The organism is Sinanaerobacter sp. ZZT-01, from assembly GCF_035621135.1.
Lineage (GTDB): Bacteria > Bacillota > Clostridia > Peptostreptococcales > Anaerovoracaceae > IOR16.
The window spans coordinates 1,844,163-2,074,848 of the sequence record NZ_CP141728.1 but is presented as its reverse complement, the minus strand read 5'-3'; the positions used below and the strand labels follow the sequence as shown (position 1 = coordinate 2,074,848).

General features: G+C 38.5%; 222 protein-coding genes, 3 tRNA genes, 3 rRNA genes, 2 pseudogenes, 4 riboswitches and 1 other annotated feature (2 of these 235 only partly in view). Of the genes and pseudogenes, 44 read left to right on the top strand and 186 right to left on the bottom strand.

What is annotated here, in order from left to right:
* The 4 genes in view from U5921_RS09980 to U5921_RS09965 are tightly spaced (at most 21 nt apart) and all read right to left on the bottom strand, a layout consistent with a single transcriptional unit that may run on beyond the window.
* Positions 1–1,268, bottom strand: the beginning of a protein-coding gene (locus U5921_RS09980; protein WP_324822938.1) for a cobaltochelatase subunit CobN. The gene continues 3,274 nt to the left of window position 1, outside the view; the window shows 1,268 of its 4,542 coding nt (coding positions 1–1,268); the start codon lies at positions 1,266–1,268; its stop codon lies beyond the left edge, outside the window.
* Between the two features lie 21 nt (positions 1,269–1,289).
* A complete protein-coding gene (locus U5921_RS09975; RefSeq protein ID WP_324822936.1) occupies positions 1,290–1,601 on the bottom strand; it encodes a DUF2149 domain-containing protein in 312 nt (103 codons plus the stop codon).
* Complete coding sequence (locus U5921_RS09970; protein WP_324822934.1) at positions 1,594–2,241, bottom strand: MotA/TolQ/ExbB proton channel family protein; 648 nt, start codon at positions 2,239–2,241, stop codon at positions 1,594–1,596. The genes U5921_RS09975 and U5921_RS09970 overlap by 8 nt, the downstream gene beginning before the upstream one ends.
* A complete protein-coding gene (locus U5921_RS09965) occupies positions 2,238–2,936 on the bottom strand; it encodes a DUF2162 domain-containing protein (protein WP_324825982.1) in 699 nt (232 codons plus the stop codon). The genes U5921_RS09970 and U5921_RS09965 overlap by 4 nt, the downstream gene beginning before the upstream one ends.
* Positions 2,937–3,098: 162 nt before the next feature.
* Positions 3,099–3,278, bottom strand: a riboswitch (cobalamin riboswitch).
* A gap of 193 nt (positions 3,279–3,471) precedes the next feature.
* Here U5921_RS09965 and U5921_RS09960 point away from each other — a divergent pair.
* On the top strand, positions 3,472–5,247 hold the full coding sequence (locus U5921_RS09960) for an oleate hydratase (protein WP_324822932.1): 1,776 nt from the start codon (positions 3,472–3,474) through the stop codon (positions 5,245–5,247).
* Between the two features lie 86 nt (positions 5,248–5,333).
* On the opposite strand, the gene U5921_RS09955 is transcribed toward U5921_RS09960, so the two are convergent.
* The 5 genes from U5921_RS09955 to U5921_RS09935 all read right to left on the bottom strand — a co-directional run bounded on the left by U5921_RS09955 (position 5,334) and on the right by U5921_RS09935 (position 9,523).
* Complete coding sequence (locus U5921_RS09955; protein WP_324822930.1) at positions 5,334–5,516, bottom strand: ferredoxin; 183 nt, start codon at positions 5,514–5,516, stop codon at positions 5,334–5,336.
* A complete protein-coding gene (locus tag U5921_RS09950; RefSeq protein ID WP_324822928.1) occupies positions 5,513–5,869 on the bottom strand; it encodes a cupin domain-containing protein in 357 nt (118 codons plus the stop codon). Before U5921_RS09950 ends, U5921_RS09955 begins: the two co-directional genes overlap by 4 nt.
* Positions 5,870–5,960: 91 nt before the next feature.
* Positions 5,961–6,653, bottom strand: coding sequence for a Crp/Fnr family transcriptional regulator (locus U5921_RS09945; RefSeq protein ID WP_324822926.1), 693 nt, complete (start codon positions 6,651–6,653; stop codon positions 5,961–5,963).
* Positions 6,654–7,118: 465 nt separating this feature from the next.
* Positions 7,119–9,266 (bottom strand): ferrous iron transport protein B, encoded by a 2,148-nt coding sequence (gene feoB, locus U5921_RS09940; RefSeq protein ID WP_324822925.1) that lies wholly within the window; start codon positions 9,264–9,266, stop codon positions 7,119–7,121.
* Between the two features lie 17 nt (positions 9,267–9,283).
* On the bottom strand, positions 9,284–9,523 hold the full coding sequence (locus tag U5921_RS09935; protein WP_324822924.1) for a FeoA family protein: 240 nt from the start codon (positions 9,521–9,523) through the stop codon (positions 9,284–9,286).
* A 132-nt stretch (positions 9,524–9,655) separates the two neighbouring features.
* Between U5921_RS09935 and U5921_RS09930 the strand changes: the two genes are divergently transcribed.
* Positions 9,656–10,147 carry a metal-dependent transcriptional regulator gene (locus U5921_RS09930; protein WP_324822922.1) on the top strand — a complete coding sequence of 164 codons (492 nt, stop codon included), beginning with the start codon at positions 9,656–9,658 and terminating at the stop codon, positions 10,145–10,147.
* A gap of 84 nt (positions 10,148–10,231) precedes the next feature.
* On the opposite strand, the gene U5921_RS09925 is transcribed toward U5921_RS09930, so the two are convergent.
* Entirely contained in the window at positions 10,232–10,798 is a 567-nt protein-coding gene (locus tag U5921_RS09925) for an N-acetylmuramoyl-L-alanine amidase (protein ID WP_324822920.1), read from the bottom strand.
* A gap of 1,057 nt (positions 10,799–11,855) precedes the next feature.
* Here U5921_RS09925 and U5921_RS09920 point away from each other — a divergent pair.
* Positions 11,856–12,422, top strand: a complete 567-nt coding sequence (locus tag U5921_RS09920) for a M15 family metallopeptidase (protein WP_324822918.1) — start codon at positions 11,856–11,858, stop codon at positions 12,420–12,422.
* A 65-nt stretch (positions 12,423–12,487) separates the two neighbouring features.
* On the opposite strand, the gene U5921_RS09915 is transcribed toward U5921_RS09920, so the two are convergent.
* The 3 genes from U5921_RS09915 to U5921_RS09905 form a co-directional block, all read right to left on the bottom strand.
* Complete coding sequence (locus tag U5921_RS09915) at positions 12,488–12,913, bottom strand: flavodoxin (RefSeq protein WP_324822916.1); 426 nt, start codon at positions 12,911–12,913, stop codon at positions 12,488–12,490.
* A 238-nt stretch (positions 12,914–13,151) separates the two neighbouring features.
* On the bottom strand, positions 13,152–13,952 hold the full coding sequence (gene zupT, locus U5921_RS09910) for a zinc transporter ZupT (protein ID WP_324822914.1): 801 nt from the start codon (positions 13,950–13,952) through the stop codon (positions 13,152–13,154).
* Positions 13,953–14,172: 220 nt separating this feature from the next.
* Positions 14,173–15,999, bottom strand: a complete 1,827-nt coding sequence (locus tag U5921_RS09905; RefSeq protein ID WP_324822912.1) for an HD domain-containing phosphohydrolase — start codon at positions 15,997–15,999, stop codon at positions 14,173–14,175.
* Positions 16,000–16,074: 75 nt separating this feature from the next.
* A riboswitch (cyclic di-GMP riboswitch) is annotated at positions 16,075–16,158 on the bottom strand.
* A 254-nt stretch (positions 16,159–16,412) separates the two neighbouring features.
* Between U5921_RS09905 and U5921_RS09900 the strand changes: the two genes are divergently transcribed.
* The 3 genes and pseudogenes from U5921_RS09900 (at position 16,413) to U5921_RS16220 (ending at position 17,536) form a co-directional block, all read left to right on the top strand.
* A complete protein-coding gene (locus tag U5921_RS09900) occupies positions 16,413–16,865 on the top strand; it encodes a hypothetical protein (protein WP_324822910.1) in 453 nt (150 codons plus the stop codon).
* Positions 16,858–17,253 (top strand): annotated as a pseudogene (locus tag U5921_RS09895) (MATE family efflux transporter); the annotation flags it as partial. The gene U5921_RS09900 and the pseudogene U5921_RS09895, both read left to right, overlap by 8 nt.
* Before the next feature lie 34 nt (positions 17,254–17,287).
* The gene (locus U5921_RS16220) at positions 17,288–17,536 is read left to right on the top strand and encodes a hypothetical protein (protein ID WP_417765003.1); all 249 of its coding nucleotides are present in this window, start codon (positions 17,288–17,290) and stop codon (positions 17,534–17,536) included.
* Here U5921_RS16220 and U5921_RS09890 read toward each other — a convergent pair.
* The 27 genes from U5921_RS09890 to U5921_RS09760 form a co-directional block, all read right to left on the bottom strand.
* Positions 17,528–18,175, bottom strand: a complete 648-nt coding sequence (locus U5921_RS09890) for a hypothetical protein (RefSeq protein ID WP_324822906.1) — start codon at positions 18,173–18,175, stop codon at positions 17,528–17,530. The two genes, U5921_RS16220 and U5921_RS09890, sit on opposite strands and share 9 nt — an antisense overlap.
* 123 nt (positions 18,176–18,298) lie before the next feature.
* Complete coding sequence (locus tag U5921_RS09885; protein ID WP_324822904.1) at positions 18,299–19,516, bottom strand: ABC transporter permease; 1,218 nt, start codon at positions 19,514–19,516, stop codon at positions 18,299–18,301.
* Positions 19,513–20,382, bottom strand: coding sequence for an ABC transporter ATP-binding protein (locus tag U5921_RS09880; protein WP_324822903.1), 870 nt, complete (start codon positions 20,380–20,382; stop codon positions 19,513–19,515). Before U5921_RS09880 ends, U5921_RS09885 begins: the two co-directional genes overlap by 4 nt.
* The gene (locus tag U5921_RS09875) at positions 20,358–21,107 is read right to left on the bottom strand and encodes a hypothetical protein (protein ID WP_324822901.1); all 750 of its coding nucleotides are present in this window, start codon (positions 21,105–21,107) and stop codon (positions 20,358–20,360) included. The genes U5921_RS09880 and U5921_RS09875 overlap by 25 nt, the downstream gene beginning before the upstream one ends.
* Before the next feature lie 37 nt (positions 21,108–21,144).
* Complete coding sequence (locus U5921_RS09870; protein ID WP_324822899.1) at positions 21,145–21,561, bottom strand: RNA polymerase sigma factor; 417 nt, start codon at positions 21,559–21,561, stop codon at positions 21,145–21,147.
* A 165-nt stretch (positions 21,562–21,726) separates the two neighbouring features.
* Positions 21,727–21,978, bottom strand: coding sequence for a hypothetical protein (locus U5921_RS09865; RefSeq protein ID WP_324822897.1), 252 nt, complete (start codon positions 21,976–21,978; stop codon positions 21,727–21,729).
* Between the two features lie 104 nt (positions 21,979–22,082).
* On the bottom strand, positions 22,083–22,499 hold the full coding sequence (locus U5921_RS09860; protein WP_324822895.1) for a hypothetical protein: 417 nt from the start codon (positions 22,497–22,499) through the stop codon (positions 22,083–22,085).
* 60 nt (positions 22,500–22,559) lie between these two features.
* Complete coding sequence (locus U5921_RS09855) at positions 22,560–23,009, bottom strand: hypothetical protein (protein ID WP_324822893.1); 450 nt, start codon at positions 23,007–23,009, stop codon at positions 22,560–22,562.
* A gap of 26 nt (positions 23,010–23,035) precedes the next feature.
* Positions 23,036–23,503: a hypothetical protein gene (locus tag U5921_RS09850; protein ID WP_324822891.1), complete on the bottom strand. Its 468-nt coding sequence runs from the start codon at positions 23,501–23,503 to the stop codon at positions 23,036–23,038.
* Positions 23,504–23,617: 114 nt separating this feature from the next.
* A complete protein-coding gene (locus tag U5921_RS09845) occupies positions 23,618–24,091 on the bottom strand; it encodes a hypothetical protein (RefSeq protein ID WP_324822889.1) in 474 nt (157 codons plus the stop codon).
* A 94-nt stretch (positions 24,092–24,185) separates the two neighbouring features.
* Positions 24,186–24,782: an SMI1/KNR4 family protein gene (locus U5921_RS09840; RefSeq protein WP_324822887.1), complete on the bottom strand. Its 597-nt coding sequence runs from the start codon at positions 24,780–24,782 to the stop codon at positions 24,186–24,188.
* An 82-nt stretch (positions 24,783–24,864) separates the two neighbouring features.
* Positions 24,865–25,260: an SMI1/KNR4 family protein gene (locus tag U5921_RS09835; protein WP_324822885.1), complete on the bottom strand. Its 396-nt coding sequence runs from the start codon at positions 25,258–25,260 to the stop codon at positions 24,865–24,867.
* A 77-nt stretch (positions 25,261–25,337) separates the two neighbouring features.
* A complete protein-coding gene (locus U5921_RS09830; protein WP_324822883.1) occupies positions 25,338–25,838 on the bottom strand; it encodes a hypothetical protein in 501 nt (166 codons plus the stop codon).
* 61 nt (positions 25,839–25,899) lie between these two features.
* Positions 25,900–26,199: a hypothetical protein gene (locus U5921_RS09825; RefSeq protein ID WP_324822881.1), complete on the bottom strand. Its 300-nt coding sequence runs from the start codon at positions 26,197–26,199 to the stop codon at positions 25,900–25,902.
* Between the two features lie 12 nt (positions 26,200–26,211).
* The gene (locus U5921_RS09820; RefSeq protein ID WP_324822879.1) at positions 26,212–26,616 is read right to left on the bottom strand and encodes a hypothetical protein; all 405 of its coding nucleotides are present in this window, start codon (positions 26,614–26,616) and stop codon (positions 26,212–26,214) included.
* Positions 26,617–26,658: 42 nt separating this feature from the next.
* On the bottom strand, positions 26,659–27,042 hold the full coding sequence (locus U5921_RS09815; protein WP_324822877.1) for an Imm1 family immunity protein: 384 nt from the start codon (positions 27,040–27,042) through the stop codon (positions 26,659–26,661).
* Between the two features lie 75 nt (positions 27,043–27,117).
* A complete protein-coding gene (locus tag U5921_RS09810) occupies positions 27,118–27,468 on the bottom strand; it encodes a hypothetical protein (RefSeq protein WP_324822874.1) in 351 nt (116 codons plus the stop codon).
* Between the two features lie 528 nt (positions 27,469–27,996).
* Entirely contained in the window at positions 27,997–30,804 is a 2,808-nt protein-coding gene (locus tag U5921_RS09805) for a sel1 repeat family protein (protein ID WP_324822872.1), read from the bottom strand.
* Positions 30,805–30,906: 102 nt separating this feature from the next.
* A complete protein-coding gene (locus U5921_RS09800) occupies positions 30,907–31,485 on the bottom strand; it encodes a hypothetical protein (RefSeq protein WP_324822870.1) in 579 nt (192 codons plus the stop codon).
* 408 nt (positions 31,486–31,893) lie between these two features.
* Complete coding sequence (locus U5921_RS09795; RefSeq protein ID WP_324822868.1) at positions 31,894–32,655, bottom strand: ABC transporter permease; 762 nt, start codon at positions 32,653–32,655, stop codon at positions 31,894–31,896.
* Positions 32,652–33,572 (bottom strand): ABC transporter ATP-binding protein, encoded by a 921-nt coding sequence (locus U5921_RS09790; RefSeq protein ID WP_324822866.1) that lies wholly within the window; start codon positions 33,570–33,572, stop codon positions 32,652–32,654. Before U5921_RS09790 ends, U5921_RS09795 begins: the two co-directional genes overlap by 4 nt.
* Complete coding sequence (locus tag U5921_RS09785; protein WP_324822864.1) at positions 33,569–33,772, bottom strand: PLD nuclease N-terminal domain-containing protein; 204 nt, start codon at positions 33,770–33,772, stop codon at positions 33,569–33,571. Before U5921_RS09785 ends, U5921_RS09790 begins: the two co-directional genes overlap by 4 nt.
* Positions 33,773–33,965: 193 nt before the next feature.
* Positions 33,966–34,508 carry a hypothetical protein gene (locus tag U5921_RS09780; protein WP_324822862.1) on the bottom strand — a complete coding sequence of 181 codons (543 nt, stop codon included), beginning with the start codon at positions 34,506–34,508 and terminating at the stop codon, positions 33,966–33,968.
* Between the two features lie 261 nt (positions 34,509–34,769).
* Entirely contained in the window at positions 34,770–35,396 is a 627-nt protein-coding gene (locus U5921_RS09775; protein WP_324822860.1) for an ABC transporter ATP-binding protein, read from the bottom strand.
* 10 nt (positions 35,397–35,406) lie between these two features.
* A complete protein-coding gene (locus U5921_RS09770) occupies positions 35,407–36,855 on the bottom strand; it encodes an ABC transporter permease (protein WP_324822858.1) in 1,449 nt (482 codons plus the stop codon).
* A gap of 3 nt (positions 36,856–36,858) precedes the next feature.
* Positions 36,859–38,076 (bottom strand): ABC transporter permease, encoded by a 1,218-nt coding sequence (locus tag U5921_RS09765; protein WP_324822856.1) that lies wholly within the window; start codon positions 38,074–38,076, stop codon positions 36,859–36,861.
* Between the two features lie 4 nt (positions 38,077–38,080).
* On the bottom strand, positions 38,081–38,590 hold the full coding sequence (locus U5921_RS09760) for a hypothetical protein (RefSeq protein ID WP_324822854.1): 510 nt from the start codon (positions 38,588–38,590) through the stop codon (positions 38,081–38,083).
* Positions 38,591–38,747: 157 nt separating this feature from the next.
* On the opposite strand from U5921_RS09760, the gene U5921_RS09755 reads away from it, so the two are divergent.
* Positions 38,748–39,431 carry a response regulator transcription factor gene (locus tag U5921_RS09755; protein ID WP_324822852.1) on the top strand — a complete coding sequence of 228 codons (684 nt, stop codon included), beginning with the start codon at positions 38,748–38,750 and terminating at the stop codon, positions 39,429–39,431.
* Entirely contained in the window at positions 39,428–40,723 is a 1,296-nt protein-coding gene (locus tag U5921_RS09750; RefSeq protein ID WP_324822849.1) for a HAMP domain-containing sensor histidine kinase, read from the top strand. The genes U5921_RS09755 and U5921_RS09750 overlap by 4 nt, the downstream gene beginning before the upstream one ends.
* A 156-nt stretch (positions 40,724–40,879) precedes the next feature.
* Here the strand turns inward: U5921_RS09750 and U5921_RS09745 are convergent, their stop codons facing one another.
* On the bottom strand, positions 40,880–41,932 hold the full coding sequence (locus U5921_RS09745) for a helix-turn-helix domain-containing protein (protein ID WP_324822847.1): 1,053 nt from the start codon (positions 41,930–41,932) through the stop codon (positions 40,880–40,882).
* A gap of 357 nt (positions 41,933–42,289) precedes the next feature.
* On the bottom strand, positions 42,290–42,790 hold the full coding sequence (locus U5921_RS09740; protein WP_324822846.1) for an effector binding domain-containing protein: 501 nt from the start codon (positions 42,788–42,790) through the stop codon (positions 42,290–42,292).
* 68 nt (positions 42,791–42,858) lie between these two features.
* On the opposite strand from U5921_RS09740, the gene U5921_RS09735 reads away from it, so the two are divergent.
* Positions 42,859–43,683 (top strand): MerR family transcriptional regulator, encoded by an 825-nt coding sequence (locus U5921_RS09735; protein WP_324822844.1) that lies wholly within the window; start codon positions 42,859–42,861, stop codon positions 43,681–43,683.
* A gap of 39 nt (positions 43,684–43,722) precedes the next feature.
* Here the strand turns inward: U5921_RS09735 and U5921_RS09730 are convergent, their stop codons facing one another.
* The 11 genes and pseudogenes from U5921_RS09730 to U5921_RS09680 all read right to left on the bottom strand — a co-directional run bounded on the left by U5921_RS09730 (position 43,723) and on the right by U5921_RS09680 (position 56,889).
* Positions 43,723–44,910, bottom strand: coding sequence for an MFS transporter (locus U5921_RS09730; RefSeq protein WP_324822842.1), 1,188 nt, complete (start codon positions 44,908–44,910; stop codon positions 43,723–43,725).
* A gap of 11 nt (positions 44,911–44,921) precedes the next feature.
* Positions 44,922–48,296: an excinuclease ABC subunit UvrA gene (gene uvrA, locus U5921_RS09725; protein ID WP_324822840.1), complete on the bottom strand. Its 3,375-nt coding sequence runs from the start codon at positions 48,294–48,296 to the stop codon at positions 44,922–44,924.
* Positions 48,297–48,467: 171 nt separating this feature from the next.
* Positions 48,468–48,698: pseudogene (locus U5921_RS09720) on the bottom strand (DNA adenine methylase); the annotation flags it as partial.
* A gap of 383 nt (positions 48,699–49,081) precedes the next feature.
* A complete protein-coding gene (locus U5921_RS16215) occupies positions 49,082–49,849 on the bottom strand; it encodes a GNAT family N-acetyltransferase (RefSeq protein ID WP_417765002.1) in 768 nt (255 codons plus the stop codon).
* A gap of 99 nt (positions 49,850–49,948) precedes the next feature.
* Positions 49,949–50,749, bottom strand: a complete 801-nt coding sequence (locus U5921_RS09710) for an NAD(P)H-dependent oxidoreductase (protein WP_324822838.1) — start codon at positions 50,747–50,749, stop codon at positions 49,949–49,951.
* An 88-nt stretch (positions 50,750–50,837) separates the two neighbouring features.
* Positions 50,838–51,446, bottom strand: a complete 609-nt coding sequence (locus U5921_RS09705) for a PadR family transcriptional regulator (protein ID WP_324822836.1) — start codon at positions 51,444–51,446, stop codon at positions 50,838–50,840.
* A gap of 164 nt (positions 51,447–51,610) precedes the next feature.
* Positions 51,611–51,697: transfer RNA gene (locus U5921_RS09700), tRNA-Leu, on the bottom strand.
* Between the two features lie 53 nt (positions 51,698–51,750).
* Complete coding sequence (locus U5921_RS09695; RefSeq protein WP_324822834.1) at positions 51,751–52,851, bottom strand: SLC13 family permease; 1,101 nt, start codon at positions 52,849–52,851, stop codon at positions 51,751–51,753.
* Positions 52,852–52,929: 78 nt separating this feature from the next.
* Positions 52,930–54,309 carry an NAD(P)/FAD-dependent oxidoreductase gene (locus U5921_RS09690; RefSeq protein ID WP_324822832.1) on the bottom strand — a complete coding sequence of 460 codons (1,380 nt, stop codon included), beginning with the start codon at positions 54,307–54,309 and terminating at the stop codon, positions 52,930–52,932.
* 18 nt (positions 54,310–54,327) lie between these two features.
* Positions 54,328–55,263, bottom strand: a complete 936-nt coding sequence (trxB, locus tag U5921_RS09685) for a thioredoxin-disulfide reductase (protein ID WP_417765001.1) — start codon at positions 55,261–55,263, stop codon at positions 54,328–54,330.
* A gap of 228 nt (positions 55,264–55,491) precedes the next feature.
* Positions 55,492–56,889, bottom strand: coding sequence for an alanine/glycine:cation symporter family protein (locus U5921_RS09680; RefSeq protein WP_324822829.1), 1,398 nt, complete (start codon positions 56,887–56,889; stop codon positions 55,492–55,494).
* 227 nt (positions 56,890–57,116) lie between these two features.
* Here U5921_RS09680 and U5921_RS09675 point away from each other — a divergent pair, with 227 nt between their 5' ends.
* Positions 57,117–57,287: a hypothetical protein gene (locus U5921_RS09675; RefSeq protein ID WP_324822827.1), complete on the top strand. Its 171-nt coding sequence runs from the start codon at positions 57,117–57,119 to the stop codon at positions 57,285–57,287.
* Between the two features lie 112 nt (positions 57,288–57,399).
* Here the strand turns inward: U5921_RS09675 and U5921_RS09670 are convergent, their stop codons facing one another.
* On the bottom strand, positions 57,400–57,711 hold the full coding sequence (locus U5921_RS09670; RefSeq protein ID WP_324822825.1) for a DUF1292 domain-containing protein: 312 nt from the start codon (positions 57,709–57,711) through the stop codon (positions 57,400–57,402).
* A gap of 69 nt (positions 57,712–57,780) precedes the next feature.
* On the bottom strand, positions 57,781–59,616 hold the full coding sequence (uvrC, locus tag U5921_RS09665) for an excinuclease ABC subunit UvrC (RefSeq protein ID WP_324822823.1): 1,836 nt from the start codon (positions 59,614–59,616) through the stop codon (positions 57,781–57,783).
* 135 nt (positions 59,617–59,751) lie between these two features.
* On the opposite strand from uvrC, the gene U5921_RS09660 reads away from it, so the two are divergent.
* A complete protein-coding gene (locus U5921_RS09660) occupies positions 59,752–60,648 on the top strand; it encodes a carbohydrate kinase (RefSeq protein ID WP_324822821.1) in 897 nt (298 codons plus the stop codon).
* 64 nt (positions 60,649–60,712) lie between these two features.
* Here U5921_RS09660 and U5921_RS09655 read toward each other — a convergent pair whose 3' ends face one another.
* Positions 60,713–62,083, bottom strand: coding sequence for a D-alanyl-D-alanine carboxypeptidase (locus U5921_RS09655; protein ID WP_324822819.1), 1,371 nt, complete (start codon positions 62,081–62,083; stop codon positions 60,713–60,715).
* A 26-nt stretch (positions 62,084–62,109) separates the two neighbouring features.
* Complete coding sequence (locus U5921_RS09650; protein ID WP_324822817.1) at positions 62,110–63,324, bottom strand: cofactor-independent phosphoglycerate mutase; 1,215 nt, start codon at positions 63,322–63,324, stop codon at positions 62,110–62,112.
* Between the two features lie 480 nt (positions 63,325–63,804).
* On the opposite strand from U5921_RS09650, the gene serC reads away from it, so the two are divergent.
* Positions 63,805–64,896 (top strand): 3-phosphoserine/phosphohydroxythreonine transaminase, encoded by a 1,092-nt coding sequence (gene serC / locus U5921_RS09645; protein WP_324822815.1) that lies wholly within the window; start codon positions 63,805–63,807, stop codon positions 64,894–64,896.
* Positions 64,897–64,911: 15 nt separating this feature from the next.
* Positions 64,912–66,075 (top strand): phosphoglycerate dehydrogenase, encoded by a 1,164-nt coding sequence (locus tag U5921_RS09640; RefSeq protein WP_324822813.1) that lies wholly within the window; start codon positions 64,912–64,914, stop codon positions 66,073–66,075.
* 145 nt (positions 66,076–66,220) lie between these two features.
* On the opposite strand, the gene U5921_RS09635 is transcribed toward U5921_RS09640, so the two are convergent.
* From U5921_RS09635 to U5921_RS09580, 12 genes are all read right to left on the bottom strand, one after another.
* Positions 66,221–68,038 (bottom strand): family 10 glycosylhydrolase, encoded by a 1,818-nt coding sequence (locus tag U5921_RS09635; protein ID WP_324822811.1) that lies wholly within the window; start codon positions 68,036–68,038, stop codon positions 66,221–66,223.
* A gap of 112 nt (positions 68,039–68,150) precedes the next feature.
* Positions 68,151–68,975, bottom strand: a complete 825-nt coding sequence (locus tag U5921_RS09630; protein WP_324822809.1) for a YihY/virulence factor BrkB family protein — start codon at positions 68,973–68,975, stop codon at positions 68,151–68,153.
* A 12-nt stretch (positions 68,976–68,987) separates the two neighbouring features.
* The gene (locus U5921_RS09625) at positions 68,988–69,584 is read right to left on the bottom strand and encodes an XTP/dITP diphosphatase (protein ID WP_324822807.1); all 597 of its coding nucleotides are present in this window, start codon (positions 69,582–69,584) and stop codon (positions 68,988–68,990) included.
* 22 nt (positions 69,585–69,606) lie between these two features.
* Positions 69,607–70,341 (bottom strand): ribonuclease PH, encoded by a 735-nt coding sequence (gene rph, locus U5921_RS09620; RefSeq protein ID WP_324822805.1) that lies wholly within the window; start codon positions 70,339–70,341, stop codon positions 69,607–69,609.
* 20 nt (positions 70,342–70,361) lie between these two features.
* Positions 70,362–70,985 (bottom strand): DUF47 domain-containing protein, encoded by a 624-nt coding sequence (locus U5921_RS09615; RefSeq protein WP_324822803.1) that lies wholly within the window; start codon positions 70,983–70,985, stop codon positions 70,362–70,364.
* Positions 70,986–71,006: 21 nt separating this feature from the next.
* The gene (locus U5921_RS09610) at positions 71,007–72,059 is read right to left on the bottom strand and encodes an inorganic phosphate transporter (RefSeq protein ID WP_324822801.1); all 1,053 of its coding nucleotides are present in this window, start codon (positions 72,057–72,059) and stop codon (positions 71,007–71,009) included.
* A gap of 13 nt (positions 72,060–72,072) precedes the next feature.
* On the bottom strand, positions 72,073–73,119 hold the full coding sequence (locus tag U5921_RS09605; RefSeq protein ID WP_324822799.1) for an acyltransferase family protein: 1,047 nt from the start codon (positions 73,117–73,119) through the stop codon (positions 72,073–72,075).
* A gap of 159 nt (positions 73,120–73,278) precedes the next feature.
* Complete coding sequence (locus U5921_RS09600) at positions 73,279–73,539, bottom strand: TIGR03905 family TSCPD domain-containing protein (RefSeq protein ID WP_324822797.1); 261 nt, start codon at positions 73,537–73,539, stop codon at positions 73,279–73,281.
* Between the two features lie 4 nt (positions 73,540–73,543).
* A complete protein-coding gene (locus tag U5921_RS09595) occupies positions 73,544–75,235 on the bottom strand; it encodes a glycerophosphodiester phosphodiesterase family protein (RefSeq protein WP_324822795.1) in 1,692 nt (563 codons plus the stop codon).
* Positions 75,232–75,759, bottom strand: a complete 528-nt coding sequence (idi, locus tag U5921_RS09590) for an isopentenyl-diphosphate Delta-isomerase (protein ID WP_324822793.1) — start codon at positions 75,757–75,759, stop codon at positions 75,232–75,234. The genes U5921_RS09595 and idi overlap by 4 nt, the downstream gene beginning before the upstream one ends.
* 66 nt (positions 75,760–75,825) lie before the next feature.
* Complete coding sequence (locus U5921_RS09585; RefSeq protein WP_324822791.1) at positions 75,826–76,320, bottom strand: DNA-deoxyinosine glycosylase; 495 nt, start codon at positions 76,318–76,320, stop codon at positions 75,826–75,828.
* Positions 76,321–76,401: 81 nt separating this feature from the next.
* Entirely contained in the window at positions 76,402–76,977 is a 576-nt protein-coding gene (locus U5921_RS09580; protein WP_324822790.1) for a hypothetical protein, read from the bottom strand.
* 349 nt (positions 76,978–77,326) lie between these two features.
* Between U5921_RS09580 and U5921_RS09575 the strand changes: the two genes are divergently transcribed.
* Both U5921_RS09575 and U5921_RS09570 read left to right on the top strand, forming a co-directional pair.
* A tRNA-Arg gene (locus U5921_RS09575) sits at positions 77,327–77,403 on the top strand.
* Between the two features lie 121 nt (positions 77,404–77,524).
* Positions 77,525–78,178, top strand: coding sequence for an ankyrin repeat domain-containing protein (locus U5921_RS09570; RefSeq protein ID WP_324822788.1), 654 nt, complete (start codon positions 77,525–77,527; stop codon positions 78,176–78,178).
* A 160-nt stretch (positions 78,179–78,338) separates the two neighbouring features.
* On the opposite strand, the gene U5921_RS09565 is transcribed toward U5921_RS09570, so the two are convergent.
* The 6 genes from U5921_RS09565 to U5921_RS09540 form a co-directional block, all read right to left on the bottom strand.
* The gene (locus U5921_RS09565; RefSeq protein ID WP_324822786.1) at positions 78,339–79,160 is read right to left on the bottom strand and encodes a methyl-accepting chemotaxis protein; all 822 of its coding nucleotides are present in this window, start codon (positions 79,158–79,160) and stop codon (positions 78,339–78,341) included.
* A gap of 97 nt (positions 79,161–79,257) precedes the next feature.
* On the bottom strand, positions 79,258–79,716 hold the full coding sequence (locus U5921_RS09560) for a GyrI-like domain-containing protein (RefSeq protein ID WP_324822783.1): 459 nt from the start codon (positions 79,714–79,716) through the stop codon (positions 79,258–79,260).
* Between the two features lie 66 nt (positions 79,717–79,782).
* Positions 79,783–80,688 carry a YafY family protein gene (locus U5921_RS09555; RefSeq protein WP_324822782.1) on the bottom strand — a complete coding sequence of 302 codons (906 nt, stop codon included), beginning with the start codon at positions 80,686–80,688 and terminating at the stop codon, positions 79,783–79,785.
* Positions 80,689–80,724: 36 nt separating this feature from the next.
* Positions 80,725–81,363, bottom strand: a complete 639-nt coding sequence (locus U5921_RS09550) for an SdpI family protein (RefSeq protein ID WP_324822780.1) — start codon at positions 81,361–81,363, stop codon at positions 80,725–80,727.
* Complete coding sequence (locus tag U5921_RS09545) at positions 81,347–81,628, bottom strand: autorepressor SdpR family transcription factor (RefSeq protein WP_324822778.1); 282 nt, start codon at positions 81,626–81,628, stop codon at positions 81,347–81,349. Before U5921_RS09545 ends, U5921_RS09550 begins: the two co-directional genes overlap by 17 nt.
* A 144-nt stretch (positions 81,629–81,772) precedes the next feature.
* Positions 81,773–82,405, bottom strand: coding sequence for a flavodoxin family protein (locus tag U5921_RS09540; RefSeq protein WP_324822775.1), 633 nt, complete (start codon positions 82,403–82,405; stop codon positions 81,773–81,775).
* Between the two features lie 244 nt (positions 82,406–82,649).
* Here U5921_RS09540 and U5921_RS09535 point away from each other — a divergent pair, with 244 nt between their 5' ends.
* Positions 82,650–82,805 carry a hypothetical protein gene (locus tag U5921_RS09535; protein WP_324822773.1) on the top strand — a complete coding sequence of 52 codons (156 nt, stop codon included), beginning with the start codon at positions 82,650–82,652 and terminating at the stop codon, positions 82,803–82,805.
* Between the two features lie 617 nt (positions 82,806–83,422).
* Positions 83,423–84,913, top strand: coding sequence for an Lsa family ABC-F type ribosomal protection protein (locus U5921_RS09530; RefSeq protein ID WP_324822771.1), 1,491 nt, complete (start codon positions 83,423–83,425; stop codon positions 84,911–84,913).
* A 136-nt stretch (positions 84,914–85,049) separates the two neighbouring features.
* Here the strand turns inward: U5921_RS09530 and U5921_RS09525 are convergent, their stop codons facing one another.
* Complete coding sequence (locus tag U5921_RS09525) at positions 85,050–85,523, bottom strand: (deoxy)nucleoside triphosphate pyrophosphohydrolase (protein WP_324822769.1); 474 nt, start codon at positions 85,521–85,523, stop codon at positions 85,050–85,052.
* A gap of 422 nt (positions 85,524–85,945) precedes the next feature.
* Positions 85,946–86,803 carry a GGDEF domain-containing protein gene (locus tag U5921_RS09520; protein WP_324822766.1) on the bottom strand — a complete coding sequence of 286 codons (858 nt, stop codon included), beginning with the start codon at positions 86,801–86,803 and terminating at the stop codon, positions 85,946–85,948.
* A gap of 247 nt (positions 86,804–87,050) precedes the next feature.
* Between U5921_RS09520 and U5921_RS09515 the strand changes: the two genes are divergently transcribed.
* Complete coding sequence (locus U5921_RS09515; protein ID WP_324822764.1) at positions 87,051–87,377, top strand: helix-turn-helix transcriptional regulator; 327 nt, start codon at positions 87,051–87,053, stop codon at positions 87,375–87,377.
* A gap of 114 nt (positions 87,378–87,491) precedes the next feature.
* Here the strand turns inward: U5921_RS09515 and U5921_RS09510 are convergent, their stop codons facing one another.
* The 7 genes from U5921_RS09510 to U5921_RS09480 all read right to left on the bottom strand — a co-directional run bounded on the left by U5921_RS09510 (position 87,492) and on the right by U5921_RS09480 (position 93,139).
* Positions 87,492–88,379 carry a glycine betaine ABC transporter substrate-binding protein gene (locus U5921_RS09510; protein WP_324822762.1) on the bottom strand — a complete coding sequence of 296 codons (888 nt, stop codon included), beginning with the start codon at positions 88,377–88,379 and terminating at the stop codon, positions 87,492–87,494.
* 88 nt (positions 88,380–88,467) lie between these two features.
* Complete coding sequence (locus U5921_RS09505) at positions 88,468–89,316, bottom strand: proline/glycine betaine ABC transporter permease (protein WP_324822760.1); 849 nt, start codon at positions 89,314–89,316, stop codon at positions 88,468–88,470.
* Positions 89,309–90,502 (bottom strand): glycine betaine/L-proline ABC transporter ATP-binding protein, encoded by a 1,194-nt coding sequence (locus U5921_RS09500; RefSeq protein ID WP_324822758.1) that lies wholly within the window; start codon positions 90,500–90,502, stop codon positions 89,309–89,311. Before U5921_RS09500 ends, U5921_RS09505 begins: the two co-directional genes overlap by 8 nt.
* Positions 90,503–90,882: 380 nt before the next feature.
* Positions 90,883–91,113 (bottom strand): hypothetical protein, encoded by a 231-nt coding sequence (locus tag U5921_RS09495; RefSeq protein ID WP_324822757.1) that lies wholly within the window; start codon positions 91,111–91,113, stop codon positions 90,883–90,885.
* A gap of 211 nt (positions 91,114–91,324) precedes the next feature.
* On the bottom strand, positions 91,325–91,744 hold the full coding sequence (locus tag U5921_RS09490; RefSeq protein ID WP_324822755.1) for a YjdF family protein: 420 nt from the start codon (positions 91,742–91,744) through the stop codon (positions 91,325–91,327).
* A gap of 169 nt (positions 91,745–91,913) precedes the next feature.
* The gene (locus U5921_RS09485; protein ID WP_324822753.1) at positions 91,914–92,516 is read right to left on the bottom strand and encodes an HD-GYP domain-containing protein; all 603 of its coding nucleotides are present in this window, start codon (positions 92,514–92,516) and stop codon (positions 91,914–91,916) included.
* Between the two features lie 191 nt (positions 92,517–92,707).
* Positions 92,708–92,962 (top strand) — a binding site (T-box leader).
* A 36-nt stretch (positions 92,963–92,998) separates the two neighbouring features.
* A complete protein-coding gene (locus U5921_RS09480) occupies positions 92,999–93,139 on the bottom strand; it encodes a hypothetical protein (RefSeq protein WP_324822751.1) in 141 nt (46 codons plus the stop codon).
* Positions 93,140–93,230: 91 nt separating this feature from the next.
* Between U5921_RS09480 and U5921_RS09475 the strand changes: the two genes are divergently transcribed.
* Together U5921_RS09475 and U5921_RS09470 are read left to right on the top strand one after the other, a co-directional pair.
* Positions 93,231–94,532 (top strand): phenylacetate--CoA ligase, encoded by a 1,302-nt coding sequence (locus tag U5921_RS09475; RefSeq protein WP_324825980.1) that lies wholly within the window; start codon positions 93,231–93,233, stop codon positions 94,530–94,532.
* A gap of 23 nt (positions 94,533–94,555) precedes the next feature.
* Positions 94,556–94,951: a hypothetical protein gene (locus tag U5921_RS09470; RefSeq protein WP_324822749.1), complete on the top strand. Its 396-nt coding sequence runs from the start codon at positions 94,556–94,558 to the stop codon at positions 94,949–94,951.
* A 174-nt stretch (positions 94,952–95,125) separates the two neighbouring features.
* On the opposite strand, the gene U5921_RS09465 is transcribed toward U5921_RS09470, so the two are convergent.
* Positions 95,126–95,365 (bottom strand): YdbC family protein, encoded by a 240-nt coding sequence (locus U5921_RS09465; RefSeq protein ID WP_324822748.1) that lies wholly within the window; start codon positions 95,363–95,365, stop codon positions 95,126–95,128.
* Positions 95,366–95,794: 429 nt separating this feature from the next.
* Here U5921_RS09465 and U5921_RS09460 point away from each other — a divergent pair, with 429 nt between their 5' ends.
* Complete coding sequence (locus U5921_RS09460) at positions 95,795–97,351, top strand: ABC-F family ATP-binding cassette domain-containing protein (protein WP_324822746.1); 1,557 nt, start codon at positions 95,795–95,797, stop codon at positions 97,349–97,351.
* Positions 97,352–97,417: 66 nt separating this feature from the next.
* Here the strand turns inward: U5921_RS09460 and U5921_RS09455 are convergent, their stop codons facing one another.
* Positions 97,418–97,936, bottom strand: coding sequence for a hypothetical protein (locus U5921_RS09455; protein ID WP_324822744.1), 519 nt, complete (start codon positions 97,934–97,936; stop codon positions 97,418–97,420).
* Positions 97,937–98,011: 75 nt separating this feature from the next.
* Positions 98,012–98,893, bottom strand: a complete 882-nt coding sequence (locus tag U5921_RS09450) for a PHP domain-containing protein (protein WP_324822742.1) — start codon at positions 98,891–98,893, stop codon at positions 98,012–98,014.
* Positions 98,894–99,162: 269 nt separating this feature from the next.
* Between U5921_RS09450 and U5921_RS09445 the strand changes: the two genes are divergently transcribed.
* Complete coding sequence (locus tag U5921_RS09445; protein ID WP_324822740.1) at positions 99,163–99,924, top strand: hypothetical protein; 762 nt, start codon at positions 99,163–99,165, stop codon at positions 99,922–99,924.
* 226 nt (positions 99,925–100,150) lie between these two features.
* Here the strand turns inward: U5921_RS09445 and U5921_RS09440 are convergent, their stop codons facing one another.
* The 4 genes from U5921_RS09440 to U5921_RS09425 are packed head-to-tail and all read right to left on the bottom strand — an operon-like array spanning position 100,151 to position 103,946.
* Entirely contained in the window at positions 100,151–101,212 is a 1,062-nt protein-coding gene (locus U5921_RS09440) for a DctP family TRAP transporter solute-binding subunit (RefSeq protein WP_324822738.1), read from the bottom strand.
* A gap of 23 nt (positions 101,213–101,235) precedes the next feature.
* A complete protein-coding gene (locus tag U5921_RS09435) occupies positions 101,236–102,510 on the bottom strand; it encodes a TRAP transporter large permease (RefSeq protein WP_324822735.1) in 1,275 nt (424 codons plus the stop codon).
* Positions 102,511–103,044 carry a TRAP transporter small permease gene (locus U5921_RS09430; RefSeq protein WP_324822734.1) on the bottom strand — a complete coding sequence of 178 codons (534 nt, stop codon included), beginning with the start codon at positions 103,042–103,044 and terminating at the stop codon, positions 102,511–102,513.
* Positions 103,041–103,946: an agmatinase family protein gene (locus U5921_RS09425; protein ID WP_324822731.1), complete on the bottom strand. Its 906-nt coding sequence runs from the start codon at positions 103,944–103,946 to the stop codon at positions 103,041–103,043. The genes U5921_RS09430 and U5921_RS09425 overlap by 4 nt, the downstream gene beginning before the upstream one ends.
* A gap of 298 nt (positions 103,947–104,244) precedes the next feature.
* Here U5921_RS09425 and U5921_RS09420 point away from each other — a divergent pair, with 298 nt between their 5' ends.
* Positions 104,245–105,615: a sigma-54 interaction domain-containing protein gene (locus U5921_RS09420; protein WP_324822729.1), complete on the top strand. Its 1,371-nt coding sequence runs from the start codon at positions 104,245–104,247 to the stop codon at positions 105,613–105,615.
* A 155-nt stretch (positions 105,616–105,770) separates the two neighbouring features.
* On the opposite strand, the gene atpC is transcribed toward U5921_RS09420, so the two are convergent.
* The 19 genes from atpC to U5921_RS09325 form a co-directional block, all read right to left on the bottom strand.
* The gene (gene atpC, locus U5921_RS09415; RefSeq protein WP_324822727.1) at positions 105,771–106,178 is read right to left on the bottom strand and encodes an ATP synthase F1 subunit epsilon; all 408 of its coding nucleotides are present in this window, start codon (positions 106,176–106,178) and stop codon (positions 105,771–105,773) included.
* Positions 106,179–106,181: 3 nt separating this feature from the next.
* A complete protein-coding gene (gene atpD, locus U5921_RS09410) occupies positions 106,182–107,603 on the bottom strand; it encodes a F0F1 ATP synthase subunit beta (protein WP_324822725.1) in 1,422 nt (473 codons plus the stop codon).
* A gap of 2 nt (positions 107,604–107,605) precedes the next feature.
* The gene (gene atpG / locus U5921_RS09405) at positions 107,606–108,484 is read right to left on the bottom strand and encodes an ATP synthase F1 subunit gamma (RefSeq protein WP_324822723.1); all 879 of its coding nucleotides are present in this window, start codon (positions 108,482–108,484) and stop codon (positions 107,606–107,608) included.
* 4 nt (positions 108,485–108,488) lie between these two features.
* Positions 108,489–110,006 (bottom strand): F0F1 ATP synthase subunit alpha, encoded by a 1,518-nt coding sequence (gene atpA / locus U5921_RS09400; RefSeq protein WP_324822721.1) that lies wholly within the window; start codon positions 110,004–110,006, stop codon positions 108,489–108,491.
* A complete protein-coding gene (gene atpH / locus U5921_RS09395) occupies positions 109,997–110,500 on the bottom strand; it encodes an ATP synthase F1 subunit delta (RefSeq protein WP_324822720.1) in 504 nt (167 codons plus the stop codon). The genes atpA and atpH overlap by 10 nt, the downstream gene beginning before the upstream one ends.
* On the bottom strand, positions 110,484–110,981 hold the full coding sequence (atpF, locus tag U5921_RS09390) for a F0F1 ATP synthase subunit B (RefSeq protein ID WP_324822718.1): 498 nt from the start codon (positions 110,979–110,981) through the stop codon (positions 110,484–110,486). The genes atpH and atpF overlap by 17 nt, the downstream gene beginning before the upstream one ends.
* A gap of 17 nt (positions 110,982–110,998) precedes the next feature.
* Complete coding sequence (atpE, locus tag U5921_RS09385; protein WP_324822716.1) at positions 110,999–111,223, bottom strand: ATP synthase F0 subunit C; 225 nt, start codon at positions 111,221–111,223, stop codon at positions 110,999–111,001.
* Positions 111,224–111,263: 40 nt separating this feature from the next.
* Positions 111,264–111,956, bottom strand: a complete 693-nt coding sequence (locus U5921_RS09380; RefSeq protein WP_324822715.1) for a F0F1 ATP synthase subunit A — start codon at positions 111,954–111,956, stop codon at positions 111,264–111,266.
* 211 nt (positions 111,957–112,167) lie between these two features.
* Positions 112,168–113,088: a LysR family transcriptional regulator gene (locus U5921_RS09375; protein ID WP_324822713.1), complete on the bottom strand. Its 921-nt coding sequence runs from the start codon at positions 113,086–113,088 to the stop codon at positions 112,168–112,170.
* 134 nt (positions 113,089–113,222) lie between these two features.
* On the bottom strand, positions 113,223–113,765 hold the full coding sequence (locus tag U5921_RS09370; protein ID WP_324822712.1) for a DJ-1 family glyoxalase III: 543 nt from the start codon (positions 113,763–113,765) through the stop codon (positions 113,223–113,225).
* Between the two features lie 103 nt (positions 113,766–113,868).
* Positions 113,869–114,399 carry a translation initiation factor IF-3 gene (gene infC, locus U5921_RS09365; RefSeq protein WP_324822711.1) on the bottom strand — a complete coding sequence of 177 codons (531 nt, stop codon included), beginning with the start codon at positions 114,397–114,399 and terminating at the stop codon, positions 113,869–113,871.
* Between the two features lie 69 nt (positions 114,400–114,468).
* Entirely contained in the window at positions 114,469–114,642 is a 174-nt protein-coding gene (locus tag U5921_RS09360; RefSeq protein WP_324822709.1) for a zinc-ribbon domain-containing protein, read from the bottom strand.
* A gap of 345 nt (positions 114,643–114,987) precedes the next feature.
* Positions 114,988–115,914 (bottom strand): ABC transporter permease, encoded by a 927-nt coding sequence (locus tag U5921_RS09355; RefSeq protein WP_324822707.1) that lies wholly within the window; start codon positions 115,912–115,914, stop codon positions 114,988–114,990.
* Positions 115,915–116,994 (bottom strand): ABC transporter permease, encoded by a 1,080-nt coding sequence (locus U5921_RS09350; protein ID WP_324822705.1) that lies wholly within the window; start codon positions 116,992–116,994, stop codon positions 115,915–115,917.
* Between the two features lie 4 nt (positions 116,995–116,998).
* On the bottom strand, positions 116,999–118,516 hold the full coding sequence (locus U5921_RS09345; protein ID WP_324822703.1) for an ABC transporter ATP-binding protein: 1,518 nt from the start codon (positions 118,514–118,516) through the stop codon (positions 116,999–117,001).
* A 45-nt stretch (positions 118,517–118,561) separates the two neighbouring features.
* The gene (locus U5921_RS09340) at positions 118,562–119,686 is read right to left on the bottom strand and encodes a BMP family ABC transporter substrate-binding protein (protein WP_324822701.1); all 1,125 of its coding nucleotides are present in this window, start codon (positions 119,684–119,686) and stop codon (positions 118,562–118,564) included.
* Between the two features lie 49 nt (positions 119,687–119,735).
* Positions 119,736–120,308, bottom strand: a complete 573-nt coding sequence (locus U5921_RS09335) for a xanthine phosphoribosyltransferase (protein WP_324822700.1) — start codon at positions 120,306–120,308, stop codon at positions 119,736–119,738.
* A 163-nt stretch (positions 120,309–120,471) separates the two neighbouring features.
* On the bottom strand, positions 120,472–120,960 hold the full coding sequence (locus tag U5921_RS09330) for an HD domain-containing protein (protein ID WP_324822698.1): 489 nt from the start codon (positions 120,958–120,960) through the stop codon (positions 120,472–120,474).
* On the bottom strand, positions 120,961–121,620 hold the full coding sequence (locus U5921_RS09325; RefSeq protein ID WP_324822696.1) for a chloramphenicol acetyltransferase: 660 nt from the start codon (positions 121,618–121,620) through the stop codon (positions 120,961–120,963). It abuts the gene before it with no gap.
* Positions 121,621–121,785: 165 nt separating this feature from the next.
* A riboswitch (TPP riboswitch) is annotated at positions 121,786–121,895 on the top strand.
* A 79-nt stretch (positions 121,896–121,974) separates the two neighbouring features.
* Between U5921_RS09325 and U5921_RS09320 the strand changes: the two genes are divergently transcribed.
* The 4 genes from U5921_RS09320 to U5921_RS09305 are packed head-to-tail and all read left to right on the top strand — an operon-like array spanning position 121,975 to position 124,812.
* Positions 121,975–122,280, top strand: a complete 306-nt coding sequence (locus tag U5921_RS09320) for a thiamine-binding protein (protein ID WP_417765000.1) — start codon at positions 121,975–121,977, stop codon at positions 122,278–122,280.
* Positions 122,249–123,025 carry an ABC transporter permease gene (locus U5921_RS09315; RefSeq protein ID WP_324822694.1) on the top strand — a complete coding sequence of 259 codons (777 nt, stop codon included), beginning with the start codon at positions 122,249–122,251 and terminating at the stop codon, positions 123,023–123,025. Before U5921_RS09320 ends, U5921_RS09315 begins: the two co-directional genes overlap by 32 nt.
* The gene (locus U5921_RS09310) at positions 123,025–124,038 is read left to right on the top strand and encodes an ABC transporter substrate-binding protein (RefSeq protein WP_324822692.1); all 1,014 of its coding nucleotides are present in this window, start codon (positions 123,025–123,027) and stop codon (positions 124,036–124,038) included. The genes U5921_RS09315 and U5921_RS09310 overlap by 1 nt, the downstream gene beginning before the upstream one ends.
* Before the next feature lie 12 nt (positions 124,039–124,050).
* Positions 124,051–124,812, top strand: a complete 762-nt coding sequence (locus U5921_RS09305) for an ABC transporter ATP-binding protein (RefSeq protein WP_324822690.1) — start codon at positions 124,051–124,053, stop codon at positions 124,810–124,812.
* 115 nt (positions 124,813–124,927) lie between these two features.
* Here the strand turns inward: U5921_RS09305 and typA are convergent, their stop codons facing one another.
* Positions 124,928–126,739 (bottom strand): translational GTPase TypA, encoded by a 1,812-nt coding sequence (gene typA / locus U5921_RS09300; RefSeq protein ID WP_324822688.1) that lies wholly within the window; start codon positions 126,737–126,739, stop codon positions 124,928–124,930.
* 210 nt (positions 126,740–126,949) lie between these two features.
* Here typA and U5921_RS09295 point away from each other — a divergent pair, with 210 nt between their 5' ends.
* The 3 genes from U5921_RS09295 to U5921_RS09285 all read left to right on the top strand — a co-directional run bounded on the left by U5921_RS09295 (position 126,950) and on the right by U5921_RS09285 (position 129,509).
* Complete coding sequence (locus tag U5921_RS09295) at positions 126,950–127,501, top strand: N-acetylmuramoyl-L-alanine amidase (protein ID WP_324822686.1); 552 nt, start codon at positions 126,950–126,952, stop codon at positions 127,499–127,501.
* A 116-nt stretch (positions 127,502–127,617) separates the two neighbouring features.
* The gene (locus U5921_RS09290) at positions 127,618–128,334 is read left to right on the top strand and encodes a lysophospholipid acyltransferase family protein (RefSeq protein WP_324822684.1); all 717 of its coding nucleotides are present in this window, start codon (positions 127,618–127,620) and stop codon (positions 128,332–128,334) included.
* 14 nt (positions 128,335–128,348) lie between these two features.
* Positions 128,349–129,509 carry an SAM-dependent methyltransferase gene (locus tag U5921_RS09285; RefSeq protein ID WP_324822682.1) on the top strand — a complete coding sequence of 387 codons (1,161 nt, stop codon included), beginning with the start codon at positions 128,349–128,351 and terminating at the stop codon, positions 129,507–129,509.
* On the opposite strand, the gene U5921_RS09280 is transcribed toward U5921_RS09285, so the two are convergent.
* The 10 genes from U5921_RS09280 to U5921_RS09235 all read right to left on the bottom strand — a co-directional run bounded on the left by U5921_RS09280 (position 129,506) and on the right by U5921_RS09235 (position 138,667).
* Positions 129,506–130,180, bottom strand: a complete 675-nt coding sequence (locus tag U5921_RS09280) for a DUF3298 and DUF4163 domain-containing protein (protein ID WP_324822680.1) — start codon at positions 130,178–130,180, stop codon at positions 129,506–129,508. The two genes, U5921_RS09285 and U5921_RS09280, sit on opposite strands and share 4 nt — an antisense overlap.
* Positions 130,181–130,196: 16 nt before the next feature.
* Positions 130,197–130,766, bottom strand: a complete 570-nt coding sequence (locus U5921_RS09275; protein WP_324822678.1) for a hypothetical protein — start codon at positions 130,764–130,766, stop codon at positions 130,197–130,199.
* Positions 130,767–131,002: 236 nt separating this feature from the next.
* Positions 131,003–131,731, bottom strand: coding sequence for an amino acid ABC transporter ATP-binding protein (locus tag U5921_RS09270; RefSeq protein WP_324822676.1), 729 nt, complete (start codon positions 131,729–131,731; stop codon positions 131,003–131,005).
* Entirely contained in the window at positions 131,700–132,377 is a 678-nt protein-coding gene (locus U5921_RS09265; protein WP_324822674.1) for an amino acid ABC transporter permease, read from the bottom strand. The genes U5921_RS09270 and U5921_RS09265 overlap by 32 nt, the downstream gene beginning before the upstream one ends.
* 19 nt (positions 132,378–132,396) lie before the next feature.
* Entirely contained in the window at positions 132,397–133,173 is a 777-nt protein-coding gene (locus tag U5921_RS09260; RefSeq protein ID WP_417764999.1) for a transporter substrate-binding domain-containing protein, read from the bottom strand.
* A gap of 225 nt (positions 133,174–133,398) precedes the next feature.
* Positions 133,399–135,297: a DUF2207 domain-containing protein gene (locus U5921_RS09255; RefSeq protein WP_324822672.1), complete on the bottom strand. Its 1,899-nt coding sequence runs from the start codon at positions 135,295–135,297 to the stop codon at positions 133,399–133,401.
* A 36-nt stretch (positions 135,298–135,333) separates the two neighbouring features.
* Positions 135,334–135,888 (bottom strand): LemA family protein, encoded by a 555-nt coding sequence (locus U5921_RS09250; protein ID WP_324822670.1) that lies wholly within the window; start codon positions 135,886–135,888, stop codon positions 135,334–135,336.
* A gap of 39 nt (positions 135,889–135,927) precedes the next feature.
* A complete protein-coding gene (locus U5921_RS09245; protein WP_324822668.1) occupies positions 135,928–136,599 on the bottom strand; it encodes a uracil-DNA glycosylase in 672 nt (223 codons plus the stop codon).
* Between the two features lie 101 nt (positions 136,600–136,700).
* Positions 136,701–137,771, bottom strand: coding sequence for an elongator complex protein 3 (locus U5921_RS09240; RefSeq protein ID WP_324822667.1), 1,071 nt, complete (start codon positions 137,769–137,771; stop codon positions 136,701–136,703).
* On the bottom strand, positions 137,768–138,667 hold the full coding sequence (locus U5921_RS09235; protein WP_324822664.1) for a LysR family transcriptional regulator: 900 nt from the start codon (positions 138,665–138,667) through the stop codon (positions 137,768–137,770). Before U5921_RS09235 ends, U5921_RS09240 begins: the two co-directional genes overlap by 4 nt.
* A 144-nt stretch (positions 138,668–138,811) precedes the next feature.
* Here U5921_RS09235 and U5921_RS09230 point away from each other — a divergent pair, with 144 nt between their 5' ends.
* On the top strand, positions 138,812–139,804 hold the full coding sequence (locus U5921_RS09230) for a YeiH family protein (protein WP_324822662.1): 993 nt from the start codon (positions 138,812–138,814) through the stop codon (positions 139,802–139,804).
* A gap of 224 nt (positions 139,805–140,028) precedes the next feature.
* On the opposite strand, the gene U5921_RS09225 is transcribed toward U5921_RS09230, so the two are convergent.
* From U5921_RS09225 to U5921_RS09205, 5 genes are read right to left on the bottom strand one after another with little or no spacing between them, the layout of a single operon-like run.
* The gene (locus U5921_RS09225) at positions 140,029–141,405 is read right to left on the bottom strand and encodes an aldehyde dehydrogenase (protein WP_417765057.1); all 1,377 of its coding nucleotides are present in this window, start codon (positions 141,403–141,405) and stop codon (positions 140,029–140,031) included.
* A gap of 38 nt (positions 141,406–141,443) precedes the next feature.
* The gene (mutY, locus tag U5921_RS09220; protein ID WP_324822660.1) at positions 141,444–142,628 is read right to left on the bottom strand and encodes an A/G-specific adenine glycosylase; all 1,185 of its coding nucleotides are present in this window, start codon (positions 142,626–142,628) and stop codon (positions 141,444–141,446) included.
* An 8-nt stretch (positions 142,629–142,636) separates the two neighbouring features.
* Complete coding sequence (locus U5921_RS09215; protein WP_324822658.1) at positions 142,637–143,740, bottom strand: NAD(P)H-dependent oxidoreductase; 1,104 nt, start codon at positions 143,738–143,740, stop codon at positions 142,637–142,639.
* Positions 143,737–144,981: a lactate dehydrogenase gene (locus U5921_RS09210; RefSeq protein WP_324822656.1), complete on the bottom strand. Its 1,245-nt coding sequence runs from the start codon at positions 144,979–144,981 to the stop codon at positions 143,737–143,739. Before U5921_RS09210 ends, U5921_RS09215 begins: the two co-directional genes overlap by 4 nt.
* Before the next feature lie 24 nt (positions 144,982–145,005).
* Positions 145,006–149,868 (bottom strand): hypothetical protein, encoded by a 4,863-nt coding sequence (locus U5921_RS09205; RefSeq protein ID WP_324822655.1) that lies wholly within the window; start codon positions 149,866–149,868, stop codon positions 145,006–145,008.
* Positions 149,869–150,008: 140 nt separating this feature from the next.
* Here U5921_RS09205 and U5921_RS09200 point away from each other — a divergent pair, with 140 nt between their 5' ends.
* On the top strand, positions 150,009–152,732 hold the full coding sequence (locus U5921_RS09200) for a calcium-translocating P-type ATPase, PMCA-type (protein WP_324822652.1): 2,724 nt from the start codon (positions 150,009–150,011) through the stop codon (positions 152,730–152,732).
* Between the two features lie 129 nt (positions 152,733–152,861).
* A complete protein-coding gene (locus U5921_RS09195; protein WP_324822650.1) occupies positions 152,862–153,413 on the top strand; it encodes an XRE family transcriptional regulator in 552 nt (183 codons plus the stop codon).
* Positions 153,414–153,549: 136 nt separating this feature from the next.
* Here the strand turns inward: U5921_RS09195 and U5921_RS09190 are convergent, their stop codons facing one another.
* The 5 genes from U5921_RS09190 to U5921_RS09170 all read right to left on the bottom strand — a co-directional run bounded on the left by U5921_RS09190 (position 153,550) and on the right by U5921_RS09170 (position 160,258).
* Positions 153,550–154,521: a dipeptidase gene (locus U5921_RS09190; RefSeq protein ID WP_324822648.1), complete on the bottom strand. Its 972-nt coding sequence runs from the start codon at positions 154,519–154,521 to the stop codon at positions 153,550–153,552.
* A gap of 32 nt (positions 154,522–154,553) precedes the next feature.
* Positions 154,554–155,762: a DUF819 domain-containing protein gene (locus U5921_RS09185; RefSeq protein ID WP_324822646.1), complete on the bottom strand. Its 1,209-nt coding sequence runs from the start codon at positions 155,760–155,762 to the stop codon at positions 154,554–154,556.
* 428 nt (positions 155,763–156,190) lie between these two features.
* The gene (locus U5921_RS09180) at positions 156,191–157,669 is read right to left on the bottom strand and encodes a sodium:alanine symporter family protein (protein ID WP_324822644.1); all 1,479 of its coding nucleotides are present in this window, start codon (positions 157,667–157,669) and stop codon (positions 156,191–156,193) included.
* A 25-nt stretch (positions 157,670–157,694) separates the two neighbouring features.
* Complete coding sequence (locus U5921_RS09175) at positions 157,695–159,368, bottom strand: M20/M25/M40 family metallo-hydrolase (RefSeq protein ID WP_324822642.1); 1,674 nt, start codon at positions 159,366–159,368, stop codon at positions 157,695–157,697.
* A 14-nt stretch (positions 159,369–159,382) separates the two neighbouring features.
* Positions 159,383–160,258, bottom strand: a complete 876-nt coding sequence (locus tag U5921_RS09170; RefSeq protein ID WP_324822640.1) for a dimethylarginine dimethylaminohydrolase family protein — start codon at positions 160,256–160,258, stop codon at positions 159,383–159,385.
* A 255-nt stretch (positions 160,259–160,513) separates the two neighbouring features.
* On the opposite strand from U5921_RS09170, the gene U5921_RS09165 reads away from it, so the two are divergent.
* Positions 160,514–161,167 carry a GntR family transcriptional regulator gene (locus U5921_RS09165; RefSeq protein ID WP_324822638.1) on the top strand — a complete coding sequence of 218 codons (654 nt, stop codon included), beginning with the start codon at positions 160,514–160,516 and terminating at the stop codon, positions 161,165–161,167.
* Positions 161,168–161,241: 74 nt separating this feature from the next.
* On the opposite strand, the gene U5921_RS09160 is transcribed toward U5921_RS09165, so the two are convergent.
* The 9 genes from U5921_RS09160 to nhaC form a co-directional block, all read right to left on the bottom strand.
* Positions 161,242–162,669, bottom strand: coding sequence for a nicotinate phosphoribosyltransferase (locus tag U5921_RS09160; protein WP_324822636.1), 1,428 nt, complete (start codon positions 162,667–162,669; stop codon positions 161,242–161,244).
* Between the two features lie 256 nt (positions 162,670–162,925).
* Complete coding sequence (uvrA, locus tag U5921_RS09155) at positions 162,926–165,781, bottom strand: excinuclease ABC subunit UvrA (protein ID WP_324822634.1); 2,856 nt, start codon at positions 165,779–165,781, stop codon at positions 162,926–162,928.
* Positions 165,782–165,796: 15 nt separating this feature from the next.
* Positions 165,797–167,773 (bottom strand): excinuclease ABC subunit UvrB, encoded by a 1,977-nt coding sequence (gene uvrB, locus U5921_RS09150; RefSeq protein ID WP_324822632.1) that lies wholly within the window; start codon positions 167,771–167,773, stop codon positions 165,797–165,799.
* A 156-nt stretch (positions 167,774–167,929) separates the two neighbouring features.
* Positions 167,930–168,976, bottom strand: coding sequence for an acyltransferase (locus U5921_RS09145; RefSeq protein ID WP_324822630.1), 1,047 nt, complete (start codon positions 168,974–168,976; stop codon positions 167,930–167,932).
* A 139-nt stretch (positions 168,977–169,115) separates the two neighbouring features.
* Entirely contained in the window at positions 169,116–170,324 is a 1,209-nt protein-coding gene (locus U5921_RS09140) for an AfsR/SARP family transcriptional regulator (protein ID WP_324822628.1), read from the bottom strand.
* A gap of 16 nt (positions 170,325–170,340) precedes the next feature.
* Positions 170,341–171,876, bottom strand: coding sequence for an amidohydrolase (locus U5921_RS09135; protein ID WP_324822626.1), 1,536 nt, complete (start codon positions 171,874–171,876; stop codon positions 170,341–170,343).
* 83 nt (positions 171,877–171,959) lie between these two features.
* Complete coding sequence (locus tag U5921_RS09130; protein ID WP_324822624.1) at positions 171,960–173,588, bottom strand: amidohydrolase; 1,629 nt, start codon at positions 173,586–173,588, stop codon at positions 171,960–171,962.
* A 92-nt stretch (positions 173,589–173,680) separates the two neighbouring features.
* Positions 173,681–174,871 carry a M20 family metallopeptidase gene (locus U5921_RS09125; protein WP_324822622.1) on the bottom strand — a complete coding sequence of 397 codons (1,191 nt, stop codon included), beginning with the start codon at positions 174,869–174,871 and terminating at the stop codon, positions 173,681–173,683.
* A 35-nt stretch (positions 174,872–174,906) separates the two neighbouring features.
* Entirely contained in the window at positions 174,907–176,310 is a 1,404-nt protein-coding gene (nhaC, locus tag U5921_RS09120; protein ID WP_324822620.1) for a Na+/H+ antiporter NhaC, read from the bottom strand.
* Positions 176,311–176,568: 258 nt separating this feature from the next.
* On the opposite strand from nhaC, the gene U5921_RS09115 reads away from it, so the two are divergent.
* Positions 176,569–177,960: a citrate/2-methylcitrate synthase gene (locus U5921_RS09115; RefSeq protein ID WP_324822618.1), complete on the top strand. Its 1,392-nt coding sequence runs from the start codon at positions 176,569–176,571 to the stop codon at positions 177,958–177,960.
* A gap of 62 nt (positions 177,961–178,022) precedes the next feature.
* Here U5921_RS09115 and U5921_RS09110 read toward each other — a convergent pair whose 3' ends face one another.
* The 15 genes from U5921_RS09110 to purR form a co-directional block, all read right to left on the bottom strand.
* A complete protein-coding gene (locus tag U5921_RS09110; protein WP_324822616.1) occupies positions 178,023–178,262 on the bottom strand; it encodes an RNA-binding S4 domain-containing protein in 240 nt (79 codons plus the stop codon).
* 152 nt (positions 178,263–178,414) lie between these two features.
* Positions 178,415–178,693 carry an HU family DNA-binding protein gene (locus tag U5921_RS09105; RefSeq protein ID WP_324822614.1) on the bottom strand — a complete coding sequence of 93 codons (279 nt, stop codon included), beginning with the start codon at positions 178,691–178,693 and terminating at the stop codon, positions 178,415–178,417.
* 45 nt (positions 178,694–178,738) lie between these two features.
* Complete coding sequence (gene mazG, locus U5921_RS09100; RefSeq protein WP_324822612.1) at positions 178,739–179,566, bottom strand: nucleoside triphosphate pyrophosphohydrolase; 828 nt, start codon at positions 179,564–179,566, stop codon at positions 178,739–178,741.
* Positions 179,567–179,628: 62 nt separating this feature from the next.
* On the bottom strand, positions 179,629–181,233 hold the full coding sequence (locus tag U5921_RS09095; protein WP_324822610.1) for a polysaccharide biosynthesis protein: 1,605 nt from the start codon (positions 181,231–181,233) through the stop codon (positions 179,629–179,631).
* Between the two features lie 3 nt (positions 181,234–181,236).
* Positions 181,237–182,526 (bottom strand): amidohydrolase, encoded by a 1,290-nt coding sequence (locus U5921_RS09090; RefSeq protein WP_324822609.1) that lies wholly within the window; start codon positions 182,524–182,526, stop codon positions 181,237–181,239.
* A gap of 435 nt (positions 182,527–182,961) precedes the next feature.
* Positions 182,962–183,507, bottom strand: a complete 546-nt coding sequence (gene spoVT / locus U5921_RS09085) for a stage V sporulation protein T (protein ID WP_324822607.1) — start codon at positions 183,505–183,507, stop codon at positions 182,962–182,964.
* Between the two features lie 119 nt (positions 183,508–183,626).
* Entirely contained in the window at positions 183,627–184,871 is a 1,245-nt protein-coding gene (locus U5921_RS09080; RefSeq protein WP_324822605.1) for a helix-turn-helix transcriptional regulator, read from the bottom strand.
* Positions 184,872–184,975: 104 nt separating this feature from the next.
* Positions 184,976–185,854 carry a YitT family protein gene (locus U5921_RS09075; RefSeq protein WP_324822603.1) on the bottom strand — a complete coding sequence of 293 codons (879 nt, stop codon included), beginning with the start codon at positions 185,852–185,854 and terminating at the stop codon, positions 184,976–184,978.
* A gap of 181 nt (positions 185,855–186,035) precedes the next feature.
* Positions 186,036–187,022: a peptidylprolyl isomerase gene (locus U5921_RS09070; protein WP_324822601.1), complete on the bottom strand. Its 987-nt coding sequence runs from the start codon at positions 187,020–187,022 to the stop codon at positions 186,036–186,038.
* Positions 187,023–187,090: 68 nt separating this feature from the next.
* Positions 187,091–190,537, bottom strand: coding sequence for a transcription-repair coupling factor (mfd, locus tag U5921_RS09065; RefSeq protein ID WP_324822599.1), 3,447 nt, complete (start codon positions 190,535–190,537; stop codon positions 187,091–187,093).
* 1 nt (position 190,538) lies between these two features.
* Positions 190,539–191,123, bottom strand: coding sequence for an aminoacyl-tRNA hydrolase (gene pth, locus U5921_RS09060; protein WP_324822596.1), 585 nt, complete (start codon positions 191,121–191,123; stop codon positions 190,539–190,541).
* A 66-nt stretch (positions 191,124–191,189) separates the two neighbouring features.
* Positions 191,190–192,140: a ribose-phosphate pyrophosphokinase gene (locus U5921_RS09055; protein ID WP_324822594.1), complete on the bottom strand. Its 951-nt coding sequence runs from the start codon at positions 192,138–192,140 to the stop codon at positions 191,190–191,192.
* Positions 192,141–192,175: 35 nt separating this feature from the next.
* Entirely contained in the window at positions 192,176–192,895 is a 720-nt protein-coding gene (locus U5921_RS09050) for a DapH/DapD/GlmU-related protein (protein WP_324822592.1), read from the bottom strand.
* 165 nt (positions 192,896–193,060) lie between these two features.
* Positions 193,061–193,366, bottom strand: a complete 306-nt coding sequence (gene spoVG / locus U5921_RS09045) for a septation regulator SpoVG (protein ID WP_324825976.1) — start codon at positions 193,364–193,366, stop codon at positions 193,061–193,063.
* Between the two features lie 127 nt (positions 193,367–193,493).
* Positions 193,494–194,306 (bottom strand): pur operon repressor, encoded by an 813-nt coding sequence (purR, locus tag U5921_RS09040; protein ID WP_324822590.1) that lies wholly within the window; start codon positions 194,304–194,306, stop codon positions 193,494–193,496.
* Positions 194,307–194,602: 296 nt separating this feature from the next.
* On the opposite strand from purR, the gene murC reads away from it, so the two are divergent.
* Entirely contained in the window at positions 194,603–195,997 is a 1,395-nt protein-coding gene (gene murC / locus U5921_RS09035; RefSeq protein ID WP_324822588.1) for a UDP-N-acetylmuramate--L-alanine ligase, read from the top strand.
* 59 nt (positions 195,998–196,056) lie between these two features.
* Here the strand turns inward: murC and spoIID are convergent, their stop codons facing one another.
* The 4 genes from spoIID to U5921_RS09015 all read right to left on the bottom strand — a co-directional run bounded on the left by spoIID (position 196,057) and on the right by U5921_RS09015 (position 199,824).
* Entirely contained in the window at positions 196,057–196,929 is an 873-nt protein-coding gene (gene spoIID / locus U5921_RS09030) for a stage II sporulation protein D (RefSeq protein WP_324822586.1), read from the bottom strand.
* Between the two features lie 207 nt (positions 196,930–197,136).
* Positions 197,137–198,399 (bottom strand): UDP-N-acetylglucosamine 1-carboxyvinyltransferase, encoded by a 1,263-nt coding sequence (gene murA, locus U5921_RS09025; RefSeq protein WP_324822583.1) that lies wholly within the window; start codon positions 198,397–198,399, stop codon positions 197,137–197,139.
* A gap of 322 nt (positions 198,400–198,721) precedes the next feature.
* A complete protein-coding gene (locus tag U5921_RS09020; protein ID WP_324822580.1) occupies positions 198,722–199,249 on the bottom strand; it encodes a spore maturation protein in 528 nt (175 codons plus the stop codon).
* Positions 199,246–199,824, bottom strand: coding sequence for a nucleoside recognition domain-containing protein (locus tag U5921_RS09015; protein WP_324822577.1), 579 nt, complete (start codon positions 199,822–199,824; stop codon positions 199,246–199,248). The genes U5921_RS09020 and U5921_RS09015 overlap by 4 nt, the downstream gene beginning before the upstream one ends.
* Before the next feature lie 158 nt (positions 199,825–199,982).
* Here U5921_RS09015 and U5921_RS09010 point away from each other — a divergent pair, with 158 nt between their 5' ends.
* On the top strand, positions 199,983–200,309 hold the full coding sequence (locus tag U5921_RS09010) for a hypothetical protein (RefSeq protein ID WP_324822573.1): 327 nt from the start codon (positions 199,983–199,985) through the stop codon (positions 200,307–200,309).
* A 77-nt stretch (positions 200,310–200,386) separates the two neighbouring features.
* On the top strand, positions 200,387–200,629 hold the full coding sequence (locus tag U5921_RS09005) for an AbrB/MazE/SpoVT family DNA-binding domain-containing protein (RefSeq protein WP_324822570.1): 243 nt from the start codon (positions 200,387–200,389) through the stop codon (positions 200,627–200,629).
* A 40-nt stretch (positions 200,630–200,669) separates the two neighbouring features.
* Here U5921_RS09005 and U5921_RS09000 read toward each other — a convergent pair whose 3' ends face one another.
* The 15 genes from U5921_RS09000 to U5921_RS08930 all read right to left on the bottom strand — a co-directional run bounded on the left by U5921_RS09000 (position 200,670) and on the right by U5921_RS08930 (position 216,239).
* Entirely contained in the window at positions 200,670–201,416 is a 747-nt protein-coding gene (locus U5921_RS09000; protein ID WP_324822567.1) for a tRNA1(Val) (adenine(37)-N6)-methyltransferase, read from the bottom strand.
* A 3-nt stretch (positions 201,417–201,419) separates the two neighbouring features.
* Positions 201,420–202,331 (bottom strand): stage 0 sporulation family protein, encoded by a 912-nt coding sequence (locus U5921_RS08995; RefSeq protein ID WP_324822564.1) that lies wholly within the window; start codon positions 202,329–202,331, stop codon positions 201,420–201,422.
* A gap of 32 nt (positions 202,332–202,363) precedes the next feature.
* Entirely contained in the window at positions 202,364–203,227 is an 864-nt protein-coding gene (locus U5921_RS08990) for a hypothetical protein (RefSeq protein ID WP_324822561.1), read from the bottom strand.
* Positions 203,228–203,258: 31 nt separating this feature from the next.
* Positions 203,259–203,891, bottom strand: a complete 633-nt coding sequence (tmk, locus tag U5921_RS08985) for a dTMP kinase (RefSeq protein ID WP_324822558.1) — start codon at positions 203,889–203,891, stop codon at positions 203,259–203,261.
* A gap of 11 nt (positions 203,892–203,902) precedes the next feature.
* On the bottom strand, positions 203,903–204,082 hold the full coding sequence (locus U5921_RS08980; RefSeq protein ID WP_324822555.1) for a hypothetical protein: 180 nt from the start codon (positions 204,080–204,082) through the stop codon (positions 203,903–203,905).
* A 113-nt stretch (positions 204,083–204,195) separates the two neighbouring features.
* Positions 204,196–204,840, bottom strand: coding sequence for a fructose-6-phosphate aldolase (fsa, locus tag U5921_RS08975; protein ID WP_324822552.1), 645 nt, complete (start codon positions 204,838–204,840; stop codon positions 204,196–204,198).
* A 67-nt stretch (positions 204,841–204,907) separates the two neighbouring features.
* Complete coding sequence (locus U5921_RS08970) at positions 204,908–205,336, bottom strand: VOC family protein (protein WP_324822549.1); 429 nt, start codon at positions 205,334–205,336, stop codon at positions 204,908–204,910.
* 461 nt (positions 205,337–205,797) lie between these two features.
* Positions 205,798–205,914, bottom strand: a 5S ribosomal RNA gene (rrf, locus tag U5921_RS08965).
* 148 nt (positions 205,915–206,062) lie between these two features.
* Positions 206,063–208,952: ribosomal RNA gene (locus tag U5921_RS08960) — 23S ribosomal RNA — on the bottom strand.
* Positions 208,953–209,348: 396 nt separating this feature from the next.
* Positions 209,349–209,425 (bottom strand) — tRNA-Ile (locus U5921_RS08955).
* Positions 209,426–209,600: 175 nt separating this feature from the next.
* A 16S ribosomal RNA gene (locus U5921_RS08950) occupies positions 209,601–211,120 on the bottom strand.
* The 16S, 23S and 5S rRNA genes sit together here with 1 tRNA gene alongside, the layout of an rRNA operon.
* A 991-nt stretch (positions 211,121–212,111) precedes the next feature.
* The gene (locus U5921_RS08945; protein WP_324822546.1) at positions 212,112–213,089 is read right to left on the bottom strand and encodes a lysine exporter LysO family protein; all 978 of its coding nucleotides are present in this window, start codon (positions 213,087–213,089) and stop codon (positions 212,112–212,114) included.
* A 75-nt stretch (positions 213,090–213,164) separates the two neighbouring features.
* Positions 213,165–214,193 (bottom strand): GNAT family N-acetyltransferase, encoded by a 1,029-nt coding sequence (locus tag U5921_RS08940; RefSeq protein ID WP_324822543.1) that lies wholly within the window; start codon positions 214,191–214,193, stop codon positions 213,165–213,167.
* Positions 214,194–214,277: 84 nt separating this feature from the next.
* Positions 214,278–215,021 (bottom strand): LytR/AlgR family response regulator transcription factor, encoded by a 744-nt coding sequence (locus tag U5921_RS08935; RefSeq protein ID WP_324822540.1) that lies wholly within the window; start codon positions 215,019–215,021, stop codon positions 214,278–214,280.
* A 48-nt stretch (positions 215,022–215,069) separates the two neighbouring features.
* Positions 215,070–216,239 (bottom strand): MFS transporter, encoded by a 1,170-nt coding sequence (locus U5921_RS08930; RefSeq protein WP_324822538.1) that lies wholly within the window; start codon positions 216,237–216,239, stop codon positions 215,070–215,072.
* Between the two features lie 122 nt (positions 216,240–216,361).
* Here U5921_RS08930 and U5921_RS08925 point away from each other — a divergent pair, with 122 nt between their 5' ends.
* The 3 genes from U5921_RS08925 (at position 216,362) to U5921_RS08915 (ending at position 218,197) form a co-directional block, all read left to right on the top strand.
* Entirely contained in the window at positions 216,362–217,078 is a 717-nt protein-coding gene (locus U5921_RS08925) for a DUF421 domain-containing protein (protein WP_324822535.1), read from the top strand.
* A 65-nt stretch (positions 217,079–217,143) separates the two neighbouring features.
* Positions 217,144–217,464 (top strand): DUF4363 family protein, encoded by a 321-nt coding sequence (locus U5921_RS08920; protein ID WP_324822531.1) that lies wholly within the window; start codon positions 217,144–217,146, stop codon positions 217,462–217,464.
* 19 nt (positions 217,465–217,483) lie between these two features.
* A riboswitch (THF riboswitch) is annotated at positions 217,484–217,577 on the top strand.
* Between the two features lie 95 nt (positions 217,578–217,672).
* Positions 217,673–218,197, top strand: a complete 525-nt coding sequence (locus U5921_RS08915; protein WP_324822528.1) for a folate family ECF transporter S component — start codon at positions 217,673–217,675, stop codon at positions 218,195–218,197.
* Positions 218,198–218,209: 12 nt separating this feature from the next.
* On the opposite strand, the gene U5921_RS08910 is transcribed toward U5921_RS08915, so the two are convergent.
* The gene (locus tag U5921_RS08910) at positions 218,210–218,485 is read right to left on the bottom strand and encodes a pro-sigmaK processing inhibitor BofA family protein (protein ID WP_324822526.1); all 276 of its coding nucleotides are present in this window, start codon (positions 218,483–218,485) and stop codon (positions 218,210–218,212) included.
* A 76-nt stretch (positions 218,486–218,561) separates the two neighbouring features.
* On the opposite strand from U5921_RS08910, the gene U5921_RS08905 reads away from it, so the two are divergent.
* Positions 218,562–218,783, top strand: a complete 222-nt coding sequence (locus U5921_RS08905; protein ID WP_324822522.1) for a YaaL family protein — start codon at positions 218,562–218,564, stop codon at positions 218,781–218,783.
* Here the strand turns inward: U5921_RS08905 and deoC are convergent.
* From deoC to U5921_RS08855, 10 genes are all read right to left on the bottom strand, one after another.
* Positions 218,780–219,448, bottom strand: coding sequence for a deoxyribose-phosphate aldolase (gene deoC / locus U5921_RS08900; RefSeq protein ID WP_324822520.1), 669 nt, complete (start codon positions 219,446–219,448; stop codon positions 218,780–218,782). The genes U5921_RS08905 and deoC overlap by 4 nt on opposite strands.
* Positions 219,449–219,547: 99 nt before the next feature.
* Positions 219,548–220,120 (bottom strand): phosphate propanoyltransferase, encoded by a 573-nt coding sequence (gene pduL, locus U5921_RS08895; protein ID WP_324822517.1) that lies wholly within the window; start codon positions 220,118–220,120, stop codon positions 219,548–219,550.
* Between the two features lie 74 nt (positions 220,121–220,194).
* Positions 220,195–220,731 carry a hypoxanthine phosphoribosyltransferase gene (gene hpt, locus U5921_RS08890; protein ID WP_324822514.1) on the bottom strand — a complete coding sequence of 179 codons (537 nt, stop codon included), beginning with the start codon at positions 220,729–220,731 and terminating at the stop codon, positions 220,195–220,197.
* Positions 220,732–220,743: 12 nt separating this feature from the next.
* Entirely contained in the window at positions 220,744–221,121 is a 378-nt protein-coding gene (locus U5921_RS08885; RefSeq protein ID WP_324822511.1) for a YkvA family protein, read from the bottom strand.
* 3 nt (positions 221,122–221,124) lie between these two features.
* Complete coding sequence (gene yihA / locus U5921_RS08880; protein WP_324822508.1) at positions 221,125–221,712, bottom strand: ribosome biogenesis GTP-binding protein YihA/YsxC; 588 nt, start codon at positions 221,710–221,712, stop codon at positions 221,125–221,127.
* 22 nt (positions 221,713–221,734) lie between these two features.
* Positions 221,735–224,170: an endopeptidase La gene (gene lon, locus U5921_RS08875; protein WP_324822505.1), complete on the bottom strand. Its 2,436-nt coding sequence runs from the start codon at positions 224,168–224,170 to the stop codon at positions 221,735–221,737.
* Positions 224,171–224,236: 66 nt separating this feature from the next.
* Positions 224,237–225,529 carry an ATP-dependent Clp protease ATP-binding subunit ClpX gene (gene clpX, locus U5921_RS08870; protein ID WP_324822502.1) on the bottom strand — a complete coding sequence of 431 codons (1,293 nt, stop codon included), beginning with the start codon at positions 225,527–225,529 and terminating at the stop codon, positions 224,237–224,239.
* 11 nt (positions 225,530–225,540) lie between these two features.
* Positions 225,541–226,152: an ATP-dependent Clp endopeptidase proteolytic subunit ClpP gene (gene clpP, locus U5921_RS08865; protein ID WP_324825975.1), complete on the bottom strand. Its 612-nt coding sequence runs from the start codon at positions 226,150–226,152 to the stop codon at positions 225,541–225,543.
* A gap of 10 nt (positions 226,153–226,162) precedes the next feature.
* Positions 226,163–227,452 (bottom strand): trigger factor, encoded by a 1,290-nt coding sequence (gene tig / locus U5921_RS08860; protein ID WP_324822499.1) that lies wholly within the window; start codon positions 227,450–227,452, stop codon positions 226,163–226,165.
* Between the two features lie 340 nt (positions 227,453–227,792).
* Complete coding sequence (locus U5921_RS08855) at positions 227,793–228,443, bottom strand: CYTH domain-containing protein (RefSeq protein ID WP_324822496.1); 651 nt, start codon at positions 228,441–228,443, stop codon at positions 227,793–227,795.
* Positions 228,444–228,663: 220 nt separating this feature from the next.
* Between U5921_RS08855 and U5921_RS08850 the strand changes: the two genes are divergently transcribed.
* A complete protein-coding gene (locus U5921_RS08850; RefSeq protein WP_417764998.1) occupies positions 228,664–228,993 on the top strand; it encodes a rubredoxin-like domain-containing protein in 330 nt (109 codons plus the stop codon).
* Between the two features lie 102 nt (positions 228,994–229,095).
* Here U5921_RS08850 and U5921_RS08845 read toward each other — a convergent pair whose 3' ends face one another.
* Positions 229,096–230,139 carry a PTS sugar transporter subunit IIC gene (locus U5921_RS08845; protein WP_324822493.1) on the bottom strand — a complete coding sequence of 348 codons (1,044 nt, stop codon included), beginning with the start codon at positions 230,137–230,139 and terminating at the stop codon, positions 229,096–229,098.
* A gap of 151 nt (positions 230,140–230,290) precedes the next feature.
* Here U5921_RS08845 and U5921_RS08840 point away from each other — a divergent pair, with 151 nt between their 5' ends.
* Positions 230,291–230,686, top strand: the 5' portion of a protein-coding gene (locus U5921_RS08840) for a transcription repressor NadR (RefSeq protein WP_324822490.1). 132 nt of this gene lie beyond the right edge of the window; the window shows 396 of its 528 coding nt (coding positions 1–396); it begins with the start codon at positions 230,291–230,293; its stop codon lies off the right edge, out of view.

Genomic DNA, 230,686 nt, shown 5'->3' with positions numbered 1-230,686 from the left:
GCGGTACTGAAAAAATTAAAACCCAAAACCGTAATCAATACGTCAACTTGACTCTTCCCGTCTTTCATGAACAATTTACGGACAAATTTATCACGGTTGCTGCTGGAGGTCGGGGGGATTGCAAACAAGACATTGCCGTCCTTTGCTTCAATGCGATCAATCAAATCCAGCTGCATTTGAATGTCCTCTGCAACATACCAGGTTCTCTGCGTCGTCACGCCGACCCAAGGCCCATCTTTTTTCATCTTCCCCGAGCCTTTGTACCAGCCCAAATATCCGTCCAGTGTTTCAAATACACCCTCCAAGTCAGCCACCTTATTCTTGGAGGTATTTATAATCTCAATAATTTCAGCATCCGTCCCACTGCTTTCCAAAGAAAGAACTTCATTCAGCTCTGTATCTGACAAATTGGCAGTGAATTGCAAGGTTGCCTTTCCCAAGTTTAAAGCGAGCTCTTTAACTTCTTCATCCGTAATCGTTGCACATGCCTGTACAATGGAATCATAAATTAATTTCAATGTTTGGGGATCTGTACCCAATTCTGAAATTTTCTCTGACAGGCGGTCTGTATTAAACGGAAGCTTCTTTGCCTGCGGATGGTAGATAAAGCCTATGTCGGTCGGCAAGGGCGAAGCTATGGGTTCAATCGCTTCGGATACCTGCAGCGGAGTTTCACTCCAAGTACCCAAAAGCAGCAGCAGCCGTCTCATGTTTTCAACGCCGGTATTTGTAAAATATTTTTTTATTTCATCCGACTTCGTGTAATCAATCTCATTTTCTCCGTAAACCACTGTTGTATTGGTAATAAAACACTTGCCCTTTAAATCGCTTTGAATCATTTTTAAAAGCGTATCCATTGTTTCCTGCCCGATCATCTCCAGCATCAAAACATCAGTTTCAGCAAGCCTCTCTTTCATGACATCGGGATAGTCCCGCACTGCCTTTGTGCTGTATAGCTTAACGTCTAAGGAATAACCGGTCTCTTTGATTAACTCATAGGCACTGCTTAACTGCGGTACATAAGTTGATGCACTGCCTAAAATCATCGTAACCTTAACCGTGTCTCCGCTTTCCAACGGCGAATATGTTATGGCCGCACCGGTTGTCGATTCTGAGTCTTCTTTCGTCGCATTTTCCTCTTCTACGCTGCTTGTGCTCCTTGGTTCCTCTGCAAATACAGCTGCAAACGGCACGCATATGCTGAACAGCAATGCAAATAATACAACCCAAGCAAATGCTTTCTTCTTTCGTTCTGTCCTTGAAATCACGATTCTGCTCCTTTCACTTCTCTATTGCTTACTGCCAGCCGGTACCTCTTCGATCAGAATTAATTTTCCGGTCTCGGGATCTTCGTACACCTTACCCATTTCACTGTAGCCTTCACCGCCACTTTGTTCGATTTTTGGTACCTCAACGAGCTGACGCCCTTTTTCAACATCCACCTTCTGAAAAAGAATATCCTGCAAATTCCAGCTCATAACCAAGGCTACCAATAAGCCGCAGGAAAATACCAGCATAACGTCGACTAAATTTGCCAACCCGGCTATCGGATCGACCTCTTCTTCACACAAACGGTTTCGCTTCGCTCTTCGATCAAGCATGCTCATCACCTCCAATGATCAAGTTCAATACCATTTCAAGCGTATTCAAATCCTGATTGTACCAAGCATTGCGTATTTTAGAGATAAGGGCACCAACCGCACCGATGAGCATTCCGACAACGGTCGTATCAAATGCCACGATGATTGCCTCCGACAATCCAACAAAATCACCTTGACCAAGCGCAGCCAATCCGGGTCCCAAAGGAATTAGAGTTCCCATTAAGCCCAATATTGGCCCAACCTTCGCCAATAAATCTGTTTTGTTAAGAATGCGCCGAAGCTGTGCTTCCTCCTGATCCAAAATGTCTTTTGCGATGAGTTCTTTTGCCTCTTTTGAAAGCTTGGATTCTTTTAATAAATCGCCTACAAGCTTTGTCTGTCTTGTACTAAAGCAACTCTTTTCTATGATTTGCTTTATCTGATTCCCCTGCCATGGGAATTCCGATTCTGTATTAATTGCTGTCTCTAGTAATTGAAAGGATTTCCTCTTTTTTCTTGTTCTTCTTTCCCCCAGAAAGCTCCCTAATTCCATTAACCCATAAATCAAAAGTATTATTAGTCCTATAATCACAGGGATTAATAAACACTGTGATGCTGCATGAATTATCTTTGTCAAATACTCTGAACCTGGAATTGTCATTTGTTTCTTTCTCCTTCTTTTTCAATAAAAGTATGTTTTACATAACCTGCTATGAGTAACGCAACCATTCCTGCCACTGCACTTAAAGTCCATCGTCCCGATTCTAAGGTAATCGGCGAAAATTGTGTCGCCATGGATTGAACTAAACTGGGAATAAACAAGCCACAGCATAAAGTAAAGGTACCTAGAATCAGCAAAAAAGTATTTAGGATGGATTCTGCATCAATGGATATTGTTTTCATCAACCTTCTTATCCCGAAAGAAACGAGAAGCAGCAGGATAAAAAAGATAGCAGCGGTCGCCCATCCCAGCCATGCGGGCGGCAATTTCAAAGGCGGGCCTAATAAAATCACTGTCAGTGCCAATGCGATCAGACACAACGGGCAGGGCAATAAAACTATAATATTATTTTTATAAGTGCTTCTTTCACTACAAGCACTACATTCCTCTCCATTTATTCCTAAATAAATTAAAAAAAGCGCCATTAGAACAGAGCCTGCAAAGGTATATTTATCTAATATATCAACCATCATGCCTTGCATTGGCTCAAAGAGCAAAACCAAAATTCCTAAGCAAATTGCAAAGGAAAGAGAAATAAGTACCATTTGCTTCGCACTTCTTTGCGACATTCCCAGTATCAAACCGGATTTTAAGCTTAGAATCAGCGTAGCAATGAAAAGACCGAATACAGACATAAACAAACAATTCACCTCCTTTCTTTTTTATCATTGAATAGAAAACCCCCAGAAAGGTGTCTATGGGTATAAAAAAAAGAACCCATTAGTAAAAAAATACTAAAAGATTCTCCCATTTTTGGAATCTATATGTATACATGACAAAATCTGAATTTCCCTATTCTATCTTGTCTCTATCAAGGCAGGTCTCCTGGCTCATGATTCATCCGCCGCCCTCCCTTCCCGGATAAAACATCCAGTGGCTTGTGGGCTTTGTCATCAATTACAGTGGTGGGTCCGCGACGGCTTTTACCGCTCTTCCCTATTCTCCTCACATGAGGCACCTTGATGGTATTCGTTATTTAACTATTCTTGCCACTACATTATATCTGATTTCGGTCTTATGTCAACAAAATTCTTATCACATTATCATTGCATTGTAATAAAGTTTTCACAATGGACTTATTCCCTGATTTCTTTATTTCTTTGTTCCGTTCACTGGCTAATTTTGCTAAAATGAAAATAGAGTTAAAAATAAACGGAGGTGAACTTTATTATGTATTATTCCAGCGGTAATTATGAGGCGTTTGCACGCCCACAAAAACCAGAAAATGTTGACCAAAAATCAGCCTACATTGTAGGCTCCGGCCTTGCCGCACTGGCAGCTGCTTGTTTTCTTGTCCGTGACGGACAGATGAAAGGAGATCAGGTGCACATCCTAGAAAAAGATCCAATTCCAGGCGGTGCATGTGACGGATATCTCTATGAAAATTTGGGTTACGTTATGCGTGGCGGACGGGAGATGGACAATCATTTCGAATGCATGTGGGATTTGTTCCGCTCCATTCCTTCGATTGAAACAGAAGGAATCAGCGTTTTAGACGAATACTACTGGCTAAATAAAAAGGACCCGAATTATTCTCTGATGCGTGCAACGGTTCATTGCGGCGAAGATGCACATACAGACAAAAAGTTCGACCTTTCGGACAAGGGTTCTATGGAAATCATGCACCTGTTCTTTACTTCTGATGACGAACTTTACAATAAACGAATCGACGAATACTTCAGCGATGAAGTTTTGAATTCTAATTTCTGGTTATACTGGCGCACTATGTTTGCATTTGAAAACTGGCATTCTGCACTTGAAATGAAACTGTATCTCAGACGTTTTATCCACCATGTGGGAGGGCTTCCCGATTTTACTGCACTGCGCTTTACAAAATATAATCAGTACGAATCTATGATTCTGCCAATGATTCGCTATCTGGAATCTCATAATGTTCAGTTTCAATATGATACGAAGGTTATTAATGTAAAATTTGATGTAAATACAGATAAAAAAGCAGCAAAAGGTATTGTAGTCAACCATGGTGACGAAGAAAAAAACATTGAACTCACAGAAAACGACCTTCTCTTTATTACCAATGGCGGGTGTGTTGAAAATTCCTCCCTCGGCAGTCAGAATGAGCCCGCACCTTTCCACACGGAAATTAAAGAAGGCGGCGGATGGGATATGTGGCGTAAGATTGCTGCTCAAGATTCTTCTTTCGGAAATCCGAATAAATTTTGTTATGATCCGGAACAAAGCAACTGGATGAGTGCTACCGTTACCACTCTCGATGATAAGATTCCGCCTTATATACAAAAAATCTGCAAACGGGATCCTTTCTCCGGAAAAGTCGTGACCGGAGGCATTGTTACCGTGAAAGACTCCAATTGGCTTTTGAGCTGGACTTTTAACCGCCAGCCACAGTTCCGTTCGCAGCCGAAAGATCAGCTGGTCGGCTGGGTCTACGGACTTTTCAGTAATAAGCCCGGCAACTACATCAAAAAAACAATGCGTGAATGCACTGGTAAAGAAATCTGTATGGAATGGCTCTATCACATAGGAGTGCCGGAATCTGAAATCCCGGAGCTTTCTGAAAAAAGTGCCAACACCATACCTTGCATGATGCCGTATGTTACCGCTTTCTTTATGCCTCGCGAAAAAGGAGATCGTCCTTTGGTTGTCCCTGAAAAAGCCGTCAACTTTGCATTCCTCGGTCAGTTTGCTGAAACAGCACGTGACACCATTTTTACCACGGAATACTCCATCCGTACCGGTATGGAAGCTGTCTACACACTTTTAGACATTGACCGTGGTGTTCCTGAGGTTTGGGGAAGTGTTTATGATCTTCGTGACCTTCTTAAAGCTTCGGTACAATTACGTGATGGGAAAAAAATAACAGAAATGCAACTTGGTTTTAAAGAAAAAATTGCATTAAAAGAAATTCTAAAGAAAATTAAAGGAACAGAAATCGAAAAATTATTAAAGGAATACCATGTGATTTAACAAGCCTTTCTGCACCTAAAAAAGTGGAAACGGGAATCCTTGATTCCCATTTCCACTTTTTTATCATTCGCCTACAATACGCAACTCTATTTTACGTCAATGACTGTAACCGGACAGCTCTCTTTTGCTTCTATCGCACGCTCTTCCTGATCCGGTGTCACCTCACCGTACACCTCTGCAACACCATCTGCCCCCATACGAAATACATCCGGGCAGATTCCTTCACATAGACCGCACCCAATGCAGCCTTCGTTAACTTTTGCTTTCATTCTAAATTCTCCTCTCTTTTTGGAAATACTACGATTAAAAACATTTTAAAACGTTCCGGTGCATATACAGAATGTGGCTGACCTGCCGGCATAACGATTGAGTCTCCCGTTTTCAGTTGAAAGGTTTCGTTATTTATGGTCACTTCTCCGGCACCATCTAAGAGCAGTACTAATGCATCCCCTTCAGAAGCATGCGTACTGATTTCCTCTCCTTTGTCAAAAGCAAATAATGTGAGACTAACAGCTTCATTTTGAGCAAGAGTCTTACTCACCACTTGACCGGGCAAATAGTTTGTCTGTTCCACAAATGGTAAGACAGTTGAAAAATCAATATTCTTTAAATTCTTCTTCAATGGTATCGCCTCCTTTTAAGGTAAGCATAACAATATGCTTACAAATAATCTGTAACATCAGTTACTATAATAGAAATTGTAACCAATAAATTTACAAATATTCTTCCATCTCAGAAAGGTTAAGCAATCGAAACCATTTACCGGATACCTCAATAAGCCCCTCTTCTCTCATTTTCATTAACTCTCTAGAGATCGAAGGCCTTGTAGCCCCCAGATAATCTGCCAGTTCTTCCCGATTCATCTTCAAGAACCCCGTGCCATCTGCTTGTACATTTTCAAGCAAAACTTTTCCTACTTTTTGACGAAGACTGCCGCTTGCCATCATCTGCACCCTTTTATTTAAAAAGCGCGCTTTCCCTGCCAGGATTGCAAGCATGTTCTTAATCAGATTCTCATGGTGTGAACACATTTCTCCGCACGTATGGTAAAAAAACCGTTTCGGAATTTTCAGCACTTGAGAGTCCTTAGTCGCAACTGCAAACGAATCATAATTGGTTTCTTTCAGAAATAAATATACTTCTCCGAATAATTCACCTCTCTTATGAAATGTCGTGATTACAGTTCTCTTTCCTGAAATAGAGTGACGGCAAATCGTAACGGCTCCGTCAAGCAGCATAAATAAATATTCAGGAATATCTCCTTCGTGAAACAAGACTTCTTCTTTCTTATAGTTTTTCAAATAGGCTTGGCTGCATCCCAGACATTTTTTAATCTCATCTGAATCCATGCCGTAAAACAAAGGTGAACTCCGAAAAAGCTTTTCTTTCCCTTCAAGTGATTTCATTTTTAATCTCCATTCTTGCTACCGACACAAATGACCCTATCAACTTTGAAAAGATAGCGGTTGATTGAAATTCTTTCAACCTAATCTTCTTTTACAGCCTTCTGTTTCGTTTACCTGCCAAAACTTTTTTAATCAATTGTTTTTATCGTATAATAGAATTATGAACCAAAACGCACGAATTATTACAATTCCTCTTCTCTTCACAGGCAGCGAATCCAGAAGGCATACTTTAAACTGCTATTTTAAAAATTATTATAAATAAAATTATATCATAAGTGCAAATCATTGATCCGATTGGCTTTTTCGGTGCAATTAATGCATCCGAAATCAAATATGCTGATTTTGTTGCATAAAGCATATTTATTATAGCATAATTATTACCATTTTCTTAGTATAAAAACTTTAAAAACATGCATCTGTTATACTTAAACAGTTAACAAATGCATGTTTTTAATATGTCTCCACTTATACCAGACCAAGCAATCTAACCGTCTGTGCAACGATAAAGCACACGACCATTCCCGTTGCCGTTGGTACAAGGAAAGAGATTCCCGTCCATTTCCAGCTCTGTGTTTCCTTTTTGATCGTCCAAAGCGTCGTAGCACAAGGCCAATGATTTAAAGAAAAGATCATCGTGCAGACCGCTGTTAGCCACGTCCATCCATTGTCAATAAACAATGTACGCATTTCAGAAAGACTTCCCAATTCCAGCATAGATCCCTTTGAAAGATAGCTCATGATCAGAATTGGTATTACAATCTCATTCGCAGGCAGACCTAGAATGAATGCCATTAAAATGTAACCATCCAACCCCAACAGTTCCGCAAATGGCTGTAAAAATAGAGCACAATTATCTAACAAGCTGATCTCATTAAAAGTAATGTTAGCCATAATCCAAATAACCAACCCTGCAGGGGCAGCTACTGTTACAGCTCTACCTAATACGAATAAAGTTCGGTCAAATACAGACCGGATAATAACCTGCCCAATTTGCGGTTTTCTGTAAGGAGGAAGCTCCAATGTAAAGGAAGATGGTAACCCCTTTAAAATCGTCTGAGATAGCAGCCTCGATATAAACAGAGTAATAAATACACCAAGTAAAATTGAGATAAGGATTACAAATGCTGCTATAAAAGAATTAAATTTTCCAAATCCATGTGCGATAAATATACTCGCAAGTGCAATCATAGTGGGGAATCTCCCATTGCAGGGCACAAAATTATTGGTGATAATGGCAATTAAACGTTCCCTTGGAGAATCGATAATCCTACAAGATATGATGCCAGCAGCATTGCATCCAAAGCCCATGCACATGGTCAGCGCTTGCTTTCCATGAGCGCAGGCTTTCTTAAAGTAGTGATCTAAATTAAACGCAACTCTCGGCAGATAACCCAAATCCTCTAATAAAGTAAACAACGGGAAAAAGATTGCCATAGGAGGAAGCATCACGGATACTACCCAAGCCACTGTACGGTATATTCCCAGTATTAATACATCCTGTAACCAATTTGGAATTCCAATCCAGCTGCAAAATGCTGTCAGCTTCTCTTCCAGTGAAAATAAAGCATCAGCGAGCAATGCCGAAGGAACGTTTGCCCCTGCAATGGTAATCCAAAAAACAACACCTAAAAGGGCTAACATGATTGGGATGCCAAATATTTTTGAAGTCAGAACGTTATCAATCTTCCGATCCTGTGCGTTATGCATCCTATTTTCATTTAAAACGACTTCTTTTCCAATTCGTTCTGCCGTTTGAACAAGACCCGATGCAATTTGATCGCGCAGAATTTCCATCGTGAACTTTTCTTTGTTTAGAGAATCCTGCACTTTAGTAATTTTCTCTTGTAACGCAGTTAACTCTTCTTGGTCCATATCCAAAGCTTCTTGCAAGGATCGGACAAGTGGTTCATCTCCTTCAATCAGACGTAAAGCAGCCCACCTGCAATTAATTTTGCTACCAAAACAACTCTTAATTTCCGTTTGCATTTCTTCGATTGCTTTTTCTATCTTTTCATCATACTCCACCTGAATAGGAGATGGGACTATTTCATCGCATGCAACCTTTTCAATCATATCCTTTAATGGTACTAATCCTTTATCAATTCTTGCAGAAGTCCCAATCACCGGTATGCCTAAAAGCTTAGACAGCTTTTCTAAATCAATTGTTATCTTTTTTCTCTGTGCTTCATCCATTAAGTTTACGCAGAGAATTACTTTTTCACTCATTTCCATAATCTGCAATGCCAAATTAAGGTTTCGTTCCAGGTTGGTCGCATCTGCCACAACGATCGTCACATTTGGCTTTTCAAAGCAGATAAAATCCCTTGCGACTTGTTCCTCCGCCGAGTTCGCAAGCAAAGAGTACGTTCCCGGCAAATCGATTAAGAGATACTTTTTATCCTTATATATATACTTCCCTTGCGCATTTACTACTGTTTTTCCCGGCCAGTTTCCTGTATGCTGGTTCAGCCCTGTAAGATTGTTAAATACCGTACTCTTCCCCGTATTGGGATTGCCGGCTAACGCAACAACCATATGTTCTTCCGACTCTATCTCTGCTTTCGTTATCTCTCTTGACGCAGCCAGTCCGGTAGCCTGCTTGGTAAGACCCATCTATCAACTCCTCCTTTTCACACCATTTTCACAAAGATTTTTGATGCTTCCTCTGACCGTAATGCAATAACTGCTCCCCGTATTTCATATGCCGTCGGATCACCTGCCGGACTCTTTCGAAGTGATTCAACTTTCGTCTCATTAATCAGCCCCAAATCTAAGAGCCTTCTCCTTGCCTGACCATCTGCTGTAATTCTTTTTACTTCTCCAAATCTGCCTGCCGGCAATTTATCTAAAGTCATCCATTCTTTATTCATAAAAAACTCCTTAATAATTTTCATATAAAAAACATAAGTTGATCATAGGAAATAAAATTTCCTACGGCTAACTTTAAAATATGAAACTTCTCATGTTTTTGCTACTAAATTACGAAAAGGAGATGAGCTTTTTTGGAAAAACAAAATGAGTTTTATACAACGCGCGGCTATCAACGCCTTAATGATGAAAAAAAATTACTAACTTCCAGTATGGAAGACTATGTGGAAATGATATACCGTATGAGCTTAAACACAGAGTACATCCGTGTGAACCAGGTGGCAAGAGAATTAAATGTACGCCCATCTTCTGTGACAAAAATCATTCAAAAGCTAAATATACTGGGGATTGTTTATTACCAGAAATACGGTGTCATCCAGCTGACTAAAAAAGGGACAGAAATGGGTTTTTTCCTTTATAAACGGCATACTGTTATTGAAAATTTTTTAACAAAACTAGGTGTAACGGAAACACTTTTAAAAGATACTGAAATGATCGAACATGCGATTAGCTCATCTACATTAGAAAAAATTACGATTATCAATCATTTTTTAGATTCACATCCTGAAATTCTAAAAATGTATAAAAATTATAAAGAGGACTATTTGAGCTCCCAAAAGAAATAAAATTTAGCGACCCGAGCATGTCCTAAAATAAAAAAACGACATTCATTTAAACTTAGAATGTCGCTATTGCTTCCATACAGATTACTATAATAATCCATAATACGCTAAGATGCCATTATAGATACCTACTGCAAAGCTTTGAGGATCTGTGGATAACAAGTACGCATCATTTGGATTTGTGAGATATCCCATTTCCACTAGCACCGATGGCATTGCAGTTGCTCTAAGTACAAAGAGGGATGGTCGAGTGAAAACTCCCCTGTTCTGCAATCCTGTCATATAGTTTAAGCCTTCTAAAATGCGCTCTGCCATATAGTAAGCCGGGCTGTTTTCATAAAATACAAAGGCTTCACTGCCACTTGCCGATACAATTTCACTTGCGTTGCAATGTAAGCTGATAAAGAAATCTGCTCCCCAATTATTTGCCATAGATACTCTGGTTTGCAGACTCGTTGCCGTACTGGTGCCGAGCTGTTCTGTTGGGGAATTCCTGGATAATCTTGCCTCAAAGTCTGGATTTGCATTTAAGAGTGCCGCCAGCCTGACACCCACTTCATAATTGATATCTTGTTCTCTCAATCCGTTTGCTTCCGCACCAGCATTTGGGTTAACCGGATTATGTCCTTGGTCAATAAAGATCTTAATAGCCATATCATACTCCATTTCACTTAATTTTTTGCAGTCTTTTCTATTAAATATATATATGCAGAATGATTTTTTTAGGTTCTTTCTGAGAACGGGACATTTTTTTGTTTTCATAGTTTATACCGTATGAAATTTGTATCTGATTTATCTGCCTTTCCTTGACAAAGGAAGATGATAGTTATTATTTCTATAAAATTAATTGAAACAATCTATCACCTTTTAGACATCTCTTACCTACTATGGTACAATAGAATAATGTTAATTTTCAGCAAGGGGGAGATCACGATATACTTAACTCAATATGAAAAAAAAAGACTTCAATTAATAAGAAAGCTACAACCATACACTTATTTGTTTGTATTGATTGGATTTGTAAACTTTCTTCTCTGTTATAACAGCCTTCTATACGCTTTCTTAATTGCAATTTTTATAGGACTATCCTTTTACCTACTACTCCTGTATGAGTTGAATATTTTAAAAAAGGAAATATTTCTCCGATATGTGGAGCATTATTTTGACACGATTGTCTCAGTTATACGAAAAAAAATACCTGAAGATATGCTCGAGATTGAATTAAGGCGTCCGACAAAGTACCATCGATACTACCTTTTTACATTTCTTTCCACACCTGATATTGATATGATTAATTACGTCAATATCGTCATGTATCAATATCTGTCTAAAGATCCCAACACATCAGTCATTGATGGATTTATCGTTGTTATAAGATTAAAAAAGGATTTTACTCCTTACCATCGTCTCTACATTCATCTTACGTATTTGAAGCTAAGATTTCACAGCTTTTTAAAGCAATTTAAACGATAAAAATAAGACAGGAAAATAAATTTCTGTCTTATTTTTTACTAAGTCATAAAATTAACCGCATCAATCATCTTCGCGTTGGAGAAGGTATTGTAAATGCCAGAGATCACCTATTCTTTACCCTATCGGTATGTACAGAAAAAATAGCTCATCTCTAATTTTCTTTTGTAAAATAGATTTATCTATTGGCATAATGGTCGCGTAATCATATAATTAAAAAGAATAACTAGGAGGTGCACTAATGAATGACAAAGGAGATTTAGTCAGACTGCTTGATTTGGATCCTGATTTTGTAATTGAATTGAAATATGCAACATCAAATAACTTTACCGGTCAAGCTATTTACGCTTCAAACGAATGCTACATCAATAAAAACACGGCAAAGCTTCTGATTGAAGCAAAAAATATTTTTCAGTCGGATGGTTATCGTGTTAAAATTCTAGATGCCTATCGTCCAATCCGAGCTCAAAAACGGTTTTATGAGATATTGCCAGATCCAAATTTTGTTGCTCCGCCTCCCGATATAAGCAACGTAACAAAATTTCGTGCAAATCATCTAAATGGACTTTGCGTCGATTTAACTTTAATTGACCAAAATGGAAATGAAATTGAAATGCCGTCTGCATTTGATGATTTTACAGAAAAAGCAAGCCTTTCCTGCCAAACGATCTCTGAAACAGGAAGAAAAAATGCCACTTACATGAAGCAGGTTATGGAGCGTGTTGGCTTTGAAGGATATGAATACGAATGGTGGCACTTTTATGACAGACGCACTCCGCCAACTGCTTTTCTTGATTTTCCAATTTAAAATTTTACAAAAAATAAAAAAGCTGCCTTTGATGATTGCTATCATTTTAAGGCAGCTCTCTTTTTTTATTTTGTCAAGGATTCACCAAGAGCTTTGCAAGCCATCTGCCCATCCTCATCCGGCGCTTCATTGCAAATTACATAATCACAAACAAAATTTGCACCTTCATCACTGCAAGCTGCCTCCCAGTTTCTCATCCATTCGCCGTCTCCCCACCCGTAGGAACCAAACAACGCAATTTTTTTATCCTTAATTTTAGATTTTACTGAAGAAAACATTGGTTCAAATTCCGCTTCCTCCAATTGTTCTGCTCCCATAGACGGACAACCAAACGCAACTGCATCGTATTCATCCATCTTATCCGCAGAAAATTCCCCTGCTGTAAGTAAGTCTGCCTGTGTTCCTGTAGCCTTTGCACCTTCTAAAACAAAGTTTGCCATCGCTTCTGTATTTCCTGTACCACTCCAATAAACTACTGCTATTTTACTCATAATCTTTTATTTCCTTTCTGAAAAAATAATATACATTAAACGGCCGCCTAGACCGTATAATATCGCAGTTCTTTTCATTGCCTTATTTGCTGCATTTCCTTCCTTATTACTCAAATCCTGTTGGGTCCAGTTCCTCTAGTGTATAAAAAAGAAAATACAAAAACAATTTTTTCACAATGTTAGCAATTGCTAACTCATGTTGCTTTTTTTAGCGCCGAAATCGGCGCTTTTTAATCTCTTACATAAACAGCCATAAGCTGATTGCCATGACAGCCATACCTCCAATGAGTCCATAAATAGATAAATGTTCTTCTCCATACTCTCTTGCAGCAGGAAGCAATTCATCAAAAGAGATAAAAACCATAATCCCAGAAACAACGGCAAACAACACACCATTTACTGTATCATTCATAATCGGCATAAGAAGTAAATAGCCGATCACCGCACCAAGCGGCTCTGATAGGCCTGATGCAAAAGAATACCAAAACGCCTTCTTCTTATCTCCTGATGCATAATAAATCGGCATAGATACTGCGATTCCTTCCGGAATATTGTGTATTGAAATCGCAACCACAATCGGAATTGCAATACTCGGCTCCTGTAGAGCTGATATAAATGTTGCTAAACCCTCAGGAAAATTATGAATACCAATCGCCAATGCAGTAAGAAGTCCCGTACGCATTAGCTTATGGTCTTTTTTCACCACTTGATCGGCAGTCTCTGGCAAAGTAACAGAGTGAGGATTTTCCTCCTCCGGTATCAGTTTATCAATGATCGCAATCACTGCCATACCTCCGAAAAAAGATACAATCGCAAGCAGCGTTCCGGTCTTTTTTCCAAACGGTACAGAAAGTGTTTCCATCGCCCCGGTCAACAGCTCAAGCATAGAAACATAAATCATAACGCCAGCGGAAAATCCAAGTGAAACGGAAAGAAACTTTGTATTTGTTTTTTTCGCAAAAAAGGCAATGCAACTTCCAATTCCTGTAGACAAGCCAGCTATAGCCGTTAATATGAAGGCAATTCCAACATGATTCATAGGTTTTAAGTCCTTTCCTATATAACATTTTGAGTCAGGTACTCTTTAAAATAATCCGTATTCCCCTTCCTCTTATTCTATGTATACCCTCATAATATGCCAATCACCCAGCTCATTTACTAAATATGCTTAAACAGTAAGTTAGCTTAAGCTAACTTAATGTTTAAGCATATAATACTTTTTTCATTTTGTCAATATTTTTATACGAATTACATCCGATTCATTTTATAATTTGTTCAAACGTCCCGATCATATCAGGATCAAACTGTGTACCCGCATTTTTTTTCAATTCTAAAAGGGCTTCCTCCTTACTGCAGGCAGTTCGATAAGGCTGTTCGCTGACCAATGTGTCATAAGCTTCGGCAATTGCAATAATTCTTGAAATAATAGGTATGTTTTTCCCTTCTAATCCATTTGGATACCCTTTTCCATCCCAGCGTTCATGATGCGTATAGATGTAATCTGCTAATTCCAGCATATTATAAGAGGAGCTTAAAATACGATACCCGATGTCAGAATGTCTTTTTATTTCCATTTCTTCCTGTAGACTCAATTTGCTCTTCTTATTAATCAGATTATCCTGAATTGCAATTTTTCCAATATCATGAAGGTAAGCCGCTATCTGAAGTTCATTTAATTCGGATGCAGATAAACCCATCTGCATCCCCAGCTTTCTGCTGACTTCACAAACTCGTTCGGAGTGCTTTTGTTCTCTCTGGTTTTTTTTATGAAATGTATTTATAATTTTATAAATCACTTTACCGCGCAAGAGCTGCTTTTCAATTATTTTATGATTATACATATTATCTTCTGCACTTTTTAAGATTTTCAGCATGTCTTCTTCAGAATTAGTCTTTGTTGCGTAGCCAAATGAGATGCTGAGCGTAATATCATTGATTAATTCTTTTTCACATAATTGCTTTATCCTTTCAACAATTTCACTTGCAGCCTCTTCATCCGCTTTTTGTAAGAGAATAATAAATTCATCTCCACCCCAGCGAATGATAATATCCCCTTCCCGACATGCTTGTTTCATCACCGATGCAGATTTCTCAAGAAGCTCGTCCCCCTTTAAATGACCAAATGCATCGTTTATCAGCTTTAAACCATTTACATCCCCCATGATAACTGTCAAAGGGAAATTATTTTCGACATCCAATTTTTCCACGATTTCTTCATAAAATCTTCGATTATAAAGGCCGGTCAATTTATCATGGTAGCTTAAATAGATGATTTCTTCCTCTGTTTTTTTTCGTCCTGTTATATCTTGAAGTGTTCCGATCAATTGCACTGCATTTCCACTTTTATCATACTTAAACTCACCAAGAACGTGAACCCATCGTTCCTCTTCATCATTTTGCCGAATAATCTTATACTGGAAATCAAACTTACTATGAGTGTATTCTGCTTCAGACATATTCTTTAACAAGGGTTCGCGCCATTCAGCGCAAACCAAGTTAAGCCATCCTTCCATATTGTGCGGATAACTCTTATCAATGCCCAAGATTGCATCTAACTCTTCTGTGCACTTATATATGTTCTTTTGCAAATCCAGAACATAGCTGCCCAAAGAAGCAACGAGCTGAGCCTTATGAAACAAATATTCCCGCTCTTTCGATTCCGTTTCCATATTCTTTAATTCAGTGACATCCTTTAAAGTACACAGAACCATTTCCACCTTACCGGATACATCTATAATTGGTTTCAAGCATTCAGAAATAAAATGAGACGTACCTTTTACATTGTACTCAAATTCTGCATTCACACACTCTTTGCTTCTACATACTTCAGCAAGTAATCTCAAAAACTTTTCAGCATCATTTCGTTTATAAAAATCGAGAAGATTCCTTCCAATTAATTGCTTTCTCTTTACATTTAGTAATTTCGCATAGACATAATTGGCATAGATATAATTTCCTGACTCATTGAAACATACGATCCCGTCAGAGGATTCATCTGCGAGTTTTTTATATAATAAAATATTAGATTTTAACTCTAATTTTTTAAGTTTTTTTCTGTCTGCTCTGTGATTAGTAGTATATTTCAATATATTTCTCCCAGATTCATTTTTGAAAACAACGATCAATACCCATTTTTTTACATAAAAAAACCAACAATCAATATAATTGTTGGTCGGTTGCACCACTAATTCAAAATTCCTAAGGTGCCCAAGTATAAGGAATTTATCAACATTTCCAACTTACACGCTCGGGGTCTGTAAGCAAATTATGCTAAACTAATTGTAATTTTATTATCCTTAAAAAGAAAAGTCAATTCTTTTTTTACAGCTTGCAAGCTAATTTTCTTTTTTACAGAACTCAAACAATTTCTCTATCGGCATATTAAAGACCTTCGCAATATCTATCGCTAATTTTAAAGAGGAGTTGTAGAGCCTTTTTCTAAAAAGTATAAAAATAAATTTGACAGTACTTGAATCTATCTATATAAGAGGAAATGTTTATGACAGCAACCACAATCAAGCAGCTTTTAGATGCCTGCTTTACTGCGAAAAAAATAACAGAAACAATGGAGGAATTGCCAAAAGGGATGAAACCTCGCCACATTCATGTCATTGATGCAATTTTTGAACAAGAAAAATTATTAGGAGAAGTATGTGTTAGTGATGTCAGCAATAAATTAAATATCACAACACCAAGTGTAACAAAACTCATCAACGAGTTAGAGGATATGGGTATCTTAAAAAAGTACATCGCTGACTACGATAAACGGGTTACCTTACTTTCATTGACTGATAAAGGACGTGCCTATGAACAACATTATGTCACAGCCTATCATACCGAATGGGCACAACAACTCATCACAGAAATCACAGACGCACAGGCTCAAGACGCAATTCTCGTAATACAGAAGCTTCAAGAAGCTATGCCTATAAGGAGGGCTTCTCATGAATAATCAATCGGATTTTTCTAAGGGAAAGATTTTGCCGATGATCCTGCGATTTTCGATCCCTGCTGCTTCTTTGCTGATTACGGCAATCTACAATATCGTTGACCGTATTTTCATTGGAAATTTTAACGGAAACACGGCACTCGCAGCACTATCAATCTATTTTCCACTCTCTTTTATGATGATTGCCTTTGGGCTGATGTGCAGTGCCGGTGGCTCCACGCTATTTACTCTATATCGAGGCAAAGAGGATACAAATAATGCAAACAAGTCTTTTAGTTCCGCTTTTTTGCTGACCATATTTTTTGAAGTACTTCTGACCATTTGTCTTCTTCTTTTTCCAAGTAATTTTTTGAAACTTTTTGGTGTGACAGAAACAACCTATTCCCTTGCTCTGCTTTATCATCGCCCCTGTACTCGGTTTTGTCATGCTGGCTACCACCTTCTTTCAGTCCATTGGAAAGCCAAAAGCATCGAGTATTATTACACTGATCCGTCAGGTGCTGGCACTCGTTCCTTTTATCTACATCCTCCCGTTCTTCTTCGGAACGCTGGGAATTTTTTGTGCGCAGCCGATCAGTGATCTTTTAGCTACCATTTTATCTGTCATTTTAATTCAGAAAGAATTTCAATCTTTCCCAAAACTTGAACAGGAAGAATTAGAGCTTTCAGTATAACTTTTCAGGAGGGATGGGTTCTTTTAATGTTTCATTATTGAAAAAATCTGCATCAGGATTTGAAGTATGAACAGAAAAAATAGAAATATATTTTCTACCATCTATTTCATAGCTTAGCTGAAGACAATTGGTTTCTAAAAAATATTTTTCATACTGAGTACGGTATCGATAAAGCATGTAGAAATATTCGTCTTTCTCATCTTTCAACAAACTACCCGTGATGACTCGTTCTGGCTCTTGATCCTCTGTGGTGACCGGATAAGATGTCAATTGAATTTCAGGGTCATGATCGGGTTTTGTTTTTACTCCATCTTTTTTAAAAGAAAATTTCAGACTTTCTTTCGTACCATCTAAATAGACACAAGGAATATCCCCTTCTATTTTCCCCAATGTCTGATTCTGTATTTTTTCTCGTTTCGCTTCTGAGAACGACTGGTATTCTTCCAACTCATACGTACGAATAATCGGTTTTACAAAGGACCCATTTACGATTTCCACAGATAATTCTGCATCTCCAAAACTTAAATTTCGTTTATCATCTGCTGTTGGAGAAAATGCATAGCGTAGAAATAAGGCACCTCCAAGAATGATTAAAGCAAATATCAATAGCAGGCTAAACACCACAGTTTTTTTCTTCATGCTTTCCTCCTCTATTTATTTTTGATTTTTTATCATATTCTATCATAATAAATTATTGTTTGTAAGCTTTTTCATGATGTAAGTCATATGTAAACGTATGGATGAGAGATGATATCCTTACTTTTAGCCAATTTGATGATTTTTAAAAGAACGATAGGCAAAGGGTGTCAACAATACAGTGACTACAAGTGCAAATAAAGGCATGAACACATAAGGACGAAGTACTAAACCAAAAAATTCATATTGATTCACATCCATTATCGATGCAAGAGAAGTCATTTGTGTTGGGAAAAGGTGGTATAAATGATAGAGAAGTATATTCTTGTCCGAAACACTTCCTAGCATAGGAGCTATTAGCAACACACTTACTAAAACAATTACGCCGAAGGGGGATTTAAGCTTTGCAGACAGCAGCATCGTAATAGCTGCCGTCATCATGCAGGCAAAAAAAATGCTGACGGCCAGCAACAGCGTCGTTTGACCCATAGTCAACGGATACGGAGATAACATTAAGTATAGCTGCAGCGGAGAATTTCCGCCTTCCGTACCAAAAATAGCCATTGTCATACAAAATGTAAGTGCAAATAAAACGAAACAAATAATTGCTGCCAAAGAAAAACCCGTAAAAAGCTTTGCGGCAATGAGACTGTTTTTCCCTCGCTTGGAGGATAAAATAAGTTGATCTGTACCAGCGCTGTATTCTCCAGAAAACAGAGGTGCTACGCAAACCGCCATGACAAACGCCGCAGTCAGCCCCAAAGTATTAACCAATGCAAATAATTGTCTGTAGTTATCTGTATAAGAAAAGAGAAACGGAACAGTTAGCTGCTCATCTAAGGCCAGTATCTGATCTTTTGCTTTATCGCTCATCTGCGTTTGCAGGATGGATTCTTCCAGCTTTTCCCGCCGAACAGTGTAAAAGCCATCTGCCTGTGTATCGTTAAGCATTTGAAAGTCTTCCATATTAAACCGTTTGGAAGAGGTATTGAAAACGCCGCGGACAATATTGTAAACTGAACTGTAAGGGCGTGCAAAGGTCTGATATTCCTGCGTAGCCTGATATACATCTGATTCAGGAATTTGTACATAGGCGTTTATCGTTTCTTTAATCAATGCTCCATCCAGCAAACGCCCTGAAAGTGTGCGGGCGTAGGCTCTCTCCTTAATCATGGCATCATAATTAGATTCGTAAGGCTTTCCATCCACATAACAGCTACCCAAAATCGTGCTAACAACGCTGAATGCAGTAAAAAATACGGCAAGCAGCAGCGTGATTTGTACGCTTCTTTTACGCAGTATTTTTTTATATTCAAAACCGATTAAATCCCAAAATCTATTCATTTTTCACTCACCTCACTAAAATAATATAAGTATAAATCTTCCAATGTAGCTTGTACACTTAACGCCGAATCACATGGTTTTTCATCTGAGACCAAACGCAAAAATGTCTTCTCACTGCCTTCCTGGCGCAAATTAATGACTGGGTATCTTTCATACATACTATCTGCTCCAGATTGGGGCAGAGTACATTCCCAAACCTTTCCGTCAATAGTTTGTATTATTTCATCTCGTGTTCCCTGATGAAGGATCTGCCCATCTTTCATCACAAGAATCGTATTTGCAATATGCTCAACATCAGAAACGATATGCGTGGAAAGCAAAACAATATATTCTGCTCCGAGACGTGAAATTAAATTACGAAAACGCACACGCTCCTTAGGATCAAGACCAGCAGTCGGTTCATCTAGAATTAATATCTGGGGATTATTCAGCACGGATTGTGCAATACCCAGCCTTTGTTTCATTCCCCCGGAAAAAGTCTTTATTTTTTTCCGTGCTTCTTTTTCAAGGGATACCTTCTTTAAAAGCTCCCATGCTTTTTCCTTTGCTTTTAATTTCGGCAATCCTTTTAGTGCTGCAATATAAAGCATAAAATCCAGTGCAGAAAATTCAGGATAATACCCGAAATCCTGCGGCAGATAGCCCAATGCATCCCGATACTCTTCATGGCTGACATCGATGCCATCAAAACGTATGGTTCCAGAGTCTGACGCTAACACGCCGCACATCATCCTCAGTAAAGTCGTTTTCCCCGCCCCGTTAGCTCCAAGAAGCCCATAAACGCCTTTTTGAAGTGTAATTGAAATATGATTACAAGCAATTTTGCTTCCATACTTTTTGCTCACTCGGTCAAGTGTAAGTTCCATTGTTTTTCCTCCATTTGTTTGATTAATTTATGCATCTGAAATCCAATTAGTATGAAACAGCCTATAAAAATCATTAACCACCCGTACAGGTAAGTATCCAAATAAAAAGATTCTGCCATACCTCCAAAAAAAATACTTGTTATACTAACAAGGCCTGCCGTGACTGCACAAGCGTATAGACCATCCGAACCACGCATTCGATTCAACAGCCACAGGCAAACGGAACAGACGACAAGATACGGTACCATGGAATAAGAAACAATTTGCAACAGACTATACGCTGATACTTGATGTATAAAAATAAAGAGCACGATGAGAACAAAAAAATTCGTTACTCCAAGAATACTTACTCGTGCCATGACAATTTGCGGCAGACTGAACCGACAGCTCCCCTCCAGCTCTGCCATATGGCAAGAGGTTGAACGATATATTTCTGTGACAGTGATCATCGCCAGAAAAGGCAAAACGGCGGAAATGTTCCATATCTTCATTCCATCGGGATTCCAATATTGTAAAGCTGGCAGCTGAAAAGCAACGATCCAGCCAAACAAAACAATGAAAGCGGAAGCCATCCATACTCGCTTACGGATATAGTGAATCTGGTTTAATAGAAATTCCTGATAAGTAATTTTCGGATAGCGCAGCTGTTTTAAAAAACGTTCCTGATCCGTAGGAGGCGGCGCTTCAAAAGCAGTTTGCAATGCTTTTTTAAATTTTTTATTCATTGAAAATCCTCCTCTCTTAATAATTTTTTCAGAATTGCTACTGCGGAATTTGTCCTTCGGTAAACAGCAAAGCGGGAAATTCCCATGATGGAAGCAATCTCTCCAACCGAAAGCTCGTTGGCAACCGGAAAAGCAGAAGCTCTTGATCCTGTTCCGGCAGTGTCGCAAGAGCTTGACGTAAAGCAATGCTAAGCTCCAGTTTCCCAAAGCAGTCCATATCCGGTATATCGTCATTCAATCTTTCCGGCAAAATTTTACGAAAAGAATCAATACAAAGGTTTCGTGCTATTGTATAAAGATAAGCCAACATTTTACCGCGCTCCATATATGAGCTTTGAGTGAAGTATCTGAGGAAGGTTTCTTGGGTAAGATCTTCTGCTAATCCAGTATTTCTTACTTTATAATAGCAATAGCGATAAATTTTATCATATTGTTCCTGTATATTAATTGACATTTAAAACCCCCTCTCAAATTGTTTAACGATTTATTCCCCTTAAATGTGCGGCATAAATTTATTTTAATACTAAAAAATGAAACTTCGGGCCAAATTGGTCCGAAGTGATTTTTTCAATTGCTTCATTTTCAGTATATGGAAGATAATCTTTTGCATTTCAATTCCTTATTCCACTAAATAGCTTGTCATTGAAAGGCTGCCTAACACACATGCATCATTAAAAACGGCAATCTGATCCGTATCGTTTGCTGCTCCCAAAACATAGAGCAGCGGGGCAAAATGATCCATCATAGGAACTGATAAAGCAGCAGATTCTCCTGCCCGTTCAAAGTGAACTACATTTTCAAAATTTCGTTTCAGGATATTTTCTTTGATATAATTGTCAAATTCCTCCGCCCAGGATATTTGACCTATCATTTTTCTATTATTTTATGTTGATTATACCAATTTCCTCTCAAAAAATCTACGAACCACAAATGAGTTCAAATGATTTTGATAATTGGTACTCAAGTTGTTCTTGATTACTTATTTAAGCTTTCGACCCATCTTTCAAAAAAGTCCTTTTGTTTATCACAGGATGCCCAGCTATCAACATCACTTTCCTCAAAAATATCCACTACATCTGCAAGCTTTGCTTGTTTTCCTAATGCGAACGAATACGCGTTGCGTCCGATTCCCGCATTTAGCTGCATTGCAGAGGGATATACATTTTCATTGCTTCCCTTACAAAGTATTTTTTCATTTCTATTTTCTAAATGTCTTCTTAACTTCTCTAGTGCTTCAAAGTAATTATCTGCACGAAATACATCAGCTTGTCCTCGATGTTTTAATACCAGCTTAACAAAATCATCTGCTTCTTCTTCATATAGCTCTAATTCACATTCATAAAATTCTTTTTCTTCATTTACAATTTTTACTTTTACGATTTCATCTAACATGAATATTCCTTTCCTTCTATAGCCTAAATCAGGTAACCTGTATAAATGTAATGCTATCTATTAATAAGATCCTTCTATTAAAATGGTGTTATTCTTGCTAAAGTTACTATTCGATATTTTACACTTTAGTAAAATATCTTGCATCGATACCGGTAAATCTGAAATCATTAATGTACAAGATGGATTACATATAAGCACATACTCTTCTGTATCTTGCTCATCAGAAATATCAAAACAATACAAACCTTTTTGAGATACTATTTTACATTCTTGTAAATATTTTTCGCTCCGATTTTTAGATGCTTTCACATGAAATGTAACCTCTTTTTCTGTATTAGGATTCATATCCTCAAAAAACTTACTCACTGTATGAAGTCGCTCTCTTGATTCACATATAAATTCAGGGACCACCTTGCTTCCTCCCGATGTGAATTGAGCGATTCTGCCATCTTCATCAATTCCATACCATTCAATATCTTCAATTTCTAAATCAATTTCTGTTATTCTCATTGTTTCCCCTCTGGCAATGCGGACTGTCAAAAACCGATCCGTCCCAATGTAATCCTGCCTTCGTGATAAAATTCTATTATCTCACTATAATCTGTCGAAAATAGCCACGTGTCAACTTCAACCGCTTTAATGTCGTCTAAATGATTGATTATAGCATTTAAACTGCACCTTATTATTGGTAAACCCTTTCCCCAAATAATATAATAGTTGTCTTTTGAACAAATCTCTGTTAACTCTGACTCAAATTGGATATGTTTTATCTTTTTTATTTTCTTTCCTTCCTCCCAATCAATACCCCAGGGAGTAAAAACCACGCTTCCTTTAAAGTCATGATACACCAATCGCGCGTCTTCGTTATCCAGTATAAATCCATCATCGTGTAGTGCTTCCATGCATTCTTTCAATAAAATATTATTTTTCTTTTCCTCATTCTTATTTTTTGCTTTATTAATCGCTTTTAACTTTTCAAGCTTTTTCTTTAACTCATCATTCATTTGGGCAGCTTCACCTCTTTTAAGGATTGTAAAAATCTTCTTCTCCTATTTATTCATGCGTTTTATAATCGTGCCTGATTTATCTCCTGTAATCGTTAGATTGTCAAATATGTATTAATCCCAATATAAAATCTTCACATTTTCAAAGTCATGCTCTGCGCTATGGGTGCGCTTTAAGTCAATGACAGCTCCCATACTGTTAAGCAAATAAAAATGCTCTTGATTATATTCCTCCATCTCTTTTAAATGACTCATACCGCTCGGCTGTATGCTTTTATATGCTTCAAACATTTTATCCATCGCGTCGATACCAGTAGTCGTATCTAACCAGAGACAATCTGCGTATATACTTTCATTTCCTTTATAATCGACTGTTTCATAGCTATATGACAAAACATATAGTTTCATCGCCTCGTCCTGTGTTTTCAATCCATTTATCAGAAGCGTTAATTTTTTAATATCACTTGGATCATCTATTGAGAACTTATTAAATTTCCCTAAATCTTCATTAAAAAACAAATCATACTCTATTAAAATATAATGATCCGTAGGAATTTGAACTTCTTTAATCAAGTTTGACAACTTCATTACTCATCCCCCTATTTTGAATACTGCTAAGTTCTTTGTACAACCTACATTTTATAGCAAAGAAGCTGTTAAATTTTAAAAATACAAATACCATTTATTTTCGAAATTCAAATATTTCAGGTTGTCCCGTCTTTTCTATTAACTTAATTGCTTTCGCATACTTTATATTCGTTAGCACTTCACAGGGTAGTGTTCTTGATATTTTCAAGAATTGTGATGCCGTAATGTTTAGATTAAATATTTGTTTTATACGAACCAGATCTCTTATACCATTAACTGGTTTCTCCGTCAAATAAACGCTTCCAATTTTACTTAATTGACTATTACCTTCCTCTTTTTCTGTATCAATATTGCAGCCTTTATTAAACCAGTCATTAAAATTACATATTCTTTTATAGGCTGTTCCTATATCATAGTCTGACAGATCTACTAAAAAAACCACTTCAGCGTTTGTCTCTTGCCGCATCAAAAATACTAATCCCCCGCCATCATCACCTATTGCAATATAATCAGGCTGATACTTTTGAATCTGCAAATTATCATTCATTTCTTTTAAATCATTTAATGAATATAATGTCCTTCCTCCATCGAAACTGAATCCATCATTTACTTGCAAAAAATCTTTATACTGGTTTGGTACCTTTATCCCATAGTTGATCTCAAATTCATCAATCATACCTTTATTTACCATTAATTAAACCCCTAATTCTTCAAGTTATTTATGTATCCTTAATCGAATTCAAAGATTATCGAAGTACATGCCTTTAAAAAGATTACTGTTTTTTATTTAGATATTCTATAAATCTATCAAACTCATCAGCAATCACATGAACCGCATCGTCATCCATACCGATAAAAGGAACTTCAATATACTTTCCCTCACCATTTATCCCATATGCTGTATCTCCTCCGTCGGAGCCTATAAGAATGATATCCGTTAAAAATTCAGCTGATCCATACTCTTTATTTCGTTCTTCAATATCTTCGAATTTCCATAAATGTAAATAGGAATTCTCACCGATATTTCCTACCCCTCCGTTATATTGATTTAAAAAGTCAATATAATCCTTGCATAAGAAACAAGACAATCCTGCATATTCAGGAATATTTAATTCAACCTCCGTTAAATTAAATGAATCTCTCAGTGATTTTATCGTATCAGATTTCATTTTTCCCCCTTTCTTCTTAGTTTTTCATCCGCTTTTTTGGGCTGATGTCAAATTGATTTGTTTGCATGTGAATGTGCTTAACTAAAAAACTTATTTTCTTTCAAAAAAATATACCATTCATCATGCTCAGCATCCGAAACTATATTTCTATACCGTTCTCCAAATACATAATTTTTCATCAAATCGTCAAGGCTTTCAAAGCAGAATATAGGCGGCGTACGATCTAATTCATCTTTTCTTAAAAGATACACTTTTTTATCCCATTTATTTAACATAAGAGGCTCATATAATACCTGTCCAATGCATAACCAAACTACCTGACCGCCTTTTATATCCATTGTATAAAATTGATTTTGTAAAAGATCATTGATACCCCAAAAATCAATTTCTCCGCAGCGTGCACCATTACAAATTTTAAGGAATTCGCAATAAATGGGGCAATTAAAAGAATCTGAAATGCAATCTTCCCCTTCTTTCAACTCACCAAACAGTATTGAATCCGGTCTTGTCTTCAGTTTTTGCTTGGCTGAATGAATTCTTTTTATTAAATTATCGTCCAAAGATACCACCTTCTGCATCTCCCCCCCTTAACATTAAAATATCCTCTTAAAAATTCATGAAAATTTGTCCATGTCTCCTTTAAGGTACAATTTTTTCGCTCTTCCACTTTAAATAATCCGCACATTTATCATGCATTTGAATACCCGTCTTTAATGAAATATTTTTACTCATTTCAACTAAGTCAAGTTTCAAATTCTCATTTGTATATCCATCAATCAGCTCAAAAACCGATGTAATTGCTTCATATGTAGCATGATATAATAAATCTTCTAAACTGTCACTTTCATCATATTCTCCTAATGCTTGATAGACCGCAGCCTCTTGAATCGACTGTAAGGTCTCAAAAAATTCTATCTGAATTTCCTTTAAACTTTCCATTATAAACACCTCTTAGATCGTTGTTTCTATGTACTCTTCTTCTAACTCCTGCAAAAAAGACTCTAAATCCGGCCAAACAGCTTCATCAATATCATTTCCAGATTCATGATCCCAATAAGTAAAACTTAATCCTTCTTTATCCGGCGAGTAAGAACATAACCAAAATGAAAAATAATTATCTTGCCCAAAAACAAACCAATTAGGAGTAAAGGGGTTATTTTTAGATTGCTCTAAAGCCGCATCTACCGTAAAAATACGTCCAAAAGGCAGTTCTACCGCTAATGCCGTTTCGTATAACTCATGCAACGGGTCAGGTACTCCTTTTAAATTTTGTTTTCTTGAATTACATATAACGATTTCAACCGTATCATATTTCTTTTTTAAGTTATTTATATACGCTTCTATTCTTTGTCCCATATGAAAAATTCCTTTACATCCATGTATCCTGCCGCTTTCAATTTATAACTCTTCCCATTCAATGCATTTTGGCATATGGCATGTTTCAAAAAACTGTTTTACTGCCTGCACAGCACTTGAAGAAGGAAGTACCGATACCGTTTCTATTGAAACTTCCTCTTGATCCGTATTCGTATAAAATATAATATCTTTCTCTTTTTCTAAATTTATATTACCGCCAATGGAGCGAAAGCCGGGGGAATCATCAGCTTTATAATAATGCAAATAAGCATAATCATGATTCACTAATACTGCCATATATGGAAATTCGTGTTCTCCTCGAATGATAAATTCATTGACCCCCTTATCCGTACGCCGTATTAATATCTCTTCAATGTCATCTACATGATTACATTCATTTTTTCCTTCAAAATGCTCAATTCTCATCTCTATCTCCCTAATCTTTTCATTGTCCGTATGTTGATAAAATTTTCTATCATAATACGACTGATTTACCTCTTTTTATTTCCACATATTATCTATTTTTTTTGCAATTTCACAGCCAAAGTCAATTGATTCAGAAAGCATTCTATACTCATTATAGAATAGCCCAACAACAATACTATCTTTTGGTTTACAAATCAGACATTTTACTTTTCCTTGTTTCCATGAGCGTGGTAATTGCTGCCCAATTAAAGAGAAATTTAATACTTTTATTTGTTCCATATCATAAAAAAGCTGTTCAACCAAATCTTTGTATTCCAATTCCGTCACACATCCTATGGTCTCAATTGATTCCATATCTAAATCTGCTATAACACAATAAGCAATTTTATTTTCGCTAATGAGATCGCTTAGTTTTTCTAAGTGCATTTTTCACCTTCCATTATTTACTATATCTTGGATTATATCACGGTTCCGATTTTTTTTCGATCTGTTTTTCTCTACCGCAAAGCTACAATCTTAAAGGTATTTAGGGATGCAATGTCCATTTACTTTTTATCAAAGGTTGCGGCACCAATTTTATTTTCTCTAAGCCCTTGAAGATAGTCGTCATATTCATAAAATGCCTCATCATTCTTTAATACCGCCTTTTGCTATCTTATCAAATTTTTGCATATTATCAAGTCTATCCTCTTGATACGCATACGCCTATCTCTTGATAGAGCCAACAATACCGGATTTCCCAGTGATGATAAAAAAATTTTGAATTATAAAATACAAAAGACACCCGAGCGGATGTCTTTTTTCTTGCTGGCGAATTTGTTTAATTTTCAAAGTTTTCCATGCCACTACAAAGTCATTTTTATTTCTATTCACATGACTTTGACCGTAACAAACTTATAATATAATAAATACCGTTCTTCTCCGCAGACAAGCGAGGGACATTTTACACTTTCTTCATACAGAACCCTCGAGGGCGGATAAGCGTGCTAATTCCTTTTTGCAACTTTCGTTGCCCTTCTGCGCCCCCAAACGGTACCAGTGGATTGCCTCGTCAAGATCTTTCTCAACCCCAATCCCTTTTTCATAAAGGGCTCCAATGTTGGATGCCGCAAATGCATATCCTCGCTCAAATGCCTGCTGATAAAGCTCCCTGGCCTGTGCAAAATCTTGTTCAACCCCATCGCCTTTTTCATAACAGTTGCCTAAGTTGTTAAGTGCCGTTAGATTACCCTGTTCAAGTGATAGCCGATACAAGCGAACTGCCTCTTGTTTATCCTGCGCCACGACTACCCCGTCTCTGTACATCTTTCCCAAATTGCACTGTGCAACAGCGTTTCCCTTTTCTGCTGCCAACTGATAAAGCCGAAAAGCCTCTTGTGCATCTCTTTCCAATCCGCCCTCTGCATGATCGTAAGCATATCCAAGATTAGCCAGCGCATTTGGCTGCCCCTGTTCGGCTGCAATCCGATATAGGCGAACCGCCTCAACCTGATCCTGAGGCATGCCTCGCCCATAATCATATAGCAGCGCTAGATTATACATTGCATTCATGTTTTCGTTCTCAGCGGCAAGGCGATACATTTGGGCGGCTTCCTGATAATTTCGATCCGTACCCAAGCCCTTTTCATACATAATGCCAAGACAGTTCTGCGCTCGTGCACAACCCTGATCTACGGCCTGCTGATACCAATGTATCGCCTCCAAATAATCCTGTCGTACACCTCGCCCATATTTGAAAAAATTACCCAGTGTGCACTGAGATTCATCATCGCCCTGTTCCGCTGCCAAGAAAAACCATTTAGCCGCCTCTTCGTAGTCCTGATTGACACCGATCCCTTCTTCATAAAAACGTCCTATGTTGCGCTGAGAATAGGCATCACTTTGTTCAGCTGCAAGATGATACCATTCAAATGCCTGTTGAAAATCCTGCTCCACGCCAATGGCATCCTCATAGCAGATACCAAGACGATACTGTGCTCGAGCATGTCCTTGTTCTGCGGCAAGATGATACCACCGCAGTGCTTCAGCATAATTTATCTCTATGCCAGTGCCAGACTCATAGCAGCATCCAACATTACACTGCCCGATTGCAAATCCCTGTTCCGCCGCCATCCTGTGAAAATGAAAGGCTGTTTCCAGATTTTTTTCTACGCCCCATCCATTTTCATAGAATATACCCAAGTCTACTTGTGACGGCGCATAGCCCTGTTCCGCAGAAATATGATAATGCTTTGCTGCCTGCGTATAATCTTGCTCCACACCGTAACCGAATTCATAGCATTTTCCAAGATTATGCCTTGCGCTGATAATTCCCTGCTCTGCTGCGCGTTCAAACCATTCGATAGCCTCCAGATAGTCTTGCTCTACCACGATTCCGTGGAAATAGAATGCACCAACCTTATTCTGTGCCGGAGCATACTTTTGTTCGGCGGACTGACGGTACAGCTCCAGTGCTTTTTCCTCGTTCTGCTCTACGCCATAGCCATACTCGAAACACTCCCCCAAAAAAAATTGCGCACGTGGATACCCTCGTTTCGCTGCCAGCGAAAACCATTTGACCGCTTCTTCGTTATCTTCCTCTACGGCAATTCCGCGATAATAGAAAAATCCAACATTGCACTGTGCGAAAACATGCTCCTGTTCTGCGGCCATCCGATATAACTCAAGTGCTTTTTCCAGATCCTGCGTAACACCTTCGCCCCGTTCTAAACACCAGCCCAGGTTAGACTGTGCCGGTGCATAACCCTGATCTGCCGCTTTTCGGAAATAATCTACCGCCTTTGCAGAATCTTTTTCAACGCCGTAACCATTCAGCCAACATTCTCCCAAAAGCCACTGTGCGCGGGCATGGCTCTGCTCCGCCGCCTTGGAAAACCAGAAAACGGCTTTCTCATTGTTCTCCTCCACACCAACACCGCAATAATGCAGGTATCCTAGATTGCACTGTGCCGGCGCATAGCCTTGTTTGGCGGACTGACGGTACAGTTCCAACGCATTTTCCGGGCTTCGTTCTGTACCTACCCCCCACTCAAGGCACCAGCCCAAGTCGAACTGTGCCTGTGAATTACCTTGCTCTGCTGCCATGCGAAAATAACCAACCGCCTTTGCAGGCTCTTTTTCAACGCCATGACCATTCAGCCAGCATTCTCCCAAGAGACACTGTGCACGGGCATAACTCTGCTCCGCCGCCTTGGAAAACCAGAAAACAGCTTTCTCATTATCCGCATCTACACCGACACCGCAATAATACAGGTATCCTAGATTGCACTGTGCCGGCGCATAGCCTTGTTCGGCAGACTGACGATACAGTTCCAACGCATTCTCCAGGCTTCGTTCTGTACCTATTCCTAGCTCGAAGAACCAGCCAAGGTTACACTGTGCCAGCGGATGGCCTTGCTGTGCTGCTTCCCAATACCACAGCACCGCCTTTTCATTATCTAGCTCCACACCGAAGCCGTTTTCATAGCAGGTCCCTAAATAATATTGTGCTGTAACATGCCCCTGTTCTGCGGCAAGAGTAAACCAATAGACCGCCTGTTCAAAATTCTGCTTTGTTCCGTCACCCATATAGTAACAAAGCGCCAACTCGTGGTACGCTTGTAAATCATTGCTTTTTGAGCGTTCAAGCAATTCCTGAAAATTTGCTTTCTTCTCCTTCATAGTGATTGAAGTTCCAACAGACAGCTGGGGATTCAAAAAAAATATTGACGAAGCAGTCTCAGTCCTTTTAATCTTCTGTGAAACGAACATTTTTTTCTTCATATGTAGACTCCTATTCAGTTACTTTACGTTTCCATTTCTTTTCCCAAAACAAACAGCTGAATAAAAAGCTGATTGCTTTTATTTCTAGTACTTATCATAACGCTATTTGTTTTTTAAATATTCACATATTGAGTCAATTGTGAGATCCTTTTCCTCAATATTGTTTGTGATATCGTCGATCAAGTCTGTTGCCAAAGTAAACTTTTTATTGTCTGCCAAAAATATTCTAGCTCTGGGGCGTGGGGTCATACCTTGTGGTCCAGCTCCTGTTACATAATTAATTATGACAATTACATCTTTTATATTATCGTTGTTCACGTCATAAAAATCTACAGCTGCCACACTATCAAAAAGACCCACATAATCCTCCGTGCTGTTCTCTTCACAGTAGTAAGGAAACGAATAGATCACCTTATCCTCTTTCGTTAAAAAAAATGAAACATCTTCAAAATCAATGCTGTTATCTGGCTCGTAGGAAATAAATTTTACGTTTCCCCAGTCACCCAATTCTACATTAAATGATTGATCTTGTATGATTCGTTTTTCTTCAAGCGAGATATTTAAGTCAACCGTGCTAGGGTCAACCGTCGAAGCGTCTTCTCCTTCATTCACCTTTGATGAACATGCACTTAATCCTAAAACCAATACTATTATTACCGTCACAAATACTCTTTTTCTCATATCTATCATCTTTCATATCCCACTTTTCTAAAAAAATTTTTTATTGTATAGAAAAGAGCTTTACACTCTTTTTTCTAATCTGAATGCTCTTTTATAGGAACAGTATATCTGTCAACCATATAATTAGAAACAATCACGAAGAATAGGGTTCTTCTAGTTTTCAGTTATCATTTTTCTTCGATCATGCAATTCATAACCAAGCGTTTTTTTCAATACAAAAATTTGTTGCTTCCTCATTATATATCAGCCAGTTCAATTTTACCAGTAAGAACCTTTCTTCATTTTCATTGGTAAACCTCTCCACGACTTAAAATAAGCAAAAAAACAGTTCTTCAATTAGGATGCGTTTCGACTCGATTCATATCAATAATCCTCACCATTAACTTTAGGCTTTCATTGATTTATTTGCTATAACTGCTTTTTATTGAATATAAAGACAGACAGCATCAATAACGTCACCGATATAACGATCGAAAGAATAAGTGGTATCGTAAAATAAGAAATTGCCACCTCACCGGAAAGCAGATCAATGTTTCTTGATACTAGAATGACCGGGCTATATCCTGCAGTCAACTTTATCTGTTCCAACAATCCCATAACCACCGTCACTACCAACAAGAAAAGAATACTGGTAAACGCCTGCCGGAACAGTACACAGCCAAGCATAAGGATAGATAGATACATTAATCCTGCAATCCATAAAGAACTGGCTGCAAAAAAGATATTCGGCAGAGAAGCTTTAGGCCAGAAATAGTCCGTATAACCATAGGTAATGCCAAAGGATAGCCAATAACTAACGGTTAGAATAATTGCAGCAGCGGAAAATTTTGATAGGACTACAGCTGGGCGTGCCAATCCTTTTGTCAACATGATGTTGAGCGTGCCTTTGGCATATTCACTCGACAAGCAACTGCTGAAAAGGATAATTGTTAAACTAAAGCCAAGTGATGAAACATTTTTATAAAACTGCATCCACGAATCTAATGCGGTAGGATCTTCAAATGCTTCTGCAAGATTTGGCATAAAGGATTCCATAAGCTGCGGTGTGAATTTCGCGAACAATGGACTCATCAAACCAAATAGCAAGAAAATAGTGAGCATAATAAGCAGTCTGTAATTCCGAATATTTTCTATCAATTCCTTTCTTATAAATGCAATAAATCCGTTCACATTACCACCTCCAAGAATAGGTTTTCAAGAGACGATTCCATGATTTCCATTTTTGTTGGACACAATCCAGTCTCTGCAAGTGCAGAAATAATGACACGTTGAATTTGGACAATATCCTTGCCTTTCAAAATGATCTCGTCCCCATTTTCTTCCATATCGGGAAGCAGCGGTTTGATTGTTGCAAAAGTTTTAAACTGATTCATTTCTGATTTTTTGGAAAACTCTATCAAAAGGCGTTCTTTGCCGTGCATGGCTTTAATTTCGGAAAGTGTTCCGCTGATAGCGATGTTCCCATTATGCAATACTGCGACACGGTCACAAATACGCTCTACATCCGATAAAATATGTGTTGAAAAAATGACGGTCGTTGTGCCTTTGATTTTTTGAAGAATATCAAGTATTTCTTTTCGCCCAACAGGATCGAGTGCACTTGTGGGCTCATCGCAAATGAGCAGTTTGGGGCGTGACAACAAGGCTTGTGCAATTCCGAGTCGTTGTTTCATGCCACGGGAAAAGCCTCCAATGCGTTTTTTTACACCATTAAGACCGACAATGGATAAAAGCTCATCGATTCGAACTTTGGTTTCTGATTGAGACAGCCCTGTGATCTCGCTGCAAAGAGTAAGATATTCCGTCGGTTTCATATAGTTATAAAACTCGGGCACATCCGGCAAATACCCAATATAATGATTGGTTTTTGTCTGTCCGTAGCGTACGGTTTTACCACAAACTTTAATCTCTCCGCAATCAGCTTCCAGCAAGCCCAATGCCATTTTCATGGTTGTTGTTTTCCCTGCACCATTTTGCCCGATAAACCCTAAAACAGTACCTTCCGGTACAGAAAGATTCAGATTATCTATGACTTTTTGAGTGCCAAAACTCTTTGATATTCCCTTTATGGAAAGTATATCTTTCATTGATCTTCCTCCTTTCCAAAAACAAAATAGAGAATCGGCCCGAAAATATTAACGAGCATTACGATGAATACCCACATTATTTTATTTCCAAAGCGGTAATGCGGGTGTTTCAACACATGAATGAGCGCAACCAATCCAAAAGCGACTTGCAGAACAATAAACGGAATTAAGATTGGCAAATTATCCAATAAAAGATCCATTAAACAAACCTCCTTACGGTTTTATATTTTTTTAATTTGCTATTTTACCATCAGCAAAGAATTGATTCATAACTTATTTTTTGAAATGAACCATTGACAATTTATTATTACATTGATTATATTATCAAATTGATAATGCAATGTCAAGAAAAAGCACCTCCGCTGAATCGAATAAAAAAGGTGCATAAAAAATTTATTTTTTGTAATTTTCTGGTGGCGAAATAATCAGACCTAAAGTTCGTGATTTTCTATCCGCCGCAGGTCTATTCTTATATAGAGGCTCAATAATCTTCGTGTATTCCTCCATTGCTGATATTAATTCTTCATCCGTTGCATAAATCGGTGCAAGAGAAAAACCCGACTTATCTTTTAATATATCTATATCCGTCCTCTTGCAATACGCCTGAAACTGTTTCATAAAACCAAAGACATACTGCATAAACATTTGCATATAAGCATCCCCCGCGTTTTCACCTATTAGCTCCTGCCCGCTGGAGTTTAATTCAACAGCAACTGCATAGGTTTTTTCTACTGTACCTCTTACTTGATTTTCTTCGATGATTTTCAGAATTCCGTCGTTTGTCATACGTTTCAAGTAACGATACAAGGTTGCCTGTGGTATATCGTTATATGTTTCTGCGAGTTGTTTAGCAGTTGCTTTTCCGGTCGAATATAGTTCCAATAGCAATTTACATTTTATTGGATGTGTAAGACATTCCATAACTTTTTTTTCCATAACATTCCCTCCTGGCGGTTTATGAAAATATTATCACTTTGATAATATGATGTCAAATTATTACGACTGGCCGCGACTTGTAATCTCACAGCAAGTTCCTTTTGAAAAACGGTAATAAAAGTATTTCTAAGTGCAAAAAAACGGTGACTCTTGATTGTTTCAGAGTCACCGTTTTTTGCAAATGAAAAGATGTAAGCTGTACGACGGCTTTTTCGTATTACTGTCGTACAATTATAAATTATAATTTAAATCGCTTACCGATCAATCTTCTGCACGGTTTCCTATATGAATAGTAGCGTCGGCTTCATCCGCCAACTCTTTACTATGAGTTACAACAATTACGCATTTATTTTCTTCATGTGCGATACGTTTCAAAAGATCGATCACATCCCATGCTGTTGCCTCATCAAGATTTCCTGTTGGTTCATCCGCTAATACTACTTTCGCATCACTTGCTAATGCACGAGCTATAGCCACTCGCTGTTGCTGTCCTCCAGAAAGCTGTAAAATACTACGCTTCCAAAATTCTTTACCAATTCCAATGCTATCCAGCAAAGCTTCGGGGTTCCCCTTACCTCCAAGCTTTACATTTTCAATCGGAGTCAAATAATCAATCAAATTATAGCTTTGAAATACAAGCGATATATTATGCCTGCGATGCTCTGTCAATTTTTTTGCTATGACGGGTTTTCTGTTGTAATAAATTTGTCCTTTGACAGGAGTATCAAGTCCTGCCAGCAAGGATAGAAATGTTGTTTTTCCAGATCCGCTGGGTCCAAGAATGGCATACATTTTACCGCACTCAAACCCATAGTTTACGTTGTCTAATATCAGTTTATCTTTTTGTGATTTGTAAAAAAAAGATACATTCTTTGCTTCTAAAATCATAGCAACCTCCTTAACTCAATGCCGCAAATATATCTCGTGGTTTTTTTTTCAAAATGGATATTCCGGAAATTCCTACGGAAACGCTCAAAAGTATTACTATATTTGTAGCACAGAAAAACAACATATTATTTGTTATATCTACATTTACTCCAATTACTCTTTGATCCTCCGATTGATAATTGCCTGCAACTTTATCCGCATTCAAATCTTTCTGGATTTCTGCTTGTTCAACCTGTTCAGCTACTAAATAATTCGCCGCCGCTCCTGACACAACCGGAGCAAATGCAAAAGCAATTAAAAAAGAAAGCAGTGCAATAATAAGAGCTTCTAAAAAAAGCTGCCCTAGAATGCTACTCTTTTTGTAACCTAATGAAAGTAGAATACCAATCTCATAATTCCTATTTTTCGTCCAAAAAACGAAAATCAGTAATAGAATTGTAAAACCAGCGACAAAGGTAATAATAATGAGCAGGATGCTGATTTTCTCTAAATCATTAAAATTAGCAGACATAGTAGACATATTTCCATTTCGATCAATAAGGTCATATCGTTCCCAAGCTATATCTAGAGCTTCGACTGCAGTTTTTACAGTATCGTATTCGTCCACATCTGCAACACTAAAATATGCGTGTTCAAAACATGGGTCATTTTCATTTCCCTCTACTTTTTCAGGAAAATGCAAATCAGTAAATATGACATTTTCGGAACGAAAAGTATCTCCAGCCATAAGGGGAGTCATAAACCGCTTGCTCTGATATATGCCAACGATCTTTGCTTCATAGATTTGTGCATTATCCGCGTTATGATAATCATTAAGCTGTAATGTATCCCCGATTACGAGAGCATTTCTCTCTGCTAATTGCTCGGAAATTACACATACGTTATTATCATCTGCGTCGATCATACGTCCATTAATTAGCGTTACATTTCCGGATAAGACATTAAAATCAAGCTCCAGTTTTCTGTTTCCGATAAGAGAAACGCCTCCTAAATCATTATACTGATCTGTATGGGGGTCTTCGATTCGATTAAAATTTACTGGATGAACAGGCGTAATGCACGTTGAAAGATTATAATCAGCAATTCCGGATACAGCGGCTATTTTTTTTATATCTGCTAGTTTCAAAGAATCAAACGCATTATCTGTCCATACCTGCCACTGCGTTCCATAAGCACCTTCCAATTTCTTTTGGTGTACCCCCCCATAAGAACCTTCCACACCATCACCGATCTGATTCGACAAATCAACCAACCGTTTCGACCGATTGACTTCGTTTATATCCAACCGCATCCCTGCTCCTACTGCTTGTCTCGTGATATCTTGTGTTTGCACATTTACGTTTCGGCAAGCCAAACCACAAAGAAAAAATAAGCTAACTGTCACAATAACTAAAAGCAGGAGTATGGTTCTTGCCGGCTTACGAACGACACAGCGCCATGCTCTTTGTATGCAATTCATTTTCTATCCCTCCATTCTTGAAAGCGTATCTCTGGGATTTGCCCTAAGTGTTGGGAAAATTGAAGTCCCTACAGCAATGAGCACAATAAAACCTCCCAATATAAGCAGCGTTAATAAGTGTTGTCCCTCTAAATGAACATGAGTTAAGCTTGCAAAATCACTAGTCCCAAACAACTTTTTCATAAGCTGCTCTGTAAACAAAACACTGATGGCTGTTGAACCGAATCCCGATAATAGAAATAAACTAAGGCTTTCGGTCATTGCTTGCAAAAGCAGATTCAATTTTGAGACGCCTAAACTAATCAAAACGGCAGTTTCTTTTTTGCGTGTTCTCGTCCACATACATAGAAGCAGTGAAATAACAATAATCGCTGTCGTCACAATCAATATAAGCATGAGTGACGTGATACGAATCACTTGTTTCAAAGGTGCTTGCATTTGCCGATACAAGGTATCAGAGGTTGTCATATTGATTGTGTCATCAATTAGCAAATCCGTTTGGCGATACAACTCATTTAACTTTTCAGGATCATCAGTATAAACAGAGAGAGCAGAAAAGCCGCTTGCACCGTAAAGTGTTTTAAAAAGTCCGTAATCGACGAAAATTTGATTTTCTATCCGATAAGCAGCCGCAATTGTATCCTCTTGCTTACGTTCCATACCTGAAAAAAAGATTCCAATAATTTCTCCTGTGGCTTTCTTCCCCGTTTCTGTTTCGAATGTAATTTGGCTGCCAATGTTCAATTGATTGACTTCAGCTAGAATCGAATTAATCAAAATTCCATTTTGATTTTCCGTGATGGGGTTTCCAGCAAGCAGCCTGTATCTTTCCTGTGCGAAAAGTCCGTCAGTTTCTGTGTCGTCATATGCATGAAGCGTTACAGCTAAATTCAGGACATCTGTTCCATTCTTCATGATAACCGGTGAAAAGGTTGCAGGATAGGCAATGTTGCTTGCGATCCGGTTAACTTTGGTTACGAAAGGCAGTTCCATAATGCTAGAAACCGTTTCGGCGTCAATGCTGTTTTTACCCTGCTGGTTTTCCAGAACAAGCTTTGTTCCCGTTTTTTCTTGAATAGAATGGTTTGTTTCCTGTGCGGTCTGTAAAATCATAGTTGCACATAAAACCATTGTACTCGTAATCAAAAAGCACAATAGGAGAAGGATGCTTTTACTTTTTTTACGCCATATATAGCGAAAAGCGCGTTCATAAAAGGTCATATCATCACTCCATATTTCTGTAAATAAAAATGTGGTTGGCGTGAAGTACATTATCACTGTCGGATTCACCACAAATCACCAAATTCGTCTGCTTTTTTACATCACTTACGCTTGCAGCATCGTAGGTTACTGCTCCGGTTTGAATATCCACATAAGCAATTTGAAAAGTACAGTCCTCGTCATAAGTAACTGTAATCAGCTCTTCTTGATCTTCATAACCCGGTGCCACTTCATAAGCAACATCGTCCTCAGCATGGGTAGGCGTGATTTTACAGCTGTTGTCAGAAATCTCCGTAACTGTGCCATTTAATTTGCTAATTTCAAACAATTGCTCACCAGTTTCAGGATTTACATTATCTGTATTTCCTGAAATCGTTTTATCCCCTGCATTCATATCTTGCTCTTGTTGCTGCTGTCCTTGCGGAAAGTTCTCACTTTGTGGCTGTTTTCCACAACCAACACAAGCCATCACTAGAATCATTGTTGTCAAAAGTATAATTATTTTGTGTTTCATGTTGAAAGCACCTCCTTGTCTTTGTCACGCCAATTATATAGGTAGCTCTCTCTAAAAGTTCTCTAAAGTTTAAGAAATAGGTTACTTGCTTTTAAAAGTTTTTTAGAGATTTATTTGGTATAATATAATTGGTATTATATAAAAAGAGGGTAAAACAATGAGAATACTATTAATCGAAGATGATAAAAACTTATCTGCGGCAATTGCAGATCAGTTACAAAAAGAGGGATATATAACCGATTGCTGCTATGACGGTGAAATGGCTTTGAGCTATGCTCTAAATCCTGAATATGGCTATGATATTGTATTGCTGGATCGAATGCTGCCGATTATTGATGGCTTAAATGTTTTAAAAGCAATGCGGCAAAAACAAATCTATACGCCTGTTCTTATGATTACGGGACTAGGTGAGCTTGACGATAAAATTGATGGATTAGATAGCGGTGCAGATGATTATTTAGTAAAGCCATTTCTTGTGAAAGAATTGCTTGCACGGATTAGAGCATTAACACGCCGACCAGCAGAAATTAAAGACAAAAAAGTACTAACTGCATTTGATTTGACATTAGATGCTGATCATAGACGGTTAACCTATCAAGGTCATTCAGTAATATTGACTCAAAAGGAAAATGATTTGATGCAGGTATTTATTGAAAGACCTGATAAGACGTATAGCCGTAGCCAACTATTATGGAAAGTGTGGGGAGGAAGCTCTGAAGTTGAAGATGGTAACGTTGATAATTATATATACTTTTTAAGAAAGCGATTGCTGGAATTAGGCTGTAAATCCAGCATAAAAACTGTCTATGGAGCCGGGTATCGCTTGGAGGAAGCACCATGATTAATAAACTTCGCAAAAAACTAATGGTAATGTTTCTATCGTTTACCATGCTTTCATTTACAGCTATTATGCTTTTGATGGCAAACAACACCATCGTAGAAATACGAGATACTGAAATCAATTATACAGCTAACATCGCAGACAGTATCGCTGAGCAGATACAAAATGTATCCGATATTGAGAACCTTAATTTATCAATATATTCTATCAAGTTCCAATGCTGGGTCTCTATTTCGGACGGTATTTCGAAACAGTCAAGCCCTGAATATTTAAAAACACCATCTAATCTTTTAATAAATCAAATTAAATCTAGATCCGAAAAATCCATTCTTTCAGAAGAAGGCGTAACTGAAGAAAATAATGGGAAAGAAAACATTCAAACGGTTCATTCAGTGGTTGGATTGAAAGGTGAAAAGTATTATGGAGTACACAGTATTTTCAATACAAATGATGGAAGTGAATATGATTTAATCGTCATTTGCCCAAAGTCTACTTTATGGCACGTTATGAGAAACTATTGCAGCTGGTATCCGCTGCTATGGCTAGCACTACTTGCACTCATGTACCTTATGGGACATATTTTAATTGGAAAATCCGTACAGCCTGTTAAAGCTGCTATGAAAAGCCAAAAAGAATTTATCGCATCTGCATCTCACGAATTGAAGGCACCTCTTGCAGTTATTCAAGTCAACGCTGAAACACTTCATATTGATAAATCCGATACAGCCTCTATTCAAAAGCAAAAAATCATGCTTGAAGAATGTATGCGGATGTCGAACCTCATTAAATCTATGCTTTCATTAGCGTCAAGTGATGCTGGAAACTGGAAAATGGATATACGTGAAAATGATGTGGATACCCTTCTAATCGAAGCATGGGAAATGTTTCTGGAAACCGCACGGCAGAAAAATATTCGTTTGAATTTAAATATAGAAGAAAGTTATTCAAAGCTCAGTTGCGACAAAGAGCGAATGACTCAAGTTCTGGGTATTCTATTAGATAATGCAATAACTTACTCAAAACCGCATCAATCGATTGAACTAGGTGCAAAGGTGCAGACGAAGCAAATTGTGTTTTATGTAGTAGATCACGGATGTGGCATTACAGATACAGAAAAAGAAAGAGTGTTTGAGCGTTTCTATTCCGGTGACTCATCACGGGCAGATACAAATCATTATGGTTTAGGATTGAGTATAGCTCAGGAAATTGTAAAACTTCATCAGGGAAATATCAAGTTAAAAGACACATCAGATGGCGGTTGTACGTTTGAAATAAGCATACCATTTATGTAGGCCTATTTCAAAGAAGTTTTCTTTTCAACTGTATACCCTTACCGCAACGATTCTTTCTCCTCTTTTTTCATAAAATACAAAAGACACCCTAAAGGATGTCTTTTTGTGTCATTCGTTCAAAGTAGGGGCAACAGAAGCTAAATACACCACCTGATGTTAACTGTCCTGCTTCCCGCCTCCTCCTACCAACTCTCTCCATCGTTGGTTTTCTTTTAAATACGCATAGGTTCCTCCATCGCAAAATCCTTTGATCAGGCCTTGTCGGACTTCTGTAAGAGATTCCTCACTTATGGCTTTAAAAGTCATATGCGAATAAAGAGATGACTTTGTAAAAGCACCGATGCTCTCAAGATTTGTAAGCATTCGCTCCATTATGTGCAGGGTTTCTGTCTCGTTTTTCTCCAGTGTCGCTAACTCAAGGGCAGGGGAAATCTCGTGATATTCTCCAAATTCAAATAGGTGCGCTAATTTCTGTATCTTATCAACCAGCATGTGAGCCTTATCATAATCGTTTTCTTCTAACGCCAATATATAGATATTATGAAACGTCTTATTCAGGCTTTGATATTCGCCATAGAGCAGTTCTTCATATGCCTTATACGCTTCATCTTTCCTCCCTGTTTTGCTGCAAATCATAGCTTGTTTCCGTTTGCGTTCTGGATTTTCTTGTGAGAAATAGGTGAGATATTGCTCTGCCTGTTCGTATTGCTCTTTGTTCATATAGAAATAATACAGCGATTCGGCAGCAGCATCCTTCATTTCCACATCGTCACATTCCAACACACGCGTATAGGAATCCAGGATGTAGGCATCATATTTTTCTTCTTGCGGTAATCCTATCATCTGCCGTTGACTGTCAAATATCCGCGTCAGCCAAAGAGTCAAATAGTGGCAATTTGGATATTCCATAAGCCGTTGTTTCATCCATTGAAATACTTCATCAATGGATTCTGATTCTAGTTTTTTGGTTATTTCCTCCACTAAGCGATTTGCCTCACCATTAGAAAGTTCTTTTTCATGAGACAGCAAGGTGTCTATAGAAATATTCAGCAATCTGGCTATGGGTGACAGCAGTGAAATGTCCGGCAGGGAATAACCATTCTCCCATTTGTTCACCGCTGGAGCGGTCACACCCAAACGCTTTGCCACTTCCTCCTGCGTTAAATTTTTATCTTTGCGATATTTTCTAATTATGGTTCCAACTTGCATAACTGCTCCCTCCTGCTTGTTTTCGTCCTTTAAAATATACCATGCGAGAGTTTATTACACAATTGAGCTATCGTTAACCAATGGGAAAATAAAATGTGTCAATAGTAAAGACATTCCTCTGGAGAGAGATGTCTTCATTTCACAAAATATAAATAATATGTTGTATCACAATTTTATACAATAAAAAGACCTACTTTTCCCTTGGTGGAAAATAGGTCTTTTTTGTGTCATTAGGTCAAAATAGATACACTATATATTTTTAATTTCTCCAGCGTTTAATAATTTCATTAAAGGTAATCTCCACCTTCTTTTGATAGCAAGAATAAGCATACTTCCATCAAATTTTTATAAAAGGCACTAAATTTTTTGCACTTTTAAAAGAATATCAATCTGCGCTTGAGTGAAAAATTCATTCTCATGTTTTGGAGAAAACAGCCAGTCGTTCAGATATTCTTCTAAATAGTCAAATTCACCAGTTGTCACAAGCTGATAGTTTGGCATGGCATTGATTACATCTTTTAGCATTGCAGCCCTATCAAAGAAACCTAGCGGCACAGTATATGCGGCATACAATCCACCTGAAAAGGTCTTTTTTGTGAAAGGCTCCACAATCTCCATATCTTCTGGTATAGTTATCCAACGCTCAAAAACATCAATATCCGCCACGCCTCCTTTATCAAACTGCGGAATATACCCAAAATGTCGAACTTCTGAATTCTTTTTGCTTATATTTCTATTCATCATAAAATGGATTACTTCATTTAAGCTGTCTTTTTCCGGAGACGTACTGATACATCGGATAGATGCAATTGTCATTGCAGGAATTTGTATAAATCGAATTTGCTGTGTGTTAATCATAAAATACCTTCCTTTCAAACTTGAAGTATGATAAAACAAAACGTATACTGGTATCAGGAGGTGAACAGATGCTAAAAATCGGTGATTTTTCAAAACTCACACATGTTTCGGTGAGAATGCTGCGCTACTACGATAGTCAAGGCTTACTAAAGCCCTCAGTGATAGATTCTGTAACCGGATACCGTATGTATTCGGCAGAACAGGTTCCCGAATTACAGAAAATTATAATGTTGCGTGATCTTAATTTCGGAGTTGCCGAAACAAAGGAATTACTGCAAAATTGGAATAATGGGCATTTAATTCAGAGCCTTCACAATAAAATCAAAGATATCAAAGACCTTATTAAGATGGAGCAAAATCGCATCGGCCAGATCCAATCTGCCATCGCACATATTGAATCAGATAAATTTGATCAATATTACAATGTGACCATAAAATCCATCCCTGCCTATCCTGTGATATCCCTTCGCAGAAAAGTGGATAACCATTTTGAGGAAAGAAAGCTTTGGGCGGAACTTATGGAGTTTGTGAGCCGGGAACATATTGAGTATGATCGAAGCAATCAAAACAATGTGGCAATTTATCACGATGAGGAGTACCTTGATTCCGGCGTGGATATTGAGGTCTGTCTGCTTGTGAAGCGATTAGGAAAAAACAAAGATAGCTTTACTTACCGTACTCTCGGCCCTGTTGACAAAATGGCCTGCATGATGGTTTACGGCCCTTATGAGAACATTGCCGGTGCTTACCGTTCCTTTGCAGACTGGCTTGATAAAAACCAGCCTTATGCAATGAACAGCTCTTCCCGTCAGGTTACAATCATTGACCATCAGGATACGGATAACCCTGAGGAATATCTAACGGAAATTCAAATCCCTTTAATTGAAATATAAATTCATTTCTATGAGCTGCTCTTTCGAGTAAGCTCTATTTTATTGAAGTCTTTTTCTAACCCAACATCCCAGCAAAATCAAACTGGTACCCGGAATGGCAAAGGGCAGTAGAATATTGACATTGGCTAAAGGGCCAAACACCAACATACCAAGCGGGGTAGCCAGTGAGGAAAACAAATCTACATAAGAAAATGTACGTCCCATATAGTTCTCCTCCGTGTTTTCCTGTATGTGAGTAATCAGCGGTGTATAGTATAGTGGGCTTCCTACGCCCATAATCATCATGAATACCGCAAATATCACAATCCCATGAGCTGGGAGTAGCAAAATCATGGTTGCTCCAAAAATAACAGCCGATAAACCAATTAATTTAAAATGAGGAATATGAAGTTCTTTATACGCCATAAACAAACTAACTGCCAAGGCACCAATGGAAAATGCCGTTTCGATTACACTTAATATCCAAACCTCATCACCTATATTCTTTGATGCCAACAACGGTGTAAGTTGAGATGCCGGGACTACAAGAAAGGAAAATATGGTATACAACAGAAGGCTGTTACGAAGTGCTTTGGAATTCATAATGTAGCGAAATCCTTGTAATAAGCCCTCTTTTGTGTTTTCAGCACCCTGTGTCCTCTCTCGTACAGGAATAGTTACGGTAGCAAGAAGTAAAACGCCGGTGATTGCTGTTCCTATGTCAATCAGAAAAACATACTGAATGGACAGTAAGCTCATAACGAGACCGCCAAGGCCGGGAGAAATCAGCTGAATGGTACTCCATATGCCGGTATAAATGCTGTTTGCTTTCATTAATTGCTCGTCAGGCACAATCTGCGGAAGAATGCTTTTGGAAGCCGGGAGCTGTATTCCTGTGCCAAGGGAGCGCAGTGCATTGAAGAAAAATACCCAGCCGATACTGTCCGTACCAGTGACAAATAAAATGACCAGAACGAAAGTTGACAGCGCTATTAAGGAATCGCTGATCATTACAATCCGTTTCGGTGAATAGCGGTCAGCTAAAACGCCGCCATACAGCATGATGAGCGCCTGCGGCAAAAAGGTTGTAACCGTAACTCCGGCAATCATGCTGCCGGAGCCTGTTCCTAATGTGACATACCAAATAATTGCCAGCGATACGATGGACGACCCTAGCAAAGATATTCCCTGACTAACCATGTACGCTGTCAGCTTATACTGCCATGTGTTTCTTTTTAATGGTTTCATCGGCATCCTCCTTACAGATATCTGCCGGTAATGCTGGCAGAATTTTTTTTGATTTCCTCCGGGTTTCCTGTTGCAACAATTTTTCCGCCGCCGGTTCCTCCCTCGGGGCCAATATCAACAACCCAGTCAGACGCACGGATAATGTCTGTGTTGTGTTCAATGATATACAGGGTGTGACCCGCATCTACCAGCTTTCTGAAAATCAGCAGAAGCTTTTCAATGTCCTGAAAATGCAGCCCGGTAGTCGGTTCATCCAGAATGTAGACCATATGCTTTTTCTGTTTTCCTCCCAGCTCTTTCGCTAATTTCAGTCTTTGCGCTTCCTCCATTAGCTGTAGCTTTGGTAGGATATCCGGCACATCAGCAAAAAAGGATACTGCTTCTGATAGGTCCATGTGCAGAACCTCTGCAATGCTTTTGCCTTTGTAAAGCACCTCAAGTACAAATTCCTGATATCGGCTGCCTTTGCATTCCGCACAGGTCACATAATGATCCGCCATATACTGAAAAGCTATCTTAATCCGCCCCTGTCCCTCACATACAGGGCACTGACCCTCCTTGGAATTAAAGCTGAAATGACTTTCTGATATTCCACATTCGAGAGCCTTGGGTTGCTTTGCATACAGCGCACGAATTGCATCAAAAACCCCTATATAGGTTGCAGGCGTAGAGCGTGAGGATTTTCCGATGGGGCTTTGATCCATCTGTACAAAGCCATTTATTGTTTCATAGCCCTCAAACGACCGGTAATTTTTACTGCTATTTCTTTTGTGCTGAATCGCTTCCTCCAGTGCCGGAATCAGTGTTCCAAAAATCAACGAGCTTTTCCCGGAGCCGCTTACACCGGTAATACAGCACATAACATGAATCGGGAAACGGACATCCACATTTTTTAGATTGTTGCTCGTACAGCCTTTTAAGATCAACCATTCGTGAGGTATTTTAAGATTCGATGAGTTACACGCATTCTCACCTTTCAGATAACGACCGGTAGCGGAAAGAGAATTTTCTTCTACTTCATCTACGGTTCCAGCTGTTACAACCTCCCCACCGTGAACGCCCGCTCCGGGTCCAATGTCGATAAGATAATCCGCACTGAGCATGGTGTCCCGGTCATGCTCTACGACAATCACGGTATTTCCTTTATCCCTTAAATTCCGGATCGTATCAATCATCAGATGATGATCTCTTGGATGCAGTCCGATAGAGGGTTCGTCCAGAATATAGGTCAGTCCGATCAATTCGCTGCCGAGCTGACTGGACAGACGTACACGCTGAAGCTCACCGCCCGAAAGCGTGGGCGCTGTTCGGCATAAGGTTAGATATGGCAGTCCAACTTGCAGCAGATTGGCGATTCGTGTTTGGATTTCTTCCAATACTTCCCCTGCCTTATTTTTTTGATTTTCAGAGAGCAAGCCCTGTAAACTGAATATCCAGTCTTGCAGGCGATCAATGGGCATTTGGGTAACCTCTGGCAGACGATACCCCATGATTGTTGTATATCGGGCTTCCGGGCATAGTAATTCTCCGTGACAGGTAGGGCATGGAAACTCACGCATATATTGCTTCCACGGATTATCCTCCGATTTGGATTCACGAAACAGCCTTTGTATATGGGCAGCCGCTCCTGCGGCAGGACGATTGATTTCAGTATCTCTGCCTCCGGAATTGTACTTGAAGCTGTAAATCTTATCTCCGGTTCCATAGAGTACCGCATTTTTAAAATTCTCCGGCAGCTCTTTCCAAGGAGTATCCAATTCAATTTCCATATCAGCTGCTATCGCATAAAGTTCGCCAACCATCCAGTTTCCGGTGGGCTTTTTCCCCCGCAGCTTTCCAAAGTAGGAAGTCGCCCCATCCAGTACAGAAAGATTTTCATTTACCACAATAGAATTAGGATTGACCTCATATAGAAGGCCAAGACCATTGCAGGCATGACACGCTCCCGTATGGGTATTGGCATTGAAAGTGGAGACGGTAAGCGCTTGAAAAAGACTCCCGCACACCGGACAACGGTTTTTGTTTTTGCTGTCTTTCTTGACAGGAATACCGCAATAAGGACAATAGGGCGTTCCGATTGAGACATAAAGCATTCGCAGCTGATCCATTATACCTGTCAGGGTTCCCACGGTGGAACGAGGATTCTGACTTCCTTTTTTCTGTTCAATGGCAATGGTAGGAGTAAGCCCTTGTATCGTATCAAAATCTGGCTTTTCCATTAATTCCTGCATCTTAGCGGCGCCCGACATATTATCAAGATACCGGCGCTTTCCCTCCGCATAAATCGTATCGAAAGCTAAGGATGATTTACCGCTTCCGCTCACACCTGTGATGACCGTCAACTTATTTTTTGGAATAGATACATCAATATTTTTTAAATTGTTCTGTCGGCATCCTTTTAGCAGCAATACGTCATTTGGCTGCTTTAAATGTAACGTAGCATTGCAGTTTCTGAGTATTGGCTGTACAGAAAACTTCGGTTCCAACATATCCGGGTCTGCAACCTCAGCTTGCTCCTGCACACCGAGCAGCTTGAGCTTGGATTGAATCGCTTCCATATAGTCTGACGGAAGACGGCTCACGATGTCTTGAAGCTCTTTTTCTGAAGCATTTGGATTTACAGTAAGTTCTGCCATCTCATCCAGCAGGTCTTTTTCGTATCTGTTTAAATCGCTATATTTTTTTGTGCTAAGCTCTGTCCACAAATCCCACGGAAGAAGCTCCAGCCCCAGCAGACTGTTAAAGTCATGCAGCAGATTCCCTTTGACGGAATGCCAGCCTTTCCAATTCTTGTTATAACCAAAGTCCTCTGGATGTTGTTCACCAGACCTGCAAAGTATCCATGCCTGACCTCCGAGCAGATAGCCTGCATCGGATGGCATATCTTCTGTATTGAATGTAATTCCATAATGTGCTTTCTGAATTTCATCCAACTGGGCATCCATGCGTACCCACCGCTGTTCCTCCAAGCTGTAATATTCGATCAACCAATGATCCTCATACATAAGTTCGCTTTTAAAGTAACTTGCAAAGCCTACCCGAAGACGGGCGGGAATCCCTTTGTAGCGCAAAAAGGATACCAAAAGCAATGCATAATCCCTGCACATACCGATCAAGCGCAATTGTGGTGACCTTGAAGCAGCAAGCGCTCTTTGGTCTATCTGGGATAGCTTTTCCAGCATCTGTGGTACGGTTCGAAGCAACTCTTCCTCCAATTGGCGTTTACTAAAGGTCACACCGTAAAGTTTGCCCTGATCTCCATGAATAACCAACCCCTGCGCCATTCGCAATAAGTCTGTCGGGGATGGCGGCAATGGTTCATACCAGCTCTTATATTTGCGTGGATTTGTAATAATACTCTGTTTTACATAACACGAAAAATCCATTTTTATCCCTCCTCAAAATCGACCTTACCCCCTGACACCGTGTCAGAGTCAAGGGGTGAAAGAAATATTTTTTATATTGCTTAACTTCTGGATACGAACCTACATTTCGTAAATAAAGCAAATATATAAAACGTTCTTTTTTTTCACCTGAACTGTAAAATGATATAGGAGGCAGCCGCCCTCATACCGCTGCGCCAGATTGCTCAGGCGGGTAACCGGGGTGATGGTATAATCCCGATACAGCTCCCGAATAAATTCACAGTCGTTGTAGCCGACCATCTACTTGCCCCTGCATCCTGCCAGCGCATCCCGGAGCCGCTGGTGGTCAGTTTTAAGAAACTCCACCGCATAGTGACCCTCGGTCATGTAATAGGGCGGATCGCAATAAAAAAAGGCATCGTCCGGTCGTAAGTTCATTTTTCATGGTGCATCTGTCCTTTCATTTTGATTTTGGGCGCAAAAAAAGCGGCTGTGGTTTTCAGTTACGAAGAACACAGCCGCTTCAAAATTGCCCCGTAGGGTATTGGCTTTATTAAATTGTCTGCCGGACTGATTCCGGCCTAAAACGAGAAACACCCCGCTTTCTTGTTAAAAAGCAGGGTGCATCTATGAAAAACGAGGGTCTTGAATTTTTCATTCAAAACCCTCGTCAGGCCGCATAAACACTGGCTTTTCAGCTCTGTATCTATTTTGACCTAATCTTCTGGCTGTGCGGGTCAATTGAACTGTCATAGCATTTACGTCATTTATGACAGGTTTATTTGAACTTTCACCACGGGTTATGCTCATAATCTCATGTATAAAATAGGATATGGCATACCTTGTTCATCTGTTTCGGTTCTTTTATAAACCCTAAATCCCATATGTTCATAAAAACCTTTTGCTTGAGGATTTTGTTCATTAACCCCTAATTCATTAACTCTGTATTCTTTGATGCCATATTCAAGTAATTTTTTCCCTAAACCGCGTCCACGTTCTGTGGGAGCAATAAATAACATCTCAAGTTTCTGTTTATCTATCCCCATAAATGCAATTGGCTCGCCATTTTCGTTCTCTGCAACAATTAAATTAGGAATCGCCATTAATGCCTGCGGAATGTATTTTTGGATATTGTTTATTTCTTCATTTGATAAAAATAGATGTGTTTCTTTTACAGAAGCTTTCCAGACTTTTTCAAGCTGTTCTATTAGTGCTTGATTTCTATTTTCAACTTTAATTGTTTTCATACATCCCCCATATAGTATATAAATAATATGTATGACAGGATTGTACCATAAATGTGCCAAAAAGCTATTAAGATTACCCCTATGGAACAAGTTGTTTAGTGCTATCACTAAAGGATAAATTTGTTTCGAGTATAATGGGGCACCCATTGCCACAATTAAAAATTGAAACTTATTTATAAATTCATTAAGTATTTTGAGAATATCTTTTTCGTAATTTGAAATAAGCCCGTTTTGAATAAAATAATTAACTAACTCCTTTAGACCATCCTTCTTGTTTTTTGCCAATTCGGTTATTACTGAAAATATATCAGTCGTAAACTCGCTCATATAATCTTCTGGTAATACAGGAATTGTAGATGCGAGCCTATTTTTATAGGGGATTTGAACTATTACGGGATATTATGCTCATACTCCGTGCATACAGTATCATTTCTCTAAATATCTCGCACCTACCAAATGTATAAAGCCTTTCATTGCGCGTCCGAATATTCTTTTGACAGGGTTCATTTTAATCTGGTAAAAATAGTCCGCATTCAACCAGCCTTTTTCTTCCCAATAGGCACGATCCACTTTGGATGTATAGGTTTTGCTACGCAAACAGTTAAACATAAAAACATCATAAAATGCAGGCTGCCGTTTTTGTGTTGCCGAAAGGCGATTGTAAAAGTGCTTTGATATCTTTTTAATTTTTTTACTGTTCTGCTCATGATAATACTCATCATATCCAAAGGCACTCTTGGGCAGGCGGTCCTTAAAATATGTGGGGGAAATAATCTGCACATCTCCCACGATGTCCATACCCCAGCCCGATAATGTCATCTTCAGAAATTTATAAACCTGTTTACTGCCTCCGCCATCTGTCGTTACCGCAATCAAGGCAGGCTTGCCCACCAGTTCTTGTCTGTGAAATAAATAGGACATTCTGTCGATGAAACGCTTTAACTGCGCTGTGACTTGATATGCATAGACAGGACTTGTGGCAATCAATCCGTCAGCACTGAACAAACGCTTTTTCAAGTCGTTCAAATCATCTCGACAGGGACAGCTATTTTCGCTTTTTTGAAAGCAAAGCATACAGCCTTTGCAATCTTCGATGTGGTGCTCCCCAAGAAATATGTAGTCGAACTCAACATCTTGATTGTGCAGTTTTAGGTTATTTTCAATCTCTTTGCATACATTAAAGCTATCCTTTTTTCGGGGGCTGCCCATTACAATAACAACTTTCATATTCATATCTCCTTAATATTGCCATATATCCAACGTTGGATATATGGATTATTTTTTATCCCGCATCTGTAAAGTGATGCGGGATTTTTTATGGCATTTGTAACTGAACTTCTATGGCAGATTTGGAGAAGTCTAAGGATTTTATGAGTTGAGAAATATTTGCTGCGCTTTTGATTGTCTCATCAATATTTTCAAGTAGAACATCATGCCAAGCAATCTGACTGCAAACTGTATTTTTCATCAGTTGTAATGTCGCTCTTTCAACAGAGGAGGCTGTATTCTCCTTTTCCTTCGTCCATTTTTCAATATCATGCTCCTTACGTTTCAAGTCCTCAATATGCGTGCTGATGGTGAATGACAATTCTTCCTTTGTTAGATTGGCAACCATAGGGTATACTAAGAACTTTTCAGAACAAATGCTCCACAATGATTTTTGCATTTCACTCATTGCCATTTCTTTTAGATGGGAACGTCCTTTTTCAGTGATGGCAAAAATACGTTTGGACTTCTCACCGGTACCCAACGTGTCAATTAACTTAATATATTCGTTTTTTTCTAATTTACTCATGGCATAATAGATAGAGCCTGATTGTATATTGTTCCATTTATCCATCTCGCTTAATTGAATAAATTTCTGAATTTCGTATCCATGTGTTGATTTTAGACTTAGATAATAAAGTATTAGCAATTGAACCATATAATCCCTCCTATCCAATGTTGGATAATAGTTTTATTATCGTTTATATTTTTCTTTATGTCAACACTGTTGCTGAGATTATATAAATAATCTGTACTTGTTACATCATAGAGTTTAAAGCATAAAAAAAGACCTAAATTCCCCTTGCTGGAAGATAGGTCTTTTGGTGCAGGCAAGAGGACTCGAACCTCCATGAAGAAACCCTCACACGGACCTGAACCGTGCGCGTCTGCCAATTCCGCCATGCCTGCATATGTTACGAAGAATATATTAGCATGAAAAACAAGGAAAATCAAGTAAATAATTAAAAAACTGTCATTAGTATAATTAAGAAAAAAGCATTCACACCAGTAAATGTAACAATATAACGTAACGGATTTGCATTCTCTATTTTCGTATACAGCTTAAATGAAATCAAACTTGCCAGTGAAGCAACCAATGTTCCCAATCCGCCGATGTTCGTTCCGACAACAAGGGCACGAGCGTCGTATGTAAATCCGGAAAGCAGCACAGCCGCCGGAACGTTGCTAATCAACTGGCTCAGGAGAACAGCAGCCTCTTTTTCCCTTCCCACCAAAAAACGGCTCATAATTGAACAAAAGGAATCCATCTTTCCAAGATTTCCTACAAAAATGAAGAAGCATATAAAAGTAAGCAGTAGGGAATAATCTACGCTCTGAAAATTTTTTTTGTCTAAAAAATAGATAAAGATACAAACCACAGCCAGTACAATTACATAATGAAGAAGATGAACAACCGCAAGAAGACACAAAAAAAATAAAACGGCATAACCTGCTACGATTTTAGGTTTTTTCAAAACTACCTTCTCTGAAAATGTGACTTGCACCTTCTCTTTCTTCACAAACTGGCAAGCTAACAGTAAAAGAAATGACGAGAACGCTGTAATTGGAAAGGTTATCGCCACAAAATCAAATGCCTTTAACTGAAAATGTTGATACAAATAGAGATTCTGCGGATTTCCCATTGGTGTCAGCATGCTCCCCAAATTTGCGGCAATAGTCTGTAAAACTAAAACGTAAATTAAATACTTTTCCTGTTTTGTATAGGTAAGAATCAGAGCAGAAAAAGGTACAAAAGTCAGGAGTGCAACGTCATTTGTTACAAACATGGACGAAAAGAAGCAAAGAAAAACCAGCACTTCGCTTAAACGGCGCAGATTGTCTATCCGGGAAAGCAATGCATATGCAAATTGAAACAAGACACCCTTATCCTGTAATCCATTAACAACTGCCATCAGACAAAACAGCAAAGCTAATACTGAAAAATCAAAATAATCCAAATAACTTCCTGTCGGTGGCACAATACACATAGAAGCAGCCGCAAATGCGGCTGCTACAAATAATACCATTTCATTTTTTATAAATGCAAAAATCTTCTGCTTCATACCTTTTGTCGCCTTAAGTGCTTCCAAAACTTCATATATTTCTTACGTTTCTTGTAAGCTTTTTACCTGTCAATATTATTACTGATATCGTTCAAGCAGCCTACGTGCTACCCATACGCCGCTGGCCGATGCCTGGGACAGAGAATGTGTTACACCTGAGCCATCTCCCAAAGCATATAAGCCTTTTACTTTCGTCTCAAGATTTCCATCCACTTGAACCTTGGAATTATAAAATTTAACTTCTACACCATAAAGCAAGGTATCCTCATTTGCTGTACCGGGTGCAATCTTATCCAATGCGTAAATCATTTCAATGATGGCATCCAGCTGTCTCTTCGGAATTACCAAACTCAAATCTCCCGGTGTCGCTTTTAATGTCGGGTTTGTAAAACATTTTTCCATCCTTCGCGCACTGCTTCTTCTTCCTTTTACTAAGTCACCAAAACGCTGTAATAAGACACCACCGCCAAGCATGTTCGAAAGCTTTGCAATCGACTCACCATATTCATTGCTGTTTTTAAATGGCTCCGTAAATTTATTTGAGACAAGTAATGCAAAATTAGTATTTTCTGTCCGCAATGCAGGATCAGAATAGCTATGACCATTTACGGTTACAATGCCGTTCGTATTTTCTGAAACAACTTCTCCATAAGGATTCATGCAGAAAGTACGCACCATATCATTATACTTATCGGTCTTATAAACAATTTTGCTTTCGTAAACTTCATCTGTAATATGCTTAAATACTTCAGCCGGAAGCTCTACCCGCACACCGATGTCCACACGATTGGATTCCAATTCAATGTCCATTTGATTGCAGACATCTGAAATCCATTTTGAACCGGAACGTCCTGTGGCAAGAACCAATTCATTACACTGAAATTGCTCTCCTTTATCCGTCGTGACGGAAAAACCTTCTCCCAGCTTTTCCACCTTTGATATTGTAGTATAAAACATCGTATCAATGCGATCTTTTGTATAATCAAAAATCTTTCCTAAAATGCGCACATTCCGATCAGTTCCCAAATGTCTCACTTTAGCATCTAACAAATGTAAATTGCTGCGCAGTGCAGTTGTCTTTAAATCCGTGCTTCCGGTTGAGTAAAGCTTCGCATCGGCTCCACCCATCTCACAAAGTACTTCATCCACATATTCCATCAGCTGTAAAGCTTCCTCTGCACCTACATAGCGGTGCAAATCGCCTCCAAATTGATTTGTAATGTTATACTTTCCATCCGAAAGCGTACCAGCTCCACCATAACCGTTCATAATATGGCAGGGACTGCATTTAATGCAATTGCTTACCTTCCCTAATTTGATTGGACATACTCTCTTTTCTAAGTTTGCCCCTTTATCAATCATAAGAACCTTTGCCTTATTATCTCTTTTCGTCATTTCATAAGACATAAATACTCCGCTGGCACCTGCTCCAACAATAATTACATCGTACTTTTTCATTCTTTCCTCCGCATTCTTTTATTCCAAAGAATTTATATATTTTTCCGCCTGTACCGCACTGACTGCTCCATCAGCAACTGCTGTAACAACCTGACGCAAGCTCTTCACCCGAACATCTCCCGCAGCATATACACCATCAACGGAAGTCTGCATTAACTCATCCGTTTTAATATAACCCTTATCTAAATCCAATTCATTCTTAAATAAATCAGCATTTGGCTCATATCCTACAAAAATGAAAACACCGAAGGTCATATCCTCAGGACTGGCCACATATTCAGTCTTTTCCCCTGTTTTTAAATTTTTAATAACCACTTTTTCTAAAATACCGTCTCCGGAAAGAGATTCAATTGCCGAATTCCATATAAAAGAAATTTTAGGATTTTTCCTTGCTTTCTCCTGTATGGATTTAGCAGCACGCAGTTGGTCTCGGCGATGAATAATCGTTACTTTCCTTGCAAATTTTGTAAGAAAAAGAGCTTCTTCCACTGCTGTGTCTCCACCACCGACTACAAATACATCCAGTCCTCGGAAAAAAGAAGCATCGCAAGTCGCACAATAAGAAACACCGCGACCAATGAACATTTCTTCTCCTTCACAACCTAGCCGTTTGGAAGTCGCCCCGGATGCAATGATGATCGCCTTTGCACGATAGGTCTCGTTTTGGCCTTTTAAAACCTTGATTTCTCTTGAAAAATCAACTTCTGTTATCTCATCCGAAATTGTTTCAACACCAAAATTTGCAGCCTGTTTCTTCATGCGGTCAATCAAAGTTGCGCCGGATTCTTCCTCAACACAACCCGGATAATTTTCAATTCTCGATGTCATTATAATCTGTCCGCCAACTTGTTCCTTTTCAATCAGCAAGGTAGAAAGCGTTGCTCTTCCCGCATAAAGTGCAGCAGAAAGTCCTGCAGGTCCGCCGCCAACGATAACAACGTCATATACTTTCATCACATTCCTCCGTTACTTCTATATTTAAAACCTAATATGATTCATTTTAAATGAATCTCAAATATTTATAAACCTGCATCTGTTTTGCAAATTTATTAACAGCTTAGTATACCATGAATTCCCTTCTTCGTATAGTTTTTCATAGGAATCCAGAATATATTTTACCCTAAAAAGAACAGTATAAAACCTTTCTGTGAAGATTCTTCATATGAATTTGTAAAATGAGTATTAACGATTGATAATAGGAATCGGAGTCTGGTCTATCTCATCCAGATGATCTTCATAAACATAGTATTGTGTTTCTTTTGCAATCACATGACTCAGCAGTAAAATTGCAATTAGGTTTGGAATCGCCATCAGTGCATTCATCATATCAGAAAGGCTCCATATTACGTCCAAATTTGAAATTGCCCCTATAAAAACCATTGCGATCCATGCAATGCGATAAGGAAAAATGATTTTTTTCCCAAATAGGTATTGTGCTGCTTTTTCTCCGTAATAGGACCAACCCAAAATGGTTGAAAATGCAAAAGCCAGCATTCCAAAAGCTAAAATCGCCGATCCAATATAAGGAATTTTTTCAAATGCTAAAGACGTAAGCTGACCACCATTTCCTACTACTGCATTAATTTGAGGATTTGCTATAATCGTGCTGACTAAAACCAGGCCGGTTATTCCGCAAACAATTCCCGTATCCCAAAAAGTTGCCGTGGAGGAGATCATAGCTTGACGTACTGGATTTCTTGTCTGTGCTGCAGCAGCTACAATTGGTGCAGATCCCATGCCCGATTCATTAGAAAAAAGCCCTCTTGCGACACCATAGCGACAGGCGATCAATATGGTAGAGCCGACAAAGCCTCCTCCTGCTGCACGTTTTGAAAAAGCTCCAAGCAGAATCGTTTCAATACTCTGCATCAGATATTCTTTATTTATGATTAAAATAAAGATACATCCCAATGTATAAAAAAGTGCCATAAACGGGACCAATTTTTCACAAACTTTTGTAATGGACTGTACTCCTCCCAGAATGACAACTGCTACCAAAGCGGCAAGAAAAACTCCGCTGATCTGTTCGGGTATATTAAAATTCTCTTTCATAACAACAGAAACTGCATTTGCCTGCACACTGGATCCGATACCAAATCCGGCAAGTGCAGTAAAAAATGCAAATAAAACGGCAAGCCATTTCATTTGCAGTCCCCGTTCCAAGGCATACATCGCACCACCAAGCATCGATCCGTCTTTTGTCTGTACCCGATATTTAATGGCAATGAGTGCTTCACTATATTTTGTCGCGATCCCAAAACAACCCGTAAGCCAAGTCCAAAAAACTGCCCCCGGTCCCCCAAGTGCAATTGCCGTTCCGACTCCTACAATATTTCCTGTCCCGATTGTAGAAGCCAATGCCGTTGCTAAAGCTCCGAATTGGCTGACATCTCCCTTTGCACAAGTATCTTTTGTAACCGATAATCGAATGCTTTGAAAAATTTTCTGCTGAATCACTCCCGTGCGAAATGTCATGTAAATATGTGTCCCAAACAGTAAAATAAGCATTGGAACTCCCCATAGGTACCGATTCATCCACAATGCAAACATATGGATATTCTGTACCAAATCCTCCATCATTTTTCACCTCTCTTATTTTGCGAAAACTTAGCCTCCTTTGAAAAAGGCAGCTAAACAGTAGGTCATAAAGATAACTACTTTTGATATAAAAAAAAATTAAACCTTTATTCTGAAAAATGTTATAATAAAATTTATCCGTTATACTTTTAAGCCGATACCTTCCTTTGAGAAAAGAAGGTAACCATGCAGTCGTATCATTTTAATAAGTTAATAAGGAGCCTTAAATTATGAACAAAAAAAATCTTTACGTTGCTATCTTTATGCTGGTGGCTGCTCTTTCTTGCACAGCAATCAGTTTTCGAAATGGATTTTCTCAATTTGAGAGAGGTACTCTTATCGCAGCTTTCATGTTTCTCTGCTTTGCTGTTATGTTTTTTCGTCATAGAAATGATGATTGATTTTTTAAGGTATAAAAAGACGATTCTTATTAAGTACTTAAATATTGGCATAAAAAAACCTGTAAGAAAGACAAACTCTTTCTTACAGGTTTTTATTTGCTTTTTAATTTTATTAAACTTCTTCTGCTGTCAACTTATCAAACTCTGCAACTACCTTTTCAAATTCTGCATCGTCTTCAATATCGACTAATTCAAACTCGTCTTCTCCGGTTTCCTTATATCCATAGATATAAACATCGTCACTGCCATCGTCCGGAATCAATGCAATGTATTCTTTTCCATCATAGTCGAAAAGTCCCATAATTTCACATTCTACTTCAACACCATCATCAAATTCTAGCGTGATAAAATCTGCATCATTTTCACCGCCGCAACAGCATTCATCACCACAGCCGTCATGGGTGCATTTTTCTTTCTCACTCATCTATTTATCCTCCTATTGATTTCCCATTTTCTTCATTTTGGGTATAATATCACTATAACACTATAATGCTTATTTCACAATTGAATTATTCAAATGTTGATGAATCTTTTCCGCTACACTTCGATTCATTCCAGAAATTTTGCTCAATTCTTCAGTCGACGCCTGTCGAATTGCATCAATGCTTCCAAAAGCTGACAGCAATGCCATCTTTCTTTTTTCTCCCACTCCATCAATTTCATCTAATATTGATTTGCGCAACTTCTTACTCCGCAGTCCTCTATGGTAATCTATGGCAAAACGATGTACTTCTTCCTGAATCGAAGCAATATATTTAAACAAAACAGGATTACTCCGCAGCTCCAATTCTTCTTGCTGATAAACCAGACCTCTTGTTCGATGATGGTCATCTTTTACCATTCCTGCCACTGGTATAGAAAGATTTAACGCTGATAGCACCTGCTCCACCACTGCAACTTGATTCTTTCCACCATCCATCAATAAAAGATCCGGCATCTTTGAAAAGGAAGGATCTCCTTTTAACCCTCGTTTTAGTCTCCGATACAACACTTCTTGCAAACTGCCGTAATCATTTGGTCCTTCAATGGTTCGTATTTTAAAGCGGCGGTAATCCTTGCGCACCGGCTTTCCGTTTTCAAATACAACCATTGCTCCAACCGAATCAATCCCATTTGTGTTAGATATATCGTAGGCCTCAATACGCCACCTATTATCCGCTTGAAAGCCAAAAAATGAGGATAATGCTTCAGAAATTGCAGATGCTTTTTCCTGTTGATTTCTTGCCCGTTCATCCAATCCCTTAGAAAGTTCGATGACATCTCTTTTGGAAAGGTCTAAAAATGCCTTTTTTTCACCTTTTTGCGGTATGGTTAATTTTACATTACTGCCACGAAGATCCGATAGCCACTTTTCCAGTAAGTCAGCCTCAGGCAGCTCCTCTTCTAACAAAATTTCCTTTGGTGCCATTACACTCGGTGAATAATACTGCTTTAAAAATGCCGTTATCACCTCTGCATTGCTCTCTTCCGGCATTGCCTGTAAATGGTAAGTCTCTCGGCCGCTGTGTTTTCCCTGCCTTACAAAAAAAACAATCACATGCACCCCTACCTGACCTCTGGAAAGCAAAACAACATCCAAGTCTCCGGTAGTGCTCAGAACCACTTTCTGCTTTTCCGAAACCGCTTTCACTGCGGCAATTTGATCTCGATATTGTGCAGCCTGTTCAAATTGAAGGTTTGCTGATGCTTCTGTCATACGTCTCTCCAACTCTTCCATCAAGCCTTTATTTTTCCCATTTAAATAATCAATTGCCTTTTGTATCTCCTTACGGTACTCCTCTGAACTGATACCTCCCGTACAGATCCCCCTGCACCGGTGTATATGGTAGTTTAAGCAAGGTTGAAATCCATTTGCAAAGTTTTGTGCAGAACATCGTTTCAATATAAAAACATCGTTCAATAAATCAATCATTTGATTGACTGCCCCTACATCAGTATACGGCCCAAAATATTTGGAGCCATCTGACAAAACTCTTCTTGTTTTCAAAATGCGCGGATAGACCTCACCCATAGTCACTTTAATATAGGGATACGTTTTATCATCTCTTAAAAGTACATTATACTGCGGCATATACTTTTTAATAAGATTATTTTCTAAGATCAAAGCTTCCATTTCCGTATCCGTAATAATGTACTCAAATTCTTCAATGTGAGATACCATTGCACGTACCTTGGCGTCCTGTCTCTTTGGTGTTTGAAAATACTGCCGTACACGATTCTTTAAGGAAACTGCCTTTCCAACATAGATTACCTTTCCAGATTTATCTTTATGCAAATAGACTCCTGGCTTATCCGGTAATCTTTTTAAATTTTCTCTGATATCAAACATCTGTGCACCCCCTTTCTTTTTATTTTTTTATTCCAATACATAATATGACAAATTTTTACTTCATTGTATTAATACTTTTGATTTTCGCACAAAAGTGTTAAAATAATAGGGTAATACAAAGAGGAGGAATAAAACGTGGAAACACATGACATCATTGCGCTTGGTGAACTAGTCATCAATTTTCAACAACAAGAGAACGGTTCTTACGTTCCCAATCTCGGAGGTTCTCCCGCAAATCTAATACGCATTCCGGCGAAGTGTGGACTTCAAACTGCATTAATTGGCAAGATTGGTACAGACAGTTTCGGTAAAAAAGCACTGTACACTTTACGCCAGCTTTCAGTTGATACCACTTCCATCATCACAGACCCTAATGTATTTACAAGTTTAGCTTTCATAAATAAACACGAAACCGGTCAATCTGTTTATGAATTCGTTAGAAAGCCGGGCTCTGACATATACTATAAAAAAGAAGAATTGCCTGTTTCTATGCTGAAACACACAAAAATATTTCACTTCAGCAGCCTCTCGCTGACACACCCGATTTCCAGAGATGCCGTATTTGAAGCAGTTCGCATTGCACGTGAATCCGGAGCCGTCATCAGCTTTGAAGCAAGTTACCTTGATGGAGTATGGACAGATAAAGCGGAAGCAAAAAAACAAATTCTGCGTGGTATTAAGGATGCAGATTTAGTAGATATCACTCAGCAGGACTTAGATTTTCTCGAAGTCTTCCCTATCGATTTGCTGCATCAATACAGCTCTCATTTTATCCTGATCAATATGGGAGAAAATGGATGCCGTTATGTGGGAAGAGACGGTGAGGGATATGTGCAAGGGATAAAACAATTACCCAAAATGGACACCCGTATCAATGCAGATATTTTCATGGGTGCAGTACTTTCCCGCTTTCTTGCACTATCCATTCCGATCAAGCAGTTGAGTTCTCTGAATCTTGAAGATATTCTTCATTTCGCCAACAAAACAGCTTCCTTATGTGACTGTCAAGATCAAAAGCTAATTAATTGCTAATTTTGAAAAAACGCAAACCCATCAACACATCTTACCTGTCGATGTGCCGATGGGTTTTCTTTTATTATCCACGGTGTTGATAGCGTCGCTCGTAATTTTCTTCCCATGCAGCTCTTCGTTCCATTTCTTCTTTCTGTATGCGTTTCTGCCTCTCTAGTCTTCTCTGTTTACGCATGCGCACCTGTCTTCGTTTCAACGCAATATATGCACAAAGCAGCAGGATAAGAAAACCTATGATAATTAAGCTTGTTATTCCAATTGCTTTTGCTGTTTTATCATTGATTCCCAAAAGGGATAATGGACCCCCTTTTTTCACACTCGCCGCAGCAACCGCTTCGCACTCCTGCAAAAGAGTGTCTCCTTCATAAACTTGCAGAATACCAGCCCTATCTCCCTTTTTTACCGGAGCTTTCAACGACTTGTCCAAAACAAGCTTCGTAGATAAAATAGAATCAGATGCCTCGAGCGGTAAAGTTGCCGCGGCATCCTTTGCCAAAGTTACCTTAACCCGATTAAGGCTTCCTCTAGACACCTTAATTTCCCCCAGTTCTGTACCGGCTTGCATCGAGTGAACCGTTTTGTAATTTGCAAATCCATAATCTAAAAGTGTAATACAGTCTGCAAATCTGCCTTTATCCGTTGAAGTGAGTGTTACAGCAATCAATTCTGTGTCACCTCTTTTTGCACTCGCTACCAAACAGCCTCCTGCATGACTTGTATACCCCGTTTTTATCCCGGTAATCCCTTCATATTTGCACCCTCGTGAAACGCCATTTACAACAACCTTAGTCTTCTCATCATAAAGCATGCGGTTTGTATTGTACATATAACGGGTTTCCTGTTTATTCGTCTGCGGTAAAACAAAACGATAGGTTGTTACCAGATCTCTGAATTTTTCATTGGTCATTGCATATTTTGCAATCATCGCCAAATCATAAGCCGTTGTCACATGTGCATCATCATGCAATCCGTTTGGAGTCACAAAGTTTGTATTTTTTGCACCAAGCTCTTTTGCTCTTTCGTTCATGAGCTTTGCAAAATCTTCTACGCTCCCAGAAATTTCTTTTGCCAGTGCAACAGCAGCATCATTTGCAGATTCCGTCATCATTCCATACAAAATCTGCTCTACAGTGAGCTGCTCTCCCTCCACTAAATACATTCGACTCCCTTCCGTAAAAGGTGTTTCTGCATCTACCGTGACTACTTTATTTAAATCTAAATTTTCCAGTGCCAAAAGTGCAGTTATTATCTTCGTTGTGCTTGCAGGGTACCTAGGCACATCTGCATCTTTTTGATAAAGAATTTCCCCTGTTGTCGCATCAATTAAGATACCGCTGGCTCCTCCGATTACCGGCTGCGTGTCAGTCGCATACGTAAAATTTGTGATGCTGCATACGAAAATAACCGCAAGCAATGCAGCTAAGAACTTTTTCATGATTGCCCCCCTCTATTGTCGTCCTACTAGCACCCGAAAAAATAGTCCGTAAGCTCATAGCCATTACCGAAAAACAAACCAGATGCAGCTGCTGCAGTTTCATTGAATCCTTTGCTTTCATCTGCCTCGGTTTCCTTACTGCTATCATACAGAACGAAAGGAACCGGTTTTCCTGCATGCGTCCGAATGGAGATAGGAGTCTGATGATCCGGTAAAACTAAAAACCGGAAAGCCTCTCCTGTACTTCTTAAATATTCGATCACCGGTCCCACAATTTTCTCGTCAATCAATTCCAAAGAACTTATCTTCCCAGAAAGGTCTCCTTGATGCGAACACTCGTCCGGTGCCTCTACATGCAGGTAAATAAAATCCATTCCATCCTTGAACTGCTGAATTGCAGCTTCCGCCTTTCCCGAAAAATTCGTATGAATGGTACCAGTTGCACCTTCTACATCTACGGATTTCAAGCCAGCACAAATACCAATGCCCTTAATCAAGTCCACTGCAGAAATAGTCGCGCCTTTGATCTGATATTTATCATAAAAAGAAGAGAGTTGCGGTTTTTTGCCCTGACCCCATATCCAGATAGAGTTTGCAGGATTTAAACCCTTTTCTACACGTCTAATATTTACAGGATGTTTTGAAAGTAACTCATAGCTTTCTTTCATCATATTATATATGAAATCAGCCCCTTCTCCTTTAGGCATGTATTCTCTAACTTTTTTTGTCAGAATATCATGAGGTGGAGTCAATACATAATCAGTTTCACCGTTTTTTACAATCATGCAATGGCGATAACTTACACCCGTATAAAACTGAATTAGCTCATTCCCAAACTTTTCGTTAACTGCTTTGATTAATTCATCCGCTTCTTCCGTTGTGATATCACCGGCGCTGTGATCCAATACTGTTAAATCTTCATAAGCACCTTCACCTTGTAACGTTACAATATTGCATCGAAACGCAACATCTGTATCCGACATATCAATTCCGATACTCGCTGCTTCAAGAGGAGAACGTCCTGTCAGATAAACCCTGGGGTCATAACCCATTACAGATAAGTTTGCCGCATCACTTCCCGGGGCAATTCCTTCAGGCACCGTACTAACGACCCCAACCGTTCCCTTTTTTGCAAGCTGATTTATGTTCTTAATATTCGCTGTTTCGAGAGGCGTTTTTCCACCTAATTCTTTAATGGGTTCATCACCCGCACCATCTGCTACTAAAATTAAATACTTCATTTCTTTTACTCCTTTTCCATGTTCATTTTCAAAAAAACGTTTATTTTTCAATGTTTAATGCAATTTTTATTTTAAACGCCTACTTCTTTTTCGTTAAAATCTCGTTAAAAAACATAGGCATTCTTACCATTTTTATTAAAATAAAAGAGTAAAAACAATAACTTTTTATCCATTTTTCCTCTTCCAAAGTAAGCTTTTTTTTAAAAATCACGTTATTTTTTTAAGTTGTAGTGTCGGTTTTTTTGAATTTTACCGTTCATTTCGACTAAAAAAAATCGCTTTTCACTCCATTTTTTTAAAATATCAAACTGTTTTTCACGGCATTTTTTTGTTTTTTTCAATTTTACAACGCATTTTTTTTATAACTTTTGTGTTTTTTTTGTTCGTTTTTTTTATTTTTGTACATTTATCTACTTTACTATTGTAACATAAAGTGCTACAATTGGGGATATAAATTTTTTTGCAAGGAGGCGAAAATATATGAGTAATACAGCAAGAGTTTTCAATTTTTCAGCTGGTCCCTCCATGCTACCTTTAGAGGTAATGGAGCGTGCCGCAAAAGAAATGACAAACTATGAAGGGTGCGGCATGTCCGTTATGGAAATGAGTCACCGTTCCGCAGATTTTAAAAAAATCATTGATACAGCAGAACAAGATCTAAGAGATATTATGCATATCCCTGACAATTATAAGGTTCTATTTTTGCAAGGAGGCGGCAGTCTGCAATTCTCTATGGTCCCTTTGAATCTTCTGCGAAATTCAAAAAAAGCAGATTACATCGTAACTGGTTCTTGGGCAAAGAAGGCCGAGAAGGAAGCAGAAAAATTTGGTGATATTCGAATTGCCGCATCTTCCGAAGACAAAACCTTCACCTATATTCCGAAGCTTTCTAAGGAAGACTTCCGTGAAGATGCCGACTACATTTATTTAACGGGAAACAATACAATCTACGGAAGCCGTTACGTCGAATTCCCAGAAACTGGAGAAATCCCTCTTGTTGCTGATCTTTCTTCCAATATATTATCACAAGAAATTGATGTCTCCAAATTTGGAATCATTTGGGCAGGTGCTCAAAAAAATATAGGTCCTGCCGGAGTCGTTATTGTCATTATTCGAGAAGACCTTTTAGGGCATGCTGATAAAAATACGCCAACTATGCTTGACTATAAAGTAGCTGCTGACAACGGTTCCATGTATAATACCCCTCCAACCTACGGCATTTACATTGCTGGGCTGACGTTCCAATGGATTAAAACGCAAGGCGGTGTAAAGGAAATGGAAAGGCGAAACATCGAAAAAGCGTCACTTCTTTACGATTACATCGATAGCAGTAAGCTATACACCGCACCGGTTGCAAAAGAAGACCGTTCTCTTATGAATGTAGTCTTTGTCACCGGAAACGCTGATTTAGATAAAAAATTTGTTTCGGAGGCAAAAGCACAAGGCCTTGTAAATCTTGGCGGTCACAGAAGCATCGGCGGTATGCGTGCCAGCATTTATAATGCAATGCCTATGGAAGGCGTTAAAAAGCTGATTGCATTTATGAAAGATTTTGAAAAAGCAAATGCATAAAAGGAGAATCTGAAAATGTTTCAAATCACTACATTAAATAAAATTTCCAGAAAAGGAACCTCTCATTTTACGGATCAATATACCATAAGTGATGCCGTGGAAAGAGCAAACGGCATTTTGGTCCGCAGCCAGGATATGCACTCCATGGAGTTTTCCGATCACCTCTTGGCTATCGCGAGAGCTGGTGCCGGCGTTAATAATATTCCGATTGACCGCTGCTCTGAAAAAGGAATCGTGGTATTCAACACTCCGGGAGCCAATGCAAACGCAGTAAAAGAATTGGTACTAACAGGTCTTCTTCTGTCTGCCAGAAACATTGCCGATGCAGTTTCTTGGACGAAAACACTTAGCGGCGATATTGGAAAGACCGTTGAAAAAAATAAATCTCAATTTGCCGGGCGTGAAATCCAGGGGAAAACGTTGGGTATCATCGGTCTTGGAGCAATCGGTGTCATGGTTGCAAATGCATGCGAAATGCTGGGAATGAAGGTCATCGGCTATGATCCTTATATCTCCTTGCATTCTGCACATGCACTTTCCAACACAATACCAGTGGTAACCAGCCTGGATACTTTGCTGCCAAAGTGCGATTATCTCACGATTCACGTTCCTGCAATGGAAGAAACAAAGGGTATGATTGACGAAACACGCTTTAAGCAGATGAAAAACGGTGTCTGCCTCTTGAACTTTGCGAGAAATACTTTAGTAAATGAAGACGATCTTCTTGCTGCAATAGAAGGCGGAAAAGTAAAGCGCTACGTTACTGATTTCCCAAATGAAAAAGTTCTTTACCGCAGCGGTGTTATTTGCCTACCACATCTCGGTGCTTCCACACAGGAGGCAGAGGAAAATTGTGCACAAATGGCAGTGGATCAAATGATGGATTATTTAGAAAACGGCAACATTACAAACTCCGTGAATTACCCTGCTTGCAGTCTTGGTATCTGTGATTCTAAGGCAAGAATCGTAGTACTAAATCAAAATATACCTGCAATGCTCGGCAAAATTACCGGCATCTTGGCAGACAGCAATATCAATATCAGCGATCTGATCAATCGAAGTAAGGGGGACTATGCCTGTACGCTCATCGATGTCGATTCTGAGATCAATGAAACAGAATTAAAAAAGGCACTTGCAGTGGACGGTATTATCTCCGTTCGTGTGATCGCCGGCAAATAACTCCTTCTTATAGAAATAAAATATAAAGCAGCACGGTTTCACCAGACTAGCATTTATAAAATCTTTTATCCGCTATATCAGCGAATTTTAAGATAATATAAAGCATATCTTTCAGAAACCGTGCTGTATTTTTTGAGATTTCATTCTATTGAATGAGGTTTGCCAGGAAAGTTGCAGCCTGTGCTCGGCTTGCTGTTTCAGTCGGCGCAAGCATTCCATTCATTCCGTTCACTGCTTTTTTTGAAATAAAATAACTCATTGCTGAAGAAGCATAAGGCTGGACCTGACCATAATCCGAAAAAAAGGCTAGTACAGATGTATCCGCTTCTTCATTAATCTTGTTTTGATGAAGAAGGGCGCGATATGCCATCGTGAACATATCCTGTCTGCTAATTAAGTTTTCCGGCGCAAAACGCTCTTCGCCGATTCCATTTATCAAACCAATCTGTTTTGCCGTTGCCAGCTGTTTTGCATAATAGGCATCAGACGCCACATCAGAAAATCCTTGTGCATCTTCAATGGTTTCCACTTCCAGCATACGAAGTAACATCAATACAAAATCTGCACGCTTTATTTGAGAATCCGGCATCGCCCGATTATACAAATCTCCTTTGATAATACCTTTCTGTGCCATCAATTCCACATACGGCTTCGACCAGTGTCCCTCTAAATCAATGAATGCACATTTGCTGTCATTGGGAGTCATCGGTGGGACTTCATTGCCTGATGATGGCTCCTCTACAGTGCCACCGGAAAGCGGTACTTTATTCAATCGTTTTATCAATGCCGTCAGATCAGCATTTGCTTTAAAGCTAGAATATGCATACATGCAATATCCCTTTACTTGACTCTTTGTCCGATTCAAATTCACCTGACGCTCAATCTCACTTACGCCATACCACGGGCTGCTGCTGTCGCTGTTTCCGGTTCGATAAGCAGCTTGTCCAATGTAAAGGTCCACGTCGGTTCCGTCCACCACATCACACCACCAATTCAGAAGCTTTTCATAATCTGCGATTTCAAATCCAATATTCCAATAGATTTGCGGAATAATATAATCGACATATCCTTTTTTTACCCATCCTCTTGAATCGGCATAATTTTTATTGTACGATTCCGATCCCCTAGTGTCACTTCCGCTTGCAATTGTCCCTTTGTTCGCCCAAATTCCCATCGGGCTGACTCCAAATACTAAATCTGCACTCTTTGCGTGCACAGTATCATAAATCCCCTTGACCAGCTGATCTATATTATCTCTTCTCCAATCTTCGATGGAAGAAAATCCGCTTCCATATTTTTCAAATGTGCTTCTGTCAGCAAATGTACTGCCGGGATAAAAATAATCGTCGATCTGAATGCCGTCCACATCATAATTGTCTAAGATTTCATCGACACCTTTAAGTATGTAATCTCTAACGCGCGGTTCTCCCGGATTCCAATACATCTTTCCATCTGTATGCGTTACCGTCCATTCCGGATGTTGAACAGCCGGATTCTGCTCTGTTAAAGTTGCTTTATCCTCCGCCTTTGCTGTAATTCGGTACGGATTGATCCATGCGTGAAGTTCCAGGCCTCTCTTATGGGCTTCCTCTACAAAAAACTGAAGCGGATCAAATCTATTATCAGGAGCAAGTCCTTCTTTTCCAGTCAAATATTTTGACCAAGGATATAAATCCGACGAGTACAGAGCATCGCTGCAAGATCTCACCTGCAAAATAACGGCATTGAATCCCATCTCTTTTGCATTGTCTAAAATAGCAACAGCATCTGCTTTCAAAGAATTTTCATCTCTTGTCATTTTTGACGGGTAATGTAAACTGAAGACATTTGCGACCCATATCCCCCGAAAGTTTTCGGAATAAGTTTGTGCATTACTCCTTATTGCACGACTCGGTACGAAAAATAAACCAAGCATGAAAGAAAGCACTAATAGACTTGCAAGAATTTTTTTACCTTTTTTCATCTTTTTCTCCCTTATTTACTTGTCTCTTAAAATAATTTAATGTTCCCCCTCCTATGGCAACGCAAAACACAGTTTGCAAAAGAGAGTCATGTACTTTTTAATAAAATTTTCCCTATGCTGTTTCATCCCATACGACATTAACCAATATGCCAAGGACTAAAACACTACCCAAAATATAGAACCAAAATAGTAAAGCCACAATGGATGCTAAACTTCCATAAAGCAAATCAAAATTCGCAAAGACTGTCGTGTAATAGGAATATATATAAGTGGCAATTAACATTCCTAAAGAGGCAACAAAGCTTCCTGGTAAAAAGCGCTTATATGGCATCCTCACTGCAGGTAATGAATAGTAATTATAGCTGACTGTTAAAAAGTAAACAGCAACTGCAAGAATCCATCTTAAAATATACCAGACATTATTGACATTAAAAGGCAGATGCAAAAATTTTTCTACATAAAGGGCGGCAATTGTCAGTATGCCTTCTCCGTAAACCAAAATGACCAAACTGAATACCAGCATGAACATCGTTAGAATAATATTTTTTATTGCTCGCAAACGCTCTTTCACATATCCATACTTTAAGGTTTTTCCGGTATAAGCATAATTTGAAATTAATACCATGGAAAACTGTGCTTTTGATGCAGCCCAAAGAGCAAAGGCTACAAAGATGATACTAAAGCTACCCGGTGTAGTCTGATTGAGATATTTTAATACTTCCCCTGTCATCTCAACATTGACGTATTCCAAAACCAGTTCTCGAATTGCACTCAAAGATAAGGAAAATACATTTAAAAGTTCTCCCAGTAATATGACAATCGGCACGATTGACATAATAAAATAAAATGCAAGTTCTGCAGACAATCCCTGATAATATGGGTCACGCATCCTTCTTATAATACGTAAAGTCATATCCAGCAATCTTCTTTTCGTCATAGCATCCCCTTTTTATACTATTTTTTTATTCAGCTGCTCCCTCAGGGTTTGAAGTGCAATGGAGCGATGGCTGATTTTATTTTTTTCTTCTGCGGAAAGCTCTCCAAATGTCTTATCATATCCATCCGGCATAAAAAGCGGATCATATCCAAAGCCATTGCTTCCTGCTGCTTCATATAGAATATGCCCCTTACATTCTCCTCTGGCAACAATTTTTTCTCCGTTTGGATATACCATTGTAATCACTGAAACAAATTTTGCACTTCGTTTCTCTATAGGTACATCCTTTAACAGTTCCAGAAGCTTTTCATTGTTTTTCTCATCATTGCTGTCTTTTCCTGCAAAACGAGCAGAATACACCCCCGGAGCACCGTCTAAAGCATCTACCATTAAACCGGAATCATCTGCAATGGTAATCTCATTGCAGGCCTTCATAATCTCACGTGCTTTTTTTTCTGAATTTTCTTCGAAGGTCTGCCCATCTTCTTCAATTTCAAAATCAGGTACACCCGCTTCTGAACGGGATACCATATGCATTCCAAACTTTTTCGTAATAGCACTCATTTCTTCAATTTTATGCTTATTTTGTGTCGCAGCTACTATCCTCATTCGTATTTTCTCCTTTGGTTTCTTAAAATTTTACCTCTCCTAAAATTTGACTCTGAAGCTGATGAAGGTCGCCGCATCCTTTTGCAGCATACGCAATCAACTCCTGCAATTGCAATGCTGTAAACGGAGCTTCTTCTCCCGTACCCTGAATTTCAATAAATTCTCCCCGGTCAGTCATAACCACATTCATATCCACCTGGGCTTTGGAATCTTCCTTATAGCATAGATCCAGCATAATTTCACCATCAATAATACCGACACTCACAGCAGAAACGAGTGCTTTAACCGGAATTTCCTGTATCGCACCTGCTTCTTTTAAACGCTTCATTGCTTCTATCATCGCAACAAATGCACCGGTAATAGATGCAGTCCTCGTTCCTCCATCCGCCTGTATAACATCACAATCCAGCCAAATCGTTCTTTCGCCCAGTTTAGTCATATCGACTACTGAACGAAGAGAACGCCCGATTAGACGTTGAATTTCCTGACTTCTCCCATCAATTTTTCCTCTTGAAGAATCCCTTTGTTTACGGGTCTGCGTCGCTCCCGGAAGCATGCTGTATTCTGCACTGATCCATCCTTGTCCGGTCCCTTTTAAATGCTTTGCCGTTTTTTCTTCCACAGATGCTGTACAGATGACCTTAGTCTTTCCCATCTCAATCAGTACCGATCCCGCAGGGTGCAGCAGATAATGATTATGTATCTTTACAACTCGCAATTCATTTACAGCACGCCCATTCTCTCTTAATTCTTCCATGTATCCTTTCCTTTCTATGATTAGGAATTTTTCATAATAACACTTTCAATTACATCTGCAACATTTTCACACACATCGCAGCATTTTTCTAAACAGTCAAACGTTTTGGTCCAGCGAATCATTTCTATAGGATCCTTTGAAGAAACATAAAGGTTACGCATGGCTTCCATGTAAATGCGGTCTCCATCCTCCTCCAAACGATTGATTTCAATAATCAAAGAGTGAAGTGTCTTTGACTTACGAAAATTGGAAAACTCAGCCAAAGCAGTTTTTAGGACCTCACAAAGTTTGCAAATAACCTTACATAGCTCCAGTGTTTCCGGTCTAACTTCTTGAATATCAAACATATAGATTCGCATGACAACATCTTCAATCGCATCTGTTACGTTGTCGATTTGATGAGCCATTTCCATGATGTCTTCTCTCTCGATCGGCGTAATAAATTCCTTTGCAAGTTTTTGCATCATTAGATGTTTTTCTATATCGGCCTGATGCTCAATCACATGCATATCTTTCATTTTAATCTTCAAATCCGCCGATTGGTAGTTATCAACAATTTCTTTCAGTAGGTCCGCCGCTTCACATGAATATTTTACTAATGTAACAAAGCGTTCAAAATAATCTTCATCTCGTTTTCGTGCCATAACGATCTCCCTCCTCATGTATTATAACAGGTGCATGAATAAATATGCCATCAAATACCCAATCAGTCCACAGCATGGAAATGTCAATACCCAAGTCAGTACCATTTCCTGAACCAGTCTCCAATTAACGCTGGTCAATCGTTTCGCTGCACCAACTCCCATGATTGCCGTTGTTTTCGTGTGTGTTGTGCTAACCGGAAGTCCTGCTAAAGAAGAAAGGAACAGACAGCTTACCGCAGCTAAATCAGCAGAAAAACCTTGGTGTTTATCTAATCGAACCATGTCCATACCAACAGACTTAATAATCCGATATCCGCCAATAGAAGTTCCAAATGCCATGGTGAGTGAACATAAAATCATCATCCAGATTGGAATTACAAAATATTCTGCTGTTCCGACTCCCTTAGATAAAAAAATGCCCAGCATAAAAACGCCCATGAATTTCTGCCCGTCCTGTGCGCCGTGCATAAACGCCATACCGGCTCCGCCTGCCACCTGTGCTTTCTGAAAAAATGAAAATGCCTTCCTTCGATCCATACTTCGGAATAAAAATTCCACTAGTTTTACTACAACCCATCCTAAAACAAACCCCAGTATCGTAGATAAAAGCAATCCATAAATAACCTTCATCCATTCTGAAATATGAATGCCGCCCATACCTTTCTGCAAAGCGATCGCAGCACCGGAAATTCCTGCAATCAATGCATGACTTTCACTGGTGGGAATACCAAAAAACCAAGCAGCTACCGCCCAAACAATAATGGCAAACAATGCCGCGCATAAAGCAACAGTCGCATCTCCGGCATTGCCGCCAAACTCGACCATATTATAGATGGTTTCTGCTACAGTCGCATTCACCATCGTCATGAATAAAACACCGAGAAAATTAAAGACAGCGGCCATAGCAATGGCTGCACGTGGTTTGATAGAGTGGGTAGAAACACAGGTTGCAATTGCATTTGGGGCATCCGTCCATCCATTTAGCATAATTGCGCCCAAGTTCAAGAGAACTGTAACAAAAAGCAGTGGCTGATTCATTAATTGGTGCAAAAATTCATTTAAGGTTATCGTCATGTTCCTTCTCCTATCAATGGTTAAACCCACGAGGCAAAACAAGCCTTCTTGAAGAATTCACGACTTTATCGCAAATCCATAAAATCTCATTATACAATAAACACAAGCTTCGTTGATAGAGCTGTACAATCAACGGTCTGGAAAAGATCCAAGTGACAAAAACTGCACATAAAAACAAGCAAAAGTATGAATAAACATTCTGTTGACCGAAAACTTGTGTTGCTTTTATTCCATAACGAACAATAACATGCAGAACAAAAACCGTTATCGTTCCTCGCCCTGCTACACTTAAGATCGTCTTTGCACGAGGCAACATTGCAATAAAAACAACAATCCATGCAAATGCAATCAACATCAATCCACTTCGCTCCAATATACCCTGCATCGCAGTGAGCCCTTCGTCTATGTAAGGCCTTTTAAACAAGATAGAGTTCCATCCGATCCCGGTGTAAGCAATTATGCCTCCGAGTACAGGAAGAATCAAGAGCAGAGGCGCAATCGCCACTTTTGGAATCTGACGTATTCTTTTTATATGTTCTGGTGTACAAAGGTAACCGCTGATAAAAAAAGGTAAAAATCCAAATACCCGCCCTAAACTCAAATTTTCATTCAAAAACGGTACAAAACCGGAAAGTAAAGATAACAGTATGCTCAATGGCAGTAAATGCGTAAGTTTTTTGACATCCTTTATAAAATAACGGTAAAAAAATAATACTAACAGGTACCACAAAGCCATAGAAGGTTCTATGAAGTGGAGCTTAGAGTTCTCCCATCCAAAAAACAATACTCTCACAATATACATAATGACAGTCAAAATTAAATAGGGAAATAAAAAGTTTTCAATTGCAGTTTCTTTACATTTTTCTGTCTTTTTCGAAAAGTATCCGGATATAAACAAAAACGTTTGCATAATAAAACAGAAAAAAGTGGAATAAATAGCACTTCCCCATGTTCCAAGGTCAAAAGTTGTTGCTCGTAAAAAATGTGCATAAACCACACAAAGGATTAACAAACCCTTTATATTATCAAAAAGAAAATCACGTTCTTTTTCATTTCTCATGAAAAATAACCTCCCATCACTCTTTTTAGCAGGTATTCATTATACCTCCTTTATATGAAAAAGTAACGAGCATTTTGTCAAATAAACTTCATATTTTTAATTTTCTATCTAATTTATTCCAATTTATGTTTTCCTCTATATCATTCCTTTACAATACTTTTATTCTTCCGATTGTTCCGCCAAAATTTGATATAAAGCAGTTGCAAGCTGATCGCTGCACGAAGTAGGGCGGCCGCCGCACGAGATTCCCTTGCAGGACTTGATAACTTCCTCTGCCTTCATTCCTTCTACCAATTTTCCGATTGCTTTTAAATTCCCGTCACACCCTCCTGTAAACCTTACATTTTTAACAAGGCCATCTTCCAACGAAAATTCAATGAGCTTGGAACACGTTCCACAAGTTTTATAAGAATATTCCATTTTTCTACTCCTGTTCAAATAATTTTTTTGCTGCATTCAGCAGCTTCTGCTGTTCTTCTTTTTTCAAAGTCTTATCTTCTGGCAGTAAGATCAAAATACCATTTTCATCCAAAAAATTCCGATGAAAAATTTCTTGGTATAATTCCCCAGCCGCATAAACCCGGCCTTGAATCAAAACAGTTTTCTGATTCAAAATTCTCTGAGAGCTTCCTACATCCAATGCATTGCTTCCCACTTTACTCGTATACAGTTTACCTTTATCTGTAATCCGCATCATTTTTGTATTATCCATGTAGACCGAAGCAGCTCCTAGCTTTATGCCAATAGTCCCCAAATGCACCATCGTATTTCCATAAGCATCTGTATAAGCCTTTTCCAACCGTTTTCCATTGCTGTAAAAGTTCGGTTTACCATTTATGTAGTACAAGCTTTGTCCACTCCTCGATAAAATGGATCCTTTCAGAATCTCTTGAATTTCAGAGTCTTCTTCTTCAAGAATTGCTTCAAAGTCCGGAACTAGCCCCCAATTATCTAGTAGATATTCATTTACTTCATTTGTGATCTGGCAAGGACCTTTATCGATCCATATGTAATAAGTCAGCTTTGCAATCTTTCTTGACATAGAGTCAACTACCGTTGCAGTTAATTGGTGTTTCCCTGAAGACAACAAATCTTTATCAAGGTGAAACTCTGTGCCTACCGCCGCTTCACCTAAGCTTTGATCTCCACTGCTAAACTGAACCTTATCTCCATGACGTGAATTGTTACCTTTTACTTTTAGGAAAATTTCATTTTCAAAAAATTCATAATCAAGACGCTTACCGGTATTTCCGGAACCCGTTTTTACAAAGTAATAGCCACCGGACTGCATACTGTTCCAATCAGATGGAATGAGATCGTCTGTATAAATACCATACGCACCTTTCGATTTGGCATCCTGCATTTCTTCCACATCATTGATTGTATGCATATATACTACGATTCCATAACTCTGTAATTTTTTTGCAATTCCTTTGTTACGGAGTTCTTCGCTCATCGTCACCGCATAGATTCTATTACTTTTTACAAAACGAATAATTTTATCGGCACTTAAGCTTTGCATTTTGTAAAGTGTAAGAATAATCTGCTTATAACCCAATCCTTTTACTGCATTCCATTCATCAAAGCTGTAAATTTGCGGTATGATTTGTTCCTTGCATTTCGGATATTTCTTCGCGATTAGCGTGAGAAGTTTAATATTATCTTCCTTCGTATCGGTAATGATACGCACTTCCGGATAATCTTGCAATAAAGCTGCAAGCTTTTCAAATGTCATCGGCTCAAATTTTTCAAAAATTTTCGTCTGCTCAAATTGATCTAAAGTCAGTTTGCTATTCGATGCAAGACCTAACATATCCTTACTCGTATAATCCCAATCATGAAGCATAACTATTTCTTGATCCTTCGTGATGCCTAAATCCAGCTCAATCAAGCGAAATCCATATTCAATGGCCTTCTCAACGGCCTCCATAGAATTCGTTGTATAATAGCCTTGTATAGATCCGCCGCCATGTGCAATCAATCTTTCATATTTTGTGTTTCCTCTTGATGAGTTTGCTTCTGCAGCATAGCTTACCGACATTGCTGCACTACTCACTATAAAAACAAATGAAAAAAGGCATAGAAGCGTTCGATAAAAATACTGCCTGCATTTCATTGTAATTTCATTCTCCTTTGTATTTCACTCAACACTTTCGGTGCAGCCAATAAAAACCAAGGTGCAAATTTGCCGGGTTCTTTTGACAATTCTTCTTGTAATGTTTGGAAAGTAACCCATTTCATTTCTGAAATTTCCTCTGGATTCGGATGATATTCTCCATTGTAGTCACCAATAAAGACATGATCATATTCATGTTCGTATAAGTTTTCCTCAAATTGATGACAATACACAAATTCAAAAAGAGGAAACAGCTCACAGGAAATGCCTGCTTCTTCTTTCAGGCGGCTCTTAGCAGCTTCCAAGACCGTCTCATCCTCTCTCGGATGGGAACAGCAGGTATTCGCCCAAAGTCCTCCTGAATGATACTTATCAAACGCTCTGCGCTGAATCAGCATTCTATCACCATGGTATAAAAACACAGAAAAGGCCCGGTGCAGAAGTGGTTTACTATGTGCATCCTCCTTTGAAGCCATACCGATTGGATCATTGTTTTGATTGACTAAAATTACTTGATTTCTCATATATTTTGTTTTCCCTTATTTATCCTCTGTTCCCAAAGACAAGCTATGATTGTCTTATCCCGTATCTTATAAGTACTGCTTAATACACTCCCATTTCTCCAAAAACTCCGGTTTGGCTTGCAGTGCACGATTTGCAGGGCTTGTTGAAGGCAGATATTCTGCCTTGATGCCATTCACCGGATAGCATAGTCTCTCATAAAGCTGACTTCCCTTTTTCCCTGTTGTAAATACTTTTTGTATCGATGCATGATGAAATATTTCACTGAAATCATTTGCTGTCGGATTTTGAATGCTATCATCCCTTGCCCCTATTATTTCACAACTTTCCAATACATCCCATACTGCAATGCGACTGTTCAACAGAAATTTCCTGCGTTCTTCCGGTGTCGGTAATGGTTCTTCCTCATTTAATACTTTTGCCACTGTCTTCCAAAAAATATTTTGTGGATGTCCGTAATAAAAATTATTTTCTCTGGATTTTGGAGAAGGGAAGCTTCCTAATATCAATATTCTTGAATTTTCATCATAAACCGGCTTCCACGGATGAAATAGCCGCTCCATTATACTCACATTCCTTTCTATCTAGCTTCTTCCTTCTATCTTCAATAAAAGAAACGGCGAAAAACAAACGAAAGTTATGACCTACTTTTCGTAACTCTTGATACAATCCATAATATCGTGAACAAATTTGCCTTCAAGTTGACGTACATTGGAACGAGTCACCATAAGCAATGCGCCTGATTCGGTCTGCCCAACTCCTTCCAGTGTCTCCCCTTTAAGAAGAGATGCAATTGGAAGATCAAAATCCCATATCCCTGTCCAGCCAGTTAAGAACAGAACATGTGTCGGATCAAGCAGCTCCAACTCCGCACAGATAATTTCTTTACATAATTCTTTTTGCTGTTCCATCAGCTCTTGAGACAGCTTCGATCCATCCCTCGGAATTAATTTATATAAGCTGCTCCAAGCTACATGCTCCATCCACTCCGGACTATGTTGTCCTAAAAAGTGTTCTGTAATATGCTGAAGCGGTCCCCAAAATTCGGTATCCTCAAATGAAAAAGTCTTTCCTACGACCATAAGTTTTTTCTCACAATTTGCATAGTGCTTTCCTACTGCATATCCTTTCCCTTCCAAGCGATCAATTTGTTCTTCTGCAATGGTATCGGCCAGCTTCTCATACAGTGTATTCAGTTTTTCTAACTTTGACTGTTCCATGTTTTTTCTTTTTTCCTCTTTCTTTTTCCTAATCTGACGTCTATTCTTTTTTATTTCTAATACTTTATTATAAATCAAATAGTCATGCATTATTATCATAGCATGAATCGCAAAAAAGAAAAAGAGTAAGACGACAGTATAAAGTAGAATGCTGTAATATTTTATCATACTTACTTATTCTCTATTTTATGTTGATTTTTCAGAATAATATATCTTTTTTATAGATTTAAATTTAGCATACCTAGGAAAACTTACCTTAAATTTTCAACATACTATTTATTGATATACCTTTTTGTAAAAATGAAATTTGACTCATTAAAAGGATTCTGTTATTATATTAATGCAATATGCGCCCGTAGCTCAGCTGGATAGAGCGTCAGACTCCGACTCTGAAGGCCACAGGTTCGACCCCTGCCGGGCGTACCAAATTATCAGGCTAAAATAGATACATGATTGCATCTATTGTGACCTGATTTTTTTAATTTTAAATGGAAATATAATTCTATAATCGGTTAGATATTTTCTATTCGAAAAAAGGAGAAGCGTATTGAAAAAATTATTTATCGCCATTCGTAAAAATGATTTTGAAACGGTAAAGCAGCTTCTTGAACGCAAGTCAGAATTAATTGCTTGTACTGCGAAACAACCTCCTAAAAAAGATGATGGTCAATCTCCTTTGCAGGTCTCTTTAAAAACCGGAAACTTTACTGTTGCAGAATTACTTTTAGACTTAGGTGCAGATGTGAACTTCATAGAAGCTGATTCTTGCTGCAACGAGTGGAGAACACCTGTCATTCACGATGCGATTAATGCAGCAATTATGTGCAGCAGATGGAATGTAAATTCTGAATTACATGGTGGTTTAAAAGTGATGCATACAAAGGAAGAAGCGGATCTTTCATTCAAAATTTTAAAAAGAATTGCGGAGCTGGGTGCAGATGTAAATGCTTTAGATTCCTTTGGCAATTCCAGTCTATGGCGTGCCTGCCTCCAAGCAAGGCAAATTCTACCTATTTACAACCATGCGACACAGACATTAAGCAGCAGTCGACTGATGACAGAAGAATTAAGATATGATTTGTCAAGAATATTTATTTTGCTATTTGAACATGGGGCAGATAAAAACTATATCGCTGCAAACTTCGACAGAGCAGTAAAAGAATATTATAAAAATGAACCACTGGAACAATTTTTGATATAGGACAATTTCTTCCACTACTTTGAATGATTTTTATTTTAAACATAAGTAGCCGGAACAAAAAGCACATAAAAAACCGATAAGTCTATTGATCTTTCAATAGACTTATCGGTTTTATTTTTATAGTATAAGAAATATCACTGCTGAATGACTCATTACACTTTTATATTTCTTTTGAGATTGCTTTCAATTCTTCTGAAATGTTTTTCAGGTCCTTAATCTCCGCTTTTGCTTTCTCTGTTTCGTTAACTTGTCCTTCCGTTGCTGCATAAGCAGCCTGCGAATTTTCCAACGTAATTCGATTTGCATCATTGATTTGCTTAATTAACGCTTCAATATTCTTTGCCGTTTCTAAGGAATCTGCGGACATCTTGCGAATTTCATTCGCAACGACACTAAAGCCTACACCATGTTCGCCGGCTCTGGCAGCTTCAATGGCTGCATTCAGCCCTAATAAATTTGTTTGATCTGCAATTTTCTTTGTAAAAGTCAACACCTTACTGATTTCTTTCGCCAGCTCATTTACTGTATTAATATTATCTCTCAATTCTTTTTCTTTATTTCGAATGTTATCAGAAGAGGATGCAACATCATTTACTGACACTCCTATATTGCTCACGGCTTCATCAATGCGCTCTGCTACTTCAACAACTTTTAGCTCCTGATCCAATCCAATTCCAACCGTTATGCATCCAATCACGTTATTTTTATCGTCAAATACCGGATTGTCAATTTCCTTAAACGGAATCCCTGCTATCCCCGCAGGCATATAAGTTTGTGCTGCTTTTCTGTTTTTCATTGCAAGGTACATTGGATCATCCTTTGTCAAAACACCATCAGATCCAACATCAAATCGGTCTCCCGGAAAATAACCCAGTATATTCTTTGTATCCGAAATCCAAACAACCAAGTCTTTTCCAAAGATATTTTTAAAATACGGCCCCACAGCTAATAGCTGATTTAGTAAATCATTACCTTTTAACATCTTCCCTGTTCCTTCCTCTGTGATTGTTTTAAAAGAATATTTCTCTTTTTAAGCTTAAAGGTATTGGGAAACAATGTCAATAGAAGGTAAACGCCCTTTATTCGACCGCTATATAGATATTTACTTCACATTCTCCATTTTCCGACATGCTGACATATTCTTCAAAGTCTCCACTGAAGGTTCGTTTCAATGGCAGCTCCCAAATGGTTTTCCACGCTTCTCTTACAGCTTCTACCTTGTCACCAAAGGCAACAAATTTTGCATAATGTCCTGCTGGGATATGTTTTTCAACCAATCCTTCTATTTTTTCGTCCACACGACTTACTTCACACCCAACCGTAACCTCATACGTCCCGTTTTCGTCCGCTTCATAGTCAGAATACAGACCAATTGAATGTTCATTTACCCTATTTTTAATGGTAAGAAAAACACCACTTTCAAATAACTTTTTCCATAACTCCCCAATGATTTCTTCCATCTTCGGATCAAGATTTCTTGTACAGGTATTTAGCCCCAAAATTGTTTTTTCTTCCAATGTAATTAGCTCATATTTCATATGACATTCCCCTTTTCTATTTATGTGTTACATCCAGCATAACAGAACAAATAGGACATCAGTACGTCATATTTCATATTGATTTAATGCTGTTTTAAATCGGTAAATGAGTTCCTTCTTAACATGCTCAGGTTCAAGCACTTTTATCTCTGCTCCATATGCTAAAAGGTATTCATACAGCCATTCATGCTCTGGCATCTCAAAAGTAACTAGAAAACTTCCATCTTTTTGCCGCTTAAATTGCTTCTTAGAAAAATCATCCCGCACACGATATTCCATCTTAGATGAAATCATGGCCTTTACTTGCACCATTTTAAAATCTTCCTCTTTTTGAAAAGTATCAGTTTTTGGTAGTGTACGACGAATAAAGTGGTCTTCAAGCATTGTAAGATTGTCCATGCGAGATAGTTTAAAGAAGCGAAAATCCTGCCGAAACCTGCACCATGCCTGTAAATACCAAGCAGCTCCTTTAAAAATCAATTTCGTTGGTTCAACAATGCGCACTTCTGCACTTCCATTGGCTCCACTATAATTGAACTGTAGAACATTTGAAGTAAAGATCGCTTCTTTGAGAAGTGAAAAATGTTTACCAATCGGATTTTCCGGATTCCAGTAAGAAAAATCCACCTCGATCCATTCATTTTGTTCTTCACCAAAGAGTGCAGAAAGTTTATTTAATATAGGCTGCATCTCATTTACTTTTAAAGCATTCATCCCTTGCAAAGATGATAAAATATTCTTTTGCTCCATTTCGGTCAAAACGGATTTATTTAAAACAAAATTATCCGTTAAATGAATTCCGCCCCCAACGCCTTTTGTCGTATAAATAGGAATACCTGCTTGTGACAGTGTATCAATGTCCCTATAGATGGTGCGAGACGACACTTCAAACCGTTTTGCTAATTCACCTGCCGTGATTGTTTTTTTATCCAGCAGTAAGTATATAATTTCAAATAATCGATTGATTTGCATTTTATCCTCTGCTTTTTTACTCGATCTCCTTCTGAACTAAATTCCCTTTTTATATAAAAAATAGGAGTACAAGAATGGGATCACTGCCAAAAGAAGAATCACCCCTATCGTAATTGGAAATGCGTAGACTTCAAAAAAGCTGCTTAGAACTAAAAGTATTCCGCCTGCAATCCAAACATATCCAGCCATGCGGTGTGTCTTATTCCAATTTGTTTCACTGTTCAAAGTCCATGGGAGCTTAATTCCAACTGTATAATTTTGCTTGCTCTTCGGCATATAATTTCCACAGGCAATGATTAGAACTCCTACAAAGCAAGGTACCATCATCTGAAGTGGAATATCCATCCCCATCGCCATAAATAAAGTCGCAGGAACTAATAAAACCGTTAGAATCGGAATAATCCATTTTGCGATTCTCCGCATTACGATAGAAGCATTCCCTTTTTTGGGATCTGAATTTAAAACAACATGTGTAAACAAATTAATTGCGGCCATAAGCAATGGGATGCCAAATGCCGCCACAAAACGAGGCGCATAACCATTGGGTTTCCCCATACTATCAAAATGAACTGCTACCTGCTCCGGTAATTTATCATACAGTACGATTGATAATATCATCGGCAAAAGACAAACTAACGTTGTAATCCAAATTGAAAAATCATTCTTCTTTCTCATTTTTTTTCCCTCCAAACTGTGAAATCCAGAGCATTACTTCTTCAAATACAGATACCTGTATTTCATAATAAATATAATTTTTATATTTTGTCTCAAAAATAAGTCCTGCTTTTTTAAGCTGTGATAAATGATAGGAAATCGTCGCAGGTGTCATATCAAATCGTTCTGAAATCTCCCCTGCTGACAATTTTGTATCTTTTAGCATTTCTAAAATCTCACGGCGAATCGGATCAGACAGTGCTTTAAATGTTTCCGGAAATCCCATTTTTTCCTCCATGTCTATTTTGAATATTTTCTAAATAGATACTATCACAAACAAACAAAACGGTCAATATCTATTTAGAAAATATTCTAAGTAGAATTGACCGCACATTTTCTCTTACATTGCTGTTCAATCTATCTCTTTTCTTTAACGTACAAAATTTGTAAAGACTTTTCTTGCTTTTTCCGGTTCTTTTACTGTACCTTTTCCATTTTCAACTAGATTCATCAGCCATGCCATGTTCTCTCCCAGCACACTCATAATTTGTTTTCCTTCCTCATCGCTGAGCACTTCCCCCGGAGCTCTTCCGTAAATAACATTCCAATAATTTGAGCTCGGCATAAGCATCTCTGCATAGTTTATATAATTGTTCAGCTGATTAAATACAGGAACTCCGCCCGAACGGCGTACTGCCGCAACCGAAGCACCTACCTTATGCCGCAATGCACCGCTCATGCTTGTAACATAAAATGCCCTGTCCAAAAATGACTTCATCGTTCCACCAATAGCTGAAAAATAGACCGGTGAGCCTAAAATAATTCCATCCGCTTCTATCATTTTCTGTATCCACTCATTGACTTCGTCCTCTTCTATGATACATCGGTCGTTTCTATTCTTTGCACAGGCGTTACACCCCATACATCCCTTTAACGTCTGATTGCCCACATGGATGATTTCAACCTCAATACCTGCCTTTTCCAGCTGCTCTGCAACTAATTTCAATGCATGGTACGTATTCCCTTCTTTTTTAGGGCTTCCATTAAATGCAACAACTTTCATACTCTCTACCTCCATCAAGTAAAATCTGCGTACTATCGTAAACGATATTTCTTCCATGATAAAGGATAGATACAAGAATGACAAGAACTGAATATTGTTATAATCTGCACATTGGTAAAAAAATGGAATGGAATCAGGTAGGTTTTACTGTAAACAGAATGGGGTAGTAATTATTAATATACCATTAGACTTTACTGTTTACTTTATTGTATGATAGAAACAAATCTTTAAAAGGAGGGCTATTATGAAAAAAAGTCTAAACGATCCGTTAGCACAACTTGCTAAAGATTATTCCAATAACGCAATTAAAATTAGCGGCATTGCAAAATTTATCAGAAAGCCTGATGATAAATCAGATTGCTATCTTTCATCAAAAAATGCTTTTTCTAATAATATCTGATATGAGTTCACAGGACTTATCTTCACCGCACCAAAACACATGGTGAGAACAAAGGACACCAAGACACCACAGATTAAAACAAAAAGAATCCATCTAAATTTCAACTTGTACTTATCTAATTGTTTTTGCTTGTTCATATTTCCTCCCAAGGAATCCTATATTTTTATCAAGCTTCCTCTTTTTTAGTTAGTTTACGCTAACCAAATATCATAATACACTAGGGAATCCTTATCATAAAATGGACTATTATTAAAAGTATGGACATTTATTAAATCATCATTGGGAGATAACGCAAAAAACAACAAAAGGTTAAACTAAAATAAAGTAGAAAAGTTATTGATTTTTGAATAAAGATATGTGTATACTGTAAAAGATACTAAATAATAAATAAAAAAAGATAGGAGATGTGAAGATGCGTAATTTTTCTTGCTAAATTTTTTCAGCATAATAGGAAGAACCTGCGGTTTACCGCCTTTTTGTTATGCGATGCAAGAAAGTTACATCATTTTCTCTCTTTAAATGGACAATAGCTACCTATTCGGTTGTGCTGTTCTTTGTTTTCGAGCTGCAAGAATTGACTTTCTTGCAGCTTTTTGTTTACAAAGGAGGTAGATACCATGTCATTAATCAATATTTCAAATTTAACTTTTGCCTATGACGGCAGCTACGATACGATTTTTAATCAAGTTTCCTTTCAAATTGACACGGATTGGAAACTTGGCTTTATCGGAAGAAACGGAAGAGGCAAAACAACATTTTTAAATCTTCTCTTAAGAAACTATGAATACAGCGGAAATATTTCTGCAAATGTGAGCTTTGAATATTTCCCTTATCACATACCGGATGAGACCTTACTGACCATTGATGTAATCGAGCAAATTCATTTTGGGTTTGAGCATTGGCACCTCTCCCGTGAGCTTAACTTGCTGCAAGTCGATGAAGAGGTGCTGTATCGGCCTTTTTATACGCTTAGCAATGGTGAACGCACAAAAGTCCTGCTTGCAGCTCTTTTCTTAAAAGAAAATTGTTTTTTACTCATTGACGAACCAACAAATCATCTTGACCGATCAGGCAGAAAGCTTATCGCTCACTATTTAAAAAGAAAAAATGGCTTTATTTTGGTGTCACATGACCGAACCTTTCTTGATGCATGCATCGATCATGTCCTTTCGATTAATAAAGCAGATATTGAGGTTCAGAAAGGAAATTTTTCATCTTGGTATGAAAATAAGCAGGCACAGGACCAGTTGGAGCTGTCACAAAATAAAAAATTAAAAAATGAAATCAAGCGGCTTTCCAAAGCTGCAAAACGCACCTCTGAATGGTCACATAAGATAGAGAAAACAAAGAATGGAACCAAAGTTTCAGGGCTCAAACCAGATAAAGGCTATATTGGTCACCAGGCCGCTAAAATGATGAAGCGTTCTATCGCAATTGAGGATCGGCAGCAGTCTGCTATTTTAGAAAAATCGAAGCTTCTCAAAAATATAGAAGCAGCTGACTCTCTTAAATTGTCTCTCCTTGCTCACCATTCAAACAGGCTGCTTGCTCTGGAAAATATCGAAATTTTCTATGGAGAAAAGTCAATCTTCAAAGACTTGAATTTCCAGATTTGTCAAGGAGACCGCATTTGCCTAAACGGCAAAAACGGTTCAGGAAAATCCAGTATTGTAAAGCTGATTCTGGGTGATGAGATGAGCTATAAAGGAAACCTTATGAAAGCCTCCAATCTTAAAATATCCTATATCTCACAGGATACCTCACATTTACACGGTAATTTATCAGGTTTTGCGAAGCTTCATCAGATTGATGAAAGCCTGTTTAAAACACTTCTCCACAAACTGGGCCTTGAACGCATTCAGTATGAGAAGGATATTTCTGACTTCAGTGCCGGACAAAAGAAAAAGGTTTTGATTGCAAAGAGCTTAAGCGAACAGGCTCACTTATATGTATGGGATGAGCCGCTGAATTATATTGATGTCCTATCACGGATACAAATTGAAGAATTGCTTTTACAATATCAGCCAACTCTGCTTTTCGTCGAACATGACGCAGCATTTTGCAAAAAAATAGCCACCGAAACAGTTCCGCTTGATTCGCATCTATGAACTGCGAGAAAACATCCTCGATGATACTATAATAAAACATAGCCTCTAAACTAACTTCAGGGGCTATGTTTCTTTCTCTGGTATTTACCAGCACTCTTTCAATAAGCAAATTCATATACTCTCTTTGCGTACAACCTCAGAGTCCTTCAAAAATAGAAGCATCCTCCATTAGTTTGGAAATGACCGGCAAATCTGCTTCAACCCAATCCAATTGACCCAATTCATGTCTATTTACCCATACTGCGCTCTCGTGCTCCATTAATTGTATATCTATGCATTTGACAGGACAGAGAAAACAATATATTGTCACTTCAAAATCAGGATATCTATGCTTTACCGTATCATAAAGTTTAAGTTTTTCTTCACGAACAGATACCGCTAACTCTTCCATGAGCTCTCTGCATAATGCTTCTTTCGCAGTTTCTCCCGCTTCTACCTTTCCACCTGGAAATTCAAATTTATATGAAATATAATCATATTTTCCTTTTGGCCTTTGTGCGCATAATATTTTATTGTCACACAGCAAAATTCCTGCAACTACTTCCAATTTTTTCTCTTTACTTGTATCTTTCACTTCTTGCTTCTCTGATCTATTCTTTCGTTCAGACATAGTTACCTCCATCAGTAGTTTCAGCATAATAAATTTTTATATACCTGTCAACGTTCCTACATAAAGATGAAATGAAACGAATAAAAAAATTAATTTAGGGTGGTATGATCGTTTAAAAATAAACTATGTTAGAAAAATATAGGAGGGAAAAAGTAAGCTTTATATTTCTAACTAATATATTATTATTTTCAAGATTTTATAATATGTTAATTACTGTAAATTTTTTTACCATAATTTTCTTGTATCTTAATTTGTATCTTATATTTTATAATAATCTTGTAGATGGAAATCCTAACCATCCTTCCATTTACAAGAACAGGGGATGCGTTTTACGCTCCCCTGTTTAAATCTAAGTCAAATGTTTAGAAATAATTCTCCCATTATCTTAAACGTTATTTCCTATTTAGCATCCAATATTATCTTTATCGAATCGTATTTCTCCCTTCTCGTTTTGCTTCGTATAATTTCTTGTCAATTTCACGAAAAATCGAATCGCACGTCGGCATTGGGTCAAATTTGTTGATGGTAAAAACCCCAAAACTACAAGTTGTTTTTATTTCGTGACTATGATACCGAAATACCTTACTTTCAATAATGCTTCGGATTTCCTCTGCTCTTTTCTTTGCGGTCTGATTTTCCGTTCCTACAAGGCATAGCAAAAATTCATCGCCGCCATATCGAGCTGCCCAATCTGAGCTTTTACGAATTTCTTTTTTTAATTCTGTTGAGAATTCATATAAAAGATAGTCTCCTGCGACATGACCATAAGAATCATTTGTTTTTTTAAAGTAGTCTAAATCGGTAAATAGAAGAGAGAGCGGAAGATTTTGTTTTGCACAGTCTTTAATGACATTTGGGAGCATTTGATTAATATATCTGCGATTATATAAGCCAGTCAATTCATCCGTAATGGACAATTGATAGGCATTTTCCAATAAAATGTTACTTTTTCCCATCATATAGCTCATATTGATTTTTCCGGTTACATTGGCCGCACACTCCATAATTAACCTTCTTTCATCAATTTCAACTGGTGATACAGAAAACAGCATTAAAATTTGGCTCTCTTGTTCCACCCAATACATAGTTGTGTCGGCTGCCAAGCACCTATGATACAGCTCTTGCCGTACCGAGTAATCAAAAGCAGGAATAGAATGGTGTTGCTGATGGGCAGGATATTCAGCATAGAGGGTCTCACTTTCAATATCAATTAAACGGATACAATCAAACAGCTTGCTTATTGTTTTCATCTGTATTAACTCTCCCCTATGACTTTTCATATCTCCCTCCTTTCTGAATCAATAAAAAAACTGTTTTTACGAAACAGTACAAGCTATGAGTTTCAATTGTTTTTTCAGCTTATAAATATAAAAAAAGTCATTATATCTTTATATTAACGCATTATTTATTTATTTTTGTATATATTAATAATCTTAGTATAAGCTATTAGTCTAATAAAATCAATATCTTATAGCTTGTTTTTGAAGCTGTAAGCTTCATATACGATAATGTGAAAGAGGTGCTGAGATGAAAAAAGATTTAAACATGCAAATCGGGTCACGTATCCGTGTAAAAAGAGAAGAATTAAAATTAAGTCGTGAAAAGCTCGCCGAATGCATTGATGTATCACCACAATTTCTTGCTCAAATTGAACTAGGCAGGAGAGGCATGTCAACCGCAACCCTTTACAAAGTATGTAATGCATTAAGTGCTTCGGCGGACTATATTGTGCTGGGAAAAGCAGAAAAAAATGATCTAACTATATTTCACGAAATGCTTTCCAATCTTGATCAAAAATATCTACCTTATGCCGAAGACTTTTTAAAAACATTTATTTTAGCTGTTAACAAATAAGAAAATCCCACTTATAGCCATTTGCTGAAAGTGGGATTTTTACTTAAAAAATAGGAAACACCACTAAGATGTTTCCCAAAAATTATTTTTTTCTTTAAGAGTTAAAGATTCCTATTATTTCCCTTCAATCCAACCATTCACTAAGTCTTCATGCGCATTCATCCAATCTCTTGCAATTTCAACTGGATCTTTGTCGCTGTTATTTTCGATTTCACCCATTAAATCGCCAAGTTCTGCACCGCTCATAAAGAAATTGGTTAAGAAGTTAGCCACCTCAGGCATATCTTTGGATAGATCTTTTCTTGCAATTGTATGGATGTATTCTGCTTCTCCATATGCGCCCTTCGGATCATCTAAAAATTTAAGATCCCATTTTGCAAACATCCAATGTGGCTCCCATCCGGTAACAATAATCGGCTCTTCGTTATCTATCGCCTTTTTCAAAGCCGCTGTCATGGTTGGACCGCTTCCTGGCATCAATTCATAATCTAACTTATACTCTTCAATCGCCTTTTCCGTAGCATTCATGATGCCAGCACCGGAGTCAATACCTACTATTTTACCGCCAAATTCAGCTTTTAAGCTATTTAGTTCTTCAATACTATCAATATCTACATAAGAAGGTACTGCTAACCCAATTCTTGCATTTTCAAAATTATAACCTAAATCTTCAACCTTATCACCGAATTTTTTCATATAATCTTCATGTGTTATTGGCAGCCAAGAATCTAAAAAGGCATCTGTGTTTCCACTTGCTAATGACGTGAATAATGGAGCTGCATCTGTCATTGTAAGGTCAACCTCATACCCCATTTTATCTTCAAGAATTGCCTTTGCAAGATTTGTCATTGCAATTCCCTCAGACCAATTTACATAACCCAGTTTAACAGTTTTATTGCCACTGTCTCCACCATTGTCACCACTTCCGCTATCCGTACCGCATCCGGTAAAAATACCTAAACTTAAAACCCCAATAAGTATTATCACTAATAACTTCTTCATTTCTCTTTTCGCTCCTCTCTCTTTCAAAAATAATATAAATAAGAAAACTTCTGCTAGTTGCTATTGAAGTTTTTTACTTATCAGATCCTTAGAAATTTCCTTTTGCAGGCTTTTTGTTGCGTGATTGTCCAAGACCCTGAGTAATTCGATCTAATATCATAGCAAGTATTACTACAGCTAGCCCTCCTTCAAAGCCTTCTCCAACCTTTAGCTGCGTAATCCCTTTTAAAACAGAGATTCCCAACCCACTGGCACCAATCATAGCAGATATAACTACCATTGAAAGTGATAGCATAATGGTTTGATTCAATCCTGCCAGGATGGTAGGCATTGCCAAAGGAATTTGAACCTTAAACAACATTTGTTTATCCGTAGAGCCAAAGGCTTTCGAGGCTTCTATTACGTCTTTTGGAACTTGACGTATACCTAAGTTGGTCAATCGTACGGCAGGAGGCATGGCGAATATGATTGTTGCAACAGCACCCGGAACCGATCCCAGGTCAAAAAAGTACACTGCCGGTATTAGATATACAAATGCAGGCATTGTCTGCATAAAATCTAAAATAGGCCGAATAATTTTATTTGCCCCTTCCCTTCTCGACATCCAAATTCCCAAAGGTATTCCGACAATTAAAGCAATTAACGCTGACGTTATGACTAATGCTAAAGTTTGCATAGTCTCCGTCCATAGACCTATGGATTGTATAACAAGTAAGCCTACAAGTGCAAAAATCGCCACTCCTTTATTTGCTAATCTCCAAGCAAGCAAAGCGATTATAATAATCATTACATAGAAAGGAATTATTGTAAAAACAAACTCAAAACCTGTAATAATAAAAAGTAAGACTGCTTTTATCACGTCAAAAAAAACAGCCCAGTTTACTGTAAGCCAATCAGTCAAACGTTCAACAAAATCTCCAATAGGAAGTCTATACATTTTCCCCCTCCTCTCCGTAAATGCCTGCCAAAACAGATACTTTCATTATAATTCCCATGATTTTTTCTTCTTCATCTACCACTACAATAGGGTATTTCGAATCAATAACCAAAGGCAATAAGTTCTCTATGGACATATCAGGAGAAACGGTTTTAATGTCTTTATTTAAAACGCTTTCCATATCTTGATTTTCAGATTTTAATAATTCCAGGGCGTCATCAATCGTAAGCAGACCTTTTACACGTCCTTCTTTATCTAACACAAAGATACTTGATATCGATGCTTCCTTCATTTTTCTCACGGCTAAACGTGCCCCGTCTTTTGCGAAAGCAACAGGACTAGGCTTCTTCATAATGGTGGAAGCCGTCACGACCTTTACACGATTAACATCTTTAACAAATTCTCTTACATATCCGTCCGCAGGGCTTGTCAGAATTTCCTCGGGTGTACCAATCTGAACGATCACACCATCTTTCATGATTGCAATTCTGTCTCCGAGTTTTAACGCTTCATCTAAATCATGCGTAATAAAGATAATTGTTTTATGCATTTTGTTCTGCAAAATAAGGAGCTCATCCTGCATTTCTTTCCTTATTAAAGGATCAAGTGCACTAAACGCCTCATCCATAAGCAAAACATCAGACCCCATAGCTAACGCTCTTGCCAAGCCGACTCTTTGCTGCATACCTCCGCTCAGTTCAGACGGCATACGATCTTCATACCCCTCTAAACCTACCATGCTTATAGCTTCATATGCTCTCTTTTTTCTTTCTTCTATACCAACACCTTGGATTTCTAGCCCAAAGGCAACATTGCTTTCAATATTACGATGAGGCAACAATGCAAAATTCTGAAAAACCATTGAAATCTTTTTTCGTCTCACATTTAAGAGTTTTTCTTTGCTGCATCCCACAATATTTTCATCATCAATTAATATTTCTCCTGAGGTTGGTTTAATTAGACTGTTTAAACATCGAATCAAAGTGGATTTACCACTGCCGGACAGTCCCATAACTACAAATATCTCACCTTCTTCAACCTCAAAATTTGCATTATTTACACCAACTCCATGACCGGTTGCTTTTAATATTTCTTCTTTACGCTTTCCTTCTTCTACTAAGCGCAATATTTTCTTTGGATTTGATCCAAAGATTTTATATAAACCTTTTACTTCTATTTTGGACATATTATTCCCCCTTTCATCTGCCAATTATAATTTAACAAAATAATTATATTAATTACATTATCACAGCCAAAATCAACAAAGTTACAACCTAATTATACATTACAAGTTGTTACTTTGTCAAGTATTTATGGGTTACTCACCAATCGCTTTCACATTTATTGCATAAATTATATTTATAAAGACAATCTATATTTTAAAGAAATAAAATAATATTTGTCTACTCTTAATTCTTTTATAGTTTGATTTTTATTAAGTTCTTATACATTAAACTACTCTATATTCAGACATTACGCTTCTATTATATAGAGTAGTTTTAAAGCACCAGATTATAAAAAAGAACAGGCTCTAAAAAGCCTGTTCTTTTTTATAAAATAACTGTCTTATTCACTTACTTCTTTTTTTGTAAAAATGTTTAATAGCTTGAACATCAATGGAACATATGTTGCAATGAAAACCGTCAAAGAAACTGCGGTTGCCGGCTTTTTTGCCTTATGCGGCAATTTTACTCCAAATAATATCCCCAATGAGAAAAGACAAAGCTTAAGCAATGAAATATCTCTCCAATCTGACTGTTGCATAAACGTATCACCATAAGAAAATAAGTTTTTCATTATCACCACTCCTCTCTGTTTCTTCTATTATATCATAAGTGCAAACCGCTACTCCGGTTTGCTTCACACCGATACAATCAATACATGCGAGACAAAATACATAGGGATTTTGTTACAGGATTTGTATTTATTATAACACGAAGTTCTTTTATTATAGATAAATTAGATAAAAGAAGAGTTGGAAATGATTCCTTTCACGCCGTTCATAATGTTATTTCCCTTTATGTTTCTGCTTTTTCTTTTGTTGCTTTAATACAAATTGGTGCTGTTTTTCTTCTTCCGATTTCTTCTTCCTTTTTTGCTTCCTTTCTTGTTTTGCTACTTCGTGCTGAAGCTTTAAAGCCTGCTGTGCTTTCGTTCCCAATCCAGTTTTGTGTAAGTTTCGGCTGATTTCACGTTGCAAGCGCTTTGGGTTCAACGATTTTTCATCCTTTAACTTTGTTCGAATCGAAGGACTGAATTTAAACTCAAAAAAATGACTGGATAAATACGCATAAATTTCGTAATCTTTTGGCTCCGTTCCAAACAAAATTTTACAAGCTTCCATCCTGTGATTTTCATTTCGTTCATATACACCAACCCAAAAAGGATCATCAAAAAATACCGTAAGTTTCGCTGTTATATTTGCCATATAGATGCCTCCCATAAAAAAATTTGTACACAGAACGGACAACCCATGGGAGGGCAGGTTACTGACAGGAATTTCCTGCGTCCGGACTACCAGCCGGAGCTGTGTTTTTATCTATGTATTTTTATATTATCCACTTTTAATTTGATTGTCAATTTTTTCTTCCCTTTTCTTATACGTCCACCTTCAAAATTATGTCCCACTTTTCGAGAATAAAATTTGCGATATTCGGATCATACATCGATCCTATGTTTTTTTCCACTTCTGATTTGCAAGCCTCAGCAGACATTCCTTTTCTATATTGGCGCTCATGCATCATGGCATCAATTGAATCTGCAATTGCGATAATTCTAGACCCAAATGGAATCTCTTCTCCTTTTAATCCGTCCGGATACCCGTTTCCATCCCATCTTTCATGATGGTGCCGCACAATGATAGCAATCTCTTCAAATCTTTCTACTTTTTTCAGTATTTCATAGCCAATTACAGGATGTTGCTTGATCAACTCCCACTCCTTGTCGTTTAAATCGCCCTGTTTTCTTAAAATTCGATCTTCAATTCCAATTTTTCCTATATCATGAACGTGTGCCGCAATATGAATGGTTTCTGCTTCATCTTCCGTCAAATTTAAAAGCGTACATATCTGTTCTGTCGTATCACTAACTCGGTTTGAATGGCTTGCTGTATATTCATCTCTTGCTTCCAATGCTGTTACAATTCCGAAAATTAGATCGTGGTATAACAATAAGGAATCAATCCTTTTTTTTCTTGACAATATCGAATTCCCCCTTCTGCGCTGCAGTATTAAATATAAATAAATCGTCCTGCGATTAGCCCTATCTAACTACAACCAATCATACCATTCATCCTTTTTTTGGTCAACAAAAAGGGAACTGTTAAAAGGAAACTTTGGTCTAAAAAAAGAGTTGACAAACCACTTTTGTAGTTGTATCATATGCTCAATATACAAAAGCAATGACAGGGTAAAGTAAGTGATTCACCAATGTATACAGAGAATTCGGAAAAGATGAGATCCGATTACATGTGTTCACCCAAGTTCCCCCTTGAGCTGGTACATTGAACAATAGCAGTTTGCAAACAGTAGGTGTACACGGTTTCCCCCGTTACAGGGATACGGATGTTATGTCCTGAGTGGCTGATAGCTTATCCTCATTTTAAGCGCAGCAAATAGAGTGGTACCACGGGCTTCCCGTCTCTTATGAGACGAGAAGTCCTTTTTGTTTTGTCAATGTAAAATCAGCAGCAGCAATTATCATTATTATTCATGTCATTACAGCCACCGCACATGCCCGGCATACAAATTATTACAAGTAACAACAGAAAAAAGAACAGAAGACTATCGTCAATTCCTGCACCGCATTCATTGTAACATCTCATGAAATAATACCTCCTTAAAGTTTATGATATAGAATATGAAAACGCATTGGATTTGGTGACACAAAAAAAATTATAGCAGTAAAGGAGATAAATTATGTATTGGAATGAACCGATCGAAACCATGAGCAGAGACCATATGCATGCACTCCAAAGTGAGAGATTGAAAGATACGGTTTCCCGTGTGTATCAAAATGTAAAATTTTATAGAAAAAAAATGCAAGAACTCGGTATTGAACCGGGTGATATCAAAAGTATTGATGATATTATACGTCTCCCATTCACTACAAAAAAAGATTTGCGAGACAATTATCCATTTGGGCTATGTGCCGTACCAAAAAGTGAATTTGTCCGCATCCACGCTTCATCAGGAACCACAGGAAAGCCAACCTCCGTTCCCCATACCAGAAAAGACCTTGATACCTTTGCAGAATGCGTAGCAAGAGCCATTTGCTGTACCGGAGGAACTAGGGAAGATGTGGTTCAAGTCGCTTACGGTTACGGTTTGTTTACCGGAGGTCTCGGGCTCCATGACGGAGCCACTCGGCTTGGAGCGGCTGTCGTTCCGATTTCAGGAGGGAATACGAGAAACCAGCTTACCTTAATGCAGGATTTTGGCACTACTATTTTAGCCTGCACACCTTCTTATGCTCTGTTTTTAGGCGAAGCATTGGCCGAAGCCGGAGTCGACCCAAAATCACTAGATCTACGTATCGGGATCTTCGGTGCAGAACCGTGGAGTAAGGAAATGCGTAAAAAAATTGAAAAAGATCTAAACCTTACCGCATACGATATTTATGGTCTTTCTGAAATCATGGGTCCTGGAGTGTCGATCAGCTGCGAAAAGCAAAATGGACTACACATTGCCGAAGACCATTTCTACCCTGAAATCTTAAATCCGGATACACTTGAGCCTCTTTCAGACGGTACAACCGGCGAACTTGTTTTTACGCACCTTACAAAAGAAGCAATGCCTCTTTTAAGATATCGGACAAAAGATTTAAGCAGTATTACACATGAACCATGCGACTGCGGAAGAACCAGTGCTCGAATGTCCAAAGTCTGCGGTCGTTCTGATGATATGCTCATCATCCGTGGCGTCAATGTATTTCCGTCTCAGATCGAAAGTGTTCTGCTTGAAGTTCCCGAAGCAAAGCCACATTATTTGATTATTGTCGACCGCCAAGGAACAATGGACACCATTGAATTACAAGTTGAAATAGATGATAAATATTTTACGGACGAAATTGCCGAATTGGAAAAAATTCGTAAGAAAATCAAACAAAAAATTGACAGTGTACTACGTATTAGTGTTATAGTAAAACTAGTAGAGCACAAAACAATCCAACGCAGCGAAGGTAAAGCAAAACGAGTTATTGACAAACGCCATATATAAATAAAAAAAGGAAGGTGAACACAATGATAATTAAACAGCTATCCGTTTTTATCCAAAATGAAACCGGAAGACTCATGGAAGTCACCGAAACACTGCATCAGGCAAATGTAAATATTTCAGCACTAAATATTGCAGAAACTGCTGAGTATGGTGTACTCCGCATGATTGTTGACGACATTGAAAAAGCCGTTAGCGTTTTAAAAAAATTAAGCTATTCTTTAAAAGTAACCGATGTTCTATGTATAGAAATGCCCGATGTTCCTGGTTCACTGAACCGTGTATTAAAAGCACTTGCACCGGTTGACCTCAACGTTTCTTATATGTACGGCTATTCCAGTAATTCGAAAGCTCCTCTTATTCTCAAAGTGGTAGATAACGAGCGAGCCGAAACCGCATTAAAGGAAGCTGGGCTCGAATAAAATTTACTTAAAAAATATTTAAAAAAAAACCGATCCACTTCTAAACTATGGATCGGTTTTTTTGCATTGCGTTACAACACGCATGTACATCAATAAGCTGCCTGTTAATCCGACTCATTGAAAACAGGGTATCCTCACAGCAAAGAACTGTTTGTTATTTCCTTTTTTCATTCGCTATAGCTTTAATTCTAGAATCAGCGTTTCCAAAGTTTTCAATTCTTCTTTTGTCAATGTAATTCCACGACTCATTGATTTGTGATTCTTATCCCAGTCCCTCAGGTCATATTTCGGCATTCCTCCATTCCAAGAAACCATGTTTAATTCTCTCTGCCATCCATTCGCAGAAACAGAAATCACTCCAAAATGTTCATTAATCTCAAATGTTACTTCACGTTCCTTCTCCTTCGTACTCATAGGCACTCCTTTCAGTTTATTTCCTATATTTTACCACAATTATATATATTTTACATTTATATGTCAATATAATTTACAATATTTTACATATGTTTTTATTTAATATATACTATTCTTTCTTTTTCACAATTTGATTTATACGAGCACTACCGATTTCCAGGTTTTTTTTAGGGCACTTTATGATATAATAAATACAAATCCTGTAACAAAATCCCTATGCATTTTGTCTTGCATGTATTGATTGTATCGGTGTGTAGCAAACCGGAGCAGCGGTTTGCACTTATGATATAATAAATACAAATCCTATAACAAAATTCTATGTATTTTGTATATATAAATTAGGATCTTTTTGTTATATAAAAACGCAGGTTATACTTGCATTTGAGGACAGAACCAGCAAATACCAAAGATAAAAGAAGAGGATAACACATGAGCGTATTAATCGTAGAAAACGTCACCCACGGATTTGGAGGAAGACAAATTTTGGAAGATGCCTCCTTCCGTTTGTTAAAAGGAGAACACGTCGGACTGATTGGAGCCAATGGAGAAGGAAAATCAACTTTTCTAAATATTATTACCGGTCAATTAGCTCCGGATGAAGGAAAAATAGAGTGGTCAAAGCGAGTTACCGTAGGATACCTAGACCAGCATTCCAGCCTAAAAAAAGGAATGACCATACGAGATATTTTAAGAGAAGCTTTTCAAAATTCATTCGATTTAGAAGCTGAAATGCTCTCTCTTTATGAAAAAATGAGTGAAGCCGAAAGTGAAGAGTTAGAATCAATGATGGAAGATGCCGGAGAAATTCAGCAAATTTTAGAACATAGCGGTTTTTACACTTTGGACTCTAAAATAGAAGAAGTTGCCAATGGCTTAGGACTCGGAAGTATTGGACTGGACAAGGATGTCAGTGATCTTTCCGGCGGTCAGCGAACCAAAGTACTTTTAACAAAACTTCTCCTTCAGGATCCAACGATTTTAATTTTAGATGAGCCAACCAACTATTTAGATTTCGAACATATAGAATGGTTAAAGCGTTACTTACAGGAATATGAAAACGCTTTTATTCTTGTATCGCATGATATGACTTTTTTAAATGATGTAGTTAATGTCATTTATCATGTAAACGACGGCGTACTGACTCGCTATACCGGAAACTACGAAAAATTCATGCAGATGTATGAAGTAAAGAAATTGCAAGAAGCAAAAGCATATGAAAAGCAGCTGGCTGAGCGAGAACGGATGGAAGACTTCATTGCACGGAATAAAGCTCGTGTTGCAACGAGAGGAATGGCAAACAGTCGTCAAAAAATGTTAGACAAAATGGAAATACTAGAAAAACCGAAAGAAAAACCGAAACCATCTTTTGGCTTTAAAGAAGCACGAACGCCGGGACGTTTTATCGTAGAAGCCAAGGATTTAATTCTCGGCTACAACGAGCCTCTTACAAGGCCGGTTTCCTTTGCTTTGGAACGTGGTCAGAAAGTGGCCATTGTAGGAACAAACGGTTTAGGCAAGACCACCTTATTAAAAACTATTCTTGGGAAAATAAAACCGCTTTCCGGAATGTCTGAGCTTGGAGATTTCCTCGTTCCTGCTTACTTTGAACAAGAGGCGGAGCGTGAGAACTCTCAGACTGCTTTGGAAAGCATCTGGACGGAATACCCTACCTATACCAATGGTGAAGTCAGGGCTGCTCTGGCAAAATGCGGACTCACTGCAGAGCATATCACAAGCCAGATGAAGGTCTTAAGCGGTGGCGAAAATGCAAAGGTCCGCCTTTGTAAACTTATGCAAAAGGAAACTAATTGGCTTGTTCTAGACGAGCCAACCAATCACCTTGATAGGGAAGCAAAAGAAGAACTGAAGCGTGCCATTTCCGATTTTAAAGGCACCGTCCTACTGGTATGCCATGAACCCGAATTTTATGAAAGCTGGGTAACAGATATCTGGAACGTGGAAGATTGGACTACAAAAATTGTTTAAATTCTACAAGAGAGCAGTAATCCTTTTATGATTGCTGCTCTCTTTATTAAGTATATTTTAAATACATTAATATGAAAAAGTTTGTGGCCCCGTTGGATATATATTATAAATTTGTTCAATTTTTTCTCCAAGTCCAACCCCTACATCTGGAAATAAATTAATCGGCTGTAATGCCGTAATATTCTCAAAAATAGGTATATTAAATAGTTCAACCGTAAAAAAACCAGGTGCAGATACGCTGGCATTATAGACCGAATATGGACGAACAATTCCCGGAGCTTGTGAAATTTCGGCGCTAACAGCCGGTAAAGCTATTGTTTCTGTTTTTCCATCTATATCTGTCACAACAACTTTTGAAAGATAGAAACCGTTCCCTAAGGGCTTACTTACTGTCACTTCTGCATTCGGAACCGGCAATGTACCTAGGGCGGTTTCAATTTTAAAGGCTAAATATCCGATTTTTGAGTTTTCTTTTGAAAAATCATTCAATAACTCAGCAATAGAAAGAGTATCATTCATATTATCGTCATTATTTACATTTAAGTAGTGTAATGACTCCTCTTGAGGGCTTATCTCATAACGCATTTATTTTCCTCCTCTTATAATCTGTTAATAGGTCTATTATTATATTTATAAAAAAAGGAAAAGGTGAATTACTCTTTATAGCGTCTTAGTCCAATCAAGTCGTTCTTTATTTACATCCACCATAAATGTTCCGATTTTCAGATTTTCATCAAATTCCGGTCCATGAAAATCCGAACCTGCACTTACTACAAGACCAAATTGATCTGCAAGTGCAAGCAAGCGTTCTGTTTCATACGGCAGATGGCGGCTGTAATAGCATTCCATGCCTCGCAAACCCGATTTTTTTAAGCACAGAAGCAAAGACTCCAGCCTTTCAAAAAAACCAGCTTGATCCGGCTGATTTTTTCCTTTATACGAAATTTTCATCGGATGTGCAAGAACAGATATCCCACCTGCTTTTTCAATTAAGGATATTGCTTTTTTTACATCAATCTTTATTCGATGAATCGCTTTGATCTCTGGAGCCTCCAAAAACTCTCCTGGTTGAAATGCATCTTTTAACTCCCTAATATAACCCTGTTTTAATAATGCTCTGGCAAAATTCGGTTTTCCGATATAAGTCTGTTGCGGATAAACCTGAAAATCTTCCTTTTCTAAGAAATAACCTCTTTTTCTCAAAGCAGACAGCAGCTTTTCATTTCGTTCTCGCCTTTTTTCTAAAATTTCTTTTACTTCCTTACCCAGCTCCTTATTTCTTATATCAAATCCATAACCCAATAAGTGCATAAAGCAAGGGAAAGAATCCAAAAAATCTGAAAGCTGTGCTGAAAATTCAATACCTGGAATAACATTTACGCCAAGCTCCTTTCCCGCCTGTATCGCTTCCTCAAGCCCATCTATCCCGTCATGGTCCGTAACCGCAATGACAGATGCCCCACGCTCTTTTGCCATTTTCACCAATGTAAAAGGGGACAAACTCCCATCCGAATAATACGTATGTAGATGCAGATCAATCATGTCTCTTCCTCCCTCATTATAAAATTCTCAAATAATATGAAACTTATTTACATTTTCTCCTACAGTAAAAATACTTTACTACTATTAAATCATAAGTAATTTTACATTTCAAACGAGAATGTCACACCTCTATCCAGCTAAGTTTCAATAATAAATACAAAATACAAAAATTGATACTTTTAATTATTTTATGATACAATTATATTACAATTATTAAGCTTGTTCCGAATAAAGCTGCAAATAATTTATAATCATTGGAGGTTAATCGTATGGAACAGAAAAGAATCAAAAAAAGAAGTCATATCCTTCAAATTTCCTACACTATTTTAGCAACTCTTTGTGTTCCTTTGAATCTGCTTTACTTTACCTTTTTCAACTCCATGCTCTCAGAAAATACCATGGAAACGATGTCAGAAGACACCATAGAAAGTGCCATAGCAAATTTATCTGTCGCTTATTTTATTCTTTCCGCTATCTATGTATCTGTTCTGATTATCTTGGCTATTTTAAATATTACCCAGTCATTCCAAGCGTGCCATGAAAGAGAAACGCTCTTTTGCATAAATGGAATGCTGATTTTGAAATACGGTATGGTTATTTTTTTTATAGTTAATTTTTTCTCTATTGCTTTGATGCTATTCGGTATAAGCTTAAGCGGTCTGCTTATAAGCCATGGCACACTCATTATCGCTACTCCTGTGCTGCTCCCCTTTTTCTTTACTGTAATCAGTGTACTGGGTTTCATCACCTGGCTGGCCATGCTTCCAGGATCTTTTTTTGCAGTTCAAGTCATCCGTTTCAGTTATTCAGAGAAGAAGATTGGAATGGCTGCGGCATTTTGCCACGGCCTGCTTCAATTTTTCTTTTTGACTGATGTCCTTGACACTATGTATTTATCTGTAAAAAAATGGGGCATGGGAAAGAAAAGCTCGATTGTCATTGCGCTCATCTATACTTTGGGACTTGCCTTGCCAATATGGACTGGCATAAAAATATCGGAAATATTGGCATCAGCGCCACTTGGTTATTAAAGCAAATAGTGTTTTCTAAGAAGATAAATGGATGTGGAAGTTTGTCAAGAAGATTATGCTGCATCATTCTGACCTGCATAAGAAAAAAAACGATATGAAGAAAGGCATTTATTTAAACTTCGTGAACAAAGTTTAAGGCAAAAAGAAAAGCCGTAGGATTATGGAGTCCTTCGACTTTTCTCAAAAAGAGATAAAACAGGTTTTATTCCTTAATTTTTACAACCTTTTATTCTCCTAATTCTTTTTCAAATTTTTCTACGTCGGCTATTACAAGATCCATAACCTCTTTTCCTTCTTCACCAGCAAGGTCTACGATTTTGTCCCGTACCGTTAAGCTTGCCTCAACAAAGTTTGCCCTTTCTTCGTCTGTCAAATATTCAATTTTGATTTCCGGTTTCTTCTCTTTGATGACTTCAAACTTTTCTTCCTGAACCTTTTTTAGGCTTTCAGAAGCATAGCTTTCCATATCACCTTTAATGCTGTCTATCAGTTCTTTGTCTTCATCACTCAATCCATTGTAGAATTCACCGTTAAATGCAACAAAGCTTGCCATCTGTGCATGATTTGAGAAAGTGATATAATCTTGTACTTCATAAAATTTCATTTCTTCAATTGCATTGATTGGCTGCTCAGTTCCCTGTACGGTTTTTAACTGAAGTCCACTATACGTCTCCATAAATGCCATAGGTGTAGGATTTGCACCTAATGCTTTATAATTTTCACTGATAAGCGGCGTATTCATAATTCTCATTTTAAAGCCCTTAAAGTCATCCAATGCATGTAATGGCTTGTTGCTTGTCCACTGCATATTTCCAAGACTCAGCCAATCATAAATATGAATGCCTTTTTGCTCAAACATTTCATTCAGCTTCTTCGTCGCTTCGCCCTGTGTAAGTACTGCTTCATTTACTTCATCCTTCTCACTGAAAAGAAAATTTAATGCCATTGCCTGCGTTGCAGGGAAAGTACTCCCAACATCTCCAGCGGCAAAGATTCCAATATCAAGACCTCCGGTCTGAATCATCTCTAACTGGGCAGCAGAATCCCCAAGCTGTCCTACCGGATAGACTTCAACAGTAATTCTTCCCTCCGATTTTTCCTGAATCAATTCGGCAAATCTATTTGCCCACATGTCATACATCGTGTCCTTTGACTCTGTATGAGCCAGCTTCCATACTTCTTTCGCTCCCTCACTTTCATTCCCTTTGTCACCGCATGCAGACATGCCTAATGCCATGCTTACTACCATTACTGTACAGACAAATAAACTAAAAACCCTTTTTTTCATTTCGTAACCCTCCTTTAATATTCTTATATAAATACTCTGTAAAAAGTAATTACCTGAGGACAGAATATCAATATAACTGATAACAGCACTAATATAATCAAATAAGGCGGAAGTCCTTTTACAACCCTCATGTATGGTACATCAAAGGCTGCACATGCGGTAAATATATTACAGCCAAACGGCGGTGAAACCGCTCCCAGCGTATTTTGAAGCGTAATGATGATTCCAAGCCAGATCGGATCGATTCCCGCAGCCATAGCCGGTCCGTAGAACATTGGTGTTAAAACTACAATTGCTACAAGAGGGTCCACAAACATACATGCTATGAAAAAAAATAACGTTACGCTTGCAAGAACCATGATAGATGAAGGATTTTCTCCAAGCACTCCGGAGCTCAGCATCTGAGGTACATTTGCATATGTCAGAACCAAAGAAAAAATTTGGCCGCTTGATAACAGGATGAACAACGCCGCAGTCACTGCTCCTGTAGATAATGCAATTTTACCAATATCCGCTAATTTTATAGTCCGATATATCACTACTTCCAATATAAATGCATATAGTACTGAAATAGCAGCAGCTTCTGTAGGGCTGCAAATGCCAGAATAAATACTTCCTACTACAATAACCGGAAAACCCATAGGCAGAATTGCTTTTCTTAATGCACATCCCTTTTGTCCCCAGCTCATTCTTGGAGTTCTCGGCAAGTCCAGCTTCTTTGAGTGGAAATAGATATATACGGAAAAAAGAATTGCCAGTAAGATTCCCGGTCCGATTCCCGCAATGAACATCTCTCCAACCGAAGTTCCGGTTACTACACAATACATAATCATGGCTACACTCGGTGGAATAAACATCGCTATATTAGATGATGTTACAATAAGTCCATTTATGTCTTCATCGCGGTATCCCACTTTCAGCATGTTTCCTCTCATAGTTTTTCCTATTGCCACAACAGTAGCCTGTGTAGAACCTGATATTGCACCAAATAAGGTACAAGTTCCAACCATAGTTGCACCTAGTCCACCGTAAATATGCCCAATGAAAGCTTTCATAAGATCAACAAGCCTTGTTGCCGTATGCCCAGAGCTCATGATGTCCGCCGCAAAGATAAACAGTGGGATTGCAAGCAGGGCAAAGGTCTGAACCCCTGCCATAAGCTGTTGAATCATAGTACTCAAAGGCAAGGAGGGCAGAAATACTATGATTGACACAAGTGAACCCAATATCATTGACAGATACATTGGAAAACCAAACAGCAGGCAGCAAATTAAAATAATCGTTAAAACCCAAAGCATTTACTGTTCCCTCCTTTCCTCTGAAAGATAGCTTCCTTCTAATCCGATATAAATTTCTTTTTTAAGGATGTTCTGAATAAATACTAATAGATATTGAATCCCTGCAAACAAAAATCCGAAGGATACCACCAAAATAATCAGATAGACCGGAACCTGCAAAGAAACCGTTACTTTACCAAATGTCTTAATTAAATAAGCATACTGAAAAGAGATAACAGCCAGTGTGAGCATTGTAGCTGAGGTAATTCCTGAAATTGCAAGTGCGGTACATTTTTTCATTTTTCCCGGCATGATATCAAAAATTGCCAACATGTTGATGTGTTTTCCCGTTGTCGCGCAATAACTCAAACCAATAAAAGTTACAAATACCAGCAGTGTTTGTCCGAGTTCTTCAGAAGCATTGATTCCAGTCCCTAAAAAAAATCTTCCAAGAACATTGAGAACCAAAATCACAGCCATAGCTATAATGCTTCCCGCCAATATGATCTGCTCTATCCTCACTATAATTTTATTTAGCTTTAATAAATATCTCATTGTTTTTCTTCCTCGAATGTTGCATAGTATGCACCTGATATATAATCTAATATCAAGTTTGCCGCAACATGACTTGTCAATTCGCGGTGGTCTGTCATCGGATTAACCTCTACAAAATCAATGACATCAACATGGGGAGCAAATTCCCGAATCAGATCTGACATTTGAAAATGATTTAATCCCGCAGGCTCTTGACCACCAGAGCCTAGTGCATATGCCAGATCAAGTGCGTCAATATCGACTGTCAAATAGACATAGTCTGTGCCGTCACAAGCAATTTCAAGCGCTTTACGTGCAATTTCCTTCGCTCCCTGTTCAAATACTTCTCTTGGGGTAAAAATTTTCATTCCACTCTCTTTAATATAATGGTAATGCTCTGGATAATTAAACCCTCGCGGACCGATTTCTACTACATTTTTTGCATCTATCCTCTCCATTTCAATGGCTCTTCTAATTTCACTGCTTCCTGAAAATCTCCCCTGCGCCACAGAATCGAATTTTAAATCCAGATGTGCATCCAGGTCTATAATGCCGATTTTCCCTGGCTTCTTATCATGAATTGCTATAAATCCCGCATTTGTAACAGAATGATCCCCCCCAAGTAAAATCGGTGTATAGCCATCTGTCATAATGTTTCCAATTTCTTTCGCCATCTCTTTCAGCGATCTTTCATGGTCGTATCTCGCGATCTTATCAACATTTCCGAAATCTTTTACTTCTATTTTATTAAAATCTACCAAATAATTGTTGCAAACATCAAATAAATGCCCGTCTTCCATCCGATTCATAATACCAGCCATAGCTCTTCTAATACTGTCAGGTGCATATCTAGCCCCCGGCCAGCCTCTTCCGGCTTCTGTATCATAGTTTAATCCTAAAATTCCATATTTTAATTTATTCATTGTTTTATTAATCCTCCCCACTGGTAAAAATAGTATTAATTTCTCAGATGCATCTTCGATACCTTATATTAAAGCAACAATTATGCCATATTCTTTTAATCCCCCTATTTTTTACATAATATACAATTAGATCTGTTGTTTTCACTTATTTCTATCATTTTTTCTTATCTTCTTTACAGTATAAATCATTCCTTTATATTTAAAATAGATTGACTATTCTGATTACAAATCGTACAATGTTTAGACAATATGTAATTTTCTTATACAAATTGCTTTGATTGAAAGGAGGACGTTTTAAGTGGAGACAGACAAAGTATTTAAGGAATTATTTGGTCATAGCGACTCAATACTCATCAGTGATATCAACGGCAAAGTATTATATTATGAAGATTATAACGATGAAATTAATATGGTGCGATATGAAAATGCCATCGGGCGCTCTGTATTTGAATTATATCCTTTTTTAAAAAGAGAAGATTTCACCTTGTTTCGGGCGATGGATACAAAAAGCGTCATTGCAAATGAGCTGCAGCAGTTTGAAGTGAATGGAATCGCTAAAAAGGCACTCAATTCCGCTTACCCTCTTATTAATGAAACAGGCGTAATCGGCGGAATTGTCATGTCTGTAGAATTAAATAATAAACCCGGGCGCAAAAAGAAAATCCCTTTTTCATCAAAATACAATTTTGATGATATCATGACTCAGAACAAAGCCTTTAAGGCTAGCTTTGAAAAACTTAAAATGCTATCCAAAGGAGACTCCAATATTCTAATTTACGGAGAAACCGGAACAGGTAAGGAATTAATCGCACACACAATTCATGCAAACAGTAAAAGAAAAGACAAGCCTTTTATTATACAAAATTGTGCGGCAATCCCCAGCAATCTAATGGAAAGTATTTTATTTGGTTCCACTAGGGGAAGCTTCACGGGAGCAATTGATAAAGCTGGACTGTTTGAAGTAGCACAAGGAGGGACATTATTTCTAGATGAAATCAACTCCATGTCTTTAGAATTGCAAAGCAAGCTCCTCCGTTCCATAGAAACAAAATCCATCCGGAGAGTCGGCGAATCCTACGAAAGAGAAACCGATACCAGAATTGTCGCTTCCACGAATGAACCTCTTGACAAAATGGTTCAAAGAGGTCAATTCAGAAAAGACCTTTTTTTCCGTTTGAATGTTGCCAGCTTTTCCATCCCTCCCCTTCGTGAGCGTATTGATGACATCCCCCTTCTTTGCGATACGTATATTAACTACTCCAATGCAAGGCTAAATCATCATACGACAGGCATCAATGAAGAAGTCTTACACTTGTTCAGCTCTTATTCCTGGGAAGGCAACGTAAGAGAACTGAAAAATGTCATTGAATATGCCTGTACACTTAAGCCTTCTGGCACGATTACTTTATCCGACCTTCCAGATTATCTTTTAACAAAGAAAACGCTTAAAACCATCCCCGTTTTGAATCTGTCTTCTCCAGCGGAACTTGACTGCTGTAAATATTTGGCTCCCGGCACTTCCTTAGCATCTCAGATAGAAAATCTAGAACAAATCATTGTTAAAAACTCTTTTGAAAAAAATCGCTACAGCATTACCAAAACAGCAAAAGAATTAGCAATATCCCGCCAAACTCTGTATAATAAATTACGTAAGTACAAATTATTATAAAAATTCATTCATGCAACCAATTTCATAATACCTAACCGTTGCGTTATAAAAATATTTTTTAATTTCAATCTCTGGATTAACAACATAATTGAAATTTGCTCTTAAAAAATTATAAGGACGGTCATTTGAATGATGCCGCCCTCTTTTCTTTCGTTTTATCTCACTTTTTTTGTGACCTTCAAGCGAGTCATAGCTCTGGACAAGGCCGCTTTTGTATAATGATATTCAATCAGTGCCTGCTTGGTTCTCAAACGCTCCTCTGCACGCTCTCTCGCCTCTTCTGCACGGTTTACGTCAATTTCTTCCGGCCATTCGGCTGTATCTGCAACTACGACAACATAATCCGGCATAATTTCTGCAAATCCATCTCCCAATGCAGCGGTTTTCCATTCTCCGTTTGATTGAAACCGCACTTCGCCAGCCTGGATCGCTGTTACCATCGATTCGTGCTCTGCCATCACGCCATGGCTTCCGTCAATAGCCGGCAGAATTATCATATCTGCCTTTCCTTCAAAAAAATCTCGATCACTCGATACAATTTTTAAATCAAAAGTTTTTCCCATCTGTTATGCCTCACTTTCGACTGCCTCGGATTTCTTTAATCCCATTGCTTTTGTTTTTTCAATCACATCCTCAATGGATCCTGCCATGAGAAACGCACTTTCTGGATACGCATCCATTTCTCCATTAATAATAGCCTTAAAGCCTCGGATCGTTTCTTTTAAAGGAACATATTTTCCGCTCATTCCAGTAAAATTTTCTGCGACAGAAAAAGGCTGAGATAAATATTTTTGTATCTTTCTTGCACGATATACGGACAATTTGTCCTCCTCTGCTAATTCCTCCATCCCTAGTATTGCAATGATATCCTGCAGTTCCTTATATCTTTGAAGCAATTCCTGCGTTTTTCTTGCCACCTGATAATGTTCTTCACCTACCACATCCGGCTCTAAAATGCGAGAAGTGGATTCCAGCGGGTCGACTGCCGGATAAATGCCCTGTTCCACAATCTTTCTGGAAAGCACTGTCGTTGCATCCAAATGTGCGAATGTCGTTGCCGGAGCCGGGTCCGTCAAATCATCTGCAGGAACATAGACCGCCTGTACAGAAGTGATCGAACCGTTTTTTGTAGACGTAATTCGCTCCTGCAGCTCTCCGACTTCATTAGCAAGCGTTGGCTGATACCCGACCGCAGACGGCATACGTCCCAGTAGAGCGGAAACCTCAGAACCTGCCTGAACATAGCGAAAAATATTGTCAATAAATAAAAGTACATTTTGATGCTCTTCATCCCTGAAATATTCCGCCATAGTCAATCCAGTCTGTGCCACACGCATACGAGAACCCGGCGGCTCATTCATCTGTCCAAACACAAGTGCCGTCTTATTGATGACGCCGGACTCTGTCATTTCAGTCCATAAGTCATTTCCCTCTCTAGAGCGTTCGCCAACTCCCGTAAAAATAGAGTAACCCCCATGCTCAGTCGCAATATTGTGAATCAATTCTTGAATCAATACGGTTTTGCCAACTCCGGCCCCTCCGAATAATCCAATTTTTCCGCCCTTCGCATAAGGTGCAAGAAGGTCAATCACCTTGATTCCTGTCTCTAACACCTCTACAACCGGACTTTGATCCTCAAATGCCGGCGGAGTTCTATGAATCGGCCATTTTGCATTAGCCGTAAATTCCTCTTTCCCATCAATCGTTTTTCCCAAAACATTAAACATTCTGCCTAGTACCTGTTTGCCAACCGGAACCTGAATGCAGGAATCCATCGCAGTGACTTCCATTCCCTTCGCCAGTCCTTCACTCGCCGAAAGCATAATACAGCGCACCACATGATTTCCCATATACTGTGCTGCTTCCATCACTTTTTCATCCCTGTCAACTGTAACGCAAAGTGCATCCTTTATAAAAGGAAGTTGATCTGTATCAAATTCCACGTCAACTACCGGTCCTAAAACCTGAACAATCTTTCCTTGTTTCATACCTATCTATCCTCCGTTCCTGCACCACTGACGACCTCATTGATTTCTTGTGTAATGCTTGCCTGTCTGGCACGGTTATACAGTAAAGATAAATCTCGAATCATATCTTTTGCACTATCGGTTGCTGACTGCATTGCAGTCATTCTTGCATGCTGTTCCGCAGAAAATGCTTCCACCATCGCTCCATAAATAAATCCTTTGATATAATTAGGTACCAAATGATTCATGACCTCCTGCGGTGAAGGAGAATATTCTGCAACGTGCTTGTATTCTTCTTTTTCCATCGAAACAAACTCACCCATAGAAAGCGGGAGAAGCTTAACCATCACCGGCTCTGCCCTCATCGGTGTTACCATTCTTGTATATACCACATAAACCTCATCGATTTCTCCCTGATTAAATCCATCTAAAACAATCTCCGCGATACACCTTGCACGATATCTGGTAGGATTGTAATTTGTAAAGAAAAACCCCTCATCCATCGGTTCCTTTTTCTTTTGAAAGTATTGCCTTCCCACCTGTCCGACCGCAAATAAAATGCTGTTTCGGTCCTTCTCAATCTCTTTCTCTGCTAATTTTATAATATTGTGATTGTATCCACCGGCAAGCCCTTTATCTGCTGTAATTACAATGTAGCCTCTTTTTTTCTTTTCCTCAGCTTTAACTTCACGATTATCAAAATAAGCATGCGAAAGATCCGGAGAGTGCAGAAGAATGTCATGAATGGTCTTTTGAAGCGTCATAAAATAAGGCATGGTTTCATCAAGTACCTTTCTCGCCTTTTTTAACTTGGAGGATGAAATTAAATACATCGCATTTGTGATTTTCATTGTATCTTGAATACTTTTCATACGAAGCCGTATTTCTCTCATATTTGCCATGAAATCACCTACTTTTGAATTTTTTGATACCAGTTATAATCTCTTCAATCATATCTTCGGTCAGAACTTTTTCCTGTTCTATTTTTTGTATTAATGTTTCATGTTCTTTTTCCATATAAGCCAGCATCCTGCTTTGAAATTCTTTGATTTCTTTTAGAGGCACATCCAACAGAAGTTTCTGATTAGCCGCACAAAGAGAAAACACCATTGCATGAAGACTCATCGGCTGATTCAAAGGCTGCTTTAACATTTCAATCAAGCGACTCCCATGATCTAACTGTTCTTTCGTCGATGCATCTAGATCAGAACTGAACTGTGTGAATATTTCCATTTCTCTATATTGTGCCAAATCAATACGTAAATTACCCGAAGCCTTTTTCATTGCTTTTGTCTGCGCTGCTCCGCCTACACGAGATACCGAAAGCCCCACGTTAACCGCAGGCCTTACGCCGGAAAAGAACAATTCACTTTCTAAAAAAATCTGCCCATCCGTGATAGAGATTACATTGGTCGGAATATAAGCAGAAACATCGCCAGCCAAAGTTTCAATAATCGGTAATGCGGTAATTGAACCGCCTCCATGTTCTTCATCCAAACGACTTGAACGTTCTAACAATCTGGAATGTAAATAAAATACATCGCCTGGGTAAGCTTCTCTTCCGGGCGGACGCTTCAGTAGCAGTGACATCGCACGATATGCGACCGCATGCTTAGACAAATCGTCATAGATAATCAGGGCATCTTTCCCCTGATACATAAAATATTCTGCTATTGCAGTGCCTGCATAAGGCGCAATGTATTGCAACGGTGCAAGTTCACTTGCGGATGCAGAAACGACGATGGAGTATTCCATTGCATCATACTTGGAAAGGGTATTCACAATCTGCGCAACAGTCGATGATTTCTGACCGATTGCAACATAAATGCAAACCACATCTTTTCCTTTTTGGTTCAAAATCGTATCGATTGCAATGGATGTTTTGCCGGTTTGTCGATCTCCAATAATCAGCTCACGTTGTCCTCTTCCAATCGGAAACATGGAATCAATGGCTAAAATTCCGGTTGCCATAGGCACAGAAACGGATTTACGTTCCACAACTCCGGGTGCCGGATTCTCAATCGGCCGCTTTTCTGTCGTCTTAATTTTACCTTTTCCATCAATCGGATTTCCAAGCGCATCCACAACGCGTCCAATTAACTCTTCTCCAACTCCGACAGACGCTCTTTCACCGGTACGTTTCACCTTTGAACCTTCTATAATCCCATGCTCGGAGCCAAGCAGCACAATGCCAACTGTTTTTTCTTCCAAACTTTGAACAATGCCTTTCACACCGGTATCAAACTCTACCAGTCCACCATACATTGCACGTGAAAGTCCGTAAACAGTCGCAATACCATCTCCTGCACGAATAACCGTACCCACTTCCTGCATCTGCGATTTATCTTCATAATGTTCAATTTCATTCTTTAATACTGAAAGAATTTCTTCCGCACAAAGATTGCCCAAATCTTTCACCTCCATGCAAGTTTCTTGTAAAGTCTAGCGAGCCGCCCATTGACACTATAGTCATATTCCTGGTCATCGACCCTAAGGATAAATCCGCCGACTAACGATGCGTCCTGCTTCATCTCCAACTTTACACTGTCCTTGTTGTATTTTAACACTAATTTTCGTTTTATATCTGCAATCTGCTCTGCTGATGGTTCTGTTACATAAATCATTTCTGCTGTCAAAACATTTTTACTGTCCATATCCATTTTTTCATAGGACTCATAGATTTTTTTAAAAAGATCTATCTTCCCATTGTCACAAAGCACTTTCAAAAAGTTACGCATGGGTTCAGGAAAAAGCAAATCAATCACTTTATGCTTTTCTTCTTTTGTAACAGAAGGATTGCTGAGCGCTTTCTTCAATTCCGGAGTTTCTTTATATAAGTTCCAGCTCTCTTCGATGCGCTTCTTTTCTATTCCCATATCAAAAAGTGCTCTTGCATAGCTGTCACTCTCTCTTTTCACTGAAAGCACCTTCTTCTTTTAAAAATTCATTTATCATGTTTTGGTCGAAAGCACCGTTTCCTTGTTTTCCGATCACCTTTTCAGCAGCCGAAACAGTCAAGGCCGCAATTTCATCAGAAATACTCTGCATCGTTTTTTCCCGTTCAATTTCGATGGTTTTTGTGGTCTCTTTCATTACCTGTTCTGCCGCAGCATTTGCATTCTGCAATATCAAATCATACTCTTCTTGTGCACGAATCTTCGAATGATTGATGATCGAATCTGCCTCTTTTTGTGCATTTAATAAAGAATTCTCATATTTATCTTTTAATTCAAATGCTTCTTTTTCTGTATCTTTAGCCGAATTTAATTGATTCTGAATTAATTTTTCTCTCTGCTCCATAATATTTGAAATAGGGCGATATAAAAATTTCTGCATCAAAGCATAAAGAACGATCAAATTAATCACGGTAAAAATAAAGCTCCAATTTAATCCTGTCATTCTTCTCGCCTCCGCACTTACCTTAGGAAAATAATAATCATAATTGCCACTACAAAACCGTAAATCGCAGTAGCTTCTGCAAGTGCACAGCCTAAAATCAGGGTGTTTCTAATTTTATTTTCTGCTTCCGGCTGCCTTGCGATTGCGTCCACAGCTTTTGATGTGGCAATACCGATACCAAGCCCAGCTCCCAAACCTGCTAATACTGCAAGACCTGCTCCAACTGCAATTAATGTTGTCATAATAATACACTCTCCTTTTTCTCACGGCATCTACCGATTTTTATTCTTCTTTTTCAACTGCTTCTCTTATAAATAAAGAGGTTAAAAACACAAATACATACGCTTGCACAAGTCCATCAAAAAAATCAAAATACAGACTGAATGGAACCGGAATAATTACCGGAACAACAAGCATCAACAGCTCCATCACAACGAAGCTTCCTAAAATATTTCCAAACATTCGCATGCAGAGCGACAAAGGTCTCATAAAAACTTCCATAATCTTAATGGGTGCAATAATTGGCATCGGTTCCGCAAAGCTTTTAGCCCACCCTTTTATCCCTCTTGCTCGAATTCCCGCATACTCAACCAAAACAATGCTGATCAGGGCTAAAGCCGCTGTCACATTCAAATCCTTTGTTGGTGGTGCCACATCAATTACTCCGGTCAAATTCGCAATTCCTAAATAGAGTAATACAGTTGTCAAATAAGGAGCATACTGTTTTCCAGTTTCTCCTAAAGTTTCACTGAACATTTTTAAGAATCCGCCGACCACAATTTCCAAAGCAAGCTGTTTTTTGCCCGGAACAACACTTAAATTTCGAACCAAAAAAACAGAACCTACAACTAAAAAAGCCATAATTCCCCATGTAGCAACCACGCTTTGGTAAATGGGTATGCCACCAAAAATAGGGATTTCAAAACAAACTTCCGTATTTAATCTGCGTATCAACTCCTCTGATAGTGTATCCAAAGCTTATCAACCCCTTTCCTTTTTTTCTGCCAATCATAATTTTTAAAAATTTCCTCAAAAAAATAGAAGCTCCGCGTTAACGTTACCTCTATGATTCCATGCTTTCTTGCATTCTATCCTGGCATTGTTCGACACTAGAACAATGATAGTGGATATATAGTTTTTTGTAAAATAAATAATTTTTATGCCGATTATAACTTTTTTTCATCCCTCAGTCTAAAAAAATATCGGACAGGAACTGTTTTGCAACTAATGAAATCGACTGTTTTTTCCCATTTAATACACAGGCTCTGCGATCTGGAATTGCAGGAGAAACGTTGATTTCATAACATCTTTTCTGCCTAATCGAGTCTTCTGCGAAATGTTTTGCTACAATACCAATTCCTAAATTCCGTTCTGTAAAAGGTACGATTAAAGAAGTTGTGGTGAGCTCAATATCTGGATGAAACAGCAATCCATTTGCAAGAAAATAATCATTAATATGTTTTCTCGCACTCATATCTTTCTCAAGAGAAATAATTGGATACTGAACAATTTCGTTTAATTTCCACTTTTTCTTTATCATTTCTTTATATTTTGGGCCGACAATAAAACTATATTGTACGGCATTTAACTCATGAATTTCAATATTTTCAAATTTTTCGTCTTCAAGCATGACCACGCCGAAATCAATTTCACTATCCTTAATTCCTCTTATTAATCCCTGCCTATTGTAGCTCATCACTTCCATTTTTATTTTCGGATGTTTGTCATTAAATGCTTCTAACTTCGGTAAAAGATCAAAATATACGGTCATTTCATCAGTACCAATCCGAATGATCCCATTCTCCATATTAATCATCTGCCATAATTTTTTTTGACCTATCATAATGCTGTTATATGCATTTAAAATATATTTATATAAAATTTTACCTTCTTCTGTCAACACCATTCCTTTTTGTGTACGGTTAAAAAGGCTGCATCCCAGTTCTGCTTCCAAATTATGAATGGATTTACTGACCGCAGGCTGTGTCAAAAACAAAACTTCTGCTGCTTGTGTCGTACTCGATAAAGTCGCAACATGATAAAAAACCTTATAAGATTCAAAGCTAATTGAAAAGTTTTCTTTATATAAGTCTCTGCTATTGCCCATTTGCTTCTCCCTTGGCTTCAATTTGTCTAACTTTATTATTATATATAGATTTTTTTTATACTACAATGATAAAATATAAAAAAAAATTTTGCAATTATATTACAAATATATAAGGGATGGTTTAAAACCATCCCTTATATGACCATATCCTCTTTCAAACTCTGTTTGGTTTCTTCATCTGTTAAAAGCTCTACAAGCTTTAATGCGAATTCCATCGCTGTTCCGGGACCTTTTGCCGTAATGATATGTTCTGCCTGTACTACACGCTGCGCCGTTATTTTTGCACCAATTAAATGTTTTTCCATTCCCGGATATATAACGGCCTCTCTATCTTTTAAAATACCCAACTCGCCCAAAATCATCGGTGCTGCACAGATAGCAGCAATCCACTTTTTATTTTCATTAAAAGCGATCACCTTTTCTTTCAGGCCGCTGTGTTCTTTCAAGTTTAAAGTTCCCGGCATTCCCCCTGGAAAGACAAGCATCTCGCATAATCGATAATCTGCATCTTGAAAAAGCAAATCTGCTTCCACACGAATGCCATGTGCACCGGTAACCATTTTTTCTTTACCAATAGATACAGTCTGAACCGCAACAGAAGCTCTTCTTAAAACGTCTACAACTGTTATCGCTTCAATTTCTTCAAATCCATTTGCTAAATGTACATAAACACACATCTTAATCCCTTTATAATGAACCTTAAAAGCTCATTATATCTTCTCCTTTCTATATTCTTACATCGTCTCCATTTAAAACATGGAGACGCCTAAATTTCTAATCTCATTTCTTTTTCGGGCTTACAATCATAATCATCGTTCTTCCTTCGATGGAAGGGGCCTTCTCAATATCACCAACCTCACTGATTGCATCCGCAAATCTTGTAAGAACTCCTACTCCATCCTCTTTATATTTTTGCTGCCTTCCCTTAAAACGTATACTTACTTTTACCTTATTGCCTCCCGACAAAAACTTAGAAGCATTCTTGATTTTAAGATTCAAGTCATGTTCTTCGATCTTAACAGAAAGTCTTACTTCTTTTAAAGCTACAACCTTTTGATTTTTTTTTGCTTCTTTCTTTTTTTTAGCTTGTTCATACATAGTCTTATTATAGTCAGCTATTTTACAGATAGGCGGAACTCCATTCGCGGAAATTTTTATCAAGTCCAAATCTCTTTGTGCCGCCAATTCCAAGCCCTCCGAAACAGGTACTATCCCCAACATCGTGCCGTCCATATCAATCAGCCTAATTTCTTTGTCCTTAATCTCCTCATTAATTAACAATCCATTTTTTTTAATGCCAAACACCTCCATATAGTTTTTTACATATAAATAAAAGTGGATATCATTGAATCCACTTTTATACTTGAAATAAATTCTGTATTAGTATCTATTTCCACTCGGTCTTCTATTTCTTTGTTGTTTTCTTTCTCTTCTGCAAGCAGGACATCTCTGGGGTTCATTTTCAAATCCCTTCTCTTTATAGAATGCCTGTTCACTTTCATTAAAAATAAAGTCTGCCCCGCAATCTTTACACGTAATTGTCTTGTCAGCCATAACACGAATCTCCTTTGTTTATTCGGGATTTCAAAATCAGAAACATCTCTCTAAATAAATCAAAGAAGTGTTATCCATAATTAATTAATCCATAACTAATAAAAATAACTAATAAAATCTATATCAGTTCTTTGATTATAATATAATAATTTAAATTAATCAAGTAAGATTCAGAAAATATTTATGAATTTCTAAAATTTTGTTGCAAAAATTAAAGTATTATGTCATATCTATATTATTTTATCTAAGATTTAACCTCATGCTTTTGAGTGATTAAAAGATCCTAAAAAGAGAAGCAGACTATAGTCTGCTTCTCTCAAATAAATTTTGATATTCTTCCTAAATTTAACGTTCCTCACGAAAATAAGATACACCTAAATCGGCAGGATTCATATCTTCTTTTCTATTTTTCCTCGTGCTGACAATTACGATTAGAATCGTTGCCGCATAAGGAAGCATATCTACTAAATACTGTGAAATATGAATTCCCATACTCTGCAAACGCAATCCCAAAATATTAAGACCTCCGAATACGAGAGCACCTACCAAAGCTTTCCAGGACTTCCATGATGCAAAGATAACCAGCGCAACAGCAATCCAGCCTCTGCCTGCTACTACATTTTCCTGCCAAACAGGAACCGTAACCAAAGACATATAGGCACCACCAAGACCGCACATCGCTCCCCCAGCAATGATATGTGCATATTTATAAAAAGCGACATTGATACCGGAAGCATCTGCAGCTGCCGCATTTTCACCAACTGCACGCAGATTCAATCCCAGCTTCGTTTGATTCAAATAAATTGTTACTGCAATTACCAAAAGGTATCCAACATACACTAATATATCTTGATAAAATAATATTTGTCCTAAAACCGGAATCTGACACAGTCCGGGAATTGCAATTTTCACTGAAAGGGATTTAATTGCGGCAGGAGCTGCTGTTCCCATAAATCCCTCACCAACAAAACTTGAAAACCCCGTACCAAAGATCGTAAGTGTAAGTCCTGTGACCACTTGATTTGCCATAAGAGAAACCGTAAGAACAGCATAGATCGCCGCACCGGCTGCACCGGCTGCAAGGCTCGCAAGCAGAGCTAAATAAGGATTTCCTGTATGAAGTCCTACGGAAAATCCAATGACCGCTCCCATCAGCATCATGCCTTCTACACCTAGATTGAGGTTGCCTGCTTTTTCTGTTATCAGTTCTCCCAGTGTCGCATAAAGCAGTGGCATGGCCGCACCAACCGCAGCAATTAAAAATGGGGTCATTTATGCCACCTCCTTAATTGTCGTTTTCTCTGATTTTGTAAAAGAAACTTTATATTGCAGGAAAAATTCACTTCCTAATACGAAAAATAGGATAATTCCTTGAATCATATCCGCTACCGAAGCCGGAACCTGCATTGCAATTTGCAAATATGCACCTCCCTGAAGCAAGCCCGCAAAAATGATGCATACCGCTAAGATCACCGGTGCAGATAAACGGGAAAGCCAAGTTGTAATAATTGCAGTAAATCCATAATTATTAGAAATATTTGCGGTTAATGTTTTTTCTATTGCTGAAGCCTGAATCATACCAGTCAGACCACAAAGTCCCCCGGAAATCAACATCGCACTAATAATAATGGATTTAATATTCATTCCCGCATAGCGTGCTGTTTCCAAACTTTCTCCTACAACTGTAATTTCATAACCTTTTTTCGTGTGATTAATAAATATATAAATAAGTACAACTAAAATTAAGGCAATCACCCAGCCAATGTGAACGCCAAATAGCTTTGGCAGTACTGCATTTTCTGAAAATGTTGCAATTCTTGGAAATCCTTGTGAAGCTGGATCCTTCCAAGGTCCAAATTGCAAATAAGTCACCCATTTGATGGCAATATAGTTCATCATCAGAGTAAAAATCGTTTCATTCGTATTAAATTTTGCCTTAAAATAAGCAGGGATAAATGCCCATATGCCACCAAATAGAATTGCTACAACTGCCATACATAACAGCATAATCGGCATCGGAAGAGTATTCGGCAAATTTAATGCAACCAATGCAGCACCAAATGCTCCCATCATAATTTGTCCTTCTCCTCCAATATTCCAAAACTTCATTTTAAATGCAACCAGAATACCCAGCGAAGTCACTATAAGAGGAATTGCCTTCACTGCGGTCTGTTGCATTCTCATCTGCGTTCCAAAAGCTCCCAGCATGATCTCCCGAAATATTTGAACCGGATTAAACCCCATAATTGCAAGCACAAGTCCGGCGCAGATGATCGAACATAGAATTGCTCCAATCCGAATGATAGATTCCCTGTTTTTTGGAAGCTCTGCTCTTTTATTTACCTTTAACATAAGCCTATGCCTCCTTTTCCAAGGAACCTCCGGTCATAAGCAGACCGACTTCTTCCTTTGTTACTTCACTTGTATTGACAATACCCGTAATCTTTCCATTGCAAAGTACCATAACACGGTCACATAGCTCCATTAAAACATCCAAATCTTCTCCTATAAAAAGGACACCGACACCTTTTTCTTTTTGCTCATTCAATAAATCATAAATCTTATAAGACGCACCGATATCAAGTCCCCGTACTGCGTAAGCTGTAATCAGCACCTTTGGTTCGGAATCAATCTCTCTTCCCAAAAGAACTTTTTGAATGTTTCCTCCGGAAAGCTTTTTTACCTCGGTATAAATGCTTGGTGTTTGAATATCCAGCCGTTCCACAATCTTATTCGCTTTGGCAGTACTGTCTTCTCTCTTTAAAAATAAGCCCGGTTGTTTTTGATAGTCTTTTAAAATAATATTGTGCACAATATCCATGGTTCCTACAAGACCCATTCCCAGTCGGTCTTCGGGAATAAAACCCATACGAATTCCAAGCTGAATAATATCTCTCGGTGTTTTTCCTACGATATTATCTCCTTCAAAGAAAATACGTCCTTTATCTGCTTTAACAAGTCCTGCAAGCGTTTCACAAAGTTCCTTCTGCCCGCTTCCGGCCACTCCGGCAACACCAAGAATTTCTCCGCCGTACAAAGAAAAGCTGACTTCATCCAACGCATTCTTTTTCTCCTGATTGACAACACGCAGATTGTCCACCTCTAACAGAACCTTCTTATTTTCAATCTCTTTCTTTTTGATGGATAGGTTTACTTTTTTCCCGACCATCATTTCAATCAAATTAGGAACCTCTACCTTAGAAGTTTCTACAGTTTCCACTGATTTTCCCTTTCTCAAAACGGTAATGCGATCACTGATTTCCATTACCTCATTCAGCTTGTGCGTGATAATAACAACCGCACAACCCTTTTCTTTCATATTTCGAATGATTTGAAACAGCCGTTTGATCTCCTGTGGCGTCAACACAGCCGTCGGTTCATCCATGATTAATATCTTTGCTCCCCGATAGAGCACCTTAATAATTTCCAGTGTCTGCTTCTCCCCTACAGACATCTCATACACCCTTTTTTCAGGGTCGATATCCAGTCCATAGCGGTCAGAAATCTCTCTGATCTTTCGGCTTAATTCTTTTCCTTTTGTAAAAAAGCCGTTCTTTTCGCCTAAAATAATATTTTCTTTTGCACTTAACACCTCTACTAATTTAAAGTGCTGATGGATCATACCAATTCCCAGTGCAATGGAATCCTTCGGTGATGTAAAGTGAACCTGCTTATTGTGGATAGAAATAGAACCGCTGTCGGGGGTATAGATCCCCGACAGCATGTTCATTAAAGTACTTTTTCCCGCCCCATTTTCACCGAGCAGTGCATGTACTTCTCCATCATATACAGTTAGGTTCACATCTTCATTTGCTTTTACCTCACCAAATGTTTTCGAAATATCTCGCATTTGGATTGCGATTTCCTGCTTCATAAAAAGCCCTCCGATGTGTTTACTCTAGCAACAAATATTCTTAGATTATTGTCCGGTCGCACCTTTCACAAGCTTCGTCATAGCAGTATCCGGATTTGAAATTCCCCAAATCGAATCGCGGTCCAAAGAAGTACCTGCCGGAATCATAACACTTCCGTCATTGTATAATACATCCTTATCTCCAGCTGAGAAGACATTGAACTCACCGGATTCAATCTTAGCCTGAACTTCTTTAACTTTAGCCTTTGCTTCCGCAGAAACATTATCTGTCAACGGAGCAAGCTGTACGTATCCGTCTGCCATTGTACCATAATAAGCACCCGGGGTCCAAGTTCCGTCCATGATTTTCTGAATTTGATCAATGTAGTATGCTCCGTGATTCCATACCGGTGCTGTTAAATAAGCTCCAGGCGCAGCAGAACTGCTGTCCATATTATAACCGATTGCATAAGCACCTGCTGCTTCTGCTGCAATCTGAGGGCCAGCTGTATCACAATGCTGTGCGATGACGTCATAACCTTGATCCAATAACGCTTCCGCTGCCTCTTTTTCCTGCGCAGGGTCATGCCAGCTGTTTGTATAAATAACCTTTACTTCCACATCCGGGTTTACGGATTGTGCGCCTAAAGTAAATGCATTAATTCCAATAATAAGTTCGGTATAAGGATAAGCTGCAACGTATCCAAGCTTATTGCTCTTCGTTGTCATTCCAGCGATGATGCCGGAAAGGTATCTCGGCTGTTCCATTGCACCGAAATAGTTTCCAAAGTTTGTATCGTTCATTTTATTTCCGGAGAAATGAAGGAACTTGACATCCGGGTATTCCTTCGCCAATTCATCAATTGGATTCATAAATCCAAAGCTCGTAGCTACGATTACACTTGCGCCTTGATCCATCAGATTAATTGCAGCACTTTTTACTGCTTGGGATTCTTCTGCAACACTCTCCACTTTTAAAGTCTTTACTTTTCCTTTAAAATGATCCTTTAATGCTATTCTTCCATTATCCTGCGCTTCCGAAAACCCGCCGTCGCTTGCCGGTCCTACATAAATGAATCCGACTGTCAGTACGTCGTCTTCCTCTTCTGCTTCTTTGGTTGTTCCGCCGCAACCGGAAAATGCGCCCATCACGAGCACAAGAACCATTAACAGTGCCAAAATTCTTTTCATATTCGCTCTCCTTCTTTCATTATCCTTTGTTTCCTTAGTTTATTTCTAATTAAAGAAATTCTATGTTACCGTCCTTAATGGACTTTATAACCGCAAGGGATTCTACGCGATAGCTTTCTTTTCTGAGTTTTTTAGCCCCACCCTGAAATTGCTTTTCAATAACAGCTCCGATTCCAACTACTTTGCCTCCGGCTTGTCTCACTAAGTCTGCCATTCCGAACGCAGCTTCACCATGTGCCAGAAAATCATCCACGATCAACACTCGATCACCTTTTTGTAAGTATTTTTTAGCGACTCTGGCAATCGAAACCGTTCCTTTTGTAAAAGATTTTACTTCTGCTCCGTAAAATTCGTCCGTCATTGTGTTCGGAGACGTTTTTTTCGCAAATACGACTGGTAAATTCCCGAAATGCATCGCAGTGATGCATGCAATTGCAATTCCAGAAGCTTCAATTGTTAATATCTTATTTACATTTTGATCTCCGAACAAACGCTTAAATTCTTGTGCGATTTGATCAAGAAGTTCTACGTCAATCTGATGATTTAAAAAAGAGTCAACCTTCAATATCTCTGTACCGATTCCGACTCCATCTTGTATGATTCTATCCTTTAAAAGCTGCATTTTTTATCACCTTTCTTTACTGCAAACCCTATTTATTATTATAATGAATGTCACTCGGTTTCGTAAATAGTTTTCTCAATATTTCAGAATAAATTCCTATAAAAAAACCAATAAATGGTCGAAAACACGAACAATATTCTACAACGTTCGATTAAATATTCGCTTATCTTTCCGTTTGTCTATATTGATTCCGATTCATATACGCATCATAGCGCACTTTCTGTTCGTCACGAAGGAGGGGCATGCCATATTGATAGCAGTCCACTACATCTGCATCTTTTACAATTTCTTCAATCCAGCTTCCAATCTCTGATTTGCTGCTGTGATGTTTTACCGCCAATGAAATTAAGTCAATTTCCTCTTCTGTAAATAAATCTAAATCATATAAAAATTTCTTCACCGGCTGGTATCCTTCTTCTGCATGTCCCTTCTGCTCGCCGGTTAAAATCCTTCCAAAATCATGCACGCTGCATGCGCAGGCAGCAAGCTCCGCATCCTGTCCACGTTCTTGTGCCATTAAATATCCTAAACGGGCGCAACTAGCCATATGAACACGTTCCCAGTCTAAGCTGTGATCTCGTTCCTTTTTCTTTCCCTCTTGTTCTCCAATCACATACAAAAGTTCCTTCTGTAACTTTAAAATCCGATCCATCTAAATCCACTCCTCTGCTTTCTCTACAATATTCTGTATGTCATTAAATAATTTGCATGAATGATACCCGTCTGCTACCGCGTGATTTACAAAAATAGATAGAGGAATTTCTACCTTCTCCTGTTTTTCTATGTATTTTCCAAAACTGATCACCGGAAAATACATGTGCGGCTCCGTAAATGTATCGCAGCTGTAATTCGTGAAGTGAAGCCATGGGACACCTGAAATCGGGCAGAAATTTTGCGGCTTATCCGGTTTTGTCTTCACACCCTTTACCCCCCGATACGTTTTCATATCCTCTGTTGCATTTTTATAGAATGTCAAAAAATCCGGATGAAATTCACTCCATATATCGGAAAAAGTATGATCATCTTCGTGAAAAATCGTATAAGAGGGATGCAGAAAATTCCAATATCCCAATCTTCCTTCTGCATCGACCTGCATTCGAAATTCTTTATTCTGATTAATCCCCATGATTATGGCATATATAAAAGCCGGATAAAATTGAATTTTTTTACTCTTAATCCTTTTATAGAAAGCGGTTAGGTCAAGATCAGCGGTCAAATTATAATTGGTGCGGACCATTTTCATGTAATAGTCAAAATGCTCTCGCCGTTCATATTTTTCCATATCTATCAAATGAAATTCTGCCTGATTCATGCAATAAACTCCTTCTATCTTCCCAATAAGATGTTTACTCATTCCTTCCGTACATTGTATCAGATTTTTTATTAAAATGCACTTCTCCATGCTTATTTTCATTCTTTAATAATCTGTGATAAATGATTGACTTTCACGCATATCGAGTCTATTCTATAATTGAAAGTATTCTAAATGGGGAGCTGGGTGAATCCGGCTGAGAGTGAAACTGACTCGTTTCTGACCCACAACCTGATTTGGATAATGCCAACGTAGGAACATATCGTTTTTGTTTTTCTGCGTAGGGTAACCTGCGCAATTTTTTTAACGTTTCACGCATTCTATCCAATTGAATAAGAAATAAAGGAGTAAACTATGATGAAACAACCAGAAGCAAGCATTGCAATCCAAGTATTACCGGATGTCGAGGGAGAAGAAGTGATTCGTGTCGTAGACAAAGTAATCGATTATATAAAATCGACCGGCTTAAATACCTATGTCGGTCCGTTTGAAACGACTATAGAAGGTGATTACGATACTCTTATGAACATTGTGAAAGAATGTCAGCTTATCTGTATACGTGCAGGGGCCCCAAGCGTCGCTTCTTATGTGAAAATTTTCTATAATCCGGATGCGGGGGTATGGAGCATTGACAAAAAAGTTACGAAGCATCACCAATAAGCTTTATCCTATTTCTTTCCTGGCACTTATCCTTTTTCTATGGGAGCTTACCTGCCGGATGGAATGGGTTCCCCCCTTTATGCTTCCTGCTCCGGAAGATGTACTCAATGCTCTTGTTACCGATTTTCCGCTTCTGATGCAGCATTCTGTGACCACCTTTCAGGAAGCGGTCATCGGTCTTTTTCTGAGTGTTTTTTTCGGTGTTCTGATTGCTGTCATCATGGATCATTTCTCTGTGTTATACAAAGCAGTTCATCCGGTCATCGTATTGACACAAACCGTACCGACTATTGCCATTGCTCCCCTGCTGGTTCTTTGGATGGGCTTTGGAATTGCGCCAAAGATCACCTTGATCTTTATAACCTGTTTTTTCCCGATTGTAATCAGTACGTTAAGCGGGCTGCGTGCCGTCGATCCCGATTCGATCCGTTTACTGGAAAGTATGGGGGCAAGCTCTTTTCAAATTTTATTTCGTGTCAAATTAAAAGCAGCAAGGGAATCTTTTTTTGCAGGTCTACGTGTTGCCGCTACCTATTCCGTTGTTGGAGCTGTCATATCGGAATGGCTGGGCGGGTTGCAGGGACTAGGCGTATATATGACTCGCGTGCGAAAATCCTATGCTTTTGACAAAATGTTTGCTGTCATTTTCCTCATCAGCATCGTAAGTTTACTCGTCATGAAATTAGTCGATATTATTGAAAAGAAATCTATGCCATGGAAATACTTAAACAAAGGAGAAGAATAATGAAACACTTAAAAATAAGAAAACAAGCTGCACTCATTCTAATCTTATCATTCCTTTTAATCCTATCTTCCTGCGGTGCAAACAATCCAAAGGATAGCTCCGCAGATCATTTAGAGAAAATCACCTTTGTACTGGAATGGTCACCAAACACTAACCACACCGGGGTATACGTTGCACAAGCAAAGGGCTATTATGAAGATTTGGGATTAGATGTAGAAATTGTCATACCTCCGGAAAATGGCGCATCTGCCTTGGTCGCCAGCGGCAAAGCGCAGTTCGGCGTTGACGTGCAAGAAGGTTTAGGCACCGAACTTACTCTCGACAACCCTTTGCCGATTACCGCAGTTGCCTCAATTATAGATCATAATACATCAGGCTTAATTTCCGAAAAAGAAAAAGGAATTGACGATTTCTCCAAACTGGAAGGAAAAACATATGCATCTTGGGACAGTCCCACAGAGCTTGCAATTATGAAGCAAACTATGACTGATGCAGGCTGCGACTACAGCAAACTCAAAACCGTGCCTGCACCAGCTACGGATTCCGTTTCTTTAATCCGCTCAGGTGATGTTGATGTCGTATGGGTTTATGAAGCTTGGGACGTTATTTCTGCAAGACTAGCTAATGTTGACTTTAATTTTATTAAGTTCAGCGACGAAACACCCGTCTTGGATTTTTACACACCACTTATCATCGCAAACAATGACTTTTTAAAGGAGAACCCCGAGACTTCTAAAAAATTCATGGAAGCAACCGCAAAGGGATACGAGTATGCAATTGAAAATCCAGAAGATGCGGCTCAAATTCTAGTGAATGCAGTACCTGAGCTTTCCTTAGATTTAGTGACTGCAAGTCAGCAATTTCTCGCAAAAGAATACAAGGCGGAAAAGACAAAATGGGGAAGCTTTGACGAGCAGCGCTGGATTGCATTTTATGACTGGATGTATGAGCAAAAATTAATTCCTTCTCCACTAGGGCATTCCGGTTTTACAAATGAATTTCTTCCTCAATAACAGGAGCTTTTTATGAATACACCAAAAATAACAGCTTTGGAAGCTGTATCTATCTGTAAAAGCTATGAAAATGAACGCATTATCGAAAACATTTATGTCAATGTGGCCGAAGGAGAACTGGTGTCTCTTCTCGGTGTCAGTGGTATTGGTAAAACAACACTGTTTCACATTCTCTCCGGACTGGAAAAGCCGGACTCCGGCTCAGTAAAGATTTATGGCGAAGCAGTAACAGGTCAGGCTGGAAAAGTCAGCTACATGCAGCAAAAGGATCTTCTTTTGCCATTCGAAACTATTTTACACAACATATGCATGCCTCTTCTTCTCAGGGGGATTCCGAAAAAGCAAGCTTATCAGCAGGCAAGTCAATATTTTGAAGAATTCGGATTGAGCGGCTGCGAAAAAAAATATCCTTCTCAGCTTTCAGGCGGAATGCGACAGCGTGCAGCGCTCCTTCGCGCTTATCTTTTTTCTGATCGAATTATGCTGCTTGATGAACCGTTCAGCGCATTGGATACACTGACTAAAACCTCCATGCATCAATGGTTCTCAAATATTATTGATGCACACCAGACGGCAACACTTTTCATTACTCATGATATTGATGAGGCGATTATACTTTCCGACCGAATTTATATCATGTCCGGTTTCCCCGGAAAAATTACGCATGAATTGTCAATGGACTCACAAAACCGACGCAGCCCTGATTTTTATACAACAAAAGAATTTATAGACATGAAACGCGAGATTATAAAAAAAATTAATGATAAAAACTGAATAAATGATATAAATACAAAAGACTGTAATTTGACATTGATCAAATTACAGTCTTTTGTTAAATGAAATGAAATATCTAATCTATCTTTATTTTGTATACTGCATAATTTCGCTGTTATCTGCCCGCTCTGCGTCGCTCCAGCTCTTTTAAAAGTTTCTTTCTAAGTCGGATATCATCCGGTGTTATTTCAACTAATTCATCATCGTCAATGAATTCCAAAGCTTCTTCCAAGGTAAAAACTCTGGGGGGTGACAACTTAATCGTATCATCACTTCCAGCAGCCCGCATATTGGAAACTTTTTTAGCCTTGCATGGATTCACGATCATGTCCTCATTTCGACTGTTCATACCAACAATCATTCCCTCATACACTTTAACACCAGGATCAACAAACAGCGTTGCTCTCTCTCCGATATTATTCAATGCATACGGTGTCGTAACACCTTCCTCCTGTGCAATGACCACTCCATTTACTCTTTGCGGTATCTCTCCTTTATATCCCTCAAAGCAATCAAACCGTCTTACCAGAGTTCCTTCTCCTCGCGTATCATTGATAAATTCACTTCGATATCCAAGTAAACCTCTTGTCGGAACGGCATACTCCAAACGGGAACGCCCGTCCTTTCCCGACATGGATTTCATCATTCCCTTTCGCATATTCAGCTTAGAAATGACAGTTCCGGAATATTCATCCGGCACCTCAATCACCACGTCTTCAATCGGTTCCATCTTTTTCCCATTTTCTCCCTTATGCATGATGACTTCCGGCTTTGAAACTGCCAATTCATACCCTTCCCGTCTCATGTTTTCTATCAGTATAGACAAATGCAGTTCTCCTCTTCCGGAAACCTTAAACCCATCTGTAGAATCAAGCGGCTCTACAATTAGTCCTACATTTACTTCTAATTCTTTTTCTAAACGTTCTTTGATATGTCTTGTTGTAACAAATTTACCAACCTGCCCTGCAAATGGAGATTTATTTACCATGAAGTTCATAGAAAGTGTTGGGTCTTCAATGTGTATCATAGGCATTGCACTCGCTTTTCCTTCATTGCAGATCGTTTCACCGATACTGATATCAGAAATACCCGAAACAACTACAATATCTCCACATTCTGCTTCTTCTACCGGCATTCGTTTTAAGCCACGATATACAAAGACTTGATTGATTTTTCGATTCGCAATCGTGCCATCTTCTTTGGTTACGCTTACAACTTGTCCGCTTTTTACTTTTCCCTTGTAAATTCTTCCGATTCCCAGCCGTCCAATATAATCATCATAAGCCAAAGTTGAAATTTGAAGCTGCAAAGGCTCCTCCGTCAGATCATCATAAGGTTCTACATGAGAGGTTATCGTGTCAAAAAGCGGTATGATGTCTTTTCCCTCATCATCTAATTCATACTGCACAATTCCCCGCTTCGCAATCCCATATAAAATCGGAAAATCCAACTGCTTATCATTTGCTTCCAGCTCCATAAACAGCTCATATACCATATCAACAACTTCTACAGCTCTTTGATCTTTTTTATCAATCTTGTTAATTAAAAGAATTGGATTCAGTCCCATTTCTAATGATTTTTGAAGGACAAAACGAGTTTGTGGCATTGGTCCTTCACTGGAATCCACTAATAAAATTACCGTATCTACTGTCTTTATAATTCGCTCCACTTCCGAAGAAAAATCGGCGTGACCCGGTGTATCTACAATATTGATTTTAATATCACCATGCATAACGGAACAATTCTTTGAATAAATTGTGATTCCTCGTTCTCTTTCTATGTCATTGCTGTCCATGACGCAATCGACCATTTCCTCATTTTCTCGAAAAACTCCGCTCTGTGATAAAAACGCATCCACCAGAGTCGATTTTCCCGCATCAACGTGCGCAATCACTGCAACATTGATTATTTTTTGATTTCTTGCCATTCAATTCCCTGCTTTCTATACAACTTTTTTTATATTAAAAGAAAACCATAGTATTTATTACATAAAACACCTTAATTTTCCTTTTTTTTGAAATAATTCTCTCAAACTTAATTAGTATAGCATAAAATAAGTTTACGCACAAATTATTTTCATATTTCATACTATACCATATCCCTTACTATTTTATAAATTTCAAAAGGAGAATCCATCATGCCAAGCGTATATCTAAGCCCTTCTGTTGAAGAAGAAAATCTTTACATAAACGGAGGCACGGAAGAGTGCATTATGAACTTAATTGTTGATACTATGATACCCTACCTAAATGCAAGCAATATTATTTTTGAACGAAATAATCCGAATGACAGTCTCGCCCAAGTCATTGCGCAATCCAATTTAAGGTTCCGAGATTTGCATCTTTCCATTCATTCAACCAACGCACCTAAAAATTTATCCGGTCTTCTTCAAGGTCCTGACGTATATTATTATGCTTATGATCCAAATTCTAAAAAAGCCGCAGAAACAATTTCAAAAAATCTAGCAACTATTTATCCAAATTCCAATCTAATTACTGAGATTCCAACTGTAGCATATGAAGAACTGCGAAGAACAAAATCCCCTGCAGTGCTAGTGAATCTCGGCTACCACGATAACTTTGATGACGCACAATGGATCAAAGAGAATATTTCTGCCATTGCAAAAAATCTATCCTTATCTTTAGCAGAATTATTTGGTACTCGATTCAGTGAATCCTTTTCATACTAAGCCTAAATAACCCCACTTCGAAAAATGCTTTTCTGGCTCTGTAGTAGACTTTTTAAACAAGAACTGCTAAAATATTCTTATTGAATTTAGAGCTTTACCAGAAAGGAAATTACTTAATGCGTACTATTTTATGGTTTTTATATTTTGCTTTATATTTGGTTTTTGTCTTACCTAGAACGAAGCGTGTGGAAGCAATGCTGAAGCGAGGTGAAGAAAAAAAGGCAGCCCCAATTATCAAATCCACTGTTCAGACCTGGGCAAGTAATCTTTTAAAAGCAGCAGGCGTACAGGTCACTGTATCTGGACAAGAAAATCTTCCTGATGTTCCTGCACTTTTCGTGTCAAACCATCAGGGTAATTTTGATATTCCTATTTTGCTTTGCAAGCTAGGCCCTCTTATACCAATTGTCGCAAAAATAGAAATGCAGAGGCTTCCGGTTATACGTACCTGGATGAAATTTTTTAATTGCCTCTTCATGGATCGAAACGACCCACGGCAATCACTGCAATGTCTAAACCATGCACAGAAGATGCTGGAAGAAGGACAATCTCTCATCATCTTTCCTGAGGGAACAAGAAGCAAGGGCGAAAAAATGGGTGAATTTAAACCGGGTGCACTCCGCTGTGCTTTAAAATCAAAAGCGCCTATCGTGCCAATTGCCATTCAAGGCTCGTACCTGGCTATGGAAAAGCAAGGTTTTTGGATTCACCCGGCCAAAGTTCATGTTACAATTTTACCTCCGATTTCCACTGCAGAACTGACAAAAGAGCATACCAAATCAATCAGCGAAGACATTCACGATGTGATTGCTACAATCGTACAGCCTGAGTAGAAAGGAAATATCTTATGCAAAATTTTATTTCGCTTCTTAAGCAATCCATTTCCCAAGAAACATTAATTTATATAAGCTTTGGAAATGTAAGAAATAAATCTACTTTATACCGAAAAGTTACCATACGCCCCGTTCTTTTACGTAATCAATTATCTTACCAGGCAACGTATCATTTTGAAAAAAAAGTAACGCATAAAAATTTCAAACAAGAAGATTGTATCTCTTTTTGTATTGAACTTTTAAAAGATTCTTTTAAGCAATGTAATCTTTTTTGTGAGGATGCGGATTATCAAATTCTTGCTGCAAAAGTGGACAAGCTCAAAATAATAAAAAGCTCTCCCAGTAAAAGAAAAGAGGATATTCAGCTTTCACACAACCAAGAAAAGCAATATATCATCCCCGATGGAGAGCCTTGTGATTTCTTGATTCATCTTGGTGTGATGACAAAAGAAGGCCGAGTAATTCAAAGACATTACAATAAATTCCGTCAGATTAACCGTTTTTTAGAAATAGTGTCTGATGTGATTGACTATCTCCCTGACAGGGCAAAGATTATTGATTTCGGCTGCGGAAAGGCTTATCTTACTTTCGCCTTATATTATTACCTGAATTTCAAATTAAAAAAAGATGTTACAATCATAGGTCTTGATTTAAAAGAAGATATCATTGATTTTTGTAATAAAATTGCAAGTCAGCTGCATTATGACAGACTTGTTTTTCAAATGGGAGATATCGCAGAATACCAAGAAACTGCAAAAGCTGATATGGTCGTAACGCTTCACGCTTGTGATACTGCTACAGATTTTGCGTTAATTAAAGCGGTTTGTTGGGAGGCATCGGTCATCCTATCCGTACCTTGCTGTCAGCATGAATTATTTTCTCAAATTCACAACGATATCAATTTTCCGATTTTAAAGCAAGGTATTCTAAAAGAACGATTCTCTGCGATTCTTACGGATTCTCTTCGGGCTTTAAAGCTCACGGAGCATGGTTACGATGTATCCATGATTGAATTTACAAGTCTGGAACACACTGCAAAAAATATTATGATTCGTGCGGTTTCTGACGTGAATAGGAAAAATCAGCAAACAGCAGCAATGAAACAAGCCGCAGAGGAATTTAAAACACTCTGCAGCTTTTGGAATGTCAATCCTACCATTTCCAAATTGTGTTAAGAGCACAATTTGATCGGATCTATCACACACTCATTATATGGAATTAAAAACTCTCTGATCCCGCTGGAATAGGGTGCAATATCGTATTGCATATAAAAAAAGACGATTCCTTCCGGTGTGCAATAAAAATTCTTCGCATCAAACGTTTCTGTTGCAAGTGATTCATAGTTTTCAAAATATAATTCTGGCTGCTTACTAATTTGCTCTTTTACTATTCTTAAAATATAATTTTTAAAATCTAAGTAGCAGCCAAAGAGCTGATTTAACTTAACCTTATACCCGTTCTGTAAGTTAAAGGTGTAAGCATACCGAACCGTATTCCCATGCGCGCCACCCATAAATACATATTGATCAAAATATAAGCTCAATATGCAGCCGCTATTGTAGGTAATCTGATGGTTCACATAAGCACCGTATGGAATCATAGGAAAATCATTTTCAACACTATATTTATACTGTTCTACTGCCATGTTATACAGCTCTGTTGTAATATAATCTTTATACTCCAATGCTCTCGTTTTGAAAAAATCATTAATGTCGCTCAATGTCATGATATAAAAGCTTGAATAAAATTGCGGGTATTCAATGCGATACACCAAGACGGTTTCGCCGTCGTACGCCATTGATTCTTCTACAATCATATTTTTTTCTGTAATTATACTATTTTGCAATCTTCTCCTCCTCCTTTCAATATAATATCTGCACTGTAAGTGCACTTGTCTGGGGAGGTATACTTGCTGTTTGGAAATTAGCTCGTTCAATCCGTACGATTTGTCCCGGCTTTATCGCTTTTGCAGAAATCCCCTTTCCGCATCGATCTCTGATCTTTGTCTCATCACTGACTACATACCTAACTTGACTGTAAATATCATCCTCATAGCCGGTTAAAATGTAATAAAATCCATTGAATTTTTCTACATTCAGTACACGGCTTTCTTCAATCAGTGAAGAATCATTTTCCTGTACAGTCTGTATCAAATATGCCCTTGATTGAGGCGGATTGCTCCTTGTCATGGCAGATGAGAAAACAGCATCAATTATCATATCTTCTTTTAGGTTTTCTAAACTGCTTCTCCTTCCAAACTGATCCCTTATGACTGTATTTTTGCCTACTAATAAAATTAAAAAATTTTCATCAATTGCTTGATCCGAATTTAACTGTGTATAGGTAATGGTCACGTATCCGGTTCCATTTTGAATAAAAATGGAACTGATTACGGCATTTTCAGCTATCATGCTATCTCTCATTGTACTCATTTTTCTACCTCATAACTTTGCTATTTTATGAATTGCAAACTATATACTATTTATATTAGTTTTCGAGAAAAAGGTTCATACTGAAGCTCTTCTCTACTTTCTAATCTAGCAGAATAAATCTGCAAATCATGAGATAGACTGCAATAAAAAATACCCTGTAAAAAGTATCTCTAATACGATTTTCACAAGGTATTCCATTTGAAGAGATAGGTGGTACGAAAATCTCTCAAATAATTTTATAAAATTTTCTCTAAAAAGGCCCTCATACGATCGTTTTTCGGCGCGCCAAATATTTCATCCGGTGTTCCCTCTTCAACAATCACTCCATTATCCATAAATACGACACGGTCAGCGACTTCTCTTGCAAAACCCATTTCATGTGTGACCACAATCATAGTCATACCATCTTCTGCAAGCTTTTTCATAACATTTAGAACTTCTCCGACCATCTCCGGATCCAATGCGCTTGTCGGTTCGTCAAACAGCATGACATCAGGCTCCATCGCCAAAGCCCTGGCAATCGCCACACGCTGCTGCTGGCCACCTGAAAGATTTGCGGGATACTCTTCCGCTTTTTCAGACAAGCCGACTGCATCAAGCAGTCTTTTCGCCTTCTCTCCTGCCTGCTCCTTATTCATCTTCTTACGATCCAGTGGTGCCATCATGATGTTCTTCTTCACAGACATGTGAGGAAACAAGTTAAACTGCTGAAAAACCATTCCAATATTTTCGCGGATTTTATTAATATTTTGATGTTTATCCGTAATTTCAAGATCATCTACAATGATATTCCCGCTTGTCGGCTCTTCTAATGCATTAATACATCGCAAAAAAGTACTTTTTCCCGAACCGGAAGGTCCAATAATACAAACAACTTCCCGATCCTTAACTTCAAGGTCGATGCCCTTTAATACTTCTAAGGAACCAAATCCTTTATGTAGATTTTTTACCTTTACCTTGATCACAGAACATCCTCCTCTCCAAAATTCTTGCCAATTTCGTAATTATCGCAACCACGATCAGATAAATGACACCCACCGTAGACCAAATAAGAGTCGATTCCATATTACGGGCTACAATAATTTTCCCGACTTGGAAAATCTCCGCAACCCCGATTGTAGAAATCAGGGATACATCCTTCAAAGATATGATAACTTGGTTTGTAAGTGCCGGAATAGACATGCGAAATGCCTGCGGCAAAATAACCTTTATCATCGCTTTACTGTAAGGAAGACCCAGGCTCCTTGCCGCTTCCATCTGTCCTTTATTGATAGCTTGAATGCTGCCTCGAAAAATTTCTGCAATATAGGCACCGGCATTTAAGCTGATTGCCACGGTTCCAACAGATATTGCATCAGAGCTAAACGGAAGCGCCTTTGCTATACCAAAGTATAAAAAAAACAGCTGAACCAGTAAAGGTGTTCCTCTTATAATATAAATATAACTTGATGCAATTACTTTTAATATCTTGCTGTTTGAAATGTTCATCAAGCAAGCAATCAGTCCAATTAATATCGCAAAAATTAATCCGATGAAAGTGATTTGTATGGTCAGCTTCATGCCAATCAATAACTTCGGCAGCGCTTCATAAACTACGTTAAATGCATTCATCGATTACTCCTCTGTATTTTTATTCCTGAATATAAGTATCTAAAATTTCCTGATATTTTCCGTTGTCTTTCAAATTTTTCAATCCAGCATTAAACATCAGACGCAGTTCCTCATCCTTGCCTTTTTGTACTGCAAATGCATAGGAGGAACCCTGTTCCTTTTCGCTTACAATCTTTAACCCGTTTCCTTGTGCTACACCATAACCGAGTACCGGATAGTCTTCAAAACAGGCAACACTGTTTCCTGCTTTAACATCTTCATACATAAAAGAAGAATCTTCGAAGGAAACGGTTTCAAAGCCATATTGATCCTTAATTGATTCTGCAAATTCTGCGCCTTCTGTTCCAATCTTTATAGCAACTTTTTTCCCTTTTAAATCCTCGTATTTTTTTGTCTTATTATCGGTAGCGGCAATCCCCATCACGACACCGGAATCAAAATACGGATCGGAAAAGTCGAATTTTTTTTGACGTTCTGGCTTAATGCTCATTCCTGCAATCACGCCGTCAACCTGGCCAGCCTCTAACGCCTGAACCGCTGCGTTAAACCCTAACACCTGAATCTCATACTCAAAGCCCTGGTCTTGTGCAATTGCTTTCAAAAGATCCATGTCAATTCCTACAAAATTTCCACTTTCATCCTCAAATTCAAAAGGTGCAAAGGTTGTATCGGTGCCAATTACATATTTTTTAGCATCACTTCCCCCATTATCTTTTCCAGAAGTGCCGCAGCCACTTAAAGCAAAAACAATCATCAATACAGCCAATAAACATACGGTTACTTTATTTCTTTTCATATCTACCTTCCTTTCTTATATCACACAAAAATTTATTCACTTTTCAAAAAACGATTCGTTTCCACGACGTTAATAAAACGCGCAGAAACGAACAGTTTCTTACCATTATATTTTACGATAGTTGTATACAATAATGCAATACGTTACTGCAAAGGAAATTGTACAAAAACTGTCTATGTGTATACAATGTTTAGGAATAATTTGTTTTATAACAACAAATTTAGATCACCAGCTTCCGCCGCCTCCTCCGCCCATTCCGCCGCCGGAAAAGCCGCCGCCGGATGAAAAGCCACCACTTCCAATCGTACCCGTACCGCCGGAAGATGGTATTACAATGTTGCTTTGCATTGCATTTGTATAGTGATGAAATGAATTTAGAAAAACATAGGTAGTGAATAAGTTTCCATTATATCCAGAATGGTACCAATCAGGTGGTGCCACGGCAATACTCTCAAATTTCTTTGCCCAAATATCGGATAAACCAAATACATAAGCATATGGAAGCACATGGTAAAAATAGTTTGGATTGTCCTCTGCCAATCTTTTAATTCGATCTAACTCTGCCGTACGAATAAATTCTTTAAATCCTAATATCTTGCCCATGAGCTGAACACTGTATTGCGTTCTTCGCTTCATTGCCACCGCACAGACTGTGCAAATCAGTGTGGATACCGCTGCCAATATGCTTGCCAAAGGCAAGTCTAAAAGAAAGTTTCCTAATAAAAAGAATCCTCCCAATCCAATTCCAATAAGAAGAACAGACGCAATACTCATACCTGTCTTCGTTCCTTTTTTACTGTTGTCCTTGCGTTCGTACATGCTTTTCATCGTGCCATATCCTGCTAATACCAAAACTATGACCGGTATAAAAAGTAGTGTATTGATACCGGAAAGGTACCGGTATTCCACGCCTAGAATCGCTACACAGAGTAATGGATTTATCAAAATAAGCGTTGTAATAATCTGTGCAAATACGGATGCCTTGGTATAGACTAGATTGCCTTTTTTTTGTGTGAACTTTCCTTTCAACTGTCCCTTGCTTGCCTGGAAAACTGGATAAAAATCTTCTTTCAGTTCATCCAATCGAACCGTATCTCGTCCCTCGAACAGTCCTTGAAACAAGGTATGTTCATAGGTTTCTGTGGAATCCGGCAATTCTTTTTTCTTTATTAATTGGAACTGCTCTTTCTCCTCCTCTTTGATCTCTAGATATCCCTCATTTGCAAAATGCAAGATCATAGATATGATATCATTGTCATCTACGGCTCCATCTAATATGTAACCGATTTCGCCTGGAGTAACTCCTTGCGGCGGATAAAATTCGACCGTCTTTATTATTTTAGGATCTCTTCCAAAAAACCACCACAGAAGAAAACTCATTCCTGCCGCAAGCAGTATTAAAACATACATCGCAGGTGCCATCCAATTATTATTTCTTTCCCCAGAAAAATAACCTTCCGGTAATACGATCCGGATTGTACTGCCTTCCCCTTTTTGCAGTTCCCTCTGAATCGACCCTTTTAATGTATTCCCTTCGCGATCCCATACTACGATAGACGTATCATTTTGGCCATACGTACCTGAAATGAACTCTACACTAGAAGAATCAAACTCTTTTGGCATATGAATCGTAAAATCCGCATTTTCTATCGGAGTTTCCCATTCTTGACTCAATAAATTCCAATAGAACTGATCAAAACTGACTTCTCCATCCTCGTGCCCAATCACTTGGTAGCGAAGCTTATACGTTACAGGACCGCTTACAGTCAGATCCGGATCTCCAATCCGCACCAACATATATCCATTTTCATAGCTGATTTCGTTTTCAAATCCCGGAGTCTCCAATTCCTTGATTTTTAATTTGTAAGCCTTTTCTACAGTTTCCCCATCCAAAAGCTGATATTTCCATGTTTTCGTTACCGGAATATAGCGGTAAATTCCATGGCCTGGTGATGTGAAATCAACAGATATATTTTCTTCCACATAGAAAGAATTGTTTTCACTGACATCAAGATTGACATCATAACGCTCTGTCTTAAAATTTGCCCCATAAACGGTAAACGGCAAAGACATAAAAATCAATCCAACGAAAAAAACAATAATCTTCTTTACTAACCCTTTCATAATAATCCTCTTTCCCTTTTATCAAATCCCCTAGATTTAAAATTTGACCTTTACTGCATCTCTTTGTGCCTGATCTTCTACCTCAAACATTGGCTCTCTAGTAAAATGAAATACCCCCGCTATCAAATTACTTGGAAACAGCTCTGTCTTTGTATTAAATTCTTTTACAACTGCATTATAATATTTTCTGGCACTGGCAATCTCGTCTTCCAGTCTTTGAAGCTGACGCTGCAAGTCCATAAAGTTGCTATTTGCCTTTAAATCGGGATAAGCTTCGGCCACAGCAAATAGGCTTTTTAAAGTTGTTTGCAGCTGTGTTTCTCCCTGTAGCTTCTCTTCTACGGATGTAGCAGATGCAGCCATATTTCTCGCTGCCACAACTTTTTCTAAGGTTCCCTGTTCATGTGATGCATACCCTTTTACCGTTTCTACTAAATTGGGTATCAAGTCATACCTCTTCTTTAAGTATACATCCATCGTTGCAAAGGCTTCTTCAATGCGATTGCGCATGGTAACAAATCCGTTGTACCCCGCAATAAACCAAATTACAATCACTGCAATTACAACCGCTGTAACAATCCATCCTAACATGATTTTCTCCCCCTTATCTTCTGTTTACTAACAAATGCATCAATCTTCAATGGCCCAATTTATGTAGTTTTCCCCCCTATCCCTTAAAAAATCATTGGCCTTAGAAAAATGTGAACAGCCCCACCATCCATTATGTGCCGATAATGGACTTGGATGAGACGCTGTTAAAATCAAATGTTTTTTATTCTGAATCAAACTTTGCTTGGACTTTGCGTTCGCACCCCAAAGCATAAATACCATTGGCTTTTGCCGCTTGTCCAGCATTGAAATTACATGATCCGTAAAAGTCTCCCATCCCCGACCTTTATGCGAATTGGGTTCTCCTGATCTTACGGTCAATACTGTATTTAACAGTAATACTCCTTGGTCCGCCCAGCTTTCTAAATTTCCGTGTGAGGGCGGTTTTATACCTAAGTCTGAATCTAATTCTTTAAATATATTTATTAAGGAAGGTGGTTTTTTAACCCCTTTTTGCACGGAAAAACACATTCCATGTGCTTGTCCAGGACCGTGATATGGATCTTGTCCTAATATTACTACCTTAGTATCTGCATATGCGGTATGTTTTAATGCATTAAAAATATCATACATAGAAGGATAGATTTTCCGGCTTCGGTATTCACTAATTAAAAATTTTCGTAATTCCTGATAATAAGGTTTGTCAAATTCGTCTTTTAATACTTCATTCCAGTCATTCCCGGTATTTACCATTCATCCAGCCCTTTCTTCAAAAATTTTTTTTACGTTCTTATGTCACAAACGATACCATTATACTTTAAAATTATAGGAAACGCACGTGATTTTTTTAATTTTCATAAAATATTTAATTGATACCTTTCTGCTGGTAATGATTCATCTATTTTAAACCGAAAAGAAAACTGCGGATATTTTTTTTCAAAATAATTTTTATTGCGACGGCAGTTTCCTATCATATTTGAAAAGCTTGTCCTTTCACATAAAAAGGTAACCACCGGTTTCGACGCACCATTCTCCATTTTCTCTTTCAATATCTTCTCTTTATTATATCGACCTTTTAAACTGGCTAATAACTGTCTTTCTAAATCTTCCTTAGCAATCTCACCCTGAACCAGCTGGCGAAAAGCCGGGTGATATGTACTTGAAATCAGTTCTCCGTTTTCACTGATCAGATCCGTGCTCTTCAGCCCTACTCGCAAAATAGTAATGTTATTTTCCTGTAATTTACGATACATATCCGTCGTTGTGCGAAGCATTTTTTCTTTTGAAAACGGTTTATAGCTACCCTCCTGGTACTGTTCAAAAAGTTTGGTGTCTTTTAGAATAACCGTCGGATAAAGTCTGGCAAGTGACGGTCCAATCTTGATCGTCTCCTCTACCGACGCCATACACTTCTCATAGCTGTCACCCGGCAATCCAATCATAAGCTGAATCCCCAATTCAAACCCGTAAGCCAGAATCTTGTCGCTAGAGGAATACACAACGTTTTTTGTATGTCCGCGGTTTGAAAGACGTAAAACCTCCGGGTCAAAAGACTGTACACCAAGCTCAATAACATCCACGGTGAATTCCTGAAGCAAATTCAGTATTTCCTCGTTGATATAATCCGGCCTTGTTGAAAGGTGTATCTTATCAATCTCTCCTCTGTCTTTATACTTTTTTGCAACAGTCAGATATTCTCTCTGTTCCTCCATTGGAATTCCAGTAAAACTGCCTCCGAAAAAAGCAACCTCTATCATTAATCCTCTGCCTTTCAGCGTAGAAAGATATGCTTCAATTCGTTTTCCTATTTCCTCTGCTTCAAATGGTTTCTGTTTTGCTGTTATTTTTTTCTGATTGCAGAATACACAATCATTTGGACAGCCTTTATGCGGAATAAAGATTGGTATGATTGCATGTTTTTTCATAAAAATAATCTCTCTTTCTCTTTATAAAAGTTAGAAAACCAGCAGTGATGTTCTTTTTGATGAATATCGTTCTTTAAAAAAACAAAATTAAATTCTCTTGAGATCCTTACATCCTTTATTTTGATCTCTCTTAGCGTTCTTTCCGCCAGCTCTTTTTTTACCGCTCTCTCATAAATAAAAGTAATCCCTAAATTCTCTTGAACCATTTGTTTAATCCCTCGAATACTCCCTAATTCAAGAATGGAGGAAAACTCTTTTATATTATGATTATGTTCATGTAAAGTCTGTTCCAATATATCTCTGGAACCTGAACCTTTTTCGCGAAGAATCAATCTCTGCTCAAAGAGTTTTTCCAATGGAACCGAATTCCCTGTTAACGTGCTTTCCGGTGAACAGACAGCTATAAAATTTTCTTTCGAAAACAAAAGATTTTCATAGCGCGAACGGTCAAAATAGCCTTCTAGAAAAGCAAATTCTATATCTCCTTTTTCCAGCATATCCAATAATACTTCCGTATTTTTCACTTCCATTGTAAGATGCAGTCTTGGATTATTCTTTAACAATTCTGCAATGATAGGCGGCATAGTATATTCTCCGATCGTCAAAGTTGCACCGAATGCAATCGGCTCAGAAACACCCCTTTCAGATGCCATTAGTAGCTCAATCTTCTTTATTCCGGCTTCCATCGTAGCAACATATTCTTTCAAGCGTTCTCCGTCATACGTCAGTTTCATGGAACGGTCTTTATAGACGAACAGCTTTGTACCGTAATGCTTTTCCAAATAGTGTATGTGCTGCGTTACCGCAGGTTGTGTGATATGCAGCATTTCTGCTGCCTTTGTATAACTGCCCTCGCTGCAAACTGCAAGTAAAGTTTTTAATCGAAAATCAAGCATAGTTTCCTCTATAAAATAAAATTATATATTTATAAGAATATATAATTTTATTTTATAACATTAATTTGTTAAAATCAACTGGTAGCGCGTTTAACATCAAATTGTAATATTATAAATATTTATATTCTAATAAAGGAGATTATTATGAAAAAGCAATCCTTCGGAATTCTTCTCTGTTTCGCCCTTGCAGTTCCTGCTTGGATTTTAGGCCGTCTATTTCCAATTATTGGCGGTCCTGTGTTTGGCATTTTAATCGGCATGATGATTGGATTCATCAAATTGCCCGTTATTTTTGAAAGCGGCATAAAATATACCTCAAAGAAGCTGCTCCAATTTTCGATTATTTTACTTGGATTTGAAATGAATCTATTTCATGTCGTACAAGTGGGGAAACAGTCTCTTCTTGTCATCTTTTTTACATTAACCTCTTGCTTCATTACAGCCTATCTTATGGGTAAATTTTTAAAATTAGAGTACAACATAACAACCTTAATCGGTGTCGGAACTTGCATTTGCGGCGGTTCTGCAATTGCGGCAACCGCTCCGGTTATCGGTGCAAAAGAAGAAGAAATCGCACAAGCCATTTCCACTATCTTTTTATTTAACATTGCAGCAGTCTTCTTGTTTCCAGCTTTGGGACACGCGCTTTCACTTTCCGATACCGGATTTGGCATGTGGGCCGGAACTGCAATCAATGATACCTCTTCTGTCGTTGCCGCAGGCCTGTCTTGGAGCAGCTCTGCCGGCAATAATACGGCACTGTCTTTTGCCACAATTGTGAAGCTTACAAGAACACTGATGATCATTCCAATTACTATGCTGCTGGCTATTTATATGTCAAAAAAAAGAAACATCTCATCTACTTATTCGATTTCAGACGTGTTTCCGTGGTTTGTTTTAGGTTTTGTCGCAACTGCTGTCTTAAATACCTTTTCTTACCTTCCTCTTGAATTTTCTGAGGCACTCGCACGATTTGGAAAATTTGTCATTGTCATGGCTATGACAGCAATTGGGCTGAACACGGATTTGAAAAAGCTCCTTACAAATGGTCTTCGTCCTATTTCCCTAGGTCTAAGCTGCTGGTTCGTCGTTGCTGTGGTATCTCTTCTTGTTCAACACTGCATGAAACTGCTGTAGCGAATCAAAAGGCTCCTTTTGAATATCTTTTCGATAAAGCATAACCGCTTTCAATCGCAGAAAAACAACTATAATGTCAACAATTACTATAAGAAAGATTAGATAAAAACGACGGTTCTGAAATGAATTCAGAACCGTCGTTTTTCCTTGTTATATATGACAAGCAGAGGTACGTTGAAACAAAATGAGCTATGGTTTCAATTACTTTAAATCATTGAAAGCATTTATTTCAATAAAAAACGGAGAAGCTTAAGTTTCCCTAAATATGGAGGGTATCTCAGTGGTATGTCTACTCTACTGTTCTTCTTTAAGATACTCTTCTCATGAGAAAAACTTTCAAAACCTTTTTTTCCATGATACGATCCCATTCCACTCTGTCCAACTCCTCCAAAGCTTAAATGTGGATTTGCCAAATGGACAATTGTATCGTTAATGCATCCGCCCCCAAAGGATATGTTTCGAATGATCTTCTTTTCATTTTTTTTGCTGTTTGTGAAGAGATATAAAGCAAGTGGCTTTTCTCGCTTCTTCACAAATGCAATCACTTCTTCCATCTTTTCATATGTCAGAACCGGAAGAAGCGGCCCAAAGATTTCTTCTTGCATCAAAGCACTGTCTTCCCTAACATCTGTTAAAATTGTCGGCTCAATCCGTCGCATGTTCGGATCAAACGCGCCCCCACAACGGATATTCTCTCCCTCTAGCAGACCGCAAAGACGGTTAAAATGCTTTTCATTTATGATCTGGGGCAAATCCTTGCTTTCCAATGGTTTTATACCGTAAAAAGCAGCAATATACTGCATCATTCGTTCAATGAGCCGTTCTGCAATCCTTTGATCGGCTAATACGTAATCCGGCGCAACACAAGTCTGCCCCGCATTTAAAAACTTTCCCCACACAATCCGACGTGCCGCCACTTCGATATTTGCAGTATGATCCACAATGCAAGGGCACTTTCCTCCCAGCTCTAAAGTAACAGGCGTAAGATTCTTTGCAGCTGCCTCCATAACTGTTTTTCCAACAGCTGGACTTCCTGTAAAAAATATATAGTCAAATCTTAATTTCAACAGTTCCTTACTGATTTTCGTCTCCCCGTTTACAACTGCAATATATTCCGGCGCAAAGTACACGGATATCATTTCCTCAATAAGTTTTGCTGTATGTGATGCGGAATGTGAAGGCCTTAAAACCGCACAATTACCCGCAGCAATACACGAAACAAGAGGAGCCAAAGCGAGCTGCAGCGGATAATTCCAAGGGGATAAAATCAAAGCTACACCCAACGGCTCTTGATACACTGCACTTTTAGAAGGAAAATGCACCATCGGTGTTTTTACTGGTTTTTTTTTCGTCCATTTTTTTAAATGAGACAATGCAAAGTTTATTTCAGAAAGTACCATACTAAGTTCAGTTTCATAACTTTCAAATACTGTTTTTCCTAAATCCAGCTTAAGTGCTTGCATGATCCGCGGCTCAAAGATACAGAGTGCCTGCTTTAACGTAATGAGCTGTTTCCTGCGAAATTCTACTGACAAGGTGTTCCCCTGAAAAAAATAATTACGTTGCTTTTCAATTAAAGCCTCTCTCTTGGCCTTTTCCATAATTTCCATCGTTTCCTTTACGTCTTTTTCCTCTGCCATTATTCTCCTCCTTCTTCTTCCCTTTTTGGAAATGCATTCTCGTAAGGTTTGAATGCAGATGGTAAAGCGATTTTTTCCCGCAGGATTTCTCCCTTCACCCAAATCAAGTCATCCAGTCCTTTCATACAGAAGTCTGGCTCAGAAGAATCTTCCAAACAAAATAGGTTATTTCTCTCCTGTGATTTCTCAGGCAATTTGATGAGTTCGATCTCATATCCCTTCATACGCCATTCTACGTGAGAAAAAATATGCTTTGCTTCACCTAAGGGATTAATAGAAGTGTATGCAAACCCCATCCTGCTTAGACAAAGTTCTACCTGTTCTTTTTCTAAATTTTGCGGTATGCTTGGCAATTCTAAAAAACCTGCCAACAGTCCCGTATCTGGTCTCTTTCTTAAGGCCATTTCACCGTTCAGTTTCATAATCAACATTGTTTTTCGCTCGATTTTACGTGGTTTTTTTTGCTTTTTAAATGGGAGCACCGCAGTTAAATTCTTTTTTAATGCAATACAAAACTCATTTACAGGACACTCTGTGCATTTCGGTGCACCGTTTGGAATGCAGACTAAGGCCCCCAACTCCATGAGTGCCTGATTGAAATCTCCGGTACGCTTTCTTGGAATGATTTCTTGTAATTTACTTTGCATGCTTTTTTTTACAGAAGAAGCAGTAATATCTCTATGGTCCGCAGTTATGCGGGAAAGCACCCTTAATACATTTCCGTCCACCGCCGGCACCGCTTCTCCAAACGCAATGGATGCGATGGCTCCTGCCGTGTAAGGACCAATTCCCGGCAGCTCTAATAATTGAGCATATGCAGACGGCATCCTCCCTGAAAATTTTTCGATAACAATCCCCGCTGCCTTTTTTAAATTCCGTGCTCTATTATAATAACCAAGGCCTTCCCAAAGCTTCATCAATTTCTCATCCTCTACGTTTGCCAGTGACTCGATATCAGGAAGCTCTTTCATAAACCGCTCAAAATATTCTCTGCCCGCTTCTACCCTTGTCTGCTGCAACATAATCTCCGAAACCCATACACGATAAGGGCTGGGTTCTTCTCTCCAAGGAAGAATACGGCGATTTTTATCGTACCACTGCAATAAAAGCTCAATCATTTCTGAAATTTCTTGCTGCTCCAATCGCTCTGTTTGAAATACAATCGTCTCTCTCTTATTTGACATATTCTCTCCTAAGTTGCTTTTTCGCATAGACATTTCTGTATATGATGGGCAAATGCTTCTGCCCGCTCTGCAATGCCGTTAATCTGTAAAATACTTCCCGGATCGTTTGCTGTCTCAAGCATACAGAATTTTTCGGGTAACGTAAAGCTCTTGTTCATATTTAATGCTCCGATCAATTGCTGCGCAACAATGTCACCTCCGCTGTATCCAGATACAATCAGTGCAAATACCTTTTTTTCATAAAATCGCTGTTTTCGAAAAAGAGCAGTCAAGCGATTAATGCTCGCCGATACGTTAGCACTGACTGCATCATTATAGTTTGGGCAAAGCATAACCAGCGCATCACATTCTGAAATAGCAGGATAAACCTGCTCTACAACCACACCGCCATAGTAGCACTTACTGTCCGCACTATAATGCATACACATGGTATAAGGGCAGCCTGCACAATCTTGAATCGCTCCATTTCTTAATGAAATTTCCTGAATGAAACAGTGCTCTAAAGACTCTTTTACCAGATTCCATAACGTCATCGTATTCGATGTTTTATGATTGCTTGCATGAAGCACGAGCAGCTTCGGTTCTTTCACCGGCTTTTTTTCATAATTTACAATTTGATGTACCAGAATCCGACTGGCTTCTAAATATGCGGAGAAACAATCGGTATTTAAATTTTTAGCTTGTACTTTAAAATTAAATAATACTCTCGTTCCTTCGACCAAAGGTCGTCCCGGAAAGGTACAGCCTGCTTGATTTGCAGCAAAAACCAACTCTCTCGCAACAGACTTGGTATATAGCTCACTGCTTCCATCCAGAATTAATCCCCCTACGCAATTTTTCAGCAGATCAGGATGCAGACGCATCTCTTTTAGATACTGATAATATTCTAGATTGATACCAGATTCGCCTAAATTCACCGCAAATAATAGCCGTTTACCTTTTAAATTCTGGAAATCCTCTATTGTTGTAATTTTTTTATAAGGTATCCCTTCCAATGCAAATTCTAAAACCTGATCCAAGCGCTTCGTTTTACTCGGTTCAGCACAGACAGGCCGAATGACATACAGCATCCTCTCTTCGCAATTTTTTTCTTCTTTTACTCTATTCGTCATTGTATCTGCTCCAGTCCACGATACGCTTTTTCCAATCGTTTATATAAAGATTCAGGCAAAGCCAGCGATTCCATTTCAAGACCAGCTATTCCTGTTCTATTTTTACATCCCATAAAAATTCCGCCTAAAAAATTGGAACTGTAATGCCATTGTCCACGTAACGTCAATAAAATTGAAATGGCCGCAGAAGAAAGTGCCGGAGCGATGTATGGTTTAAAGCCCGCTTCCCTTGTTTTTAAATTGGCTTCAACCGCAAGCTTCGTTAAAGCTTTGGACAGAGAATCATTGTAATTTTCAATACTGTCTGCAATAACAAGGTCATTTCCGTGCGGTCCAAAAGCTCTTCCTTCTGTAAGAAATTGAGCATATCTATCGTCTTTTTTTGCATAGTAAGCGGCACGACTGTTCATGACACCGAGTCCATAGCCTTGGATTTGTTCCGGTCTCAGACCTCGCCCGTCCAATTGCCCATCTTCTCTTTCATTCGAGGCAAGGAAGACTTCTTTGCAAAGTGGATCAACAGGATCTGACACTACAGCAAATAGACCTCGAAACGAATCTTGACGTGCCATTTTTGCATACTTTCTTATGATCTCTCGGTTTGCATGAAACTGAGCCATGCGCACATCCGTTTCTGTCGTACTCAAAGGAGGAATTCCTTTGGATGCACAGAAAATGAATACATCGCAGTCAAAGAGCTCTTCCTCTTTTAGTATTTTTACATCGGGCAGCACATCATACTCCCAGGGATAAGCAGTTTGGTTCATTTCATATTCCCATCTTTTACACGTTGATGGACTAATATCCCATATGCCAATCTCTTCTATGATGTCTCCGCCTAAAAGCTTCAGTGCAGTTAAGACTGTTCCACCAACATCGCCTAATGCTAATATACTAATCTTCTTCTTTTTCAATGAGTTTTCTACCGCATCCGCCATACTCTGTTTTATTTCTTCATGCCATTTTTCTTTACTTTGATAGGACAAATTGACAAAGCTCAGCAAGTTCTTTCTAATTTTTTCTTTTATCCATTCCATGCCCCAATCTTTATTTTTCAATATTTTCAGCTTATTCATCGTATATCGGCTATATACTTCGTCGAGCTTATTTTTGTCCAACCAATATAAGCCTTCCGTTTCATACAACATTGCTTCATGTGTAACTGAAAAAAATGCTTTTGTTTTTTCCAGTCCCTTTCTTTCTGCAAAAAAACCATGTTCTCCAATTTCAAAATACTCCATTTTATCCTCTTCCTCAACTCACTTCTATTCAATAAAATTTTTAAGGCGGATCAATTTCTCAATGTCATTTGCAATATATACGGATGCTCTTAAATGATAGTCATAATTTAAGCATCCACCTTTATCCGGGCAGCAGGGAGACATAATTACTTCACTCAATCGATTTAGTGTCAATTTCCGCTCAAATTCTATCTGATACTCTTCCTCTAAAACCTGCATAATTTCTCTTGCATTTTCAAGACAAGTCATTGAAAAATCATAGATGGAAGCTTTAGATGCATCCATTAAAAACCCAGGGGCGACATAAGGTAAAATCAAATTTACAGAATTTAAAAGATTTGCCTGCATCTTTTCTGTTCGTTCGACCAGATCACCACCTAAAAAAGGATATATACTCGACTCCACAAACCAAGAATGCATAGACGGCAGAAAATAAGCACTTTCCACCTGCCGATTTTGGATCTCCATCAAATCTTTTCCACGTCCGGACAAGATTCCTACAATTAAACGGTCAATTTCTACGTTTTCCTGCTTAAAAATTGGGTCCAGCTTTCGAATCCGATACCCCTTGTGTAAAATATCATCAACTAAAATGACCGGTCGGTTAAACGATTTTATGGTACGAATTTGACTTATCAAAGGCGAATAATTAGGGTATTCTGTTATATTAAATTTTTTAATTTGCGAATCAAACGTTTTTTCTGTATGCAGTGATTTTGTAATCGTATTCGGTACGATTTTACCCTTTAATATCTTGCCAAAAGGCACACACATACGCTTCCCCAGCTTCCTCACCGGTAGTGGTTCATTCGGAACCTCATTGGCTTCTGTAATCAAATCTACAATTTTATTATGCATAAAATCCGCATGAAAAGAAAGAACCAAGTTCCCGGGAAAAAGCGTTGTCAACACACTTTGCAAACGTTCATGAGAACGGTCAATGGCTTCTAAAACACGCAGATTATGGCGAAAAGGTTCTTTAATCACAGTCTCAACATTTTTGAATAAAGTGAGCGGCATCTTCATATCGACTGCATAAACCATACGGTCTGTATCATTTTCTCTCAGTTCGAAAAAGCCCTGACGCTCTAAAAGGTCTTTATATTTTGAGACTGAAGTCCCCTGCCTCGGACTAAATACGGCATACGTAAAGTCTCTTTCTAATGCATAGGCGAGCGTCTCTGTCAGTAGAATCTGAACCAATTCTTTTGTAAAATATTCCTTATTTTCATAGATCGAAGAAATAAGCACAATTTTTCCTGAAGTATTTTCTCTGATAAAATTTGCGACATTCGTACTTTTAAACTCTCCGTATAACTCGCTCGTTCCTATTTGACAAAATACAACTGCCCCAAGCAATTTTTTATCGGAAGCTTCATTCTGAAGAAGCAGTACTCTTTGCCCTTCTTTCTTCAATGCATTAAGGAAATCAAATTTCCCTGCTTCCTGAGGCATTAAGTCCTGTAATTCCATAAAAAGCGCTTCATCTATGCCTTCTCTGACGGAAGCTCTTATACTTTTCATGTGTATCACTTCTTTATATTGAGGTTCTCTCAAATATAAACTGTTTTCATAGATATAATTTTGTGCCACCGGATCAATCAAGTTTGAAATATCCCTGTTTAAGTCAATGTTTTCCCGAATCCGCGTTGAGCTGATATCCTCCAGATGCATTGGCAATTTCAACTGAATCAAATTCCCCAAAATTCGCTGCTCCGGTGAAATGGTTTCCTTCTCTTCCTCCTCAACCTGACTGCTCCTTAAAAACAAGATATGGTGAAAGGTCTGTATTGAATTTTTCACTGGTTTCAATTTATAAGAAGATGCATTTTCTACAACATCACTTCCAGCCACCATATAAATTTCTTTCCCACGAAACAATTTTTTTAAACGAAGCAAGTCTTTAGGATTTGAGATATTCACAGGAATATTATCCGGAAACAAATATATGTTTTCTTCATTCGCAACGGACATACTCATAATTTGCCGCCGTATCATGCGTGGCTGTGTTTTTTTCGACCAAGAAAATTCGTCCAGCGCAAGATAGACCATAAATCCCATATCGCGGATCTCTTTTGCGATCCCTTTATGACCCAAAGAAAATGGATCAAAGCTGCCTGGAAAAAATGCTACTTTATAAGGTTCTCGAATGTCAAATTCGTTATAGTAAAACAAATAATCATTGATAAAACGGTAAATATGGTTCAAAGACGCAGCATTATTAAAAAAAGCCAGCTCCGTATTTTCCTTTCCTCCGATCAGAGTTGTCAGTTTTTTATAAAGCACCTGAAACATATTTTTCTTTTCTTTCAGGGATAAAGCTTCATTTCCAAATAAATATTGACCGATTACCAAAAAGGCCTCCTGACTTACAGAGTTTCTGTAGTTTGCCAGTCCACTCAAAAGCATGCCTAAAAATTGTTTTTTTCGCTCCTCAAAAACACCCTTTTCTTCCGAAAAACGGGTACGATAACTGTTATATTTTTGTAAAACAATTCCTATTGTGTCCAGTGTCACACAGACAACACGCTCATTTGTGCTAATCAAAAGCGACTTTAAGTCTCTTATAAATTCATCCAACTCTTTCGGATGCAAATACAGTGCAAACTCCCCCAGATATTGGGGAATGTATTTGGAAAACTGATACTCACCGATCTCAAGGCCCTTTGTCAATTCAATCGCAACTTCATTTCTCTGATCGCGAGATAAGAGCGGCGCAATTTTCAGAAGAGCTTCTCCTGCACTATGCCGCACTGTAACTCGTTCACTCACTTTAATCAAATTCGATAAATGCGTTGCTACATGTAAAACGGAAGTACTGTGATCTACAGAAATTCGGTCCAAAAGTAATTCTAAATTTACCGACTTTTTTATCCAGGGTGTTGCCGCTTTTAAGTTCTCTAAAAAAATATCTGAAACTACCTCTGCGTCTTTGTAAATTAAAGTCTCATTGTATGGGCAGACAGACGCATCTAGCCTCCAATTTTTTATGATCTTTTCAACTAAAAATTGTACTGTTATTGCATTTTCTTTTTGAAAAATTTTTAAAATTGAAACGATACGTTCCGCATCCTTTGGTGTCTTCTGCACTGTTTCTGTCACATACTTCAAAAAGCGCAGTATACCCACATGAAGCTCTTCGGAATCCCTTTTTGCAAGCTCCTGCACGAATTGCAGCAATTGGCTTCGCTCTGCCTCAGAGAGTATAAAAACAGGCAAAAGCAACATACAATCTACTAATATAAATGCTGTAGAATCCTCTCTCTCCCAGTTTTCATAATACTTTAAGAACCTCGTCAGATATTCGATTTCTTCTCCCTTGCGACAGCGCATCAGAACAGACTCCACAACCAGCTTCAACGCGTATCCGATCCATCTCTTGTGCTGTTCCGTCACCTTATGATCCGGTAATATAATCTTTTCTAAATAAAACTCCCAAAGCTGAAAGGCAGTATACTCATTTATATCATACGCAACATCCTCCGGCAGCTCTTTTCTGTATTCTTCATCGAAATGAACGATAATATTGCCCATTAAATCAGCAGCTTGTCGTCGGATATCACCTTCACGATGCATAAGAAGTTCGTAGAGAAAGTGTAGAGTTATCATCTTTTGTTTTTGGGTCATATACGTAAAGTATTCTTCGAATATGTTCAGATACGCCCTGCTGTTTTTCCAGTTTTTCTCACTTCTCGCTGATTCTACGATACTCGCAAAAGAACTCTCACTGCCCAGCTTATTCATTAGTCGAATATTATGGTCAATCGCCATATATTTTAAGTTCTGAACCGTTTCACCCAAGTCCATTAACACGGCATCTTTTTGCACTTCGGATTTTAAGACAGCACCATCTCCCAGCTCTGTGTTTACACCCAAACTGTGCATATAGCTCTGAAAATCAACCAGCTTTGCATAAACATGAATGTAGCGGTCTTTCTTTGCGTTATTTAAATTATCCAGCTTATTTAATATCACATTGAATGAATCAGAAAGCGTATAAAATGCAATCTGTTCTTTCCCGTCCTTCTTTCCGCTACTCTTCACACGAAAATCAGCATAAATTAGAACAAGGGACTCCACTGAAAGATTTTCAAGCTCTAAATCCCATGTGGAATGGTTGCTCGCAATATGCCCAATGGCAGGCATATCGTAATTTTTAAACCATTGGTCTGTGTAATAGTAATGCAGATACGGCATTCGCTTTACCTCTGCATTCTTACATCCATACTTCCCGATATCATGCCCGGCAGATGCTCCCGAAACCAAAGACAGGTCAATCGCAACTCCGGCTTGCTCCATCTGTCTTGCAACATGCATCGCAATTGCATGCACTCCTGCAATATGCCCCAGCGCATTAAAATCAGTCTCCTCTTTTCCGATGCACATCATCTCATAGATATAATTCTTTTGATAACATTCTTTAAAGCGAAGGTATTCCTCTGAATGATGACTTTTCATAAGCTCGTCCTGCGTTAAAAAAATAAAATCCTTCATCGGATCAAATGCTCGATTATGCCTGTCCTGTTCAATAAAAACACGTAGTATTTCTAAATAAAACAAAACCACTGCATTGTAGCAACTTTTTTCTTCTAGCACAATACTTTCAGGAAAGAGCCCTTTTCTCAAATACAAATAGCTGTAAGAAAACCAGCCGACACTTGGAGATTCCGAGCATAACCCTTCTAAGCAGGGCAAAAAATTTTCTAATACATTGCGGCAGGAAAAGTGACTTGCTTCCATTGTATTCTTTACTGCTTGCGTCCATTTTTCGTCTTTCAATATACTTAACACACTTTTTTTTGTGAATTTTATTTTTTTTAAAAAATAGCGCTGAGTCAAATGGTCTGATATTGCTTTATATATCTCTGTCATCCTTTTTTTCTGCATTTCGGTACTCCTCCGCCCTCTCTTTTACCTTTATTATGCACGGTTTTCTTCGAAAAAACAACGATATTTTAGGACAAACCGGCATAAGCCAGCAGGCTCGTACATAGATTGATATTGAGAAACAAATAAGGAGAAAAACCATGTTAAATACGATGAGTGTGAAAAATTTAAAAACCTTCTCGGGCCTTGATCGAAAGCAAGTTGCTTTCTCTAGAGCAAAACATGGCTCGAATGAAATCACCCCTAAAAAGCGGAACAGCTTTTTTAAGCAATATCTGAGCAGTTTCGGTGATCCTCTCATTCAAATACTGCTTGCTGCCTTAGCACTTGACGTAATCTTCCTCTTCCGAGATGCGGACTGGATGGAAGCCGGAGGAATTGCAATCGCCGTGTTTTTATCTACCTTTGTATCTACCATTTCCGAATATGGAAGTGAGTCCGCTTTCCTGAAATTAATGCAGGAAGCAGACTGCATCCAATGCCGTGTTCTGCGTGATGAAACTGTAAAATCATTAAGCATTAAAGAAGTGGTCGTTGGTGATTATATTTTATTGCAGGCAGGTGAAAAGATTCCGGCTGACGGCATCATTGTTTCGGGTCATTTAAAAGTAGACCAGTCTGCTTTAAATGGCGAAACCGCTGAAGCTTCAAAAACAGAATCTTCCAATGTGATTACTTTTATCCCACCGCAGGACTGGGAGTTGTTATCTTCAGAGCAATTGTTTCGCGGCAGTATTGTAAATGATGGAGAGGCGGTCATGAAGGTTTTGCGTGTTGGTGATACAACCTTCTATGGGCACATGGCAAGAGAAGTTCAAGATGAGACACGAGACAGCCCGCTGAAAGTAAAACTTGCCGGATTGGCGAAAAGCATCAGCAAACTTGGATATTGTGCGGCTGCCTTAATTGCGATTTCTGATTTATTCTGTGAAATTGTACTCTCACAGCAGCCATTTACTTCTCTTTTGGACATCACCTTACCAACACTTTACCAATTTACGGAATACCTTCTCCACGCATTGACCTTAGCAATCACTGTTGTTGTTGTGGCAGTGCCAGAAGGACTCCCAATGATGATTACGGTGGTTCTTTCTTCAAATATGCTTCGTATGCTGGCCGATCAAGTTATGGTAAGAAAATTAGTAGGCATCGAGACATCCGGAAGCTTAAACATTTTATTTACTGATAAGACAGGCACGTTAACCGAGGGAAAGCTCAGTGTAAGCAAATTTATTCTTGGTGATGGCACCGCTCTGTCACAGGAATCAAAAAATATATATTTATCGCAGCTTCTCTGCCTTTCCGGCTTCTATAATACCAGCAGTTCTCTGTCGGACGGCAAATCAATTGGAGGAAATGCTACGGATCGAACGCTGCTTGACCACATCGAACCAATTTTAGACCAAGATATGAGACGTTTTTTATCTTCCTATCAAAAAGAAGATTTTCTGCCATTTAACAGCACGCAAAAATTTTCCGCCGTTCAATTGATCGGCAGAGATAGTATTACCTTACTGAAAGGCGCCCCGGAGCGACTGCTTCCAGCTTGCAGACACTATTATGATGAACAGGGGAACGTTCTGCCTTTTAGTGATTCAAAGGCTTTAGAACGGATGTGGAAATCCATGACTGCAAAGGCAAATCGTGTTCTTGCCATTGCTTCATCACAGACACCTCTCAGTCAGCTCACTGCTCTATCCGAACATACAAATAGTTTGCAAATAGCAACATCCGATTTAAAATTAATTGCATTGGTTGCTATCACTGATGCGATTCGCCCTGAAGTCCCTTCCGCGGTAAAAGAGGTACAGAAAGCAGGTATTCAGGTAATTATGATGACAGGTGACAACCGTGAAACCGCAGCAGCAATTGCGAAAAAAGCAGGTCTGCTCGACCAACCAGACAAAAAGATATTTACAAGTACAGATTTACTGCAAATGGATGACGAGCAGCTAAAAGAGGTTTTGCCCGCTACCGCTGTCATTGCACGGGCTCTTCCAACCGACAAAAGCCGCCTGGTAAAAGTTGCTCACGACATGAATTTGGTTGTAGGAATGACCGGAGACGGTATCAATGATGCCCCTGCTTTAAAAAAGGCCGATGTCGGCTTTGCTATGGGAGACGGAACAGAAGTTGCAAAAGAGGCCAGTGATATAGTCATTTTAGATAATAATTTTACTTCAATCTCCAAAGCTGTTTTATATGGAAGAACTATTTTTAAAAGTATAAGGAAATTCATTGTTTTTCAGCTTACCATGAACCTCTGTGCTGTGGGAGTCTCTCTTTTATGCCCATTTTTAGGTTTTGACACCCCTATAACCATTACACAGATGCTCTGGGTGAATATTATTATGGATACATTGGCTGGTCTAGCTTTTGCCGGAGAGCCTCCACTTAAGGAATACATGGAAGAAATGCCAAAAAAGCGAGATGAAGCCGTATTAAACCGCGATATGATCGAACAGATTCTTTATATGGGTTTGTGTACCATCACACTTTGCGTATTCTTTTTAAAACATCCTTGGTTTGCTTCATATTTTCAGCTTGAAGCAGCACCGCTGCGCTTTATGACCGCTTTCTTCTGCTTATTTATTTTCTGTGGTATTTTCAACAGCTTTAATGCACGTACACACCGGTTGAATTTAACCGCTCATTTAGGACATAACCCTGGATTTATCAGCATTATGATACTGGTTTCCTTCGTTCAAATTCTCTTTATCTTCTTCGGAGGGGAACTATTCCGGACGTGTCCTTTAAGCATGAATGAATTACTGTTAACCATACTCTTGTCTTCTTTGGTTATTCCAATCGACCTGATACGTAAGCTATGGCTAAGGCTGCACCATAAGCAGGGAGCTTTATAAAAGATTCTTAATCGCAGCTCTTTCCGTTTTAGTTGTTTGTTGATTAAAAACATGATAAAATAAAAAAAACTTCCAAGGAAGGAGCGTATTGCTTTATTTTATAAAAGTTATAGTGATACAAGTGATGAGATGCAATTTAATATCGGAAATAAAGTAAAAAGTTTGAGAAAACAAAAAAAAATGAGCATATTACAGCTTTCCGAAAAGTCCAGTGTCAGCACCGGACTTATCAGTCAAATAGAGCGGGAACTTGTAGTCCCTTCTGTTGTCAGCATATGGCGCATTGCACAGGCATTAGACACAAACATCAGCTACTTCTTTGATGACGATAAAAAAAATGACCGTGTTATTATACGAAAAGACGATCATAAAAAAATTATTATGAATAAAGGCAATGGGATTTACCAGCTTCTTTCACCAGATACGAATGACCGGCTCCTGGACCTTGTTAAAATCACTTTAAAGGGTGGACAAATCTATGAAAAAGAGTATCTGACTCATGAAGGAGAAGAATGCGGTTTTGTTCTTTCGGGGACATTGACCGTGCAGCTTAATGATGAAAATTATGTACTTCATGAAGGAGACAGCATTTATTTTAACAGCAACCTTCCTCATAAATATGTCAATTTTGAAAAGGAAGATTGTGTTTCTATTTGGGCAATGACACCTCTATTCTTCTAATCCGTTACTTAAAACTACGCCGCACATCTACTCATGTGCGGTTTTTTTAACCTTAAAAAAGAAGACCTTTTTATAAAGAAGTCTTCTTTTGCAAGCACGATCAAAATGTGTTTTTTCAATTCATCTCCGTTAGCAGTCAGCCTATTATTTTTTTTATGATTCGGTGAAAATTTTTATAGCTAATTGCATCAATTTCCTCGTCACTGAAACCTGTTTTCCTCATTTTTTCCAAGAGTGCCGGAACCTTTGAGCAATCTTCTAATCCTGCCGTATACGAAGTATCTTGGTCGCTGTAGGAGCGCATGGAATCAACTGACATAAATTCAAAGAAATCGAATCCGAATCCTACATGTTCTACACCAATTTTATTACAAATATATACAATGTGCTTTAAAAGGTTGTCCACTGTCTGCTCAGAAAGATCTAAGCTGACAAAACGATTGAACGAATTGATTCCTACCAGTCCGTCTAAATTACGAATTTCAAGCAGCTGTTCATCAGTCAAATTGCGTTCTGCATTGCTTAAAGCGCGCGCATTTGAATGTGATGCAATAATTGGAGCTTGTGCCATACTTACTACATCCCAAAAGGATTTTTCATTTAAATGTGAAACATCCATGATCATATTTTTATCCATTATTTTTTTTACAGCTTGTTTCCCAAGAGAAGTAAGCCCTCTGCTCGGATCCCCTTGCACTCCTGTAGCCAAAGCATTTTGTTCATTCCAAGAAAGCATAGCATGTCTTGCTCCAAAATCGTAATATTCATCAATCAAACGTAAATTCTCTCCAACGCTGCTTAGTCCTTCCAGACCAATGAAAATATAAAATTTACCTTCCCCCTTTGCCTTCATCATCTGTTCATAATTTTTTACGATAACAATTTCATCACAAACAGCTATCTCTTTTTTTACTGCATCTATAATTTGCAGCGTTCTTTTATACGGTTCTTTATCATAAGGAGGATCGACCCATATTACAAAAATGCTTCCTTCAATTTGACCTTCGCGAAGTCTTGGTAGATGATATTTTCTCAGTATATCTGTTTCTCCCCTTAATGAACGAATTGTTACGTCTGACCAAATATCGGAATGCCCGTCAAAAACCATACTTTCTCCTTCTTTCTACTTTACTCTCATGACTATATTAATAAATTCCCTATAAAAATTCCCAAATAGGTTCCGATCACATACCCCAATGTACCTACCAGCATAATTGGTCCTACCAGCTTGATCCATCCTTTTGAAATTGCCATTGCAACCGCCGTAGTCGGCCCACCGATGTTTGCATTAGAAGCCAGTATAATATCTTCCAAATTAAATTTCAAGAGTTTTCCAAAGACGAAAACGAACAACATATTGATTAGAACCATGATGGCACAGAAAGCCAAAAGGAGCGGTGAATTTTTAATGATCATCATAATGGATGCCGGAACACCGATAACGAAAAAGAAAAGGTAAATTAAATAGGTACCGATTTCCTGCGTTCCCTTGATTTCACCAAATGTATTTGGTGCGAAAGTAGCTGCACACATTGCTATAGTCGTAATGATCAGATATTTATTTCCAAGTAATGCATTCAACATATTTGTCACAACCGTATCGGTCGGAATCGCTTCCGTGAAGAATGCTCCAATTGCTGTCGATACTGCTACAATAATAAAGCTCGTCGCACAAGCAAACGCAATATCTTTTAATGAAATTTCTTTTCTTCCCCAATAAGAGGCCGCACTTGTCGAATCACTTTGATTCTTCCCCATCGCTTCTACTTCATCAAGAAATGGATGTGGATAATTTCTTCTAAAGAAACCAATGGAAGGGATCGCAATTAATACAAAGAAATAGAGTGTCATCAAAAGATTGTCCGCAACAGTGGCTGCAGAAACCAGTTCTCCCGGAATATCAAATGCACCTGCTAATGTTGCAAAGTTAACGCCTCCGCCAATATAGGAGCCTGTCATCATACCCGTAACACCTGCCAAACCCGGAATAAAATTACGCAAAGCCATGTAAGCCACGATTGCGCCGCATGCTGTACCAAGTGAGCCAATCAAGAAGATAATCAGCATGCGTCCGCTTTCTTTCCATATCTTCTTGATATTACATTGCATCAGCAGCAAAGGAATCGCCATTGGTACGACATATCCCCAAACAACATCGTATACAGGGGCGTCGGTTGGAATGATATTAAAGTTAGTTAAAACCAAAGCTCCCAAAAGTGCAATAATTGCACCAGACATTTTCGCAGCCCACGTATACTTCTGTTCAAGATAAATGCTGAATGCTACCCAGCCTGATATGATCGCCCACAATACCCACGTGTTGTCCGCACTTATTAACGTATTTTGCATTTTCCTGACCTCCTTAAATAATAATTGCTTTTCATCAATTTATTGATGAATAATTCATATTCATTATATGAATGAGCTCGTAAAATGTCAATAAGTATCCTGAAGAAAAATTCAGAATAATGAATATTTGTATTTTGTGAGAATAAAATCTTGAAAAATCAGCAATTATCAAAAAATAAAATCAAATACTACATATATTACCTTAAATATTTTTGTTCCATTCCTTTTTCGTTCACTGAATCACCAAATCCCCTATCTTTTTCAAGCTACATTTTTACCTATCTACTTTTTTGTTTTATTAAGTTTAAATTTATTGGAAAAACTTTTCTTAAAGATTTCCCTTCTGCATTTTTTTATTTCATGAATATTTTCTATGAAATAAAAAAGCAGACAGTGAGTGATATTCTCGCTGTCTGCTGAAACTTTTTTTATCCAATTTTTCTTTTAGCCGCCTCATTTTCTTCTTTTTCATAAAAAATCTTGAAGTTTGGATCCACTTTTCCGATTCCCATATATCTTGCTTGATAGTCTTTAATTAAGTCTGTAAACTTCGGTGCTAAAATCAAAAGTGCAACAATATTTGCAAATATCGGCAATGCTGTCGATGCATCAGAAAATAACCAGACGGTGGTACCCGGGTATTCCATATATACTGCTATAAATACCAATGCCAAACTCGGGATTGGATATGTCCATTTATAAATTTGTAAAATAAGATCTTTTTTCTTTGATTCCCCGATTAAATATCTCACAACAACCTCGATTTGTGCATAAACACCACTGGATGTGGTCAGTCCGAAAAGGAAGACACCAAATGCTAAGATAATGCGCCCAAAAGAGCCTATCCCTGTTTCAAATGCTGCTAATGTCAGTGTTGCCCCATCCAATCCGCTGTTCCACTGACCAGTAATCAAAATAACAAGACAGGTAATAGAGCAAATAATAAAGGTATCTACAAATACTTCAAAAATTCCCATAAGGCCTTGCTTAATCGGGTGGTCTACCTTTGCAGAAGCATGGATCATCGGAGCGGAGCCCCATCCAGCCTCGTTGCTAAATACAGAACGTGCCATCCCCGTTTTAATTGCTAAAGTAACACTGGCTCCCATAAAGCCTCCAAAGGCTGCCGATCCGGAGAATGCGCTTTGAAAAATAAGACCAACCACACTTGGTAGCATACCTACATTTTTTAAAATAATAAATAGTCCGCCCAAAAGATAAAATGCACACATAAACGGCACCATCTTACTAGCAAATTTGCCGACTGACTTTAAACCACCGCTAATCATTACATACAGCGCAATTGTATATACAATACCGACACCGATCATACCAAGATCAAAGGTATTTGCAACTGCCTCTGAAACGGTATAGGTTTGAATATTAATTACATATCCTGTCATAAATCCAAATGCAAAAAGAGCACTTAAAATTTTAAAAACAGGTTTCCAATTTTTTTCGATCCCAATTCCTTTTTTCATGTAGTAATTCGGACCGCCATACGCTTCATTGTTTTTATCTTTGGAACGATAATGGACAGCCAATGTAATTTCAGACATTTTAATAATCATTCCAAACATTCCCGCAATCCACATCCAGAAAACCGCACCAGGCCCTCCGACTGCAATCGCAGTTGCGACACCACCAATGTTTCCGACTCCAATAGTGGTTCCAAGTGCTGTACTCATCGCTTCCATTGGAGAAAGCACACCCGTTTCATTTTCGTCTTTTTCACCTTTTCTGAAAATACTTCCGACCGCGTGTTTTATTGCTGTCTTGAAATTAGTAAATTGAAAGAAACGAGTTCGAATTGTAATATATAATCCGGTTGCTAAAATTAAAACAACCATTGGTAGTCCCCACATATAGTCCCAAATCAAAGTAATCATAAAATTTTCAAAATTCATCATTCTCCTCCTTTACATCTAAAGTTTATACTAATTGCTTTAACGTCCTGTCAATAGCATGCTTTATAATTCTTGGAGTTCTTTCGTACAGATCTTCTTTCAGTACACGTTCCGTTAATTTATGGAAATCCTTTCCCCATGGACCGATATTAATGACCGGCATACTTATTTTTTCGATGCTTGCGGCTGGGATATTATACATTTTTCCAAAAAACGGCATGGAGTCTTCTAACGACTTTGTCACTTGCTTTACATTTCCTATACTCGTGTAACTCAAATCAGATATTCCTGTATAAAAATATTCTTTTATATATTCTTGTTCCCACTCCTTCATAGTAAATTCATTTAACTCTTCCGCAATATTTTTAATCGAATCCCCTAAATTCTCAAAGAACAAATTTGATACATTTGGATAATATGGCGGAATTAATCCATATACAATTTTCGGTGACAGATCATCAATGTAATTATAAATAAAATTAATTAAATCAAAATTGCAGGCAATAAGACTCATCTCATTTCTCTTTATCTTTTCGTGCAGCATGTCCATTTTCTTGTGATATGCCTGTGCAAACTGTTCTCCGTATGCTTCATACGCTTCTTGATAAAGGGCTGAAAAATCAATAACCTTTTTCTCCCAAGGAAGCTTATGAATCGGCTGTTTCGTCGCATTTTGAAACTGCCTGTAGCTGTCATTCATTTCAGTTAAGATCTCTTCAAATGCTTCCTCGCAAATATTCTTTACCTTTTTTAAAATACCTGACGGCGTCTGATTTAAGGTAAGTATACTAAAACACCCAGATACCGATAACGGCATAGATACATCATAATTTACCTTATCATCCCTTAGGTAAAGCCATGTCGGCGGTGGGGAAGCCTCTTCTCCGACCGTATCACTTAGTTCCATGTTAAGCTCGGTTTTTCGTACAATGCTGCTCATTAAGTTTAAAGGATTAAAGCCTTCAAACACCTTTCCTGCATGTGCAAGAGAACCTCTTACATAAATGAAAGGCATTACTTTTCCAACAGACCCAAGCGAAAAGACTCCTTTATCAAATTCTTTGCGTTGATGCGGTTCAGAGTTGATCATCAATTTATACTGCAATCCATATTTATCCTGAAGCTCTGAGAGCAATATAACAGCTGCTCTCATTCCAGAAGATAAATTTTCTTCATCCGGTACACCGATCACAATAAGGTTTCCTTCAAAATCTGTCAGCTGTGTATAATAGGAAAGCAAAGCCATCTGAATCGCCCCCCCTCCCTTCATATCGCAAACGCCTCTTCCGAATAAATAGTTCCCGCTTTCCAAGTCATCTTGCACTTCTGCCTGAAGCGTATTCTTTATTTTAAGCAGTTCTTTTTCCAATTCATCTGGGGAGAACGCCAAAGGCTTTAATAGCTTAAAATCTTCAATTGTTACTACATCGTAATGGTGAATCATCACAATTGTATCGCTCAAATTCCCCTTATGCATTGCCCAGCACACGGAGCGTTGAAATACATCATCAAAAATGGGATACGCACCATAAAGTTCTTGATGCTTTTTAAAATACGGTATTTTGCTAAAATAATTTAGAAAAAATCCTTCTGCTTCTTTCTCTCCTTTTGAATAAGTGAAACTCTCTGCTTTAATATAGTGATAAACAATTTCTTTGATTTCTTCGCCGATACGGTCAAATACAATATCCTTTTTCATAAAAATCGCTTCCTTTACAACCGAGTGAGTGGACAAGTCAAGCAAGTCGGCCCACCAGTTCCCCTATAAGACATTTCCTTTCCTTCGTATGTTTCTACATTGACACCTACATCTTCCAATTTTTTCTGAATGTCCGGACACCCTGCAATCAAAATACATTTTCCCGGCTCTAATGCAAGCAAATTTGATCCTAAATAATCGTATTCTTCATCGTTGCACTCAATAAGCTGAATTCCTTTTTCCAATAGCCATTCTCTAAAAAATACTGGCATGAATTTAGAATAAACAACTGCTTTGTCCGTATCTACAAAGCTAATGATGCTCATAAGGTGCAAGCAGCAATCCTCCCCATCTCCATGAGGCATCGGTACAATAACATACTCGTCAATTATGTCATTTGTAAGCTCCTTAAATTGACGTATCCCTTCATCATTGGTTCGGTATCCTCTGCCGATTGCCACCGTCTTTTCGTCAATCCAAAGGACATCACCCCCTTCCATTTTCCCCGGAGCCTCAATTACACCAAGCGTCGGTATTCCAATGCTTTCCAAATAGTCTTTCGTCGCCATATACTCTTTACTGCGCAATACTTTCCCCATTGGAAAATAAATCGCACCTTTTTTTGTGATCTTTAATGGATCATGTGTGTATATGGAATCCAAGCCCGTACGCACATCCTGTGGAAGATAATAAACATTCTCTACGTTTTTCTTTACTATACTTTCAAATACCTCGTATTCTTGCAGCACTTTTTGATAATCCGGACAGCCAAAATATTTAAACTCTTCCCACGTTCTATCTAAATTCTCCTGACTAATAAACGCATTGGCTGGATGCTTTAATAAAATAGATTCAATTTTGCCTACCATAGATTGACAACCATACTTCATTTTTATACCTCCTATGCTCTTCGTATAATTTGTTTATTGTATTTTGTATACTGTGCACTTTATAAAATAATACTGCCACAATTATTATCAAAAATCAACAAATATTTTTATTTTTCTGATAACGTACCGACTAATTGATCGATTCAGTCAAAAAATACCTTTTTATGATGTAAAATATAAATAAATATATTTTACATAAAAAAAATATGGTACAATTCAAAAAGATAGAATAGAAGTGATGTATGGAGGTTACTTATGGATCATTATTTGTCCCTGAAGGATCATGTGTATAATTACATTTCTGAGCGCATCAATTCAGGTACACTGAAACCGGATGATAAGATCAATGAATCGCAGGTTAGTGAAGAGCTTCATATCAGCCGTACGCCAGTTCGTGAAGCTCTGATTCAACTTGCCTCAGACGGATATTTAGACAACCTTCCAAGAAAAGGATTTCGCGTAAAGTATTTAACTGTGAAAAAAGCAAAGGACTTATATGATGTGATCGGTACTTTAGATGGTCGTGCCGCAGTTATATGTATTCAGCTGCTTAAAGAAACGGATCTTTCCAAGATGGAATCTTTAATTAAATCTATGGACGCCGCTATTGAGAGCGGTCTAAGCAATCAGTATTACGAACTTCAGATGGAATTTCATAACGTATATTTAAATCTATGTCCAAATACGGAAATTACAGCTTTACTGAACAAGTTAAAAAATAATTTCATCCGCAAATACTATGTATTTGAAAATCCGGATAATGAACTTTCTATATTAAGAGAAACAAACGATCAGCACTATGAAATACTTCGTCTATTTAAAGAAAAAAACGCTTCGGAATTGGAGCGTTTTATACGTGATGTTCACTGGAGCAGCAGTAAAGCACAATTCGATTCTCTGCTAAGATAAAAAACCATAGGATGTTTTATCCTATGGTTAAATTTATATATTTCTCTTTCTAATTTTCCAATAACTGATAAATCCTATCCTTGAAGATCTCTAATCAGCTTTGTTTTCAATTCCCACAACTCTTTGGAGAGATCTACATAGTAAATATGCGGATTTTCAAATCGTTTGATTTCATCCCATAATGTATTAATCTGATCCATACAGTACTCTCGAATTTCGTACACTGTGGGTGATTTATAAACTAACTCGCCTTCATTAAAAACCTGTACACGTAAATCCTTTGCATAAAAATTACAGATCTTCTTTCGCTTCCAAGTTGCTTCCGGATTGAAGATTTCATAATCACTTCCGCTTGGAATTCTCTCATGATTTAAAGTGATGACGTCTGCAAACGCCTGATTTGTCCCTTTATCATATAACCGATATACTTTTTTGAACCCTGGATTCGTTATTTTTCCAACATTTTCACTGATCTTAATTTTAGGTATAATTTTGCCGTTGGATTCCAATGCGGCCAATTTATATACACCTCCGAACACGGGTTCCGTCTTCGAAGTGATTAACCGTTCACCAACTCCGAAAGAATCAATCTTTGCTCCCTGACTGATTACATCCCGAATTAGATATTCATCAAAAGAGTTTGATACAATGATCTTACAATCTTTAAATCCTGCTTCATCTAGCATTGCTCTAGCCCGTTTCGTGAGATAAGTAATGTCTCCGCTGTCAATGCGGATTCCCATATTTTGTGGCTTCTTTTCCTTAAAAACTTTGATTGCATTCGGAACACCGCATTTTAATACATTATACGTATCCACCAAAAGTACGCAATTGGTTGGGTAAAGTTCCGCATATTTTTCAAATGCCTCCAACTCAGAATCAAACATCTGTACCCAGCTATGAGCCATCGTTCCCATCGCCGGAATTCCATACTCTTGATCAGTGAGGGTACATGCAGTTCCTACACAGCCACCTATATACGCAGCCCTTGCACCGATAATCGCTGCCGTAGCACCATGTGCACGTCGCGAACCGAACTCCATAACTCCTCTTCCCTGTGCAGAACGAACAATACGGTTTGCTTTCGTTGCAATTAGACTTTGATGGTTCATAATTAACAAAATCATAGTCTCTACAAATTGGGCTTGGATCACAGGTCCCCGCACCGTAATCAACGGTTCACCCGGAAATACCGGCGTACCTTCCGGAATAGCCCATACGTCACAAGTAAACTTAAAATCTCTTAAAAAATCTAAAAATTCCTCACTGAATATTCCCTTGCTTCTTAAATAGTTTAAATCATCTTCGCTAAAAGAAAGACCTTTTAAATAAGTAATTACTTGTTCTAAACCGGCCACAATGGCAAACCCACCGCCATCTGGGATTTTCCTGAAAAACATATCAAAATATGCGATTTGATCTCCCATTCCATGCTCAAAATATCCATTTGCCATAGTCAACTCATAAAAATCGGTCAACATGGTCATGTTTGTTCGCTCCATTTTCCTATTTATATCCTTTCAACGTGGCCGGAAATCCGGCAGTAATAACAGTGACTTTCCATTTAAAGGTCACCGAGCATTTATATCATTTTATCAGATTTTTCGCATAACACCAACCTTTTTTCCTTATTATAGCCAAAACAGGAAAAATTATCGACAAAAAAGAACCTTAAGCGCAACACTTAAAGTTCTTTTTCTATTACCCTTATATAGGACATTTTGTACGGCTTACAAATATTCTATACCTAAAAGGCGATCACATTTTTTTATAATATGTTTCCAATACAGGCTTTAAAAATTTACCAGTATAAGAATCCGAGCATTCTACCACCTGCTCTGGTGTCCCTATAACGACAAGATTCCCTCCACGGTCACCGCCATCTGGTCCCAAATCAATAATATGATCTGCCGTTTTAATGACTTCCAAATTGTGCTCGATTACCACAACAGTGTTTCCTGCTTCAACCAATTTATCCAATACCTGAATCAGCTTATCCACATCTGCAAAGTGAAGCCCCGTTGTTGGCTCATCAAGAATGTACAGCGTCCTTCCCGTACTTCTCTTTGAAAGCTCCGAAGCTAGTTTAATCCGCTGCGCTTCTCCACCGGAGAGTTGTGTGGACGGCTGTCCCAGCTTGATATAGCCCAAGCCTACTTCTTCTAACGTAGAAAGCTGTCTCGTAATAGTCGGGATATTTTTGAAAAATTCCAGAGCCTCCGATACATTCATATCCAAGACGTCAAATATGCTCTTGCCCTTATATTTTACCTCTAGTGTTTCCCTGCTGTAACGCTTTCCTTTACAAACCTCACAAGGTACATAAACATCCGGTAAAAAATGCATCTCTATCTTTATAATACCATCTCCGCTGCAAGCTTCACATCGACCGCCTTTTACATTAAAACTAAATCTCCCTTTCTCATATCCACGAATTTTCGCTTCAGGAAGCTGTGCAAATAAATCTCGGATATGTGTAAACACCCCTGTATAGGTCGCCGGGTTTGATCGAGGTGTTCTACCAATCGGTGATTGATCGATATTGATAATTTTATCGATATTTTCTATTCCTTTTATGTTTTTATGCTTTCCGGGTTTTTCCTTCGATCCGTTAATTTTTTCAGCTAAGCTCTTATATAGTATCTGATTGATTAAAGTACTTTTCCCCGATCCGGAAACGCCGGTAACACAAATCATTTTTCCAAGTGGAAATTCTGCATTTATATTTTGCAGATTATTTTCTGCTGCTCCGATTACTGAAATAGCTTTTCCGTTCCCCTCACGTCTTTTCTGCGGCACTGGGATCATCTTTTTTCCGCTTAAATATTGACCGGTTATCGATCGATCACAGGCAATGATATCCTCAACGGTCCCTTCCGCCACCAACTCACCGCCTTCGATACCGGCTCCAGGTCCAATATCTATGATATGATCCGCAGCATACATCGTATCTTCATCATGCTCCACCACAATTAACGTATTTCCAATATCCGTTAGATTCCGCAGCGTTTTCAGAAGCTTTTCATTATCCTTTTGGTGAAGACCAATGCTTGGTTCATCTAAGATATACAAAACACCGACCAGACTGGAACCGATCTGTGTTGCAAGGCGGATTCTCTGCGATTCCCCTCCGGATAAAGTCCCCGCCGCTCTTGATAAGGTCAGATAATCCAATCCGACATCGACAAGAAAAGTAAGTCTTTCCCGTATTTCCTTTAGGATTTGTTTCGCAATCGCTTCATCTTTTTCTGATAAAGTAAGTTGGTTGATAAATTTCAACGCTTCACGGATGGATAAATCAGAAAGCTCCGCAATATTCTTTTCGCCTACTGTTACTGCCAGAACTTCTGGCCTCAGTCGTTTTCCTTCACAGTGGCTGCAAGGAATCAGATTCATATATGCCCGCATCTTGTCTTTAATATAGTCTGAATTGGTTTCCTGATACCGCCGTTCTAAATTTGTAATCACTCCTTCAAAAGGATGATTACGATAAGATTGTGAACCGTTTCGACTCTCATAATAATATTCCAGTTTTCTATCTTTTGTACCATATAAGAGTTCCGTCTTAAATTTCTTGGGAAGATTCTGAAATGGTGTGTTTAAGTCGACATTATGCTCCTTTGCGAGCGCTTCTATCATTTGGCGATAAAAACTTCCGTACTCCATAGAAGAAAAGATTGCTCCTAACGCTCCGTCCGCTATGCTCATGCTTTGATCTGAAATAACTCGATCAGGATCAATTTTTTGAATAAACCCCAATCCATTGCATTGTGTACAAGCACCAAAAGGGCTGTTAAAAGAAAACATTCTGGGTTCTAATTCTTCTATACTAACACCATGATCCGGACAGGCAAATTTTGTGCTAAACAGTAGTTCAAAAGGATCGCCCTCTTTTTTTTGAACGAGAGCCTCCACCAAGCCTTCTCCATGATGCAGTGCAAGCTCAATTGATTCCGAAAGTCGTCCTTCTGCTCCCTGCTTTACAATAATACGGTCCACGACAACCTCAATTGTGTGTTTAAAGGTTTTTTCCAGCTTTATTTCATCCCCTTCAAGTTCACGTGTTTCACCATCAATGCGAACTCTAGTGAAGCCTTCTTTTTTAATCCTTTGAATAATTTTTTCGTGTTCTCCCTTCCGCTGACGGACGATGGGAGCTAAAATCGTTAATCGAGTACCTTCTCCAAGTTCCAGGAGCTGCTGGACAATTTGATCAACTGACTGGCTGCTGATCTCTCTCCCGCATACCGGACAATGCGGTACACCGATACGGGCATACATTAAACGGAGATAGTCATGGATTTCAGTCACAGTTCCCACGGTAGAACGTGGGTTTTTGCTGGTTGTTTTCTGGTCAATCGAGATTGCTGGTGAAAGCCCCTCGATGTATTCTACATCTGGTTTTTCCATCTGTCCTAAAAACTGACGTGCATAAGAGGAAAGACTTTCTACATAACGCCTCTGCCCTTCTGCATAAATTGTATCAAATGCCAGTGAAGACTTTCCTGATCCAGAAAGGCCTGTCAATACAACCATCTTATCTCTTGGTATTACCACATCAATATTTTTTAGATTATGCTCTTTTGCACCTTTTATAATAATGTCCTTTGACATACTGTTCCTTTCTAGTTAAAGCCTTGCTTTATATTCTAAAATTCGATCTCGAAGCTGTGCTGCGCGTTCAAATTGTAAATCTTTTGCAGCTTCCTGCATTTCTGCTTCCATACGCTTAATATAATCCTTAAGCTCTTTCTTTGTTAATTCAAGCGGACTCTTTCCTTTGTAGTATTCATCAGACTCCTCTGCAACCCGAGTAGCCTCGATTACTGCACGCACCGATTTCTCGATGGTCTTTGGTGTAATTCCATGTTCTATATTGTAAGCCTGCTGTATACTTCTTCTGCGCTCTGTTTCCGAAATTGCTTTTTCCATCGCTTCGCTCATTCCATCTGCATACAGAATTACCCTGCCTTTTGCATTTCGTGCTGCACGCCCAATGGTTTGAATCAGTGAAGTTTCGGTACGAAGAAAGCCCTGCTTGTCCGCATCTAAAATCACCACAAGGCTTACTTCGGGAATATCCAAGCCTTCTCTTAAGAGATTGATCCCCACCAGCACATTAAAAACACCTAGACGTAAGTCACGAATGATTTCCATGCGTTCCAATGTGTTGATCTCTGAATGGAGATATCGTACTTTAATTCCTGCATTTTTTAAATAGTCTGTTAAGCTTTCTGACATTTTCTTTGTCAGGGTTGTTACTAAAACACGTCCGCCTTCTTCTGAGACTTGATTGATTTCTCCAATCAAATCATCAATTTGGCCTTCTGTTTTTCGAACGTCAATCTCCGGATCTAAAAGTCCTGTAGGACGAATGACTTGCTGTGCTACCACATGTTCGCTCTTCTCTCTTTCATAAAGAGCAGGTGTTGCGCTAATGTATACGGCCTGATCAACCAAGCTCTCAAACTCATCAAACTGCAAAGGGCGGTTGTCGAGTGCCGACGGTAGACGAAAGCCGTATTCCACCAAAGACATTTTCCGCGAACGGTCTCCTGCATACATTCCCCGAAGCTGGGGAAGCATGACATGCGATTCATCAATCACTAAAAGAAAGTCTTTCGGAAAATAATCAATCAGCGTATAAGGGCGCATTCCTGCCGGAAGTCCGTTCATATGGCGTGAATAATTTTCAATTCCTTTACACATACCTACTTCTCTCAGCATTTCCAAATCGTACCGTGTCCGCTGTTCTAATCGTTGTGCTTCCAAAAGTTTACCCCTGTCCCGGAACCAGACTAAGCGTTCTTCAAGCTCTTCTTCAATGGATACAATTGCCCGCTCCATATTTTCCTTTGATGTCACATAATGGGATGCCGGAAAAATAGACACATGGCTACGAATACCCATAATCTCTCCCGTGACGGGATTCATTTCCTTTATCACTTCTATTTCGTCACCAAAAAGCTCCACTCTTACCGCATGCTCTGCACCCGCAGGATATATATCCACAACATCACCTCTGACACGGAAACAACCACGCTCAAAGCCAAGATCATTTCGCGTGTACTGAATCTCAATCAGTTTTCGAAGGATATCGTCACGATTTTTCTCCATTCCTGGTCTTAGTGACAAAACCTGATTTTCATAATCTACCGGGCTTCCCAATCCATAGATACACGATACGCTGGCAACAATAATAACATCTTTTCGTTCTGATAACGCTGCCGTTGCCGAGTGGCGCAGTTTTTCGATCTCATCGTTAATATCAGAATCCTTTTCAATATACGTATCCGTAGATGGAACATAAGCCTCCGGCTGATAATAATCATAATAGCTCACAAAATATTCTACGGCATTGTTTGGAAAGAACTCTTTAAATTCTCCGCAAAGCTGAGCCGCTAATGTTTTGTTATGTGAAATAACCAAAGTCGGTTTTTGAATTTGTTTAATCACATTGGCAATCGTAAAGGTTTTTCCTGATCCGGTTACACCCAATAATGTCTGGTGTTTTTTCCCTTCTTGTATCCCCTTTACAAGTTGATCTACCGCTTCTGGCTGATCACCCATAAGCTGAAACGGAGAAACAATTTTAAATTCACTCATATTCTCCCTCTATTCTTATATTCCCTATTAAAAGAATTCCCTCTTCACTAGTATAGCATTGCTTTTCATTTCTTTCAAGAACACATGTTCACTTTTTTAATGAAAAATTATTACAATTCCATAAAATATTTCTATGCTCTTCTTATCTTTGTTTTTTTAAGTTCTTTTCATTCTACTTTTAAGCTTTGCATACAGAATAGACAATGGTATTGCCGTAACACTGATCAAAGCCAGCTGAAGCAGCATTCCATCAATTACTCCAGTCAATCCAATCCGATTCGCAATTGCAGCCGCAAAAATAATAGCAAGAGGATGTGATAGGTAGATATAATAAGAACCTGCATTCAAGCTATTAAATATTTTTTTAATGACAATTCCGCTTCTTTTTTCTAAGAAATAGCTCAATGCAAAATAAAATAAAATTCCCATAACACAGAATAAGCAGTACACGTAAATCTCAATTCCAGAATAGCTTTCCGGTTTCCACATACTGCAATAAAACAAATAACTGTAATAGATTCCGCTTACTACAAAAACGCTGGTGATCAACCAAAAATACTTCTTTAAATAGCAAATAGCTTGTTCAAAATCTTTCGCAAAGTAACAGCCCGGAAGAAAATAAACTATATAAGTTAAAAAACAACGATGCGTCCAATCGAGAGGTACCCAGCGGTATGCCAGCAGATTAATTAGGATTCCCAAAGGCAGAATAAGTCTGCCGCTATAGTTCATTACGAGATAACGAATGATACCAAACAAAAAATAAAATTGAATAATTGTCACTACAAAATAGAGATGATACAGCATCCTCCCATTCAAAACCTGCTGAACAAAAAAGGTCAGGGAAACCGGATAAACGCCTCGATAAACATAACAGGCATAGTAAACTGCACACCAAGCAAGGTACGGTATAAAAATTTTGGTAAATCTGCGTTTTAAAAAAGTGGTGTATTGAAATTCCTTGTTTTTATAAGAATAAAACAATGCCATACCGCTTGCAAAAATAAACATTGGCACAGCAGGCTTCGCAAAGCGATTGATAAAAATTAAAATATCTAGTGAAATTCCCGGAGCAAGGCTGACAACAGGTGTTGCCGTAACGTGTATAAAAATAACCAAAATTGCTCCGATTGCTTTATAAAAGTCCAATCCTATAAGCCTTTTCCGAATCGAGCTGCTTTGCTGCTGCAACTTATCTTCCATTCTTATTTCTCCTAATCAATTTTTATATATTTCTTTTAACATATAATCATATCACTTATTCATATCATTTGTAAAATGCAAATAAAAAAACCTTTTAGAAGAATTCCAACTTTTCCTTCAAAAAAGGTTTTTAATTATCCTATTCTTCTATTACTTTTAAACCTTTAATCTGCATCTTTTTTAGATACTGCACAACATCTGCCGAAACTTCATCTAATTCTTTGCTGTTTAAGATCAAAATTGTCAGCTTATGCTCTTCACAGATCAACTTCAATAGTTTTATGAATGCGTTTACAATGCAGACATCTCTTATTTTCTCAAAAGAAAAACTGATATCAGGCGAATCTTCCTTCATGTCTAACAGTCTTGATTGAATGCATCCTAAACTCAATCGGTCTATCTTACTTAAACGTAGAATATCTTGCGGTTCTACCAATATGATTATCTTTTCAGTAACATCTGACATCCAGAAAAAAGGTATGTTTTTAATACCATCTGTAATAATCTTTAACTCAAGCCTTTGATTTATCTGTTTATCTGTAGAACTCCCATTTTTTTTACACTTCTGAGGGCACTGTGAACATTCTTCATTACTGGTTGTCTCCGATATATTCAGCCGAATTTCATTGTATTTATCTCTCAATGCATCAGAAGGTGCAATGCCAAGATTCCCTGCAAGCTGACTGCTAAACTGGTTATAATAGGTAATCGCTGCAACCCGCTTTCCGCACCTTACATAAATATCTAAAATTTTAGAAACCATCTCTTCATCATACGGTTCGATTTCTAGAATTTCATTGATCGTTTCTAAACAAACTTCATACTGTTTATCTTTTTCATAAAGCTCAACCAAGCGCTTCAGTATCTTTACCTTACGCTGTTCAAAATTAATGCGTTCATAGATAATCAGTTCATTAAATTCATCACATTTATTAAAGTAACAGCCTTCTAAAAAGTCACCGCGAAATAGCTGTTTCATCCTTAAAATACTCTCTACAGAATCTTTTTTACTTGGTTTAAACTTCATGATATCTAAAATATCACAAGTAAAATTAAATTCTTTATTAATACCACAGCACTCTTTATCGATATGAAGAAATGTATTTCCTCGTTCATCTGTCCCAATATTTTTTTTAATCAGCCATAAGTTATAACGCAGGTTATAGCGTGCCGCTTCCTCATTACTGTCCGGCCAAAGATATCCAATGATTTTTTCTCTACTCAAATACCTGTTTTTGTTTAAGACAAGCAAACAAATTAATGCAAAGGCCTTTGCTCCTAATTGATCTTCAATCGCTTCACCCTTCCACTCAAATCTTAATTTTCCTAAAAAACAAATATTCAACATGGTACCATCCTTACGTCTATCCTAGATTATTAAAAAGAATCTCTCCCGCCTTTATCGTTACACATACCTTAATTTTATTTATTTCGTCAGATGCAACCGAAAAAATGTCATGATCTAAAATTACAATATCTGCAAGCTTCCCCTTTTCTAATGTCCCCCTATCATTTTCTTTAAATACCCCGTAAGCCCCGTTACAAGTAAACATCTTCAGTGCTTCATATACACTGACCCTATGCGGCCTCACAGGATGATTTACCGCTGCATAAATTCCCAGCAAAGGTCTTGCCTCCGTAACATCGCTATCAGAACCGCCGCAGATTACCACACCGTTCTGCGTGATTTTCTTAAAAGGATTGGTTCGGGTGTATTTTTCCCCAAGCCGCTGTTCATACATTTTCCCAGAACCTCCCCAATAGAGTTCATATGTGGGCTGCATAGAAAAAAGAATCCCCAGTTCATTTGCCCTTTCAATTTGTGCATCCGTTGCCAACTCCACATGCTCCAAACGATGCCGAAGTCCGGTTATCCCCGTTTGATATAAAGCATTTTCGTGAGCATTGAGAGCAACTTGTATCGCTCGATCCCCAACTGTATATAACGCCAACTGTAAATTACTCTTATAACATTGTAAGACAAAATCATTGATCTCCTGCTGTGTCAAGCATAAGCTTCCCATCGTACCAGGACAATCTGCATACTCAAAAGAAAGTGCTGCAGTTCTCGCTCCCATTGTTCCGTCAATATACAGGCTGCCCCCAACACGTTTTAATCCCATTGTTTTTATTTTTTCAATATCCATTGTTTGATAAAACAGTATCATATCAATTGGAAAATCATCTTTATGCTCAAAGATAAAGTTTGCATCTTTGTCGCTGTACATCGTGCCGCCTTCCATCGCATTCACAGTTGTAATTCCATGGCTTAAAAGGTTAGGCATAATTCCGGATATCGCCTCTTTTCTGTCAATATCCGAAATGTTTTTCAAAATATTTGCCCGTAAAATAGCATTTGCTTTTTTTCGAAAGATGCCGGTTGGCATCTGCTTCTCATCCATTTCCACACCCTCTGCAGTAAATGGAATTTTAAAATACAGCATTGCATATGTGTTCAGCATGCTAACCTGATATTCTAATGAATTCAGCCATACGGGTATATCGTTGCAATACCGATCTAATAAGGTTCGATCCGGAAATTTTTTTTCTTTAAATTGCTCTGCACTTATTCGGATTCCACGTATATAGTTTCCATTTGAGTTTTCATATGCTTCACGGATCTGCTCTCCTAATTCTTCGTGTGTTCTCGCTTCACTTAAGTCCAAACTAATGGTGTTCAGTGCAGTCTGCACTACGTGAAAATGACTGTCAATAAAACCCGGCAATACCGTCTTTCCCTCTGCATCAAAGACCATCGTATTTTTGCCGACTAAGGGTTCGTATTCTCTGCCATTTCCCATTGCAACGATTTTGCTCTTTTCAATTGCGATCCAATCTTTTATTTTTTTATCCTTCATCGTTACACAATTCCCATTTTTAATTAGAATATCCGCGTGCATAAGTTTTTTCCTCCTGTAGCTATGCGTCCCGTAACTATGTGTATTAAACTGTATTGCAACAATTTGCTATTATCTTGTGGCAATTATAACACGAAAACCAGCCTTCCAGCTACAAATGTTTTTAATACCTTTATCTCTAAAAGATTTTTTACATCTAATTCAAAAGGATCTCGATCAAGAACTGCTAAGTCAGCAAACTTTCCTGATTCCAACGTCCCTAGCTTATCCTGCTGCCCAGTCGCCGCATGAACATTTTTTGTAAAAAGACAAAAGGCATCATAAACGGAAAGCCTTTCTTCTGGATAATATCCGCCCTCAGGCTGACCGTCGAAATCCATTCTGGTTGCTGCTGCATAAATGCCTTTCATCGGATCAAACGATTCCACCGGACAATCTGACCCTCCTGTTTGAATCAACCCTTCATCCTTTAATGTTTTCCAACAATATGCACCTTTTATACGTTCCGCTCCGATACGCTCTTCAATCCAATGTAAATCCGTACATAAAAAGATTGGCTGTATATCTAAAACAAGAGGAAGTTTTTTCATTCGGGCAATCAGCTCTTCATTGACCATCTGTACGTGAATAATTCGAAACGGCAGACGCTCTTCCTGTTCTTCTTTGCTCATACCCTTTTCTCTTGTAACCTGCAGGCAATTTTCAATTGCTGTCAACGTCATATCCAGTGCCGCATCCCCAATCGCATGAATTGCTAATTGCAAACCGTTTTCGTAACCCTTAAGAACTTTCTCGTTTAATTCTTCTTGGGTGCATACCACAAATCCACGGTTATCTTTATCGTCAGAATAGGGCTCTTGCAGAGCTGCAGACCTTGAACCTAACGAACCATCTGTAAACAATTTATAAGCACCATATTGTACCATACGGTATGGATCATTTTTCTCTTTTTCAGTCAGCACTTCTTTTTCAAACAATTCATCCAGGCAAACGGTAACACGAACCGGCAAATTGCCTTCTTCTCCAAACTTACGATACAGTGCAACATCTTCTTCATAGTTCCATATTTTAGCTGCATACGTATGAATCGTCGTTACACCCTTTGAAGACATATCCTCGAAAACATTTTGCATGATCCTGCGTTTTTCCATTGCATCAGACAATGGGTCCGGTATGATTTCATCAAAAATTTTAGTGGACTGTTCTCTTAGAATTCCATTTGGCTCTCCATTTTTATCAAACTCAACAATCCCTCCGCTTCCTCCATCGTATCCTTTTCCAACGCCGGCAACATTCAATGCCATAGAATTCGCAACAATAGCATGAAGGCAGCATCTTCTGATTACAATTGGATGCCTTGTACTAATTCGATCTAAATCCGCTTTCGTTGGAAAGCGATTTTCTTTAAACTTACTTTGATCAAAATTTACGCCTTTAATCCAAGTCCCATCCGGAGTATGCGCTACTTTCTCCTTCATCTTTCCTATCATATCTTCTATGCTACATGCATCCTTTAAATCAACCAGTGCCTGGTTTTGACAGTAGGCATACATATGCATATGCGAATCTGCCATACCTGGAATTACAGTTTTGCCTTCTAAGTCTATCGTTTTTTCACTTGAATACTTCTCAGCCTCTTTATTTGTGCCTGTAAATTGGATGATGCCATCTTTTATTCCAATCGCTTCTACGCTCTTTCCTTCTTCTTCCATAGTATAAATTTTCCCATTCAACAGGACTGTGTCTAAATTCATTTCGCGTTCCTCCTTTTTTAATACTATTTTCTTACTTATTAGAGAAAAAGGGAAGACTATTTACGCCTTCCCTTTACACTATTTTTTATTTTTTAAGCACATAAAATCTTTTCTAGAAATGCGTATACTACTTGAGCCGTTTTTACAACCGAATCCAATTCAGTATATTCATCACTTCCGTGATAGTTTTTACCTGCTGCACCAAAGATCACAGCTGGAGCCCCTAATCTGGAACCTAGATAATTGAAATCACCTATACTTTGAAAATAAGACTTGCTTGCTGGTTTCTCGCATACTTCATCTACTGTTTCTATGAACTCCTTAGCAAGTGGTTCTTCTCCTGTTATTGTATAAGGCATAAATCCTCTTGAACCTTCAGAAGGCGCCTCGCGAAATCGAATTGCATATTTACAAGTAATACCCGCTCTCTCTACAGCCTTTTCAATTTCTTCTGTAATAGATTTCTCATTTTCTCCAACTACAATATGGCGGAATAATTTTATTTTTGCATAATCCGGTACGCTGCATGCACCTCCGTCGCATTCTACCGCGACTACGCACAGAGAACCTTTTCCAAGATACGGATCTTCGATATAATCGATATTTTGAAGCTCACAAATAACTTTCGAAGCTGCTTCCGCTGCATTTACACCCAATTCCGGTGTAGCTGCATGAGCCGACACACCAAAGAATTCAATTTCTAAACCATATCCTCCTCTTGCGCCAAGGCAGATATCCGGAAATGGTTTTCCTGTAAACCCGGCACTTGGCTCCGTAATAATTGAAAAATCAATATTTTCTAAATATCCATCTTCAATTAAAGAATTGGTGCCCATTCCATACGGGCCTTCCTCTACAGAAACATAGGTAGAAATAATTTTTCCATTAAAATCCTTATGATTTTTGGTAAAAGCTTTGAGAGCTAACATGGTTGCTGCGCATCCAGACTTCATATCCAAAGCTCCGACCCCATAAAGGCGGTCCTCACAGATTTCTCCTTTCGGATTTTTAGTCCATCCATTGCATAACTTTACGGTATCCAAATGTCCATTCAGGCAAATGGTAGGACCAGGTTTTTCTCCTTCCAGCTGAACAATGATATTTCTGCCTTGGAACCCAGTTACTTTTTCTTCATGGTATTCATGAAAAACAGCCTCCATATTATGCTTATGAAACCAGTTATACACGTAATCCATAACAGCATCTTCTTCAAAATACGGGCTTTCAATGGAAACCAGATCCATTAATAAATTTGTTGTTTCTTCTTTCTCAATTTTATACATTTTGTAACACTACCGCCTTTATCTTTGATTTGTTCTTATTTTGAAGGCTCCTCCCTCCATATAAATTTACCTGTCAGCGCATAAATGATAGCTACAACCGGTGTCAAGTAACACAAGAATGCATAAGGAAGATACTCCAAAGTATTTACTCCAAGTGTTCCTGTAAAGAAGACTCCGCAAAGTCCCCAAGGAACCAATGGAGAAGTTACTGTTCCAGAATCTTCACAAGTTCTGGAAGCTACATCAGTCCGAATGCCGATTTTCTTATAAGCAGGTAAGTACATTCTTCCTGGGATGATAATTGCAACATACTGACTTGCCGAAATAATATTGATAAGAATGGAAGAAAGAATATGCGTAACGATAAGATTTCTAGCACTCTTTGTTAAAGCTTCCATCTTGTTGATCAATGCTTCCAATGTTCCTGTTACTTCAAGGATACCTCCGTAAGAAAGTCCCAAGTACCCTAAAGATACCGTCCACATCATGGCTTGAATACCACCTCTATTTAACAGTTTATCAACAGCGGCCACTCCGGTATCAATGGTATAGCCATAGTTCATAAAGCTCATCATCTCTAAAATGGAATATCCCTGCATGATCATTGCAATTACCATAGCGATGAGTGCTGCTATAATCATTGCCGCGAGCGCACTGACTTTTTTCGCTGCCATAAATACAACTGCAGCCAAAGGAATTAAACTGATCAATGTATAGAGCGGTGAAACATTAAAATTATCTCCAATGCCCTTTAAAATAGCATCTACAGCACTTGTATCGATAGAGTCTGCACTGTATTTCATGCCTAATACGGTGTAAATAATTAGCGAAATAATAAATGCGGGTACAGTTGTATAAAGCATACTTTTAATATGTGCAAATAAATTCGTTTCACAGACGCCTGCTGCTAAGTTTGTGGAATCTGAAAGAGGGGAAAGCTTATCTCCGATAACCGCACCGGAAATAACTGCACCGGCAGTCAACGCGGGCGGGATTCCAAGACCTATACTGATTCCCATAAACGCGACACCGAAGGTGCCTCCTGTTGTATAACTGCTTCCTGTACAGACTGAAGAAACTGCGCAGATTAATGCAGTGGTCAAAAGAAAGACTGACGGATTAATTATCTTTAATCCATAATAAATTAATGCAGGGATGGTTCCAGATGCAATCAATGCAGGAATCAGCATACCAATGAACATTAAAATCAGCATTGGTACCGTTGCAATCTTACATCCATGCAAAATGCCGTCTTCAATCACTGACCACTTTGTTCCACTCAGCATCAAAACTAATACTGCAAATGTAGTTGAAAATACGAGCGTCATATGAATGTCGGGACTCCCAGCTACTAATACTTGAGCAATAATGATTACAAATAAGAACGTTATACATAGTAGTGCAATAAGAAATGATGGTTTTTTTGTACTATTTTCCATGAAAAAGTTCCTCCTTTTTTTATTTATATTAAATATATACAATTATGGTTGTTTCTCGCGTGTATAAGATGTTTTAAAATTAAAATTAAAAATTTTATTCTATTTTTATATAAACACTTTTTAAACATCTTTTGCCCTTTGGCAGCATTACCATATATTTTCTTTCTCTTCTATTATCTTATCGTAGATTGTCTTGTACATTTTATTTTCCTGTATTATAATTAAATTCAAATATTACTTTTAAAGGAGGTTTCTCTCTTGCGGCATTATATAAACAGCATCTGTCCAAAACCAAGCTATTTGGAAGAAGTCTTTATAAAAAGTATGGCACAAAAGCTTGAGCAAAATAATGAAATTGACAACTCTTTATATGGAAAATATGATTATGTTAAACGCGGTCTGCGTAATGCAAACGGTGCCGGTGTTGTAGTCGGACTTACAAATGTCGGTGATGTTCAAGGCTATGAGGTGAATGAACAGGGCTTTAAAGTACCGATTCACGGTAAGCTTTTTTACCGAGGCATTGATGTAGAAGACATCGTGCATAGTTGTCTGAAAGAGAATCGCTTTGGATATGAAGAAACGAGTTATCTTTTATTGTTTGGTGAGCTTCCAACAAAAAAAGAACTAGAAGAATATAAAGAAGTATTGGGTTCCAAACGTGAGCTTCCGACTGGTTTTACAAGGGACACCATCTTAATGTCACCCAGCTATAGTATCATGAATAAATTGGGACGAAGTATTCTCACCCTTTATTCTTATGACCCGAACCCTGATGACATTTCCGTTGCCAACGTGCTTCGGCAATCCATTGATTTGATTGGTTATTTTCCATCTTTAGTTGCGTATGGGTATCAGGCAAAGAAAAATTATTTTGATAATGAAAGTCTTCACATTCACTATCCAGACCCTGTGAAAAGTACAGCGGAAAATATTTTGCGCATGATTCGCCCAAGCAAAGAATACACTGACCTTGAAGCGAAACTGCTTGATCTTTGTATGATTTTGCATGCAGAACACGGTGGAGGCAATAACTCTTCCTTTACCACTCACCTTGTTACGTCAACTGGAACTGACACCTATGCAGCGATCGCTTCTGCCATCGGTTCTTTGAAAGGTCCAAAGCATGGCGGTGCAAACGTAGAGGTAATCCAAATGATGGAAAATATTCGTTCGAATGTAAAAGACATTACGAATTATAAGGAAGTGGAACAATACTTAATTAAAATATTAAGAGGACAAGCAAATGACGGGACCGGACTTATTTATGGTCTGGGGCATGCTGTTTATACCATTTCCGATCCAAGAGCCACATTACTGAAAAGTATGGCAAAAAAACTCGCGAAAGATAAGAATCTAATGGATGACTTTATGCTTTTCGATTTCATTGAAAAAAGAGCACCTCAATTATTTTGCGAAGTAAAGGGGATAGACAAGCCAATGCCTGCAAATGTGGACTTGTACTCAGGATTCGTCTATGATGCCCTAAATATCCCCGTAGAGATCGCGACTCCAATCTTTGCCGCTTCCCGTATCTCAGGCTGGTGTGCACATCGCATTGAGGAGCTGGTAGCCGGAGGACGCATCATGCGGCCTGCATACCAATGTGTAAAAACCATGACGCCTTACACGCCTTTGGATCAGCGTTAATGAATACAAACGAAATAAGAAAGCTGCGTTTTTACATCAAACGCAGCTTTTTTTATTAAATCTTATATAATTTCATACATTTCTGAGGCAGTTTCTTTTGTAACATGCTCCAAAACAGCCTTTACTTTTACCTTAAGCTCTGAATTTCCAAATCGAATCCAAATAACATCACCAACATTTACTTCACTCCCAGGCTTTGCTGCCTTTTCATTAATGAAAATACGCTCTTGCTCACAAGCTTCTTTTGCCACCGTTCTTCGCTTTATCAAACGTGAATTTTTTAAATATTTATCGATTCTCATTCTTTTTACCTTTTTTCATTCTTTTTACTTGTATTTTTCAATCAACCGCTGCTTTCAGCTTTTCATAAAAATTAGAATCAGTGATTCTGTTCTGCATTTTTATAGTTTCAGGATAGAAAAAAGAGCAGAAACCCTGCTCTTTCATTTATGGTCTATTTATTTACTGCATCCTTTAATGCCTTGCCAGCTTTAAATACAGGAGCCTTTGCGGCAGCAATTTTAATTACTTCGCCAGGCTTTCTAGGGTTTCTTCCCTGTCTAGCTTTTCTCTGTCTAGTCTCAAAGGTTCCAAATCCAATGAGCTGCACCTTGTCACCTTTTACAAGTGCATCTTCAACACTCGCTACGAATGCATTCACAGCCACCTCAGCATCTTTTTTGGTAAACCCCGTTTTTTCTGCTACGCTAGCAATTAATTCAGCTTTATTCACGAACACAACCTCCTTAAAATTTCACTAATTTTAATAAAAAGAACATTATTTTAGCTTTGCTTCGTTCCACAGCTTGTCCATCTCTTGCAAAGTCATTTCCTCCAGGCTACGTCCCTGTGCTTCTGCCGTTGATTCAATGAACTCAAAGCGTTCAATAAACTTCTGTGAAGTACCATTTAGCGCATCCTCTGGATCTATACCTAAGAATCGAGATACGTTAACAACCGCAAAAAGTAAATCGCCAACCTCTTCCTTAATACGATTTTTATCGATTCCTTCGTATATTTCCAAAAGCTCTAAGGTTTCTTCTTTTACCTTAGCAAAAGCTTCCTCAACCTGATCCCAATCAAACCCAACCTCAGCTGCTTTTTTTTGAATCTTTTCGCTTCGCAATAAAGCAGGTAAAACCTTTGGTATGTTTCTCATAGATTCAGTGTGAGAAACAACGCCATGCTCTTTTCTTTTCACATTTTCCCATTTTTCCAGTACCTTGTCAATACTTTCTGCATGATTGTTGGAAAAAACAGCGTTTTTTTTATGAAAAACATGGGGATGACGGCGAATCATTTTCTCACATTCTCTATTAGCAATATTAACCAGCAAAAAGCTTCCCTTCTCTTCTCCGATTACACTATGCATAATTACCTGTAAAAGGACATCACCAAGCTCTTCTTCTAAATTGTCAAAATCCTGCTTGTCAATCGCCTCAACCACTTCATAAGCTTCTTCAATCAGACAGCGGCGCAAGGTTGCATGCGTCTGGACACGATCCCACGGACATCCGCCCTCACCTCGCAGGATCTGTATGATTTTTTTCAATCTTCCAACTGCTTCTTCTGCTGTTTTTGCAGGTTCATAGAGTTCTTCATACATAATTGGATCCTCTCTTTATCTTGTAAATTCTTAAAGATTCTATACATTTTTTTATTGATTTCTTATTTTTTATTCGATTTACCAGTCATTCGAATCAATTTTGATCCTCCCGGCAGCATCGCAAACTCTTCAAGCGTAATCGATTTGGTGATAAAAAGCATTCCGGCATATATGCCAGCACCGATAAAAACGGATAATATGGTTGAAATTGCATTGCCCATAGAACCTGCCAAATATGAATGAATCATCCATACAACCTCACTCATTACCAAAGCAGAAATCAATGGCTTGATCCACGTCATCATTATATCAAATCGAACTCCGGTATATTTCCTGACTGCTAAAATGTTTAAAGCGGATGCAACAACATAAGCTGAAACCGTACCTATCGCTGCACCTTTTACATTGACACTTTCAATCCCGGTCAAAGTATAGGTTAGGATCACTTTGACAATCGCACCAAAACAAAGATTAAAAACAGGAATTATCTGCTTACCGATTCCTTGTAAAATCCCAGTTGTCGTCTGCACAGAAGACAGGAACACAACACCAATGGCTAAAATAAATAAACAGGGAGCTGCACTCACTGCACTTGCTTTTTGTGCCGGATAAAGCAATAACATAATTGGTTCTGATAAAACCATAAGTCCGAATGCACACGGAAGCCCTATCATCATAGCGGTCCGCAAACCCATTGTAATATTATAGTGTAAAAATATAGTATCACCTTTACGATGCGCTGCTGCGATTGCAGGCACTAAACTCATTGCGATCGCCTGCGTCAAAACTTGTGGAAAGTTAATCAAAGGACCTGCTAATCCGGTTAGCTGCCCGTATAGACTGTTCGCCGCTTCTTCTGTAAAGTTTGCTTCCTGCAAACGTCGCATTACAATTCCAACGTCGATAGTATTCATGATCGGCATAATTGCGGCTCCAATTGTAATCGGAACTGCAATGCTAAAAATATTGACTAAAATCTTGCTTGCCGGTTCCCCTCGTTTGTGTTTATCACGCCTCATATCGCTATGGATTTTTTTACGATTTCCATAGTATATGACAACGACACAAAGAAGTCCTCCGATTGCTCCGGCCGTCGCACCAAAAGAGGCACCGGAAGCTGCAAATTTCAATCCTTTTGGTACCAATGCCAATGCGAGAGACAAACCAGCTGCTACACGAAACAGCTGCTCCACCACTTGCGAAGCCGCTGTCGGCTCCATTTTCTGCATACCTTGAAAATAGCCTCTATAAGCCGCCATTAAAGGTACAAACAGCAATGCGGGTGCAATCGCCATCATTGCATATTTTGCATTCGGATTTTTTAGATGTTCTACAATCATTCCTGCGCCAAAAAATAAAATAGCAGAAGAAACGATTCCAATTCCGAATAACAGCAAGAAGGAAACTCGAAATATTCGATGGGCTTCCTTTGGATTATCCATTGCGTTACGTTCCGCAACCATTTTGGAAATCGCCGTCGGAATCCCCGCTGTAGACAGGGTTAAAAATAAAACATAAATGGGATATGCGGTTTGATAATATCCCATCCCGTCATCACCGATGATATTTGCCAAAGGAATGCGGAAAACGGCTCCTAAAGCTTTAATAATAAGCCCTGCAACTCCTAAGATTAACGCACCCTGCAAAAAAGATTTTTTCTTAGCCATACTTTATAATTCTCCTAAAATTCGTTCCTTTGACTTTTCTACCTCGTAAACAACCTTCTCTATATCAATCGTACTGAACTCTCCACGGTCATATAGTACTCTGCCGTCTACCATTGTTAAAATGATTTCACTGCCTGATGCTGCATAAATTAAATTATTTTCTAAGCTATGTACCGGTTTCATAGAAATTGAGTTCAAATCCAAAACAATTAAGTCTGCTTTTTTACCTACCGATAAGCAGCCGGTATCCATACGTCCTTGCGCCTTTGCTCCTACTTCCGTTGCCGCCGCTAATACTTGGTTCACGTCTGTCACAGTCGCATCAGAAAACCAGCCTTTATGCACCAAGGCAAAAAATTTCATGTCTTCTAAGATATTCAGATTGTTGTTGCTTGCAACCCCATCTGTCCCAATCGCAACGGCAATTTGATTTTTTAATAATTGGGGAACATTGCAAACACCGCTTGCTAACTTTAAATTACTGATCGGACAGCTTGCAACCGTCACTTTTTTTTCTTTTAAAATAATGAAGTCTTCCTCTTCCAGCCACACGCAGTGAGCTGCCGTAGTCGAATTTTCAAATACACCAAGTTCGTTTAAATATTGTACCGGAGTATATCCCTGATGCCTATCTTTGCAATCCTGCACCTCTGCTTGCGTTTCAGAGACATGTACATGGAGGTTTGCCTTTATTTTATTACAATATTCGGCCATTTGTCTTACTGTTTTTGGCGTACTCGTATATTCTCCATGAATGCTCATATCAATTTTCAACCGACCATTCCCGGCATTATGATATTCTGAAAAAAGTGCAGATGCTTCTTTGTAACAGTCTAATTGGAACAAATCCTCATCTGAAAAGCACAAGAGAGGTACACCTAAATTATTTTTCACACCACTTTCCACAACAGCCTTTGCGATGGATTCTCCAAAATAATACATATCGGTTGTCGCTGTTATTCCAAAACGCAATGACTCTGCAATTCCAAGAAGTGTTGAATAATACGCATCTGCCTTTGTCATCTTTGCTTCAAAAGGAAAAATCCGATCATTCAGCCAGCTTTGAAGCGGCAAATTCTCTCCATAGCCTCGAAGCAGCATCATTGGAGTATGTGCATGCGAATTTACAAATCCGCTCATCAGTAATTTTCCTCTACCATCAAAAGATTCTCCATATTCTTCCTTTGGCATCTTCTTACCAATATAATCGATGTACCCGTTTTTTATACCTACATAACAATCCTGTTTAGGCTGTAAGGCTTGATCTAATATTGTGATATTTTTAAAAAGCATGAGAAGTCCTCACTTTCTATATCCATTGATTCGACTATCATAAGTGCAGCCCCTGCTCCGGCATTCCACTCTGATATCAACGCAAAATCAATCGATTTCGTTACATAAGCATTTATTCTATCATCCATGCAGATTATTGTTCGATTCGCTTCTTTCTGATACAATAAATACATCTGATACAAAATTTTCTAATTTTGTTATATAAAACGTATTTATTATACCATAGATTCCTTTTTCTTTCATATAAAAAGTAGAAATAACAGATTCAAAGATTCCTATTTTCACAAGTTTCCAAAAGAAATATCAATCTTAAATTTTTTCTTTGAAAAGTACGGAAATATCAATTCTGCAGCAATCGTTTTTATCGGGTAAAAAATAAAATAAAAATACGCCAGCAGCCGAAACTGCCGACGTATTATTTCACATCTTTTTTCACTAGTTTTCCATTTGACGTGCCAAAAATTGTGCTCCGATTTCTGCAGTCTTTTTCTCAGCATCCTGTATCGAGCCTTCTTTTTTCATCAAGATGACCGAACCAATCGCATCTCCCTGAGATATAATTGGTGCAATCATATATGACTGATATTCACTTCCTTCGGAAGTTTCCATCGTAATATTTTCTAATTTTTCTTCTTGATCAAACAAGCGGCTTGTTTTTTCATGAATTATAGTTTCTACAGTCTGCGCAATACGTTTTTCTAAGAATTCCTTTTTAGGTGCTCCTGCTACAGCAATAATTTGATCTGTATCTGTAACAACAAATGTACACCCCAGCATTTTACTTGCTATTTCTGCGTAATCACCTGCAAATTCATTCAGTTCACCAATCGGGGAATATTTCTTTAAAATAACTTCTCCTTCGCGGTCCGTATATATTTCCAGTGGATCACCCTCTCGAATTCGCATGGTTCTTCTTATTTCCTTTGGGATCACAACACGCCCCAGGTCATCAATTCTTCTCACTATTCCTGTTGCTTTCATACAAACAATCCTTTCATTTTCAGTATATTTTTTCTTACTTTTTAACTTGTTTCTATTGTTTGCTTTCAAAGAAAAAATATACCAGAAAAATTGTTTTTTTTTTGAAATATTGTTTATCCCTATTTTCTTGCCTGACGATTAAAAGTGATGAAAATCACGAATGCAAAGAGAAGAAAGACGAATAAGATCGTGTGATTCAGCTGAAGAGCGGAAGAAACTAAATCCCAATTCATAACCGCATCGGGATCTACAATTCTTCCTGTATTTGTAACAATATAAACACGTTGTCCGCTGACGCAAATGCCTGCAGCTACCAGCGATAAGACGATGCAGTTACGATAAAAATATTTTTTAGGTATATTCTTTATTATAAGCTGAAAAAAACAAAATAAAGCTGCTGCATAAATAAAAACAATCCCTATAACCGTCACACAAAGCCATAATCGATTGCTCTTTATCATTAAACCGTCGTCTTTCATCCCAATTTTATCTAAATTCAAATAAAAAAAAGAAAAAAGACATATCACCGTTACGCCATGAAACACATCCAGTTTTATATGCTGCACTCTGTCTAAGCTATCTAGAGAATCATACAGCCAAAACAGGATACGGGGCGGATGATTTACATCCTTTTCATTCGCGGTAACAAAGTAAATTCCCCAAATATACAAAGCTCCCGTTAACAGCAAAGAAAGAGCGATTAGGAGCAAATTTACATATAGAGCCACCACTCGCCAATTTTCATCGGCGACTTCACCTAAAAGTTTAAAAAGCTCAAAAAAATCTCTCTCTGCAAGCGGTATAAAAAAGGTGTTTTTAACAATGGATTGAATTGGAAAAAATAATAGAATACAAAGAAGGCGATACCAAGTACACCACGCAGTCGTTTTTTCTCCTTCCTCTAGTTCTTCTCTTAATTTCCAATAATAATTTTTTCTAAAGTAAAGGCTGATTCCCCAAAAAAGTAAAAAAAGGCAAAAAGAAAGACCTCCTCCCAACGCTGGAATACATAAAAGGAGAATAAATAAAAGCAATGAGAAAAGGGGCATTACAAAAGAAAGAAAATCGATCCATATCAACTTTTCTTTTCGATAGGGCAGATTGCCTTTTCTCTTTGTCGCTCCTTCTTTCCCACGTAACTGATTCATCTCAGTTGATGAATTTCCCTTCTGGAATAGATAATCAACCGTCACACCAAATACCTGTGCCAAATCTATAAGCAAAGTGACCTCAGGATACCCTTCACCGGTTTCCCATCGTGAGACAGCTTTGTTCGTCACACCTAGTTGCTCCGCAAGCTCTTGCTGTGTCATATTCTTACTTTTTCTCAATTTTGTGATTTTATCTGCAAAGTTCTGATCCATTGTATTTTACCGCCTTTTCTTATTTGTTATAGAAGAACATACTCGCTAAAATAGAACAATCAATTCTTATTGGAATTTGTCTACGATTCGTAGATTCTTATTTTTTATTCCGAAAAACCTTCTTTTTTATGATATTTTTCAATTGTAAATCCACGTCCTCGAACTTCATTTATTTGGTCAATCATCATAAATGCATCCGAGTCAATCTCTTTTATAAAAGCATTCAATTTGGGAAGCTCTCGATTGGATATCACCGTTAAAACCATATATTGATCCTTACGCAAACAGCCAGTCTGCGCTTTCAGCAAAGTGGAGCCACGATCCATAGTTTTTAAAATCATTTCGTTAATTTCTTCATATTTATCGCTTATAATTTTAACTTGTGTCTGCGCTTTCCCTGCCAAAAGCACCTTATCCAGCACCACTGTGTAAATTAAGACCACTAAAATACCGCTCAATACCTGCTCCACTGAAGCTTGAAACATTTGGAGCAATAAAATGCCGCTGTCAAATACATACAGCATGATCGATATAGAGAGGCCGAATTTTTTGTTTAGCAGCAGCGGCGGAATATCCATCCCTCCGGTTGATGCTCCTTCTCGCAATACAAATCCAATTCCCAGCCCGATCATGCCCCCTGCATATACGATTGCCAAAATCGGATTTTCCGTCAACCCCTTAGAAAACGGAAGATGCTGAAATAATGATAAGATGACCGGATAAAAAAAAGTACTGACAAGTGTTGTTAATGCAAAGCTTTTTCCTAATATCCAAGCCCCCAACAGGAACATAATAATATTAAATATGCCTACAAACACACTGACTGGAATCGAAAATTGATAATGAAAAAACAGAGCAAGACCCGTGCTTCCTCCTGTTATTAAACCGTTTGGTATGATAAATGCAGCAACTCCAAATGCATAAACCGCATTTCCCAGCAAAACCATTATGATTTTTTTTATCTGAAATAAATTCACTCTCATATTGTCTCCTTTATCGGCAAGGCTTCCCCCTTCTACACTCACCTTTTTCATAAGATAGAAACCGATATCTTATATTATATAAAAAAGCGGCTCCTTACTTATTATAGGGAGTCCGCTTTTCTTTTTCAAGTCATACTTTCATGAATTAACGTATGAAAGCACTCTATTTTAAGCTATGATTCTATTCTTCGTCAGCCTTGGTCTTACCATCGGTGCTATTGTTCTTATTATTGTCTGTCTGTACTTCCTTTTTATCTAAATATTCTACTTTTATTTCTTTTTTCAATTCTCCAATTACTTCCTGATATTTTTGATTTACAACAGAATCTTCTGCCTGCGTCTTTGCCTCTTCAAAAGTAGCCAGTCCGGGTTCTTTACGGTCAGTCAATTTTATAATATGGTAACCGAAACTGCTTTTAATCGGCTCACTGATTTCACCGACTTTTAATGCTTTTGCGCCTTCCCAAAATTCGGCAACCATTTCTCCTTCTTTAAAGGATCCCAGCTCTCCACCCTTATCTTTGCTTCCTGGATCAATTGATTTTTCTGATGCAAGCTTTGCGAAATCCTTACCTGCATCTAGCTCTTTTTTGACCTCTTTTGCTTCTTCTTCTGTTTTCACGAGAATATGACTTGCTGTCAAATATAAATCTTTAGAAGTGAACAGTGAAGTATTCGCATTATAATAAGCCTCAGCTTGCTCATCTAAATCTTCAATGCTTCCCTTTAAATCATCATACATTGCCTTTGCATAGTATTGAGAATTATAAAACGTAGTTAACGTATCAGTTGTAATTCCTTGTTCTTTTACCATAGTTCCGGCATTCTCTTTTACTGATTTCAGGAAATTTTTCAAGTCTTCATCATGGGTATCAACAAATACGTCTAACTTTTCTCTTTCACAGTATCGCTTTACCAGCTCATCTGCAATCATCTGCTCAAGCATCAGAGATGCTAAATAATCTTTCTGGCTATCTTTAGTGATCTGACTCATATCATATCCTGCTGCATAGGCATTCCACGAAATATATTGACTCAGCTGATCCCTCGTTATCGTTGTATCACCGACCTTGGCTACCTTCGTATTATCTGCCTTACTTCCGCAGGCAGTAAAGCTGATAACCAACATCAATGCCAGCAAAATCATCGTCCATCTTTTTAATTTCATTTTTTATCTCCTCATACTTGTTTTTCATTTTGTTATAGAACAAAAATAGTATATCATTTTTTTAATGCTTATCCCAGCAGTTTCTGGAGAAAGCCTAAAGTCTCACTCAGCTTATCTTTGCTCGCCATATTATATTTTATGGAAGGCTTCACGCCTCCGTAAATTAGTAGATTCATTCCGTAAGTTTCCACTAAACGAGCCATTTTATCCGCAGTTAATTTATTTTTTATTTCAAAATCAAATACCAACTTTTTCTGCTCCTGATGAATTCGATTGATTCCAAGCTTTCCTGCATATGATTTAATCAAGGCAATATCGATTAAATTGCTGGTTTCCATCGGGATATCTCCAAATCTGTCTAAAAGCTCATCAACAACTTCAAGCTTCTCTTCCCCATCCCTTAAAAATGCAATTTTTTTATACATCTGTAATTTTAATAATTCATCACCGATATAAGAATCTGGTATAAACGCAGGTACCTCCAGCTCGATAGAAGTTTCAATTTCCTCTTCCTGACTCACATCTCCACCGAGTTCTCGAATGGCATCCTCCACTAGCTTACAATACAATTCGTAACCAATCTGCATCATATGCCCACTTTGCTCCATCCCAAGAAGATTGCCAGCCCCTCGTATTTCCAAGTCTCGCATTGCAATGCGGAAGCCGGATCCAAACTCTGTAAATTCCTTAATCGAACGAAGCCTTTTTTCGGCAATTTCTGTTAAAACCTTATCTTTCTGATAAAGTAAATACGCATAGGCCATGCGGTTAGAACGTCCGACTCTTCCACGAAGTTGATACAGCTGAGATAATCCAAAGTGATCGGCATCGATAATCAGAATGGTATTCACATTTGGAATATCAATGCCGGACTCAATAATCGTGGTTGCGATTAAGACATTGTATTTTCCGTTTATAAAATCAATCATGACATCTTCCAACGTCTTTTCTCCCATTTGTCCATGACCAATAGCAACATTTGCTTCCGGAACAAGGCTTTGAATCAGTTCTGCAATACGGTGAATACCGCGTACACGATTATATACGACATATACCTGCCCACCTCGGTCTAATTCTTTCTGAATAGCTTCCCTTATCACCTCATCTTCCTGCTCCATCACGTATGTCTGCACAGGATATCGTTCCTCCGGCGGTTCTTCAATCAGGCTCATTTCTTTAATCCCCACCAAGGACATGTGCAAGGTACGCGGAATTGGTGTCGCAGACAGTGTTAATACATCTACATTTTTCCTCAATTGCTTTAGTATTTCTTTATGCTGAACGCCGAAGCGCTGTTCTTCGTCAATTACCAGTAATCCTAAATTTTTAAATCGTACATCCTTGGAAAGCATGCGGTGTGTTCCCACTACGATATCCATCGTTCCATTTCTTATTTGATCAACAATCCCATCCTGCTGTCTCTCATTTCGAAACCGGCAGAGCATATCAATTTGAAACGGAAAATTTCCAAAGCGGTTCTTAAAAGTATAATAGTGCTGATTCGCTAAAATCGTTGTCGGTACCAAAATTGCCGCTTGTTTCCCATCTGCCACGCATTTAAAGACCGCACGTGCAGCAACTTCTGTCTTTCCGTAGCCCACATCTCCACAAAGCAAACGATCCATAGGGATTTCTCTTTCCATATCCTTTTTTATTTCGTTAATACACCGCAGCTGATCCGGTGTTTCTTCATAAGGAAATGCATCTTCAAATTCTTTTTGCCATGGTGAATCCGTTGAAAATGCATACCCCTTCTCCAATTGGCGTGCAGCGGACAATTCGAGAAGTTCCTTAGCCATATCTGCAATTGCCGCTTTTGCCTTCGCTTTGGTTTTTTTCCATTCTCCACTGGAAAGCTTATTAATTCTAGGGTTTGCTCCATCGTTTCCCACGTATTTTTGAATGATATCCATTTGTTCCACCGGAACATACAGCATATCTTCACCGGCATATTTTATCTTTAAGTAATCTTTTTTACTTCCTTGAATGTCTAATTGTTCAACACCTAAAAATTTACCAATTCCATGATTTTCATGCACAACAAAATCACCTTTGCGGATATCAGTAAAAACTTTAATCGGCTTTGCATTTTTATTTTCTTTCCTTACTCGTTTTTGCTTCGTATGAACGAAAATATCACTGTCAGAAATAATAACCAGATGTTCTTCCGGGTATTCCATACCGGAAACAAGCTGACCGGATACAATCTGCACTTTTTCTTCCAGCCCGCATCGAGAAAGAAAATCTCTCATATTAATATTACGCTCTTCCGTTGAACAAGAAAGAAGCACTTGATAGCCCAGCTTTACATAACGCATAAGCTCTGTCTCCAAGAAATCCATCCGTCCATTGAAAACCGGAGGCTGCTTGGAGGTAATTTGAAAGCTTCCGTCAAGTTGCCCGATTCCTTTGATTTGTTTTTGAAATGGGGTAAAAAGAAAAACCGTCTCATTTTTATAAAGAGAAAACAGTAAATTCTTTCCGGCGATAATTGCACTGTCTTCAGGAACAGCTTCGCCACGTTCCAAAAGCACCTTAAAGTCTTCCTTAGCTTCTCCTTCTCGGAATTCCAGTTTTTCTAATATACGATCCGGATCGTCTGCAATCAGAGTCCTTTTGCTCTGCATATAATCCCAAATATATTCTAATTTTTCATAAAAATAAGGGATATACGCTTCAAGCAGTTGCTTATTTGTTCCAGTCTGGATGCATTCTAATATTTGGTCTTTTCGAGCCAGCAGGCGTTCTTTCTTATCTTCAGATAATCTTTTTGCTTGACGCTGGTATGCTTTTTCAATTTTTTTTGCACCTAACTCAAATAAGGCATCACCGCCGATATCTACCATATGTTTTGCCGGATAGATCGATATTTCTTCCAATGTATCCTGGGATCGCTGTGTCAGCGGGTCAAAGCTACGTATAGAATCAATCTCTGTGTCAAAGAATTCAATTCGGCACGGATATTGACAGTCCAGCGGAAAGATGTCCAAAATCCCTCCACGAATCCCATACTGCCCTTTTGCCTCAACAAAAGGAGCACGTTCATAGCCCATGTAGGTTAAATTCTTTTTTAATTCTTCAACCTCAGCCTCTTCTCCAATTTTTAATTTTACTGCATAAGCAGAAAAAATATCCTTCGGAGCCATTGGCTTTAATGCTCCTGAAATCGGTGTAATGACAATGCAGTCTTCACCCTTTAACAGAGCGGTTACGGCACGCAGCCGTTGCTCTAAATACTGATGGCTTTTTGCATCATATCGAAGGAAGCTTTGTTCTTCTTCCGGAATTACATATATTTTTTTAGAAACAAAAAAAGACAGGTCCTCCGCCAATCGCTTTGCCTTTCCATACGAAGAGGTTACGATTAAGCTTTGTCCCTTTCTTTCTTTTGTAACGATACTGACAATCGGCGCAACTCTACTTTCCGCCACACCTGAGAAATTAAAAATACCCTTCGCATTTCTGACTAAGGAACGTAATCCCCTAAATTTTCCATTCAGAACCTGATTACTCATGTTACTCTTGATCCCCTTCTTTTCGCGGTTTTACATTATACTCGTTCATTGCCTTATCTATTCCCTTTTGCAGCATACATTCTACGGCTTGAACGGCAGTTATAACCGCTTCTTCCATTAAAGGCTTTTCTTCCTTTGTGAACCCTCCGATGACATAACGGTCAAGAGGCATTTTCCGCTCTCCTCCAATACCAATCCGAATTCTTGGAAACTGATCTGACTGAATATCATATAAAATAGAGCGCATTCCATTATGCGTTCCCGCACTTCCTTTTTTTCTTATACGTACTGTTCCGGTGGGAATGTCAATGTCATCATAAATAACAACTAAATTTGTTATGTCCTCTTTGTAATATTCTATAATTTCTCGAACAGAATTTCCGCTGAGATTCATATAGGTCTGAGGTTTAACCAATAAAACTTTTTGGTCGGAGATTCTTCCTTCTCCGACCAAAGCTTTATGTTTTAATTTTGTCACACTAATTCCATGTTTTTGCGCTAATTGTTCAATTGTAATAAAGCCAATATTATGTCTTGTATTTTCATATTGTTTTCCTGGATTACCCAGTCCTACAATGATATACATAAAATCTCCTCCTGCAAACACCTATTATCGATACATAAGCGGACGAGAAGATTCATTTCGACCGCTTTAATCAAATAATTTGCTGATAGAATCGTTTGTAAAGATACGAATCATTGCCTCTGCAAACAAAGGTGCCACAGATAACACCTTAATCTTAGGGCTTCTTTTTTCCTGCGGAATTAAAACAGTATTCAACAGTACACATTCTTTAATTACTGAGCTTTCAATTCGTTCAATAGCCGGACCTGAAAGAACAGCATGAGTTGCACAGGCATATACTTCTCTTGCACCTAAATCCTTTAGCGCATTTGCCGCATTTGTTAAAGTTCCTGCTGTATCAATCATATCATCGACAATCAGTACATTTTTATCCTGAATGTCTCCGATTATATTCATTACTTCACTTACATTCGCTTTTGGTCTTCTCTTGTCGACAATTGCAATCGGTACATCAAGAGGCTGTGCCATGTTTCTTGCCCGTGTTACACTTCCAAGATCTGGAGAAACCACAACGAGGTTGTCCAATTTCTTTTCCATAAAATATTTTACTAAGATCGGCATGCCAAGCAGGTGATCCAGCGGAATATTAAAATAGCCTTGAATTTGTGACGCATGCAAATCCATCGTTACCACACGGTCTGCTCCCGCGCTGCTTAAAAGATCAGCAACAAGCTTTGCTGTAATCGGATCTCTCGCTTTTGCTTTTCTATCTTGTCTTGCATATCCATAATAAGGAATTACCGCATTAATTCTGCCTGCAGATGCACGCTTCATCGCATCAATCATAATCAGCAGCTCCATCAAACTATCATTCACAGGATCACATGTGGGTTGAACGATATATGTATCAATTCCACGAACCGTTTCCCATAAGTTGACAGAAATTTCTCCATCACTAAATTTGGTCACAGTTGCCTTTCCTAAAGGCTTTCCCATTATTTTCGCAATTTCTTCTGCCAATTCAGGGTTAGAATTCCCTGTAAAAATTTTGTAATCTGTGAACACGCCGTTCTTCATTATTGTCCTCCATTTCCTTCGACCATCATCACATTTTATTTTTCTAATAATCCCCGTTTCTTTACCCAGCCTTCTATATTTTTTTGCTTTGCTCTCCCTACAGAAAGCGCTTCATTCGGGACATCTGTTGTCACGGTGGTACCGGCGGCAATATATGCGCCTTCTCCTACTGTAACCGGCGATACTAAATTAGTATTACAACCAACAAACGCACCGTCCTTTACGACCGAACGATGCTTATTTTTCCCATCATAATTTACAAAGACAACGCCGCACCCTAAATTAACATGTTCTCCGACATCGGAATCTCCAATATACGTTAAATGAGATGCCTTTGAATGGTTTCCTAATGTAGAATTTTTTACTTCTACAAAATCACCTACCTTTGCATGTTCCCCAATTCGGCTATTCGGCCTTAAATATGCGAATGGACCTACCTTTGTGTGGCTTCCCACCCGACTTTCTAAAATAACTGAATTCTGAATTTCGACCTCGTCTTCAATTATACTGTCCTCAATTCTAGTATTGTGTCCAATGACACAATTTTTACCAATGGAAGTATTCCCAAGCAAAATAGCACCAGGCCAAATGACTGTACCTTCGCCAATCGTTACTGATTCGTCAATATAAGCATTTTTCCAATCCATAAAAACAACACCCTTTTTTAGGTGTTCTATTATAATCTGCCAACGCACTTTTTGCTTTTCTTCTTCCCTTTTTAAAAACTCAGCTATTTCATTCGTCCTATCACTCATATTTAAACGCTCCTTGTCCTATATTACATTATAAGTATATCAACAAAATGTCAAGATATAAAGAGGAAAAAATCATCTGCTTATCTGATACCACTCTAGAAATTTACATAAAAAAACAGCGTAATCAAGAATTCGCTGCTTTTTTATGCCTTATCCCCGATATTATTAGGATTGCATTACCTTTTGCCGTTCATCATAAAAATCATCTGTCTTCTCTCCTAGGATACGATTGTATTCTTCGAAGATAGCATTCTTGATTTTATTTCTGGTTTCCGACATCAATGGATGTGCAATATCTCGAAAATCGCCTTCACCCATTTTTCTGCTTGGCATGGCCACAAACAATCCATTTTGTCCGTCAATAATTTTAATGTCATGTACTACAAATTCTTCATCAAACGTGACGGAAACGACCGCTTTCATCTTGCCCTCATCATTGACCTTTCGAATCCTCACATCAGTTATTTCCATACTGACACACCACCCTTTCTCCCGGATCAATTCTGCACCCATCCCCCTAATAGGTTATATGGGTTGATAAATGTATTATACAGTAAGCACACCTTTACCACAACCTTTTTTCTCACAATTTTCCAAATTACGTCAAGATTTCCTCATTTCCCATTATCGTAATTTTTCCAGAATCTTCATCTACCTTCCCTAAATGAAGCAAAGTAAAGTAGTTCTGGATCTTCTTTTTTTCTGGTTCCATAGCTGCAATTACAACACCTACTCCAGCTATTTCCACTTCAAATTCTCTGAGCATGTCACTGATTCCTTTTACACTGCCGCCTGCCCTCATAAAATCATCAACAATAATAGCCTTTGTGCCAGGCTTTACTGCTCTCTTCGCAAGAGACATTTTCTGTATTCTTTCAGTTGAACCGGAAAAATAATTGATACTGACTGTAGAGCCTTCTGAAATTTTACTTTCCCTTCGGATCACAACCATTGGCAAATTAAGCATATGTGCTGTCATTAAAGCAACTGGAATTCCTTTTGTTTCAATCGTAACGACATAATCCGCATCTAATGCCACAAACTTTTTCGCAAATACTTCTCCAACACGTCGAATTAAATCTGCATCAAACATAATATCTGATGTATATAAAAAACCGCCGCCTAAAATGCGGCTCTTATCGGAAAGCTTCTCTTTCAATTCATCCAACAATTCCTCGGTTGCAGCCGGTGAAATCCACGGAACATATTTAATGCCTCCCTTTGAACCAGCCGTCGTTTCAATTTTTCCTAATCCTGTATATTCGACTGCTTTTCTCGCTGCACTCACATCTTCGCTGATGCTAGACTTCGCTGCCTGAAATAAATCACAAAAATAATTTAAAGAAAAACTTTTATTTGGATTTTGACATAAAATATGTACCATCGCACCTACACGTTCTGTTCGTTTCATATTTGGTGTCCTCCGTCATTTTCTCGTTCGAAAATAAATTCGATTTTATTCAGCATTTTGATTCTATTTGTTTTTTGTTCACTTGTCAAATTAACAGCATCTTTTATGGTGTTTATGGTATAATAAGTACGAACATACGAAACAAAATCAGCTTATTTCATCAAAAAGGTATCTATTGTGCCGGTCTGAATCAAATCGCGACTGTGATTTTAACTGCTGGCAGAATAAGAGAAAACATTTTATGCTCTAAAGAATAGAATGAATAACCGAAAGGATTTATTTATATGGAGGCGAATATGCTCAACCTATCTCAATTTAAAAACGTACACTGCATCGGAATCGGCGGAATCGGCCTTTCTGCAATTGCCGAAATTTTATTGGCACAAGGTTATAAAGTGTCCGGCTCTGACATCAAAGAAAGTGACCTGACACAAAAACTGCAATCATTAGGAGCACATATTTATTATCAACATGAAGCTTCTAATATTGAAGGGATTGACTTAGTCATCTACTCCGCAGCTGTTTCACAAGAAAACCCGGAGCTAAAAGCAGCAATGGATCAAAACATTACCATTGCGTCAAGGGCAGAAGTTCTCGGTGCGCTAATGAACGACTATGAAACCAGTATCGCTATCTCCGGGACACATGGAAAAACAACAACGACTTCAATGGTTTCTCTTATTTTAGAACATTCAAGAAAAGATCCGACTATTTTAGTCGGGGGTAATTTATCTGAATTTGATGGAAACGTCAAAATTGGAAAAAGCAATTATTTCGTCACGGAAGCCTGTGAGTATATGGACAGCTTTTTAAGCTTATATCCAAAAGTGGAAATCATATTAAATATTGATTCGGATCATTTAGATTACTTTAAAGATATCGAGCACATAGTAAAATCGTTTCATTGCTTTTCGAGATTAGTTCCTAAGGACGGTCTTGTCATTGCTTACGATGCAAATCCCTTTGTTAAATCGGTCCTAGATGATCTAGAATGTAAGGTTCTTACTTTTGGATTTAACGACAAATGTGATTATTATGCAGAAAACATCAAATTTAATTCATTGGGAATGCCTTCTTATGATCTTTATCATCAAAATAATTATCTTGGCTCTCTGCAACTTTCTGTTCCCGGCGAACATAATATAGCGAACAGTCTAGCAGCTGCTGCTTGCTGTCACAGTCTCGGAGTTTCAATCGAAGATATCGTTTCTACTCTAAACAGCTATACTGGAACGCAGAGACGTTTTGATGTGATTGGCATCACAAAAAACAAGATTCGCATAGTAGATGATTATGCACACCACCCAACGGAAATCAAAGCAACTTTAAAGGCCGCACAAAACATTCCTCACAATCATCTTTGGTGTTTATTCCAACCTCACACCTATACAAGAACGCTCGCTTTATTCGAGGAATTTGCGGAAGCCTTTAATGATGCCGATAAGGTTGTAATGGCAGAGATTTATGCGGCTAGAGAAAAGAATATTTACAAGATTAGTTCAAAAGAGCTGGTTGCTGAAATTAAAAGAGTATATCCAAATAAAGAAATCTACTATATTTCAGATTTTGATGAAATCACAAATTTCGTAATTAACAATGCCGAAAAAGAAGATTTAGTTCTTACTATGGGAGCCGGTGACATTTATAAAGTGGCAGAGGATCTGTTGAAAAAGGATACTGATACACTCTAAATCAATTGTACTAAAAAAACCTTGTAATCTGAGATTACAAGGTTTTTTTAGTACTCCATCTAATAGATTTCAACACCGCTATAATAATGTGTTAAAATTTCTCGATAATCAGATCCATTCTCTGCCATCCCATTTGCCCCCCATTGGCTCATTCCAACACCGTGTCCATAGCCCATTGTCGTAAATTCAATGCCACTGCTGTTTCGTTCTATATTAAAATTTGCAGAATACAAATTGCAAGCATCTCTTATATTTCGACCTTCTAAAACTTCATTTCCCACCTGGATTTTCTCAACTCTGCCGCCTTGACTCCGACTTATGATCTTAATAGAATTTGCATTTAGTGTTCCAAAATTAGACTTTGGATAAGCACTCTTTAATTTTTTTTGAAACTCACCCCAAGTGAAAAATGTTTTCTCACTCTGATGCGTAGCTTCCTGTTCATATGGGCTGTCAACACTTCTCAGATAAGGAACCGCTGCTACAAACACATCCTCAGAGTTTTCCGTTTTTCCACCACTTGAAGAATGAAACAAAGGTTGTTCAACCAAGCTTCCCTGATAATACATCAGCTGCCCTCTGGTTTCTTCTGCAGCTTCTTTTATTTTAGCCCATCCCGACTCCATCCATTCTTCTGATTTCAACTCCAACAGCTCTTTCGGAGTACGATATACCTGACAGTGTGTGGAATCACAAAGAGCTGCCATTGGATGCTCCTTTGGAAAGCCGCTGTCACCACTTCGTTGAATTTTAGAAATTGCATAAGTTCTCGCTGCTACCGCCTGTGCCTTTAATGCCTCCATCTCAAAGCTGGATGGCATTTCCCCTGCTACAACTCCGGCAACATAGTCCTCCAATGAAACGCGCTCCGTTTGTCCACTTTCTGTCCGAAAAACAGTAATCATTTGATCATATTCTACTTTTTCAGGCACTGATTCGCCTCTATTTTCTTTTGGATAAATCGCGACTAGAAAGCATGGTAGTAGAAGTAAACAAAAAACCACCATAAAGTACAATATGGTGGATATTTTTATCAGCTGTACTTTTCGAACCCTCATCATACACCTCCGGTTTAGTAAAAATAGTTTTCAAACAAACTTTTCTTACTAAACCTATGCTTAAAGGATTCAAAAAATACTTTAATCTTCAATTCTTGTAATCTTCGCTCCCAATTTTCGAAGTTTTTCCATAAAGAAAGAATAGCCTCTTTCTATATGATAAATTTCGGAAACTTCTGTTGTTCCTTCGGCCATTAATCCTGCAAGAACTAAAGCAGCTCCTGCTCGTAAGTCCGTGGAAATAACCTGTGCTCCTTGAAGCTCTCTTTTCCCTTGTATCAAGGCACTCTTTCCTTCAACCTTAATATTTGCACCCATTCGATTCAGTTCGCCTACATGCATATAACGGTTTTCAAATACCGTTTCAATCACCACGCTTGTTCCCTCAACGGTTGTAAGAAATGACATAAATAAAGACTGCATATCCGTAGGAAATCCCGGATATGGCATAGTTTTAATATCGGTTGCAATCAATGGACGAATATCTCCGCGAACCCGCATTCCTTCGTCTCCATCTTCAATTTCCACACCACATTCTACGAGCTTTGCAATCACTGGCTTTACATGGTCCGGAACCACATTCTTAATTAATATATTGCCTCTCGTGATCGCTGCTGCAACCATAAAAGTTCCCGTTTCAATCCGATCGGGAATAATTGCATGTTTCGTTCCATGCAGATTTTTTACACCTTCAATTTTTATTGTATCCGTCCCGGCTCCCTTGATTTTAGCTCCCATCTTATTCAAAAAATTTGCTAAATCAACAATTTCCGGTTCTTCTGCCGCATTTTCAATAATGGTCACACCTTCCGCCAAAGTAGCAGCCATCATAATATTTTCCGTTGCGCCTACACTTGGAAAATCTAAATATACTTTTCCACCTACAAGCTTGTCCACCGTCGCCTCTACGTAGCCGTGGCCCTCTACAATCTTTGCACCTAAAATACGAAAACCCTTTAAGTGTAGCTCAATTGGTCTTGCACCAATCGCACATCCCCCCGGAAGAGATATCCTTGCCTTTCCCGTCCGAGCAAGAAGCGGCCCCATAACCAAAATGGAGGCTCTCATCCTCTTAACCAATTCGTATGGGGCTTCTTCTGCAATAATTTCTTTTGTTTCAACATAAATACTTTTTTCTATATAACAATCTGATACGATTGCACCAACGCTTTGTAATAACTTGCACATCACATCCACATCTCTCAAAGCCGGTACATCAGAAATCTCACATTTCTCATCTGTTAAAATCGTCGCTGCCATTATTGGCAAAACAGCATTCTTCGATCCACTGATTTCCACTTCACCATTAAGAGCGCCTGATTTATCAACTAAAAATTTTGCCACTGATTTCCTCCAAAATATTTAAATAATTTTATCTTAATTCAAAATATATTCCCAAAGATTTTCATCATAATTTCCTTATGTCTTTGATTATTATACCCATTTTTAAATGGCTTGTCAAAAAAATTAGCATGAAACTGTAAAGAAAATGTAAAAGTAATTCTCTATTTTTTTGACAAAATTATTTTTTTAAGACGCTTTTATACCTATAAAAATAATAACTTCCTAAAACAAAAAGAAAGAGGCCATATTCTATGCTAAAGGGGGACAAAAAACATATTTCGATGGCCTCTTTTCTTTAATTATATTCTAAACATATTTCAAATTAAATATACGAACAAATCCAAACAGACAAAAAAACACCGGCGATATATGTAATAATTCCCACTGGCAATGCATGACGTATTTGTTTTACCTTTGTGACGCCAAAATATAATGCCAAAACATAAAAAATTGTTTCGCAGCTGCCCATCATTACCGATGCTGCTCTTCCTGTAAGACCGTCTGCTCCGGATGATTCTAATACCTGTTGTAGATTAACCAATGCTCCGCTCCCTGAAACTGGACGAAGCAAAATTAATGAAATCAGCCCTTCAGGTATCCCTAATCGCTCGAACAATGGTCTCATTAGATTTTCAAAAAAATCCATTGCTCCTGAAGAAACTAGAGATTCAATCCCAACAAAAATCGCTATAATAAAAGGAAGTATTTCTACCGCTGACTGCAATCCCTCTTTTGCTCCTTCGATAAAATAATCGTAAATCGGTGCTCTTTTTATCATGCCATATCCAAGAATAAAAGTGAGCATAGCCGGAATAAAAAGTATAGACAACGTATTTAATACGGAATTCATTCCCGATCCTTCCTTTCGCAAATCTTACAAAGGAAAATACCTAACAGCATTGTTACAAAGCCAACAATAATCCCTGGTACGATTATGCTCTCAGGCAGAGCAGAACCGGTATCTTTTCGAATTTTTAAAACAGTAATTGGAATTAGCTGTACCATGTTCATATTGACTACAACAAACATACACATTGCGTTACTGGCTCTTTCTCTATATCGATTCTCCTTATCAAGTAACGTCATTGCCTGAAGAGAAAAAACAGTTGCACTATTGCCTGCCCCGAATATATTAGCAGAAAAGCTCATTAAAATTGCAGCAATCGTCTCATTATTTCTCTCTTTTGGAAAAAGCAATCGGATAAACGGCTGTGTAATCTTTGCAGCAGCATCCATCAATCCTGTTTTTTTCCCGATATTCATAATTCCACTCCATACTGCCATAATACCGGCTAAGCCGATCACAAATTCAATCGCTTTGGTACAACTTTCCATTAATCCGTCTGAAAATTCACTAAAATGCCCTGTAATACCGGCAAATAAAATTCCCAGCATCAGCATACCTACCCAAATATAATTCATCATTTTTAACGTTGCCTCTTTTCCTCTTTTATATGGAGTACTATTAGAAATCCTATGCAGATACTTCAAAAAAAATGTTGTAAAAATTGGAAGACTAGGCGATAATAAAGGAAAGCATAATCTACTTGATAAAATTTTTGAAAGAGAAATGGAGCAAAAAAATGAATACAACAATTACTCTCGGTGATGCGGGTATGATATTGATTGGACTTGGAATTATCCTTCTTCTATTTTACTGCATCTTATTTGTAAAAAACTTAATTCCTTCCGCCAAATCTTTGGCAAAAATTCTTCAAGATATCGAGGTTGCTTCCGGTGTTGCAGCAGAGGGTGCAGAAGAAGCAAAAAAAATGGTATCGGATGTCAGCACCTCTATATCTATGGTCACCGATATATTGAAAAATAATCAGAGTACCGTTTCCGCAGTAACAAATTTAACAAATGCTTTAGCATCTTTGAAAAACCTGTTAATAAAGCAAAAGAAATAACAGGTTGACTATTATTTTCCAAAATGTTAATATTAGGTATATCTTTTTTGGAATAAATCTAGCGAGGGGGAATTATTATGAAAGCAACAGGCATTGTTCGTAAAGTCGACGAATTGGGACGTATCGTACTCCCTATCGAATTAAGAAGAACTCTAAATATTGAAATTAAAGATCCGATTGAGATTTATGTAGATGGTGACTATATCTTATTAAAAAAATATGAACCAGCTTGCGTTTTTTGTGGTAATGCAAAGGATGTTCAGCGAGTACATGATAAAAATGTATGTTCAAACTGTATAAAGGAATTAAAAGCATTATAAAGCAATAAAAAAAACTCGTTAAAAACGAGTTTTTTTATTTTCACTTACGTTCGTAAATTTTCAAAATTTCTTCTGTATAGCTTCCATCTTCCTCATATACAAACAGAGGCTCTTCAAACTTTAATTCCGGTCTTCCATATTTTACAAAGTGTGTTAATAAGATATTCGGTTTCTTCCGATAGCTTGGACATACAAAGCGAATACGCTTTGGCTCCAAACGATAATTTCTCCCCAAGTGACAGATATCTACTAAACGGCTTGGACGATGCACCAAATAAAAATCGCCTTTATCTTTAAGTAAATAAGCTGCGGCAGAGATAAAATCTTCTAATCCTGCGGAAGTCTCGTGGCGCGCAATTTTTTTTTTCTCGTCTACATTCTTTAATCCGTTTGCATTACCCATATATGGAGGGTTGGATACAACTACATCAAAACTACCCTTCTTAAAATAGTGTTTTGTATCTAACACATCACTGTGTAATATACGCAAGCGATCTGATAATTGATTCAGTTCAACATTTCTCACCGCTCTTTGGTAAGAATCTGCCTGCACTTCAATTCCCCAAATTGTTGATGCCTCTGTCTTATGACTCAAAATTAAAGGTATGATGCCAGTTCCCGTTCCCAGATCACATACGTTACTCCCTCTTTTTACTTTTGCATATGATGCTAGAAGTACAGAATCAATTCCATAGCAGAAAGTTTGTGGCTCTTGGATCAAACAAAGCTTTCCAAAACCGATTTCATCAATTCTTTCACCTTGCATTAGCTGATGCGAATTTTCCATTCTTTAATCCTCTAGCAATTCCTTAATTTCTGCCAACAAGGATGGATCGATATCTTCATCCTTTTCCTTTCGGCGTTTTGTATCTACCCTGCGGATTTGTTCTTTTTTGTAGAAATAGAAATCTGTCGAAAGCTTTTCTGGTTTATCCGCAGATTTTTCCTCAACAACCAAGCGTGTTTTAATTTTATTTTCTAAAATATTGCAGTCAACAACAAGCGCCATACCATCTTCTGTTTTAATGCGTTCACCAATATCCGGCATTCCTCTTTTCAATTCGTTGTATACATCATTCTCAAATTTCAAGCAACACATCAATCGTCCACAAATGCCTGAAATTTTCGTTGGATTCAAGGACAAGTTTTGAACTTTCGCCATCTTAATAGATACTGGTTCAAATTCCGGAAGCCATGAATGGCAGCAAAGAGCTTTCCCGCAGCTGCCGATTCCTCCCATCATCTTCGCTTCATCACGTACGCCGATTTGTCTTAATTCAATTCGCATCTTAAACACACCGGCTAAATCTTTTACTAGCTCACGAAAGTCAACTCTTCCGTCCGCAGTAAAGTAAAATATTATTTTACTATTATCAAATGTATATTCCACATCAATCAGCTTCATCACAAGCTTATGCTTGTCCACCTTTTCTTGGCAAAGCTTCATAGCTCTTTCTTTTTTCTTTTGATTTTCCACATGGACTTCTGCATCTTTTTCATCAGCAAGACGAATAATTTTTTTCAGAGGTTGAACCAATTCTTCTTCTTTTACTTCTTTGATCTCCGCTATTAAAGTACCATATTCCATTCCTCTTGCAGTCTCAACGATAACATGGTCATCCTTAGAGAGTTCTAACCCATCCGGGTCAAAATAATATACTTTACCGGCTGTTTTAAACCGTACACTTGCTACTTTTACCATATACTCCTCCAGCCTATCTTTGCAGCTTCTATTTAAAAAGTTTCCAGCACCATGTGTTTCAGCGCATAAGAAACATTGATATTCTGCTTTAATTCTTTTCTAGCAGCTTCTATTGCATCAATAATTAGATAAACTTTATCCATGTCATATATTCGATGTAATTGCCTGAATTTTTCCATTCTATCTTTTTCTATCAGAAGAATTTTCTCTTCATCAAAAGGTGACAACATTAAATCACGAAACCATCTTTCTAATGCATCCAAGAAATGATATGCGTTTTCCCTACTTTCAGTAAAGGGTTCTATTTCTTTGATCGTCTTATAATATGGACTTCTTTTTAAAAGAAGTTCTCCGATGCAGCTCGCGCCTTCCCTGTATTCTTCCATCTCATCAGTAGTTGCTGTATTTAAATGAATTACCACACAACGGGATAAGATTGTTTTAATTAGATTCTCTACATTTTCAGATAATAATAAAATCAGAGTTCCAGGTGTCGGTTCCTCTAATGTTTTTAAAAAACGATTTTGTGCACGAAGTGTCATGGCATCCGCGCCATTTATTATTGCGACATTTCGATCGCCTGACAATGGTTTCTTTTTAAGACAGTTTTGTAAGTCTTCAATTGCTTCATCTTTTATGCTGCCTCCATCTGCATGAATGTAAAAAACATCTTCATGATTACCATGGTCTACCTTCTTACACGAAACGCACTGATCGCATGCATCTGCTTCTTCTTGCCTACATAAGACAGCTTTTACAAAATTCTGTGCCAAGGACAATTTATCCATACAGCGATCTGCTTCAAATACATATGCATGAGATACCGTTTTATTCGCAACGGATTGCAATAAGCGATGAATGATTTTTTCATTCTCTGCCATATTTCTTAATGCCATGATATGAATCCTCTTTCCAATGCTTCTTCTTTCATTCTGTAATTTGTTTTCTCAGTAATTTTTCCATATGGCTGCAGATTTCAGTTTTAATATCCTCAATGCTGCCACCTGCATCAATACAAATAATACGTTCCGGATCTTTCTTTACAAGCTCCATATATCCTTTATATACTTCGTTGTGATACTCCATTGCTTCTAATTCTAAACGATCTAAATTTTCCATTTTAATTCTGGATTTTCCAATATGAGGATCAATTTTTAATAAGAAAGTGACATCCGGCAAGCAGTCTCCTACTGCTATTTCATTTATAATCCTTACAGAATCTCCTAATTTTCTTCCATACCCTTGATAAGCTATGCTTGAATCCATAAAGCGGTCGCAGATAACCGTATATCCCTTATTCAGCGCTGGTCGAATCAGCTGACTTACATGCTGTGCTCTAGAAGCAGCATAAAGTAAGGCTTCAGTGATAGAATCCATCTCTTGGTTTTCTTTATCTAATATGATCTTCCTTATTTTTTCACCAATTGGCGTACCTCCTGGCTCTCGTGTAATAATAGCATCATACCCATTTTTTTTTAAGTACTTCTTTAATTCTTGTATCTGTGTTGTTTTACCGGAACCATCCGGTCCTTCAAAGGTAATAAACAACCCTTTGCTCATACTGCTTCTCCTTAATAATATCTACGTTTCTTTTTCCTGTAATACCCAATATGCTTCACTTTATCATTTTCCATTTGATTTCGCTTGTTTACATTTATATATTCATCAATCAATCTTTCAAATAAAAAAAATGAAACACATGCAATCGGAATGCAGAGAAGCACCACAAAAACAATTTTAACGATGGTCATATTGCTCCTTCTCTCTATTGTTCTCTTCAACTAGCCATTGCAACTGAATCCCTCTATTCCACAGTTAAAGTATAGCATAAAAACGGAACCTCGCCAAATATAATAAAAAGTTTCTAGGCATTCAAAGAAGCCCAGTCTTTTTTAAATCGATCGATCCCGGCTGTCGTTAGTGGATGTTCAAACATCTTTTTAAATACTGCATAAGGAACTGTTGAAATATTTGCTCCAGCTTTTGCACAATCCGTCACATGGATCGTATTACGAATGCTGGCAGCAATAATTTCTGTTTCAATTCCATGAATTGCAAATATATCAGCAATTTCACTTATCAATGCAACACCATTGTTCCCAATATCATCCATCCTTCCTACAAATGGGCTTACATAAGAAGCACCTGCTCTTGCCGCTAGTAACGCTTGATTTGCGGAAAATACTAAAGTAACATTTGTTTTAATTCCTTTTTGACTTAAAACAGCTACTGTTTTAAGTCCTTCCTCAGTCATAGGAACTTTAATTGTAATGTTTTTATGAATTTTAGAAAGCTCAAGTGCTTCCTCAATCATCCCTTCACTGTCATCACTCAAGACTTCGGCACTAATGGAACCATCTACAATTGCTGCTATTTCCTTTACAACTTCTTTGAAGTCCCGTCCTTCTTTTGCAATCAAGCTTGGATTTGTCGTAACGCCCGTTAAAATTCCCCAAGCAGCAACTTCTTTTATCTCATTAACATTTGCTGTATCAATAAAAAATTTCATATATAATACACCTCCAAAATCAATATTATTTTTCTTTATTTTATCAGTTGTTCCTACTTATATCAAATTATTTTAACATGTCATTTTCGTCAAATTCAAAATCCGGTGCCCAAGCCACTTCCCAATAATATCCATCAGGATCAGCAAAATAAGCATGAAATCCACCCCAAAAAACATCTTGAGGTTCCTTGACAATCCTTGCACCAGATCGTCTTGCAAGCTCAATCACGTCGAAGACTTCCTCTTTTGTTTTCGCATTATATGCGATAGTTATTCCCCCAAATCCAGAAGAAATTTCCGGAGGATTTTCTACGCTGATATCTTGTGCTAATAATTCCAATGGATACAATTCAAGTTTTATTCCTGGCGTACTAAAAAAAATGACCTCCGGTTTATCTCTTTTTTCATCAGTCTGAAACCCCAGACCATCGCGATAAAATTTGACTGCTCTTTCCATATCATGAACACCTAAGCAAATAATATTTAATCGATTCATATTTTTCCCTCTCTCTATGGACTCTACTACACTTTTTTTATATCATCTCCAATTAATTTTCCATCTTAAGAAAATCCTTCTTCAATTATAGAAAGCTCTACCTCTATTGTATAAAAAAAGTGGCTCTGCCACGCTTTCTAAAGATTCTGTTTTGGGAATCTTCAAAACATTTTTCATAGTATCTACTTGTCCTATTACAGAAAAACTGATAAATCATATCGCTTTTTCTGTAAACTGCAAGCAACTCCTATAGCCATATTAGCATAAAATCAAAACAAATACAATTGCGGCTCATTTCATTCGCTTCGCTGTCCCATTTTCCATTGCAGCTAAAGCTTGCGCAAAATGGGCACCTTCCCACCTATTAGAATTAGGTAGGTACTTGGCTGTCACCCTTTCAGTAAAAAATAGATTCCTGACATAAAAAAAAGAAGCTATCAAAAGATAACTTCTTTTTTTAAAACTGGCGACGTCCTACTCTCCCAGGCAGCTGCCCGCCAAGTACCATCAGCGCAAAGGAGCTTAACTACTGTGTTCGATATGGGAACAGGTGTGACCTCCTTGCTATAGTCACCAGATATGAAGGTTAGGCAATAAAATTCTAACAAACAAGTTTGTTGAATTTCTTGCACAAATCTGTCATCCATTTAATTCTTAAATGGCACAGGCTCATGTACCCTCAAAACTAAACAATGTAATCTTTTCTTCGTTACTTTCTTGAAACCATTGGTCAAGCGTTCGACCTATTAGTATCGGTCAGCTGAATATGTTACCATACTTACACCTCCGACCTATCAACGTGATAGTCTCTCACGGGTCTTATCAGTAAACTGAAGGAAATCTATTCTTGTGGGGGGCTTCGCACTTAGATGCTTTCAGCGCTTATCCCTTCCATACTTAGCTACCCAGCCGTGCCCTTGGCAGAACAACTGGTACACCAGAGGTATGTCCATCCCGGTCCTCTCGTACTAAGGACAGCTCCACTCAAATTTCCGACGCCCACAGCGGATAGGGACCGAACTGTCTCACGACGTTCTGAACCCAGCTCGCGTACCTCTTTAATGGGCGAACAGCCCAACCCTTGGGACCTACTTCAGCCCCAGGATGAGACGAGCCGACATCGAGGTGCCAAACACCCCCGTCGATGTGGACTCTTGGGGGGTATAAGCCTGTTATCCCCGGGGTAGCTTTTATCCGTTGAGCGATGGCCCTTCCACTCGGTACCACCGGATCACTAAGCCCGACTTTCGTCCCTGCTCGACTTGTTGGTCTCGCAGTCAAGCTCCCTTTTGCCTTTACACTCTTCGCGCGATTTCCGACCGCGCTGAGGGAACCTTTGGGCGCCTCCGTTACTCTTTAGGAGGCGACCGCCCCAGTCAAACTGCCCGCCTGACACTGTCCCAGTACTGGTTCACAGCACGTGGTTAGAACTTCAATGTTACAAGGGTGGTATCCCAAAGGTGGCTCCTCTAATACTGGCGTACTAGATTCTTAGCCTCCCACCTATTCTGTACATGCAACACCGAAATCCAATATCAAGCTGCAGTAAAGCTCCACGGGGTCTTTCCGTCCTGCTGCGGGTAACCGGCATCTTTACCGGTACTACAATTTCACCGAGTCTATTGTTGAGACAGTGCCCAGATCGTTACGCCTTTCGTGCGGGTCGGAACTTACCCGACAAGGAATTTCGCTACCTTAGGACCGTTATAGTTACGGCCGCCGTTTACTGGGGCTTAAGTTCTGTGCTTCGATTGCTCTGACACTTCCCCTTAACCTTCCAGCACCGGGCAGGCGTCAGCCCCTATACTTCAGCTTTCGCTTTAGCAGAGACCTGTGTTTTTGGTAAACAGTCGCCTGGGCCTTTTCACTGCGACCACATTTCTGTGGTTCCCCTTCTCCCGAAGTTACGGGGTTATTTTGCCGAGTTCCTTAACAATAGTTCTCTCGCTCGCCTTAGGATTCTCTCCTCATCTACCTGTGTCGGTTTGCGGTACGGGCACCTACGATCTCGCTAGCGGCTTTTCTTGACAGTGTGAAATCAGTTGCTTCGGTACTTTATTTCCCTCCCCATCACGCCTCAGAATTGTTACGGCGGATTTGCCTACCATAACTCCCTTGACGCTTAGACACGCTCTACCAACGGCGTGCTCAACTTATCCTTCTGTGTCCCCACTTCGCTCAAACGATTTTCGGTGGTACAGGAATCTCAACCTGTTGTCCATCGCCTACAGCGTTCGCTCTCGGCTTAGGCCCCGACTAACCCTGAGTGGACGAACCTTCCTCAGGAAACCTTAGATTTTCGGCGGGTAGGATTCTCACCTACCTCTCGCTACTCATGCCAACATTCTCTCTTGTATACAGTCCAGCTCGCCTTACAGCTCACCTTCTGCCCGTATACAATGCTCCTCTACCAATTGCCTAAGCAATTCCAAAGCTTCGGTAGTAAGTTTTAGCCCCGTTTATCTTCGGCGCAGAGCCACTCGACTAGTGAGCTATTACGCACTCTTTAAATGAGTGGCTGCTTCTAAGCCAACATCCTAGTTGTCTATGCAGCTCCACATCCTTTTCCACTTAACTTACATTTTGGGACCTTAGCTGTTGGTCTGGGCTGTTTCCCTTTCGACTATGAAACTTATCTCACATAGTCTGACTCCCAAGTATAATACTGCGGCATTCGGAGTTTGATAGTCTTCGGTAACCGGTGAAGGCCCCTAGGACATTCAGTGCTCTACCTCCGCGTATCTTTCCTTGAGGCTAGCCCTAAAGCTATTTCGAGGAGAACCAGCTATCTCCGGGTTCGATTGGAATTTCACCGCTATCCACACGTCATCCCAGCCTTTTTCAACAGACATGGGTTCGGTCCTCCATATCCTTTTACGGATACTTCAACCTGCACATGGATAGGTCACCCGGTTTCGGGTCTACAGCATACAACTCATCGCCCTATTCAGACTCGCTTTCGCTTCGGCTCCGGTGCTGAACACCTTAACCTCGCTGCATACCATAACTCGTTGGCCCGTTCTACAAAAAGTACATGGTCACTTGCGCTCCCATTGCTTGTAAGCATAAGGTTTCAGGTTCTTTTTCACTCCCCTTCCGGGGTTCTTTTCACCTTTCCCTCACGGTACTATTCTCTATCGGTCACTAGGTAGTATTTAGCCTTGGGGGGTGGGCCCCCCTGCTTCCCACCAGGTTTCACGTGCCTGGTGGTACTCTGGTGCCACTCTTTACTCGATTCATTTCGTCTACAGGACTCTTACCTTCTACGGTCGGCCTTTCCATGCCGCTTCGACTATCAATCTTGTAAGTGATGAGTGGTCCACAACCCCGGATAAATCCGGTTTGGGCTCTTCCCCGTTCGCTCGCCGCTACTGAGGGAATCGATGTTTCTTTCTCTTCCTCCGGGTACTTAGATGTTTCAGTTCCCCGGGTTACCTTCTCTATACCTATTTGATTCAGTATAGGATACTTGCGCATTACCACAAGTGGGTTGCCCCATTCGGAAATCTACGGATTAACGGTTATTTGCACCTGCCCGTAGCTTATCGCAGCTTGTCACGTCCTTCTTCGGCTCCTAGTGCCAAGGCATCCGCCTTATGCTCTTATTCACTTGACCTAAGTGAATCGTCCACTGAGTAATGTGGACTTATTTTTTACTATGTTAAAAAACTTAGTAATTCTGGTTTCTCGGTTCAATTAATTTGAAATTGTAGTAAATACCCAGTCAGCTTCTCTTTCACTTCCTCTTTCGATTCCATGCTCGAAAAGACTGTCTTAGTTTTTACTTTATTTTTTTGCCTTTGTCTTACTTGCTTGACTATGTTCCGCCGTAGAATTCTACAAACTAAAGTTTGTGAATTCCTGACGAAGCACGTTCTAACATTTCCTACGGAAACGTAAGACAAGTGCACTTCGATTTCGTCTTAATTTGAATTTTAAGATTTACATTGTTCAGTTTTCAAGGTACGTTCGGTTACTTGCGCAACCTATTTCTCTGTATAACAATACAAAGTGGTGGGCTTGGGAGGACTCGAACCTCCGACCTCACGCTTATCAGGCGTGCGCTCTAACCACCTGAGCTACAAGCCCCTGCTAGTTTTATTGTAACCTAGCTATGACATCGTCGCTCCTGCTCGCTTACATACAATTGTATGCGCACTCCGCTTTCGCTTTCTCAGTCTACGCCATCTTACAATATTCCTGCGCAGCCTATTGCCCGCTAGTTTTATATAAACTCATAGTGTAGAAATTGTAGTCTCCTTAGAAAGGAGGTGATCCAGCCGCACCTTCCGATACGGCTACCTTGTTACGACTTCACCCCAGTCATTGATTTCGCCTTAGGTAATCTATTTCTCGACCAACTTCGGGCGCCCCCAACTTCCATGGTGTGACGGGCGGTGTGTACAAGACCCGGGAACGCATTCACCGCGGCATTCTGATCCGCGATTACTAGCAACTCCAACTTCATGTAGGCGAGTTTCAGCCTACAATCCGAACTGGGACCGGTTTTAGAGTTTTGCTCTTCCTCACGAATTTGCTTCTCTCTGTACCGGCCATTGTAGCACGTGTGTAGCCCAGAACATAAGGGGCATGATGATTTGACGTCATCCCCACCTTCCTCCGAGTTATCCCCGGCAGTCTCACTAGAGTGCCCAGCCGAACTGCTGGCAACTAATGACAAGGGTTGCGCTCGTTGCGGGACTTAACCCAACATCTCACGACACGAGCTGACGACAACCATGCACCACCTGTCTCCTCTGCCCCGAAGGGAAGCCTCGATTAAGAGACGGTCAGAGGGATGTCAAGTCCTGGTAAGGTTCTTCGCGTTGCTTCGAATTAAACCACATGCTCCGCTGCTTGTGCGGGTCCCCGTCAATTCCTTTGAGTTTCACACTTGCGTGCGTACTCCCCAGGCGGAGCACTTAATGCGTTAACTACGGCACCGAAGGATCGCTCCCCCGACACCTAGTGCTCATCGTTTACGGCGTGGACTACCAGGGTATCTAATCCTGTTTGCTCCCCACGCTTTCGTACCTCAGTGTCAGTTACAGTCCAGAAAGCCGCCTTCGCCACTGGTGTTCCTCCTAATATCTACGCATTTCACCGCTACACTAGGAATTCCGCTTTCCTCTCCTGCACTCAAGCCATGCAGTTCGTAAGGCTAACAATGGTTGAGCCATTGCCTTTCACCCCACGCTTACATAACCACCTACGTACTCTTTACGCCCAATAATTCCGGATAACGCTCGCCCCCTACGTATTACCGCGGCTGCTGGCACGTAGTTAGCCGGGGCTTCCTCCAAGGGTACCGTCATTTTTTTCTTCCCCTTGGACAGAGCTTTACGACCCGAAGGCCTTCCTCGCTCACGCGGCGTTGCTGCATCAGGCTTGCGCCCATTGTGCAATATTCCCCACTGCTGCCTCCCGTAGGAGTTTGGACCGTGTCTCAGTTCCAATGTGGCCGATTACCCTCTCAGGTCGGCTACTGATCGCTGCCTTGGTGAGCCGTTACCTCACCAACTAACTAATCAGACGCAGGCCCATCTCATACCGATAAATCTTTGACGAAAGTGTCATGTGACACTCACATGTTATGAGGTATTAATCCCGGTTTCCCGAGGCTATCCCTCTGTATGAGGCAGGTTGCCTACGCGTTACTCACCCGTCCGCCGCTTTCCTCTCACTCATTCGACCGAAGTTTCATTCGTGAGCTTCTCGCTCGACTTGCATGTGTTAGGCACGCCGCCAGCGTTCATCCTGAGCCAGGATCAAACTCTTAATCAATTTGGTATCTAAACGTTCCTTTCGGAACCTTCAAATCTAGCTCAGCTAAACGCATTGCGTTTTGCTTGGTTTCATTTTCATAATTGCTCGAACCCCTAACAAAATTCGTTTCACAAATTTTAGTAGGTGTCGTACAGAAATCTCATCAACTTTAGTTGATAGAGATTTTTCAGTTACGAATCTGAAATTATTGTTTTTAAGAAATTGTACGAAGATCCATTCAATTCATTGAATGTTTCTTACCAATCTTTTGCAGATTGTTTTTGTACTTAAGTCTTTTTCGTCTCTGTCAGTTTGCACTGTTTCGACGTTTGAGATTTATTTAAAAATCTCTTGACTCAATTTCTACACTATGGAGTTTTCAAGGTTCATCCCTTTCTTCTTTTATGCCGAGCATACTTTCCGAAAGGTCTCAGACTGAAAAATGTTTCAAATTCTTTTGTCCATCTTCTTCGTCCGATGCACTATTTTCAAGTGCTGCTCCGTATTGACGAAGCTTTTTTATTATAGCTTGCTGTGCTCATTTTGTCAACTGCTTTTTTCTGTTTTTCAACTTTTTTCGCAATTGCTTTGTGTATGTTGTAAAACCACTTTCGCACTTTCAAACTCACACTCTTTCACAAGACAGCTTATCCATAATATCAATTTTCTTCCTATCTGTCAACTACTTTTTCGATTTTATTCGACTTTTTTCGTTTGCACATCTGTTTATAAAAGAACCAGTCAAGGACTTTAGATATTCATCTGTGCGAGACAGCTTTAATAGAATAGCAAAGTATGCCTTCTCTGTCAACTACTTTTCTTATCTTTTTTCCATTTTTTTATAATTTAATTAAAAGATGCTTTAAGATGCTTTTCTTTCCCTTATATTGCGATAAATCCTACATTCATTATCCCGTTCCCAGTATATCTTTTCCAAAATATAAAACTATATACATATTTTTATTAAAAAGAGACTATTAAAATGCATTCTCAGAACAACGCAACATTCTCATTGCTGTATTGCATATAATGCAGGAAGTAAAAGTGGTACTAAGAAGGTCAATATTGTTCCAGTTATTAAAGTGACAAGTCCAAGCTCTGCACCCACGAACTTTGTTACTGGAGCAAGCATCGTATCCATATTCCCAGATGCCCCTCCGGCAATGGGGCTTCCTTTGCTTATCTTAATTAAAATAGGCATGAATAATATCGTAAAAAACTCACGTAATACATTTACCAAGAACCCATAGGTTCCAATCTCAACACCATAAGCTTGTGTCATATAAGCACCGGTAATACTATAAAAACTCATCCCTGCCGCCGACATTACAGAAACGTTAAAGGGTATATGAAGCAGGATTCCAGAGACAATTCCGCCAATTAAGCTGCCTGCTAAAATAGCGACTGGTAACCAAATCACCTTAAAGCCCAACTCTTTAATAAAGAGAAAAACCTCCCTGTTTGAACCCTGATTAATTCCTACACAAATATAAAGAATAATTAGAAAAATCGTAAAAATAAAGTTTACATCAAACCCTTCTAGCTTTTTTCTTAGCAAAAACCCAAATAGTAATCCGAATAAAATGCTGCTTGGCATAATCCAAACCAATCCGGTAATCTTCTTTTCATTGCTCGCCTGCGAATCAATTTCTTGCAACTCATCTAATAAATGATTCTCTAAACTAAGTTTTCTAAGTTTTAAATCCTTGTCAATTTCTTCGAGCGGCAAGAGAGTTCTTTCAAAACAATAAGTAATCATTACACTAAATAAGATTGTAGAAATAGAAATTACAATACAATTAAATCCAATGTTTGAAAAACGACTCATTATCGACTCATTCATTCCTATGTTTGTTCCTATTGTTGCCATAAGCAAAATAAGAGAGACGGTTGCGACTCGATCAGAAACCCCCAAAAACCTTTTGCTTCTATTAAATACTCCTACCAAGATGCCAATGCCTAAACAGGCAAAAGGTAATAATGCCATACCATGACCTCTACTTATTATCTTAAAAATACAATCCATTAAATTATTTAAAGTTCAAAATATCTATCAGTCGTTCTAATCTAATAACTGATTTTCTCCATTATACTCTTCCCGCAATATAGAGTAAATAATTTGGTCTATATACCCTCTTTGACTTTTATAATTTTGGCGTAACACGCCGTCACAATGCATACCAAGACCTTCATACAGCTTTATTCCACCCACATTATCCGGATATACATCCAACCAAAAACGATTCATATTTAATTCATGAAAGGCATATTCCAAAAGCCCTTTTATAACCTCTTTTCCATAGCCTCGTCTTTTTTCTGAAATGGCAATACGCCTTAATTCCCACTTGTTTGAAATATAGTCCAAACGATTTAAAGCATATCCTACCATTTTTTTGCTTACTTTTTCTTCAAAAACCAGCAACTCATGGTTTGGATCATAAATTTCTTTTCTATGTTCCTCCGGCGTACCAATCCAAAGATAATCTCTATTTTCACTGTGACTTTCCAAAGCTATGATGCTTTCAATATCTACTTCTCTTGCTTTTGTAACCCAAAGACGATCCGTTTCAAGCAAGCGCTCTCTTTTCTCTGCTGCTTCACAAAATGATTGACTTGCTAAAGATCTTAATGCATCATCACAAAGTCGACAAACTCGAATATACGGAACTTGAAATGCACCCCAATTTTGGTAATGCTTCATCGCATCCCGATTCCAATCATGAACCCACCATTCCAAGCGCTTCATTTTATTACTCTCAGCCAAATAGGCCAGATGAGCCACCATTTGTTTTCCGCACCCTTTTCCTCTCATATGCGGCTCTACATAAAGATCAACCAATGTAATCCCCGATTTACCTAGAAAAGTAGAGAAGCTTCGATGAAATAAAGCAAAGCCTGCCGGTTTGCCGTCTATTTCTGCAAGCAAAGCCTCTGCACCCTGCTTTTCAAACATCTCCTGTTCAATTGCTTGTACCGTTACAGATACCTGATCCAGCTCACGTTCATACGCTGCAAGATCTTTTATGTATTTAACGATTAAATCTGCATCCTCTTTCTGAGCCATCCGAATGTTTATCTTATTTGTATGCATACGCTTCTCCTCCTTTACCATGATCTAAATCTTATTATACGGTTTGGATTTGAAAAAACAAGCAGTCACACCCGAAAGGGCACTCTATGGAACGAAATGACACTTCCTTTTTATTACCTTATAAAACGTTTCGCTTACATAGCAGACCTCCTCTCTTTCATTAAAATAAAATGCCCAAAGCCTGCGGTTTAATTTTTTGCAGTCTTTTACTTTTTTCACGTTCACTGCAAAGCAGCGATGACACTTCATTATATAAGGCACATTCAGCCGTTCTAACAACTTAGTAAGACCTTCTCTTTTGCATTGCATAATTCCCTCCACCGTATATACAATGCAACTTTTACTTCTAGCCTCTAAAAATAAAATGGAATCGGTATTTAAAAACGTTTCTCCCTCAAAATGCTTTATGTAAATTAGTCTTGATTCGTGCAAACGCATTTTCTCTTTAACCGAGTCTTCAAGGAATTGACTTAACGCTCCTGATGAATTTTGATCTAAAAGCGGATTTATTAAGAAGCTATTTGTTTCATTGCGAGAAATATATGCCAATCCATGAAATGCTTTATCCGTAATAAAAATAATCGGCGTTAGTTTATATCTTGATTCTTTTCTTATTTTCTCTGCTAAGCAAAAACCATTCTCTTCTTTTTGAATCGATGCCAGAAAAACCAAATCAAAAGATCGTTGCTCTTGATAAATCAGTCTCAATGCTTCCTCTGAACGAGATGTTCTCAATAATTCTACTTCCTCCGTTAAGCTCATAATAATTATTTCGGCAATCATAGCGCAACGACTTCGGTTGCTGTCAACAAGTAAAATCGATACCATCTTTCCTCCACAAAAACTCTAAGTATTAAATAGAACCATAACCGATTTTTATACTTTATCATTTGCTTTGATATGTAATCGAAAGAATAAATACACGAATACTCCTATTAAATTCATAGCTGCAAATCCAAGGTACACTGCATTGATCCCAAAATGATCCATGAAATACCCACCAATCATTTGACACAAGATTGTACTTCCGTTACATGAAATCGCCTGTATAAATGACATTGCAATCCCCAAAAATGCAATCTCCACTACTTTCGCTGCATAACGAATAAATTCAATAAGAAGGATACCGTTTACGATTCCCTGTAAAAAAAACGTACTCATCAACAGCGAGGAAGAAGGCCCACTCCCATACCAAAAGAAGCGGCAGGCAGACAAAAGCATAGCGAATAAAATCATTCGTTCCAGTGTAAATTTAGCAGAAAAGCGGTGAACCCAAGCCATACATGGAGCTTCGCTCCCAGCCATCAGCAGAAAAACCAACCCAATTCCACCTAAGCTTCCTCCTCCACTTGTATATAGAAAACCAAAAAAAGTATTATTAGCAATGTTTGTTCCTAAAACAAAAAATGCACTTAATAATATCGCACAGTATTTTCTATTTCCTAAAAGCTCCAACATGCTGTCCGTATTTCGATTCTCTTTCTCTTCATAGTTTTCTCTCTCCTCTTTTAAATCAAACTTTTCTCTCATAATAATCCAAACCATAATACCAGCTGCAAATGAAGTCATTGAAAACAGAATAAAAATCCATTGCAGACCAAAATAAGAAGCCAATTGCCCGGCAATAAATACACCGCCTGCATAGCCAACAGCTCCCCACTTTCGAACAGAGCCAAAATCGTGACTTGCTTCTAAGGTCATCGTATCTGCCAATGGGCAAATCGGAACTTGAAAAAAGAATAATAGAATATAACCCATAAGAAAAAGATAAAAATCGGATATCTGCAAGAGAAATACAGGGACAAGAACCGCAGCAAAGCAGAGAAACAAAACTACATGTTTGTTATTATTTGTTTTATAATATATATTTCCCCAAACAGGTGCAGCAATGATACCAATTGCAGTTGCAGATGCTGTCACCATGCCGATCTGTGTCCCTTTAAATCCCAATCCAAGCAAGTATTGTCCAATTAATGGGAAGACCGATCCCATCGCCGCATAAACAAAAATATAAAGCAAAGCAAATTTATAATAGTTTTGTTTCATACTCATCTCCTGTTCAATTTCTTTTTTTCCTTTTCATTATATAACATATTTTTGCATAGGGTACAAAATTGTGTACAAAATAATTAATAATTATAATAATAAATAAGATTGGTAGGTGCAAAATGATTATTATATTAATAAGGACATTTATATTATATTTAGTCGTATTATTTGTGCTTCGGGTTATGGGAAAAGGTGAACTTTCTAAAATGGACCCTTTCCAAATGGTCATTCTTTTTATGATTGCCGAGTTAGCTTCACTCCCCATTGAATCTCCGGATGTTTCTCTGCTCAATGGCGTAACTGCATTATTTTCTTTACTGTTTCTTCAAGTATTGATTTCAATTATTTCTTTGAAAAGTGAGCGTTTTAAGAAAATAATAAGTGGAACTCCCTCTATTTTAATTGATCGAGGGGCGCTTGATTTACGTGAAATGAAACGTCTGCGAATCAGTATTGATGATTTAATCGAGCAGCTGCGTTTAAAAAATTATCCTTCCATCGCTGATTTGGATTATGCTATTTTAGAGGTAAATGGTGATTTAAGTGTTATTCCTTCACCAAATAAACGCCCCGCAACTCCTTCCGACTTGTCCATAAATATGAAGGAAGAAACACTCCCTATGGTACTCATTGCAGATGGAAATTTATATAGGCAAAACCTTTCTCGTTTAAATATTACCGAAAATGAGTTAAAGGGTGAACTTCTTACTCAAAAAATTACAAACTATAAAGATGTGTTTCTCTGTTATGCAGATGAAAAGAAAACACTTCACATTTATCAGCACGACGATCCGACAAATCCAGTGAAACATATTATTAAGGAGGGTGAAAATTAAAAATGCGGTCTTTTATCATATCACTTGTTACGATTCTCCTTACATTAGGAATCTGGGTTGCTTTCATGTTTTATTGTGAAGATAGTATCGATGACTTATCAAAAGATCTTGAAAATCAGATTATCACTGAAATTGAAAATGAGAACTGGGCTACAGCAGAAGAAGCATTTAAAGATTTTTCGGATCAATGGCATGAGAACAAAAAAATATATACTTTTTTCCTTGATACAAAAACCTTGCTTGATACTGATTTTTCCATAGGGCGAGCAGAAGCTTATATTAAATTGCAGGATAGCCCGTTAGCACTCGGTGAGTTATCATGCATTCAAGAACAGTTAAAGTTTCTCTATTTGAATGAAAAAATTTCCCTTGAAAATATTATGTAAGCATAGTATGCTAAAAAGCAGTAGAGTAAATATTGCGCGTAAAGTGTCATAAGATGGGATGTTGCTTATGAACGAAAAGTGAAGGCTTGCGGTGTAATATTGCGTCCACTACTGCATTAGAGAAATGAATAGGGAAATCACGAAGATCCTTTCCTCTTTAGTGTAGTTTTGTGCTATAGCTATATTAAATTAGAAAGGATTTTTTAGTATGAAAAAAAAGCTAACTACGCAGCATTTATTGCTGAGCACTCTTTTTGCTACAATCAGTATTATTTTAACTCGTTTCTTAGGCTTTTATCTTCCATTTCTGGGATTTAATTCGGTTCGTATTAGTCTAGGAAATATTCCACTTATCCTATCTAGTTTCCTCTTAGGTCCCTTTGCCGGTTCCATTACCGGCGTTTTAGCAGACTTGATCGGTGCTACTATGTTTCCAGCAGGTGCCTATTTCCCCGGATTTACATTGAGCTCATGTCTTACCGGCTTATTGCCCGGTTTGCTGAAACCTATATTAGGCGGGAAAATGAAATGGAAGAACGTCCTCTTGATTACACTGATAACAGAAACCATCTGCTCTATTGGCTTAATCACCTTATGGCTCTCCATTATATATGGGACAAGCTATTTTGCATTGCTATTACCAAGAATCCCTGTAACAGTTCTTATGACATTTGCATATTCTTCGTTAGTAACGCTCTTATACCAGCGCCTTCGAAAACAAATCAGCTCTTAAGCCATATATACTTTAAAAAGGAATCGCTGTAAGCAAAACCCATAAAAGGATTCCGGGCACGCCTAGTAAACCCACAATCGCTGCAGAAATAAAATTTAAAGCTAAATGAAATCCAAAACATCCGCCAATCCAATTAATTGCTAATATCGTAATCCCACCCAAAACACTGTTTATAATAAGCCGTACAATTAATTTAATTGGCACTAGAAACATATACCCTAAAACATAAAGCAGTAAAATGCCGATTGCATAGGCTAATAAAATTCCAATTTCAGCTTGCATATCCATAAAATCAACTCCCTCCCGTATAATTTATGATTACGAGCATAAAATAGAATGAAAAACGGAAAGGGATGTGAAAGTAATGTGGAAAAATTTTATTAACCTTCCTCAGCCAGTAACAGAAGAAAGTAAGCTAGTCAGCTCAATTAATAAAGCGCAAAGGGACTGGCGTGATGCAGAATCACGTTTCAACGAAGCCGTTGACGCAGATTTAATTGACCAAGCCATTTATGATATGCTCGCAGCAAGAACAAAATACGGTTATCTTATGAAATTAGCTAAAGAAAAAGGGCTCCACTGTTAGGAGTCCTTTTCTTCATTCTCTTTTAAAATAGCAACTGAAGCGCTCGCACCGATGCGGTCCGCTCCTGCTTCAATCATTTTCTTCATTGTTTCCAATGTTCGAATTCCGCCTGATGCCTTGATCTGCATGCTGCTACCTACCGTCTTTTTCATCAGTTCAACATGATGTACGGTTGCCCCTCCAGAAGAAAAACCCGTGGACGTTTTGACAAAGGCAGCTCCTGCCTCTTCTGCAAGATGGCACCCAATTACAATTTCTGTATCATTTAAAAGACAAGTCTCTAAAATCACCTTAACGATCGCATTGCTCTGTTTTGCTGTCTCAACTACTTTGCGAATATCTTCTCTCACAAAATCTAGTCTTCCATCTTTCAATGCGCCGACTGCAATTACCATATCAATTTCTTCTGCTCCTTGCGAACAGGCCCATTTTGTCTCAAATACTTTTGTCTCTGTACCACAAGCTCCTAAGGGAAACCCTATCACAGAAGCAATTTTTACCTTGCTGTCTATCAATTGCTTTTTTGCGAAACTAATATAACAAGCGTTGACACAAATTGCATAGAATTCATATTTCTTTGCTTCTTCGCAAATTTGAAGAATCTCCTTCTCGGTTGCATCGGCCTTTAAAAGAGTATGATCGAAATATCCATTGTAACGTTTCATCCTCAGTCCCCCTTTACAATACATGAAAGAAAAAAGAAGCATTACTTTGCATCTTTATTTAAAATATGCGTGGTAATGCCTCGTTTAAAGCAAGTCAAATTATTTTACAATCTCACCAAAGGAATTGTTTCCAAGTCCAGCTGCATTTCCTTCATCGGTGTCCAGATGAATTTCACAATCATGTCCTTCTCCGGAACGTACTAACACATTATCAAAAATCAAAGCTCTTTCACCATCTACTTTAATTTTTACGATATCCTTATCCTTTACGCCAGCTTCTTTTGCCTGCTCCGTGGAAAGGTGAATGTGACGCAATGCTACAATCACACCATGATCCAGCTCAACTTCTCCCGCAGGTCCAACCAGTTTAACACCAGGTGTCCCTTCCAGTTTTCCTGATTCACGAACCGGTGCAGAAATGCCAGCTGTTCGTGCATCCGTCATAGCAAGTTCTATCTGTGTTTCACGGCGAACCGGTCCTAACACACGAATACCTTTCAACGTATTTTTAGGACCTACAATATCAACTTTTTCTTCACAAGCAAACTGTCCCGGCTGCTTTAAATCCTTGGTTGGATGTAACTCATGACCTTTCCCGAATAATACTTCGAGGTCGGCCTGACATAGATGCAAATGCTTATTTGATAATCCAATTGGTGCTTTGTAACTCATTTTTATACTCTCCTTTTTTTATGTACATAAATTTCTATTATTAAAAGGCTCAAAATTGAGTCTCTATAAACAACTTATTTTTCAACGAGACACGTAATATACGGAATATTACGGTACATTTGATTGTAATCCAATCCATAGCCTACAATAAACTGATCTTCTACCTCAAATCCAGTATAATCGGCTAAGATGTCTGCACTTCTTCTTGCTGGTTTATCAAGCAAAGTACATATTTTTAGGCTTTTGGGATTTCTTCCCATTAAATAGTCTTTTAAGTATTTCAAAGTTAATCCAGAATCAACGATGTCTTCAATAATCAACACATTCTTCCCCTCAATTGCCGTATCCAAATCTTTTAAGATACGAACAACTCCGGAACTCTTGGTTGAAGCACCATAGCTGGAAACAGACATAAAGTCAATTTGCACATCTAAATCGATTTCTCGGATCAAATCCGTCATAAACAATACTGCACCTTTTAGTATGCAAACAGCCAAAATAGATTCGCCTTTATATTCTTCGGTAATCTGCTTCCCTATCTCTTTGGTTCTTTTTTTTAGCTGTTCTTCACTAATCAAAATCTCACCAAATACATATTGCTTCTCTTTCACTATCGTCTCTCCTTATTTTCTGCAATCCTCCTTGCAGTCCTTATTACTCTCCTCAGATGTACATGTTTCGTCCTCACATACCTCAAAGTCTACATCATTTATTACATTTTTTCCACGATACTTTTTAGTGGTTGGCTTAATTTCATCATCTCCCACCCAATATTTATTCAATTCATCTCTTAGATGCCCCAAAATAAATACCCAAAGAATAAAGTCATCCAAAAATCCTAATATGGGTATAATTGGAGGAATTAAATCAAAAGGAAGAAGCAGGTATACAATGCCTACAATAATTAGCGCTTTCTTCCTTTTGGGCACAGATTTATCTTTCATCATGTATATAATGGTTTTTATACGTTTGATTATAAAACTTAAGCTGATAAATTGCATGGCCTAATCCTCCAGCAGTAAATCAAAAATCTCCAACAACTCGGTATTTCCGGTCTTCTTCAGTGAAGAGACCGGAACAACCAAGTCCTCTTGTGATAGTTTTAAAGTTTTTCGGATGATGGATAGATTTTTAGATAGCTCATTTCTTGAAATTTTATCTGCTTTAGTTGCTACTACAATACCATCCAAATCATAATATCGAAGCCAATCATACATCTGCACATCCTGTACAGATGGTGCATGACGAATATCGACGAGCTGGATCACCTTTAATAAATTCTGTCGGCTGGATAAATAATTTTCCATCATATCTCCCCAGCCTTCCGAAATGGACTTGGACACTTTTGCGTATCCGTATCCCGGAAGATCAACAATGCGAAAGTCATCATTGATCTCATAAAAATTTATCGTTCTTGTCTTTCCCGGATTACCACTGACACGAGCAAAGTTCCTTCGATTTAACAGCATATTGATAAGCGAAGACTTTCCGACATTCGATCGCCCTGCAAAAGCAATTTCCTTTTGGTCATCCTGCGGATATTGAGCTTTTTTAACCGCTACCGCCAACAAGTCTGCCTTTTTTATAATCATAACTTTCCTCCGTCTATTGACCTTACTTTACCAAAGCTTCTTCCAATGCATCTTCTACTGAATCCAGCAAGACAAATGTCAAATCTTTTCGTACCACAGAAGGAATTTCCTCAATATCTTTCTCATTTCCTCTCGGTAACAGTACTTTCTTTATTCCCGCGCGGTGTGCAGCCATAACTTTTTCACGAATTCCCCCTACAGGCAGAACCTTACCTCTAAGTGTAATCTCACCTGTCATAGAAACTTCTTTTTGAATCGGTGTATTTGTCAACGCGGAGATGACAGAAGTACACATAGTGACTCCGGCAGAAGGTCCATCCTTTGGTGTTGCTCCTTCTGGGATATGAATGTGCAGGTCTTTCTCCTTGTAGAATTCTTCACTAATCCCAAACTGCTTGCAATGAGAGCGAATATAGCTGATTCCTGCTTTTGCTGATTCCTGCATGACGTCTCCAAGCTGACCGGTCAAAACAAGCTTACCGGTTCCGGGAACAACTGTAGTTTCTATAAACAAAGTGTCTCCGCCTACAATTGTCCAAGCCATTCCAGTTGCCACACCAATTTCATCATCATCCTTTATACGATCATAATGATACCGCTTTTTCCCTAAATAATGTTCTATATTTCTTGGAGAAACTCTCTTTTTCTTATCTTTTCCTTCTACGACTTGGCGTGCCGCTTTCCGGCATACATTTGCCAGTTCTCTCTCCAAGTTTCTGACTCCGGATTCTCTGGTATAATCATTTATAATGGATCGGATTCCTTCCTCAGAAATGGAAATGTCTTTTTCTTTCAATCCATGCTCTTTTTTCTGTTTCGGCAGTAGATACATTTGAGCAATTTTTACTTTTTCTTCTTCCGTATATCCGGAAACAGAAATGATTTCCATACGATCCAGGAGCGGTCTTGGTATCGTTTCTATCGAATTTGCTGTCGTAATAAACATGACCTTAGATAAATCAAACGGAAGCTCTAAATAATGATCCATAAACTCTTTATTTTGCTCAGGGTCCAGCACTTCCAGCAGTGCTGACGCCGGGTCTCCTCGAAAATCCGCACCAATCTTGTCCACTTCATCAAATAAGAAAATTGGATTGCTGCTGCCTGCATCTTTCATTGCAGAAAGGATTCTCCCCGGTATTGCTCCAATGTAAGTTCTTCTGTGTCCACGAATTTCTGCTTCATCACGCACACCACCAAGTGACATACGGACAAAATTTCTATTAACTGCACGAGCAATTGACTTTGCAATGGATGTCTTTCCAACTCCGGGTGGCCCTACCAGACATAAAATCGGTCCTTTCATACTGCCTGCCAGTTTCATAACAGCTAAATATTCCAGTACCCTTTCTTTTACTTTATCTAGTCCATAATGGTCTTGATCCAAAATTTTCTTTGCTTGCTTCAGATCAATATTATCTTTTGTCAGTTTATTCCATGGCAAAGCCAAAACCCACTCAATATACGTGCGTATCACTCCGCCTTCCGCGGAAGACGGCTGAATTTTATTCAATCTTTTTATTTCTTTTTCTATCTTTTCATGCATCTTAGCAGATAGCTTTAATTTTTTTAATTGCTTCAACCATTTTTGAATTTCATCTTCAATATCTTCGTCTTGACCTAATTCTTCCTGAATTGCACGAATCTGTTCTCGCAGATAATATTCCTTCTGCGTCTTGTTCATCTGCGTTTTCACCTTACTGCTGATATCATTTTCAATACGCAGGATTTCAATTTCACGACTAAGTATGGAGCCTAAAATTTCTAATCTCTCTTCTACGTCAAATGCATTTAAAATTTCCTGTTTTTCCCCTATTTTAACATCAAGGTTAGAAGCAATAATATCCGCCAGGCGACCTGGCTGGTCTTCAGAGGCAACAGAAGAAAGCACATCCATTCCTCCCTTTGGAGTAAAGCTAAGGTATTCCTCAAATTCATTTAATACTGTGCGCATGAGTGCCACAATTCGGGGGGGAATCACTTCATAACGCTCTTCATAGATTTCATGAACTTTACATTTAAAATAAGGAACTTCTTTCAGCAAATTACGCATTTCGCCACGGCACACGCCTTCGACTAATACACGAATGTTGTCTCCAGGAAGCTTTAACATTTGTTTAATCTTTGCTACTGTCCCTACGTGATAAAAATCTTTTTGAGTAGGCAAATCTGTCTCAGCATCTTTTTGTGCGGTCAAAAAAATCATTTGATTAATCATCATCGCTTTTTCTAAAGCGGCTATAGACTTTTCTCTTCCTATATCGAAATGAAGCACCATATTCGGAAATACAGTTAAGCCTCTCAGCGGAATCAAAGGCATCGTATGAAAATTACTTTCCTGTACATCATCTATTTCATCTTGTTTTTCAATATCTGCATTCATTTCGGCATCTATATTCGCATTTATTTCAATGGGCTCTTGTTCTTCTAAGGCAGCCTTTTTCTTTTTCTCTACCATAAATGTTTCCCTCCTTCTAAATAAACAGATGCGCAAAGCAACAAAACAGGCGGCAGAGCCGTCTGTTTATGATGCGGATTCTTCCTTTTCACTGCCTTCAGTAATTTGGGTTCCTTCCAAAAGTACTAATGCCGGCCCAGTGTTACAATCAATGGTGCCTTTTGTTATGATGCATTTGCGTATATCATTTCTTGATGGAATCTCATACATAATGTCAGTCATAACCTGTTCTAATATACTTCGCAGTCCACGCGCTCCAGTTTTTCTCTCAATCGCTTTCTCGGCCACACGCATAATTGCATCTTCTTCAATCTCCAATTCAACATCATCGAATTCAAAGAGTTTTTTATATTGCTTTAAAATCGCATTTTTCGGCTCCCTGATAATTCTTACCAAAGCATCTCTTGTAAGCTCTTCTAAAGTAACCATGACCGGCAAACGACCTATAAACTCTGGAATCAATCCAAATTTCAGCAAATCTTCTGGCTGTACTTTCTTTAGCAGTTCAGAAGAATCCACTTTTGTTTGTGTCAGCTGTGAATTGAAGCCAATTGTTTTTTCACCGATTCTTCTTTGTATAATTTTATCCAAACCGTCAAATGCACCACCGCAAATAAACAGTACATTCGTCGTGTCAAATTGAATGAAATCCTGATGCGGATGTTTTCTTCCCCCCTGAGGAGGTACGCTTGCAACTGTTCCTTCTAAGATTTTCAGCAATGCCTGCTGAACTCCTTCTCCGCTAACATCACGTGTTATGGAAGGATTCTCAGATTTTCTGGCTATCTTATCAATTTCATCCACATAGATGATACCTTTTTGAGCCTTTTCTACATCATAATCCGCAGCCTGTATCAGTTTCAAAAGAATATTTTCTACATCTTCACCAACATATCCGGCTTCTGTGAGTGCTGTTGCATCTGCAATCGCAAACGGCACATTTAATATCTTTGCCAGCGTCTGCGCAAGTAAAGTCTTACCTGATCCTGTCGGTCCAATCATAACAATGTTACTTTTTTGGATCTCAACCTCATCATTTTTTTGTTTTTTTATGCTGTTAACCCTTTTATAGTGATTGTAAACAGCTACAGCAAGTGTTTTCTTTGCACCATCTTGATCAATCACATAATCGGATAAAATCTTTGCAATTTCTTTTGGTCTAGGCAGAAATCCAGATTCCATTAGATTTTTACCCGGCTCTTCAATCGCAGTGAATTCTTCATTTATAATATCTTGACATAACTCGATACATTCATCACAAATATATACATTGGGCCCCGCTACTAATCTGCGAACCTGATCTTGAGGTTTTCCGCAGAAAGAGCAACGGAGTTGCTTGCTTTCATCATACTTGCTCATATATCCTCCCCTCATTTTCTATTGGTAATCACCTTATCAATAATCCCATACTTTAAAGCCTCTTCTGCTCCCATGAAATTATCGCGATCGGTGTCACGCTCAATGGTAGCAATATCTTGACCTGTATTTAAGCTTAGAATACGATTTAGTTTTTCTTTTGTTTTAATAATCCATTCAGCATGAATCCTTAAATCTTCTGCCTGCCCTTTCATTCCTCCCAAAGGCTGATGAATCATAACTTCTGCATTCGGCAGCGCAAATCTCTTACCCTTTGTGCCTGATGATAACAAAAATGCCCCCATACTCGCTGCCATGCCAATGCATATCGTTGAAACGTCAGGCTTGATATACTGCATCGTATCATAAATCGCCATCCCTGCGGTAATTGATCCTCCCGGGCTATTAATATAAAAGCTAATATCCTTTTCAGCATCCTCAGATTCTAAAAATAAAAGCTGAGCGACCACAAGGCTTGCAGTTGTATCATTTACTTCTTCACCTAAAAACACAATTCTATCCTTCAATAACCTTGAATAAATATCGTAGGAGCGTTCGCCTCTGCTGCTTTGTTCCACTACCATAGGAATTAAACTCATTTTTTTACCCCTCTCTTTTTGATATATATATTATTTATTACTCAATTATTGCATTTTCAAACATAAATTCGATTGCTTTTCTTAATTTTATATCCTGCTTGAGGTATGCAAGGTTATCTACCTGCATCATAGCTTGCAGCTTAGATAATTCCATTTTGTACATATCAGCCATTGCCTGCATCTCTTTTTCCATCTCTTCTTTAGAAACTTCAATCTTTTCAGCATCGGCAACTGCTTCAATCACAAGACGAGTCTTCACCTTTTTCTGTGCATCGGAGCGAAGGTCTTCTCTCAAATCTTTTAATTCTTTATTTAAATACTGGCAGTACATCTGCAAGTTTAATCCCTGCTGTGACAATTGCTGCTCAAATTCTTGAAGCATTTCATTTAACTGATCTTCTACCATACAATCCGGAATATCAACATCGTTTGCTTCATAGACTTTTTCTAATACTGCATTCTTCGTTTCATATTCGACAGCTTCTATCGCTGATTTCTCTAGCTTTTCCTTTGTTTCCTTTTTTAATTCTTCCAGAGTATCAAACTCGCTTACATCTTTAGCAAATTCATCGTCTAAAGCCGGAAGTTCCTGCTCTTTGATTTCATGTACCTTGCATTTAAAAACAGCTTCCTTACCAGCTAAATTCTCCGCGTGGTATTCTTCTGGGAAAGTAACCTTAACATCTCTTTCGTCTCCTGCACTCGCACCAATCAGCTGCTCTTCAAATCCAGGAATAAAAGTGTTAGAACCTAAAGTCAAAGGCTGTCTTTCTGCCGTTCCACCTTCAAACTGTTCTTCTCCTACAAAGCCGGAATAGTCAATTAATACAGTATCCCCATCTTTTGCCGCTCTGTCCACAACAATCATTCTGGCATTTCTTTTCTGTAATGCTTCCAATTCTTTATTTATATCATCCTCGGTTACCGGATGTTCAATTTTTTCTACCTTAACACCTTTGTAATCTTTCACTTCAAATTCAGGCATGCAAGTTACGGTAATTGTAACGGTGAAGTCCTTGCCCTTTTCAATTTTTTCTTCCCCAAAGTCAGCAGAAGGGCGGTCTACTGGATTCAAAGATAATTCTTTTAATGCCTGTGGATATCCATTAGAAAACAATTCATTGATCGCGTCTTCATAAAAGACATCTTCTCCAAATTTAGATTCAATTAATTTTCTAGGGGCCTTTCCTTTACGAAAACCATCTACCACAAATTTTCCTTTACTCTTCTGGTAAACCTCTCCAATTGCCTTTTCGAAATCATCTGCAGAAAAGGTCATAGTGAACTTTGCGTCATTTTTTTCTTTACCTAATAAAGTTGCTTTCATTTTTGTCCTCCATCTCAATGAACAAGACAAATAAACTGTTTCTCCTTTATAACGATAACAGCTATAAATTTGCCCGGCTTTATATTTTATTTTATTTCCAAATGCTAAAAAAGCATATGGGTTTAAGTGTAAAGCATTTTACACTTATTTTTTCTTATTTTCTACGTCTAATTTACGAAAATGCATAAACTGCGCACATTATTATATCGTTTTCCTATTATAAAGTAAAGTATATTTCCGAAAAAGAGCTCTTTAAGCCCTTTATTCGCTCTAATTTCCTTATTTAGTGATAAAAAAACAGAAAGGACTCGATTTTTTCACCAAGTCCCTCATTATTTCTTTATTTTTCATCATTTAATTTTGTAATTCCCTGTTTTAAAAGATGTAATCCTCTTGCATATTTACTTCGGTTCTCCGGAACCAAATTGTATTTTTGAGCAAGACGTTCCCCGATTACATTTACTTCCTTTTCTTCCCCTGAAAATAATTCAATTTCTAATTCGCAAATCGGTAGCGTTCCAAAATCAGTTACAATTTCTCCTTCATCAATTGCAACTTCGCATATGGAGTCACCTGTATCAATGCGCATCCGTTTCCGTATAAAGCAGGTTTCCATTAGACTGTGCAACTTTCTGTCACCTAAAAGTTCAAGAACGGCTTTACCCTGCTCGCTCTCTTTAAAAACATCTGGAGACGGCATAATCAAACACGCCTCATCATTAATCGGAACATTAATTTCCTCTCTGCTATGAAGTCCATCCTCACAATTCCCATTCCACTTTAGAGAAGCCACAACTCGATTGCCTTCCATCCGCACGCGAAAAGCGACATCGTTCTTAGACAATACATAATCATCGGAATCAAAGTATGCTGCTTTCATTAAAATAGTTTCTCGTGATTCTATGTCTGCTATGTTTAAAAGATCCTCGTCATCCCAAATATTTTCGGCACATTCTTTATCCCCAATGCCATATTTCATTTCTATTTCCATCTTAAGACCTTTTCCTTTTTTCTTCAGTTTTCATAGTAAGAATTTCTTCTATGGAGAAGAAGACTATTTGATAGTACCATTTTTTCAGCAACATTACAACTGAAAGTTGTTGTCTGATTTCGGCGAATAATTTTTAAATATGTATGATTTTATCATGTTTGCTTATTAATTATCGTGGTATAATAATATTATTAAGTATAATTAAAAGGAGGAAATAATTATGTTATGGAAATGTAGTGTCTGCGGATATATTACGGAAGGTGATTCTGCTCCAAGTGTCTGTCCAAAATGCGGTGCACCGGCAGAAAAATTTACAGCACTCTCTGATGAGGCATCCGAAAAAATTTACAAAGCCGACCGTACAAACGACATTCATCATGAAATTGCAGCTCTAGCAGCAAAAATCAATACGCTTTGCAAGGAAGGTTTAGAAATCAATCTTGATCCTGGATGCAACAGTGCTTTCAATGCATCGAATAAACGTGCATGGGAGATTAAACAACTTGTAAAAGCAGAAATTGCGTCTCACGTTGCAAAAGAAAAATATTAATGTCCTGAAATATATTTTTTAATCATCTAAGAAAAAAGATTCTTACTTACCAAAAGAGGTATTTTAAATTTATCATTTAAAATACCTCTTTTTTTATTTTTCTTATAAATCTAGTTTATAATCTCCCAGTTTGATTTTTCCCGATTTCTTTAAGGCATAGTCTGTAAACCACGCAATGGCAGCAGGGAGAAGAAAATGTAGAAGCAAGACAGAAACTAACACTTGTCCATGAAACCCCATTGATGTGAAAGTCCCTATTTGCCCTACCAATCCAGAGGTTCCCATACCCGAACCGGCTGGTATATTTGTCATGCTGAAATACCTACTTGTGGCAATAGGACCAACAATCGCTCCTGCCAATGTCGGTGGTACTAAAATCCACGGATTTTTTATGATATTTGGAACCTGTAACATAGAGGTTCCGATTCCTTGTGCTAGCAATCCCCCTAAACCATTTTCCGGAAAACTGATGATTGCAAATCCAATCATCTGCGCACAGCAGCCTACGGTCGCCGCGCCTCCTGCCAAACCGCTTAAATTAAGCATAATGCAAAGTGCAGCACTGGAAATCGGTGCGGTTAGAACCAGTCCGACGACGACAGAAACAATGATCCCCATTAAAAATGGTCGCATGACAGTTGCGGTCATAATCACCATTCCAAGTCCGCTCATCAGTGCCGCAACCAGCGGTCCAAAAAATTGAGCAGCGGCCGCACCCATCATAATGGTCACAAATGGCGTTACAATGATATCAATTTTTGTTTCTTTAGAAGCTAGCTTTCCAAATTCTGCACCAACTGCGGCTGCTAGAAAGGCCCCCGCCGGTCCACCCATTGCAGCCCCCATACCGCCGGTAACAATACTTCCAAATAAAACAAGAGGTGGCGCCTTTAACCCAAAAGCAACTGCACCTCCGATGGCCGGCCCCATAAAACTCATTGTTGTTGTTCCTGCTGTAATGAAAAAATCAGACAACACATTTTGTCCGAAAAGCAGAACGCTCTGCTCTCCTAGCGTTTTGATAATCAGACCGATCAAAAGAGAGGAAAACAATCCTAATGCCATTGCAGATAATGCATCATTAAAATAACGCTTTCTTGAAAATACGATGTCCTTACGTTTTAAAAATTGTTTTATTCGCTCCATTCTGCCCTCCAAATTAGTTTATGTATAAAAACAATCCCATTCTATCAAATGACATTCCACATGTCAAGACATATGTATTGATTACAGTTTGACCTGTCTACACATCTATGCTATTATCATGGTATTCTTATAATTTAGGAAGGAAATTTTTATGCAAACAAAAACAAGGCGTGATCAAATTATAGCTGCACTACAGGAATCCGAAACTCCTATCAGCGCAACGACACTTGCCTCTCAATTTAACGTGAGCCGCCAAGTAATTGTCGGAGATATTGCCATTCTGCGAGCTTCCGGAAACAATATAGCTTCCACACCCAGAGGGTATTTGTATCACTCAGACAATAATGATAAGATGCCTTTTGAATATGTTGGTGTAATCGCTTGTAAACACACGTTCTCTCAATTAATTGAAGAGCTTTATACTGTTGTAGACTATGGCGGCTCTCTTATCGATGTAACGATCGAGCATGCAATCTACGGGCAGATATCAGGTGCTCTTGCTATTCATTCCCGCTATGATGCGGATTTATTCGCAACCAAAGTTCAA

Bases quoted from the DNA above. Each gene is read 5' to 3' on its own strand.
- U5921_RS09975 (WP_324822936.1), bottom strand. From the start codon at position 1,601: ATGCTTGATCGAAGAGCGAAGCGAAACCGTTTGTGTGAAGAAGAGGTC.
- U5921_RS09970 (WP_324822934.1), bottom strand. From the start codon at position 2,241: ATGACAATTCCAGGTTCAGAGTATTTGACAAAGATAATTCATGCAGCA.
- U5921_RS09965 (WP_324825982.1), bottom strand. From the start codon at position 2,936: ATGTCTGTATTCGGTCTTTTCATTGCTACGCTGATTCTAAGCTTAAAA.
- U5921_RS09960 (WP_324822932.1), top strand. From the start codon at position 3,472: ATGTATTATTCCAGCGGTAATTATGAGGCGTTTGCACGCCCACAAAAA.
- U5921_RS09955 (WP_324822930.1), bottom strand. From the start codon at position 5,516: ATGAAAGCAAAAGTTAACGAAGGCTGCATTGGGTGCGGTCTATGTGAA.
- U5921_RS09945 (WP_324822926.1), bottom strand. From the start codon at position 6,653: ATGAAATCACTTGAAGGGAAAGAAAAGCTTTTTCGGAGTTCACCTTTG.
- feoB (WP_324822925.1), bottom strand. From the start codon at position 9,266: ATGGGTCTTACCAAGCAGGCTACCGGACTGGCTGCGTCAAGAGAGATA.
- U5921_RS09935 (WP_324822924.1), bottom strand. From the start codon at position 9,523: ATGAATAAAGAATGGATGACTTTAGATAAATTGCCGGCAGGCAGATTT.
- U5921_RS09925 (WP_324822920.1), bottom strand. From the start codon at position 10,798: ATGGCTATTAAGATCTTTATTGACCAAGGACATAATCCGGTTAACCCA.
- U5921_RS09920 (WP_324822918.1), top strand. From the start codon at position 11,856: ATGAATGACAAAGGAGATTTAGTCAGACTGCTTGATTTGGATCCTGAT.
- U5921_RS09915 (WP_324822916.1), bottom strand. From the start codon at position 12,913: ATGAGTAAAATAGCAGTAGTTTATTGGAGTGGTACAGGAAATACAGAA.
- zupT (WP_324822914.1), bottom strand. From the start codon at position 13,952: ATGAATCATGTTGGAATTGCCTTCATATTAACGGCTATAGCTGGCTTG.
- U5921_RS09900 (WP_324822910.1), top strand. From the start codon at position 16,413: ATGACAGCAACCACAATCAAGCAGCTTTTAGATGCCTGCTTTACTGCG.
- U5921_RS16220 (WP_417765003.1), top strand. From the start codon at position 17,288: ATGCTGGCTACCACCTTCTTTCAGTCCATTGGAAAGCCAAAAGCATCG.
- U5921_RS09890 (WP_324822906.1), bottom strand. From the start codon at position 18,175: ATGAAGAAAAAAACTGTGGTGTTTAGCCTGCTATTGATATTTGCTTTA.
- U5921_RS09885 (WP_324822904.1), bottom strand. From the start codon at position 19,516: ATGAATAGATTTTGGGATTTAATCGGTTTTGAATATAAAAAAATACTG.
- U5921_RS09880 (WP_324822903.1), bottom strand. From the start codon at position 20,382: ATGGAACTTACACTTGACCGAGTGAGCAAAAAGTATGGAAGCAAAATT.
- U5921_RS09875 (WP_324822901.1), bottom strand. From the start codon at position 21,107: ATGAATAAAAAATTTAAAAAAGCATTGCAAACTGCTTTTGAAGCGCCG.
- U5921_RS09870 (WP_324822899.1), bottom strand. From the start codon at position 21,561: ATGTCAATTAATATACAGGAACAATATGATAAAATTTATCGCTATTGC.
- U5921_RS09865 (WP_324822897.1), bottom strand. From the start codon at position 21,978: ATGATAGGTCAAATATCCTGGGCGGAGGAATTTGACAATTATATCAAA.
- U5921_RS09860 (WP_324822895.1), bottom strand. From the start codon at position 22,499: ATGTTAGATGAAATCGTAAAAGTAAAAATTGTAAATGAAGAAAAAGAA.
- U5921_RS09855 (WP_324822893.1), bottom strand. From the start codon at position 23,009: ATGAGAATAACAGAAATTGATTTAGAAATTGAAGATATTGAATGGTAT.
- U5921_RS09850 (WP_324822891.1), bottom strand. From the start codon at position 23,503: ATGAATGATGAGTTAAAGAAAAAGCTTGAAAAGTTAAAAGCGATTAAT.
- U5921_RS09845 (WP_324822889.1), bottom strand. From the start codon at position 24,091: ATGAAGTTGTCAAACTTGATTAAAGAAGTTCAAATTCCTACGGATCAT.
- U5921_RS09840 (WP_324822887.1), bottom strand. From the start codon at position 24,782: ATGGTAAATAAAGGTATGATTGATGAATTTGAGATCAACTATGGGATA.
- U5921_RS09835 (WP_324822885.1), bottom strand. From the start codon at position 25,260: ATGAAATCTGATACGATAAAATCACTGAGAGATTCATTTAATTTAACG.
- U5921_RS09830 (WP_324822883.1), bottom strand. From the start codon at position 25,838: ATGCAGAAGGTGGTATCTTTGGACGATAATTTAATAAAAAGAATTCAT.
- U5921_RS09825 (WP_324822881.1), bottom strand. From the start codon at position 26,199: ATGGAAAGTTTAAAGGAAATTCAGATAGAATTTTTTGAGACCTTACAG.
- U5921_RS09820 (WP_324822879.1), bottom strand. From the start codon at position 26,616: ATGGGACAAAGAATAGAAGCGTATATAAATAACTTAAAAAAGAAATAT.
- U5921_RS09815 (WP_324822877.1), bottom strand. From the start codon at position 27,042: ATGAGAATTGAGCATTTTGAAGGAAAAAATGAATGTAATCATGTAGAT.
- U5921_RS09810 (WP_324822874.1), bottom strand. From the start codon at position 27,468: ATGCACTTAGAAAAACTAAGCGATCTCATTAGCGAAAATAAAATTGCT.
- U5921_RS09805 (WP_324822872.1), bottom strand. From the start codon at position 30,804: ATGAAGAAAAAAATGTTCGTTTCACAGAAGATTAAAAGGACTGAGACT.
- U5921_RS09800 (WP_324822870.1), bottom strand. From the start codon at position 31,485: ATGAGAAAAAGAGTATTTGTGACGGTAATAATAGTATTGGTTTTAGGA.
- U5921_RS09790 (WP_324822866.1), bottom strand. From the start codon at position 33,572: ATGAAAGATATACTTTCCATAAAGGGAATATCAAAGAGTTTTGGCACT.
- U5921_RS09785 (WP_324822864.1), bottom strand. From the start codon at position 33,772: ATGGATCTTTTATTGGATAATTTGCCAATCTTAATTCCGTTTATTGTT.
- U5921_RS09780 (WP_324822862.1), bottom strand. From the start codon at position 34,508: ATGGAAAAAAAAGTTATGGAATGTCTTACACATCCAATAAAATGTAAA.
- U5921_RS09775 (WP_324822860.1), bottom strand. From the start codon at position 35,396: ATGATTTTAGAAGCAAAGAATGTATCTTTTTTTTACAAATCACAAAAA.
- U5921_RS09770 (WP_324822858.1), bottom strand. From the start codon at position 36,855: ATGAATTGCATACAAAGAGCATGGCGCTGTGTCGTTCGTAAGCCGGCA.
- U5921_RS09765 (WP_324822856.1), bottom strand. From the start codon at position 38,076: ATGACCTTTTATGAACGCGCTTTTCGCTATATATGGCGTAAAAAAAGT.
- U5921_RS09760 (WP_324822854.1), bottom strand. From the start codon at position 38,590: ATGAAACACAAAATAATTATACTTTTGACAACAATGATTCTAGTGATG.
- U5921_RS09755 (WP_324822852.1), top strand. From the start codon at position 38,748: ATGAGAATACTATTAATCGAAGATGATAAAAACTTATCTGCGGCAATT.
- U5921_RS09750 (WP_324822849.1), top strand. From the start codon at position 39,428: ATGATTAATAAACTTCGCAAAAAACTAATGGTAATGTTTCTATCGTTT.
- U5921_RS09745 (WP_324822847.1), bottom strand. From the start codon at position 41,932: ATGCAAGTTGGAACCATAATTAGAAAATATCGCAAAGATAAAAATTTA.
- U5921_RS09740 (WP_324822846.1), bottom strand. From the start codon at position 42,790: ATGATTAACACACAGCAAATTCGATTTATACAAATTCCTGCAATGACA.
- U5921_RS09735 (WP_324822844.1), top strand. From the start codon at position 42,859: ATGCTAAAAATCGGTGATTTTTCAAAACTCACACATGTTTCGGTGAGA.
- U5921_RS09730 (WP_324822842.1), bottom strand. From the start codon at position 44,910: ATGAAACCATTAAAAAGAAACACATGGCAGTATAAGCTGACAGCGTAC.
- uvrA (WP_324822840.1), bottom strand. From the start codon at position 48,296: ATGGATTTTTCGTGTTATGTAAAACAGAGTATTATTACAAATCCACGC.
- U5921_RS16215 (WP_417765002.1), bottom strand. From the start codon at position 49,849: ATGAGCGAGTTTACGACTGATATATTTTCAGTAATAACCGAATTGGCA.
- U5921_RS09710 (WP_324822838.1), bottom strand. From the start codon at position 50,749: ATGAAAGTTGTTATTGTAATGGGCAGCCCCCGAAAAAAGGATAGCTTT.
- U5921_RS09705 (WP_324822836.1), bottom strand. From the start codon at position 51,446: ATGGTTCAATTGCTAATACTTTATTATCTAAGTCTAAAATCAACACAT.
- U5921_RS09695 (WP_324822834.1), bottom strand. From the start codon at position 52,851: ATGAAGCAGAAGATTTTTGCATTTATAAAAAATGAAATGGTATTATTT.
- U5921_RS09690 (WP_324822832.1), bottom strand. From the start codon at position 54,309: ATGAAAAAGTACGATGTAATTATTGTTGGAGCAGGTGCCAGCGGAGTA.
- trxB (WP_417765001.1), bottom strand. From the start codon at position 55,263: ATGAAAGTATATGACGTTGTTATCGTTGGCGGCGGACCTGCAGGACTT.
- U5921_RS09680 (WP_324822829.1), bottom strand. From the start codon at position 56,889: ATGATGGAGGATTTGGTACAGAATATCCATATGTTTGCATTGTGGATG.
- U5921_RS09675 (WP_324822827.1), top strand. From the start codon at position 57,117: ATGAACAAAAAAAATCTTTACGTTGCTATCTTTATGCTGGTGGCTGCT.
- U5921_RS09670 (WP_324822825.1), bottom strand. From the start codon at position 57,711: ATGAGTGAGAAAGAAAAATGCACCCATGACGGCTGTGGTGATGAATGC.
- uvrC (WP_324822823.1), bottom strand. From the start codon at position 59,616: ATGTTTGATATCAGAGAAAATTTAAAAAGATTACCGGATAAGCCAGGA.
- U5921_RS09655 (WP_324822819.1), bottom strand. From the start codon at position 62,083: ATGAAAAAGTTCTTAGCTGCATTGCTTGCGGTTATTTTCGTATGCAGC.
- U5921_RS09650 (WP_324822817.1), bottom strand. From the start codon at position 63,324: ATGAAGTATTTAATTTTAGTAGCAGATGGTGCGGGTGATGAACCCATT.
- serC (WP_324822815.1), top strand. From the start codon at position 63,805: ATGAGTAATACAGCAAGAGTTTTCAATTTTTCAGCTGGTCCCTCCATG.
- U5921_RS09640 (WP_324822813.1), top strand. From the start codon at position 64,912: ATGTTTCAAATCACTACATTAAATAAAATTTCCAGAAAAGGAACCTCT.
- U5921_RS09635 (WP_324822811.1), bottom strand. From the start codon at position 68,038: ATGAAAAAAGGTAAAAAAATTCTTGCAAGTCTATTAGTGCTTTCTTTC.
- U5921_RS09630 (WP_324822809.1), bottom strand. From the start codon at position 68,975: ATGACGAAAAGAAGATTGCTGGATATGACTTTACGTATTATAAGAAGG.
- U5921_RS09625 (WP_324822807.1), bottom strand. From the start codon at position 69,584: ATGAGGATAGTAGCTGCGACACAAAATAAGCATAAAATTGAAGAAATG.
- rph (WP_324822805.1), bottom strand. From the start codon at position 70,341: ATGGAAGAATTAAGAGAGAATGGGCGTGCTGTAAATGAATTGCGAGTT.
- U5921_RS09615 (WP_324822803.1), bottom strand. From the start codon at position 70,985: ATGGCACGAAAACGAGATGAAGATTATTTTGAACGCTTTGTTACATTA.
- U5921_RS09610 (WP_324822801.1), bottom strand. From the start codon at position 72,059: ATGACGATAACCTTAAATGAATTTTTGCACCAATTAATGAATCAGCCA.
- U5921_RS09605 (WP_324822799.1), bottom strand. From the start codon at position 73,119: ATGAGAAATGAAAAAGAACGTGATTTTCTTTTTGATAATATAAAGGGT.
- U5921_RS09600 (WP_324822797.1), bottom strand. From the start codon at position 73,539: ATGGAATATTCTTATAAAACTTGTGGAACGTGTTCCAAGCTCATTGAA.
- U5921_RS09595 (WP_324822795.1), bottom strand. From the start codon at position 75,235: ATGAAATGCAGGCAGTATTTTTATCGAACGCTTCTATGCCTTTTTTCA.
- idi (WP_324822793.1), bottom strand. From the start codon at position 75,759: ATGAGAAATCAAGTAATTTTAGTCAATCAAAACAATGATCCAATCGGT.
- U5921_RS09585 (WP_324822791.1), bottom strand. From the start codon at position 76,320: ATGGAGCGGCTATTTCATCCGTGGAAGCCGGTTTATGATGAAAATTCA.
- U5921_RS09580 (WP_324822790.1), bottom strand. From the start codon at position 76,977: ATGGAACAGTCAAAGTTAGAAAAACTGAATACACTGTATGAGAAGCTG.
- U5921_RS09565 (WP_324822786.1), bottom strand. From the start codon at position 79,160: ATGTTAAAAGGTAATGATTTACTAAATCAGCTATTAGCTGTGGGGCCG.
- U5921_RS09560 (WP_324822783.1), bottom strand. From the start codon at position 79,716: ATGAAATATGAGCTAATTACATTGGAAGAAAAAACAATTTTGGGGCTA.
- U5921_RS09555 (WP_324822782.1), bottom strand. From the start codon at position 80,688: ATGCAAATCAATCGATTATTTGAAATTATATACTTACTGCTGGATAAA.
- U5921_RS09550 (WP_324822780.1), bottom strand. From the start codon at position 81,363: ATGAGAAAGAAGAATGATTTTTCAATTTGGATTACAACGTTAGTTTGT.
- U5921_RS09545 (WP_324822778.1), bottom strand. From the start codon at position 81,628: ATGGGATTTCCGGAAACATTTAAAGCACTGTCTGATCCGATTCGCCGT.
- U5921_RS09540 (WP_324822775.1), bottom strand. From the start codon at position 82,405: ATGAAAGTTGTTGCATTTAATGGAAGCCCTAAAAAAGAAGGGAATACG.
- U5921_RS09535 (WP_324822773.1), top strand. From the start codon at position 82,650: ATGAAAAAAAGTCTAAACGATCCGTTAGCACAACTTGCTAAAGATTAT.
- U5921_RS09530 (WP_324822771.1), top strand. From the start codon at position 83,423: ATGTCATTAATCAATATTTCAAATTTAACTTTTGCCTATGACGGCAGC.
- U5921_RS09525 (WP_324822769.1), bottom strand. From the start codon at position 85,523: ATGTCTGAACGAAAGAATAGATCAGAGAAGCAAGAAGTGAAAGATACA.
- U5921_RS09520 (WP_324822766.1), bottom strand. From the start codon at position 86,803: ATGAAAAGTCATAGGGGAGAGTTAATACAGATGAAAACAATAAGCAAG.
- U5921_RS09515 (WP_324822764.1), top strand. From the start codon at position 87,051: ATGAAAAAAGATTTAAACATGCAAATCGGGTCACGTATCCGTGTAAAA.
- U5921_RS09510 (WP_324822762.1), bottom strand. From the start codon at position 88,379: ATGAAGAAGTTATTAGTGATAATACTTATTGGGGTTTTAAGTTTAGGT.
- U5921_RS09505 (WP_324822760.1), bottom strand. From the start codon at position 89,316: ATGTATAGACTTCCTATTGGAGATTTTGTTGAACGTTTGACTGATTGG.
- U5921_RS09500 (WP_324822758.1), bottom strand. From the start codon at position 90,502: ATGTCCAAAATAGAAGTAAAAGGTTTATATAAAATCTTTGGATCAAAT.
- U5921_RS09495 (WP_324822757.1), bottom strand. From the start codon at position 91,113: ATGAAAAACTTATTTTCTTATGGTGATACGTTTATGCAACAGTCAGAT.
- U5921_RS09490 (WP_324822755.1), bottom strand. From the start codon at position 91,744: ATGGCAAATATAACAGCGAAACTTACGGTATTTTTTGATGATCCTTTT.
- U5921_RS09480 (WP_324822751.1), bottom strand. From the start codon at position 93,139: ATGAGATGTTACAATGAATGCGGTGCAGGAATTGACGATAGTCTTCTG.
- U5921_RS09470 (WP_324822749.1), top strand. From the start codon at position 94,556: ATGATAATTAAACAGCTATCCGTTTTTATCCAAAATGAAACCGGAAGA.
- U5921_RS09465 (WP_324822748.1), bottom strand. From the start codon at position 95,365: ATGAGTACGAAGGAGAAGGAACGTGAAGTAACATTTGAGATTAATGAA.
- U5921_RS09460 (WP_324822746.1), top strand. From the start codon at position 95,795: ATGAGCGTATTAATCGTAGAAAACGTCACCCACGGATTTGGAGGAAGA.
- U5921_RS09455 (WP_324822744.1), bottom strand. From the start codon at position 97,936: ATGCGTTATGAGATAAGCCCTCAAGAGGAGTCATTACACTACTTAAAT.
- U5921_RS09450 (WP_324822742.1), bottom strand. From the start codon at position 98,893: ATGATTGATCTGCATCTACATACGTATTATTCGGATGGGAGTTTGTCC.
- U5921_RS09445 (WP_324822740.1), top strand. From the start codon at position 99,163: ATGGAACAGAAAAGAATCAAAAAAAGAAGTCATATCCTTCAAATTTCC.
- U5921_RS09440 (WP_324822738.1), bottom strand. From the start codon at position 101,212: ATGAAAAAAAGGGTTTTTAGTTTATTTGTCTGTACAGTAATGGTAGTA.
- U5921_RS09435 (WP_324822735.1), bottom strand. From the start codon at position 102,510: ATGCTTTGGGTTTTAACGATTATTTTAATTTGCTGCCTGCTGTTTGGT.
- U5921_RS09430 (WP_324822734.1), bottom strand. From the start codon at position 103,044: ATGAGATATTTATTAAAGCTAAATAAAATTATAGTGAGGATAGAGCAG.
- U5921_RS09425 (WP_324822731.1), bottom strand. From the start codon at position 103,946: ATGAATAAATTAAAATATGGAATTTTAGGATTAAACTATGATACAGAA.
- atpC (WP_324822727.1), bottom strand. From the start codon at position 106,178: ATGGGAAAAACTTTTGATTTAAAAATTGTATCGAGTGATCGAGATTTT.
- atpD (WP_324822725.1), bottom strand. From the start codon at position 107,603: ATGAAACAAGGAAAGATTGTTCAGGTTTTAGGACCGGTAGTTGACGTG.
- atpG (WP_324822723.1), bottom strand. From the start codon at position 108,484: ATGGCAAATATGAGAGAAATACGGCTTCGTATGAAAAGTATTCAAGAT.
- atpA (WP_324822721.1), bottom strand. From the start codon at position 110,006: ATGGAGGTGAAAGATTTGGGCAATCTTTGTGCGGAAGAAATTCTTTCA.
- atpF (WP_324822718.1), bottom strand. From the start codon at position 110,981: ATGACAGGATTAAATTGGAGCTTTATTTTTACCGTGATTAATTTGATC.
- atpE (WP_324822716.1), bottom strand. From the start codon at position 111,223: ATGACAACATTAATTGCAGTTGGAGCAGGTCTTGCAGTATTAGCAGGT.
- U5921_RS09375 (WP_324822713.1), bottom strand. From the start codon at position 113,088: ATGGGCAATAGCAGAGACTTATATAAAGAAAACTTTTCAATTAGCTTT.
- U5921_RS09370 (WP_324822712.1), bottom strand. From the start codon at position 113,765: ATGTGTGTTTATGTACATTTAGCAAATGGATTTGAAGAAATTGAAGCG.
- infC (WP_324822711.1), bottom strand. From the start codon at position 114,399: ATGGAGGTGTTTGGCATTAAAAAAAATGGATTGTTAATTAATGAGGAG.
- U5921_RS09360 (WP_324822709.1), bottom strand. From the start codon at position 114,642: ATGGCTGACAAGACAATTACGTGTAAAGATTGCGGGGCAGACTTTATT.
- U5921_RS09355 (WP_324822707.1), bottom strand. From the start codon at position 115,914: ATGACCCCATTTTTAATTGCTGCGGTTGGTGCGGCCATGCCACTGCTT.
- U5921_RS09350 (WP_324822705.1), bottom strand. From the start codon at position 116,994: ATGTTAAAGGTAAATAAAAGAGCAGAGCTTCCAAAAAACAGGGAATCT.
- U5921_RS09345 (WP_324822703.1), bottom strand. From the start codon at position 118,516: ATGAAGCAGGAAATCGCAATCCAAATGCGAGATATTTCGAAAACATTT.
- U5921_RS09340 (WP_324822701.1), bottom strand. From the start codon at position 119,686: ATGAAAAGAATTTTGGCACTGTTAATGGTTCTTGTGCTCGTGATGGGC.
- U5921_RS09335 (WP_324822700.1), bottom strand. From the start codon at position 120,308: ATGCAGCTTTTAAAGGATAGAATCATACAAGATGGAGTCGGAATCGGT.
- U5921_RS09330 (WP_324822698.1), bottom strand. From the start codon at position 120,960: ATGGATCGGATTTTAAAGTTACAGAAGGAACTTTTGTATGTGATTGGA.
- U5921_RS09325 (WP_324822696.1), bottom strand. From the start codon at position 121,620: ATGAATCAGGCAGAATTTCATTTGATAGATATGGAAAAATATGAACGG.
- U5921_RS09320 (WP_417765000.1), top strand. From the start codon at position 121,975: ATGATGAAACAACCAGAAGCAAGCATTGCAATCCAAGTATTACCGGAT.
- U5921_RS09310 (WP_324822692.1), top strand. From the start codon at position 123,025: ATGAAACACTTAAAAATAAGAAAACAAGCTGCACTCATTCTAATCTTA.
- U5921_RS09305 (WP_324822690.1), top strand. From the start codon at position 124,051: ATGAATACACCAAAAATAACAGCTTTGGAAGCTGTATCTATCTGTAAA.
- typA (WP_324822688.1), bottom strand. From the start codon at position 126,739: ATGGCAAGAAATCAAAAAATAATCAATGTTGCAGTGATTGCGCACGTT.
- U5921_RS09295 (WP_324822686.1), top strand. From the start codon at position 126,950: ATGCCAAGCGTATATCTAAGCCCTTCTGTTGAAGAAGAAAATCTTTAC.
- U5921_RS09290 (WP_324822684.1), top strand. From the start codon at position 127,618: ATGCGTACTATTTTATGGTTTTTATATTTTGCTTTATATTTGGTTTTT.
- U5921_RS09285 (WP_324822682.1), top strand. From the start codon at position 128,349: ATGCAAAATTTTATTTCGCTTCTTAAGCAATCCATTTCCCAAGAAACA.
- U5921_RS09275 (WP_324822678.1), bottom strand. From the start codon at position 130,766: ATGAGTACAATGAGAGATAGCATGATAGCTGAAAATGCCGTAATCAGT.
- U5921_RS09265 (WP_324822674.1), bottom strand. From the start codon at position 132,377: ATGAATGCATTTAACGTAGTTTATGAAGCGCTGCCGAAGTTATTGATT.
- U5921_RS09260 (WP_417764999.1), bottom strand. From the start codon at position 133,173: ATGAAAAGAAATAAAGTAACCGTATGTTTATTGGCTGTATTGATGATT.
- U5921_RS09255 (WP_324822672.1), bottom strand. From the start codon at position 135,297: ATGAAAGGGTTAGTAAAGAAGATTATTGTTTTTTTCGTTGGATTGATT.
- U5921_RS09250 (WP_324822670.1), bottom strand. From the start codon at position 135,888: ATGTTAGGATGGATTGTTACAGCGGTTGTAATTGCAGTGATTGTAATT.
- U5921_RS09245 (WP_324822668.1), bottom strand. From the start codon at position 136,599: ATGGTAAATACCGGGAATGACTGGAATGAAGTATTAAAAGACGAATTT.
- U5921_RS09240 (WP_324822667.1), bottom strand. From the start codon at position 137,771: ATGAAAAAACATGCAATCATACCAATCTTTATTCCGCATAAAGGCTGT.
- U5921_RS09235 (WP_324822664.1), bottom strand. From the start codon at position 138,667: ATGCTTGATTTTCGATTAAAAACTTTACTTGCAGTTTGCAGCGAGGGC.
- U5921_RS09230 (WP_324822662.1), top strand. From the start codon at position 138,812: ATGAAAAAGCAATCCTTCGGAATTCTTCTCTGTTTCGCCCTTGCAGTT.
- U5921_RS09225 (WP_417765057.1), bottom strand. From the start codon at position 141,405: ATGGAAAAGGCCAAGAGAGAGGCTTTAATTGAAAAGCAACGTAATTAT.
- mutY (WP_324822660.1), bottom strand. From the start codon at position 142,628: ATGTCAAATAAGAGAGAGACGATTGTATTTCAAACAGAGCGATTGGAG.
- U5921_RS09215 (WP_324822658.1), bottom strand. From the start codon at position 143,740: ATGACGAATAGAGTAAAAGAAGAAAAAAATTGCGAAGAGAGGATGCTG.
- U5921_RS09210 (WP_324822656.1), bottom strand. From the start codon at position 144,981: ATGGAGTATTTTGAAATTGGAGAACATGGTTTTTTTGCAGAAAGAAAG.
- U5921_RS09205 (WP_324822655.1), bottom strand. From the start codon at position 149,868: ATGCAGAAAAAAAGGATGACAGAGATATATAAAGCAATATCAGACCAT.
- U5921_RS09200 (WP_324822652.1), top strand. From the start codon at position 150,009: ATGTTAAATACGATGAGTGTGAAAAATTTAAAAACCTTCTCGGGCCTT.
- U5921_RS09195 (WP_324822650.1), top strand. From the start codon at position 152,862: ATGCAATTTAATATCGGAAATAAAGTAAAAAGTTTGAGAAAACAAAAA.
- U5921_RS09190 (WP_324822648.1), bottom strand. From the start codon at position 154,521: ATGGTTTTTGACGGGCATTCCGATATTTGGTCAGACGTAACAATTCGT.
- U5921_RS09185 (WP_324822646.1), bottom strand. From the start codon at position 155,762: ATGCAAAATACGTTAATAAGTGCGGACAACACGTGGGTATTGTGGGCG.
- U5921_RS09180 (WP_324822644.1), bottom strand. From the start codon at position 157,669: ATGAATTTTGAAAATTTTATGATTACTTTGATTTGGGACTATATGTGG.
- U5921_RS09175 (WP_324822642.1), bottom strand. From the start codon at position 159,368: ATGAAAAAGGATATTGTATTTGACCGTATCGGCGAAGAAATCAAAGAA.
- U5921_RS09170 (WP_324822640.1), bottom strand. From the start codon at position 160,258: ATGAAGTATGGTTGTCAATCTATGGTAGGCAAAATTGAATCTATTTTA.
- U5921_RS09165 (WP_324822638.1), top strand. From the start codon at position 160,514: ATGGATCATTATTTGTCCCTGAAGGATCATGTGTATAATTACATTTCT.
- U5921_RS09160 (WP_324822636.1), bottom strand. From the start codon at position 162,669: ATGGAGCGAACAAACATGACCATGTTGACCGATTTTTATGAGTTGACT.
- uvrA (WP_324822634.1), bottom strand. From the start codon at position 165,781: ATGTCAAAGGACATTATTATAAAAGGTGCAAAAGAGCATAATCTAAAA.
- uvrB (WP_324822632.1), bottom strand. From the start codon at position 167,773: ATGAGTGAATTTAAAATTGTTTCTCCGTTTCAGCTTATGGGTGATCAG.
- U5921_RS09145 (WP_324822630.1), bottom strand. From the start codon at position 168,976: ATGGAAGATAAGTTGCAGCAGCAAAGCAGCTCGATTCGGAAAAGGCTT.
- U5921_RS09140 (WP_324822628.1), bottom strand. From the start codon at position 170,324: ATGTTGAATATTTGTTTTTTAGGAAAATTAAGATTTGAGTGGAAGGGT.
- U5921_RS09135 (WP_324822626.1), bottom strand. From the start codon at position 171,876: ATGCACGCGGATATTCTAATTAAAAATGGGAATTGTGTAACGATGAAG.
- U5921_RS09130 (WP_324822624.1), bottom strand. From the start codon at position 173,588: ATGAATTTAGACACAGTCCTGTTGAATGGGAAAATTTATACTATGGAA.
- U5921_RS09125 (WP_324822622.1), bottom strand. From the start codon at position 174,871: ATGTATAAAATTGAGAAAGAAGAAACAACAAATTTATTAATGGATCTG.
- nhaC (WP_324822620.1), bottom strand. From the start codon at position 176,310: ATGGAAAATAGTACAAAAAAACCATCATTTCTTATTGCACTACTATGT.
- U5921_RS09110 (WP_324822616.1), bottom strand. From the start codon at position 178,262: ATGAGAATCGATAAATATTTAAAAAATTCACGTTTGATAAAGCGAAGA.
- mazG (WP_324822612.1), bottom strand. From the start codon at position 179,566: ATGTATGAAGAACTCTATGAACCTGCAAAAACAGCAGAAGAAGCAGTT.
- U5921_RS09095 (WP_324822610.1), bottom strand. From the start codon at position 181,233: ATGGCTAAGAAAAAATCTTTTTTGCAGGGTGCGTTAATCTTAGGAGTT.
- U5921_RS09090 (WP_324822609.1), bottom strand. From the start codon at position 182,526: ATGCTTTTTAAAAATATCACAATATTAGATCAAGCCTTACAGCCTAAA.
- spoVT (WP_324822607.1), bottom strand. From the start codon at position 183,507: ATGAAAGCAACAGGAATAGTGAGAAGAATTGATGACCTGGGGCGTGTT.
- U5921_RS09080 (WP_324822605.1), bottom strand. From the start codon at position 184,871: ATGGATCAGAACTTTGCAGATAAAATCACAAAATTGAGAAAAAGTAAG.
- U5921_RS09075 (WP_324822603.1), bottom strand. From the start codon at position 185,854: ATGAGAGTGAATTTATTTCAGATAAAAAAAATCATAATGGTTTTGCTG.
- U5921_RS09070 (WP_324822601.1), bottom strand. From the start codon at position 187,022: ATGAAATTAAAAAGATGGACGATGATTTTGCTGGCATTGATGTTGGTT.
- mfd (WP_324822599.1), bottom strand. From the start codon at position 190,537: ATGAGTAATCAGGTTCTGAATGGAAAATTTAGGGGATTACGTTCCTTA.
- pth (WP_324822596.1), bottom strand. From the start codon at position 191,123: ATGTATATCATTGTAGGACTGGGTAATCCAGGAAAACAATATGAAAAT.
- U5921_RS09055 (WP_324822594.1), bottom strand. From the start codon at position 192,140: ATGAAGAACGGCGTGTTCACAGATTACAAAATTTTTACAGGGAATTCT.
- U5921_RS09050 (WP_324822592.1), bottom strand. From the start codon at position 192,895: ATGAGTGATAGGACGAATGAAATAGCTGAGTTTTTAAAAAGGGAAGAA.
- spoVG (WP_324825976.1), bottom strand. From the start codon at position 193,366: ATGGAAATAACTGATGTGAGGATTCGAAAGGTCAATGATGAGGGCAAG.
- purR (WP_324822590.1), bottom strand. From the start codon at position 194,306: ATGAAACGAACAGAACGTGTAGGTGCGATGGTACATATTTTATGTCAA.
- murC (WP_324822588.1), top strand. From the start codon at position 194,603: ATGCTCAACCTATCTCAATTTAAAAACGTACACTGCATCGGAATCGGC.
- U5921_RS09020 (WP_324822580.1), bottom strand. From the start codon at position 199,249: ATGAATTCCGTATTAAATACGTTGTCTATACTTTTTATTCCGGCTATG.
- U5921_RS09015 (WP_324822577.1), bottom strand. From the start codon at position 199,824: ATGATGAATTATATTTGGGTAGGTATGCTGATGCTGGGAATTTTATTT.
- U5921_RS09010 (WP_324822573.1), top strand. From the start codon at position 199,983: ATGAATACAACAATTACTCTCGGTGATGCGGGTATGATATTGATTGGA.
- U5921_RS09005 (WP_324822570.1), top strand. From the start codon at position 200,387: ATGAAAGCAACAGGCATTGTTCGTAAAGTCGACGAATTGGGACGTATC.
- U5921_RS09000 (WP_324822567.1), bottom strand. From the start codon at position 201,416: ATGGAAAATTCGCATCAGCTAATGCAAGGTGAAAGAATTGATGAAATC.
- U5921_RS08995 (WP_324822564.1), bottom strand. From the start codon at position 202,331: ATGGTAAAAGTAGCAAGTGTACGGTTTAAAACAGCCGGTAAAGTATAT.
- U5921_RS08990 (WP_324822561.1), bottom strand. From the start codon at position 203,227: ATGGCATTAAGAAATATGGCAGAGAATGAAAAAATCATTCATCGCTTA.
- tmk (WP_324822558.1), bottom strand. From the start codon at position 203,891: ATGAGCAAAGGGTTGTTTATTACCTTTGAAGGACCGGATGGTTCCGGT.
- U5921_RS08980 (WP_324822555.1), bottom strand. From the start codon at position 204,082: ATGACCATCGTTAAAATTGTTTTTGTGGTGCTTCTCTGCATTCCGATT.
- fsa (WP_324822552.1), bottom strand. From the start codon at position 204,840: ATGAAATTTTTTATTGATACAGCAAATGTTAATGAGATAAAAGAAGTT.
- U5921_RS08970 (WP_324822549.1), bottom strand. From the start codon at position 205,336: ATGAATCGATTAAATATTATTTGCTTAGGTGTTCATGATATGGAAAGA.
- U5921_RS08945 (WP_324822546.1), bottom strand. From the start codon at position 213,089: ATGGCATTATTACCTTTTGCCTGTTTAGGCATTGGCATCTTGGTAGGA.
- U5921_RS08940 (WP_324822543.1), bottom strand. From the start codon at position 214,193: ATGCATACAAATAAGATAAACATTCGGATGGCTCAGAAAGAGGATGCA.
- U5921_RS08935 (WP_324822540.1), bottom strand. From the start codon at position 215,021: ATGGTATCGATTTTACTTGTTGACAGCAACCGAAGTCGTTGCGCTATG.
- U5921_RS08930 (WP_324822538.1), bottom strand. From the start codon at position 216,239: ATGAAACAAAACTATTATAAATTTGCTTTGCTTTATATTTTTGTTTAT.
- U5921_RS08925 (WP_324822535.1), top strand. From the start codon at position 216,362: ATGATTATTATATTAATAAGGACATTTATATTATATTTAGTCGTATTA.
- U5921_RS08920 (WP_324822531.1), top strand. From the start codon at position 217,144: ATGTTTTATTGTGAAGATAGTATCGATGACTTATCAAAAGATCTTGAA.
- U5921_RS08915 (WP_324822528.1), top strand. From the start codon at position 217,673: ATGAAAAAAAAGCTAACTACGCAGCATTTATTGCTGAGCACTCTTTTT.
- U5921_RS08910 (WP_324822526.1), bottom strand. From the start codon at position 218,485: ATGGATATGCAAGCTGAAATTGGAATTTTATTAGCCTATGCAATCGGC.
- U5921_RS08905 (WP_324822522.1), top strand. From the start codon at position 218,562: ATGTGGAAAAATTTTATTAACCTTCCTCAGCCAGTAACAGAAGAAAGT.
- deoC (WP_324822520.1), bottom strand. From the start codon at position 219,448: ATGAAACGTTACAATGGATATTTCGATCATACTCTTTTAAAGGCCGAT.
- pduL (WP_324822517.1), bottom strand. From the start codon at position 220,120: ATGAGTTACAAAGCACCAATTGGATTATCAAATAAGCATTTGCATCTA.
- U5921_RS08885 (WP_324822511.1), bottom strand. From the start codon at position 221,121: ATGCAATTTATCAGCTTAAGTTTTATAATCAAACGTATAAAAACCATT.
- yihA (WP_324822508.1), bottom strand. From the start codon at position 221,712: ATGATTATAAAAAAGGCAGACTTGTTGGCGGTAGCGGTTAAAAAAGCT.
- lon (WP_324822505.1), bottom strand. From the start codon at position 224,170: ATGGTAGAGAAAAAGAAAAAGGCTGCCTTAGAAGAACAAGAGCCCATT.
- clpX (WP_324822502.1), bottom strand. From the start codon at position 225,529: ATGAGCAAGTATGATGAAAGCAAGCAACTCCGTTGCTCTTTCTGCGGA.
- tig (WP_324822499.1), bottom strand. From the start codon at position 227,452: ATGAAAGCAACTTTATTAGGTAAAGAAAAAAATGACGCAAAGTTCACT.
- U5921_RS08855 (WP_324822496.1), bottom strand. From the start codon at position 228,443: ATGGAAATAGAAATGAAATATGGCATTGGGGATAAAGAATGTGCCGAA.
- U5921_RS08850 (WP_417764998.1), top strand. From the start codon at position 228,664: ATGTTATGGAAATGTAGTGTCTGCGGATATATTACGGAAGGTGATTCT.
- U5921_RS08845 (WP_324822493.1), bottom strand. From the start codon at position 230,139: ATGGAGCGAATAAAACAATTTTTAAAACGTAAGGACATCGTATTTTCA.